This is a genomic window from Paenibacillus cookii (assembly GCF_018333375.1).
Classification (GTDB): domain Bacteria; phylum Bacillota; class Bacilli; order Paenibacillales; family Paenibacillaceae; genus Paenibacillus_AQ; species Paenibacillus_AQ cookii.
Genome location: NZ_BORW01000010.1, coordinates 1 through 176,083, shown reverse-complemented (window position 1 = coordinate 176,083; position 176,083 = coordinate 1). Strand labels below are relative to the sequence as shown.

At 53.6% G+C, this 176,083-nt stretch carries 147 protein-coding genes and 2 riboswitches; of the genes, 25 read left to right on the top strand and 122 right to left on the bottom strand.

Annotated features, from left to right (window positions below; translation table 11 throughout):
* Nucleotides 1–59: 59 nt before the first annotated feature.
* Nucleotides 60–275, top strand: coding sequence for an IS3 family transposase (locus tag KI367_RS27600; RefSeq protein WP_373316229.1), 216 nt, complete (start codon nucleotides 60–62; stop codon nucleotides 273–275).
* Between the two features lie 228 nt (nucleotides 276–503).
* Here KI367_RS27600 and galU read toward each other — a convergent pair whose 3' ends face one another.
* The 7 genes from galU to uvrB all read right to left on the bottom strand — a co-directional run bounded on the left by galU (nucleotide 504) and on the right by uvrB (nucleotide 13,358).
* Nucleotides 504–1,388: a UTP--glucose-1-phosphate uridylyltransferase GalU gene (galU, locus tag KI367_RS12185; protein WP_212949917.1), complete on the bottom strand. Its 885-nt coding sequence runs from the start codon at nucleotides 1,386–1,388 to the stop codon at nucleotides 504–506.
* Nucleotides 1,389–1,559: 171 nt separating this feature from the next.
* Nucleotides 1,560–4,073 (bottom strand): U32 family peptidase, encoded by a 2,514-nt coding sequence (locus tag KI367_RS12180; RefSeq protein WP_212949915.1) that lies wholly within the window; start codon nucleotides 4,071–4,073, stop codon nucleotides 1,560–1,562.
* 332 nt (nucleotides 4,074–4,405) lie between these two features.
* Nucleotides 4,406–6,334, bottom strand: a complete 1,929-nt coding sequence (locus KI367_RS12175; RefSeq protein ID WP_246536870.1) for a stalk domain-containing protein — start codon at nucleotides 6,332–6,334, stop codon at nucleotides 4,406–4,408.
* Complete coding sequence (locus KI367_RS12170; protein WP_212949914.1) at nucleotides 6,334–7,470, bottom strand: S1C family serine protease; 1,137 nt, start codon at nucleotides 7,468–7,470, stop codon at nucleotides 6,334–6,336. Before KI367_RS12170 ends, KI367_RS12175 begins: the two co-directional genes overlap by 1 nt.
* 293 nt (nucleotides 7,471–7,763) lie before the next feature.
* Nucleotides 7,764–7,973, bottom strand: a complete 210-nt coding sequence (locus KI367_RS12165) for a hypothetical protein (RefSeq protein ID WP_036710521.1) — start codon at nucleotides 7,971–7,973, stop codon at nucleotides 7,764–7,766.
* A gap of 377 nt (nucleotides 7,974–8,350) precedes the next feature.
* Complete coding sequence (gene uvrA / locus KI367_RS12160) at nucleotides 8,351–11,212, bottom strand: excinuclease ABC subunit UvrA (protein ID WP_212949912.1); 2,862 nt, start codon at nucleotides 11,210–11,212, stop codon at nucleotides 8,351–8,353.
* A gap of 154 nt (nucleotides 11,213–11,366) precedes the next feature.
* Nucleotides 11,367–13,358, bottom strand: coding sequence for an excinuclease ABC subunit UvrB (gene uvrB, locus KI367_RS12155; protein ID WP_212949910.1), 1,992 nt, complete (start codon nucleotides 13,356–13,358; stop codon nucleotides 11,367–11,369).
* Nucleotides 13,359–13,533: 175 nt separating this feature from the next.
* On the opposite strand from uvrB, the gene KI367_RS12150 reads away from it, so the two are divergent.
* Both KI367_RS12150 and KI367_RS12145 read left to right on the top strand, forming a co-directional pair.
* Complete coding sequence (locus KI367_RS12150; RefSeq protein WP_212949908.1) at nucleotides 13,534–14,334, top strand: flagellar motor protein; 801 nt, start codon at nucleotides 13,534–13,536, stop codon at nucleotides 14,332–14,334.
* Nucleotides 14,318–15,118 carry a flagellar motor protein MotB gene (locus tag KI367_RS12145; protein WP_212949906.1) on the top strand — a complete coding sequence of 267 codons (801 nt, stop codon included), beginning with the start codon at nucleotides 14,318–14,320 and terminating at the stop codon, nucleotides 15,116–15,118. Before KI367_RS12150 ends, KI367_RS12145 begins: the two co-directional genes overlap by 17 nt.
* A gap of 54 nt (nucleotides 15,119–15,172) precedes the next feature.
* On the opposite strand, the gene KI367_RS12140 is transcribed toward KI367_RS12145, so the two are convergent.
* From KI367_RS12140 to ftsE, 5 genes are all read right to left on the bottom strand, one after another.
* On the bottom strand, nucleotides 15,173–16,489 hold the full coding sequence (locus tag KI367_RS12140; protein ID WP_246536868.1) for a PDZ domain-containing protein: 1,317 nt from the start codon (nucleotides 16,487–16,489) through the stop codon (nucleotides 15,173–15,175).
* An 89-nt stretch (nucleotides 16,490–16,578) separates the two neighbouring features.
* Nucleotides 16,579–18,039 carry a S41 family peptidase gene (locus KI367_RS12135; protein WP_212949905.1) on the bottom strand — a complete coding sequence of 487 codons (1,461 nt, stop codon included), beginning with the start codon at nucleotides 18,037–18,039 and terminating at the stop codon, nucleotides 16,579–16,581.
* Nucleotides 18,040–18,134: 95 nt separating this feature from the next.
* Nucleotides 18,135–19,415 (bottom strand): murein hydrolase activator EnvC family protein, encoded by a 1,281-nt coding sequence (locus tag KI367_RS12130; protein ID WP_212949903.1) that lies wholly within the window; start codon nucleotides 19,413–19,415, stop codon nucleotides 18,135–18,137.
* A 78-nt stretch (nucleotides 19,416–19,493) separates the two neighbouring features.
* Nucleotides 19,494–20,408, bottom strand: a complete 915-nt coding sequence (ftsX, locus tag KI367_RS12125; protein ID WP_212949901.1) for a permease-like cell division protein FtsX — start codon at nucleotides 20,406–20,408, stop codon at nucleotides 19,494–19,496.
* Complete coding sequence (gene ftsE / locus KI367_RS12120) at nucleotides 20,398–21,084, bottom strand: cell division ATP-binding protein FtsE (protein WP_036710501.1); 687 nt, start codon at nucleotides 21,082–21,084, stop codon at nucleotides 20,398–20,400. The genes ftsX and ftsE overlap by 11 nt, the downstream gene beginning before the upstream one ends.
* 211 nt (nucleotides 21,085–21,295) lie before the next feature.
* On the opposite strand from ftsE, the gene KI367_RS12115 reads away from it, so the two are divergent.
* A complete protein-coding gene (locus KI367_RS12115; RefSeq protein ID WP_212949900.1) occupies nucleotides 21,296–22,732 on the top strand; it encodes a VanW family protein in 1,437 nt (478 codons plus the stop codon).
* Between the two features lie 121 nt (nucleotides 22,733–22,853).
* Here KI367_RS12115 and KI367_RS12110 read toward each other — a convergent pair whose 3' ends face one another.
* The 12 genes from KI367_RS12110 to KI367_RS12055 form a co-directional block, all read right to left on the bottom strand.
* The gene (locus KI367_RS12110; RefSeq protein WP_036710494.1) at nucleotides 22,854–24,128 is read right to left on the bottom strand and encodes a methyl-accepting chemotaxis protein; all 1,275 of its coding nucleotides are present in this window, start codon (nucleotides 24,126–24,128) and stop codon (nucleotides 22,854–22,856) included.
* A 66-nt stretch (nucleotides 24,129–24,194) separates the two neighbouring features.
* Nucleotides 24,195–24,539, bottom strand: a complete 345-nt coding sequence (locus KI367_RS12105; RefSeq protein ID WP_212949898.1) for a hypothetical protein — start codon at nucleotides 24,537–24,539, stop codon at nucleotides 24,195–24,197.
* 123 nt (nucleotides 24,540–24,662) lie between these two features.
* Nucleotides 24,663–31,415, bottom strand: coding sequence for a non-ribosomal peptide synthetase (locus KI367_RS12100; protein WP_246536866.1), 6,753 nt, complete (start codon nucleotides 31,413–31,415; stop codon nucleotides 24,663–24,665).
* Nucleotides 31,416–31,631: 216 nt separating this feature from the next.
* Nucleotides 31,632–31,732: riboswitch (cyclic di-GMP riboswitch) on the bottom strand.
* Nucleotides 31,733–31,920: 188 nt separating this feature from the next.
* A complete protein-coding gene (locus KI367_RS12095) occupies nucleotides 31,921–32,649 on the bottom strand; it encodes a 4'-phosphopantetheinyl transferase family protein (RefSeq protein ID WP_212949896.1) in 729 nt (242 codons plus the stop codon).
* A 47-nt stretch (nucleotides 32,650–32,696) separates the two neighbouring features.
* Nucleotides 32,697–32,852 (bottom strand): hypothetical protein, encoded by a 156-nt coding sequence (locus KI367_RS12090; protein WP_197069973.1) that lies wholly within the window; start codon nucleotides 32,850–32,852, stop codon nucleotides 32,697–32,699.
* A gap of 113 nt (nucleotides 32,853–32,965) precedes the next feature.
* Nucleotides 32,966–34,492, bottom strand: a complete 1,527-nt coding sequence (locus tag KI367_RS12085) for an MDR family MFS transporter (protein ID WP_212949894.1) — start codon at nucleotides 34,490–34,492, stop codon at nucleotides 32,966–32,968.
* A gap of 21 nt (nucleotides 34,493–34,513) precedes the next feature.
* Nucleotides 34,514–35,257 carry a hypothetical protein gene (locus KI367_RS12080; protein WP_212949893.1) on the bottom strand — a complete coding sequence of 248 codons (744 nt, stop codon included), beginning with the start codon at nucleotides 35,255–35,257 and terminating at the stop codon, nucleotides 34,514–34,516.
* Nucleotides 35,258–35,288: 31 nt separating this feature from the next.
* Nucleotides 35,289–36,005, bottom strand: coding sequence for a hypothetical protein (locus KI367_RS12075; RefSeq protein ID WP_212949891.1), 717 nt, complete (start codon nucleotides 36,003–36,005; stop codon nucleotides 35,289–35,291).
* 2 nt (nucleotides 36,006–36,007) lie between these two features.
* Nucleotides 36,008–36,646, bottom strand: a complete 639-nt coding sequence (locus tag KI367_RS12070; RefSeq protein WP_212949889.1) for a YhbD family protein — start codon at nucleotides 36,644–36,646, stop codon at nucleotides 36,008–36,010.
* Nucleotides 36,647–36,860: 214 nt separating this feature from the next.
* Nucleotides 36,861–39,314 carry a glycoside hydrolase family 38 N-terminal domain-containing protein gene (locus KI367_RS12065; RefSeq protein ID WP_212949887.1) on the bottom strand — a complete coding sequence of 818 codons (2,454 nt, stop codon included), beginning with the start codon at nucleotides 39,312–39,314 and terminating at the stop codon, nucleotides 36,861–36,863.
* Nucleotides 39,315–39,377: 63 nt separating this feature from the next.
* The gene (locus KI367_RS12060; RefSeq protein ID WP_212949885.1) at nucleotides 39,378–40,298 is read right to left on the bottom strand and encodes an ROK family protein; all 921 of its coding nucleotides are present in this window, start codon (nucleotides 40,296–40,298) and stop codon (nucleotides 39,378–39,380) included.
* Nucleotides 40,291–42,090 (bottom strand): class I mannose-6-phosphate isomerase, encoded by a 1,800-nt coding sequence (locus tag KI367_RS12055; RefSeq protein WP_212949884.1) that lies wholly within the window; start codon nucleotides 42,088–42,090, stop codon nucleotides 40,291–40,293. The genes KI367_RS12060 and KI367_RS12055 overlap by 8 nt, the downstream gene beginning before the upstream one ends.
* Before the next feature lie 256 nt (nucleotides 42,091–42,346).
* On the opposite strand from KI367_RS12055, the gene KI367_RS12050 reads away from it, so the two are divergent.
* Complete coding sequence (locus KI367_RS12050; protein ID WP_212949882.1) at nucleotides 42,347–43,267, top strand: AraC family transcriptional regulator; 921 nt, start codon at nucleotides 42,347–42,349, stop codon at nucleotides 43,265–43,267.
* Nucleotides 43,268–43,373: 106 nt separating this feature from the next.
* Here KI367_RS12050 and KI367_RS12045 read toward each other — a convergent pair whose 3' ends face one another.
* Nucleotides 43,374–44,183, bottom strand: coding sequence for a phytanoyl-CoA dioxygenase family protein (locus tag KI367_RS12045; RefSeq protein ID WP_212949880.1), 810 nt, complete (start codon nucleotides 44,181–44,183; stop codon nucleotides 43,374–43,376).
* 174 nt (nucleotides 44,184–44,357) lie between these two features.
* Here KI367_RS12045 and KI367_RS12040 point away from each other — a divergent pair, with 174 nt between their 5' ends.
* The 3 genes from KI367_RS12040 (at nucleotide 44,358) to KI367_RS12030 (ending at nucleotide 47,040) form a co-directional block, all read left to right on the top strand.
* Nucleotides 44,358–45,134, top strand: coding sequence for a helix-turn-helix domain-containing protein (locus KI367_RS12040; RefSeq protein WP_212949878.1), 777 nt, complete (start codon nucleotides 44,358–44,360; stop codon nucleotides 45,132–45,134).
* A 313-nt stretch (nucleotides 45,135–45,447) separates the two neighbouring features.
* On the top strand, nucleotides 45,448–46,446 hold the full coding sequence (locus KI367_RS12035) for a ketoacyl-ACP synthase III (RefSeq protein WP_212949933.1): 999 nt from the start codon (nucleotides 45,448–45,450) through the stop codon (nucleotides 46,444–46,446).
* Between the two features lie 201 nt (nucleotides 46,447–46,647).
* Entirely contained in the window at nucleotides 46,648–47,040 is a 393-nt protein-coding gene (locus KI367_RS12030; RefSeq protein WP_212949877.1) for a DUF488 domain-containing protein, read from the top strand.
* 318 nt (nucleotides 47,041–47,358) lie between these two features.
* Here the strand turns inward: KI367_RS12030 and KI367_RS12025 are convergent, their stop codons facing one another.
* The 79 genes from KI367_RS12025 to prfA form a co-directional block, all read right to left on the bottom strand.
* On the bottom strand, nucleotides 47,359–48,480 hold the full coding sequence (locus KI367_RS12025) for a hypothetical protein (protein WP_212949875.1): 1,122 nt from the start codon (nucleotides 48,478–48,480) through the stop codon (nucleotides 47,359–47,361).
* A 178-nt stretch (nucleotides 48,481–48,658) separates the two neighbouring features.
* Nucleotides 48,659–50,062 (bottom strand): argininosuccinate lyase, encoded by a 1,404-nt coding sequence (gene argH, locus KI367_RS12020; protein ID WP_212949873.1) that lies wholly within the window; start codon nucleotides 50,060–50,062, stop codon nucleotides 48,659–48,661.
* A 97-nt stretch (nucleotides 50,063–50,159) separates the two neighbouring features.
* Nucleotides 50,160–51,395, bottom strand: a complete 1,236-nt coding sequence (locus KI367_RS12015) for an argininosuccinate synthase (RefSeq protein WP_036710464.1) — start codon at nucleotides 51,393–51,395, stop codon at nucleotides 50,160–50,162.
* Between the two features lie 123 nt (nucleotides 51,396–51,518).
* On the bottom strand, nucleotides 51,519–52,475 hold the full coding sequence (gene argF / locus KI367_RS12010; protein WP_212949871.1) for an ornithine carbamoyltransferase: 957 nt from the start codon (nucleotides 52,473–52,475) through the stop codon (nucleotides 51,519–51,521).
* Between the two features lie 136 nt (nucleotides 52,476–52,611).
* On the bottom strand, nucleotides 52,612–53,811 hold the full coding sequence (gene argD, locus KI367_RS12005) for an acetylornithine transaminase (RefSeq protein ID WP_212949869.1): 1,200 nt from the start codon (nucleotides 53,809–53,811) through the stop codon (nucleotides 52,612–52,614).
* A gap of 109 nt (nucleotides 53,812–53,920) precedes the next feature.
* A complete protein-coding gene (gene argB / locus KI367_RS12000) occupies nucleotides 53,921–54,688 on the bottom strand; it encodes an acetylglutamate kinase (protein ID WP_212949931.1) in 768 nt (255 codons plus the stop codon).
* A gap of 93 nt (nucleotides 54,689–54,781) precedes the next feature.
* Complete coding sequence (argJ, locus tag KI367_RS11995) at nucleotides 54,782–56,008, bottom strand: bifunctional glutamate N-acetyltransferase/amino-acid acetyltransferase ArgJ (protein WP_212949868.1); 1,227 nt, start codon at nucleotides 56,006–56,008, stop codon at nucleotides 54,782–54,784.
* 18 nt (nucleotides 56,009–56,026) lie between these two features.
* Nucleotides 56,027–57,094: an N-acetyl-gamma-glutamyl-phosphate reductase gene (argC, locus tag KI367_RS11990; RefSeq protein ID WP_212949866.1), complete on the bottom strand. Its 1,068-nt coding sequence runs from the start codon at nucleotides 57,092–57,094 to the stop codon at nucleotides 56,027–56,029.
* A gap of 215 nt (nucleotides 57,095–57,309) precedes the next feature.
* Nucleotides 57,310–58,200: a YitT family protein gene (locus KI367_RS11985; protein ID WP_212949864.1), complete on the bottom strand. Its 891-nt coding sequence runs from the start codon at nucleotides 58,198–58,200 to the stop codon at nucleotides 57,310–57,312.
* A gap of 162 nt (nucleotides 58,201–58,362) precedes the next feature.
* Nucleotides 58,363–59,476 (bottom strand): peptide chain release factor 2 gene (gene prfB / locus KI367_RS11980; protein ID WP_212949862.1). Its coding sequence is split into 2 segments (ribosomal slippage): nucleotides 58,363–59,403 and nucleotides 59,405–59,476, totalling 1,113 coding nucleotides; the frame shifts between segments, so codons are not numbered across the junction.
* Nucleotides 59,477–59,701: 225 nt separating this feature from the next.
* Nucleotides 59,702–62,206: a preprotein translocase subunit SecA gene (secA, locus tag KI367_RS11975; RefSeq protein ID WP_212949860.1), complete on the bottom strand. Its 2,505-nt coding sequence runs from the start codon at nucleotides 62,204–62,206 to the stop codon at nucleotides 59,702–59,704.
* Nucleotides 62,207–62,698: 492 nt separating this feature from the next.
* The gene (hpf, locus tag KI367_RS11970; protein ID WP_212949859.1) at nucleotides 62,699–63,280 is read right to left on the bottom strand and encodes a ribosome hibernation-promoting factor, HPF/YfiA family; all 582 of its coding nucleotides are present in this window, start codon (nucleotides 63,278–63,280) and stop codon (nucleotides 62,699–62,701) included.
* A gap of 274 nt (nucleotides 63,281–63,554) precedes the next feature.
* Nucleotides 63,555–63,752, bottom strand: a complete 198-nt coding sequence (locus KI367_RS11965; protein WP_036710441.1) for a cold shock domain-containing protein — start codon at nucleotides 63,750–63,752, stop codon at nucleotides 63,555–63,557.
* A gap of 150 nt (nucleotides 63,753–63,902) precedes the next feature.
* On the bottom strand, nucleotides 63,903–65,108 hold the full coding sequence (gene fliB / locus KI367_RS11960) for a flagellin lysine-N-methylase (RefSeq protein ID WP_212949857.1): 1,206 nt from the start codon (nucleotides 65,106–65,108) through the stop codon (nucleotides 63,903–63,905).
* A 129-nt stretch (nucleotides 65,109–65,237) separates the two neighbouring features.
* Nucleotides 65,238–68,144: an IPT/TIG domain-containing protein gene (locus tag KI367_RS11955; RefSeq protein ID WP_373316227.1), complete on the bottom strand. Its 2,907-nt coding sequence runs from the start codon at nucleotides 68,142–68,144 to the stop codon at nucleotides 65,238–65,240.
* A gap of 31 nt (nucleotides 68,145–68,175) precedes the next feature.
* A complete protein-coding gene (locus KI367_RS11950; protein WP_212949853.1) occupies nucleotides 68,176–68,478 on the bottom strand; it encodes a hypothetical protein in 303 nt (100 codons plus the stop codon).
* Nucleotides 68,479–68,531: 53 nt separating this feature from the next.
* Nucleotides 68,532–68,900, bottom strand: a complete 369-nt coding sequence (gene fliS / locus KI367_RS11945; protein WP_212949851.1) for a flagellar export chaperone FliS — start codon at nucleotides 68,898–68,900, stop codon at nucleotides 68,532–68,534.
* Nucleotides 68,901–68,908: 8 nt separating this feature from the next.
* On the bottom strand, nucleotides 68,909–69,268 hold the full coding sequence (locus tag KI367_RS11940) for a flagellar protein FlaG (protein ID WP_212949849.1): 360 nt from the start codon (nucleotides 69,266–69,268) through the stop codon (nucleotides 68,909–68,911).
* A gap of 20 nt (nucleotides 69,269–69,288) precedes the next feature.
* A complete protein-coding gene (gene fliD / locus KI367_RS11935) occupies nucleotides 69,289–71,097 on the bottom strand; it encodes a flagellar filament capping protein FliD (protein WP_212949847.1) in 1,809 nt (602 codons plus the stop codon).
* Between the two features lie 124 nt (nucleotides 71,098–71,221).
* A complete protein-coding gene (locus KI367_RS11930; protein ID WP_212949845.1) occupies nucleotides 71,222–72,037 on the bottom strand; it encodes a flagellin N-terminal helical domain-containing protein in 816 nt (271 codons plus the stop codon).
* A 108-nt stretch (nucleotides 72,038–72,145) separates the two neighbouring features.
* A complete protein-coding gene (gene csrA, locus KI367_RS11925; RefSeq protein WP_212949843.1) occupies nucleotides 72,146–72,361 on the bottom strand; it encodes a carbon storage regulator CsrA in 216 nt (71 codons plus the stop codon).
* Nucleotides 72,362–72,790: a flagellar assembly protein FliW gene (gene fliW / locus KI367_RS11920; RefSeq protein WP_212949842.1), complete on the bottom strand. Its 429-nt coding sequence runs from the start codon at nucleotides 72,788–72,790 to the stop codon at nucleotides 72,362–72,364. It lies immediately after the preceding gene.
* Nucleotides 72,791–72,841: 51 nt separating this feature from the next.
* Nucleotides 72,842–73,408, bottom strand: coding sequence for a DUF6470 family protein (locus tag KI367_RS11915; RefSeq protein ID WP_212949840.1), 567 nt, complete (start codon nucleotides 73,406–73,408; stop codon nucleotides 72,842–72,844).
* 22 nt (nucleotides 73,409–73,430) lie between these two features.
* Complete coding sequence (flgL, locus tag KI367_RS11910) at nucleotides 73,431–74,327, bottom strand: flagellar hook-associated protein FlgL (RefSeq protein ID WP_212949838.1); 897 nt, start codon at nucleotides 74,325–74,327, stop codon at nucleotides 73,431–73,433.
* Nucleotides 74,328–74,344: 17 nt separating this feature from the next.
* Nucleotides 74,345–75,904 (bottom strand): flagellar hook-associated protein FlgK, encoded by a 1,560-nt coding sequence (flgK, locus tag KI367_RS11905; RefSeq protein WP_212949836.1) that lies wholly within the window; start codon nucleotides 75,902–75,904, stop codon nucleotides 74,345–74,347.
* A gap of 29 nt (nucleotides 75,905–75,933) precedes the next feature.
* Entirely contained in the window at nucleotides 75,934–76,434 is a 501-nt protein-coding gene (locus tag KI367_RS11900; RefSeq protein WP_212949834.1) for a flagellar protein FlgN, read from the bottom strand.
* Nucleotides 76,431–76,727: a flagellar biosynthesis anti-sigma factor FlgM gene (flgM, locus tag KI367_RS11895; protein ID WP_212949832.1), complete on the bottom strand. Its 297-nt coding sequence runs from the start codon at nucleotides 76,725–76,727 to the stop codon at nucleotides 76,431–76,433. Before flgM ends, KI367_RS11900 begins: the two co-directional genes overlap by 4 nt.
* A 337-nt stretch (nucleotides 76,728–77,064) precedes the next feature.
* Nucleotides 77,065–77,475, bottom strand: coding sequence for a TIGR03826 family flagellar region protein (locus tag KI367_RS11890; RefSeq protein WP_212949831.1), 411 nt, complete (start codon nucleotides 77,473–77,475; stop codon nucleotides 77,065–77,067).
* Nucleotides 77,476–77,750: 275 nt separating this feature from the next.
* Complete coding sequence (locus KI367_RS11885) at nucleotides 77,751–78,587, bottom strand: ComFC family protein (RefSeq protein ID WP_246536864.1); 837 nt, start codon at nucleotides 78,585–78,587, stop codon at nucleotides 77,751–77,753.
* Between the two features lie 127 nt (nucleotides 78,588–78,714).
* Complete coding sequence (locus KI367_RS11880; RefSeq protein ID WP_373316226.1) at nucleotides 78,715–80,691, bottom strand: helicase-related protein; 1,977 nt, start codon at nucleotides 80,689–80,691, stop codon at nucleotides 78,715–78,717.
* A gap of 201 nt (nucleotides 80,692–80,892) precedes the next feature.
* Entirely contained in the window at nucleotides 80,893–81,285 is a 393-nt protein-coding gene (locus tag KI367_RS11875) for a hypothetical protein (RefSeq protein WP_212949827.1), read from the bottom strand.
* Nucleotides 81,286–81,455: 170 nt separating this feature from the next.
* Nucleotides 81,456–82,178: a response regulator transcription factor gene (locus tag KI367_RS11870; RefSeq protein ID WP_036715364.1), complete on the bottom strand. Its 723-nt coding sequence runs from the start codon at nucleotides 82,176–82,178 to the stop codon at nucleotides 81,456–81,458.
* Between the two features lie 4 nt (nucleotides 82,179–82,182).
* A complete protein-coding gene (locus KI367_RS11865) occupies nucleotides 82,183–83,337 on the bottom strand; it encodes a sensor histidine kinase (RefSeq protein ID WP_160044079.1) in 1,155 nt (384 codons plus the stop codon).
* Nucleotides 83,338–83,500: 163 nt separating this feature from the next.
* Complete coding sequence (locus KI367_RS11860) at nucleotides 83,501–86,212, bottom strand: stalk domain-containing protein (protein WP_212949825.1); 2,712 nt, start codon at nucleotides 86,210–86,212, stop codon at nucleotides 83,501–83,503.
* A 294-nt stretch (nucleotides 86,213–86,506) separates the two neighbouring features.
* Nucleotides 86,507–90,496 carry an Ig-like domain-containing protein gene (locus KI367_RS11855; RefSeq protein ID WP_212949823.1) on the bottom strand — a complete coding sequence of 1,330 codons (3,990 nt, stop codon included), beginning with the start codon at nucleotides 90,494–90,496 and terminating at the stop codon, nucleotides 86,507–86,509.
* Between the two features lie 249 nt (nucleotides 90,497–90,745).
* The gene (gene metK, locus KI367_RS11850) at nucleotides 90,746–91,948 is read right to left on the bottom strand and encodes a methionine adenosyltransferase (RefSeq protein WP_212949822.1); all 1,203 of its coding nucleotides are present in this window, start codon (nucleotides 91,946–91,948) and stop codon (nucleotides 90,746–90,748) included.
* Between the two features lie 329 nt (nucleotides 91,949–92,277).
* Nucleotides 92,278–92,556 carry an alpha/beta-type small acid-soluble spore protein gene (locus KI367_RS11845; RefSeq protein ID WP_212949820.1) on the bottom strand — a complete coding sequence of 93 codons (279 nt, stop codon included), beginning with the start codon at nucleotides 92,554–92,556 and terminating at the stop codon, nucleotides 92,278–92,280.
* 125 nt (nucleotides 92,557–92,681) lie between these two features.
* A complete protein-coding gene (locus tag KI367_RS11840) occupies nucleotides 92,682–93,248 on the bottom strand; it encodes a hypothetical protein (protein WP_212949818.1) in 567 nt (188 codons plus the stop codon).
* Nucleotides 93,249–93,346: 98 nt separating this feature from the next.
* Nucleotides 93,347–96,376: an Ig-like domain-containing domain gene (locus KI367_RS11835; RefSeq protein ID WP_212949816.1), complete on the bottom strand. Its 3,030-nt coding sequence runs from the start codon at nucleotides 96,374–96,376 to the stop codon at nucleotides 93,347–93,349.
* A gap of 449 nt (nucleotides 96,377–96,825) precedes the next feature.
* Nucleotides 96,826–97,167: a hypothetical protein gene (locus KI367_RS11830; RefSeq protein ID WP_036715061.1), complete on the bottom strand. Its 342-nt coding sequence runs from the start codon at nucleotides 97,165–97,167 to the stop codon at nucleotides 96,826–96,828.
* 137 nt (nucleotides 97,168–97,304) lie between these two features.
* Nucleotides 97,305–101,294 carry an S-layer homology domain-containing protein gene (locus tag KI367_RS11825; RefSeq protein ID WP_212949814.1) on the bottom strand — a complete coding sequence of 1,330 codons (3,990 nt, stop codon included), beginning with the start codon at nucleotides 101,292–101,294 and terminating at the stop codon, nucleotides 97,305–97,307.
* Between the two features lie 193 nt (nucleotides 101,295–101,487).
* Entirely contained in the window at nucleotides 101,488–102,612 is a 1,125-nt protein-coding gene (locus tag KI367_RS11820) for an MraY family glycosyltransferase (RefSeq protein WP_212949813.1), read from the bottom strand.
* Nucleotides 102,613–102,726: 114 nt separating this feature from the next.
* Nucleotides 102,727–103,473, bottom strand: coding sequence for a WecB/TagA/CpsF family glycosyltransferase (locus KI367_RS11815; protein WP_373316228.1), 747 nt, complete (start codon nucleotides 103,471–103,473; stop codon nucleotides 102,727–102,729).
* 30 nt (nucleotides 103,474–103,503) lie between these two features.
* On the bottom strand, nucleotides 103,504–104,637 hold the full coding sequence (gene csaB, locus KI367_RS11810) for a polysaccharide pyruvyl transferase CsaB (protein WP_212949810.1): 1,134 nt from the start codon (nucleotides 104,635–104,637) through the stop codon (nucleotides 103,504–103,506).
* Nucleotides 104,610–106,625 (bottom strand): DUF5693 family protein, encoded by a 2,016-nt coding sequence (locus KI367_RS11805; RefSeq protein ID WP_212949809.1) that lies wholly within the window; start codon nucleotides 106,623–106,625, stop codon nucleotides 104,610–104,612. The genes csaB and KI367_RS11805 overlap by 28 nt, the downstream gene beginning before the upstream one ends.
* Before the next feature lie 84 nt (nucleotides 106,626–106,709).
* Nucleotides 106,710–108,428: a phospho-sugar mutase gene (locus KI367_RS11800; RefSeq protein WP_212949807.1), complete on the bottom strand. Its 1,719-nt coding sequence runs from the start codon at nucleotides 108,426–108,428 to the stop codon at nucleotides 106,710–106,712.
* Nucleotides 108,429–108,468: 40 nt separating this feature from the next.
* Nucleotides 108,469–108,906 (bottom strand): 3-hydroxyacyl-ACP dehydratase FabZ, encoded by a 438-nt coding sequence (fabZ, locus tag KI367_RS11795; RefSeq protein ID WP_036715052.1) that lies wholly within the window; start codon nucleotides 108,904–108,906, stop codon nucleotides 108,469–108,471.
* A 320-nt stretch (nucleotides 108,907–109,226) separates the two neighbouring features.
* Entirely contained in the window at nucleotides 109,227–109,508 is a 282-nt protein-coding gene (locus KI367_RS27505; protein WP_212949806.1) for a DNA-directed RNA polymerase subunit beta, read from the bottom strand.
* 12 nt (nucleotides 109,509–109,520) lie between these two features.
* Nucleotides 109,521–110,339: a flagellar hook-basal body protein gene (locus KI367_RS11785; RefSeq protein WP_036715049.1), complete on the bottom strand. Its 819-nt coding sequence runs from the start codon at nucleotides 110,337–110,339 to the stop codon at nucleotides 109,521–109,523.
* A 30-nt stretch (nucleotides 110,340–110,369) separates the two neighbouring features.
* Nucleotides 110,370–111,251: a flagellar hook-basal body protein gene (locus KI367_RS11780; RefSeq protein ID WP_212949804.1), complete on the bottom strand. Its 882-nt coding sequence runs from the start codon at nucleotides 111,249–111,251 to the stop codon at nucleotides 110,370–110,372.
* An 83-nt stretch (nucleotides 111,252–111,334) separates the two neighbouring features.
* Nucleotides 111,335–112,333: a rod shape-determining protein gene (locus tag KI367_RS11775; RefSeq protein WP_036715062.1), complete on the bottom strand. Its 999-nt coding sequence runs from the start codon at nucleotides 112,331–112,333 to the stop codon at nucleotides 111,335–111,337.
* A 199-nt stretch (nucleotides 112,334–112,532) separates the two neighbouring features.
* Nucleotides 112,533–112,814: a sporulation transcriptional regulator SpoIIID gene (gene spoIIID, locus KI367_RS11770; protein ID WP_036715046.1), complete on the bottom strand. Its 282-nt coding sequence runs from the start codon at nucleotides 112,812–112,814 to the stop codon at nucleotides 112,533–112,535.
* A gap of 304 nt (nucleotides 112,815–113,118) precedes the next feature.
* Nucleotides 113,119–113,865: a M23 family metallopeptidase gene (locus tag KI367_RS11765; RefSeq protein ID WP_036715044.1), complete on the bottom strand. Its 747-nt coding sequence runs from the start codon at nucleotides 113,863–113,865 to the stop codon at nucleotides 113,119–113,121.
* Nucleotides 113,866–113,965: 100 nt separating this feature from the next.
* Nucleotides 113,966–115,306 carry a stage II sporulation protein D gene (gene spoIID, locus KI367_RS11760; protein ID WP_212949802.1) on the bottom strand — a complete coding sequence of 447 codons (1,341 nt, stop codon included), beginning with the start codon at nucleotides 115,304–115,306 and terminating at the stop codon, nucleotides 113,966–113,968.
* 462 nt (nucleotides 115,307–115,768) lie between these two features.
* A complete protein-coding gene (gene murA, locus KI367_RS11755) occupies nucleotides 115,769–117,112 on the bottom strand; it encodes a UDP-N-acetylglucosamine 1-carboxyvinyltransferase (RefSeq protein ID WP_212949800.1) in 1,344 nt (447 codons plus the stop codon).
* Nucleotides 117,113–117,503: 391 nt separating this feature from the next.
* Complete coding sequence (locus KI367_RS11750; RefSeq protein ID WP_036706410.1) at nucleotides 117,504–117,761, bottom strand: DUF1146 family protein; 258 nt, start codon at nucleotides 117,759–117,761, stop codon at nucleotides 117,504–117,506.
* A 558-nt stretch (nucleotides 117,762–118,319) separates the two neighbouring features.
* Complete coding sequence (locus tag KI367_RS11745) at nucleotides 118,320–118,730, bottom strand: F0F1 ATP synthase subunit epsilon (protein ID WP_036706408.1); 411 nt, start codon at nucleotides 118,728–118,730, stop codon at nucleotides 118,320–118,322.
* A gap of 53 nt (nucleotides 118,731–118,783) precedes the next feature.
* Nucleotides 118,784–120,187 carry a F0F1 ATP synthase subunit beta gene (atpD, locus tag KI367_RS11740; protein ID WP_212949798.1) on the bottom strand — a complete coding sequence of 468 codons (1,404 nt, stop codon included), beginning with the start codon at nucleotides 120,185–120,187 and terminating at the stop codon, nucleotides 118,784–118,786.
* A gap of 113 nt (nucleotides 120,188–120,300) precedes the next feature.
* The gene (gene atpG, locus KI367_RS11735) at nucleotides 120,301–121,167 is read right to left on the bottom strand and encodes an ATP synthase F1 subunit gamma (protein WP_036706404.1); all 867 of its coding nucleotides are present in this window, start codon (nucleotides 121,165–121,167) and stop codon (nucleotides 120,301–120,303) included.
* Between the two features lie 369 nt (nucleotides 121,168–121,536).
* On the bottom strand, nucleotides 121,537–123,051 hold the full coding sequence (gene atpA / locus KI367_RS11730) for a F0F1 ATP synthase subunit alpha (RefSeq protein ID WP_036706402.1): 1,515 nt from the start codon (nucleotides 123,049–123,051) through the stop codon (nucleotides 121,537–121,539).
* 16 nt (nucleotides 123,052–123,067) lie between these two features.
* Nucleotides 123,068–123,616 (bottom strand): F0F1 ATP synthase subunit delta, encoded by a 549-nt coding sequence (locus KI367_RS11725; protein WP_036706400.1) that lies wholly within the window; start codon nucleotides 123,614–123,616, stop codon nucleotides 123,068–123,070.
* Complete coding sequence (gene atpF, locus KI367_RS11720; RefSeq protein WP_212949796.1) at nucleotides 123,613–124,101, bottom strand: F0F1 ATP synthase subunit B; 489 nt, start codon at nucleotides 124,099–124,101, stop codon at nucleotides 123,613–123,615. The genes KI367_RS11725 and atpF overlap by 4 nt, the downstream gene beginning before the upstream one ends.
* Before the next feature lie 129 nt (nucleotides 124,102–124,230).
* Complete coding sequence (gene atpE, locus KI367_RS11715) at nucleotides 124,231–124,455, bottom strand: F0F1 ATP synthase subunit C (protein ID WP_036706394.1); 225 nt, start codon at nucleotides 124,453–124,455, stop codon at nucleotides 124,231–124,233.
* An 83-nt stretch (nucleotides 124,456–124,538) separates the two neighbouring features.
* On the bottom strand, nucleotides 124,539–125,342 hold the full coding sequence (gene atpB / locus KI367_RS11710) for a F0F1 ATP synthase subunit A (protein WP_212949794.1): 804 nt from the start codon (nucleotides 125,340–125,342) through the stop codon (nucleotides 124,539–124,541).
* Between the two features lie 31 nt (nucleotides 125,343–125,373).
* Nucleotides 125,374–125,751, bottom strand: coding sequence for an ATP synthase subunit I (locus KI367_RS11705; protein WP_212949792.1), 378 nt, complete (start codon nucleotides 125,749–125,751; stop codon nucleotides 125,374–125,376).
* On the bottom strand, nucleotides 125,744–125,998 hold the full coding sequence (locus KI367_RS11700; protein ID WP_036706388.1) for an AtpZ/AtpI family protein: 255 nt from the start codon (nucleotides 125,996–125,998) through the stop codon (nucleotides 125,744–125,746). The genes KI367_RS11705 and KI367_RS11700 overlap by 8 nt, the downstream gene beginning before the upstream one ends.
* A 178-nt stretch (nucleotides 125,999–126,176) precedes the next feature.
* A complete protein-coding gene (wecB, locus tag KI367_RS11695) occupies nucleotides 126,177–127,337 on the bottom strand; it encodes a non-hydrolyzing UDP-N-acetylglucosamine 2-epimerase (RefSeq protein WP_212949791.1) in 1,161 nt (386 codons plus the stop codon).
* A 20-nt stretch (nucleotides 127,338–127,357) separates the two neighbouring features.
* Entirely contained in the window at nucleotides 127,358–127,987 is a 630-nt protein-coding gene (gene upp, locus KI367_RS11690; RefSeq protein WP_036706382.1) for a uracil phosphoribosyltransferase, read from the bottom strand.
* Between the two features lie 287 nt (nucleotides 127,988–128,274).
* Nucleotides 128,275–129,522 (bottom strand): serine hydroxymethyltransferase, encoded by a 1,248-nt coding sequence (glyA, locus tag KI367_RS11685; RefSeq protein ID WP_036706379.1) that lies wholly within the window; start codon nucleotides 129,520–129,522, stop codon nucleotides 128,275–128,277.
* A gap of 69 nt (nucleotides 129,523–129,591) precedes the next feature.
* Nucleotides 129,592–130,200 (bottom strand): TIGR01440 family protein, encoded by a 609-nt coding sequence (locus tag KI367_RS11680; protein ID WP_036706377.1) that lies wholly within the window; start codon nucleotides 130,198–130,200, stop codon nucleotides 129,592–129,594.
* Nucleotides 130,201–130,212: 12 nt separating this feature from the next.
* Nucleotides 130,213–130,668 carry a ribose 5-phosphate isomerase B gene (gene rpiB, locus KI367_RS11675; RefSeq protein WP_036706374.1) on the bottom strand — a complete coding sequence of 152 codons (456 nt, stop codon included), beginning with the start codon at nucleotides 130,666–130,668 and terminating at the stop codon, nucleotides 130,213–130,215.
* 155 nt (nucleotides 130,669–130,823) lie between these two features.
* A riboswitch (ZMP/ZTP riboswitch) is annotated at nucleotides 130,824–130,906 on the bottom strand.
* A gap of 172 nt (nucleotides 130,907–131,078) precedes the next feature.
* On the bottom strand, nucleotides 131,079–131,666 hold the full coding sequence (locus tag KI367_RS11670; protein ID WP_036706371.1) for a low molecular weight protein arginine phosphatase: 588 nt from the start codon (nucleotides 131,664–131,666) through the stop codon (nucleotides 131,079–131,081).
* A 41-nt stretch (nucleotides 131,667–131,707) separates the two neighbouring features.
* A complete protein-coding gene (locus tag KI367_RS11665; RefSeq protein WP_212949789.1) occupies nucleotides 131,708–132,268 on the bottom strand; it encodes a manganese efflux pump MntP in 561 nt (186 codons plus the stop codon).
* An 85-nt stretch (nucleotides 132,269–132,353) separates the two neighbouring features.
* A complete protein-coding gene (locus tag KI367_RS11660; protein ID WP_212949787.1) occupies nucleotides 132,354–133,490 on the bottom strand; it encodes an L-threonylcarbamoyladenylate synthase in 1,137 nt (378 codons plus the stop codon).
* 255 nt (nucleotides 133,491–133,745) lie between these two features.
* Nucleotides 133,746–134,492 carry a stage II sporulation protein R gene (gene spoIIR / locus KI367_RS11655; protein WP_212949786.1) on the bottom strand — a complete coding sequence of 249 codons (747 nt, stop codon included), beginning with the start codon at nucleotides 134,490–134,492 and terminating at the stop codon, nucleotides 133,746–133,748.
* Between the two features lie 160 nt (nucleotides 134,493–134,652).
* Nucleotides 134,653–135,837, bottom strand: coding sequence for an FtsW/RodA/SpoVE family cell cycle protein (locus tag KI367_RS11650; protein ID WP_036706360.1), 1,185 nt, complete (start codon nucleotides 135,835–135,837; stop codon nucleotides 134,653–134,655).
* Nucleotides 135,838–135,932: 95 nt separating this feature from the next.
* Nucleotides 135,933–137,162, bottom strand: a complete 1,230-nt coding sequence (locus KI367_RS11645) for an FtsW/RodA/SpoVE family cell cycle protein (RefSeq protein ID WP_081991984.1) — start codon at nucleotides 137,160–137,162, stop codon at nucleotides 135,933–135,935.
* 88 nt (nucleotides 137,163–137,250) lie between these two features.
* Nucleotides 137,251–138,204: a peptide chain release factor N(5)-glutamine methyltransferase gene (prmC, locus tag KI367_RS11640; protein WP_212949927.1), complete on the bottom strand. Its 954-nt coding sequence runs from the start codon at nucleotides 138,202–138,204 to the stop codon at nucleotides 137,251–137,253.
* 25 nt (nucleotides 138,205–138,229) lie between these two features.
* Nucleotides 138,230–139,297 (bottom strand): peptide chain release factor 1, encoded by a 1,068-nt coding sequence (prfA, locus tag KI367_RS11635; RefSeq protein WP_036706357.1) that lies wholly within the window; start codon nucleotides 139,295–139,297, stop codon nucleotides 138,230–138,232.
* Nucleotides 139,298–139,791: 494 nt separating this feature from the next.
* Between prfA and KI367_RS11630 the strand changes: the two genes are divergently transcribed.
* The 4 genes from KI367_RS11630 to KI367_RS11615 are packed head-to-tail and all read left to right on the top strand — an operon-like array spanning nucleotide 139,792 to nucleotide 142,398.
* The gene (locus KI367_RS11630; RefSeq protein ID WP_197069897.1) at nucleotides 139,792–140,358 is read left to right on the top strand and encodes an RNA polymerase sigma factor; all 567 of its coding nucleotides are present in this window, start codon (nucleotides 139,792–139,794) and stop codon (nucleotides 140,356–140,358) included.
* Complete coding sequence (locus KI367_RS11625) at nucleotides 140,355–140,777, top strand: zf-HC2 domain-containing protein (protein WP_212949784.1); 423 nt, start codon at nucleotides 140,355–140,357, stop codon at nucleotides 140,775–140,777. The genes KI367_RS11630 and KI367_RS11625 overlap by 4 nt, the downstream gene beginning before the upstream one ends.
* Nucleotides 140,774–141,295 (top strand): hypothetical protein, encoded by a 522-nt coding sequence (locus tag KI367_RS11620; RefSeq protein ID WP_036706346.1) that lies wholly within the window; start codon nucleotides 140,774–140,776, stop codon nucleotides 141,293–141,295. The genes KI367_RS11625 and KI367_RS11620 overlap by 4 nt, the downstream gene beginning before the upstream one ends.
* Entirely contained in the window at nucleotides 141,292–142,398 is a 1,107-nt protein-coding gene (locus KI367_RS11615; RefSeq protein WP_212949782.1) for a DUF4097 family beta strand repeat-containing protein, read from the top strand. The genes KI367_RS11620 and KI367_RS11615 overlap by 4 nt, the downstream gene beginning before the upstream one ends.
* Nucleotides 142,399–142,570: 172 nt before the next feature.
* Here the strand turns inward: KI367_RS11615 and KI367_RS11610 are convergent, their stop codons facing one another.
* From KI367_RS11610 to fni, 3 genes are all read right to left on the bottom strand, one after another.
* Nucleotides 142,571–142,801 (bottom strand): hypothetical protein, encoded by a 231-nt coding sequence (locus tag KI367_RS11610; protein ID WP_036706341.1) that lies wholly within the window; start codon nucleotides 142,799–142,801, stop codon nucleotides 142,571–142,573.
* 217 nt (nucleotides 142,802–143,018) lie between these two features.
* A complete protein-coding gene (gene ychF, locus KI367_RS11605; RefSeq protein ID WP_036706339.1) occupies nucleotides 143,019–144,119 on the bottom strand; it encodes a redox-regulated ATPase YchF in 1,101 nt (366 codons plus the stop codon).
* A 264-nt stretch (nucleotides 144,120–144,383) separates the two neighbouring features.
* Nucleotides 144,384–145,454, bottom strand: a complete 1,071-nt coding sequence (gene fni / locus KI367_RS11600) for a type 2 isopentenyl-diphosphate Delta-isomerase (protein WP_212949780.1) — start codon at nucleotides 145,452–145,454, stop codon at nucleotides 144,384–144,386.
* A 228-nt stretch (nucleotides 145,455–145,682) separates the two neighbouring features.
* Here fni and KI367_RS11595 point away from each other — a divergent pair, with 228 nt between their 5' ends.
* Entirely contained in the window at nucleotides 145,683–147,200 is a 1,518-nt protein-coding gene (locus KI367_RS11595; RefSeq protein ID WP_246536858.1) for a phospholipase D family protein, read from the top strand.
* Nucleotides 147,201–147,298: 98 nt separating this feature from the next.
* On the opposite strand, the gene KI367_RS11590 is transcribed toward KI367_RS11595, so the two are convergent.
* Nucleotides 147,299–148,129: an ABC transporter ATP-binding protein gene (locus KI367_RS11590; RefSeq protein WP_212949778.1), complete on the bottom strand. Its 831-nt coding sequence runs from the start codon at nucleotides 148,127–148,129 to the stop codon at nucleotides 147,299–147,301.
* Between the two features lie 136 nt (nucleotides 148,130–148,265).
* Nucleotides 148,266–149,771, bottom strand: a complete 1,506-nt coding sequence (cls, locus tag KI367_RS11585; protein ID WP_212949776.1) for a cardiolipin synthase — start codon at nucleotides 149,769–149,771, stop codon at nucleotides 148,266–148,268.
* Nucleotides 149,772–150,082: 311 nt separating this feature from the next.
* Between cls and KI367_RS11580 the strand changes: the two genes are divergently transcribed.
* From KI367_RS11580 to KI367_RS11535, 10 genes are all read left to right on the top strand, one after another.
* Nucleotides 150,083–150,670 (top strand): TetR/AcrR family transcriptional regulator, encoded by a 588-nt coding sequence (locus tag KI367_RS11580; protein ID WP_212949775.1) that lies wholly within the window; start codon nucleotides 150,083–150,085, stop codon nucleotides 150,668–150,670.
* Nucleotides 150,671–150,698: 28 nt separating this feature from the next.
* Nucleotides 150,699–151,043: a DMT family transporter gene (locus tag KI367_RS11575; protein WP_036706329.1), complete on the top strand. Its 345-nt coding sequence runs from the start codon at nucleotides 150,699–150,701 to the stop codon at nucleotides 151,041–151,043.
* Nucleotides 151,043–151,357 carry a DMT family transporter gene (locus tag KI367_RS11570; protein WP_212949773.1) on the top strand — a complete coding sequence of 105 codons (315 nt, stop codon included), beginning with the start codon at nucleotides 151,043–151,045 and terminating at the stop codon, nucleotides 151,355–151,357. The genes KI367_RS11575 and KI367_RS11570 overlap by 1 nt, the downstream gene beginning before the upstream one ends.
* A gap of 180 nt (nucleotides 151,358–151,537) precedes the next feature.
* Nucleotides 151,538–152,005, top strand: a complete 468-nt coding sequence (locus tag KI367_RS11565) for a carboxymuconolactone decarboxylase family protein (RefSeq protein WP_036706325.1) — start codon at nucleotides 151,538–151,540, stop codon at nucleotides 152,003–152,005.
* Between the two features lie 133 nt (nucleotides 152,006–152,138).
* Complete coding sequence (gene sigJ / locus KI367_RS11560) at nucleotides 152,139–153,023, top strand: RNA polymerase sigma factor SigJ (protein ID WP_246536856.1); 885 nt, start codon at nucleotides 152,139–152,141, stop codon at nucleotides 153,021–153,023.
* 320 nt (nucleotides 153,024–153,343) lie between these two features.
* On the top strand, nucleotides 153,344–154,264 hold the full coding sequence (locus KI367_RS11555) for a TetR/AcrR family transcriptional regulator (protein WP_052146739.1): 921 nt from the start codon (nucleotides 153,344–153,346) through the stop codon (nucleotides 154,262–154,264).
* A 68-nt stretch (nucleotides 154,265–154,332) separates the two neighbouring features.
* Nucleotides 154,333–157,557 carry an efflux RND transporter permease subunit gene (locus KI367_RS11550; RefSeq protein WP_212949772.1) on the top strand — a complete coding sequence of 1,075 codons (3,225 nt, stop codon included), beginning with the start codon at nucleotides 154,333–154,335 and terminating at the stop codon, nucleotides 157,555–157,557.
* 167 nt (nucleotides 157,558–157,724) lie between these two features.
* Nucleotides 157,725–158,399 carry a serine/threonine protein kinase gene (locus KI367_RS11545; protein ID WP_212949770.1) on the top strand — a complete coding sequence of 225 codons (675 nt, stop codon included), beginning with the start codon at nucleotides 157,725–157,727 and terminating at the stop codon, nucleotides 158,397–158,399.
* Nucleotides 158,400–158,479: 80 nt separating this feature from the next.
* Entirely contained in the window at nucleotides 158,480–158,851 is a 372-nt protein-coding gene (locus KI367_RS11540) for a MerR family transcriptional regulator (protein ID WP_212949768.1), read from the top strand.
* A gap of 2 nt (nucleotides 158,852–158,853) precedes the next feature.
* Complete coding sequence (locus KI367_RS11535) at nucleotides 158,854–159,171, top strand: thioredoxin family protein (RefSeq protein WP_212949767.1); 318 nt, start codon at nucleotides 158,854–158,856, stop codon at nucleotides 159,169–159,171.
* Between the two features lie 150 nt (nucleotides 159,172–159,321).
* Here the strand turns inward: KI367_RS11535 and KI367_RS11530 are convergent, their stop codons facing one another.
* Nucleotides 159,322–160,008 (bottom strand): TorD/DmsD family molecular chaperone, encoded by a 687-nt coding sequence (locus KI367_RS11530; protein ID WP_212949765.1) that lies wholly within the window; start codon nucleotides 160,006–160,008, stop codon nucleotides 159,322–159,324.
* 221 nt (nucleotides 160,009–160,229) lie between these two features.
* Complete coding sequence (gene mobA / locus KI367_RS11525) at nucleotides 160,230–160,880, bottom strand: molybdenum cofactor guanylyltransferase (RefSeq protein ID WP_212949762.1); 651 nt, start codon at nucleotides 160,878–160,880, stop codon at nucleotides 160,230–160,232.
* Nucleotides 160,881–161,060: 180 nt separating this feature from the next.
* Between mobA and KI367_RS11520 the strand changes: the two genes are divergently transcribed.
* Nucleotides 161,061–162,299: an MFS transporter gene (locus tag KI367_RS11520; RefSeq protein WP_212949760.1), complete on the top strand. Its 1,239-nt coding sequence runs from the start codon at nucleotides 161,061–161,063 to the stop codon at nucleotides 162,297–162,299.
* A 79-nt stretch (nucleotides 162,300–162,378) separates the two neighbouring features.
* On the opposite strand, the gene KI367_RS11515 is transcribed toward KI367_RS11520, so the two are convergent.
* On the bottom strand, nucleotides 162,379–164,076 hold the full coding sequence (locus KI367_RS11515) for a glutamine--tRNA ligase/YqeY domain fusion protein (protein ID WP_212949922.1): 1,698 nt from the start codon (nucleotides 164,074–164,076) through the stop codon (nucleotides 162,379–162,381).
* Between the two features lie 265 nt (nucleotides 164,077–164,341).
* Between KI367_RS11515 and KI367_RS11510 the strand changes: the two genes are divergently transcribed.
* Nucleotides 164,342–164,890 carry a GNAT family N-acetyltransferase gene (locus tag KI367_RS11510; protein ID WP_036706313.1) on the top strand — a complete coding sequence of 183 codons (549 nt, stop codon included), beginning with the start codon at nucleotides 164,342–164,344 and terminating at the stop codon, nucleotides 164,888–164,890.
* Between the two features lie 69 nt (nucleotides 164,891–164,959).
* Here KI367_RS11510 and KI367_RS11505 read toward each other — a convergent pair whose 3' ends face one another.
* From KI367_RS11505 to KI367_RS11460, 10 genes are all read right to left on the bottom strand, one after another.
* A complete protein-coding gene (locus KI367_RS11505) occupies nucleotides 164,960–165,622 on the bottom strand; it encodes an MOSC domain-containing protein (RefSeq protein WP_246536854.1) in 663 nt (220 codons plus the stop codon).
* Nucleotides 165,623–165,799: 177 nt separating this feature from the next.
* Nucleotides 165,800–166,585, bottom strand: coding sequence for an SDR family oxidoreductase (locus KI367_RS11500; RefSeq protein WP_212949759.1), 786 nt, complete (start codon nucleotides 166,583–166,585; stop codon nucleotides 165,800–165,802).
* Nucleotides 166,586–166,809: 224 nt separating this feature from the next.
* Nucleotides 166,810–167,310 carry a GNAT family N-acetyltransferase gene (locus KI367_RS11495; protein ID WP_212949757.1) on the bottom strand — a complete coding sequence of 167 codons (501 nt, stop codon included), beginning with the start codon at nucleotides 167,308–167,310 and terminating at the stop codon, nucleotides 166,810–166,812.
* A 65-nt stretch (nucleotides 167,311–167,375) separates the two neighbouring features.
* Nucleotides 167,376–168,602, bottom strand: coding sequence for an MFS transporter (locus KI367_RS11490; protein WP_212949755.1), 1,227 nt, complete (start codon nucleotides 168,600–168,602; stop codon nucleotides 167,376–167,378).
* A gap of 199 nt (nucleotides 168,603–168,801) precedes the next feature.
* Entirely contained in the window at nucleotides 168,802–170,865 is a 2,064-nt protein-coding gene (locus tag KI367_RS11485) for a molybdopterin-containing oxidoreductase family protein (RefSeq protein WP_212949754.1), read from the bottom strand.
* A 209-nt stretch (nucleotides 170,866–171,074) separates the two neighbouring features.
* Nucleotides 171,075–171,551, bottom strand: coding sequence for a glutathione peroxidase (locus KI367_RS11480; protein ID WP_212949752.1), 477 nt, complete (start codon nucleotides 171,549–171,551; stop codon nucleotides 171,075–171,077).
* Between the two features lie 22 nt (nucleotides 171,552–171,573).
* Nucleotides 171,574–171,984 (bottom strand): YjdF family protein, encoded by a 411-nt coding sequence (locus KI367_RS11475; protein WP_212949750.1) that lies wholly within the window; start codon nucleotides 171,982–171,984, stop codon nucleotides 171,574–171,576.
* A gap of 256 nt (nucleotides 171,985–172,240) precedes the next feature.
* Nucleotides 172,241–173,653 (bottom strand): DEAD/DEAH box helicase, encoded by a 1,413-nt coding sequence (locus tag KI367_RS11470; protein WP_212949748.1) that lies wholly within the window; start codon nucleotides 173,651–173,653, stop codon nucleotides 172,241–172,243.
* Nucleotides 173,654–173,884: 231 nt separating this feature from the next.
* Nucleotides 173,885–175,555, bottom strand: coding sequence for an ABC1 kinase family protein (locus tag KI367_RS11465; RefSeq protein WP_212949746.1), 1,671 nt, complete (start codon nucleotides 175,553–175,555; stop codon nucleotides 173,885–173,887).
* Between the two features lies 1 nt (nucleotide 175,556).
* A complete protein-coding gene (locus tag KI367_RS11460) occupies nucleotides 175,557–175,898 on the bottom strand; it encodes a phasin family protein (RefSeq protein WP_052146737.1) in 342 nt (113 codons plus the stop codon).
* Between the last annotated feature and the right edge of the window lie 185 nt (nucleotides 175,899–176,083).

Below are 176,083 nucleotides of genomic sequence, written 5' to 3'. Positions count from 1 at the left end.
ACAGAGGTTTCCAGTACACGTCCCACGAGTATAATCGGCTCCAACTAAAGTATGGATTTATGAAAAGCATGTCTCGTGTGAGCCGATGCTTGGACAACCAACCTATTGAGCGCTTTTGGGGTACTTATAAATCGGAAAGTTATTATCTTACAAAGCACGATACCTATGAAGACGTCCTGAAAAATGTTAGCAATTATATTCGCTATTACAATAACCATCGCTATACAGAACGTTTAGAGGGTCTGTCACCCAACGAATACAGGCGAGTTGCATAAGGAAGATCCCTCAGTTCCGTTAAACAAACTGAGGGATCTAGATAAACTATTTTTGTTTTTTTACACTGTCCACTTGACAGGGGGCACTTCATTCAAAAGTGAGCTGCTCTTTTTATGAGAATAATCCAAGTCCAAGCAGGCGTATATAACGCAATACAGTTCGGGGTCTTACTAACAGGTTGAAGGGCATACTGGACAATATAAATTTTCCTACGTTTGCCTATCTGACTAAACCGAATACTTCCGCTCCCTCTCCATAACCTCCCTAATAAACTCCAGCAAATCCTCTTTCAGCTCCTCATGCTGCAGCGCATAGTGAATCGTCGTTTTGATGAATCCCAATTTTTCGCCGACGTCATGCCGTAAGCCATCAAAATGGTAGGCAAAAATCGATTCGGTTTCGCTCAGCTTGGAGAGCGCGTCCGTTAATTGGATTTCGCCGTTAACACCAACGGGCTGTTCTTCGAGGATCGTAAAAATTTGGGGCGTCAGAATATATCTTCCCATGATGGCCAAATTGGAAGGCGCCTCGGAAGGCTGTGGCTTCTCTACCAGGGCGTTTGCCTGGTATACCCGATCATCCACCCTCGTTGCATCCACAACGCCGTAGCGGGAAACCTCGGACCATTCCACGGGCTGCACGCCCACGATGGAGGATTGATGTTCATTGTAAATATCCATCATCTGTTTTAAGCAAGGAATGTCGGACTCTACGATATCGTCCCCGAGCAGAACGGCAAAAGGCTCATCGCCAATGAATTTGCGTGCGCACCAGATCGCGTGGCCCAGGCCCTTGGGCTCCTTTTGCCGAATGTAGTGGATGTCTGCCATTTCGGAGGACTTTCGGACTTCATTCAGAAGATCCCATTTCCTTTTTGCCGTCAAATTATGTTCGAGCTCGAATGAATAGTCGAAATGGTCCTCGATGGCCCGCTTGCCTTTACCGGTAACGATGATGATATCCTCAATCCCGGAAGCAACGGCTTCTTCAATGATATATTGGATGGTAGGTTTATCGACGATCGGCAGCATTTCTTTGGGCATCGCTTTGGTCGCCGGAAGAAAACGCGTCCCCAGCCCAGCGGCGGGAATGATGGCCTTACGAATTCTCATCTATATGCTCCTTATCCGGAAGTTCTATGTAATACACGGTTAAATACACGATTTATACACGATCTATTACCCTATTATATCGGACTTTACCCGAATTCGCTTGAATGTAAAAAAAGCCCCTGCTTGATCAGAGACAAATGATCAATGCAGGGGCGATATCGTTTAGATCCTTTACTTCACCAACTGCCCCCGGGTTACTCCGAGCTGATTGGTGGCTTTCAGCGTTTTCCATACCTGGGTGCCGCTGATTTCGCCGCGCAGGGCGCGGTTGTAGAGGTCGATGACCTCATGCACCTGCTCTTTCGTTTCCTCGAGGAACTCGACGCGGTAGCGCGCTACGCCCAGGTCCATGAAGTTCGTCAGGTACTCGGCGCCGGATTGCTCGATGGCGTTGTAGACCGTATTGCGGCAGCCTTCGTCCACCCGGACCGGGTGGGACATGCCGATGCGATCCTGCAGCGATACCCGGTGCGCTTCGCACGGGCGGCCGCAGTTGGTGTAGTCGGTACCTTCGCTCAGGAAGGTGCAGTATACGCAGTGCTCGGTATGGAACATCGGCAAATGCTGATGGATGACGATTTCCATCCGCGACGTGTTCGAACGCTCGAGCAGATCGACCATCTGCTGGATGTTCAGGTCGTACGACGGCGTAACGATGTCGCAGCCGGCTTCCAGGAACAGGTTCACCGCTTTATGGTTGGCGATGTTCAGCGAGAAATCGCCGATCAGCTGCGGATGTTTGGCATCCGGGTTCTGCATCCGTTCGCGCAGGTAGAAATAGAGCGCGCCGGTGTTGCGCACCAGCACGGCGTCCGGCTGGAGGCGCAGGATGTTTTTGTGGATGCCGTTCTCGATCGGCATATGGATGCGCGGCGTCACGAGCGCAATCCGCTTGCCGGCCGCATGAACGAGCTCCACCGCTTCCTTGAACTGCTTGATGAATTCGAAGTCGGCGTAGATGAATTCGATGCCGGCTTCCAGCGCAGCCTCCACCTGCGGGAGGCTGCGGCACAGCGCGGTGAGCTTCGCCTCACCGCGCGCCACCGGCGATGCGCTGCGCGCCGCATCGCCGAACACGTCCACCACCCGTTTCACGTACACGGGCGGCTTCGGGCGCTCGCCGGCGAGCAGCTCCACCGCACGGCGGCGGATGCTGTTCAGCTCGCGCATGGGCAAGATGACGTCGCCTTGCAGGTCGACGTCCAGCTTCTCCAGCTGGAACACGGTGCCGCCCAAACGGCCGAACTGCTCTTCGAGCAGCGCGTAATCCATCGGCCGTTTCTTGGCGACTTCCAGTTCCAGCTCCGAATCCACCTGGACCGTCGTGCCTTTCTGCACATCGGTCCAGATCGTCGTCAGCAGGCCGCCGGCATGGCCGAATGCTCTCACATGCACCGGAAAGACCCGGTACGGCTTATCCGTCTCGAACGTTTGACGCAGGCGTTTGTCCAGCGCCGGGTCGTTCGTTTTCCAGATGCGGTCGCCGACATGCACCTTATGCAGATCCACGTCGCTGCGGCCGGGAACGATGTCGACGATCCAGCCTTCGTCCGCCTCGCCTTCGATTTTAACGCCTTTGCGCCGCAAATCGTAAATGCGTCCGCCTTCTTCCGGCTTGGTCGGGTCCCCGGCGTCAAACACGATGCCGTCGCCGCGCTTCAGCGGCGCTTCGATTTTGCACACGACGCCGTCGCGCAGAATTTTCTCTACCCGTCCGACATATACGCCGCGGCTTTTCGGGAACGTGCCGTCTACCAGCTTTTTATTGTTCGTGCCTTCCAGGAAACCATGCGTAAACCCGCGCGAAAAGCTCTGCTGCAGCTCCCGCATCTCCTCCTTGCTTGGCTTCGTGTCGTCTCCTTCGAAGTAGCGGTCGATCGCTTTACGGTATTTGCTGACCACGTTCGCGACGTATTCCGGGCTTTTCAGGCGCCCTTCGATTTTAAACGAAGTCACCCCTGCTTCGATCAGCTCCGGCATCAAATCGATCGCCGCCAAATCCTTCGGCGAAAGCAAATACGCAACGTCGCCCATCGGCTTTTGCTCGCCGTCGACCATCAGGTCGTACGGCAGACGGCATGCCTGCGCGCATTCGCCGCGGTTCGCCGAGCGCCCGCCCCACATTTCCGAAGTCAGGCACTGACCCGAATAGGAAACGCAAAGCGCGCCGTGCACGAAAACCTCCATCGGCAGCTTCGCCTGCTCCCCGATTTTCTGAATCTGCTTCAAATTGTTTTCGCGGCCGAGAACGACCCGCTCCATGCCCCAAGGTTTCGTAAATTCGACCGCTTCCGGGGACGTGATCGTCATCTGCGTGGAGCCGTGAATCGGAAAGTCCGGGGAAATTTCGCGGATCATTTTCACGAGCCCCAGGTCTTGGACGATCACGGCGTCGACGCCCGCGTCGATGCAAGCATCGATCAGCTCTTTGGCGTCTTCCAGCTCGTTTTCGAACACCAAAATGTTAAACGTCAAAAACCCTTTTACGCCGTAGCTATGCAAAAACGACATGATTTCCGGAAGTTCGGCCATCAAAAAGTTGTTGGCGCGCGCCCGGGCGTTAAACTTCTCGACGCCAAAAAAGATCGCGTCCGCCCCGTTCGCCACCGCTGCCCGCATGCAATCCCAATCGCCGGCCGGCGCAAGCAGCTCCACATCTTCCCTGCGCAATGCTTTTGTGCTCATGTATATCCTCCCAAACCGGCTTTTGCCGGTTGCTCTAGTTTTTGTACCTGCATTTGACTACTTTTTGAGTTCATAACCTCTTCAACTTATCTAGTTTACCAGACATCCCGCAATCCATCTACTACGACCGAGCGATCAGCGGGTGGTGGATTTTGCAAACATGCACGCTATCATTTTGGTCAAAATAGAAGCCGGTCATTCGGGCCACGAAGATTATAGTCTACCGGATTCCACTCCTGCTTCCCCCTCTTCAAAAAAAACGCAAGCAGCCCCTTTGAGGAGCCGCTTGCAGCCAGTCAATGATAGATTTTATGAGTGTCTATGCCCGTTCCTTATTTCGCTTTTTCCGTAAACGCAAACGAATTCAGCGTCTGCTCCAACGCCGCTTTTTGCAGCTCGGTCGCATTGGCGTCATTGAGGGACGCGCTGATCGTGTAGACGACGTCGTCCTTTTGCAGCAAAATCTGGCGCGCGCTGTATGGGATGCCGTCCTTCACCTGGTGCACCGTGATTGAAACGGCCGGTACGCCGGCAAAGGTGATGTTTTCGGTCTTTTCGACCTTCAGGTCCTTCTGGTATTTCGCGGCCTCCGCGTAATACGCTTTGAGCTGGCTCGCCGTCGCATCCAAGGAACCCGACTTCTCGGCTGCAATCCGGAACCTTCCTCCGACAAACTGATATTCGACGGGAGATCTTTCGAATTTATCCTGGATCGCGGTCCAGTACTGCGGAATGTTGATTTTGTACCCGAACGCCTTGGACTGCTTCGTCGTCGCTTTCGTTTTGCTGATCAGGAAGGCGTCTTCCTCCATTTTGCCAAACGTGTCGGAGACGACGTCAAAATCGATCTCCATGGACTTCATCAAATCCTTGAATTTGTTCAAGTCCTCTTTGTTGGCCTCCGGCACGGCGTATTCGGCATAATAGCGGTAGCCGTTATGAAGCACCATCACTTCGTATTCCGTCATCCAGCCGTCGCCGTAGTTGTACCGGACCTCGTTGACGAGCCCCTTCTCGCCGGAAATCTCGATCGGAGTCGTGCCTACGATTTGATAAGCATCCTGCACAAAAGCCTCTTTGACCCACGTTTTCAAATCCTCACTCCACTGCTCCAGGCTTTCGCCTTTCGGCGAGGAGGAGACGTCCAGCTTCAGATAACTTCCCTTTTTGCTTTCGTAATACATATTGGCATTGTCGACGCTCCAGCCTGCAGGCACGTCCAGAGAAACGCCGTAATCGTCGTTCCCTTCGCGGCGCATGCCGTTTTGGACGGTGGAAAGGTCTTTTACCGCTTTATCATAACCGTTGTAGCCGATGCTGAACGAATCCAGGAATCCGGCATACCGTTTCAAATCTTTGTAGTTCGTTGCCTTCAGGTCGGCAAAATACACCTCGTATACCCGGCCGTTCGCGTAATAGCTGCGGTTTTCCCAGAACGTCCCGTCCCCGTCTTTGCTGATGATGCGGGCATACGGCACTTTGGCCTGCGGGAAGCTTTCCCGGTCCACCACCAGTTCGCCGGCATCCTTCGCGTCGCTGACCAGCATCTCAAGCAGCTCGTCCGCTCCGAGCTTGACGTCCTGATCGTTGGCGTGAACCTCGACGTAATAGGTGTTCTCCGCATCCCCGAACGACACGATGCTCTCATCCTGCTCCGAATCGCCCAGAAGCAGGCCGCTCGGGTAGTTCATCGACCATTGATAGTAGCTGTTGCCGATTTTCGTTTTGCCCTGATCGGTGTCGATGCCCGGATCCTCCGGTTCATCGGTATCCGACGGCGCGAGGCTGACGACAAGCGTTCCCGTGCTTCCCGGCGCCAATTCCGCTCCGATGCCTTCGGCCACCAATCTGAGCGGGGCCATCAACGTTCCCGATACCATCGCCGGCGCGGCATCCAGCTTTATTTTGCGTCCGTCGACCCAAGCGGTATGGCTCCCGATCGTCATGGAGACCGTATGCGGCCCATACATCACTTTCACGACGTTTTCGCCTTCAAGCCGTATCTGGCTGCCGAATGCGCGTTTGAACAACCCCAGCGGAACCATCAGCGTTCCGTGGTCCAAATACGGTTTTGCGATCTTTTCGTCTTTTCCGTTCAGCAAAGCCGAGGTGCTTCCGGCCTTTACCCTAAACGATAGTTTCTCCGCCGCATTGTCGGCCCACGCCGGCATCGCCGCCGAAAATACGATGCTTCCCGCCAATAACGCGGAACCCCATTTCAAAACCCCGTTTCTCTTCATCCGTGCATGTCCCTTCCCCATTAAAATTCATCTCCGGCATCGCCCGCTGCCGCTTCCCCGATGGCGTCCTCCCCGAGCTCCGCCGTCAGCACGAGCTTGCGGACCACGATATCGCCGTCGCTCTGCATCAGCAGCTTAACCGTTTGTCCAGGCATATATGCTTTGAACAATTCGTTGATGTCCACGATCGATGTGACGCGTTTGCCGTCAATGCTGTACAGGACGTCATTTTCGCGGATACCGGCCTTCTTCGCTTCTTCGGAGACGACTTTCGTGATGGTCAAAGGATCCTGCGTCGGCAGCCCCACGATCGCGGACCAGCTCTCCTCCATACTGAATCCAAGGCTTGGCCGCTTGACCTCGCCGTATTTAAACAGCTGGTTGATCACGTACTGGACCGTTTCCGACGGAATCGAAAATCCCATATTTTCAACGCCGACCGCCGAAAACTTCATGCTGTTGATGCCCAGCACTTCGCCTTTCATGTTGACGAGCGGTCCGCCGCTGTTGCCTGGATTGATCGCCGTATCGCTTTGAATCAACCGGTACGAGGCGTTAATGGCCCGGTTCAGGCCGCTGACCACGCCCACGGTTGCAGAATTGCGAAAAGAGAACGAAATCGGCGTGCCGATCGCCACGACCTTTTCCCCGACCTGGGCGCTTTGCGCCGACTTGGCGAACACGGCCGGTTTCAGGTTGGACGCATTGATTTTGATCAAGGCCAAATCGCTGATTTCATCGACGTATGTATCCGTAATTTTATACGTTTTGCCGTCCGCAGTGACAACGACGGTGCTTTGCAGTCCGTTCACGACATGGGCGTTGGTTACGATCCAGCCGTTCGACCGAATGATAACCCCCGTGCCATGCATCAAGTTGTTGCGGTCTGCCGTGGTTTGTCCTGCCGGAGCCCGGCCGATAATGCCGACGACGGACGGCGAAATGTTTTTCACGATTTGCGGAACCGGATCCGCAGCAACATTCAGCTGATTCGGCGCCGCGTTTTTTTGATTTTTGGCAGCCGCGGCTGCCTTCGCCGTTTTGGCTTTTGCAGTCCCTTGCTTCGCTGCGGTTTGCGCGCCGGCTTGAGCGGCACCGCTAAGCAGCAGCAGGCTGCAGAACAGTATCATGACCCTCTTTTTCCCCATAGGCTTCATCGTCCTCACCTAGCCTCATTTTTCTAATTTTACACATTAATGGTGCTTCTCCCCTGAACCTTAATGCCAAATGTAACACAGAATATAAAAGTGTACAATTCATCCGTAGCCCTATCTTTTAAAGGCGAAAAAGAACATATACCGACAGCGATACCGACATCTGAACGTCGCGGACGAATGCTCTGCGGTGTCGGGCGAAGCGCAGGCGTTCCCATGTATCAGCGTATAAAAAAAGACCCCTTCTACGCCCCAGGGCGCAAGGTGTCTTCGTCATGCATTGCGTAAATGTCAGCCTAGCTCAACCAGTTTTGAACCATGGCATAATCAGAAGCAAGGAAAACCAGCAAGCAAATGATGCTGAATCCGATTGCAAACTTGTTCTTGACCGGCTGTCTGATCAAACGAATGGTTCCGATCAAAATAAGCAGCGTAAACAGTATCATAAAAATATCAAAGGTGTTGAATTTGGATGCGGCTGATGCAGCAGCTTCTGCAAGCAACATGATTGGACCTCCTCTATGAACGTTCGCTCGTTTTTACATATCTCCTTACATGTTATCCTTCCGCCGGGGCAGATGCAAGACTTTCCCTTCAAAAAGCCTGCAAAAAGTTGAAATTGTCATGAATTTGCCTATTTTTGGATAACGATACCGTGAGAGGGGTACTTCAAAAGACCTGAATCTGCTTTGTCATAGTATGGGTTTATTCGTCCCAAAATATGTTCGGAACAACCAAAATAACCCCGCAAAACGGGGCTGATGGCTTCGAAGCCGATTTAAGGACTTTGCTGGAACCCCGGAATTTATCCAAATGTTATAGAAAAAGAAACCGCCGGAGTTTCCCTCCGGCGGCCATGTCTCCGCTGACTGGGAAACGAGAATCAGCTGCTAACTTTCATCGCTTCGGTGCGCGCCGTGTCCCGTTCCAATATAGGTTTAAGATATTTCCCGGTATAGGAAGCCTCAACCTGGACGATCTGCTCCGGCGTTCCCGTCGCGATGATCGTTCCGCCGCCGCTGCCGCCTTCCGGCCCGAGATCGATCAAATAATCGGCCGTTTTAATGACGTCCAGATTGTGCTCGATGACAAGCACCGATTCGCCCGAATCGACCAAACGATGCAGTACGGTCAACAAGCGGTCGATATCGTCCACGTGAAGTCCCGTCGTCGGTTCGTCAAGAATGTACATCGTCTTGCCGGTACTGCGGCGGTACAGCTCGGAAGCGAGCTTCACGCGCTGGGCTTCGCCTCCGGAAAGCGTCGTGGCCGGCTGGCCCAACGTAATGTATCCGAGGCCCACGTCAAGCAGCGTCTGCAACTTCCGGTGGATTTTCGGAATGTTTTTGAAAAACTCCGTCGCATCCTCCACCGTCATTTCCAGCACATCGGCGATGCTTTTGCCTTTGTATTTGACTTCCAGCGTTTCGCGGTTGTAGCGCTTGCCTTTGCACACTTCGCAAGGCACGTACACGTCCGGCAGGAAGTGCATTTCGATTTTGATGATGCCGTCCCCGCGGCAGGCTTCGCAGCGCCCGCCCTTGACGTTGAAGCTGAAGCGTCCCTTTTTGTATCCGCGGATTTTCGCTTCGTTCGTTTGCGCGTAAATGTCGCGGATATCGTCGAACACGCCGGTATAGGTCGCAGGGTTCGAACGCGGCGTACGCCCGATCGGAGACTGGTCGATATCGATGACCTTTTCCAAATGCTCGAGGCCCCGGATTTCCTTATGCGCCCCCGGACGCACTTTCACGGCTTTGTTCAGCTCTTTCGCAAGCGTTTTATACAAAATTTCGTTGACCAGCGTCGATTTCCCGGAGCCGGACACGCCCGTTACGGCCGTGAATACGCCGACCGGTATTTTGACGTTCAGGTTTTTCAGATTGTTTTCGCGCGCGCCGCGGATTTCCAGCCAACGGCCATCCGGTTTTCTCCGGTTCGGGTTGACGGGAATGAACTTCCGGCCGCTCAAATATTGTCCGGTCAAGGAGTTCGGATCTTCCATGATTTGCTTCGGCGTCCCTTTTGCGATGACGCGTCCGCCATGAATGCCTGCCCCCGGACCGATGTCGATGATATAATCGGCCGCGAGCATCGTATCCTCGTCATGCTCCACGACGATCAGCGTGTTGCCAAGATCCCGCATGTGCTCCAGCGTCGCGATCAGCCGGTCGTTGTCGCGCTGGTGCAGGCCGATGCTCGGCTCGTCCAAAATGTACAGAACCCCCATCAAGCTGGAGCCGATTTGGGTCGCGAGCCGGATCCGCTGAGCTTCACCGCCGGACAAGGTTCCAGCCGCGCGGCTGAGCGTGAGGTACTGCAAACCGACGTTGACAAGGAATCCCAGCCGGCTGTTGATTTCCTTCAGAATCAAATGGGCGATGGAACGTTCCTTTTCGCTCAGCTCCAGCGAATCGAACAGCTGCATCGCGTCGCCGATCGACAAGCTGGTCACGTCGGCGATATTATGCCCGCATACCGTTACCGCGAGCACTTCCTTTTTCAAACGATGCCCTTTACACACCTCGCACGGTTTGGCGCTCATGAAGTTTTCGATGAACTCGCGGATGCCGTCCGAAGCGGTTTCGCGGTAGCGGCGCTCGAGGTTCGGAATGATGCCTTCGAACACGACGTTCGCTTCCTTCCGCTGCCCGAAGTCATTTTCGTAACGGAATCGGACCTTTTCGTTGCCGGTTCCGTACAGCAGCTTGTCCATGTCCTCTTTTTTCAGCTGGCTGACCGGGACGTCCTGCGGAATGCCGTAATGCTCACATACGGAGCTGAGGAACTGCGGATAATAATTGGAGGTGCTTCCCGTCCAAGCCAGGAACGCCCCTTCTTCGATGGATTTTTCCATGTCCGGGATGAGCAGGTCCGGATCCACGATCATTTTGACGCCGAGGCCGTCGCAAGCCGTACAAGCCCCGAACGGGCTGTTGAACGAAAACATGCGCGGAGACAGCTCTTCCATGCTGAAGCCGCAAATCGGGCAGGCAAAGTTGGAGCTGAAACGCAGCTCCTCCTGGCCGATGATGTCCACGAGAATTTGACCGCCGGAAAGCTTGAGCGCCGTCTCGATCGAATCCGCAAGCCGGGCTTCGACGCCTTCCTTAATGACGATCCGGTCCACGACCACTTCGATCGTATGTTTTTTGTTTTTCTCAAGCTCGATATTTTCGGAAAGATCCCGCAGTTCCCCGTCGACGCGGACCCGCACGAAGCCTTGTTTGGCCACGTCGGCGAACAGGCTTTTATGCTCGCCCTTGCGTCCGGACACGAGCGGAGCCATCAGCTGGAGTCTCGTTTTTTCCGGGTAGGACATGATCCGGTCGACCATCTGTTCCACGGTCTGGGAGGTAATCTCGATGCCGTGCTCCGGGCAATGGGGATGCCCGATTCTCGCAAACAGCAGGCGGAGATAGTCGTAGATTTCCGTTACCGTCCCTACGGTTGACCGGGGGTTGCGGCTTGTCGTTTTTTGGTCGATGGAAATGGCCGGGGACAGGCCGTCGATCGAATCCACGTCGGGCTTCTCCATTTGGCCCAAAAATTGGCGCGCGTACGCGGACAAAGACTCCACGTAACGCCGCTGGCCTTCGGCATAAATCGTATCAAAGGCCAGGGAGGATTTACCCGATCCGCTTAATCCCGTCAGTACGACAAACTTGTCCCGCGGAATGGTAATATCGATGTTTTTCAGATTATGAGCCCGTGCGCCTTTGATGACGATATTTTCGCTTGCCAATGTTCGTTCATCTCCTTTGATCATAAAGCCGGCGTTCTTTGCGAGCTTTATGGCATGAGTTTGTTTATGATAACGCCATGATGACGTTTCTAATATCCACAAAGAGAACGACCTGCGAACCATGGCCGTTCTCTTCTCTTGTTTCAACTTGCAGTTATTCCGCCTTCAGTTCCAGCAAAGCATCGCGAAGTTCGGCGGCGCGTTCGAACTGGAGGTTTTTGGCCGCTTCCTTCATCTCCGCCTCCAGGCGCTGAATGACCGATTGGCGTTCCTTCTTCGACATTTTGCCTGCAGCGTCCGTCAAGTATTCCGCCTTCGATTCGGCGACCTTCGTCGCTTCGATGACGTCGCGGACCTTTTTGCGGATCGTCTGCGGCGTAATGCCGTGTTTCTCGTTGTATTCGATCTGCAGTGCGCGGCGGCGGGCGGTTTCCTTGATCGCCTTATCCATCGACTCGGTGATCTGATCGCCGTACATGACGACGAATCCTTCCGAGTTCCGCGCCGCGCGGCCGATCGTCTGGATCAGCGAGCGTTCGGAACGCAGGAAACCTTCCTTGTCCGCATCCAATATCGCGACTAGCGATACCTCCGGCAGATCCAAGCCTTCACGCAGCAGGTTGATGCCGATCAATACATGGAACACGCCCAGCCGGAGATCCCTCAATATCGCCATCCGCTCCAGCGTCTTGATATCGGAATGCAGGTACCGGACCTTGATGCCGATCTCCTTCAAATAATCCGTCAAATCCTCCGCCATCTTCTTCGTGAGCGTCGTCACCAGCACGCGTTCGTCGCGATCGATCCGTCCCCGGATCTCCCCGATCAGGTCGTCGATCTGCCCTTCGGTCGGGCGAACCTCGATGACCGGATCCAGCAGTCCCGTCGGACGGATGATCTGCTCGACCATGGTATCGCAATGTTCCATCTCGTACGGACCCGGCGTCGCCGACACGTATATGATCTGGTTCACCTTTTCCTCGAATTCCTCGAACTGCAGCGGACGGTTATCGAGAGCCGAAGGAAGCCGGAATCCATGATCCACCAGCACCGTCTTCCGGGCCCGGTCCCCGTTGTACATCGCCCGGATTTGGGGCAGCGTGACATGGGATTCGTCGACCACGATCAAAAAGTCGTCCGGAAAATAATCGAGCAGCGTATACGGCGTTGCGCCGCGCTCGCGGAAGGTCAAAGGACCGGAGTAATTCTCGATCCCGGAACAGAAGCCGATCTCCTTCATCATCTCGATGTCGTAACGCGTACGCTGCTCGAGCCGCTGAGCCTCCAGCAGTTTGCCTTCGGAACGGAAATATTCCAGCCGCTCCTCCAGCTCGCGTTCGATGTTTTGCAGGGCGACCCGCATCGTCTCTTCCTTCGTAACGAAGTGGGAGGCCGGGAAGATGGCCACATGCTCGCGTTCGCCGACCAGTTCTCCGGTAAGGACGTCGATCTCCGTGATCCGTTCGATCTCGTCCCCGAAGAACTCGACCCGGATGGCTCTCTCGCCGTTCGATGCCGGGAAAATTTCGAGGACGTCGCCGCGGACGCGGAACGTGCCGCGAACGAAGTTGATGTCATTGCGTTGGTACTGGATGTCGACAAGGCGGGACAAGATCTGGTTGCGCGGCTTTTCCATGCCGACGCGCAGCGACAGCAGGAGGCTGGAATATTCGGAAGGCGAACCGAGGCCGTATATGCACGACACGCTGGCCACGATGATCACGTCCCGGCGCTCGAACAGCGAGCTCGTCGCGGAGTGCCGCAGCTTGTCGATTTCCTCGTTGATGCTCGAATCTTTTTCGATATAGGTATCGGATGATGGGATATAAGCTTCCGGTTGGTAGTAATCATAGTAGCTGACAAAGTAGTCCACCGAATTGTTCGGAAAAAACTCCTTGAATTCGCTCGCCAGTTGGGCCGCCAGCGTCTTGTTGTGGGCGATCACCAGCGTCGGGCGGTTGACCTTGGCGATCGTCTGCGCGATGGTAAACGTCTTCCCCGTTCCCGTCGCCCCAAGCAAAGTCTGATGTTTTTTCCCTTGCTTAAGTCCTTCCACCAGTTCCCCGATCGCCTTGGGCTGGTCGCCCTGCGGCTTGTAGTCCGAGATCAGCTCGAACGGTTTGGTACTGACGACAATATCACTCATTGCCCAACATCACCCTTATCATCTAAAATAGATATTCTAAACTATATGTCGAGATTTCCCGATAATATGAATAGGAAAATCTTTGTTCAAATAGGAATGCTTGTTCCCGTCTATTATACTCTGATCACCTGCTCTATGCAAACCCTAACTCAAGGATAGGAGTGGTAACGACAACATGGAAATTACGACGATCATCGGCATTCTGGCCGGCCTTGCCGCGCTGGTGGGGGGCTTTTTATGGGAAGGGGGCCAAATAAACGGACTTATGCAGGGAGCGGCGGCGCTCATCGTATTCGGAGGCACCGTCGCCGCCGTCGTCATCAGCTTCCCGCTGGCACGTCTTAAAACGATCCCCCAAGCGCTCCGTTTTGCCTTTACCCGGCAGACGGACATTCCCGAACAGCTCATCGACGATTTGGTCAACATGGCCACGTCGGCCCGGCGCAACGGCGTGTTATCCCTCGAGCAGCTCGTGCAGGATCATCCCAACTCGTTTTTGCGCGAAGGCATTCAGATGGTCGTGGACGGAACCGAAGAAACGCTGCTGAGGCAAATCATGGAATTTGAGATCGATGCGGCCGAACACAAACATGAAGGGTATGCCAAAATGTTCGAATCCGCCGGCGGGTACGCCCCGACGATGGGGATCATCGGCACCGTCATGGGACTCATCCACGTGCTCGGCAGCCTGACGGAGCCGACGGAGCTCGGCCCTTCCATCGCGGTCGCCTTTACGGCCACGTTATACGGCGTTGCCGTCGCCAATATTATCTTTTTACCCATTGCATCAAAGATTAAGTCGCGCAGCGCCGATGAAATTCAAACGATGGAGCTGCTGGTCGAAGGCATTCTGGCCGTCCAAAACGGCGAACACCCGAACCTCGTGCGCAAAAAACTTTTATCCTTCACGCCGGAGGAACGCCGTTCCGCGTCCGCGCCTGCGATGAAGGAGGGATTCCATGAGACAGCGGAGTAACCGGCGCAAACGCGACAAAGGCGGGGAAAGCGGCCAGGACCGGTGGCTGATTACCTATGCGGACCTGATCACGCTGCTGCTCATCTTTTTCGTCATGATGTTTGCCATGAGCCGGCTGGATACCGAAAAGTATAAAGAAATCACGCAATCGCTCCAGAACACGTTCCGCAGCGGCGATTCGCTTCTGAGCCAAGGCTCGGGCATCACGGGCACCGCGGACAAGTATACGCACAGAAATCCGGACGTTACGTCGAAATCCGATCAGCAAAAAAAGGGGGCGGACCAGCTCTCGGACCGCGAGCTTGCCTTCCGCAAACAGGAGCAGGAGCTGCAAAACCTGATGAAGGTCATCTCCAAATACGTGAAGGACAACAAGCTCGAAGACCAAATTTTCGTCGCCGACCAGCCGCAGGGAATCTCCATCACGCTGAGCGACAAGTTGTTGTTCGACGTCGGCAAGGCCGACCTCAAACCGGGGGCGATGCCCGTCATGGACAAGCTGGCCAGCTTGTTTAAGGAGCTGAACACCGTCATCAGCATCGAAGGCCATACGGATAACCTGCCGATCGTGTACGCTTCGAGATATAAAGACAACTGGGAGCTTTCCGGTGCCCGGGCGCTCTCCGTCCTGCGTTATTTCCTGGACGAAAAGCATCTGGATGCCCGGGAGTTCCAATATGCGGGCTACGGCGATACCCGGCCGGCGGCGGACAATCGAACCGAGGCGGGGCGGCAGAAAAACCGGCGCGTGGAAATCATCGTGCTGCGGCAGTTAAAAGAATAGCCGAAACATGAAAGGCGGGGAACCGATCGTTCCCCGCCTTTCATGTTTCGCGCCTCACTGCATCCGGGCCGATTCGCCTTCGCTTGGCTTGCCGAGCTGCAGTTCGTTTGTTTTGGTTTTGGCCTGAACCTTCATGGCGACCAGCTGAAAGATGCTGACCGGCTTCATTACGAGGACCACGCCCGCATCCGGATCCGGCGCCAAAATGACGCCGAGCTGATGGTGCTCGCCGGCATAGATGGCCCGCTGCAAAAACTTGCTTTCCCCCTGCAAATTCCGGACCTCAAGCTTGCAGAAGGCCGGATTCTTCCGCAAGGCGGCATGCATTTGTTCCTTGGTTCGAATGCTGATCCCGTTGATTTTGACGATGGATTCCCCCGCCCTGATCCCAATTTCCTGGGCCGGGCTGCCCGGAATGACGGCAAGCACCTTCATTCCCTCCCGCGGGTGTACGAACATCGGACTGTTCTGCTGCTCTTCCAATCGGCTGTACCACAGCAGCCCCTCATGAACGAGGAAGCTGACGAGGGCGGCGGCGATCATCAGCGGCTTCCACCACGCCGCCAGCAAGCTGAGTCCCAGCAGCACGATGCCGTATATGAGCAGCCGTCTAAAGGTTTTGTCCGCTTTGGCCTGCGGCAGCATGCTTTGGGTCATTTCGCTGAAACCGATGATGACCGGCAGCGCCGCCATGCTGAACCCTGCGCTCCAGCCGTCTCCCCCAAGCAGCGGCGTCCACGGTAGCAGCTCCCCGCCCGTCTGCGCCGGGATCAGGAGGAACAGCGGGATCGGCCAAAACGCCTGGATTTGATACGCTCCGACCAGCTTGCCGCGTTTGCTTTCCATAAATACCGGGTTCGCGAAGCCTGCTCCCTGCAGCTTGACGAGCAAGGCCTCGGCCAGGTGCAAAACGGCGACGAGCGCCAGCAGCGCCGGGATGTCCAGCTCCCTTACGGTATCGACGGCCGTTCCCGCCATCCCCGCGGGATGAAACCCGGGGAAAAAGCCAAGCACGAACTGAATGACGCCGAGCACGCCGATCGAATAGGCAAAACATAAAAATCTTACGCGGAAAAGCAGCAGGATGACCGCGACGATCCAAATGCAAACGACGGCTTCGGCCGTCAGCGATATCCCGAGAAAAAGAATAACGACGGACACGGAAAAGCCTGCCAGCAATCCGCCGATAAAAGTACGCCACGTCTGAAGGCCCCAGCTATGCAGCCTCACATGAAAAAGCTTGCGCTCCAGCAGCACCTGCCTGCGGTACATCAGCATGATAAACAGGATCGAAATATAATAAAACGGCTGCATCAGCAGCTGTACGATCGCATCCGTAAAGTTCCACAGCAATTCCAAAGCGACTTCCAAACGACGCCACTCCCCTTTCTGGATGTTTCCGAGTCCGCGATTTCGGCGGACGCTACAAGCAAGAAAAAAAGAAGGCTCATGAGCCTTCTTTAATGTTTCGACGCCGTTGCCGTGATTTCCTTCTGGACCTCGGCAATCGCCGCTTTGAGTTGATGATCGAATTTCGGATCGCGGATTCGTTTGATCAGCTCGTTTTCCAGAGCTTCGGCCGTTTTGGCGTCAATGACGCCGGTTACGCCCAGCTTCTGCGCTTTCTGAAACGATTTGACCGCGGAAACGGTTTTTTCGTCGAAAAATCCGTCCTTGCGGCCCGGCTTGTAGCCGAGTCCGTCCAGCATGACCTGCGCGCTTTTGACGTCGGCATTGTTCATGTTGGGTTTCAGCGCGGTTTCTTTGTTGATCGGCGCCACCAAGAAATAATCCGGCTGCGCGACCGCGATGTCAGGCTTGAGGCCTTTTTGGTGAATCCAGCTTCCGTTCGGCGTCAGCCATTTGGCAATCGTGATTTTCAGCAGGCTGCCGTCGTCGAATTGTTTGCTGAAGCTGGTTTGCACGGTGCCTTTGCCGAAGGAGTTTTCGCCCATCAGTTTCGCTCCGGCCGACTGCTGCAGCGCCCCTGCCAAAATTTCGGATGCGCTGGCGCTTCCTTTGTTCATCAGCAGCGTGACCGGATAAGGCTTGCCGCTTCCCTTGGAAAGGTTCTGCTCCCGTTTCTTGTTTTTGTCTTCGACTTGAACGATGACTTTGCCTTTCGGCACGAACTGCTGCGCAATGTCGATGACGACGGAGAGAACGCCGCCCGGATTGTTGCGGACATCGATGACCAGCCCCTTCATGCCTTCCTTCTCCAGCGTGGAAAGCTCCTGTTTGAAGCGTTCGCCGGTATTCAGCGAGAATTGGGTGATCTCGATGACCCCGATTTTGCCGGGTTCCATATGGGCTTTGACCGTCTCGACGTCAACGTCGTCGCGGATGATGGTATATTCGATCGGCGCGGCCGAGCCGCTGCGTTTGATCGTCAATTTCGCCTCGCTGCCTTTCGGGCCGCGGATTTTGGCGACGGCATCGTTCAGCTCCAGGCCATGAAGCGATTCGCCGTTGACGCTTAAAATGATGTCTTTCGCACGGATGCCCGCCTTCTCGGCAGGCGAACCTTTAATCGGCGACACCACGACGACGTTTCCGTTCTCGGACGAAACCTCGGCACCGATGCCGCTGAACGATCCTTCGATCGACTCTTCGAACTCCTCGGCCGTCTTTTTGCCCATATAAGAGGAATACGGGTCGTCAAGGGATTGGGTCATCCCGTTAATGGCGCCGTCCAGCAACTTGGTGCGGTCCACGTCCTGATAATAATTCGACTGGATGAGGTCCAGGGCCGTGCCCAATTTTTTCGCTTCATCCGGCTTCAAGCCGCCGGCTGCACTAGCGAACACGCCTTTCCCCAGAGCCGCTTGATTGGCTATGCTGGAACCTGTCAATGCAAACGTCAGCGCGCTTCCGCAAAGCATCGCCAGAAGGACCAGAAATACGACCGTACGTTTTTTCATGTGTGATCACCGCCTTTTATTTTCCGGCCAAGCCTTGTAGGGACCAGTTCTAACCATTGTAGTATATGTCCGGCTTGTACGGAATATTTATGATCTTACAAATAAGGCATCGGATTCACAGGGTTGCCGTTCTCGCGGACCTCGAAATGCAAATGCGGGCCCGTTACCCGTCCCGTCGATCCGGATTCGGCAATCACCTGGCCGCGGCTGACGTGCTCGCCAACCTTCACCTTGATTCCGCCGCTGCGGATGTGGCCGTACAGCGTCCACATCCCGCCTCCATGATCGATAATAACACAGTAGCCGTATCCGCTCCACCATTCGGCAAGCGTGACGGTTCCTTCATCCGCCGCGTGGATCGGCGTTCCTTCCGGAACGGCCAAATCGACGCCCGTATGCATTTTGCCGACTTCCCCCGTCACCGGATGGACTCTTCGTCCGTATCCCGAAGACACCCGTGCGCCGCTAACCGGCATATATAACGGTCCGCCGTTGCCGGAGAATCCTCCGGAGCTTGCGACCGACGAGCTGGCCTTTTTCTTGGCCGCCGCGGCGGCCCTTTTCGCGGCCGCGGCCTTCGCTGCCGCCGCCCGTCTGGCGGCTTCTTCGGCCTTCAGCTTGTTTTTCTCCTGCTGCAGCGCCGAACGTTTGCTGACCAGGCTGACGAGCAATGCGTTTTGCTCTTCGCTGAGATCGTCCGAATCCTCGATCTGCTGATCGTATTTGGCGATAAGAATTTGCTTTTGTCTTTCATTTTCGTCCAGGATGGCTTTTTGGTTCTCCATCTCGGCGTACAGATCCTTCGCCTTGGCATACTGCCCTTCAAGCTCTTTTTTCTTCTCGAGCACGAGCGCTTTGTCCTTCTTATGCTGCTCGAGCAAATCCTTGTCCTGGTCCACGAAGTTTTTGAGCGTGTCCGCCCGTTCCAGGAAATCGGAAAAGCTCGTCGAAGACAGGAGCACTTCCAGGTAAGAGACGCTGCCGTCCGTGTACATCAGCCTGACGCGGGATTCCAGCATTTTCTCCCGGGACGCGATCCGATCCTCCGCCGCGTCGAGCGCGGTGGCCGTCTCATGGAGCTTGTCCTGGGTTTCGTCGATTTGGACCGAAATCTTGGTCATCTTATTGCTGACCTGCTCGATCTGGTTCAACACGTACTGCAAATTTTGCGTCGTTTTATTTTTATAATGCTGCGCTTCCTGCTTCTGCGATTCGGCCTTTTCCTTTTGCTTTTTGGCCGCCTGCGCCTGCTGCTGCAGCACTCTTAATTCATGTTCGATTTGGTCGACAGTTCTTTTTTTGGCGTAGCCCTCGGAGGGCTGGACAACGGCCGCCGCCAGCAAGACAACGGCAAGTACAGAGGCTATTTTTTTCAACTTGCGCTCCCCATCCTTTTCAAATAATCTTCCGTATGGAGTCGCCCTAGCTGCGGGCGCGTTCCTCGCGCGATTAACCTATACCTTCAAAAATTTGCGAATAGAGAGGGTCGTTCCCCACATGCCGATCAGGACGCCGAGCACGATCAGGAGGCCGCCCCACTGCCACAAATCGCTTACGGGCAGCAGCGACATCTGCAGCGTGAAATCGGAGCCCACGGTTGCCGCCAAACGGCTGTACCCGGCAAACAGGATCGCGACCGTGATGATCGAACCGATCAGGCCGATCAGCGTCCCTTCCACGAAAAACGGCCAGCGGATAAACGTGTTCGTCGCGCCCACCAGCTTCATGATCCCGATTTCCCGGCGCCGCGCAAGAATCGTGACCCGGATCGTGTTGGAAATGAGGAACATCGACATCACCGCAAGCCCGGCCACGAAAATGAATCCGATATTGCGCACCATGCGCGTGACTTTGAACAGCGTTTCAATCGTGCCTTTGCCGTATTTCACCTTCATGATCGGCTGCTGGTCGGCATGGCTCGCGTTTAACGCTTCGATTTTTTTGGAGACAAAAGGAACGGTCGTCGGTTCGTATACTTCGATCTTGAACGCGTCCGGAAGCGGATTGTTGTCCTTGTCGAACCCTTCGAGCAGCTCCTTGCCTTCATCGCCCATGCTCTTGCGGAAATCCTCGAGCCCTTGCTCCTTGGAGATGAAGTCGATCTTGCTGACTTCCGGCATGGCGGCAATTTCCTTCTGCACGGTTTCGCGCAGCTTCTGGTCCACGTTCAAATTCAGGTATGCCCGAATCTGCACCTGCTTGTCCGCTTTGTCCGCGATGGCGTTTACATTGAGTACAAGCAGAATAAATACGCCCAAAATGAATAGAGATACGATAATGGATACAATCGATGCGACGGACATCCAGCCGTTGCGGAATATGTTTTTCGCCCCTTCCCGCAAATGCCGCAAGAAGGTGTTAAAAGTCATATCCGTACTCTCCTCTCAGCTGGTCGCGCACGATGTTGCCGTGTTCGATCGCGATGACGCGCTTGCGCATCGTGTTCACGATATCCTTGTTGTGGGTGGCCATGACGATGGTCGTTCCGCGGAAGTTGATTTCGTCCAGAAGCTGCATGATGCCCCAGGACGTTTCGGGGTCGAGGTTACCGGTAGGCTCGTCCGCGATGATTACCGAGGGATTGTTGACGATCGCGCGGGCGATGGCGATGCGCTGCTGCTCTCCGCCGGAAAGCTGGGCGGGCTGGCGGTTCGCTTTGGCCTTCAGGCCGACCAGATCCAGCACTTCCATGACCCGTTTTTTCATCTGGCGTTTCGGGGTTTCGATGACTTCCATGGCAAACGCAACGTTTTCATACGCGGTAAGCTTCGGCAAAAGGCGAAAATCCTGAAAAATAACGCCGATGTTGCGTCTGACGTAAGGAATTTTCCGCTGCTTCAGCTTCCCTATATTAAACCCGTTTACGGAGATTTGCCCTTTCGTAGGCACCTCTTCGCGGTATATAAGTTTCATAAAGGTCGATTTTCCTGCGCCGGACGGGCCGACGACATATACGAATTCATTGCGGTCAATCTTGACGGACACCCCTTGAAGCGCATGGGTTCCGTTCGGGTACGTCTTCCACACATCCTGCATTTCGATCACTTCATTATCACTTCCTACATTACATAATTAGCCATTATAATTTCGACATGTTCCAGCTAATTCCTTTAAAAATCTTTCGGAATCACCATGATGTTTTTTATTGTAACAAATTTGTTACCTTTTGAGTACCCGAAATTTTTCCAATTTATTTACATATATATGAAAGACTGCATCAACCGCGTTTAATATGAAGCAAAAAAAGGTGGGAGCCATGAAAAAAGTTCATTTGACGCTGATCATCGTCGCCGCCATGGTGCTGATCGGTTCCGTCGCTGCCGGGGGCATACATCTTTATATCGGCCAAAACACGCTTCCGGATTACATTACGGTCGGCGGCTGGGACGTCGGCGGAAAGAAAAAGGACGAGGTCCTCCGGGAGCTGGACGCCAGGCTGAAACAGCTGGAGGAAAAGCCGCTGACGGTGACGCTTGCCGCGAGCGACGGCCAGGACGTCAACATGACGCTAAAATCGGCGGGCGTCACGTTCGACGCGGCCGAATTCAAAAAAGCGGTTGCCGCCCTCGACGAAGGCAACTGGCTGGACCGGCTCAAAGCTCGCCAACGGTTCAAACGGGAATGGACGCTGTCCCCGCGCTGGAATCGGGCGCTGATGAAGGAGCGGTTCGGGCCCGGATGGGAGGAAAAACAATTCGGCAGCCCCGTCAACGCCTCGCGCCGCATCGCCAAAAACGACAAGGTGGTCTATACCCCGGAAGTATCGGTGCCCCGGATCGATTGGGAAAACTTTACCCGAACGATGACGGCGCTCATTCCCAAAAGCTTCCCCGAGCCCGAAGACGCGGACGTGCCGCTGAAGATAAAGCTTCCTTTATATAACCTGAAACCGAAGGTAACGGTGAACAGCCTGAAGGAAGAAGGCATCGAACGAAAAATCGTCGAGTCCAGCACCGGCCTCGGCTCCAGCGCCTCCGGCAGGGTATACAACGTCAGCTCCGCCGCTAAGGCCATCGACGGCATGGTGTTGAAGCCGGGGGAAATATTCGATTACGGGCAGGTCATCGCAAAGGCCGAGAAAACGTACGGCTTCCGCGAAGCCCCGGTCATTCTGAACGGGAAGCTCGTCCCGGGAATCGGCGGCGGCATCTGCCAGGTGTCCAGTACCGTGTACAATGCGGCGCTGCGGACCGGGCTGGAGATCGTGGAAAGGCGCAACCACTCCTTGCCGGTCAGCTATTTGCCCAAGGGGCTCGACGCCACGTTCGCCGAGGGCTCCATCAACTTCCGGTTCAAAAACACGACAGGCAAATCGCTGCTGATCCGCGCTTACGTGGAAGGCAACAATTTGACCGTCAAATTTTTCGGCACGTTTCCGAAAAACACCGAATACGAGCTGGAGACCCGAACCGTCGAGACGCTTCCCGTGAAGGAAAAATTCGTGCAGAACAAAGACATTCCGGCAGGCGCGCAAGAGGTGCTGCAGGAGGGCAAGCCCGGCTACGTCGTGGAAACCTATCAGATCAAGAAGGTGAACGGCGAGACCGTCGGGAAAAAACGCGTTTCCCGGGATACGTACCGACCGCAAAGCAGGCTGATCGCCGTTAATAACGGAAGCGCCGAAGCCGGCAGCGATTCCCAAGGCTCCAAAGAGCAGATCGTCGAAGACGGAATCAGCGGCCCGAATTTCTAGGGAAACGGGGAGCCCGCAATACAGAAGGCGGCCCTTCGCCAAAAGCGAAGAGGCCGCCTTCTTAATCTTATATGGACGAACAGGCGGATGCTGCGCAGTTCTCCGTCCATCCGATTGTTCTCTAACTCACGGGTTTTAAAGATATTTCGTGATCGCCGATCTGTTCGCGGTATTTCTGAATGGCCAGGTCCAGCCCTTTCGAATATTGGTTCAGCGTTTCGGTTGCAGCGGAAATTTGCTCCATGATGGAGTGATGCTCTTCGACGGCTTGCGTTACGTTGTTCATTTCCGACATCGTTTTCACGGCGATTTGCTCCGTTTTTTCCATGGTCACGACCAGCTGCTCCGCGCCTGCCGCGATTTCTTCGACGGCCGAGGATACTTCCTGGATTTGACCCGCTACCTCGCCGACCGAAAGCTTGATGAATTCGAATGAATCTCCGGCTTGGTTCACGACTTTTAACCCGTTTCCTACTTGTTCTGCCACCAGCTTGGTAGAATCGACCGCCTGCGCCGTTTCCTTCAGGATCGCCGATACGACCTTCGTCACTTGCTTGGCGGAATTGGAAGACTGCTCTGCCAGGTTTCGGATCTCGCCGGCAATGACGGAGAACCCTCTGCCCTCATCCCCGAAACGCGCTGCCTCAATGGCCGCATTCAACGAAAGCAGGTGCGTCTGTTCGGCGATTTCCCGGATCATGGCGACAAACGATACGACTTCGCGCGAGCTCTCTTCCAGCCGGTTCATCATCTCGACCAGGGAGCGAACCGTCGTATCGGCTTCGTCCATCTGCTTCATGGCTGCCAAAATCGCTTCCTGTCCTTCCGCGGATTTTTCGGACGATTCGCCTGCCGCCGCAGCCACCTCGTCGGCGCTGCCGGCGATGTGCCGGATCGCGTTGACCACGTCTCCCACCGTATTGGAACTGATCCGGATCATGTCGGTCTGCTGGCTTGCATCTTGGGATACGCCCAGCGTCGCTTCCTTGATCATGTCCGATACGTAAAAGCCCATTTCGGCGCTGGCTTTGACTTCTTCGATGGTACCCGCCATCTGCGAGATTTGGGTATTGAACTCTTCCGATAATTCCTTGTACTGAAGCCCGATCTTATGTATATGATCTTCCGATGCGCCTGCAAGCTCGCCGGAGATTCCGCCGCCGGTTACGGCCTGGCCCCGAACGTTCCCGGCCCCTGCCGTACGCAGCAGCCATACCGCGATCAAATAACCGACCGGTACCGTCAAAACAAGGCTTGCGATCAATCCCGCCCAACCGGGCAAACCGCATAAGAGACAAATCAGATTGATGATGACAACAGCTCCCGCAAAATATCCTGCGCCCGCCAGCCCTATTTTTCTGTATTGCTTTTGCATGTCGGGATTTTCGACTTTCATGGTGCATTTCACCCACCTATCCGGTTGCACCCGATGTCCGCGGACATCGGGTGCATGTTGTATGGATTAGTTTTTCAAGAACGCTTCCGCGTCTTCCAGCTTTTCAAAGGAATCGACCACTTCGCCAAACATCCGTTTCATTTGAAGTTTGGATACGGCCGAACCGGTGTAGTAAGCCCATTTGGACAGTCCCTTTTGGACCGAAAGATCGCCCAGCGGGCTCAGTTTTTCGGCGACGTCCATCGTAAACAGCTTGCCTTCGCTCAAGTCCGTCAGGCCCGTAAATCCTGGCTTGACTCCTTCAAGCGCCTTTTTGAAATCTTCGATGTACTGGTTGACGTTGTCCTTGTTGATTTCGCTCACTTTGACGGTAACACGGTTCAATCCGGCATCATAATTAATTGTGTACATGCTTTTTCCCCCATTTTTTATCAGGATAACGAATATCCCGAATAGAATATATTGGTTTTAGCATAAGCAAAAATCATAGATTTGTAAAGAAGAATTTACCGAATTATGTAGAATTATGTCGAATTAGATAAATCCTTCTTTTCTGCAATGGTTAAACATCTTATGGATCATTTCGCGGTCCAGCGAACTCCACGAAAAGCCAAATTTCGACAATATCTGCGTCGTCTTGCCGGAAAAGATCGTAAAAAATGTCGTAGACACCGTTTCTTCCATCCAGCCGTAATGCAGCATGATTTGTTCGATGACGCGCTTCGATTTTTCATCGTCGTATTGCTTCCCAAGATAATCGACAAATTTGTCGAATGATAGCAGATCGATCGTTTGGCCGAACGGATTCTCTTGCAAAACGGCGCCGATATTCGCTTCGTGCGGATTGGCGATATGGAACGATTCGTTCCGAAGCGCCCGGGAGTCGGCCAGCAGCAAAATCGCCTTGCTTGCCTGATCGACATAGGTAAAATCGAAGCCGCTGTGCTCTCCAGGCGCGATGCCGAGCTCGAAAAACGACTTCATCGTCGTATAAAACGCGTTGTCCGCGATGTTTTGCTGGAACCTTCCCGTTTCGGAGTGGAACACGATGTTGCCGAGCCGGTAGATGTTCGTGACGATCCCGCGCTCCCGTGCGGCCAATACGAGGCGTTCCGCCTCATATTTCGTCCTGGCGTAATAATTCTCGAACCGCTGCCCTTTTTCCAGGTCGTATTCCGTAAAGCACACATGCGGTTCCCCCTCGACGACGCCTGTCGCAACGCCGAGCGTGGAGATGTGGTGCATATGCTTCGGCCGGCCTTCGGCGGCAAAGGCAAGCAGGTTGGCCGTCGCCTTCACGTTCTGCAGCTCGAAATCGGCATAACTTCCGTAATGTTTGACGTTGGCCGCCGAATGGATAATCGCGTCCGTTTGCTGCAGGAGTTTCTCATACGCCTGAACATCGAGTCCAAACCGGTCCCGGGTAATGTCGCCGGCATAGGCATGGATGCGTTCCCGATATAGCCCGAACCAATCCGGTCCGAAGTAATAGGCGCATTTTTGCCTCAGCCGCTCCTCGGCTTCGGCGTCCGACCCTGCCCGGACGATGGCGATGACGTTCCAATCTTTTTCGGTCATCGCTTCCCATAGCAAATGGGCTCCAAGATACCCCGTGGCCCCCGTCAGAAGCACGTTTCCGTATCCGTTCACGGCTGCCGTATCCAGCTGCTCGTAATTTCGGTTACGCTCGTCATACATTGTTTTATCGGCTGAAAGGTCGATATTTTTTAAGCCGGCGTACAGTTCTTTCACCTGCTCGAGCCTGGAGTGGAGATGGTTTGTTTTCGGTTTGATCTTGCTTGCCAGCTCCGCAATCGTCTGATGCTCGAAAATATCGTTCATGCCGATCTCGAACTGTTTCTGCAGCCGGGCGACGACGACCGTCGCTTTCAACGAGTGGCCGCCAAGCTCGAAGAAATTGTCATGGATCCCGACGTTGTCCACTTGAAGCACCGCCTGCCACACCTCGGCCACGGCCTGCTCCGTTTCCGTTCTCGGACCTACGTAATCCCTGCTTCGCCCCTGGGACGCGTCGGGCTCCGGCAGAGCCTTGCGGTCGATTTTCCCGTTCGGCGTCAGCGGCATTTCCGGCAGCTGCGTGAAATAAGAAGGAATCATGTAATCCGGCAAGGCCTTGCCGATATGCTCCCGCAGCTCGCTGACGGACATGTCGGCCGTCGCCGTGAAATAAGCGCATAAATAGTGGCCGCCTTTGCCGTCCTCTTTGGCCACGACGATCGTTTCCGACACCGCCGGATGGTTCAGCAGGCAATTTTCGATTTCGCCGAGCTCGATCCGGAAACCGCGGATTTTGACCTGGTGGTCAAGCCGGCCCAAAAACTCGATGGTGCCTTCGCGGGTCCATCTTGCCAAGTCGCCCGTTTTGTACATGCGTTCGCCTTTGATGAACGGGTTTGGCACGTAGCGCTCCCGGGTCATGTCCTCGTTGTTGTAATAACCGCGTCCGACGTTGTGCCCGGCAATGTACAGCTCCCCGGCCACGCCGACCGGTTGCGGCTGCAGGTTTTCGTTCACGATGTAAATCTGCGTATTGGCAATCGGCTTGCCGATCGGAGGCAGCTCCGGAATGGCCCCGTTCGGGTCGATCGTATGCGTCGTGACGACATGCGTTTCCGACGGTCCGTAATGGTTATGCAAATAGACGCCGTGCTTTTTCAGATGGGCGCGGAATTTTTCCGGCACGATGAGCTGTTCGCCCGCCGTGATGACATGTTTTACGGAAGACGGGAAACGGTCCGCGTATTCTTTTTCGTTCAAAATGAACTTCAGGAACGATACCGGCATAAACAGGACTTCGATGCCCTTGTTTTCGATATGTTCCAGCAGGTCGCCGACGCTCATCCGCAGATCGTTCGTGATCAAATGCAGCGTGCCGCCCGCCAGCAGCGTCGACCAGATTTCCTGCGAGCAGACGTCGAAGCTGATCGTGGTGAATTGCAGCACATTGCCGCCGTAATCGACGTTTGTAGCCTCGTATTCAAAATGAAGCAGGTTGACGATGTTCCGGTGCTCGATCATGACGCCCTTCGGTTTTCCGGTGGTCCCCGACGTATAGATGACGTACAGCAGGTCGGACGGTCCGTTCACATGCGGCAAATCTTCCGTGCGGTCGCCGTAAGCGTCCTCGCCGTCGATCAGCAGCGTTTCGCCCCCAAAGGATACTTGTCCTGCCAGATGCGACTGCGTCAGCAGCAGCCGGGTATGGCTGTTCTCCAGCATGTAGACGACGCGGTCCTGCGGATATTCGGGATCGATCGGCACGTAGGCTCCGCCCGCCTTCAGGATGGCAAGCAAGCCGACGATCATCTCGAACGAGCGGTCGACCATCAACCCGACGACCTGATCCGGCACGACGCCTTTGTCGCGCAGCGTCCAGGCGAGCCGGTTGGCGCGTTCGTTCAATTCGCGGTAGGACATGCTGCGCGGGCCGAAGACAAGCGCTGTTTTCTCCGGCGTACGCCGCGCCTGTTCCTCGAACAAGCCGTGAATCGTCATTTGGTCCCGGTAAGCCGAATCGGTCGCGTTTAATCCTTTTACGAGGAACTCATGCTCCTCTTCGTCCAAAATTTCGAGTTCGCACAGCATTTTGCCCGGATGGACCAGCGCATCGGCCAACAGCTGCAGGAAACGGGCGCCGAACGCCTCGATGCTTTGCCGTTCGAACAAATCCGTGCAGTACTGGAGGTCGATCCGAATGCCGGTTTCTTCCTCCGTCAAATCGACCATCAGGTCGTATTTCGAGATCGGATGGACATAAGGATAAAGGGACGTTTCCGCACCTTCCAGCCGAAGCTCGAGTTTGCCCGTGTTCTGCATGACGAACAGCGTGTCGAACAGCAGGTTGCGGCTTGGATCGCGCGGAATGTTCAATGAACGAACCAGTTCCTCCAGCTCGTAATCCTGATGTTCGAAAGCGCCGAGCAGCGCCGTCTTCACTTCCTGCAGCAGCTGCATGAAGGATTTGCGCTTTTCGGGATAGCAGCGGACAGGCAGCGTGTTGACGAACATGCCGATCACGGCGTAAAGCTCTTCGCGCAATCGCCCGGCAACCGGGACGCCCGTAATGATGTCCTCCTGGTTCGTGTAGCGGGACAGCAGCGCGTGATAACCCGCAAACAGCACCATAAACGGCGTGACGCCGGAATCGAGCGCGAACTTTTTAAGCCGGTCGGCCGTCTCTTCGGGAACCCTGATCGTTACCGTATCCCCCGCAAAGCTCTGCTTGGCCGGCCGTTCCCGGTCGGTCGGAAGCTGCAGAATCGGAAGCTCGCCGGACAATGTTTTTTCCCAATAAGCTTTATGGCCCCCGCCAGCCCTTCTTTCAGCCGAGTCCGCTTCCCAGACGGCAAAATCGGCAAAACCGATCGGCAGCTCCCAGAGCGTTTCCCCGCGATACAATCGGGACAGTTCATCGAAAAAGACGTTGGCCGAGATGCCGTCGACCGCAATATGATGGAAATCGACCAACAGCACCTGGAGGTCCGCATCCCCGCAGCGGATGAGCCAAGCCCGCAGCAGCGGCGCCTTGGCGAGATCAAACGGCGTGATCAGGGAATGGATCAGGGCGCTCAGGTTTGGTTCGCTGGTTTCCTTCTGCCCAAGCTCGAACGGAACCTGGTCATGCAGCCGCTGCACGATTTCTTCGTTCTCCCATTGATAGGACGTGCGGAAAGCATCATGTCTGGCGATCATCGTACGGAATGCCTGTTCCAGCCGCGGCTGATCGACTTCCCCTTCGATCCGGAAAGCAAACGGCGCATTATAGGCCGTTCCGACCTGCTCCATCTGTTCGATGAAATAAAGCCTTTTTTGCGCCGAAGCAAGCGGATAACTTGTCCTTGCCGGGCCTTTCGCAATGACGTCCGGTCCTGTCCCGGCGGTTTCGGTTGCAGCCGCTTGCTCGTTGCCGCAAGACGATTCCGAAGCCGCTTGTTCGATCCATTCCGCTTGCTCCCGAACCGTCGGCCGTTCGAACAGCAGCGTGACCGGTACGGATGCGCCGAAACGCCGCTCAAGCTTGGCCTGCAGCAGGACGGCCTTCAGCGAATCCCCGCCCGCCGTAAAAAACGACTCGCAGGCGTCCACGCGGCCCAAGCCCAGCACTTCGCTCCATATGGCCGCCACTTTTTCTTCCCATTCGCCGGCCGGGGCTTCGTAACGTCCCTCGTCGAGCGAAGCCGCGGGGACGGGAAGCGCACGTCTGTCGACCTTGCCGTTGGCCGTTAGCGGAAGCTCTTGAAGCCCTACCAACTTGGAAGGAACCATGTAATCCGGCAATTGCTCCGCCAAAAACGCCTTCATTTCGCCGTAGGCCAATTCCCCGTCCGCCACAACGTATGCGCACAAATATTTGGCGCCGGATGCGTCCTCGAGATCGACGACGACGGCTTCGGACACCTGCGGGTGCTGCAGCAGCCGGTGTTCGATTTCGCCGGTTTCGATCCGGAAGCCGCGGATTTTGACCTGGTGGTCGATCCGCCCGAGGAATTCGATGGCGCCGTCTTCCGTCCATCTTGCCAAGTCCCCCGTCCGGTACAGCCGTTCTTCTCCGGTTATTCCTCCCGGCACAAACTTCTGCCCGGTCAGCTCCGGCTGGTTCAAATAACCGCGCGCCAGCCCGCTTCCGGCAATGCACAATTCGCCGGCAATGCCGACAGGCTGCGGATGCCCGTATGCGTCCAAAATGTAGACCCTCGAGTTATCGACCGGATAACCGATCGGAATGTTCGGCGTCAACTCCGTGACCTTATAGGCGGTCGTGACTACGGTGTTTTCCGTCGGGCCGTAGCAATTGTACAGATCATAGTTCTGCCTGCTGAACGATTTCAGCTTGTCCCCGCCCGTCAAAAGAACGCGCAGCGTCGGATGGTCCATCGTCATGAAATGCTCGCAGAACTGGGTCGGCAAAAAGCTGATCGTAATGCCGTGCCGCTTCAAGTACGCATGCAGCTGCGTCGAATCCAGGCGGATTTCTTCGGGAATGACGTGAATCGCCGCCCCCGACACCAGATACGGAAACATCTCCCACACGGAAGCGTCAAAGCCGAAGCCGGCGTATTTGGTGGCCCGGTCCTTCTCGGTCACTCCGAATTCCCGGATGTGCCAGGCGCACAGATTGACAAGCGATCGGTGCTCGACCATCACGCCTTTCGGCCTTCCCGTCGAACCGGAAGTGTAGATGACGTAAGCCATGTCGCCCGGTTCCGCGGATTCGCGCACATTCCGCATCTTTGCATCGGCAGCCTCCGATCCGCCGCGAATATCGGCAGAAAACGCCGCCGCGCAAACCATCTCGCCTTTGAAGCGGACTTTTCCGTCCAGTCTGACCTTCGGCTCGGTGACAAGCAGCTCCGTTCCGCTGTCTTCGAGCATATACGTGATGCGGTCGGCGGGATACGCCGGATCGATCGGCAAGTAGGCCGCGCCCGTTTTCAGGATCGCCAGCGTCCCGACGATCATCTCAAGGGACGGCGTCGCGATGATGCCGACGATTTGCTCGCGGCCGGCTCCCCTCCGTACCAATTCGCGGGCCAATCTGTCCGCTTTTTCGTTCAGCTGGCCGTACGTCAACGATTCGCCTTGGTAGACCACCGCGACGTTATCCGGAGCCTTGTGCGCCTGCTCCTCAAACAAGCCGTGGATGGTCCGGTCCAATTCGGCATGCGCAGCCGTTTGGTTCCAGCCCGCAAGCTGGGCCTCCTCTTCTTCCGTCAGCAGCTTCAAGCCGCCGATCGTCATGTTTGAACCTGCCGCCCATGCGGCCATGATATGCTGCAAATGCCGGCACATGCGGCGAATAAAATCGCCGGGGAACATGCCGTCCGCATGCCAAACCTCTAAGCCGCCCGCTTCGTGTAGGTGCAGCGAGACCGCCAGTTCAAATTTGCCCTGCAGCTCGTCCGGGCCTATGCCGCTTCCCGTCCAGATGGCGGTGTTGCATACCGGGGATCCTTCGTCCAGGCCGGCGCAAATACCGGCGATTTCATCGAAAGCCGCCGACTTGGCCGCATGCTCCGTCATGGCTGCGGCAACCTGAAGCACATGGCTTTGCAGCGCCGTTGCCCCGTCCGCCTTCGTTATGAGCGGATAGGCTTGCTCGGCGGATGCGACGACGGCGAACGCAACCTCCTCCCGGCGCAAATACCGGATCAGCAGCATGCCCCATGCCGCACTCAGCAGCACGCTTGGTTCAATACGCGCGGTCTCGCATGCCTGCCGAATTTGACGCCCCGTTTCCTTCGGCCAGCGATACATAACCCTTTGCATTGGAATGGACGCCTTTCCGGAATGAATGCGCAGTATCGTCCGTTCTTCCAATTGCTTCACATACCGATTCCATTCATCCAAGTTGGACTTTCCTGTTGTTAACACCGACATGTTCATCTTTCCTTTGCTAGATCATAGGATTCATATATAAAAAAATTAAAAAACAAAAAAACTCTACTTGCCGAGAGTAGAGTTCCTTTGATCGCGAAAACGTCTTTCGGCAGCTGGCTGGCATAGCGAAAAGATCAAGGATCTTGCCGCCTGAAGCCCCTTTAGCTTTGTGCCCCTGCCTTTCGGCAGGTTTACCTTTGGCTTGAGTTTTCAAAGTGCGATATTTCAGATATTGCAGAAAATAAATGAAATATCTGAAAAATACACTTTTAATATATCATGTTTATAGTCAAAGTACAGGTTAGATCCTTCCAATAAGAGGTAATAAAAGTGTCTATATCCCGAAATTATGGGAAATGCCATAGGTTATCATTGGAAAAGCCCCCCCGCCCCCTTAATCCCCGGCTTCAGAACATGACTGTAACGCGTCCAGCAGCCCACCCGGAGAAAAGCGCCGGACAACGGCCGCTTTCTCCTCCAGCGGCATGCAAACGGATAACTTGTAGGCGGGGTCAAACGGGACGACTTGAAGATGCAGCTCCGGATCGATCCTGCCTTGATGCACGATGCGAATCCCGGAAGAATGCCTGATCGTCTCCAGCTTGGACAAGCCGATCGAAAGGCCTTTACCGACGGCTTTGGAATAACTTTCTTTAAGCGTCCACAACTCGAAAAAGAAGGCATCCCGACGTTCGGCGGGCTGCCTTCTCCATTCAGTCAGTTCCCGTGGCGTAAAACACAACTCGGCCGCTTCCGCTTCCGCCCGGCCGATATGCTCGACATCGATGCCGATCGGCCCCCCGGCGCCCACGGCGCATACGACCCAATCCTTGGCATGGGACACGTTAAAATAACAGTCGGGAACGCCTGCCAGGAACGGTTTGCCGTAACCATCCCGGGCAAACTCCACGTTCCGGAGCCGGAGCCCCTTTTCGAGACAAGCCGTCACCCGCTTCAAGGCATCGGAAACGATCACGCGCTCCGCGTCCCGCTCCGATCTGTGCCTCGCGGCCCGGGACCTTGCTTCATCAGGCAAAAAAGCGAGCAGCCGCTGCATATCCGCGCCGGCGCCTTCCCGCCAATCGTTAAGATTTACGGCATATATCGTAGCGATGCGTTTCACCTTCTCCCTTCCTCGCTCCTTGCATCGAAGGCCGTTTATGGCACAAGTCAAGGAATCAGTTTGAGCTTGCGCGCCTGCTCTTCGGTCAAAATAAATTCCTCGGCCGGCCATACCTCGTCTTCGTCGTCCACGCCGAACATGTTCATGACCTCGGGCCAAATTCCTTTTTCCACCGCTTCTTCCTGGGTAATAATCACTTTCATGAGCGACCAGCCTCCTCATGTTGACCGTATTTAATTCAAGTATTACCCAATCATGGACCCTTGTCGACAGCAAAATGGCATCCGGAGTGCAACGGCTCTGTTCGATCATCCCATTAAGCCTTCGTTCGGGATTGCGCGGGGGAAGGCTCTTGGGCGAACTGCATCCGCCCCGCGCCCATCATCGACACCGAAAGCAAGGCGAAAAACACCGGAAGGAGAGCCCACAGAAACGCATGTTCGACGGAAAGCGAAAGCGCCGCGCTGATTTTTTCCATGACGGGCTTCGGAATCAGCGCTCTCATCTCAGGCGATAAGAGCTGCTGCGGGTCGGCGTTTGCCGGCATGTTTTCCCCCGAACCCCCAAGCCTTTCCGCCAGTTGATTATTGAAATCGTTGCGCTGAATGATGCCGAACACGGTAATTCCGATCGTCATCCCGAGCGAACGCAGAAACGAAATCGTCGAGTTGGCCGACCCCCGCTGCCGCACATCCATCCCTTGGATGGCCGACATGCTGAGCACGGAAAACGAAAACCCGATGCCAAAGCCGGTAATCATCATATAAAGCGAAAGCACCGTCCGGGACGTTTCCGGCGTAATCGTGGCAAGCAAATACATGCCGAGCAAAAACACGACGGCCGAAAAAACCATGATTCTGCGGAACGTCATTTTGGCGGAAAGCATGCCGCCGACTTGCGAAGCGACAACCGAGCTCAGTGTGAGCGGAAGCAGTATCAATCCGGAGTTAGTCGCACTTCCACCCATGACGCCTTGGACGAAAATAGGAATGTACACCGCCGCCGTAATAAAAGCCGCCCCGTAAAACAATGCGGCCGCGCTGCTTGCCGCAAACAGCCTTTTCCGGAACATGCCGTACGAGATGATCGGTTCCGCCGCCTTGCGCTCAATCAGCAGGAACGCGATGAACAGCACGGCAAACGCCGCAAACAAACCTAAAATGACGAAGGAATCCCATGCATATGTGTTGCCGCCGAGCTCGAGCGCGAACATGAGGCTGACGACAGCGCCCACAAGCGTTGCCGCTCCCCAGACGTCGATTTTTTGCCGCGAATGCTCATGCGATTCCTTGTAAAAGAACACGACGAGCAGAAACGCGAGCAGCCCCAGCGGGATATTGATATAGAAAATCCAACGCCAATGCCAATAATCCGTAATATACGCTCCCATCAAAGGACCGAACAAATTCGCGATGCCGAAGACCGCGCCGAACATCCCTGACATTTTGCCCCGCTTCTCCGGCGGAAAAATGTCAAAAATGATCGTAAACGTAATCGGGATGAGCGCGCCGCCGCCAATCCCCTGAATGGCCCGATAGATGCTGAGCTCCGTAATCGTATGCGCCGTGCCGCACAGCATGGAGCCGATCAGGAAAACGACGATGCCGAAGACAAAAAATTTCTTCCTGCCGTACATATCCGACAGCTTCCCGAAAATCGGCATGCCCGCCATTTCGGCCACCATGTACGCCGATGTCACCCAAACGAATTGGTCGAGCCCGCCCAGCTCCCCGATCATCGTTCCCATGGCAGTCGCCACGATCGTATTATCGATGGCCGCGATCAGGATGCCGAGCAACAGCCCCGCAACGATCCATCCCAGCCTGTTCTTTTTAACCGCCATAAAAGCCTATTGCCCCTTTCCTCACCATTCGGTTTTGGCCGACTGCGAAACGACGGCTTCGGGATCCTGCTTCAATTCATCCTTGTATTCCACAAGGCCGATGCTGCATCCGGCGCCGATGGTGACGCTGCGTCCCCGGACCACGGCAGCTTTGGTATTTTCCAGCTCGACCGTATCTCCTTCGATCGTTTCCGCCGTAAGCATGCCGTCCGGCCCCATGAACAATTTCCCGAAAAGGGACATGCCGCTTCCTTTTTTGACGGTAATTCGGCTTCCGACCAGCTCCCGCAGCCGGCTGTGCCCGTGCAGCTTGAAATCCGCCTGCTCGGCATTCAGCATGCCGTTCACGTCGACCATTCCCCGGACAACCAGTTCTTCCATCTGGCAATCCGCGTTCGCCCGGAGCTCTCCCGTGATTTTCGCTTTTTCCGCCGACACCCGTCCGTCGACCGACATGACGCCGGAAATGGAGACGCTTTGAGCCGACAGGTCCCCGCCGATCCGCAGCTCCCCTTGCGTCCGGAAGCTCCCGCCGCTTGCGCTGCCGGCTACTTTCAGCGTGCCGGTGCAGGATACGCTCCCCGCCTGAAGCACCCCTTTCACCTCGGAATTGCCCAGGCATTTGAACATTTCGCATTCCGTGTCGGCATGGATGATCGCGTCGCCCATGATTTTAACGTTGCGGAAAGCCCCTCCGCCGGATTGGCCGTTGCCCGTCATTTTCAAATCGCCGCTGGTGCCGTTCGGATTTCCGTTTATATTCATGTCTCCGTTCCTCCTTTTAAATGTCCTTGCATTAAATCTGCTGCGCCTTTTCAATCGTGGCATCGTCTTCCCGAATCAGCCGGTCCTTATACTCCACGCGGCCGATTTTGCAGCCTTTGCCGATGCGCACGACATTCCCCCGCACGATATTCGCCTCCGTATATTCCAGGTCGATCTCGTCGCCTTCGATGACTTCTGCCTGAAGCCGGGCGGAAAATGCCGGAACGACCTGCTCGAGGACGCTGACCTTTTTGAACCGTTTGACCGATATCGCATCCCCGCCGATCTCATTGACCTTGCTGGGCATGCTCAGTTTGACGTCGATCATTCCGGCATTCAGCAAACCTCCGATGTTGAATCCGCCGTGAACGTGAAACCATTCGCACTGCACGCCGCCCCTTGTTTTCAAGCTGCCGAAAATTTCAACCTTCTCGCCGATCAGCCCGCCGGCGATGGACAAGCGTCCATTGGCCGTAAGCGATTCATGGCAGACCGCCTGATCCTTAAAAGTGACGAGCCCATCCAACATCATGCGGTTTGCGTTTACCCGGCCTTCGACCGTCGCCGTGCCGTTCACCGTGACGGCCTCGCTTTGCAGCGCCCCCTCCAACGTCAACGTGCCGTTGCTGTCGAAGGAAAGGCAGTCGGTGTCCCCGTTGATTTTCACCATGCCGTCCAGCCTGACATGAGAATACAAGCCGCCTTGAGACCTGCCGATGCCGGAAATGCTCATTTCTGTTCTTTCCATTCTTACGCCTCCGTTTCATTTAGCTTCAGCTTCAATTCCTCGATGGATGCCGCCAAAGGCAGCCGGAAAATCCATTTCGCATCCTTGTCAAAATAAATTTGCTCCGCCGACTCCGCCAAAAACAGCAGCGGAACTCCCATTTTCCGGACCAAGGCCAGTTCGCACGGTTTGGACGCAAACGCCCCGTAGTGCTCGCGCATGACCGCAATCAGCATTTTCCCTTCATCCCGCGTCATGTCTCCGCCTTGCAGCAGCTTCTGCAGCACATATACCGTCAGGATATCGTCAAAAGATAACGTTTCCTGCCTTCCGGCCACTTCTTCAAATAATGCCAGCGAAATACTTGTAACAATGTTACGTTCTATAAGTTGGGCTGAGGACATCGACTGGATGTTCGAGCTCGGGGAAAACACATCCGCCAGCTCATCCAGCGACAATCCGTCTTTCATATTTTTTATGCGTTCGATCCGCTGCAGTATTTTATCCTTGGGAAAGAAGGTTTCCTGCCCCGTAAAGGCCGACTTGCGGACAAACCACTCCTCGGGAATCAGGTTTTTGCGCTTCCAGCGGTACAGTTGCCCGTAGGAGATCCCCGTCAGCTCCAGCAGTTCCTTTTTCGAAATCAGATCCTCTTCGTTCATGACACCGCCTCCTTGCATCATAATGTAACATAACATTGTTACGCTGTAAATGGGTTTAAAACATTTTTATGATTTGCGGGATTGCGGCAATATACACTTGAAGACAGCAGAGACGGTTACGAACAGACGATTTCTGATACGAACGGAATCCCCGGAAATAAAAAAGAGCAGAATGCCGGATTCTGCTCTTACAATATACTTTGTTGCAACGATTTTATGAGTCCGCCCGCACGCGCCACACGGCAGCGCCGGAGCTCATCGCCCGGCAACGGCCGATCGCCTCTTCCGCTGTACCGACGTCCTTGCTCCAATCGATGAAATAGCGGAATTCGTAAAATCCGCCCAGGGTTGCTTTGAAGTTGGTTTCCCAATAGTTGCTCATGGCCCATACGTAGAGGTGCCGTTCCGTCCCTTCGGTTTGCTGGGTGTGGAGCAGCCGTTTTCCGTGGTCCAGCGAACCTAGCTGCACAAGCGGCGTATCCGGCGTGGCGATCATGAGAGCTCGGTTTTCTCCCGCAAAAGCCAGCCCCTCCTGAATGCAGTAGTAGTCCAACAGCGTTCCCGGCAGCTGGTCGATCCCGGGACGGACGGGCGCGCCCGCTTTATCCAGCCATAGCGTCTCGGCATCCGGCATTCCGGAAGTGAACGGCAGCGAAATATATACGTTTTCCGGTTCCCATACGCTTTCTTTATGAAAACGGACGGAGACGTCGACCCGGCTTGATCCAGCATAAAGCTTCAGAAATACGGAATAACAGCTCATGCCGCGCGTTTCGAACTGCAGCTCCACGACTCCGTACAACGGGCCGTTCGAGACGGCTTTGGCCTTCGCAAGCCGCCCGACAAAGCGCTGCACGTTCAGCCCCTTGCGGTTACGGCCCATCGCGCTGCGCACGGCATACATGCTTCCCGAATTCGCAGGCCCTTCCGCAAGGGTCACTTCGTAAACAGGCGTAAACGCCCCATGTTTCCGGTCCGCGCGGATCAAATCCTCTCCGGTTTCCTTGATGACCCAGGACACGATCCCTTCTTCGTTCCAGCGGATGTTTACGTAAGGGGATTCGGCCCCATGCTGCGAAAATACGCATGCATCCTTCGCTTTGCCTGACGGGTACATATCCTCGATGTCGTATACCGTGTCGGCGCCGACCAGCTTCACGTTGCTCGTCGTGACCGCCTTCGATGTTTTGGCGGGACGAACCGTGAATTGTTTCTGTTCCCCCGGCCCCAGGTCTACCTCGACCGAGGCGCACTGAACGCCGATTTGGTGCAATACCGCCTGCCCCGTGCTTTCGTCGACCACTTCCAGCCCGTCCTTAAAACGTTCGTTTTCGAAGCCGTCCCATTCCAAATCCGCCAGCTGCCTTAATGCATGCCGCTCGGTATTGGCCACCCGGTAACGGAAAGGGCGTCCGGGATACAGCAGGGCTCCGCCCAGAGCATGCCGGACTTTATCCAAGGCCAGATGGGCCAACCGGCTGGCGTTGGCGGCATAAGCCAGCTTGCGCGCCTCAAGCATCTGCACGTTCCAGTGCCACGGCGCATGCACCGAAGCATGGAATCCCCACGTATGCTCGGCATACATGACAAGCTGCTGCTCGATGCCGGATAGCTCCTCGCGGCTTACAGTCTGCTGCCGGGGGTCCAAGCTTTTCACTTTGCGCAGCGTTCGCTGGGCATCCCTGAACATTTGCGTGTGCATCGGCGTGGAGCTTACGCCGTCCGACCACCAGTCCGGCCAATCGCCGCGATAGACCGGAATTTCCGCATCCTGCTGCTTCAGATGGCTGAAAAATCGGCTTAACGTGGACATTTCAACCGTAATCCTGTCTCCGTGCAGCTCATTCCAGGAGCGAATGGCCCGCGCGATGTCCCCGTTCGGCGAGCCGTTGTCGGTAGCCAGTCCCGACACCATGACCGGCACAAAATCATACGGGTATCCTTCGTCCTCCAGCTTGCTTAAATACCGTTCGATGCGCGTTTTCATGATCTCTTCCCGGTTGTCCACGATGGCCGGCGTCCGGAATTCGTCGCGGATCATGTAGCTGCCGACGCCGTCCGGACAAAGGCCCAGCTCGTTCCCGAACATGTAATGCTCCCCGTTCCAGACGAGCAGCTTTCTTCCGTCCGGCGCTTCCCACCAGAACGGGGTCTGTTTGCGGCCCAGCGCAAACATGCCGTGATGCGTGTGGATGCAGGAAAACAGATGCGAAATGCCCGCATCCAGCAGGCTTTGCGCATACCCCCAGCTGTAGCCGTTAATGTCGGCGGTCATCGCCGAGTCCACGGGACATCCGATGGTGCGCCCGTATTCCGCCGCCTTGGCGTGGATGGCCCGCAGCAGATCCTCATCGGCAAGCTCCGTCATGTTCAGGTAGGTACCGGAAAGCTCAATATCGCCCTGCCGTACCGCCTCCGCAAAATCGCGCCGTTCTTCGCTATCCGCCTCCTTCAGAAACTGCTCCACCGCCCAAAACGTCTCGCAGGTCCATTTGAAACCTGACCATTCGTCGCGTTTTCCGGATCGCATGTCTTTGCATATCCGGATGGCCTGTCGGATAAAATCCACATGATACTGCTCGATCCGTTCCTGCCTTTCCGTATAACCGATGTCCGTATGCGAATGGTGGATCACAAACATGCGCCACTTCCGGCTTGGTTTATTCATGAGTACCTCTCCCATCATGAAGATTTCATAAAAACGGTATTGACCCAATGTTCCATGGAAAAATCACTCGCGCTGCACGTCCGTAAAAAGCCGGCTTGCCCCTCTGAGCGCGCTTATCGACGTGTCCGCCGCTATTCGAACCGGAACGCCTCCCAGCCGGCCGGAGACGAACAGGTCCGCGGATTTGGCGATTTGCCCGCCGATCACGATCTCATCCGGCTGAAAAGAGCCGATCCAGGGAAGCAGCGCCTCCGACAGTTTTTCGCCGAATTGGCGGAACAATTGCACAACCTGCATTTCGCCGTCACGCGCCCGGGCGGCCAACAATTTCACGTCTTCGTCCCCGTGCGCCACTTGCGGCACTCCCATTTCTTCGGCGAGCCGAACGATCCCTCTGCGCGAGAAGTAATCGTCCAGCACCCCGTCCCGATAAGGCAGCCGGTACAGCCAGCCTTCCTCCGGGACCCCTTCGCCTTGTTTGACCAGCCGTCCGCGGTTAACGAAAGCGGAGCCAAGTCCGGTACCAAGCGTCAAATACATCGTTTTTTCCCGGGACCGCCCCGCGCCAAAGGCGTATTCCCCCAGCGCGAACAAGGCCGCGTCGTTTTCGATGGCAACCGCCGGGGTGCCGCTCCACCTGCTTGCAAGCCCTGGAATTGCGGCGACTCTTGCCGTTAATTCCTCCCGGAGATTCACGCCGTACAAAGCCTCAAACTTGTTCAAACCGCGGGTAAGGCAAATCCCCCGTTCATAATCGAAAGGACCCGGGAAGGCCAGCCCGACGCCGCGGATACCGCGCTCGGGCGGAACCAGCTTCCCTTGAATGTCGACGAGATTCGCAAGATGCCGCAGCAGCGCCTCCTTCTTCTCTCCCGATCTTGCGGGATAAACCTGCGGAGACCCTAGCAGGCTTCCATCGGCGCCGACCAGGCCCGCCTTGATATACGTGCCTCCCACGTCAAAAGCCAACACGACGTCACGCATGCGGATCAACCAGGCTGACGTTCCACTTTTTCGAAACGCCTGCTTTGATCAGCCTGCACGGACTGCCGCCCCGATTGACGATCGCGTACGCGCCAAAGGCGGCCGGAATGATGTAAGACTCCGCATAACGGAGCTCGGCGTACACCGCCCCGTCTTCAAGCGAAACGACGGCTACGCGTTCCCCTTCGACCAAATTCAGCATGACGAACTCGCCTTCGGCCGCTTCCTCCCAACGGTCATCCAAATGGATGCGATGGACGTAAAACAGCAGATCCTCCCTTTCGCCCAGCACGTATTCCTCGTTGCTTCCCTGGGTCCTCAGCAGCCTTGGGCTCGGGATCAGGTTCTCCTGAACCCATTTTCCTTTGCGGGAGAAATCGATGTTCTCGAAAGCGTAATCGATGTTCACCGGCCGCGGCTTGCCGTCCAGATCCTTGCGCACGTAATCGTAAATCTTGAACGTAAACCACCAGGTCGTCGCGGAAATTTCCAGGACGAAGTTATCTTTTCCGGAGCAGTGGACCGTGCCGGTCGGAATGAGGTACAGGCCGCCTTTTTCGCTCTCCCATTCCTGCACGTAATCCGTGAAGGCGATCGGCTCGCCGGTAACCTGGGACCGTTCCGCCGCTTCGCGGAAAGCCTCGGGCGTGCACCCCTCCGTCAAACCGAGATAAACTTTCGCATCGCCCTGTTTTTCCATGACGTAATACGATTCCTGCTGCTCCATGAACTCGTTGAACCTCTCCCGGATAAAGCGCTGCTTCGGGTGAACCTGGCAGGAGAGGTTGTCGCCGTCCATCGTGTCCAAGTAGTCGAATCGCACCGGAAAATAATCGCCGAACAACCGCACGTTGCGTTCCCCCATGATCTCCATCGGGGCATGCGCCATGACCAGCAGGAACGGAATTTCCGCAACCCGCCCTCCGTGCGTGACAAGCAGCGAGTTTTCCGGCGCAATCGGCTCGAAGTTCCAGGCGCAGTTCACCATATCCTCCGGCAAATCCGCGATCCGTTTCATGTATTGTCCGCCCCATACGCCCGGCATCATAAACGGTTTGACCCGCAGCGGATAACGCGCGACATCGCGGATGGCGGCGATCAGATCGCCAGTGGCGAGCAGGGCGGGCCGGCTTGGGTCGTTCATGTCGACATACAGGTCGAAGGCTTCGAGCCGCTCCTTGCGGTAAGCCTCCAGCAGCGGCCATTCCACGAAATAAGCGATTTTATAGGCTTCCACGGCATCCACGTTCCACGTGAACCCGAAGTTTAACAACCCCTGCTTGTGGGCAAGCTCCTGGTATTCCCGGGAAACGTCGAGAAACATCGATGTGTCGCAGCGTCCGCCGCACAGCCACAAGGCGCCCGGGCCAAAAACGACGAATACCGTCCGTTCGGCTGCCGTTTCCGCGAGTCGCGCTGCATGCTCTTCAAAACGACGCTGCGAACCGTCACGGAAATATTCGTCGATATTCCCTTCGGCGACGTATCCGAAAGCGCGGTTATCGGTTATGTTCCGCCGAAAATGTTCCCGAAGCTCCGCGCCCGATTTCAAATAACCGTACGTATCCGCGGCGGCGAATCGAAACCCTTGCTTTTCGGCATAAGGGATCAAACGTTTCAGCAGAGACTGGAAGTCTGCGCCGTGCGTCCCGTCAATCACGATCGTTGTGACGTTGCCGTTTTGGCCTTGAGCCAGGGAAAAAGCCCGCTCCAGCACGGCTTCGTATCCTTGCAGAATGCCATGTTCAAGCACGGCTTGCCGGACCCTATTCAACGGTCTTTTTTCAAACATAAGCTCCATCCTTTCCAACCGGGCCTATAAACGAAATTCAGCCCGCATCCCACGGGAAACCACCGTAATCCCGAGCCGCTTGTTTTTGAGCCCGGATGATCGCTGGAATAACCGTATTTCAAACGAAAACGAACTCGTGTACCATTGTACAAAAGGACCTTGCGGGCGTCTTTGCATGAACGGGCCATCCTTTTGCAAAAAACGGACACGCGCATGCGCATCCTTTCCCGACTACACCGTTTAGGGGAGTTTCCTCATGTCCATCGAATCCAGCTTTCGCAAAGCCAACCAAATATGCAACCGCCAGCTGACCCGCATCGAAGCCGATCGTTTAAGCCTTTCGATTCTTTATTGGGGGTTTATGCCTGCGCATTTCGACAATGCCCTGCATCGCCATTCGTTTTTCGAAGCTTGTTACGTCATCGAAGGCAGCGGCTCCTATATCGAACACGACACGGAATACCCGCTCGGCAAAGGCACCTCCTTTTTGTCCGTGCCGGGGACCTGGCATCAAATCCGGAGCCTTACGGGGTTAACCTTGGTTTACGTCGCTTTTGAAGTGGATGAGGAGCGAACCGGGCCAAGTTGCGCCGAAGACTACCATCGCCTTGCGGAACAGGCCCGGCCCGTGATTTACGGCGCGGATGCCGAACCTTTGGGCCATTTATGGGAGACGCTCATATCGATCTTCGACGATCAAAAACCTGTTTTTCCGGCCTTGCTGCAGCACGCCTCCACATCCCTGCTCCTGTCGGTCCCGGCCCTTCATGGATCCTACCGGGAAGAAGCTTGGCATCATCAGGCGGACGCCGCTTGGGACGAAAACAGCCTTTTTCGACAGGCGAAGCTGTTCATTGCCGACAACCTGAGCGAGGAACTGACATTGCCCAGGGTAGCGGGCCATCTCCATATTTCGCCCCGGCATCTGACGAGATTGTTTCAGCAGCATACGAATCAAACCTTCGTCCATTACATTCAGGAACGCAGGGTTCAGTTGGCCGCGCAAATGCTCTTGAACGGGGATTTGTCCATCAAGGACATCGCCTCCCAGTGCGGCTTCCAATCGGTCCACTATTTCACCCGGATTTTCACCCAGAAGCTCGGCGTATCCCCCGCCAAATTCAGGCGCGCGCAGTTCACGGAAGGGCGTTCCGGCAAACATCGTTTTACGGAATAGACGCAAAATGACCCCGGACGAAACGGGGCTAAACCAAATTAAGGCTGACGCCGGGGGATACCCGGTGCCAGCCTTCAGCTTTATCTGCGTATGCAAAATGTCTTCGTCAATGCGGGTATAAAACGTCGAACTCGTTCCCGCACGGCCCGCCGTCCGGATTCGCCTCCAGCATCACTTCGGAACCGTCCGCCGCGTACAGCGGGCGGTAGAAGGCTCCGATTCGAACCGCGGATGCATTGGCATAATGGCATATGAACGCGTGCCGGAAACGGTCCTTGGATTTGTTGCGGTACGACCCGTGGATCAGATTCCCGTTGAAAAACAGCACGTCGCCTTCGTCCATGACGGCCGGAACGGCTTTTTTGTCTTTGGGCGGTTTGACGTAATGGGTGGTAAACGATTCCTTCTCGTCAGCCAGTTCGGGGCATACCACTTCATAACCGCTGGTTTTCGGAACGACCAACAAACAGCCGTTTTCCTCGTCGGCGGCATCAATCGCCGTCCATGCGGCAATGCAGTTGCCAGGTTCCACCTTCAAATAGAAATTGTCCTGGTGAAGCGCCTGCCCCCTTGATCCTGGAGGTTTGTAATAATACATGCTTTGCGCCGCCAGCGCGGGTTCCCCATACAGATTCTCCAGCACATCCATCACCGGTTTGTGCAGCATGTATTTCATGGCCGTTGGATTGAATCGATGCGGATGCATGACGCGCGGATACCTTTTGAGAGGATCCGGGTTGTCCGGGTCGAACACGGGCTCAAAATGCCCCTGCACCGTCGTTTCGCCGATTCTCTCGAACGTGCTGCGAATGTCGTCCAGCTCTCCGGGCTCGAACAACCCTTTGACGATCAAATACCCTTCCGCTTGAAAAAACGCCATCTGGTCCGGCGACAATCCTTTTCCGCTTGGGCCCATAAGTTCGCTCCTTTACAAGGATATTGAAATGAACTATGTTCATTGTAGCTTGCGAAGACAAACGAAAACAGTAAGCTTTCTGCTTAAATCTCATCCGATTCTGCTGTCATGCAAATGGCCGCCGGAATCGGTCCGGTCCTGTTTTGCGATCAACGGAGGAGGGTTGGGAAAAATATGAAATTCGCTCATCATACCGCCGATTCCGGATATATTTTCGGTGGATATTACGACGAATCCGACGCTTATATGGTGAGACGCCCCGACGGCATGTCCGACTGGCTGCTTCTCTATACCGTCAGCGGCGGCGGTTATTTTCAGACGCCCCAAGGCCGAAAAGAATGCACGGAAGGAGATGTGACGCTTCTGCGGAGCGGCGTCCCCCATCAATACGGAACGATGCCGGGACAACGGTGGCGATTTTTCTGGTCCCATTTTCAAGGATTGCCCGAGATCGGTTATCTTCCCCAGGTTGAGGTGTGGAATCAAAGCATCTCCAGCGAATATTACCGTGTGCGGATCGGCCATGCATTTCGGAACCTGCTTCATGATTCCAGGGAACGGGCAGGCATGTGGGAATTTTTATGCCAGAACGCCATTCGGGAAGTGCTGCTGTTATCCTGCGAAAGCCTGCATTCCCCGCTCGATCCGCGCGTGCAGACAGCACTGCATTGGCTTACCCGCCACATGGCCGAAGACATCACCGTCGAGGAGCTCGCCCGGTCGGTTGCGCTATCCCCTTCGCGATTATCCCATCTGTTCAAACAGGAGACCGGACTATCCATCCTCGAATACCGCAACCGGATGCGAATCCAACAGGCGGCCCTGCTGATCCGGCATATGAAAAAGACGGCCGGCGAAGCGGCCCTCGAGGTCGGATTTTCCAACTACAATCACTTTTCCAGACTATTTAAAAAGCAGTTCTCCGTGTGTCCGAAAGATTACCGTCCATGAAATCGACATCCCCATGCTTACATTCGCCTTCCGGGCTGATCCTGCCCGCGCTCAAGCCGTAGCGATGCTCAACCGGTTTCTGCACGCCGTTCATTTGATCGAGCCGCTCTCGCCACGAATCGGACTGCCTTTGTCAAAAGAGGCCCTTCAAAAAGGGCTTTTTGTTTTGCCATGAAATAAAAAGGTTGAATTCGAACTCGTTTTGCATATAATTAGTACCAAGTCCTAATACTTGATATTAATCTCACCCGCTTTCCCGGTTTATCGGCTTGTCCATTATCCGTAAGGAGGAAAAACCATGATCAGTAACGCAATATCCAAAGCGGCTATTACGGCCATCGGCACCTATGTGCCGGACAAAAGATTAACGAATGCGGATTTGGAAAAACTCGTGGAGACGAACGACGAATGGATCGTGCAGCGGACCGGCATGAGGGAGCGTCGGATCAGCGCCGAGCAAGAGTTTACTTCGGACCTGTGCATCCGGGCGGTCGATGACTTAATGCGGACCTACGGCAAAACCGTGGAGGATGTCGATTTGATCATCGTCGCCACCACGACGCCGGACTACCCGTTCCCCAGCGTGGCGTGTTTGATTCAGGAGCATTTTAACATCCGAAGCACCGGGGCATTCGACTTGAACGCGACTTGCGCAGGGTTCGCTTACGGCCTGCATCTGGCAAACGGGCTTATTAGCGCCGGGCTGCACCGCAAGGTGCTGGTCGTCGGCGGTGAAACGCTGTCCAAGGTGACGGATTATACGGATCGGACGACATGCATTCTGTTCGGGGACGGCGCGGGCGCGGTACTGGTCGAAGCGGACGAAGCCCGTCCCGGCTTCATCGCGTCCCTTCAAGGCACGGACGGCAGCGGCGGGGTCCACCTCTACCGTGCCGGGATGTCCAATACATTAAAAGGCCAACCGCTTGCGGGCCAAGGAAACATCGTGCAAAACGGACGAGAGGTGTATAAATGGGCCGTGCGAACGGTCTCCTCGGGAATCGCGGAGCTTTTGCCGCATGCCGGCATGACGACCGCGGATATCGACTGGTTCGTGCCTCACAGCGTCAACCTTCGAATGATCGAGTCCATTTGCGAGAAAACCGGCATTCCCATCGAAAAAACGCTCTACAGCGTGGAATATATGGGGAATACATCCGCCGCATCCATCCCGCTGTCGCTCGGCCTCGGCGTGCGGGAGCAGAAGCTGAAATACGGCGACACGCTCCTTCTATACGGATTCGGCGGCGGGTTGACCCACGCGGGACTGGTCGTGCGCTGGGGCGTTCCCGATCTGGATGTCCGAGCATAACCCTGCACCGATCCGTGAAGCTATTCGCCGCTGTCCTCCCTTCATCGTAGCGACATCGTCCTTTTTCCGTCCGGAATGAAACCTGCAGGGTTTGCTTAAATTTCGCTTTCGGGATATATATGAAGTAACACATACGACGGAGGCCGAGGCGCGGGCAGCGCTAAAGCGCTAACGCAAAGCAATAAGGGGAGCATGGTGAACATGATACAGATCAAACGGATTTATGACCCTGCCGAAGATACGGACGGACAGCGGATTTTGGTGGACCGGATCTGGCCTAGGGGAGTAACGAAGGAAAAAGCGCAAATCGCGGCCTGGATGAAGGAAATTACGCCAAGCCCAAGCCTGCGCACCTGGTTCGGGCATCGGCCGGAAAGATTCGCGGAATTCAAAGCGCGTTACGAAGCCGAATTATCCGATGAGACGGCCCAAGCTTCTTTGGAAAAGATTCGCGGCTGGGCGGCATCGGGAACGGTCACGCTGCTGTATGCCGCAAAAGACCGGCAGTTTAACCATGCCGTGGTGCTGAAGGAATATTTGGAGCAGATGCCATCTAGCGATGATGATTATTTTTCGAAAACCCCTTCAATATAGCCTCTCTGCGCATCCTGTTTTCGTTCGTAATCTGCTCTTGGCTTTTAAAAGTAACTTTCTTAGGCTTATTGACCGGAAAAGGAATTACCTTTTTGTTTTTCATCATAAAAAGACCATCCTTGTTCTTTTAGCATCAGGATGGTCTTGATCTATCAAATCTATACTATTCTATCAAGTTATTTATCTTATTTATCGTTTTTCTCGGCCGCTAAGGATGCAGCCGCCTCGCTTTGACCCTTGCGAATGATTTGAAGGGCCTTTAACACGTCTTGTCGACGCTCGCGATTCGCCTTTGTAATCTCCTTTTGGGACGTAAATTCAATTTTGATAGGTTTTGTCATAGGAGTCGCCACTTTGAGTCATCTCCTTCTCCCGAAGCATTTCCTTCTGCAAAATCAAGCAAAAGGCATGAACCAATCGATACACTTCCCTTATATCTATAATATCATGGGAAAGTGTGAGGGACAACGCTCTGTCATTGCCGTCATCAAAGTGAAAATTCCAAATCCATACGGCTTGATTAAACATCTTCATCCGATATGAAACGACATTTCTGCCTGGAGAAGACAAATTATATCTAGGGTCGCCGTCCGAAGACATCGCCGCATCCACGACAGCATACCGCAGCGCATTTTCCTTGTTGATCTCAAATTGCTCAGGGCTGCTGCCGGTCGTGCCCTTATCGACGAATTTATAAAGCTTGTCTCCCCTTACTTCGTAGATCGTATACGCGGAAATAAAATCAAGCTCCGAAAAATTCATGACCCCGTTTGCGATTCGATAGATCGCCGTATTGATCGACTTCAATAAATCGATAAGATATAACACGTATTTTTCGTTTTTTTCAATTTCGCTCAGCAAAAATGCCCGTTCTTCCTTGTATGTATCGATATTCGCCTGCAAAAAATCCTGTTGTCCCTTGGCATAGTTCAAAATTTGCTCGATGCTTACATCCGTTTTGGAAGCATCGATAAGAAGCGGCGTCATGAAGGCATATAGCCCATTAAATGTGGCCCCGCTATGACGAAAGGCGGCCCATAGCGCATACTCTTTCGGTTTTTTGGCTTTAAAGGCGCCCACATGAAAATGTTCGCTGGCAATCGAGGCCATTTCATTCGTGAATCTGCAAACGAGGATCCAGTAAGTGATCATGATGATGAACGCCGCTGCACTGATCATGCCCCAAAGAGGGATATGGGCTAAATAGCCGCCAACGCCCGCTATAACAGGCCCGATAAGCGGCAAACCCGCCCATTTGATTTTGGCCAAGGTACCCGCTGATTTAAACGTGTTTTTCAGCTTCTTTAGCGGCCCTTTCCAAGCTTGTCCCCTCCAGCCATCGAAGTCCTGCTCCCGCATTTTCTTGATAATGGGGTCAAAGTCGTTTTTAATCTCTTCCAGGAAGCTATGATAGTTTAGCCTGATATTCAGATCGCTCATACCATATGCACCAATTTTTCCTAAATTTGATATGATGATAACTTACTCGCATCCATTTGTAAACGGTTATTTATCCTAGGATCCAAGGCGGATCGCTTCGTGAAGCTTATCCTTTTTTAACAGCCAAAAAAGCCGCTCTCACGATTAGAGAGAACGGCTTTCCCTTACCCAATGCCTTTTATTGATGTTCTTCCAGCCACTGCTCCGTCATCCGCAGCAGCACCTCGCTGCGCTTGATGGCATCCGCCACCTGCTCCGTAGCCGTGCCGCCGTATACGTTGCGGGCGTTCACGACCGTCTCCGGCTGCAGCACCTCGTAAATCGCGTCGTCGAAAAGCGGAGAAAACTGCTTGAATTCTTCCAGCGTCAGGTCGAGCAAATATTTGCCGTTCTGGATGCAGTACAGCACCGTTTTCCCGATCACTTCATGCGCCTGGCGGAACGGGAGGCCTTTGCCTACGAGGAAATCGGCGATGTCCGTCGCGTTGGAGAAATCCTTGTTGACCGCTTCGCGCATCCGCGATTTGTTGACCTTCATCGTGGCGATCATCGGCGCGAACAGCTGCAGGGCGCCTTCGAGCGTCGCCACCGTGTCGAACATGCCTTCCTTGTCTTCCTGCATATCCTTGTTGTAGGCAAGCGGCAGCGACTTCAGCACCGTCAGAAGCCCCATCAGGTTGCCGTAGACGCGGCCGGTTTTGCCGCGGACGAGCTCCGGCACGTCGGGATTTTTCTTCTGCGGCATGATGCTGCTGCCGGTACAAAACGCGTCGTCCAGCTCGATGAAGTTAAACTCGGTGCTGCTCCACAGCACAAGCTCCTCCGACAAGCGGGACAGATGCATCATGATGATAGAAGCGTGGGACAGAAACTCCAGAATAAAGTCGCGGTCGCTGACAGCGTCCAGGCTGTTTTCGTAGACGCGGTCGAACTGCAGCTGCTCCGCCACGAAATGGCGGTCGATCGGGAACGTCGTTCCGGCCAACGCCCCGGCGCCGAGCGGCAGCACGTTGATGCGCTTGTAGCTGTCCATCAGGCGCTCAATGTCGCGCTGGAACATCGATACGTATGCCATCAAGTGATGGGCGAACAGGATCGGCTGCGCCCGCTGCAAATGCGTATATCCCGGCACGATCGTATCCAGGTTGTCGCGGGCTTGCCCGATCAGCGATTTTTGCAGCTCATAGAGCATGCCGGACAGCTCCACCACGCGTTTGCGCAGGTACAGGTGCATATCGGTGGCCACCTGGTCGTTGCGGCTGCGGCCCGTATGCAGCTTGCCCCCAACCGGGCCGATTTCGGCGATCAGGTTTTTTTCCACGTTCATATGGATATCTTCGTCCGACACCGAAAACTCGATTTCGCCCTTGCGGATTTTTTCAAGCACCTTGTTCAGGCCGCCTTTGATCGTTTCCACGTCCTCCTGCGGCAAAATCCCGCATTTGCCCAGCATCGTCACATGCGCCAGGCTCCCTTGAATGTCTTCTTCGGCCAGCTTTTGGTCAAACCCGATCGAAGCGGTATACTCGTCCACCAAATGGTTGGTTTGCTTCGTAAAGCGCCCTCCCCACAATTTACTCACGAATGTTCTCTCCTCTCTGATACGGCAGAGGGCCGCTCCTTCTCATGAATGAAAAGCAGCGGCCGTCATCGCCGTTACGCTTGCGCGGTTCATGGTCCTATTTGTTGTTCTGCTCCACGCCCGTGCCCACTTTGAGGCGAAGCGCGTTCAAGCGGATAAAGCCCGTTGCATCCCCTTGATCGTACGCTTGCGTCGGATCGGCTTCCATCGTTGCGATATCCGGGTTGTACAAGCTGACCGGACTTTTGACGCCCGCGGCGATGATATTGCCTTTATAGAGCTTCACGCGCACCGTTCCGGTAACGTTCTTTTGGCTTTCGGTCACCAGCGCCTGCAAAGCAAGGCGTTCCGGCGCAAACCAGAAACCGTTGTATACGAGCGTGCTGTAACGCGTAATGAGGCTGTCGCGCAGGTTCATCACTTCGCGGTCCATCGTGATGGATTCCATTTTGCGGTGAGCGGTGAACAAAATCGTTCCGCCCGGCGTTTCGTACACCCCGCGGCTTTTCATGCCGACGAAGCGGTTTTCCACCATGTCGACGCGGCCGATGCCGTGTTTGCCGCCAAGTTCGTTCAGCTTTTCCATGACCTGCAGCGGGTTCAGCTGCTCGCCGTTCAACGCCACGCAGTTGCCTTGGACGAACTCGAGCTCGAGGTATTCCGCTTCATCCGGCGCATCCTCGGGGGAGTTGCTGAGAAGGTACATATCTTTGTTTTCCGGTGCGCTGGCATCGAACCAAGGATCCTCCAGCACGCCGCTTTCGTAGCTGATATGCAGCAGGTTGCGGTCCATGGAGTATGGTTTGGCGGCAGAGGCGGTAACCGGAATGCCGTGTTTTTCGGCAAAAGCGATCATTTCGGCGCGGCCCGGGAAGTCGTTGCGGAACTCCTCGAGGCGCCATGGCGCGATCACTTCGATGTCCGGAGCCAGTGCGGCAACGCCCAGCTCAAAACGGACCTGGTCATTCCCTTTGCCCGTTGCCCCGTGCGCAATCGCGGTGGCGCCTTCGGCGCGGGCGATCTCCACCATGCGTTTAGCGATCAATGGACGCGCGATGCTTGTGCCGAGCAAATACTGGCCTTCATACAGCGCGCCGGCTTGGAACATCGGATAAATAAAGTCCTTCGCGAACTCCTCGCGCAAATCGTCGATGTATACTTTGGAAGCACCGGTCGCAAGCGCCTTGGCTTCGAGGCCGTCCAGTTCTTCCTTCTGGCCGATATCCGCCGTAAAAGCGATAATTTCCGCGTCGTAAGTTTCTTTGAGCCATTTGAGGATAATGGATGTGTCCAGCCCGCCGGAATAGGCGAGCACGATTTTTTCTTTTGCCATCATGAACTTCCTTTCGTTTATGCTTCATGGTTTGATTATATCGTGATGGGGTCTTTAACCCATAGAACATTTTCGCTCGTGTTGACCGCTCCGGGTACGTATCGTTCTTCCGATCGCCGTTCTCTACCCCATCAACGCAGCCATCAATGCTTTCTGCGCGTGTAGGCGGTTTTCGGCCTGATCGAAAATCACCGAGTTTTTGCCGTCGATGACGCCTTCGCTGACTTCCTCTCCGCGGTGCGCGGGCAGGCAGTGCATGAACAGATAGTCGCTTTTTGCGCCTTTCGCCAGCTCTTCGTCTACTTGATAGTCCTTAAAAGCGGCCTCGCGGATCTTTTGCTCTTCCTCGAAGCCCATGCTTGCCCATACGTCCGTATAGATGACGTCGGCGTCTTTGACCGCTTCCTGCGGGCTGCGCGTTACGACGATTTGCGCGCCGGTTTCCTTCGCGATTTCGCGGCTTGCCTTCACGACCTCCGCATCCGGCTCATATCCTTCCGGACTGGCCACGGACACATGCACGCCCAGCTTCGCTCCGCCGATCATGAGGGAATGCGCCATGTTGTTGCCGTCGCCGATGTACGCGAGCTTAAGGCCTTTCAGCTTGCCTTTATGTTCGAGGATCGTTTGGTAATCCGCCAGCACCTGGCACGGATGCGCCAGATCGCTCAGCCCGTTGATGACCGGCACGGTAGCGTATTTGGCCAGATCCACCACATTGTTGTGCCCGAAGGTACGGATCATGATGCCGTCGAGGTAACGGGAAAGCACCTGCGCGGTATCGCTGATGATTTCGCCCCGTCCGAGCTGGATGTCGTTTTTGCTTAAAAAGAGCGCGTGCGCTCCAAGCTGGAACGCCCCGACTTCAAAGGAAACCCGCGTACGGGTGGAAGATTTTTCGAAAATGAGTCCGATCGTTTTGCCTTTCAGCGGCTGGTAAACCTCGCCGTTTTTTTGCTTGCGCTTCAGTTCGATCGCCAGATCGAGCAGGTACTGGATCTCTTCCGTGGAGTAGTCGTCCAGCTCAAGCAAATCCCGGCCCTTCAGGTTGACATGCTGCAGCTGCTCTGTTTGGGTCATGGGTGTTCCTCCTTGTTTGCGTTTGGTTATCATCTCGCCTAATGACGCTGCGGTGCGGGCCGTTTTGCCGATGGCCGGCGTTCTCAGGCCGCTTCGCCCCGCAACAGGTCATTCAGGATAAAAAATATTTATAATATTAATCTTTTTTTACGGCCGTATGGTCATGGATCACGCCGGCGATGATGCTTACCGCCTGATCGATTTCTTCCTTCGTCACGTACAGGTTCGGCAGCAGCCGGATGACGTTGGGTCCTGCAGTAATGAACAGCAGCCCGCGTTTTTGGCCTTCGAGCACCAGGTCGCCCACAGGTTCCGCGCATTCGATGCCAACCAGCAAACCGAGGCCGCGGACGGCTTTGACGTGAGGGTTGCCTGCCAGCTTCTCCGTCAGCTGCTCTTTCAAATAAGCTCCCATTTCTTCCGCGCGCTGCGGAAGCCGGTCCTCCAGCATCGTTTCGATCGTGGCGATGACGGCCGCCGTCGCAATCGGCGTTCCGCCGAAGGTCGAGCCGTGGCTGCCCGCCGAAAACGCATCCCGCAGGAAAGCTTTGCCGAGCATCGCGCCGGTCGGAAAGCCGCTGGCAATGCCTTTGGCAAGCGTAAAAATATCCGGTTCAATGCCGTAATGCTCGTGCGCAAACAGTTTGCCCGTACGTCCCATGCCGGTCTGCACTTCGTCGATGATCAGCAGCAGGCCATGCTCCTTGCACAGCTCCTGAATGCCGCGGACAAATCCTTCTTCCACCGGAAGCACGCCGCCTTCGGCAAGCACCAGCTCCAGCATGACGGCCGCCGTATGGTCGGTAATGGCCGCTTTGAGCGCATCCAGGTCGTGCAGCGGCACGCTTTTAAAGCCGGCAGGAAGCGGCAGGAAACCGTCCTTTACTTTGTCCTGCCCCGTCGCCGTCAGCGTCGCCAGCGTCCGTCCATGGAACGACTGGAAAAAGGTGATGATCTCATAACGATCCGTGCCTTTTACCTTTTGGTGATAACGCCGTGCCAGCTTGATCGCCGCTTCATTCGCTTCGGCGCCGCTGTTGCAGAAAAACACCGCATCGGCACAGCTGTTCGCCGTAAGAAGCGCCGCCGCCTTTTCCTGATTCGGAATGTGGAACAGGTTCGACACATGCCACAGCTGATCCAGCTGCCCTTTCAGCTTCGCCGTCACTTTCTCCGGGGCATGGCCCAGGTTGGTTACAGCGATGCCGCTCATGAAATCGAGATACTTGTTGCCTTGGTCGTCCCACAACCAGCTTCCTTGGCCTTTTACCAAACTGATCGGATATCTGGCATAGTTGGGAAACAACGAACTGGATTGCCCTTCAGGGATACTCATATAAAATCACTCCTATCCGAATCGATATATGATCGTTTCTTTGCCGTACTTTTCATCCGCCGCGTTGGTTGCGGTTCCGGTATAGCCAAACATCTGTATTTGAAGTGTTTTATTTTACGATTCTCGTCCCGATGGTTTCCCCTTGCAGCACCCTGCTCAGCACCATCGGCTCGCTGCCGTTCACGATGACGACTTCCCGGACGTCGCCCTGAATGCAGCCGACCGCCGCTTTGACTTTCGGGATCATTCCGCCGTAAATGTCGCCGCTGGCGATCATGTCCTCGATCTGTTGAACCGTCACGACAGGAAGCACCTGCTTGGCGCCTTCAATCTCTTTCATGATGCCCGGAACGTCGGTTACGACGATCATCCGGTCCGTTCCCAGATGCGAAGCGACCGCTCCCGCGGCCGTGTCGGCGTTGATGTTGTACCGCTGCCCGCTCGGATCCACGCCGACAGGCGCGATGACCGGCATGTAGCCCATAGCCGCAATCCCTTGAATGATGTCGGACCTTACATGCGTGACGTCCCCGACCCAGCCTACCGCATCGCTATTCGCTACCGGCTGCGCTTGGATCAAACCGCCGTCGACGCCCGAGATGCCAAGCGCCCTGCCGCCGCTTTGCTGGATGCGCCGGACGATCTGCTTGTTGATGCTGCCCGCGAGCACCATCTCCACCACGTCGAGCACCGCCTCCGTCGTCCGTCGCAAGCCGTTCACGAATTCCGTCTCAATCCCAAGCTTCTCCAGATTTTCCGAAATGGCCGGTCCGCCGCCGTGAACGATCACGGTTTGGATGCCGGAAGCCTGCAGCTGCTTCAAATCCTCGAAAAACGAATCCGGCAGCGCCGCCAGCGTACTGCCGCCGCATTTCATCACGAAGCTTTGCCGGCCTGCATGATCAGCCACCCGGGCGTCCCGCTGCTCCAATGTTTCCACTTGCTCTCTCCTCCCTCCGTATCCGTTTGGTTAGGTTCGGTAAGCCGCATTGATGCGGACATAATCGTAAGTCAAATCACAGCCCCAGGCCGTGGCCCGGCCTTCTCCTTGATGCAGATCCACCGCAATCCGGACGGTATCGCCCTTCAAATATTGCAAGGCTTCCTCTTCGTCAAACGCGACCGGCCGGGAGCCTTCCAAAACCGAAATGTGGCCGATTTGAATGTCCACCGTTTCCGGATTCACGGGTTCTCCTGCACGGCCGACCGCCGCGATCACCCGTCCCCAGTTCGCATCGGCGCCGAATACCGCCGATTTGACGAGGCTCGATCCAATCACCGTCTTGGCAATGGCGCGCGCTGACGCGTCGCTGACCGCTCCGTTCACCTGCACCTCGACCAGCTTCGTTGCCCCTTCGCCGTCCCGGGCGATCGCTTGGGCCAATACTTGGCAGATATAAGTGAATCCTGCCGCAAAAGCCTCCCAATCCGGGTGCGCCGGATGCAGCGCCTCATTGCCGGCCAACCCGCTCGCCATCGCAATGAGCATGTCATTGGTGCTGGTATCCCCATCCACCGTGATCATGTTAAAGGTAACGTCTGTGGCCTGACGCAGAAGCTGCTGCAGCGCTCCTGCCTCGATCGCAGCATCCGTCGTCATAAACGCCAGCATCGTCGCCATGTTCGGATGAATCATTCCCGACCCTTTGGCCGCCCCGGCAATCGTCACGTCCTTGCCGTTAACGACGACCGAAACGCATGCTTCCTTCTTTACGAGGTCGGTCGTTAAAATCGCCTGCGAAAAATCCTCCGCACCGGATGCTTCGCCGCTCAGCCGATCCGGCAAGCCGGCAATTCCCTCCGTGACGCGGTCCATTTTGAGCAGTTCGCCGATTACGCCCGTTGAGGCGACCGCCACGTCCTGCTCCGCTACGCCAAGATGGCGGGCAGCTTCCGCCCGCATCGTATAGGCATCTTCTTCGCCCTGTTTGCCGGTGCAGGCATTGGCATTGCCGCTGTTAACGACAACAGCCTGCAGTCTGCCGTCCTGCAAGCTTTCGCGCGTCACCTTCAGCGGTGCGGCCTGGATCAAGTTGGTCGTATAGACGGCCGCCGCGACGGCCGGTACTTCGCACAAAATGGCGCCGAGGTCATGACGCCCGGATTTTTTGAGCCCGCAGTGCAAGCCGCCTGCGGAAAAGCCCTTTGGTGTTATGATGGAACCGCCTTGTACCGCGGTAAATTTTGATTGTCCCATATGCTTTCATCCCTTTCCTTACGGATACACCGGCGTGTATCCCAGTCCGAGATTCTCCTCCCATCCCATCATCAGATTCAGGTTCTGTATCGCTTGGCCCGCGGCACCCTTCACGACGTTGTCGATCACGGAAATGATCGTCACGCGTCCCGTCCGTTCGTCCGCCGCAAAACCGATATCGCAGTAATTGGAGCCGTACACCTCTTTGGTCGCCGGCCAAATGCCTTTATCCCGCACGCGCACGAACGGGCGGCCCTCATAATACTCCCGGTACAGCTTCACGAAGTCCTCATCGCTATACGTACCGTTCATCCGTGCATACATCGTGCTCATGATTCCGCGCGTCATCGGAACGAGATGCGTCGTAAAGGTCACGGTTACCGGCTCGCCGGCAACTTGGCCCAGCACCTGTTCGATTTCAGGAATGTGCTGGTGTTTGTTGACCTTATAGGCTTTAAAATTTTCGTTGATTTCCGCGTAATGCGAAGTCAGGCTGGTGCCCCGGCCCGAGCCGGAAACGCCGGATTTGGCATCGATAATGATGCTTTTCGGGTCGATCCAGCCGGAACGGATGGCCGGGATGAGGCCGAGCAGCGTTGCCGTCGGATAACAGCCGGGGTTCGAGACGAAATCGACGTTTGCGACTTCCTCCCCATAAATCTCGCATAAGCCGTACACCGCTTTTTCCAAATACCGCTCCTCCGGAGCCGAATGTTTATACCACTGTTCGTACGTGCCGCCGTCCTTAATCCGAAAGTCGCCCGACAGATCAATGACCTTCAGCCCCGCCTCCAGCAGCTCCGGCACCAATTTCGAGCTTACGCCGGATGGCGTTGCCGTAAACACGACATCGGCTTTTCCGGCGATTTCCGCGGCATTCACGCCGTCCAGCTTATGCACGATAATATCCGTTAAATGCGGAAAACCTTCCGATATCGGCGCTCCCGCGCTTGATGATGAAATCACAGACGTAATTTCCGCCAGCGGATGGGCTTGAAGCAGCCGGATCAATTCCACCCCGCCATAACCCGTCGAGCCGACGATCGCTATCCTGATTTTCCCCGTTTCCCCTTGTTCTCCTGGCATCCCTTTGTTCTCCTCTCTATCCGTCTGACTTGCATCCCTCTCACAAATATGTATTATTATACGACCGTATTTATATAAATACAACACTTCAAACCGAATTTACGCATGTCCCCACCGGTTTATTTCCATTTCGCCTAGACAAGCATTCATATCAAAAAAGAGACACCCAAGCTATCGATGATAGCCGGATGCCTCTTTCGGGCCCTATAACCTCGCTATGCCTCCAGTTTAAACCCTTCCCCGAGCACTTCATGCGCACTGCTGATAATAACAAACACTTTGGGATCGACGGAACGCACCAACGTTTTGAGCCTTGTCGCCTCGCTTTGGCCGATGACGACCATCAGCACGGTACGGTCATCCCCGGTGTAACCGCCCTGGGCATTCAGCTTCGTCAACCCTCGATCAAGTTCATGCAAAATCGCTTCGCTGATGCGGTCCGTATGGTCCGATATAATGTACGCCACCTTGGAGTAGCTGAAGCCAAGTTCTACCGCATCGATGACCTTTCCTGAGACGTAAAGGCCTACAAGCGCATACAGCGCTTTTTCGAGGGACAACGTGCATGCCGCCAAAAGAATGACGCTGCCGTCCAGCATCACCACGCAGAGGGAAAAATTGAGCCCGCTGTACTTCTGGATGATCTGGGCCACGGTCGCCAGCCCTCCGGTCGATCCTCTGCCCCGGTATACGATGCCGATGCCCAAGCCTACGGCGATCCCCCCGTAGATCGAAGCAAGTATCGGGTTATCCGTCGGCAGCGGCCAATCCTTCGTCACATAGACGAACAGCGGCAAAACGATGCTGCCCAGCAGCGAACGAACCGCGTAGTTTTTCCCCAGCAGCAAAAATCCCAATATAAACACCGGAATGTTCAGCGCCCATTGCGTATAAGCCGGCTCCAGGCCGAACCATGCCTCAAACAGCACGGAAATCCCCGAGACGCCGCCGGACGCGATCCCGTGAGGCAGGAAAAATAAATTAAACCCTAAAGCGATCACAAACGAACCCACGACGATCAGGGCGATATCCGCCGTATGGCGGAGCGGTCCGGATGGGGGGAGGATGGGGGCCTTTCTGCGGCCCGAAACTTCTGCATGCGACATCTTCTTTTTTCTCTCCTTGGCTTAAAAATGATCAATATCCGCGGTGTGGATGAGTCCGCCCGAAACGGTAATGAACGAAAAAAATTCCTACAACGATACAGTGAACTTCAGGGAAACGAATCCCTCGTTCAATCTATATAGCGTGTAGGAATTTTTTAGGTTTTATTCGGTATCCACTTTAATTTGGCTGCGCAAATAGCCGTCGATGAACAGGTCCAGATCCCCGTCCATCACGGCGCCGACGTTGCCGGTCTCTACTGATGTGCGGTGGTCCTTTACCATGCTATAGGGATGAAATACGTAGGAGCGGATCTGGCTGCCCCAGGCAATATCCGACTGTTCCCCTCGGATTTCATCCAGTTCTTTTTGTTGCTCTTCGATTTTGCGCTCATACAGCTTCGAACGGAGCATCGTCATCGCGCGCTCCCGGTTTTTGATCTGCGACCGTTCGTTCTGGCAGGTGACCACGATCCCCGTCGGGATGTGGGTTATCCGCACGGCCGAGTCGGTGGTGTTGATATGCTGGCCGCCCGCGCCGCTGGCCCGGTACGTATCGATCTTCAGATCTTCGGTCCGGATTTCGATCTCGACGTCATCCGTGATTTCCGGCACGACGTCGCAGGATACGAACGAGGTATGGCGCCGGCCCGACGAGTCGAATGGCGAAATCCGCACCAGACGGTGAACGCCTTTTTCCGCCTTCAAATATCCGTAAGCGTTAAATCCTTTGATGAGAAGCGTGACGCTTTTGATGCCCGCTTCGTCACCCGGCAGGTAGTCGAGCACTTCGACCTTGTAGCCTCTTTTTTCGGCCCATCTCGTATACATCCGCAGCAGCATTTGGCCCCAGTCCTGGGATTCCGTGCCGCCCGCTCCCGGGTGAAGCTCCAGAATCGCATTCATTTTGTCGTAAGGCTGGTTCAGCAGCAGATTCAGTTCAAACTCTTCAAGTTTTTTCTTGAGGTTCGTTACCGCTTCGCTGATTTCCTCGACAAGCGATTCGTCGCCTTCCTCTTCGGCCAGCTCGGCCATCATGGCCGCGTCGTCGTATTCCTGCTGCAGCTTTTCGTATTGGTCCACGGAAGATTTGACCGCGTTCATTTCGGCGATGATGCCCTGCGCCTTTTCGTTATCGTCCCAAAAATCGGGCGCGGACATTTTCTCCTCGTAGTTGGCGATCATTTCCTGTTTGAGATCTAAGTCAAAGAGACCCCCTAAGGTTGGTTAATTTGGTTGCGATTTCCCGCAAATCATGTTTGACAGATGCATCGATCATGATTGTTCTTCACCTCTTCTATCGACATAAACTCCCTTAAACAAAGGGGCTCGGGATACCTGCAGGGTCGCCCGCGCCTTAACCTTTGATTCAAGGGAGTCTGGGTCCGGATCCAATGAATGGGCCCGGCTTGTTATCCTTGCAGCCTGCAAGCCGTTAGACCGCAGGCAGGCTTTATGATCTGTTTATTGTCTCTTGCCGCCAATTCAATTTATTCCGATACGGCTATTCTTGCCCGTGGCAGTGCTTGTATTTTTTGCCGCTGCCGCATGGGCAAGGATCGTTGCGCCCGATTTGTTCCCCGACATGCACCGGTTTTTTCTCGGCAGGTTCGCTGTTGGTGGTAATTTTGCTTTCCTCCACCACCGCCTGGCGCTCCTGGTTCGCTTCGATATGGGCCTTCATGACGTAAGTGGCCACTTCTTCCTGAATGGCTGCGGTCATGGCATTAAACATTTCGAAGCCCTCGAACTGGTACTCGCGAAGCGGATCCGTACCGCCGTAAGCGCGAAGGTGGATACCTTGACGCAGCTGATCCATGGCGTCGATATGGTCCATCCACTTGCTGTCTACGGAACGGAGCACGATCACTTTCTCAAACTCGCGAACGAGTTCGGATCCGATGCGTTCTTCGCGTTGGTCGTATCTGGCTTTGACTTTCTCGAAGATGAAATCCGCCATCTCCGGAATTTCTTTGCCCCACAAATCGTCGCGGGTAACGGAACCTTCGTCCAGAAGCTTGCTGTTGACGTAATCGGCAACCTCCTGCAGCTCCCAGTTCTCCGGAATATCGTCTTGGCAGTGGGCTTCGACCACGCGGTCGATGACCGGCTTGATCATGTCCATGACGATTTCCTTGATGTTGTCGGATTCCAAAATTTCGCGGCGCTGCTTGTAGATGATTTCGCGCTGCTGGTTCATGACGTCGTCGTATTGGAGAACGATTTTGCGCAGGTCGAAGTTGTTGCCTTCGACGCGTTTTTGCGCGGATTCGATCGCACGCGTGATCATTTTGCTCTCGATCGGCTGGTCTTCTTCGAAACCGAGACGCTCCATCATGTTCAGCACGTTGTCCGCGCCGAAGCGTTTCATCAGCTCGTCGCCCAGCGACAGGTAGAACTGCGTGGAGCCCGGATCGCCCTGGCGTCCTGCGCGTCCGCGAAGCTGGTTATCGATCCGGCGGGATTCATGCCGTTCCGTACCGATGATGTGCAGACCGCCCAGCTCGGCCACGCCTTCGCCCAGCAAAATGTCCGTACCGCGGCCCGCCATGTTCGTGGCGATCGTGACGGCGCCCGGTTGACCGGCGCCCGCGATGATTTCGGCTTCTTCGGCATGGTATTTGGCGTTCAGCACCTGGTGTTTGACGCCTTTGCGCTTCAGCATATCCGAAATGAGCTCGGAGTTCTCGATGGACACCGTGCCGACCAGAACCGGCTGGTTCTTTTTGTGGCGTTCCACGATTTCCTCCACGACGGCCTTGAACTTGCCGTTTACGCTCTTGTAGACTACGTCAGGCATATCGATCCGCTGGTTCGGTTTATTCGTAGGCACCTGGAGCACTTCCAGGCCGTAAATTTTCTTGAATTCTTCTTCCTCGGTTTTCGCCGTACCGGTCATGCCCGCCAGCTTGCGGTACATGCGGAAGTAGTTCTGGAACGTAATCGTGGCCAGCGTCATGCTTTCGTTCTGAACCTCGATGCCTTCCTTCGCCTCGATCGCCTGGTGCAGCCCGTCGCTATAGCGGCGGCCGGCCATCAGACGGCCCGTGAATTCGTCGACGATGACGACTTCGTCTTCGGTGACGACGTAATCCACGTCGCGGCGCATGATGACGTTCGCTTTGAGCGCCTGCACGATGTGGTGGTTCAGCGTCACGTGGGCGTGGTCGTACAGGTTGTCGATGCCAAAGGCGCGTTCCGCTTTCGCCACGCCTTTTTCGGTAAGCGCAACGGATTTGACCTTAATATCGACCGTGAAATCCTCTTCCGCCTGGAGCGTCTTCACGAAGCGGTCAGCCACGTAGTACAGCTGCGTCGACTTCTGAGCTTGTCCGGAAATGATCAGCGGCGTACGCGCTTCGTCGATCAAAATGGAGTCCACTTCGTCGATCGTACAGAAGTACAGCGGACGTTGTACCATCTGCTCTTTGTACAGCACCATGTTGTCGCGCAAATAGTCGAAGCCGAACTCGTTGTTCGTGCCGTACGTAATATCGCAAGCATAAGCGACTTGCTTATCGGCATGGTCCATGCCGTTCAGGTTCACCCCGACGGTCATGCCCAAAAATTCGTAAATTTGGCCCATTTCCTGGCTGTCGCGCTGTGCAAGATAGTCGTTGACCGTAACGACGTGCACGCCTAGGCCGAGGAGGGCGTTCAGATATACCGGCAGCGTGCCGACGAGGGTTTTACCTTCACCGGTTTTCATCTCGGCGATACGGCCTTCGTGAAGCGCCATGCCCCCGATCAGCTGGACATCGTAATGTCTTTTGCCGAGAACGCGCTTCGAGGCTTCACGCACGGTCGCGAACGCTTCCGGAAGGAGCTCGTCGAGCGTTTCGCCCTTTTCGATGCGCGCGCGGAATTCCGCCGTTTTGGCTTTCAGCTGTTCATCGGTCAGCTTTACGAAATCCGGTTCTAGTTTGTTAATGATATCGACCGTTTTCATCAAACGTTTGACGTCGCGGTCATTCGTGTCACCAAAGATTTTTTTAACAAGTCCTAGCATGGTTAACCCCTTTCACGCAAAACAAATGTTAAATTAACTTCAAGAATTCAGGGTTATCAACAAATGAAATCGATCCGGAGAATCCGTCTCACAGGCATGCGCTGAATGACAGGATCCGCTGACGAAACGATTCATACAGAAATGCAGGTGATTGTCTGAATGAAATGATCCGCGAAACAGAACCGACTTCACCCAGACCGTTGTTACGGTTTGAAGTTAATTCGTTGAACAAACAGGATTTTGCCAAATCCTTAGGATGCATATTCAAGCCTCTACATATAAAATCCCGAAAATGGCGTTTGCATAAATTGTAACAGTTTGTAAGTAAAGCCGCAACCGTGCGGATGGCGATGCATGCGCGGTTTTTAGGCCTACGATCTATATACGTAAGAAGAGCCCAATCCGTTGCAGGAGTTGAGCTCTTTTTTTCATAAATTCGGATTTAATTTTTGCATCATTTTGAAAAATGTACCTCTGGAAGCCCGAAGCTGCTTAATACGGATCGGATTCCGTTTGTTCGATCAAACCGTATTTGCCGTCGTTGCGCTTGTAGACAACACTCACTTCCTGGGTATCTACATTGGAAAACACAAAGAAATTATGCCCGACCATGTTCATCTGCAAAATGGCCTCTTCCACATTCATCGGTTTGAACGTGAAACGCTTGATGCGAACCACTTCGAAATCGTCATGGTCTTCTTCCGTCTGAAGCTCGGATGGCGCTGCGCCCGCAACGGCCGCTTCATCAGCGAACAACGTCTTCAAGCTGCCCTCCTGACGGAGTTTGCGGTTCAATTTGGTTTTGTGTTTGCGGATTTGACGTTCCAACTTGTCCACAACGGCATCAATGGATGCGTACATATCGTCGCTGCGGTCCTCGGCACGAAGCATCATGCCCGGGAGCGGAATCGTCACTTCCACGGTGTGCAAACCTCGAACGACACTTAGCGTTACATATCCTTCTGAGGCAAGGGGTGCATCAAAATACTTTTCAAGTCTGCGGAGCTTCTTGTCAACGTAGTCCTTCAAAGCTTCAGTCACGTCGATCTGTTGACCTCGAACACTTAAATTCATATGGCACTCCTCCTTTGCAATTCCATTATATCACATTTGTTAACGCTAAGTAAAAAGACATTTCTGTGTACGGCGGCGCGGATGTAAGCGCTTATGCAGCTCGCAGCTTGCCATTGCCCAGGATCTCGGTTTTACCGAAACAAGCAGAAACGAAACGGGGAGAAACAAAAAAACGAAAGCACAAAAAAACCCTGGATTTCTCCAGGGCTTCATGCTATCGCTTTTCAATTACTTAACCATCTAACCGTATATGTAGGTCGGCCTTGCCGGATGATTATAATTTGATTACGTTAGCAGCTTGAGGTCCGCGAGCGCCTTCGACGATGTCGAATTCAACGTCTTGACCTTCTTCCAAAGTTTTGAAACCTTCAGCTTGAATTGCGGAGAAGTGTACGAATACGTCGCCGCCTTCAGCAGTTTCGATGAAGCCATACCCTTTTTCTGCGTTAAACCATTTTACTTTACCTTGCATGCACAAACATTCCCTTCGTCATCAAATAAAGTGTGACTTTCGTCCACATTCCTGAATATACCACTCAGGCTTGTTCGTTGTCAATTGGAAAGGAAAATGGTTTATTGGAATTAAAATACAAATACTTGGCCTTACAAGGAAAACCTGACTTCATTCCTTAACTAATACCATTAAAAGTGCCCATGTGTCGAATTCCGAATTCTTGATATGTTCACTCAGGTTTTTAAGAAAAGCCGGGCTATGTTCAATAACTTTTGCACATGTTTGAATTATGCTAATCGCTTCATCCAGAGACATCTGCTTATTGTATGTTGCAACCCCTTGTATATAAAACCTTACAATACTATATAAAATAACAAGTAAGATATAGTCATCCAGAACATTAACATGATTTCCGATTAAGAAAAGACGTTCAAAAACTTGATTTACCAAAAAATTTTCCAGAACATAAGAATGTTCTTCAATAAATGGTTTATAGTACTTCTCAAACCCTCTCACGAAACATTCCTCAACAACTTTTGCATCCATTGTTTCTATAGAAAATGCAACATTGCTTTGCTTGGAATATTCGTTAAATTTAGCATGATTACTTTGCCTAAAATAGATCATTTCCATTAATAATTTTATCTGTACATGAATGACCATCGGCAACTCATTTAGTTGTTGTTTCGTAGCACTCATATGCATTCTTACTTTAAAGTCACTTATTACCTTAAGGATAATGGATTTATCATCAGAATCAACTACTGAATTTAATTTTTCACAAAACATGCCTAATAAGATCATTCGCTCAGAGACCGTAAAGTCTCTGTTTTGAAGCAAGTCTATTACAAAGGTTCTGATTTCCCAAAAGCAATTATGCCAGATACTGGTCGTGCTTAATGCCCTACTATAATGGTGCCTTGCATCTAACACTTCCTCATCTAAATCAAATTCCATTGGCTTTTCATTCGATAATGCCAGTCTGGCGATCTCCGGACATGATAATTTGGCGGATAATTCCACGCGTTCATCTACAAAATTAAAAACACGTGGATAGGTTAGACAAGTTTTCGAAAGATAGTCTTCCCCAAAATTTAGTTGAATATCACATAATCCATTATTCAGAAATCCACATGCGCCCTCTTTCGCCTGAATATATGCATACTTTTCATCGTTCGACTCTTCCTTGTTTCTAACAACAAATTCCGACACTTTGTTTGCAATATCTTTATTTCTAATATTTCGGTAATTTTTATAAGTTCTCTTATCAATATCTATTTTCCAGCCTGCACAGCAAGTATCTGGGCAGGACGGTCCAATACATTGAAATTGATTCATATATTGAGGTTTTAAAACGACAAATTTTTTTTTCATGTTTAATTCCTTTCTAGGAGAACTCAGACCTCCATTGCTGCATTTTATCGCAGAAACGACTATAATTGTTGATTGCTTTCTCTAATGTTTAAGCAGGGCATCTCATAGACACCCTGCTTAAAAAAGCTATTACTTATAGGTGTAGCTCACGGTATTACTGCCTGTTCCTTCATTATTAAAAATTTGAACTTGTACGGTCTCGCCAGCTACTCCAGGCGGTATTTTGACTTGTAGATACCCGTTGTAAGTTCCTGTTACAGTTGCCTTTGTCGTACCGAAATAAACTACCATGTCTTTGGTAATATTTTTAGCGTAAATATAATTCGTGCCTCCGCCGGCAGCAGGTCCGCTTGTATAGGTTAGGCTCGTGATAACTGGGGCTGGGGCTGGAGCTGGAGCTTCATAAAGCAGGTTGCCTGATGCGGTCTGGCCATTCGCGAAAGTCAGTATGACGGGAACATCGCCCACAGTCGAAAGTATAGGAGCGTTGAAGCTGAAAGCTTTATCACTAGTATACGAAGCGATTGGGACGTTTACCCCACCAACCGTGAGTGTCATCGTTTTCTCAAAGTACTCTCCACTAACGTATACTGTACCACCTTTATTATTTATAACTTTATTAGGTGTTAGACTCGTAATCCGGGGTTGAACTGGTTGATAGGTATACGCTTGAGACAACGTTGCCGTCCCCCCGTCACGGTTCGTAATAACGACATCGACTGTTCCTACTACAGAGGAAGCTGGTACCGTTACAGTAGCATTGTTTGAATTGGTTATACTATTTACTGTACCTCTTACCCCATTAAATTCAATGGTCATCCCTGATTTAAAATTTGTACCTTGGATATACACTACATTTCCGCCTAATATAGAGCCCGTATTTGGAGAGATCGCTGTGAACGTTATCGGGTCAGGAAGCGGTGTATAGTACTTATATGCAGATGGCAATGTTGCAGTCTGAGTATCAGGTAACACGACCTTAACATCTACAACACCGTCGGCTACCCCTGCAGGAGCAGTTACCGTTAATGTTTTTCCAGAAGTATTAAGTTTTACAGTAGCTTCATTGGAGCCGAAAAAGACTTTAGTACCGTTAGCAAAATTAGAACCATTAATATAAACTGTATTTCCACCAGTAAGAACGCCTTCTGTTGGTGTAATCGATGTAATTGTTGGCGGATTTAACTTAGGAGGTTCCTCATAAGTAAACCCTTTTGGCAGTACGGCTTCTTGACCGTCCGGGTTTATTATCTTTACGTCTACAGCTCCTGCCAAGCTGTTCGATGGAGAAATGACTTGAACTTGTTTATCGCTAAAATATGTTGCTACATTTGCCTCTTTTTCACCAAAGAAAACTCTCACCTTTGGAGAAATAAGTTTACCATTAACATAAACTGTTGTCCCACCTTCAGTTGACCCTTTATCGGGAGCTATGGATGTAATTTCAAGTTTAGGGACAAGTTTTTCCTGGTATGTGTAACCATTGGGGACAGCGGTCTTAGTACCATCCGGATTGATAAACTGCAAATCTACGGGGCCTGCATTGTCTGCAGGAGGTGCAGTAACTACTAAATACGTTGCAGACAAATTCATAGTGACTTGAGCCGGTTTTCCGCCAAAGAGTACTTGAATGCCTTTCATAAAATAATTGCCTTGAATCGTAACATTGTTGCCGCCTTCAAAAGGCCCAGTTCCTGGGTTAATAGAGCTTATAACTGGATCAGCTTGATAAGCATAATTACCGATTGCTTTTTGGTTATCCGGATTTGTAACTGTTATCATTACTTCTCCTTGACTTCCTGCTGGGGCTGTAACTTCCAAATGTTCAGAATCAATGAAGCTTACATTTACGGATGTGCTTCCGAAAGTAACCTTCGCGCCCTGAACGAAATTTTCACCTGTTATCGTAACCTTATTTCCGCCTTGTGGATGTCCCGTTGCCGGATCAACCGTTTTGATTACAGGAGCAGGTAGCTTAACCTGAAGTCTAGCATTAGGAATACTCTTGGTGCGCATAGCTCCTGCATAATCCTTATAGGTAATTACAGAGCTTGTATCAGCAACATCAAAGTTTCCGTTTTTATTCTTGTCTTTAGGACGAATCTTATAAGTAAATGTCAGGTTCTTATCTTTTAGTTCATTGAACTTCCAAGTCAGAGTATTTCCATTTACCTCTGGTTTTGGAATATTATTATCATAGGAACCCGGTACTACTTCAAAATTGGGAGCAACCGTGTCTGTGACCGTTACATCATATGCACTTGCAACGCCAATTTCTTTAACGATTGCTGCGTATATCTCAGCCAACCCCTGAGATCCTAATACAAAATGATGATGATTCGAAGTCGTTGCCATATCCTTAAGGAGCAAATTCGGTTTACTTGTATCCGGGTTATCATTTGCATTCAATAAAGCAATTGTATAGAACACGATCCCTTGCTCTTTAGCCTCGTTTGCCTTTTGTAATGCGTATTGATATGCAGTGCCTGATGGTTCCGTTGCATCTCCATCCGTCATCAAAACTATAACGGGTTGGGCTTCATCCCGAACGTTAAGCAATTCTGTCATTGCCATATCTATGGCCGCTCCCGTTGCTGTGCCCCCATTAGCAGTAATCCCCGAAATATAGTTTTTTGCTGCACTCGCATCTGTGCCAAGTGGAAACAACTTAACATTATTAGTTGAACTATAGTCTACGACTCCTACACGATGCACCTTAAAATCCATTAAATCAATAAAACCTTTAGCCGCTTCTTTAGCATTTGTCATTTTATTTTCAGTCGACATACTTCCTGATTTATCAATGATCAAAATGACATCATTAGGCTTAACAACATTAACCGGCGGTGTTCCTTGAATATTTAACGAAACCTCTGCTTCATCGTTGACAGTGATTGTCGTAGGATTGACAGTACGTGTTACGTTAATGTAATCTCCTGTTGCAGCACTTGTTGTTGGGATAATTGGTAATCCCGTAATTAATAACAAAATTGCAATAATTATTGCAGGGTACTTCGAAAACTTTTTCACTTGCATGCCTCCTTAAAATATTAAACAATAGAATAAGTTAGTTACTTCGATCTATAAAGGCACCATATTCCATTGGACTTTCATTGCCATAAATCTGGCGAGCTTTTTTTGCATTTCCTACCTTTGACATCATTGAAACTACCTGATCTTTTTCGAGAGTAAAGCGAACCGACATTTCCTTCTCCAGAACAACACACTGACGAAATATCGATTTAACTTCATCAGACCAACTTATGATATTGTGATCGGCTTGATAGTCTTCGATCTGTTTCCTGACGAGACTTCTCTTTGATTCAATAGCTTCAAACTCTTCGAGAAAGTCATCCCTATCGGTTGACAAATGTGACATCTCCTCAGTTAATTCATACAAACTTCTGGCTAAAGTTAAGATATTCATGATTTCACCAATTTCAATGCTTCGTTCCAAGTATCTCTCAGTTCTTTCATTAAATTAATGCTCTCTAAAAGTGGCTCCTCTTGTGATCTGACATCCGCTTTAATGATTAGCTCTTTGATATACAGATAAAGACTAGATAGAGAATGAGAAATCTCGTACTTCATGTCAAGAGTGACTAAAAGCTCGTCGATAATATTTGTAGCCTTGGCCAAGTAAGTACTTTTTTCTTCAAAATTGCCATCCTTTAAGCCCTTTAATGCCAATCGAAGGAATTTGACGCATCCGCTGTATAACAACAGAGTTAGTTCTCCAGGATTAGCAGTATTGACCTGCGTATTAAAATAGGTGTTTTGTGCCTTATTCATTAGATCATTCACCTCTTCTCATCAATAAATGCTCCCCGAGCCAACTGTTGCAACTTCTCCACGAGATCAAGAATTTTTTCTGGAGGAATCTCCCTGATTACCAAATTGCTGTCCTTGTTGATAACTTTTACGATCAATTCTCCGGTACTTTCGTGAACTTTGTATTCAAACTTTTGCGGAGTACCTTCCAGTACCTTATTGACTTTGTTAATCGCGTCTAACACCGCTTGTTCTGAAACAGATAATCGTTCATACTTTTGTTTTTGCGCCAATTCCGAATATTCGCCACCAACCACAGTGAATGAAACTTCATCGGTGCTTTTTTTTGGGCCGAGCGACGATAGTATTGGACTATTTAAAACATCCATATGACTACCTCCCTCATCATTTATCCGAATTGTTTACTCAACCAGGCCATTTGGCTATTATTATTTTCTAATGCCTTTTCCATAGCCGAAAACTTTTTGTAGTATTGATCTTCTTTTTTCAAAAGTCTAGCGTCCCACTCAGCCACATCCTGCTGTAACCTAGAGTACTGTCGGCCTAATTCCGTGGATGCATCCATCAGTCCTCCACCACTTCTGCCTGCTTTTAGACTAATTGCCGACACTGTAGTATTCAAAGTCTCATAAAGGCGATGTGCAATCCCCTTTGAGTTTGTATCGGCGGAGAAGTTATCAAACATGGCTACCACGGCATCCGGATCTTGCTCCAGAGCTTTTCTTAACTGGCTTTCATCAATAACCAGCTTACCAGCATCTTTGGGATTATATCCCCCGGGAACAAACTTGCTCGTAGTAATTCCGATCTTATATAAAGAATTAAATTCTTGAGGCACGCCATCAACAGAGGCTATAACAATTCCCCTCATCGCAGAAACCAGACCGCTCAACGTAGAATCATTATGCAGAAGACCTGTTTTCACTTTGTCTTCCCATAGTTTGATGTCGTTTTCACTCATTGCCTCCTTTTGCTCAGATGTCAATGGGTCGTATCCCTTAACTCTTTTATCAGTAATTTTTGTGTTAACCAGTTCCATTATTTCATTGTACTGGTTAACGAAATTCTTGATTTTATCTACCATTCCATCGATATCTCTGTCGGCTTTAACGGTAACAGGAGAGGTAGTTTTATCTAGTAAGGTGTAATTTACTCCATCAACGGTAAAAGTATTGGAATCTCTATAAGAATCCACACCGTCAATTTTCACCTTTGCATCTTTACCTGTCGCCACTGTTAAATCGACACCGATTGCGTCCAAAAAGTTGCCCGAGACTTTCTCAAATTTGATCTGTGATGCAGCCCCAGTAGATTTAGTCGTAAATGTAAACCTGTCCGATACGCCATCATAAGACATGTTCACGCCTGCAGCCGATTGGTTCACCTTATTTATGATGCTTTGCAGACTATCACTACCTGAATAGGTAATTTCAACGCCATTGATTTTGAAGCTGTCAGTCCCCGTTCCGTTCGGAACAATTAGATTCGTATTAAATTGTTTCGCTATTTCACTGAGTGGCGCCGTTAGATTGATTTTCGAAGTCTGTCCCCCTTTGAATCCTAAAGCAGTAAGTCCGCCATTACCTTCAGATAATGTAATTGGGGGAAGAGAACCTGCCGTTCCTATGGCATCAAGTTGTAATTGACTTCCATTAAGCGAAGCCTTAATCCGATTAGGTCCAAATGACTGATCAATTTTACTTTGTAGTTGTACTTGCAATTGATCAGGTGTATAGCTGCCCTCATCCAAAGTAATTGATTTGGTTACACCGTTCAGTGAAATGCTAAAGCTGTCATTGGAGCCCTTAGTAATAGTTGTTGTAGCCTGAAGACCATCACCGGTTAAGCCTACCCTCGACACACTACTCCCGCTTGATTTAATGGCATTCGACGCCAGCTCCAAAACCTCGATCGAATGGGAGCCGGTTTGGGTAGAACTCCCTGATACGGTAACTTTGGAATTATCAGATGATGTAAACTTGGAGCCCGCCAAATTGCTAGTTAATCGAAAAGTTTGCAAACTATCCCGGAAGGAACTTAACTTCAGGTTCACATCTCGATACGCATTCATCTTAAAGTCAAGTAAATCCCGCTTCTGAAGTACTTTGGTGTATGGAATTTTTTCGGCCGTCATTAGTTGCTTGACAATCAAGTCAATATCCATTCCGGATGCCATACCCGTGATTCTCATTGGCATTTTCATAGCCTCCCTAATCTTGTTTTTCTATATTTATTATCGTATATTCACTTAATATTTATTAGAGTTGATATGGGAAAAGCCCGCTATGTAATAGCGGGCTTTTCAAGGACCAACAAGATGATTAACGCAACAATTGCAGAACACCTTGCGGCGCTTGGTTAGCTTGTGCCAGCATTGCTGTAGAAGCTTGTTGCAGAATATTGAATTTCGTGTAGTTCATCATTTCCTGAGCCATGTCTGTGTCACGCACACGGGATTCAGCAGCTTGAAGATTCTCAGCTGTTGTTCCAATGTTATTGTAAACGTGATCCAGTTGGTTTTGATAAGCACCTAAGGTCGCGCGGGCTGTGTTTACTTTCTCAATTGCATTATCAACATTTTTCAGTTCATTTTGAGCGTTAGCTGCACTATCAACACCAGTCAAACCAAGGTTAGCAGCTGCTACATTAATTTTACTCAGGTCAATTGTCACTTTGTCGCCAGAGTTCGATCCATACTGAATGTCAGTAGTGTCAGAGCCAGTGCCGTCAAGCAACTTTTGGCCGTTGAAAGTCGTTTTTGTTGCAATATCATCAATTGCGGATTTCAATTGCTGATATTCTTGGTTCATTGCTGTGTAGTCGTTTGTCGTGTAAGTAGAGTTACTTGCTTGAGTCGCCAATTCCTTCATGCGTCCCAACATATCGGATACTTCGGTCATTGCACCCTCAGCAGTTTGCACCAAAGAGATACCGTCTTGCACGTTACGCATACCTTGATTCAAGGACTTGATTTGTGCGCGCATTTTTTCGGAAATTGCAAGACCAGCTGCATCGTCGGCAGCACGGTTGATGCGGTAACCGGAAGACAATTTCTCACTGGATTTGCCTTGTTGGGTGTTGTTGAACACCAGGTTACGATGAGAGTTCATTGCGTTAATATTGTGGTTGATAATCATTGCTCTTCCTCCTTGAGTTTAAAAATTCACATCCTTGTGAAGTAGGCATTTTGCCTTACAATATATTTATCGGATGGAATTTTGAAAAGTTGATACCCGACAATAAAATTATTTTTTTAATTTTAATAGCAGATCCGGGGTTCCAGAACTTGCTTCTCGATTACTTTCTTTCACCTCATCCACCAGTTCCTTCCTCAAAATAACAACACTCTCCGGCGCTTTAATTCCAAGCTTCACACTCTCGCCATCTACAGATGCAACAAATATCTCGATCTCGTTATTAATAAGAATAGATTCTCCACGCTTCCTTGAGAGTACCAGCAATTATTCCTCTCCCCTTTCCTTATGCTTCTGAACAATCAGAGGGTGATTGGCTCTATAAATTCCACCTTGAAGCACTTGCTGGGTTCCAATACGTTCATTCAGATTAATAATCAACGGAGCCAACAAGTTAATGGTGGAGGTACTTAATGAATCCCTTATTGTCACTATACTTAATACGAGAACATCCTCCGGATCATCAATCATTAAATGAGTCTTTAATTGTTCTTCCAAATGAATCGAGTAGGTATTATACCATTCAAATGGTGACGTTGTTACAAAAGATATTTCTGGATTATCGAGACTTCTCAGGTACAGAAAAGGAGTATCCTTAACGATCTCCAGTTCAAATTCGTCCAATTCTTCGAATCCTAATATGCTGCCGGAAAAGGATACTTTGAAACTTTTATTATTATCAATTATCTTTTGCACAATAGCTACCTCCAATAAAGAAAAAACTACAGCTAGACAAGCCATAGTTTTTCAAGCATAAGTATCGTAGTTGCTGACCCACATTGTCAGACTGTTTTTATTCTTGATATAAATGTCTACCTTGCCATCTACATAGGAAGTACGAGGTTGCTGTGGAGTATAAGTCATATCTATTTTCTGCGGTGACCACTCCAGCTCTACTTTAGCAGGAGTATATTGAACATCAACATTTGCACAAGAGGCATCGCCCGTACACTGAATTGAGGATTTTTCCTGAGTGCGCTTGACAACCATGTCAGCGATTGAACTTCCTTGTTTTGCGAACTTAGCGAGTTGATTTCCTTCTTCCACAATTCGTGATACATTAAGCAAAAGTTCCTGATTCATTTGACTTGAGATTAGCCTCAACCATTCCATGTGATAGCCCTTACCCAATGCCATCCAGGCTCTGGAACTGTCGATAGTTAATTTCTCCTTGTCTGTATTTGCCTTCATTACGGAAGGACTGCTCTGGATTTCAAGATCCCCTGGCGGTGATTCGATATCAAGTCTCGCTCGATTTGTTTCAATTCCAATAGAAGCAAAATTCTGGCGAATCGATAGGCGCAACAAATTCATTCAAAACACCCTTAAACTATGATTAACGTAAATAGTCCAGAAGACTGGTTTGCATTATTTTGGCGCTTGTAGCCAAGGATGCTTGATATACACTCTCATCTTGTTTAAACTTCATGATCGTTTCAGCGTAGTCCGCATCTTCGGTTTTAGATTGCATTGAAGTAAGGTTGATTTCAAGATCGCTGAGCCTATTGCTTATTAATTCTACCCTATTGGTTCTAGCACCAATCTCCGAACGTACTTCATTAATCTTAGTTAATCTGCTGTTCAACAAGTTAAGTTCATTTTGAGCACTTCGTTGATCTCCGACTGCTAGAGCGTTTTGAATTCTTGTCAGCACCCCAAACAGGTTATCTGGATCAGAGGATTTACCGAACACATCCTCTCCCGTCACATTAATCGGCAATGAAGCACCCTCGGTAAACTTGTACGTAATCCCCATCGTATCCGTTCCTTGTGTCGGAGCATTCGTAACATCATAAGGAGCCTGATCCGTAAGTTGTCCATTAAAAATATATTTATCGTTAAATTTACTGTTTCCTAAAGTTACTATTTGCTCATAGATTTGCTTTATCTCTACATTGACTGCATCAATAGCTTCTTGAGGATTGGTTCCATTAACGCCCTGAACCAATAATTGGTAGGCCCGCTGAGATGCATCATTTAGCTGGTTTAACACCGTATCTGTATAATTCAGCCACGAAGTAGCAGCATCAGCATTTTTCTGATATTGATCATTAATCGAAAGCTCACTGCGGTACCTTAACGAATAAGTGATACCTACGGGGTCATCCGAAGGTTTATTGAGCTTTCTTCCGGTAGATAAAACATTCTGATTATTGTCCATTCGAAAAAGATTCGAATTAATATTTCTCATCATCTGCAGATTCATCATGCCCGGTGTTACTCTCAGTGCCAATCATCATCACTCCTTTCTTATCTTCCTACAATTCCCATACTGTTAATGATCTTGTCCAAATTTTGATCCATTGTAGTCATAAAACGTGAGGCTGCCCCGTATGCATGCTGGAATTTGATCAGATTCGCCATTTCCTCATCCATAGATACTCCGCTTACTGATTGTCGTCGTGAATCCACCTGGTCTACAAGTAACTGATTGTTGCTTTCCTGACGCTGTGCTTCTCTACTTTCAACACCCAATTGTCCCATAATAGATCGGTAATAGTCATCTACAGTTCCTTTAGTAAAAGCATTATTACTTGCAATCGGGTTGAATGTAAATTTGCTATCTTTGAGTTGAGACATCAACAAGGCAAGGGTGTTGTTACCCTTGACAGCCACATCTCCATTTGTACCTGTTGTTACACGCAAAGTTGAGGCGATTTGATTAGGATCCTTATCAATCACCGGGTTTAATTGAATAGTACCTGCTGTTATGTTCCCCCCGATCGAAGTAAAAATGTCTACTCCTTTCGTTGCCGGAGGACCAAATACATAACCTAATTGATGCAAACCGTTTATGCCTTTTACCGTTGTGGTGAGATCTTGAGTCAGCGTTCTATTTGCCCCGCTATACGTAACCCCGTTTAATACGGTTCCTTCAGGAAGTACAGAGCCCGCAGGGACTGTAATTTCAACTTCCCCATTTGCTATTGAATTTGCGAGTTGATCGAGTTGGTCAATATAATCTTTAACAATAACATCTCTGGATTTAATAGTCCCAAACATTTCACCACTAGTTAGTGTTTTACCGGAATATGCACCCTCCCAATCGGCAGCCGTAGTATCCGTGGAATTCTCGCCGTTAACTAATTCCATCCCACCCATTGCTACCCTGTACCCGATGTCATCTTCAACAACAGTAACATTAGCAAGTTTGGACAACTGATCAACGATTAGATCCCTCTGATCCCTTAAATCATTTGCGTTATCGCCGGTTCCTTCGATTTTGTATATTTGTCTATTAAGATCTGCAATTTGCTTCGTCAAAGTATTAATATTTTGCGCGTTCATAGAAAGGCTTGTCGTAAGATCCTGCTGCATATCCGTCAACTTTTTGCTAATTTCATTAAAAGCATCCACCATCGCCAAAGCGTTCTCTTTCACAATCTTTCTTGCCGTCACATTCTCAGGATCCTTACTTAGTTCAGACCAGGATTTCCAAAAGTTATCAATTACTGTAGTCAAGCTTGTTTCTGACGGCTCGTTAAATATTTTTTCCAATTTAGAGAGCGTCCCCGCTTGCGCTTCCCACTCGCCCAAAGAGCGATTGGTGTCCCGAAACTGATCATCCAGAAAAGTATCCCGAATTCTTTTGATGTAGCTAACTTCTACTCCCGTTCCTAATTGCCCTGGCGCTGTTGATTTATATAAGCCGGGATATTCGAGAGGTCTTGTAGCAGCCATTCCAACAGACTGACGGGAATAGCCTTGCGTATTGGCATTTGCAATATTATGGCCAGTCGTGTTCATCGCGGCCATTTGGGTAAACAAACTTCGCTTGGAAGTTTCTATGCCATGAAATGTAGAAGTCATGTGTATCCCCTCGCAATTTTTCGAATAAATTAAGCTTTAGTATCCAAGAAATGGGTGTTTTTAGGATACTGTGAAGATTGTTGTGCAGGGTTCTGGTATATTAAGTCATCTTCATGATCGATCAGAATATTTAAAGAAAAATCAATGAACTGCATGGATTGTTCTATCAATTGCTGGATAATTTCGTTTTCCCTTTTGAGGGCACGGCCATTTTCAACCAAAGTGTCCCTAATCTCAAGAAGAGCTTTTTTTTCGTCAGGGTCAAAAACAAGCCTTGCTATTTCGGTAATAGTCAAGTTTAGGTTAGACCTTATTCCCTTTTCTTTTAGGAAGGCACTCATCGAAACTGCCCGACGTTGCTCGATATGATCAATCTGCTTTAATAGTCGATTTTCCAGCGTCATTAATCGGGTTAATTCGGCTACGTCGTTATTAATGACAACCGTTTTCTTTATTTGCGCCGTATCCAACAGTTGTTCATAAATTTCATTCAATGAATTCAATTCCTTGATGACCTGCTCTACGCTCACTCTTTGTCACCTGATTTACTGTAGGATTTGAAATACGGCATCAGCTTTTCGGCGAGCTTGCCCGCATCCACATGGTAGGTTCCCGTCGCCACGGACTCTTTCAGCTGCTGAATTCGTTTGGCGCGTTCCGGGTCCTGGGCCCGTTTGGCGTCATCCAGCATTTCGAGAGCTTCCGGCGAAAAGGACACCTGGTCTGTTTGCCGTTTCTTTTTCTCAACATGATGTTCGCGTGATTCCACATTTCGCTGGTATGGATTAATACCGCCTAACCGTCCTGTGTCGTTCACTTTCATGTTTGTTCACCTCACTTTGAATAAAAAACGTCTATCGCTGCGACTTGTTGCGGACAGGCCGCTTTTGCAGAAGTTCCCTTGCGAATATAGGTTAGCTTCGGCATCGCTGCCAATAGAAGACGCTATATTCTAAAAGAAAAATGTCTGGCGTTTGTATTTTCTCCGAAGATAGGTCGCGTTTCACATGTTGCTTTTGATACGGATCGGACTTCGCCTTAGTTGCATGAAAACTCAAAAGTTTCCGTATCTAAAAAGACAACCGATAAGCTTTACTAAGTTTATCGGTCGTCATAGAAACATTGTTAATAGCTTATGTTGTTTTTAGGCTATTGGTACGTCATTTATGAAATTTATCCACCACGCGGTAGGCTCCTTCGCCTGCTTCCCCCGTGCCTAACGTCTTATTTGACTCGCTGCTCGCGGCCCGGGTCAGCTCCTTCGTCAGCCGAGTGCGACAAGAGTCGCACATATGCCCCTCGCGAATCAAGGTTCCGCATACCTCGCATGGATACATCAAATTCGGGGCGTTCATGACGGAAATGCGGCCCTCGCGTATAAACCGGGTGATCTGCTTGACCGAGACTCCGGTCGCCTCGGAAAGCTCCTGAATCGTTGCCCCTCTCTCTTCACGCAAATATTGAACGCAAATCTCGTATTCATGTTCAATATCCTTGATGCAGTTTGGGCATATGTCTCTGAAATTAGCCGCAAACAATTTGCCGCAGCGGGGACAATTTGCCAGATTCATGTTTTACGACCTCCCGTGTTTCCTCAAAAGTATGGCCAAATTCGCGAAAAACCGTTTCGAATTGTGACGGATCCTTAAAGTACAACAAATATGATATACCACTAGATTACCTTATTCTCCCGCACTTCGTCTATCCCTCAAATCTTCTGAGCGAATTCCGTCACATATTTAAACCAGACATTTTGATAACTAACGGGATTTAGCCCAAATGATTTCCATGAAAATATCCCGGAGACGTTTGCTCTCTACAAACTCAGGACATGCGCAAAAGCCCGCTACGAACGGGCCCAGGTCAAACTATAGATTTCGGGATCCATGCCGGTCTCCCGCCTGACGCCCTGCCGGATCACGGTCGCGCAGGCATTAAGGGTGCCCCCGGTCGTATAAATGTCGTCTATGATCAAAATCCGCATCGTTCCCGGGACGGCATCCGACGGAGGGATAACCCGGCTGCTGTTTTCACAAATATGAAAACCCCTTGCGCTAAACTCAAAAGCGCTTCGCATCGATTGGATTCGCTCGAGCCGTGTTTTGAAGCTTTGTTTTTCGGTATGCCTGCTTCGCACAAGCAGGTCGGCGACCGTAAGCCCGTGAAGCCGCCCCAAACCTTCGGCAAACACCTGAGCCTGGTTGAATCCCCGCTCCGCGAGCCGGGCTGAACTGACAGGGACGTACGTCACGAGATCCGGCCGCCAAAGCTGGTCAGTTCGGGACAGGCTGGGTTGCCGCTGCAAGGAAGAGATCTCGTGCTGCATCCTCACAAAAGCATGGCTGAGCATTTTTACGATTAACGCTGCGTACCTCTCATGTCCCCGGTATTTATACTGGGCGAGCCATTCCCGCATCATCTCGTTGTATCTGACCGCGCTTCGGTTCATGACAAAAGACCGCAGCCGGGCATCGGGCCGCAGGCAATCCGGACAGCCGATGGCTCTCCCGCAATGCGCGCAACGGGGCCGAAAAATCCACGGGATCGCCCCGGCGCAGCGCCGGCATATCCCCGGCCATTCCCGAACGAGTTTCGTCCTGCTGCCGCATGTCAGGCAAACGTCTCCCGGCGGAGCCAGAAGCTCGCGAATAAATCGGGAAATGGATGAACTTAACGAACTCATCTCGCTTTACCCCTCCTAATGGTTGATAAAATATAGGCAGGCACGGCATCGACATTCTCTCGTTGTGAGCTCACTGGACGGGAAAATCCCCCCGCGCGTCACTTAGAAGGATCTGCCCAGGAGTCCTTCAAAGATACCCGTTTTTCCGCGCAATGCGATTCATGCTTTTGATTTGGTTGACGGCTCTTTTCTGCGAAATCGTCCACTGCGGCGAGGCAAACACGACCCGGCCTGCCGGGTCCTCGGCGGAACGGCCTGCCCGGCCGGCCATTTGCACGAGCGAAGCTTCGTCAAAAAGGCTGCTGTCGGCATCCGCGATAAAAACGTCGCTGCGCGGAACCGTCACCCCGCGTTCCAAAATCGTCGTCGTCACCAGCAGCCTGATTTCCCGCCGGCGAAACCGCGTCACTTTCTCCGCGCGGAAGGGGTCCTCCGATGAAGTGCCTTCGATGCAGACCCCGCCCAACATCCTGCGCAGGATGGCGACGAGGGGATCGATATGCCGAATGCGGGAAACGAACAAAAAAATTTGCGCCCCCCGCTCCAACGACAGACTCAGATGGCTCGACAACCGCTTTAAAAGCATCGGCTGGCGCAAACATTGCTCGATGCTTTTGAGCGCGATCCGCTTGGGAACCGGAAGGGGATGCCCATGAAACCGGACGGGCACTTTCGCATGCGGCAGACGGCCGCGGGCCGCTTCCTTTTGCAAAGGGCGCGGGGGCGTCGCGGACAGATACACGAACTTTCCGTCCGGTTTGCAAGCATGCTCGGCCGCATAAGCCAGCATCGGGTCGTTGTGGTAAGGAAAAGCGTCAAGTTCGTCGATGACGACCAGGTCAAAGGCTTGATAAAAACGCATCAGCTGATGGGTTGTCGCCAGCGTCAGGTCGCCTTCACGCCAACGTTCGTCGCTGCCTCCATACAAGGTGACGATCCGCGTGTCCGGAAAGGCTTTGGCCAGCCGGGGCGCTAGCTCCAGCACGACGTCCCGGCGGGGCGTGGCCACCAGCACGCGGCCGCCCCTCTCCAATATCGCGCCGAGCAGCGGAAAGATCATCTCCGTTTTGCCCGCGCCGGTGACGGCCCATAGAAGGAAGCGGGCATGTCTGGCGGGGGCCAGCGGCCGGTCCGCTCGGCCGCCCGGGGCCGCGGAGCCCCGGCGGGGCGGCTCCGCCAGGAACCCCAGCGCGGCGCAGGCGGCATCGCCCTGCGCCGCGCTCAATCCCCACCGCCCGCGCACCGCGGCGGTGGACGGCCCGGCCGCTGCGCGCACGGCCGGGTCCCTCGCTGCTGAGCGGAGCAGCAGCGAACAGGCGCGACTGCGCCCCAGAGCGAGGCACGCCTCGCAGTAGGCGCAGTCCGCGCGGCCGCACGCGGCGCATGGCGTGCGGCCCGTGGCTTCGCTGCCGCAGCGCCGGCAGCGGGGGAGCCTCGGGCGGCCCATGCGCAGCAGGCCGCCTCCCCGACGCGGGCCGGCATCCGCAAGGCCCGCGTCCAGCGCCAGCCGGCCCTGCAGGCTGGCCAGCTGGGCGGCGCTGTGCCAGGCGCCAGCAAGGCCCGGCGCCATCTCCTGCAGCAGCGCGTCGACCTCCGCTGCGAGCAGCGATCTGCCGCTGACCCGCTCGACCAGCGCATCGGACATTCCGCCAAGCTCGGCCAAAGCGCCGGCAGCCTGTCCCGGTCCGGCGGGACGCTCCAGCAGGCGCAAAACCTGCTCGGGCATCGCCTGGCGAAAATCCCACATCCATACTCCGGTGCCGCTATGCAGAACCTCCCCGGAACCGCCGAATAGCGCTTGTCCACCAAGGGCTGCATCCCCATTCATCCCCCGGCCCGCTTCCTCTTCCATCCGCTCGCGAAACCAAAGCCCCCACTTCCGCGGATCCCATCCGCTCATCTCCGTCCGCGGCTCAAAACGCTGCTCCAACCGGACGGCCGAACTTAACGCGGTTGCCGCGGACAACAATACCATCCTGGCGGAACCTGGCGTCGCGCAAAACCGCTGCCCCCACCACAGAACATCCACCCGCAAATCCAGCGAACGTCTTATCCTCCATTTCCCTTCATGCCCAATGGCATAAACCGCCACCCGCACGCGCATCCCTCCTTAGATACATTCTCGGCCCAAATGTATCGCCGCGTTCCAATCGGGCTTGTCCCAATCCGTCCGATCCGCAACATTTCGCCGATCATGACCGTCCATATCGTTGAACCAAGCAAAAAAGCACACCTCCCCGGTTTCCCGTTAAGAAGTGTGCTTCACATCGGAATACTCCCTATGCCGCTGTTTGCGGGCTTCGTCCTAAACATAGGGAATCTGCCTCGCTTCATGCGGATTTCGCAAATCGATCGTCGTTACATCCGAATCTTCGGAACCGCCAGCACGGCTTAAGACCGATTCATCGGTCGTCACGGACAGCTCCATGCCGGCCAACCCCTGAAGCCGCCTCAAAATGCCAAGCGTGGCATCATCCGAATGGAGATCCAGCACCGTAAGCCCGATTCTTTTGCCGGTCACCCAGGCGTATAAGCCTAAAGCGCGGACATACCATTCGATCTGCCGTTCATGATTCGATGTGACGAGAATATAATGGACTTCACGCCCTTCCCGTCGCTTGTGCCAGGCATGAAAGGCATGAACCGCAACAATCGCTGCAGCATACACCAGAAGGATGGACAATAACGGGGTCAACATGCTGACTCACCTCCCTGTTACCAACAATATATGCCGGTCGCAGCAGGTCGGTGAATGAAAGCGCATCAGAAGCCCGCACCCTTTTGGGCGGTCACGTCCATAGCCTATATCCCGTGGGAAATTTCACAAACAATGGCAGCCGGAACCAGAAGTTCCAAAGCTGCTCGGCGTCATAGCGTTACCCAACCGTATTTGATCGAGTTGATGACGGCTTGCGTGCGGTCGTCGACCTCCATCTTCTGCAAAATGCTGCTGACATGGTTTTTCACCGTTTTTTCGCTAATGAAGAGGTATTCCCCGATCATTTTATTGCTCTTGCCCTCTGCCATCAGGCGCAGCACCTCGGCTTCGCGGCGGGTCAACGGATTATTTTCCCCGGCAACGAATTTGACTCCGGCTTCCCTGACGCCGCTTTCCGCCATGGCTCCCGTTTCGTTCAGGAACGTCATGCGGCGCAGCTGCTGGATCAATTTACCGGTGACTTTCGGATGAATAAAAGCGTATCCTTCCTGCACCGAACGAATCGCATTGATCAGCGACTCCGCCTCCATGTCCTTCAGCAGGTAACCGTTAGCGCCTTTGCGGAGCGTTTCGAATACATAACTTTCGTCGTCGTGAATGGACAGAATGATGACCTTCACGTCCGGAAACAGCTCGCGCAGCTTCTCGGTTGCCTCCACGCCGTTTTCGACCGGCATATTGATGTCCATGAGCACGATGTCCGGTTTTTCTTCGTTGCAAAATTCCAATACTTGAATGCCGTCCCCGCATTCGCCGATGACTTCAATGTCATCCTCCATGTTCAAAATGCGCTTCAGACCCTCGCGAAACAATTGATGATCGTCAGCCAAAAGGACTTTAATGGTTGTTTTGTCAGAATCCCTGTTTTCCATCCTGTTACTCCTTTCCCTTCTCCACGTTCGTTGGGATATGGATTACGATCTTTGTACCCTGGTTCTCTGCGGATTCAAGTTCCATTCTTCCTTCGAGCAGCTCCACTCTCTCGCGCATCCCGATCAACCCAAAATGATCTTTCGATTTCTGTTCCAGGAGTTCCACCTTAAAACCGAGTCCATTATCCTGAACAACAATTTTCACCATCTGGGCCTGGTATGTAATCTCGACTAAAACATAAGTAGGATAGGCATGCTTGGCCGCGTTGCTAAGCGCTTCCTGCACCAAGCGGTAAATGGCTGCCTCCATGGCGGAAGAGAGACGGTGCTCTTTGCCCCGCGTTTCGAAAATCGTACGGATTTTCGTCTTCTCCTCGTAATCATGCACGTATTTCCGGAGCGTCGGGATCAGCCCCAAATCATCAAGAGCCATCGGCCTGAGGTTAAAGATGACCTTCCGCATTTCTTCCAGGCTGGAGCGCACTTGTCCCTTCAAATCTAATATTTCGTCCTGCACCATCTTAAATTCCTGCTTCATCAGCATTCTTTCCACAATTTCCGTGCGGAGAACGAGATTGGCCAGCAGCTGTGCGGGACCATCATGGATTTCGCGGGCAATGCGTTTGCGTTCCTCTTCCTGAGCCAGTATGATTTTCAGACCGATCAACTGACGGTTTTTCGCCGTTTCGATAATCCGAGTCACCTGTCCCAGTTCGCCTGACAAGTACTCCAGTACCACACCCATTTGTGATCCGATGGATTCAGCACGTTCAACAGAGTTTTCAACATTTCGGACCCTTTTTTGCAATTCATCGCGTCTTGCCTTCAGGTACATTTCCTTCTCGCGATAAATCATAACATCGAGCTGCAGCTGCGTCGCTTTCTCATACGCCTGCCTGATGTCATCCTCTTTGTAGCGGACGAAGTCCCGGCTGACTTCCGTCAGCCGGATGCGCGAACGCTTGTAGTTCAGCTCCAGCTGATCCACCTTTTGCAGCGTTTCGATCGTTTCCTTCATCACGTATTGCAGCTCCTGATTCAATGAGGCCAGCTCGTCCCGGGCCGCCTCAAGAATCTCGAACATCTGATACTTGCTGTTTTCCATCACCTGAATGGCGTTCTTAATGACGCGGTCTATCGCATCGGCTTGAAAATCCACGTACGTTCTACTCCATTTCTTACCATTACAGTTCTATATAGAATGAGCTACGAGTCGGTCCGACGAACACAGTAACTTGTATATCGCACGCAAAATAGAACTCTACCGGACTGACTCCCGTGATCCATGGTCATTAGTTCATTTCTATACATATCATACCATATCATGATTCGATAGTGACGGTCTTCGTTTTTTGTTCCCATTTTACATTTAATCCTAATTGCTCGGATACGAGACGAAGTGGGACTAAAGTCCGACCATTACTAATATATGGAGCAACATTTGCGCCTTTGCGCTTTCCGTTTAGGATAAAGTCCGTATCTCCTACCGTCAAATCCATGACTTTTCCACCACGCGTCACCGTGATTCGTTGATTGGCGGCATCCCATACCGCCCGGCCTCCGAACGTATCCAGCACGTATTTGATAGGAATATAGGTACTTGCTCCCTTCATGACGGGGGCAACTTCCATCGTTTTGCTCTGTCCGTTCGCGGTAAAGGACTTCTGGCCGATCGCCATCACGACTTTTCCGGTCGGCAAGCCGGCCTCGCTGGATAGGGACGGCATCGTGAATTTGATATTGTCGAATGCGACCGTGCCTGTTTTCGCCCGTTCGTCCTGTCCCTCTTCCACGTTTACGACATAGACGCGCTTAAGTTGGGCCGGGAAGGCGATTCCTTTATCGCTGAGGTCGACATCGATCGTTTTCCAGCCGTCCCAGTCGATTGCCTTGGCCAGATCCACGTAGACGGTTTGACCGTTGTTGTCCTTCAGCTCCGCACGGGCCCAGTTCAGGCTGTTGTCGCCCATCACGTCGATCGACATCCGGGTGGCCGGAGCCGCAATCGTTTTGCCTGCCGTGCCGTTCAGTTCCGCGTACGCGTACATTTTGCCTGTGCCCGCGGTCATGTCATACGTCAATTGAAGCACTTTCGAACCTGCATGGTCCCCGGTTCCTTGCGTTACGGCGGCGGTGCCGGTCACTTGCGGATGATTGCTCGTAAACTGGACCGGATAAGAGACGTTTTCGAAGTTCTCCCACAGGTCTTCGCCGGCTGCCGACAGGATGACCGCCGTGCTGAAGCCGTTGTAACGGGCGATCGCATACCCCACTTTAACGTCCGGATCAACGGAGGCCACGGTCAGCTTGCCGTTTTTCACGCTGCCTTTAAAGCCGACGAACTCCCACTTCAGCGCGCTTTCCGGCACTTCGACCTTGTCCCCGTCCTTCGTCACGGCGGTCACCGGCACGGATACCGTGCTGCCTGCCTGCAGCGGCGCCGTTTGGGAACCGACGTTAAGCGCGGTCAAATCGCTTGCCCCCAGCACCTTCACTTGCATGCTTGTGCTCGCCTGGCCGCTGACCGCGGTAATGGTCGAGGTTCCCGGCTTCACCCCGGTAACGGTCTGGCCGCTCACTTTAATGTTGCCGTTGCTGGATTTCCATGTCGGCGTAAGGCTGGACGTATCCACCGGATTGTAGTAATTGTCGTAGCCTTTTAACTTAAAGGAGGCTTGCTGGCCGATCAGGATGGCCGAGGAACCGCTGATCTTCAGGCCTTTGAGTTCGCCCTTCGGCGCTTCGGAGAACACGCCCACGGCGTTCACGACGCTGCGCTGCTGCGTCCCGTATTCGGTATGAAAGGTAAGCGTGGCGTCATTTTCGCCCAGAGGTCTGCTGACCAGCGTCGTCGAACCGCCTCCGTCGAGGTTCATGCCCTTCCATACGCCGATGTCGACCATAAACGACTGCAGCTCGCCCAGCGACATGCCGGAGCTGTTGTCGTTTTTCTCTACCGTCACGATATAGACGTAACGCTCGTCCTTCGAGTAGCCGAGAGCCGTCCGCGCCCGGTATCCGCCGATGCTGGACACGTCGCGGGAGAAGGCGGCGGCTTTGCCGTTATTCACCAAAATGGTATGCCCGCCGATCATCGTCTGCAGTTTGGAGGGATCCACGGACTGACCCATCGTTTTCGAGTTCAGCATGTAGCTGGTCTTCAGCGTTTGGCCGACGGCCAGATGATTTTTCACGAATTCGGCGGCTTTGCCGTGGGTCCGCAAAATATATCCGTCCTGCGGCACCTGCATCCCCACGAATCCGCCCACGTCGGAAATCTGCGTAATGACGTCGTTCTGAACAAGCACCTCGATCGGCGTCGTTGCGCTGTTTTTCGGACGCTCCGTCGATTTCCAGGCGCTGGTGTAGATGTACATGGCGTCCGCGTGGCTGTAGGTCGCGCTGCTGCTTTCCGGATTATACGAAGATTTATTGATGCCCGCGAGCGGGAAGGACGATCCGTCCTCTGCCGTTACGGAGCCGCTGAAGGCAAACTCGTCGATGATCGGCTTGCCGTCCGTCGTCACCGCAAAGGAATACATCCCTTTAATGTCCGACGGCGTCGACAGAAGCTGTCCGTCCGTCACTTGGCCGCCGATCGGCGCGCCGTCCGCGGTGGTATTAAAGTAGTCCCCGTTCACCGCAGCAACGGCGCCGTTTTCTTTGGCCATGCCGCCGGTGCTTTGTTTCGTCGTAAACTGGCCGTTTTTGCCGTTCATCACGTCGATCTTGACGTACGGGTTTTGGAGATCGATCCGGATCACGTCCGCCAAAGCGGTGGCCTTTTTCCCCGAACGGGTCGTCGTGAACTTGTATTTGGTCAACATCGCGCCCGACGTCACCGGATTTTCATCCAGCTTGACGACCGATGCGGACGCAGCGCTCGCTACCGATGAAATGGAATGCCCGTTCAGCGGAATCCCGCTGCCGACGACGGGGGCGATAAAAAGCAATCCCGCGAGCGAAACGACCATCCACTTTTTGCTTGCCGCCATCCCCTGCTTGCTGTCACTTGTCTTTCCGTTTCTTTTCATGAAGCGTTACTCTCCCATCTTTTTTTAAAACACATTCCAACCCTATGAACCGGAATAAAACTAATAATCTACTGACGTCTCTGCTTAGAAAAAAGTTCCACCGCTGGCCAATGTTGCCCATTCGGTTCGCTTTTACGAGCTTAAGAGATTACTTTTCTGTAACCTCTGTCCTATTTAATAGACTGTTTTAAGCCGGAAAAGTTACGGATAAATATGCTTTTTTTAACGAAATCGCCAGATTCGGTCGAAAAAAAGCCCGGTCCCCTCCGAATGGGGGGATCAGGCTTGCAAAACTTACATATATTCTATTTTTTCCAGCATTCTTTGGAGCATCACCGCCGCCTGCGCTCTTGTCGCATTGCCTTTCGGTTGGAACGATTTCTCGCTCACGCCTTGGATGATGCCCTCTTTTAGGAGCTTGGCAACGGTATCCTTGACTTGAATCTTTTTATAGTCGGCGAACTTCTGCAGATACGTTTCCGGAGTATAAGCAAGCGTCGCCTGGTAGCCGGCATAATTCATGGCCCGCATCATCATGATCGCCATTTCTTCGCGGGTAATCGGATTGTTCGGCTTAAACGAACCGTCTTTGTTGCCGACGATGATTCCGGCTTTGACCGCCGCGCCGATAAACGCATTCTCTTTCGTATTGGTAATGTCGTAGAAGCGCTGGGACGTTTGCACGTCGCCGGAAAGGCCGAGCCCTCTGGCTACGTATTCCGCAAACTCAGCCCGGGTGATCATTTTGTTCGGTTCGAATTTGTTGCTCGTTCGGCCTTCGATGATCAGTTTTCCGGATAGAGCTTGGATCGCTTTGGAAGCCCAGTGGCTGACGACGTCGGTATAATATTTGTAAGAAACGCCGATGACGACGGTATAGTTTCCTTTGATTTTGGCTTTAAAAACTTTCCTTGCACCTTGGTTCACAACAATGGAAGGAACGAAGGTCATTTTGTCCGCGCCCCGGTCCCATCGGAATACGCTTATTTTATCGACAAGCGAAGTCGAAGTGTTCGAAATCCAATACTCATTGTCAACCTGCACATCCACCGAATAAGACGAAGCGTTGTTATGGACGGCCGTGATATAGAAATCGACAGGTTCGGCCATTTTGGTGATCGCGGATGCGCTTATTTTACCGTTCATAAATGCCGCTGAGTCTCCCGTCAGCTTTTCCACCGCGATGTTTAAAGCAACGTTGGACGAGGAGGTGTTCAGGCTTCGGGCAATTCCGGCGATATCGAGCCGGCTCAACTGGAGAACCATCATCGATTCCCCCGCTTTTACCGCAATCGCCGCGTTTTTGTCCTTGGCATAAATGCTTTCCAAAGCGCTAAGCGAAAGGCTAACGGAAACGCCGTTTGAGCCTGACTGGGCTTCGATTAACGTCAAATGCGTGCCGGATCTGCTGCTCGCGATGTATTCGTACGCGTTGATAAGCTTCTCCGAATCCACGACGATGCGTTTGATCGTTTGATTGTTTCGGGACTGGATATTGGCTGCGGGAACTGCGGCCGCCTCGCTTAACGCAAATGCCGATATTCCAAAATTTTTCACTTCGGTCAGCGACAGATAATCCGGCCGGTTCGCATCCGCCTTGTCCCCGGTGAACTCCCCTGCCACCAGATTATTGAATGCCGGCATCCGGTTGCCGTCGCTGTCCGTCACGCCGTTTGCACCCGTCAGATACGTCACTTCGACTCTCTGTCCGCTGGAGACGGGGCTGCTCAGCTTTAAAGTAACGGTATTGCCGTTAACAACCGCCTGCAGCACGCCGCGGATCAATCCGTCCACATACACCTGGAAGAGGCCTGAAGAAACATTGGTCTGCAAAAGCGTTCGGTAATACGTAATTTGCACGACGTCCCCTTGCACCGAGATCGATTTGACCTCTCCGGAGGCGCCGTTTTCCACGATCTTGACGGGCTCCAGGTTGACGTACCCTGCGGCATTGCCGTTAAGATCCGTCAGGCGGCTTGTCCCCGGAACGTAGGAAATCGTCACCTTGGAAAGCTTGTTTATGGATGTCGCCAGGGTTAAGATCACCTGGTTGTTTTTCACTTCAACCGCGCTCACGTAATTCGGCGCCCCGTTCACCAGAACCGAGAACTGGCTTTTCATCGGGATATTGGTCGTGCTTAAAGGTTCGTTATACGTCAGGGTCACCTTTTTGTCCGTGCCTTCGGCTTTTTGGAAAACCGGCGGCTTCGTGTCCTGATAGTTTCGCACGAAAAAATCGGTGAACGCGCTGATGTTTTGTCCCCTGCTGTCCTGCAGCGGATAATTTCCCGGCTTATAGCTTACCTTCACCACCTGGCCGTCCGAAACGGGACTGCTCAGCGTCAAATAAACCGTTTGTCCGCTTTGGCTGATCGACTTGATGTCCACGGCGGTGTCATCCGCTTTTACCGTAAATTGTTCGTAAGCGAACGACGAAACCGATTTAAGCGACTGATTAAAGGATAAGGTTAGATTGCTGTATGAAACATAACCGCTTGAAGGTTTGGGGAGGGCCGTGTCCATTCCGTTCACCACGTCGCGCCCCGAAAAGGTCGCCGCCTGATTTTTGTAAAGGTCTTGAATCGGACGCGAACCTCCGCTGTAGCTGACTTTGACGTTCTGGCCTACGGCCACCCCGGTTTCCAGCGTGATGTATACGCTGTTCCCCGAAGTGGAAACATAGCTGATTTTGCGTTTTTCATCGTTGACCGTTACCGTAAAGCTGCTGGTTTGCAGCCAGGTATCCGCGTACAGCTGTTTGTTGTAGGCGAGCCGGATCGTCGTATTGTTGTACATCTCGCTGCTTTGAAGCACCGGAGGCTGCCTGTCCGTCACCGGCGTCTGGAACGTCCACCCCGATGTTAATCCCGGATACTGGTTGTTGTCATTTTGCGCGTCGTAAAAAGCGTTTCTTCCGATCGTAACGTAATAGGTCGAGTCATAATCGAACGTATAACCGGACTGAAGCCGTATCCGCACTTCGCGTCCGTTGACGCTGACATCGACCGGAACATTCGAACTGCTCCCCGATTTGCGTACCGACACTTCGCCAGGGCCCCGGACCACTTCCCGATTAAAGGTGACGTACAAATCCGAATCGACGGCCACGCCGGTGCTTTGATGGTACGGACTGAAGCTGGTGATGGTCAGCGCCGAGGAGCTGTCGACAGCAGTCGTAAATCTCCATCCGTTAGGCGACGTGATCCCTTGAACCGCATTGCCTTGCGAATCTTTAAAAGCATCGTCGGCAACCGTCACATAATACCCGGAGTTGCCGGTCATGTAAGTGCTGAAGTCCATCGTAATTTGGGTGGTGCCGCTTCCCGTTACCAAAGTATGGTTTGCAGGAATGGACTGGATCAAAGCGCCGTTTGTCCGCCGAAGTTCGATGGCACCGGTTCCTGCGGTTACCGGAAAATTATACGTTAACGTCAATTTTGTGGCTGCCGGAACATTGACGTCATTGTTGCGCGGATATGTACTTACGATGGCCGTCTTCGGCTGCGTCTTAAAAGACCATTCGCCAGGGCTATGTATGCCTTCAAACGGAAGCCCCGTTTTGGTTGCAAAAGCATTCGGATCTACTTTCACCCAATACGTCGTATCGTTCGCGAGCGTTTGACTCAATGCAACGACAACCTCGCAGCCATTGACGCTCACCTGATTGCCGGCGGCTGGAATCGTCTCCACGACGGCATTGTCCGATTGTTTGGCGACCTGAATGGAACCCGTACCGGCAACCATGTCTTCGTTGAATCTCATTTTAAGCTTTAATTGCACGGGATTGATCCCGGTTGCATTCGATGCCGGCTCGTAAGACTGCACGGCTTTTTTTACCGTACTAAATGGATATGCCGCCTCTTCCGAAGGCGTATTTTGTCCGTCAGCCGTTTCAAAAGCACCTGCGCTCATTTTCAAAACATAATTGTGGCCATATTGCAGCCGCTTCTGATTGTCGAATCTTACCTCAAAATGCGTCCCTGGTTGAGCCGGATCTCCTTGAATCGGGAGACTATCCATGCTCCCCTTCGGGTCGGTTAAATCCTGCAGATAAATCCGGGTGATCCCGCCACCGAGTATGACTAATTTCATGGGTTGATTGAAATCCAAATTGAAGCTCGGCGTCAGACCAACTCCTTCCGTGCTGCACGAATTCGGAGCGGCCGAAATTTTCGCGGCTAAATCTGGCGTAGAAGCGGCGGCAGCAGTGACAGCCCCGACTCCCCCAAAGACCACCTCGATCGTTAAGATGAAGGCCAGCAGCAGTGACAGCCTTTTTCTCATTCGTCTCATCCTTCCTTTCCCGGGCGTCGTGTTCTCCTGACATGTTTTATGAGCCCGTCACAAAACACACGCTTATACTTCTTTTTCGGTCAAAAAAGGGATGAAGTTTAGGACTTTGGCCGGAAGGTTTTTTTACGACGAAAAACCTCAGCCCGGCGCAAAGCCAAACTGAGGTTTTAATTTGTAGGGCATCCCCGTATAGCGGTGACCCCCGGAATTATAACTCTTGTATCCGTTAAAGAGAAAAGCTTACAGACCCGCTTGGGCTTTAAGCTCTTCCGCCTTATCCACGCGTTCCCATGGCAGATCCACGTCCGTACGGCCAAAGTGACCGTAAGCGGCAGTTTGCTTATAGATTGGGCGACGCAGGTCCAGCATGCGGATAATGCCTGCAGGACGAAGATCAAAGTTGTTCCGGATCAGCTCAACGAGCTTCTCGTCGCTTACTTTGCCCGTGCCGTACGTATCCACGTTGATGGACACCGGCGTTGCAACGCCGATCGCGTAAGCAAGCTGGATTTCGCATTTGTCTGCGAGTCCTGCTGCAACGATGTTTTTGGCAACATAACGTGCTGCATACGCTGCGGAACGGTCGACTTTCGTTGGATCCTTGCCGGAGAATGCGCCGCCGCCATGGCGTGCATAACCGCCGTAGGTGTCGACGATGATTTTGCGGCCCGTCAGGCCGGCATCCCCTTGAGGACCGCCGATCACGAAACGTCCGGTTGGGTTAATGAAATATTTCGTTTGTTCATCCAGCAATTCTGCCGGTACGACCGGAAGAATAACCTTTTCCTTAATATCGGCTTGAATTTGCTCAAGCGTTGCATCCTCGGAATGCTGAGTCGACACCACGATCGTGTCCACGCGTACCGGTTTGCCGTCCACGTATTCGATCGTCACTTGCGTTTTGCCGTCCGGACGGAGATAGTCAAGCGTGCCGTCTTTGCGGACTTCGGACAAACGGCGGGCGATACGGTGAGAAAGCGCGATAGGGAGCGGCATAAGCTCCGGCGTTTCGTTGGTCGCAAAACCAAACATCAAACCTTGGTCGCCTGCACCGATATTTTCCGTTTCCTTATCCATTTGGGCAGGATCGCGGCTTTCAAGCGCAGCGTTTACGCCTTGGGCGATATCCGCAGACTGTTCGTTCAAGGATGTCAGCACGGCCATCGTATTGTAGTCGAAGCCAAACTTGGCGCGTGTATACCCGATTTCTTTGACGGTATTTCTAACAATAGCTGGGATATCTACATACTCGGATTTGGTACTGATTTCACCAATAACCAACACAAGGCCAGTCGCAACCGACACTTCGCAGGCTACACGAGCGTAAGGATCGTTTTCCAGAAATGCATCAAGCACCGCATCGGAGATTTGGTCGCAAATCTTGTCCGGATGTCCTTCCGTAACGGACTCTGAAGTAAACAGATGACGTCCTTTTACAGACATAGGTTCAACCTCCTAAGGATCAAATATTAAGAAAAACGTCAACCGACGTACTTCCTTTTACAGCTCTGCCGCATAACGCGGCGTTATTGTCCTGATTATAAATAATCATTAAGTATGCCCTATACAAAAAATGAACCTTTTCCCAGGCAGGAAAAGGCTGCATGACAATCCTCAATGGACATATTAACGCATTTGTCAACCTATGTCAACGAAAGGAGAATGAATCCTACATTTGCAAAAATCGTTCCAGATAATGGCTACATCAATCCACCAAAAGGAACTTTTGTGCTGTTGTTGCAGCGCTTTCGGATCATAATGATGGTTTAAAATTACAATAAGCTTTGTTGCGCTTGGCGAACGAGACGTTTGGTCATTTCCCCGCCGACCGATCCATTTTGACGGGAAGTCAAATGACCGGCATAAGAGCCGCCGCCCGCAAATCCGCCAACTTCGCCTAATTCTCCCGCAAACTCGGTGTCCGCAAACTCGCCGGAAGAACCATAGGCCGAACTCAGCCCCAGCTCCGAGGCAATTTCGTATTTCATTTGGTTCAGCATATCTCTGGATTCAGGCACGAGCTTACGATTCCGGTTATTTGATCTAGGCATTGAAAATGCACCTCCTGCATGGTTGGTACTGCAGGATTAGTATCTGTATTTCACGTCGCAATAGACGTATAAATCATTGTTACTTTTGGCAAAAATAAGTCTATATAAAGCGCTATCTATGGATGTTATTGGATCGAATATCCGCCACGCACCATGACAATCAGATTATATTTGTTGCCCTCCTGCACCATGATGCCGCGTCCGTCTCTTGGAAAAGAAAGCAAATGGTTATTCCCTACAGGTTGTCCATTGGCAATATCTTTTCCATCGGTAAGATCCGCTACACCGTTCGTGTCCTGACTGTATACAACGCCTTTGCCGCTGCGAATAATAAACTCAGTACCGGCTTTGGCAATCAACTTTTCACCTGGCTTCAGGGTAACGACGGACACCGTGTTTTCAACGGTCGTGGTTTCATCTTTTCCGCTGGATGGCTTTTCCGTTGCCGGAGGCGTAGTTGGATTGGTTGGCGTGGTTGGATTTGTCGGCGGCGTAGTTGTTGTGTTTCCGCCACCGCCTAAAGCTTTTTGGATTTGTTGATCTACGTAGCTTTTAGTGACGACAGGATCGTCGGCTGTACCGGGTTGACCTACAGAGCCTGCACCTTGTGCGGTAATGTTGAAGATGGAGCCGAGGGCGATGCCTGCTCCTATGGTTAATGTTGTTGCTGATACTAATATTAGTTTTCTCACTCTGTATCTCCTCCGATAATAAATAGAAAAGGGAGGAACCATTTGTGGTCCCCCCCTTTACTTCAAGGTTTACATTTCAAAAAAGAGATCTTGGATAATTACTGACCTTTTACAACATTTGTTGTTTCTTTTTCGAATGTAGCAGCTTGGTTTTTAACTACAGTAGTATCTGTGAGATATTTAGATCCCAAGAATTTAACTGTGTAAGTTGTGTCGTATTTTCTAGTAGCTGCGTCTTTAAGTTCGATAACAACTTGGTTACCCGCTACAGATTTAACAACGAATTCATTACCAGCTACCAGTTTCTTGCCGTCAAAGTAGCGAGTGATTTCAAAGTCTTTAGCCAGCAGTTCTTTGTTAGCTGCTGCATCAAGAGTAACGTCTTCAGTGAAAGTAACAGTCAGTTCTTGACCGGTAACAGCCACATTGTCACCTTTGAATTCAGGAGCAACTTTATCCAGAACTTTAGTGCTTCCGGTACCAGTGATATTGCCAGCAAGTGTTGTAAGCTTGCCGTAGTCTACATCAACTACCAGGTTCTCGGCATAAGTAGTGTTCAGTACGGAATCTTTGAAGTTAAGTTTAACTTTGGAAGTTCCATCCACTTCAACGCTGTTCACGTCATAGGTTGCATTTGTAACAGTGTTTTTAACTGTAAATGCACCGCTAGATACAGCAGATACACCAGCAGAGAATTTCACTTCGATTTCGTTCTTACCTACCAATTGAGCCTTATAATTAGCATCATAATCGGAGTCGATTTGGCTGAGAGCCAGACCTTTATCTTGAGTCAAATCAATGTAGAAGCCAGCGTCAGATGCAAATTCTTTCAAGAGGTTACCGGCAGCATCTTTCAGACCAAGAACGTACAATTTGGAGATTTTGCCCTTGCCAACCCCCAACTTGACATCTTCTGCGAAACGAATAGCTACTGCATTGCTGTCATTAAATACTGTAATGTCAGCAACATTACCGGTCAGTGGTTTGCGCTCAGTAGCACCAGATTCGTTAGTGCCAATCGAGTAGTTGTAGTTCGTCAGGTCTTGCAATGTTGCAGGATCCATTTTCTTGCTGAATCCAAGAATGACTACATTTTCGCTTGTTTTAACAAGGACAGAGTCAATTTTTGGAACTTCTGTATCAGCAGCGTTGATTGTACCACTGTAATCAAGCATTGTGTTTTCCAATCTAGTGTTGTCTTTAACGTTTTTGATCGTCAAAGTATTGTCACCAGCGGACAATGCAGAGTACAGTTCAATTGTAACTTCGTTGTTGTTAGTTCCACCCAAATCAGCGCTCTTCACTGCAAGAACTTTGTTGTCTTTGTTTACTACAGTGTAGTTTGCTTTGTTTTCAGCAGAAGATTCAAGCAAAGATTTCGAGAATACAACTTTAATTGTTTTGCTGTCTACCACAGTAGCTTTTTTAACTTCTGGACGAGTTTGGTCGATTACAGCATTAACGACAACGGAAGTACCGGAAGCGATTTGATTACCGCTGTAGTCTTTCACGCCATCTACATAAACTGTTACCGCGCCAGTTGGCAGAGCGTTCGTTCTGTCGAAAGTGAATTTCACTTTGTTATCTTCGATCACTTCGAACGACTTAGCGGTTTTCTTGCTGTCTCCGGATTTCCAGTAAACGTTCGAAGCCTTGATCGTATCAGCGTCTACTTCCTCGGAGAAAGTAAGCGTTACTGTTTCCAGAGTAGCAGAAGATTCGGTAATTGTTGGGGCTTCTTTGTCTTCTACAACTGTAAAGTCATGAGTGCTAGTCAAAGAAACAAAGTTAGCGTAGTCGTTAATACCACTTACAACCAACTTATGTGCTCCAACAGACAAAGCTGCAGTGTTGAACGGAGTCAAGATAATCGTTCTGGAAGTTGGTTGAGCAACTTTACCGAAGTAGGTCTTTCCATCAAGCTCAAATTTGTTTTGAGCTGGAAGTTGAACCGGCTCGCTGAATACAACTTTTACAGACTTCGTTCCGAGAGATTTAACGGAAGTTACTTCTGGAAGTTGGTTATCTGCAGCTGTGAACTCAACTTCTTTAGCGCTGATCGTTTTATTTCCAGCTTTAACGTTAGAAACGCTCAGGAAATCAGCTTTGTTATTAGTCAAAGTTCCGGACAAAGTCAGAGTTACTGTCTTTTCATCTTCGGACAATACAGCACTCTTAATTGCTTTACCCGATTTCAAAGTGTAGTTGCTTACTTCTTCTGCTGTTTCTTTATCAACTTTGCCGTCGAAAGAAACTACAGCTTCTTTAAGGTTCGTAGCTGTAACTTTGTCGACTTTAGTCGCTTCAGTCACTACCCAAGTCACTTTTGCAGTGATTTCTTGGCCAGCAGCGTTTTTGAATTTAACTTCAGTTTCTTTGTTAGGCTCGAGAGCTTTTTCCAAAGTCACTTTTACAACTTCACCGGAGCTCAAAGTGAACTCGATGTCTTTACCGTTGTCAGCTACTTTGTAGGACTTAACGGAAAGGTTGATGATTTGCTCTGCTTGGTAAGCAGCGTTAACCAGCTGTTCGCGAGTAGCGTTAGCTTGGAAGTTCAGATCCTTGGAGATCAGACCTTTGTCGATTGCTGCTTGCACATATCCTTTAGCCCAAGTAGAAGCGCTGTTGTCAGCGTTCGCTGGAACTTCAAGTTTCAGTGCACGAACCAGTGCAGTAGCCATTTCTTGAACGGTTACTTTACCGTTGTAGTTGAAGATTTGTTTTACTTTGTCTTGGCCTTCCATGATACCGGCAGCAGTTACTGCTTCGATGTAAGGAACGGCCCAGTTTTTAGCGTTGTAGCCTTTGTCTTTGTAAGACAGAGTGCCAGTTACTTCTTTCAGACCCAGAAGTTTAGTCAGGACTTTCGCGAACTCAGCGCGAGTCATGTCTCTTTCCAGGTGAGCTTGTTGGTCTGGGTAACCATTGAAGATTCCTTTAGCTTTCAGGGAATCATATTTCTCTTGTACGGATACTGCGGAATCACCGAATGCTACAGAAGCAAACATGGAGAATGCCATTGCTGTAGACAAAGCGACTGTCAAAATTTTCTTCATAACCTTTTGTTCTCCTCCTTGAACTTTCATCACAATAGAGTTTTCTTTAATTGGGTAGCTCTTGTTACTCATAGTCACGTGCACCCCCTTTCCCGAGTCGGAGCAAAATTTCCATATAAATGATGTCTGTGACGAAATCACAGAAACTGGTAAACTTGGAATACGACAAAAAAAGAGTAGATTCCTAATACTACCTAAGTATTATACAATGGGGTCAAGATGCCGTAAAGAACATTTTTCTAAATTATAGACAAATTTCTTCTACAGGACATTGTTGGATTCGCCCATCGTAATTGACTCTACATCTTAGACGCACGCCGTCATAAAAAGTTGCACCTTTTTTAAAAAAATTTCAAAATTGTTACCCGAGTGCCGTAATGATGGGATATTTACCTGCTTGTACAGGAGATATGTGGAAATTTAGGGGCTTTGCGAACTGGAAATGGATCTTCCGAAAAAGAAAAAAGAACGCCGTTTGGCGTTCTTTATGATCAATGAATGGATGTAATAGTTACAAAACGTTAACGAATTTTCATGGCCAGTTCGATGATCTGAGCCCGCATCTCCGGACTGGAGTTCAGGTTCTCATACATCTGTTCGATCGGCTGTTTGTTCTCGCGGTATGTTTTTTCGTGCTTAATCGTGGAGTGGGACCACTCGATCAGTGCGTTTTCGGACTGCAGCAGTTCGTTATAGGCATCATGAAAGCCCGTTTCCATTACAAGGCCTTCCATGACTTCTTGAGTAATTTCTCTCGTTTTGCGAGTCATCTCAATCTTTTTTTCCAATGTGCTGGCCTTATTCTCAAATTTGGTTTTTGCTTTCATATAGTCCAACTGAGCTTTGGAATAGATCGGTTTCATAAGATAGCCTTCACCCTTTAAATTATAAATTGTATTCTACGTCATTGTATCCTAATCCTCGACAAATTACAAAGAATTGTAATTGGAAATAGAACGGGAGCCGGAATTGCCGGCTCCCGCTGTTTGTTTTTTCATGCTTACATCTTAGGCAGCTTCTTCAGGTCTGCCATGACTTTGCCCATAATGATGGCGGCATCTCCGCGCAGCATATTGGCGGTAGGATTAAACATGTTACCCCGTTTCGGATCGGCCGGATCGACAGGCGAACCTTGGATGAAGCCTTTTTTGGCGATGGCCAGAACCGAAGGCTGCGCGTAGTAATCGATGCTTGCATAGTCTTTAAAATACTTTTGGAGATCCTTCGTGATTTTCGCCCGGTCGGTCTCAAGCTTCAGGTTGAGCGCCTTGGCGATCATGACCGAAGCGTCCTGGCGGGTAATGGCGCTTTCCGCGTCGAAGAACTGCGGCTGCGCCCCTCTCGTGATCCCTTCGCGCGCCGCGGTCTCGATATATCTGAAATCCCATAGACCGTCGACGTTAATGCTCGTAAGCGAGCTTGGAATATCGGAGAAATGCTTAGGTCCCTGGTAATTCAAAGGAATCTCCAGCGCTCTGACGATCGCGCGCACGAATTCAGCCCGGGAAATATACAAATCCGTTCCAAAACGTTCCGACGGATCGAAGGCGTTCATGACGCCTTTGGCATAGATGGTTTCGATATAATCCCGGCCGTACGGATGCTGCACGACATCGTTGTAGGAATAACCTAATTTGGCAACGACGTAGTAGCCAAAACGGTCAAACGGCACTTTAACCGTATGTTTTTTCGGATCCACGACGCCGCCGATGTTTTCCCATTTCTGCAGCTCCGGATCAAAACGGAATACCGTTACGAGCCGTCCCGCATCCTGCGTAATATTCGCGTCATAGGTGAGCGTCAGCGTCCCGCGTTTGGACGGAACCAGCTCGTTCATGCTTTCTCTATTATAGAAGCTTCGCACTTCGGACCCCGGAAGCTGGTATGGGTCGGAACCATGCGTAATCGGGTCATATACCTTGTCCGTGTTGATATCGTCGGCCGTTCCCGGATCAATCCAGAATACAGGGCTCGATTTGACAAACCGCTGCTGGAAGTTGCCGATAAAGAGCTGTTTGCCCAGCGCGATTTCATTATCGAAATTGGCAACCGGCACTTCGAATTCGCGGCGGTCTACGACGCCGTCCTCGCTGTTCGCGATGGCGAACAAAATATCATGCCCGGAGAACACTTGGTTTTTGAACTGGTCGGCCACGTTGTAATCTCTCCGGATCAGGCTTGCTCCTTTCGGAAAGGTTAACGTCAAATTGCCGTCAAAAGCTTTGTGCGAGCTTTTCATCGTTTCCAAATATTGCGCGCCCGGAATGCTTGTCGGCACGTATTTGACGGTAATGTAGTCTTTCAGTTGATCGTTTCCGACAAATACCGTAATGTCGATTTTGTTGTCCTTGTTCGGCTTGAGATCTTTAACGATCGCCCGATACGCATTCGGGTAATCGATGCCGTTGGACGGATCGTAATCCGCGTCAAAAGCGGACTTCTTCGCTTCCTGCTTTCCGATCATCACTTTCGATGCGTTGTCGGACGATACGATAACTTCGACGAAGTTCTGGTTCACCAGTCTTCTGCCTTCAAGCGGACGAATGATCTGGAACGGTGCCGTTTTATAAGTGACTTCGAGTCGGAACGTTGCCGTCGGACCGCCTTCCCCGCTGTTATACACCGTGATGTTGTATACGATCGGGCTGCCGTTCAGCGGCAAGGATTGATTCAAAAGCTTAAAGCTGAACGTTTGGGTGTCGTAATCATAATAAACGTTCAGGTTCGGATTCGTATTGCCGTTCGAGCTGTTAAATACGTCGCCCGGGCTTTTTAATGCATAAAATCTTTGATCCATGGACCAAGTATATTCTTGGGTTTTGCCATCCGTCGTTGGAGTCGAGATTTTAAGCATATATTTCGAGTTGCTTGCTGAATTGGTGAGAAGCTTGCTGTCCACCGCGCTTTTGGTTTGGCCCAAATCGATGAAATCGAACGTTCCGTATACGTTCATCTTTTTCTCGGTCGTCGTATAGACGGAACCGGTCTTTTCGAACTTCTTGTCGTTGTTGTCAGGAACCGGGTCGGTATTGTCAATGCTGTAAGGGAATACCCCTACGGAATCCGGTACCGGAATCACAGGTACGTTCAAAGGCACGTAGCTGATATTGATCGATTTTTCATACGAGTTCTTTGGCGACTTAAACACGAATTTAATGATGTTGTTGCCTGGGAACAACGCTTGGTAAGCTTTATTCTCGTCGCCTGAAGCGATTCTAAACTTGGACACCTCAGACGAGGTCGGATCCTTCTCAAGGCTCACAAGCGTATTATTGATGTACAAAAAGATCGTTTGGTCGGTGCCGCTGTATTTGATTTCGCTGTCGTTGGCGACGTTCATCAGCTGCCCTTTGAAATAATCCACGTCTTTCATGACGTTGTCCTTCAGATTCGGATTATTCGTATCCATCTCGATTTTCATGTCGTCATACAGCGATGTGAACTGCACATAAGGGCCGTAAAGCAGCGTAACCGGAACGGTCAGCTCAGACCCGGCCACATTGTTGGCCTGGAAGGTAATCTTCTGATAGCCTGCCGCGGGAAGCTTGTCTACCCGGATGATGATGCGCTGCAGTTCGACCTGATTGCCGTTAATGTTTCTAACGACTCTTTCGGAGGCCAGGACAACCGGCTGGCTGAATGGCGTAAGGGCGTTGCCTTTGGCATCCGTGATGCCGGTGATCGTGATGTTATTGACGCTTGCCCCGTTCGCGACCAAAACCTCCATGGCGATCGGCAGGGAGAAAATGTTGGCGCCGTTCATCGAAGTCCCCGAAAGGTTCAGGATCTGCGACGTGCTCATGCCGCTGCTGTAACCGGACAAATAATTGACTTCCTGGATAAAAGGCTTGTTTTTGTCTCTTAAGGTTAAACCGACCGTCGAACTAATGCCTGCACCGGTCGTGCCGTCTGCAGCTGTCAGCGTCACGTTGATCAGGCTGTCGAACTGCGCCGAAACCGGAGCCACGCCGGAGAACTCGATCATCATGTAATCGTTGGCGCTCTCGAGCACGGTCACGGGCGCGGTTCCGCTGCCGGATGCCCCGTTGGCAAACGCGTACCCCAAATAGGTCGAAAGAGCTGCCGCATCCGGCAATTGACCGTTTTTGATCGGGATGATCGCTTTACCTTTGACGGTAATATTCGTGCTGCTTACATTGAAGTTAGGGAAAGACGACAGATCTGCCGATACGTCGGTACCGTCCGTCGCTCTTACGTCAAAAAAGGTGACCTTGCCGTTATAAAACGTAACTTCGCGGCTAGTTTCAAGCGTCTGGTTTTGATTCAAAACTTTGATTTTGACGATGTTGCTTCCGCTGTTGACATTGATCGGCGAAGCAAAAAACTTGTAGTTGTTGTAGCTCGACACCGTATAAGTCCAACTGCGTCCGTTAACCTCGACCGTCACTTTATCCGCGCTCGGCGCATAACCGGAGATGCTGATATCCGTTTTGGTTTTGCCGTACGCAGGACTTCCCGGGGAAGCCGTCAATACGGCCGGACTGTCTTCCTTCAATTCAATGGCCTGGCTGCCGTCCACCAGGTTCGCTTTCAAATCGTAAATCGTCGGCCCGTTGCGGTACTCGACATAGATCGAATCTTCGACTTGCGTCGTGCCTTGCAGGCCTTTAAACGTAATCCGGTTCAATCCGGAAAAAAGCTTGATGTTGGACACCGTGATTTTGCCGTTGTTGACGATGATGTTGCCGGTTTGTCCTTCATTCGAATTGACGATGGAAATCGTGCCATCCGCTTTTTTCGTCAATTGAAATACGCTGTAAGAAATTTGCTTATCATTGACCCCGTTCAGCGTACCCGTCAAACTAACGCGGTCTTCATTGACAAGACGCGCCGAATTGACGTCATACTGCTCGTTCGGAAAAATAAAAAAAGTGCCGGCTTGCGCTGCGCTTACCGTATTGGCAAAAGAAGCCGGCAGCAAACTGATGACAAGGACAACTGCCAAAAATACGGATAGGATCCTCTTCAAAATCATTTTCCCTCCTGTTTTATGCATTTATCTCTTTTATCGGCACCAGCCAATCGATAATTTAGTAAAACCTAACAATAAAAAAACCCTTGCCTGAAAAACACCGCCAAAATAGAAATCAAAAAACGCCGCACCCAAGGTGCGACGTTCTGCATATGAATATATGATGGCATGACGCATAAACAATCCACGTTTACTTCGAACCGCGCTCCGCGCTTGCTTTCATTCGGAGCCTTGCAACCAAATCCAGAATCGGCCGTTTCGTCTTCCCGACAAGTCCGATAACTTCGGCGCCGATTTGCATGAAGAACATCATCACGCAGATGACGACGAAGGTGACCCAATTCGCTTCATACATCGCGGCGGAAGACTGAATGACAGCCAGGACGCCGAAAAAGGCGGCGATGCCGTATACGATGAGGACAGACTGGCGGTGGCTGAAGCCAATTTCCCGCAAGCAGTGATGCAGGTGACCCTTGTCCGGGGCGAAAATCGGTTTCTTCTGGATCCAGCGGCGCACGATGGCGAAAAACGTATCCGACAGCGGCACGCCGATAATGATCAGCGGTGTAATAAACGAAACGATCGCGATCTGCTTAAATCCGAGCATGGACAACATCGCCAGGCAGAAGCCGAGGAACAGCGAACCCGTATCGCCCATGAAAATTTGTGCCGGATGGAAGTTGAAGAACAGGAATCCGATGATCGCGCCAAGCAGCAGCAGGCAGAGCAGCGCAACGGTCAGGTTGCCCATGAGCAGGGACATGACCAGAATCGTTCCGATCGCGATGCCCGATACTCCGGCAGCCAACCCGTCCAGACCGTCGATCAGGTTGATGGCGTTCGTGACGCCGACGATCCAGAAAATCGTGAGCGGGATGGCAATCCAGCTTTCGAGCGACGAGTAGGAATCGTTAAAAGGTATATTCACAAAATCGACCGTGATGCCAAAGCCGAAAACGACGATGCATGCGGCAATGATTTGTCCAAGCAGTTTCACTTTGGCCGACAGCTCAAACCGGTCGTCCAAGGCGCCGGTCAGGACGATCAGCGATCCCCCAAGCAAAAAGGCCTTAATAAAATTCGCATCCCGAGCGGAAAACTGATCTGCGACAAATGGAAGGACGGCAAACATGGACAGCATAAATGCCAAAAATATCGCCAATCCGCCAAGCCGGGGCATGATTTTCGTGTGCACTTTTCGGGCGTTCGGAACATCGACGGCGCCGATCTTTATCGCAAGTTTTTTCACCAGCGGCGTTAACAGCAGTGCCAAAGCCAATGACACGATACATCCGATGATGGCTATCATTAACATGTGTACGTTCAACCCCCATTTTCTTTACCGGATTGAATTATACTCTCATCAAAAAAATAAAACCAATCCTGTTTTTCAGCAAAAAATCGGGTTTTTGCAGTTCATAAGCGTCTTTTATCTGGGTTTCGTCACGTTTTCTTTATCCCGCATCACTTTAAGGGCGAATTTCGGCAGCGCAAGCATTCTTGCGGCCCGCGTCGGCTCTCTCAGCAGCCGGTAGAACCATTCAAGACGCAGTTTTTGGAACAGCTTCGGCGCGCGTTTGGACTTGCCCGAGATGACGTCGAAGCTTCCGCCGACGCCCATCATAAGCGGAACGCCAAGCTGTTCCTTATAACGGGCAATCCATGGTTCCTGCGTATCCGCCCCCCGCGCGACGAACAAAATATCCGGCGCAGCCTTGCGAATCTCCGCGATGACCTCCGCATCCTGTTCCGCCTTGAAATAACCGTCGCGGTAGCCCGCGATTTCGACGCCCGGATATTGCAGATGTAACCGCTCCGCGGCGGCCTGAATCACTTCCGGCGTCGAGCCGAGCAAGTATACCTTCCAATGGTAGTCTTCTCCGACTCTCATCAGTTCATGTAAAAGGTCAAACCCGGCCACGCGTTCCTGGACGGGCATTCCCGTTTTGGCGGCCGCCCACACGACGCCGGTACCGTCCGGCACGAGCAGTTCGGCGTTTTTCATCACCTGCATGTAATCCGGCTCTTCCAGAGCTTTCATCACCATGATCGGGTTGGCCGTAATTACCTGTATAGGCTTGCGCTCTTCCGACTGCAACTTATGGGTTAAATACTTAACGGTGTCCTCCATCCCCCATCTGCATATCTGCAAACCGTAGATGGGAACCGTAGGCATCTGTTCGAATTGGTTCACGGTCAAATCCCCTTATCCTTTACTGCTCAAAAACTCAATGATGTGCCGCGCAGGCTCCTGCGCCTCCCGCTTCAGCTTGTCGATGCGGAGTTTGGCTTCTTCCTTCCACCGATCCGCGCCGGCCAACAGCCTGGAGATTTCCGACGCAAGCGCCGCGGGGGAAAGCGAACTGCTCGTTCCGACAGGCTCAACGTCGAGCCTTTTCAGGAAATGGTCGATCTTCGGGTCGTACGAAATGCCGATCAGCGGCACCTGCCGGTTAGCGGCGTAAATCAAACTGTGAAGCCGCATCCCGATGACCAGGTCGCAGCGCCCCACTTCGGCTAGCATATGGCGCGGATGAACCGCCTCCCGGCATACCGACACTTTGCTTCCGGCGGAAACCAAATCCCCCATCTGCTGGATGATGTCCTGCGACGCCTTTTCGTCGCCCGGAAAATGAAACGGCAGAAAGCGCAGGTGGGCGGGCTGCTTTTGGCAAAATGCCCGAAGCCCTTCGGCAATCGCCCGCAGCTCCCGGCGCTCCGCATCCCAATAACGGACGGAAATGCCGATGACGGGCAGCTGCGGATCTTCATCCGAGGCAAGCGAAGCCAAGCCTTCCGTTTCAGGCGTTAGCCCCATCACGGGGTCGGGAACCACTTGAATCCGGTCCCGCTCCAGCCCCATGCTTTGCAGCAGCTCCGCGGATTGCTCGTCGCGAACGGAAATGTATTCGCATTTTTTGAACGTTCCTTTAATCAGCGGATAAAACAGCTTGCGGTTCACGGGGCCGATCCCTTGGGAGTAAATGAACACCGGCTTGTTCAGCCATTGGGCCAGCTTGATGATCCCCAGGTAGTACGGAATGGTCTTGGTTCCGGTGGCGTCCTGCAAAAGGCTTCCGCCCCCGCTGATCAAACCGCTGCTGTTCTTCAGAGCGTTTCTCACTTCGCCCAACTTCATCCGGTGAACCGCCCGTACGCCGTAGGTCGACGACGTCCATGCCGGATCGATCGAAAGCACGACGGGGGTGATTTTGACCCCCGCTTGCTTCCCCTGTTCTTCCAGCGCCGTCAGAATGGACTGCAGCACGGCCTCGTCTCCGCTGTTTTTAAAGCCGTAATACCCCGAAATGACTACTGTTGTTTCAGGCGAGGTGACCATTTTTTCCAACATCCTTCCGCGATTTGCCATACCACGATAGCGATCAGTCCGAGGATAAATCCGATTCCCAGACCCAGGAGGTCGCGGGCAAGCGAAATTTTCATCGGCGAATGAATATGGGCAAAAGTGTCCACCATCGACAATTGGCCGATGACGGCGAAAATCATGATGTAAACGGCATTCCGGTATCTAATCGACAGGAAGATGCCAAGCAGGAAGAGCGGATGCATGGCGATTTCCTTGTTGCGCGGACGCACATGGAACGTATTTTCCAGGAACGTGCGCATCACCATCTCGATCGAACTGACTTTGCCCGCATTGCCTGTCCGGCTCAAATAATACATGCCGGCGCCGGCGATCACGACGCCCACGACGACCCACAGCAGCGTAATCGGCGTTCTGAACAGCTTGCCGATCTGCCGGAACGGTTTGCCGCCGCGGTACAAAATGACGAACACGGCGATAAGCAGAATCGGAGCGGCATGCAGCAGGCTGACGCCGCGGAACTGGTTCAGCACGAGGCTGTACGTAATATTGTTGAGCAGCGCGATCACGAACGGGATCGCCGCCATGGAAATAATGGCCGTTTTGATGTACAACACGATGGCATGCGTCACGCGCCGTCCCGTTGCCAGTTCCGAATCCGCGCCGTTAAGGGCATTGAGTTTGCGTACCGCAAGAATCATCGCCACCGTCGGGCCGCTGATGGCCACGAGCAAAGCAAGCGCTTGTTCAAACAACGTAGGCTTCAGCACATACAGTCCCGCGCTGCCGATCAAACCGAGCACAAAGGCCGGCAAAGTAAGCAGCGGCAGGAAATAAGAAATCATGAGCGCCACAAAAGCGACTCCGCCAAGCACGACGACCATTTTCAAATAATGCTGCAAGGAAGAATCGGTAATATGGAAGGCTTCTGCGCGTCCCATATGGAATCCGTTTTTCTCCATTTGTTCGATGGCGTTGCCAGGCTCTTTCAAACTTTTGATGATGTTGTCGATCGAATCGGTCACCATCGCTTTGGATGCGCTCCGGCTTGGCGCCGTATTGATGTAAAGCATCCGGATATTCCGGTCTTTGGTCGCCAAGGCAAAACGGTCGGCGATCGTGTCTTCGTCCAGGAGCGCGTCTTTTTCGCTCAGAGAATACAGCCGGACGACATTATAATGGATGTTATACGCCAGCGTGGACATGCCCGCCTGCGGTTTTTTCGTGTTTTCGATGGCCGCAATGCCGATGCCGTGCTGGTTCAGCAGGTTGGCGAAGCTTTGCAGGCTGTTTTTGTCTTCGTTATCGTTAAACCCTCTGACCGAGTCTCCCTCAAACAAAATCCGTTTGACGTCATTGGCTTCATAATAAGCAAGCAGCTTCTCCATCGCCTCTTGGTCGTAAGGAAGGCTGTCGGACATGCGCGGCACGATATGGAATCCTTTGCTGCGCAGCATTTCGAACGCGATCGGATCCGGCTGCATCGGTTTGAGCGCGGCGTCCTCCGGCGACGTTTCGATGATCAAACCTTTCTGGTTATGGAACTCCCAAGGTTTCACGTTGATGTCCAGGCTCTTGAACGTGTCTTCGATGACAGGCGTTAACCGGCCTGCATTCTCTTCATTGGTAAACAGAATGTACGTGAAGTTTTCATCGGTCGGCACGACGCTTTGCGTCATTTGCGCAATGTCATGGGCGTTATAGACCATCAGCCGCCGCGATTTTTTGAAATCGTCCAGCGTGCTTTCAAACATGGCCATGCTTGTGATGCCGGCCGCTTTTAATTTATCCAGCTGCTCCTGCAAAAATTGCTCGGGATGGGCATGGTAAGAAGCCACCTCGGCCAAGCCGCGGTAGTTGAATACCAACTCCACATTGCTCGCTGATGATTCCGTTTGGTATCGGTCGTACGCGACCGGCAATGCGGCGACGATGCCCAGTACGACCAGGATCCACAGCCATTTGCGCGATGCCGTGCTAAAGTGCTGCCATTTTTGATGCACCAAAAGTACCTCCTCGTTTATAACACTCCGCAAAGCCGCAGCAGCAGTGGCCGGGGCTTTGCGGACTATCCTTGTCTTGTCGTGTTAGGCGTCCACCCTCGACATCACTTCGGCCGCGAGCTTGTTGATCCGCTCCTCGGCATCCTGCAGCGACGTACCGCGAACGGCAAAATACACCTTAATCTTCGGTTCCGTGCCGGATGGGCGCAGGCAGAACCATGAACCGTCATCGAGCATATATTTCAGCACGTTTTCGCGCGGCAACCCGTCCAGCCCTTTGGAATAGTCCAGCACTTCCTTCACGGAAGCCCCCGCAATGGTCTGCGGCGGATGATTGCGCCAATCCGTCATTTTCGCCTGGATCTGGGCCAACCCGTCCTTGCCCTTCAGCGTGCGGGATTCCAGCTTCTCGCGGAAGTATCCGAACTGTTCGTACAGCTCCTGGAGCACGGTGTAGAGCGTTTTGCCCTGGGCCTTATAGTAAGCGCCCGCTTCGCAGATCAGGAGCGACGCAAGCACCGCATCCTTGTCCCGTGCATAGTTTCCGGCAAGGTATCCATAGCTTTCCTCATAGCCGAACAAATACGTATGCGAGCCGGATTGTTCGAACTCCGTCATTTTTTCGCCGATATATTTGAAGCCGGTCAGCGTATTGAAGACTTGCGCCCCGTAATGCCGGGCGATCGTCGCGCCCATTTCGCTCGTCACGATCGTTTTGATGACCGCGCCGTTATCCGGCAGTTTTCCTTTTTCCTTCAGCTGGCTCAGCAAATAGTGAATCATGATGGCTCCGGATTGGTTTCCGGAAAGGACTTCATATTCGCCCTTGTCATTCAGCACGACGGCTCCCATGCGGTCGCAATCGGGATCGGTGCCGATCAGGATATCGGCCTGCAGCTCTTTGCCGAGTTTCATCGCCAGCGTAAACGCTTCGCGTTCCTCCGGATTCGGCGATTTGACGGTCGAAAATTCCGCATCCGGCTGCTCTTGCTCGGTTACGACATGCACGTTGGTAAAGCCAACCTTTTTGAGCACGTTCCGCACCGGGATGTTGCCCGTGCCGTGCAGCGGCGTAAAAACGATGTTAAAATCCTTGCCCAGCTTCGAGGCAATCAGGTCCCGATTGACGCTTGCCGCCGCGACCGTATCCTCGAATGCTTCGTCTTCGGCTTCCCCGAGCCATACAAGCAGCCCTTTCGCTTCCGCTTCGGAACGATCGAGCCGTTTGACCGCCGCAAAAGAATCGACTTCCTGAATATAAGCGATCACTTTTTCCGCCTGGTCCGGAACCAGCTGGCCGCCTTCGGCATTATACACCTTATAGCCGTTATATTCCGGCGGGTTATGGCTGGCCGTCACCACGATGCCTCCGGTCGCGTTCAAATGGCGTACGCTGAACGAAAGCTGAGGCGTCGGGCGAAGCGACGGAAAGAGTTTGGCGGTGATGCCGTTGCCGGCAAGCACCAGTGCCGCTTCAAGCGCGAATTCCGGAGAAAAATGGCGGGAATCATGGGCGATCACGACCGATGGCGTGCCTTCCGCCTGGCCGTGCTGCTCAAGAATGTAGCGCGCAAAACCTTGCGTGGCCCTGCCCACGGTATAACGGTTCATCCGGTTGCTTCCCGCGCCGATCACGCCGCGGAGGCCGCCGGTTCCGAATTCGAGATCCTTATAAAAACGGTCTTCCAGCTCCTGCGGCTGCTCGCGCAGCTGTTGCAGCTCCTGTTTGGTCTCTTCGTCGACCGAAGGATCGGATAACCAGCGCCGTACGTTTTCTTCTGCCGTTAAGCTGAGTTGCGTCATATCGTTTCCCCTTTCACCGTCTTTTTAATATTGGTTTCGTCTAACCTTTGGTTGGATCGGACAAAGCAAACATGATTTCGCCTTCGGCAACCACCTTGTCGTCAACCTTCGCGACCGCATGGCCTTTGCCGATGCTCCCTTTCAATCGGGTGATTTCCACTTCCAAACGGAGCGTATCGCCCGGAACGACTTGTCCTCTGAAACGGAATCCGTCAAGGCCGGCCAAAAAACCGATTTTGCCCTTATTGCTTTCTTCCTGCAAAATCGCCGCAGCCCCTACTTGGGCGAGCGCTTCGGTAATAAGAACGCCCGGCATCACCGGATATTCCGGAAAATGGCCAATAAAAAACGGCTCGTTGATCGTCACGTTTTTAATGCCGACCGCACGTTTGCCGACCTCCATTTCCACGATCCGATCCACCAGCAAAAACGGGGGACGGTGAGGGATAATCTCCTGGATTTCTTTAACGTTAAGCACGGGTATCAATTCTCCTTCCAAAAGTGGGTTGAGCCGATGGGCGCCGCTACCGCCTGCGCCTAAACGGCGTTTCTAACCTCTATCATTGCATAAAAACATAAATATACGGAAAAAACTATACGTATCCTTCACCAACTGCAGAAGTGAAGGTTCAGATAAGGGGCTTTCTCCATCAAGCCGCAGTCGATTGGCGCGGCCCGGAGAGGGCCCTTTTGGGTGTTCTCAAGTCCCCCATCATTATACATTTTCCGAGCAAAAAAAGAAAACTCCCACGGACGAACGAAGGAGTTTTCTGTCACTCTGTTGCAATGTTTCGCCCTTTAAGGAGCAAAAACCAAATCGATGACATGCTGCCATGTCTCCCACTTAAACACGTCGGACAAGCTTTGCTTGCCGATGACGACGTATCCGACAATCAACCCGCCGACCAGCGCAAGCAGCAGAAACAGCGGAATCATCCAGCGTATGACAATTCTCCAGCGTGCCGTTTTTTTCCTGGCAGGCTTCGTCCCGTCATCCGGTTTCCCGTCCTGCTTGCCTTCGGCATCGTTTGTATGCCGCACCCTAGCCAAACGATCGGTTGGCTTATTCGTATCGCTCATAGCCGCTTCCACCTAACCCCGCATATTATTGGCCAGGCTCATCATCGTATCGCTGGAAGCAATGGCCCGGGCCGCCAACTGATACGCGCGCTGCATTTGCATCATATCGGTAATTTGGCCCATGTAATCCACGTTGGATTGTTCGAGATATCCGGAACGGATTGAAGTATCCTTCGGCAGGCCTCCTGCTGCCGGTACTTCAAACACCTGATTCTCGGTTAATCTCGCCGGAACGACAAACAGGTTGCCGTCCATTTGCTGAAGCTCATCTTCGCGCAGCGGCTTCAGCACTTTAAGCGTGCCTGCCGTCGTGATGGCGCCGCCCCGATCGACGAGAACTTTGCCTTGAGGGTCAATGGCCACTTTCGCCTTATCGGACACCCGGATATGCTGGTTTTTCTCGTTTAACACGAAATAGCCTTGGTTATTGACCAGCACCATCGACCCCGGAACGCCCGGATCCGGAACGAAATGGAAAGCGCCTTCCCGCGTGTACGCCCGTCTGCCGCCTGCTTCGACCGCAAACATGCCTTCCCCTTCGATCGCCAGGTCCATCGGCTGGTTCGTCTGCTCCAGCGGTCCTTGCGACAGATCACGGAAAACGTCGCCCGTACGGACGCCGAAGCCGGTCGTATATCCCAGCGGCGAAAATCTTCCCTGCTGCTTGAAGTCCTTCGGCTGCTGCATCACGGAAGTCAGCGTATCCTCGAACGTGGTATCCTTTTGTTTGTATCCCACCGTATCCAGGTTCGCGATATTGTCGGCAATGACATCCAGTTTGCGTTGAATCCCGTTCATCGACACCATCGCGCTGATCATGGAGTTGTTCATGTTAGACCTCCCTTAACCCTCATATCCGCTTTATACCCTGCCAACCTCGTTGACGGCTTTTTCCAAGCTTTTATCGTAAAACTGAATCACTTTCTGATTGGCCTCGTACGCGCGCAGCGCCGTATTCATATCGACCATGACCTCGGACGCGTTGACGTTCGAGCTTTCGATATAGTGCTGGCGTACCTCCACGCGGTCGGTTCCGCCGACGGGACGGACGCCGGCCTCTTGCGGATCGTCGATCCGGAATACGCCGTTTCCTTCGCGGACCATCTGATAAGGTTGTCCCACGACCGCCACGCCCAGCCGCGCCCCACGCGCTCCGGTGGCCGGATTCAGGACGTATCCCTGCTCGTCCACTTTAAAACGGTCTGCGGGGCCTGTCAATACGATCGGCCGATTATTGCTATCCAATACCTGGTATCCTTCCTGGGTCAGCAGGCTGCCGTCAAGGGCGACTTTAAAGCTGCCGTCCTTCGTATACCGCAGTTCTCCGTTTTGATCCTGCACCGTAAAGAAAGCTTCAGGCTTGTAAAAGACTTCGCCGTCCGCGTTCACGTATTTGCCGGAGCCGTCAAACCGGATCGGTTGCCCGGTGGCCGGATCGGTCATCTCCATATCGGACACGAGCGCAAAATCGGTCGGTTTGCTGCTTTCCCGAATGACGCCCTGCTGATATAGCGACAACGCCTCTTCCGCAAAAACCCCCGTGTTCAGCTTGCCGATCCTGGTTGCCGGGACATCGCTTGCACCGCCGACCATCGACAGCAGCATTTCCGGAAACGAACGCGCTACGCTGTTTACCTGTTTGTAGCCCGGGGTATTGATGTTCGCTAAATTTTGAACCGCCGTATCATGCCGGCTTTCCTGGGTCAGCATGCCGGCGGCTGCCGTGTACAATCCTCTAATCATTGAGCGGGAGCCCCCTTTTCCTGGTGGTGCATATCCGTAAACGGGCCTGACGGCCCGCGATCCTATACTTTTTTATCGGACGCTCAGACCGTTTTCTTAACCACCTTGTCCAAATTGTCCAGCATGATGCCCGTCCCTTTGACGACGCAATGCATCGGGTCTTCGGCAATCAATACCGGAACGCGGAGTTCTTCGGAGAGAAGCTCGTCCAGTCCGTTCAGCAGCGCTCCCCCGCCTGTCAATATGACGCCGCGGTCGATAATGTCCGCCGACAATTCGGGCGGTGTCCGTTCCAAAACCGACTTGGCTGCAGCGACGATGGAGGAAACGGGCTCCCACAGCGCCTCCTGAACCTCGTCCGACGAAATGGTGACCGTGAGCGGAAGTCCCGAAACCATGTCGCGCCCTCGAATATCCATTTCATCCTTGCGTCCCCCCGGACGCACCGTGCCGATCTTGATTTTGATATCCTCGGAAGTACGTTCGCCGATCAACAGTTTATATTTGTTTTTGATATATTTTACGATGGACTCGTCAAACTTGTCCCCCGCCATTTTAATAGAAGATGCCGTTACGATGTCGCCCATGGAAAGCACGGCCACATCCGTCGTGCCGCCGCCGATGTCGACGACCATATTGCCGCTCGGTTCGAAGATGTCCATGCCGGCTCCGATCGCCGCGGCCTTCGGTTCCTCTTCCAAAAAGACGTCCCTGGCCCCGCTGCGCTCGGCCGCCTCGCGGATGGCCTTCTGTTCGACCGACGTGATGTTGGTCGGCGCGCAAATCAGGATGCGGGGGCGGCTGCTCCAGCCGCGTGCACCCACACGTCCGATAAAATATTTCAGCATCGCCTCGGTGATGGCAAAATCCGCAATGACCCCGTCGCGAAGCGGACGGATGGCCACGATGTTGCCCGGCGTGCGTCCCACCATCCGGCGGGCGTCCTCGCCGACGGCAAGCACCTTTTTCGTATCGCTTTCAATCGTCACTACGGAAGGTTCGTCAAGGATAACCCCCTTCCCTTTGACATGGATCAGAACGTTAGCCGTACCTAAATCAATTCCAATATCCTTGCTAAACATCATGAAAAGAGCCCCCAAAGTCATATTTTATGGTAAAAGAGTCCCTGAGCCTTAAGAAGTCCCTTTTCGACAAGATGCGGCAGGAATTATGTATATAGGGAAGCAGGGATCACATTTTTCGACCTCATACCATCTTTTAACATATCATACTTCAGGGGACGGATTCAATGGTTTAAGGCGCTTTTGGACCAGCCAATCGTTACGATTTGGCCGACGCCACGGCTTCGCGTTTTTTCGTCTTTTTGTATTTGATTTTTGTCGCTTCCCCTCCCCGTAGATGACGGATCGACTTATGGTATTCGAGTATGTGTTTGACCTGGTCAGCCAGATCAGGATTGATTTCCGGCAGCCGCTCGGTCAAGTCCTTATGCACAGTGCTTTTTGATACGCCAAATTCCTTGGCTATAGTCCGGACCGTGTGCTTCGTTTCCACGATACAACGTCCAATCTTAATAGTCCGTTCCTTGATGTAATCGTGCACGTTCCCGCCTCCCTACTGTGGATAGTTTGGTACATTATATGAGGGGCGTGCCTATATATTCGCGCTTTGGAGGGCTGACAAGCTCCTTTAGGCCTATTTATTTTTCGCTGCATGCAAAAAACCTAAGGAAAACGGGACCTTGGCTTCGGAGCCGACCGAGCGCTTTGACGGGCTCCGGAAAAGGATGCATCGTCCCGGTTCCCAATAAAGGCTGCGCCGTATGAAGGACCGGCATGAAACGCGAAGCAAAGGAATGGACGAAAAAAAAAGACAGGGGATTTCCCTGCCTTTCCTCGTGCTTTAATTATTTTTTGGGAAGAAGCTCTTCCGGATTGACCGGCGCTCCTTTTTCATGCACTTCGAAGTGCAGGTGGTTGCCCAGGTCTTTTTCGAGTTCGCTGCGGCCGGCCGTACCGATCGTATCGCCCTGCTTCACCGTGTCGCCTTCTTTGACTTTGGCGTCGGAAAGGGATTGATACACCGTTTTGACGTCGTTGTCATGCGTAATTTCGATGACCGTGCCGGTGAGCGGCGGATTCAGCTCCACGCGGGTGACTTTGCCCCCGAGCGCTGCTTTGACTTCAAAAGCTTTGTCGTCCTCGCGTCCGAGATCGACGCCGACGTTCGGCATAAACGTGTCATTGTACTGCACCATGGCTGCCTGATTGTTTTCCGGCGTGCCATCTTCCTCAAAAAACGGCTTCACGACTTTGATTTCCTTGGCATCGGCCACCGGCCATGCCATGTCTTCGACGGTTGCGGTCACTTCAACGGCTTTGTCTTGTTTGGCGTCCTTGCCGGTTTCGCCGGCAGCAGGCGCGTTTGCGGTTTCCGACACTTTAGCAGGGTCTTGCGGAAGGTTCTTCATGCTGGCATCCTGGTAGACCCAAACTAAGGTTAGTATAATTGCTGCTGCGGCCACGTAAGCTGCCGGGTATACCCACCGTTTGGACAACAGCTTTTTCCATGCAGACGGCTGGTTTACCAGCTCTCCCTGTGATTTTTTAGGAGTTTCTCCATGGTTTTGACTACTTTTGTTTTGTTCATTCATATGGTTATCACCTCAGTAATCATTGTTACCGGGGTCAAACCTTTTATACGTATCTCTTATATTATTTTTGAAAAAAATCTATCGGCCCATTTTCGGAGTCTCATTTTACAAAATCGGAAGCTTTCGAAAATTGGACGCCGGTATAATAATGTTTCAGGATTTGCGTGGCGGTGTATCCTTCCTTCGCCATGCCTTCCGCCCCCCACTGGCTCATGCCTACGCCATGGCCGTACCCGTACGTCGTAATCAACACGTCGCTGCCGGAAGTCTTCCAACTGAATTCGCTGGAGCGCAGCCCTAGTTTTTCTCTCACTTCGCGGCCGGTGAACGTTTCGCCCCCGATCGAAATCTCTTTGATCCGATGCCCTTCGGTCGTTGATAGGATGTGGATAAAAGGCCGGTGTTCTCCCGTCGCCGAAGCCGGAACCGCCTTGTCCGCCAATCCGAGCTTGGTCAAAAAATCCTTGATGCTCATTTGAACGGTCTCTTTGTAACCCGGCGCCTGCTCGTCCCATGGACTGGCGACGCTGCGCAGGTACGGGATGCTCTGGCTCCAGTAGTCTTCGGAATTTTCGGTGTACCCGTTGCCGGTAGAGAAAAACGAAGCGGTGATCGGTTTGCCGTTATAGGTCATGATCGTGTTGCGGCTTTCTTCCACCGCCCGTTTCAGCTTCGCCAGCTCCTCGGGTTTTTCCTTCCATTTGGCCGCCAGCTCGGCCTGGGAAATGTAAGCCTGGTGGGCTACCGTATCGGTCACGTCCGCCTGCAAACCGGGAACGCCGCTTTTATCCCCGTCCGCGAGCCTGCGGACAATAAAGGTGCGGGCCGCGACCGCTTGCGCCTTAAGCGCTTCAAGGTCGAATTCGGCGGGCATTTCCGCCGCGACGACGCCAACGACGTAATCTTCGAGCGACAGCTTCTCCACCTGGCCCGTCTTCGTTAGATAAACGGACACCTGCGGCTGTGCCGTCTGCTGCGGCACAACCGGGGCGGCCGGCGCGGGAATCGGCGCCGGCGCGGGATCCGGCTTTTGGTGCGTTGCCACCACAAGCGCCGGGATGAGCAGCGCCAGCGTCAGCAGCCCGCCCGCCCACATGGCGGCGGGGCGGAGCCTGCGGGCGCTGCCCGGTCCCTGCGGCCGCCAGGCTTTGCCGCGGCCGCGCGCGGGAGGCGGCGGGGCCCATGGCCGCCGCCCGGGCTCCTGCCGGGCGCCTGCGGGCGCGCCCGGCCCTTGCCGGAGCGCTTCGCGCGGCTCCGGCATTTCCGGCGCAGCGGCCTGCGGCGGCTGCGCCTCGGGAGCCGGCAGCACCCGCAGGTGCTGCCGGGGGCTGGCGGCCGGGCTGCGCTCCCGGCAGCCCTCCTGATGTATCGCATGATCGGGCTCCGCAGCTTGGCGGCGCTGCCCGACGGAAACTCTGATTTGCGTGCGAGGATCGTTCATATTCTTTCAACCTCCATTGGTTCGGATCAACCGCTATTGGTAGAATGTCATCGGCATTCGGCTTGCGTAAGGGATTGTGGTCGGATTCCTCCAGCTATTTCGCCTCTCAACAATCCCGATACGTATAGTTATGACCCCAATTTGGATGATAGAACTCCTTTTTAAGAGAAAAGAAGATTCATATGCCCCGAACATAACGGCACGTTCATGCAGAAAACCGCAGCTTCACCCGATCGTCGCACGCATCGCATACATGGTTTCTTCCGCTTGCAGCTTCTCTTCTATATTGAAGAAACGGGAGACGAGAATTCTGCAAAACGATCGAAACGCAAAAAAGGCCGAACCCTCACGGGCCCGGCCTTCTTCCCAAAAACACGTACTTCATGTTTTGTTCCAGTCCAAGTTCTTGCTCGATTCCAGTACAATGTTATTTTTTACTTCATGAATAAGAAATAAAAACAGTTATACCCAAGTCGGCTGGACTTTGAACAGAGGAACCTCTTCTTCCAGCTCCACTTTTTTCTTGGCCGGTTCAAGCACCGGCTCGTCGACGGAAACGCGCCAAATATCGGCGCCAAGCGCAGACAGCTTCTCCGCCAGATCCACGTATCCGCGGTCAATGTGATGCGTTCCGCTTACTTCGGTCGTCCCCTCGGAAACGAGGCCCGCCAAGATAAGCGCGGCACCGGCACGCAAATCCGTTGCGCATACTTTGGCGCCTTTCAGGTTGGCTCCGCCCGTTACGATGGCCGAGCGGCCTTCAACCTTGATTTCCGCATTCATGAGCTGGAATTCGTCCACATGCATGAACCGGTTCTCGAACACCGTCTCGGTGACGACGCTCGTTCCTTCCGATTTAAGCAGCAGCGCCATCATTTGCGCCTGCATGTCGGTAGGGAATCCTGGATAAGGCAGGGTTTTGATGTCGACTGCTTTCAGCGGATGGTTCGCCGTTACGCGGATTCCGTTTTCGTCGGTTTCGATCGTGACGCCCATCTCCTCCATTTTGGAGATGACCGGACCAAGATGGTCCGCAATCGCGCCTTCCACGTACACGTCGCCGCCGGTGATCGCCGCAGCGACCATAAACGTGCCGGCTTCGATCCGGTCCGGAATGACCGTATGTTCCGTGCCGTGCAGCTTCTCGACGCCTTCGATCCGGATCACGCCCGTACCCGCGCCGCGAACTTTGGCGCCCATGCCGTTCAGGTAGTTTGCCAAATCGACAATTTCCGGCTCTTTTGCCGCATTTTCGATGATGGTTACCCCTTCCGCCAGGGTAGCTGCCATCATAATATTTTCAGTAGCGCCTACGCTTGCCACATCCAAATAGATTTTAGCCCCGCGCAGTCTGCCGTTGATTTTCGCTTCAATATAACCTTGCCCGAGACTGATCTCGGCGCCCAAAGCTTCAAATCCCTTCAAGTGCTGGTCGATCGGTCTCGTTCCAATGGCGCAGCCGCCCGGCAAGGAAATCCGCGTATGCCCCATTCTAGCAAGCAAGGGACCCATAACCAGGAAAGACGCACGCATTTTTCGCACCCATTCGTAAGGCGCTTCGCAAGAGGAAATAGCTTGGGCATCAACCCTCATTACATTGTTGTCGTATGTAATGCCTGCACCTATGGATTCCAACACTTTGCTGATTGTAATTACATCGTCAAGAGGAGGTGCGTCATGAATGACGCTTACTCCTTCTTCCCCAAGAAGAGAGGCAGCGATGATCGGAAGAACTGAATTTTTTGCTCCGCTGACTTTCACGCTTCCGGTCAGTTTATTGCCACCGCGGACGATAAATTTGCTCATCATGATTCCCTCCGCGTCCATTTTTTTCCGCAAATTCTGTATTTATTAGAAAACACATTGTGAATTCCCTAACCTCCATCTTAACACCGACCATTTCAAGGATACAAGCGTTTTTTGACGAATGAGGCCCAGAACACAGCTTGGTTTGTGTCTTAAGACCTACTTTCAATTTGGCCGAATCATTTCATGAATACGGAGGGATACCGATGTGCGCCGAATCTGCAATGTCAGACCCCGGGCAGCCGATACGAAAGGGGGGTTAGAACAAGCTATAAATCCCGTTATACTCATTGTTGACATAAAAAAATGTTATTATTCGACAAGTTTTCCGTTCATTCGACTTCCTGTCTTGCAGGATAACCTAATGGGGTTATAACCACATACCGTCAAGTTAAAACATGTATTTGATCATTTGGCTCCAGTTCAAGTAATCCAGCAGGAATTTCGCGACGAAATGTCCCAAAATAATGGCCAGCAGCAAATGCAGCAGTTTGCCTTGGGGACTCTTCGGAAACCGGATGAACAAATCCAGCTTTAAATTTTGCAGAGCCCACCAAGACAGTCCAATGCAGACCAGCGAGACAATCATCGAGATCAAGCCCGTTACGCCCAAACTGCCGACCAGGTTATTTGCAAAATTGGAATCCATGGCTACTCCACCTTTCCTGTAGGATTTGCTTCCGCAAAGGTTCGACTGAACTATTATATAATACTTGGCTTTGGTTCAAGAATCCAGCTTCAAAACCGTAATTTTTCGAAAACTTTCAATCCAAAAAAAGGAATACCTTTTTTAGATCAAAAGAGAACGGCTTTCTTTTGCTTCTCCACATTCGTCATTTCCTCGGAAATATATTTGAAAAAGGATAAAAAATCCTATATATTCGCGCTTTTCGACACAAGAGGCATCGTTTTCTCCTAAATCCAATTCCAATATGAAGTTTGCATTCTATAAATCACCAAAACAAGCAACCTCTTATTTCCGTTTTCATGTCAATCCAAGCTAAAACAGGAACATTCAGGGCGAGGCTCAAATTGGTTTTGGCACCTGAACAGGAAGAATCGGGCATATGATCCGTCTTAGACAGGCCCCATAGGCAAAGGTAAGCCCTGTTACAAACAGGCGTCCTCGATAACTTTCCCGCATATCATACGCTCCGGTCATTTAAAAACCCGCCTCAAAACCTATGAGACGGGCTGAACAGCTTATTTATTTGTTGTTGCTATGAACATTGATCCGGTTGATCGCCTTTTGCAAGGCCAATTCCGCACGGCGATAATCGATTTCGGCCTGCTTGTCGGCATTGGCCAAACGGCGTTCCGCACGTTCCTTAGCGGCTTGCGCACGCTGCAAATCGATTTCTTCGGCTGCTTCGGCACTTTCCGCCAGCACAACCACTTTGTCTTTGCGGACTTCCACAAAGCCGCCGTTCACCGCAATTTGACTGGTTTTATTGCCAGTTTTGATGGTAAGCGGAGCGACCTGAAGTGGGGTTACCATCGGAATGTGTCCCGGCAAGATGCCGAGATCGCCTTCCACACCCCGAACCGTCAGGCTTTCTACCTCTCCGGAATATGCCAAGTGATCCGGCGTCACAATTTCCAATATAAAGGTACTCACTTTCATCCCTCCTGAACAGCTCTCACCGGGAGCTTAACGCCCCCGCGCAGGACTTATTCCAGTGTTTTTGCTTTTTCTACCGCTTCTTCAATCGTTCCTACAAAGAGGAAAGCTGCTTCAGGAAGATCATCGTGTTTACCATCGAGGATTTCTTTGAAACTGCGGACCGTTTCTTTTACAGGCACGTAAGTACCCGGCATGCCGTTAAATGCTTCCGCAACGTGGAACGGTTGAGACAAGAAGCGTTGTACTTTACGGGCACGCGCTACGATCAGCTTGTCTTCTTCGCTCAATTCATCCATACCGAGGATCGCGATAATATCTTGAAGCTCGTTATAGCGGGCAAGAAGCTGCTTAACGCCTTGAGCAACGTTGTAGTGCTCTTCGCCTACGATTTCAGGCGTCAAAATCCGGGAGCTCGAAGCGAGCGGATCCACCGCCGGGTAAATACCCATCTCGGAAATTTTACGCTCCAGGTTGGTCGTTGCGTCCAAGTGGGCGAATGTCGTTGCCGGAGCCGGGTCGGTATAGTCATCCGCAGGAACGTAAATCGCCTGGATGGACGTTACGGAACCTTTTTTCGTGGATGTGATACGCTCTTGCAGCTGACCCATTTCCGTTGCCAGCGTAGGCTGGTAACCTACGGCCGAAGGCATGCGGCCGAGCAAAGCGGATACTTCGGAACCGGCCTGCGTAAAGCGGAAAATGTTGTCGATGAAGAGCAACACGTCCTTGCCTTCTTGGTCACGGAAATATTCGGCCATCGTCAAACCTGTCAACGCAACGCGAAGACGCGCGCCCGGAGGCTCGTTCATTTGTCCGAAAACCATCGCCGTTTTCGAGATAACGCCGGAATCGCTCATTTCATGGTACAAGTCGTTACCTTCACGGGTACGTTCGCCGACGCCCGCGAATACGGAAATACCGCCGTGTTCTTGCGCGATGTTGTGGATCAATTCCTGGATGGCGACGGTTTTACCTACGCCCGCGCCTCCGAAGAGACCGATCTTACCGCCTTTTTGGTAAGGAGCCAACAAGTCGATAACTTTAATCCCCGTTTCAAGCATTTCGGCTTGCGTGGACAATTCATCATATTTAGGAGCTTCACGGTGAATCGGGCTGGTCACTTCCGTAGAAACGTCTCCCGCCTCATCGATCGGCTTTCCGAGTACGTTAAATACGCGGCCAAGCGTCGCGCTTCCTACCGGCACGGTAATTGGAGCGCCAAGGTCGACGGCTTCCATGCCGCGAACCAGACCATCCGTGGAGGACATGGCGATGCAGCGTACCATGTTGTCGCCAAGATGGTTTGAAGCTTCCAGGGTCAGGTCGATTTGGCGTCCGCCAGCGACAGTGCCCTCAATTTTGATCGCATTGTAGATTTCCGGAAGTTGACCTCTTTCGAACTCGATGTCGACAACCGCACCCATAATGCTGACTACGCGTCCTTTGTTCATCTTTTTTGTTCCCTCCTACAAGTCTGCTTCTATGCAAACCTTCATCGTAAGCTGCAGGCAGCTTTACGCCAAAATCCGTTCATGGTTTGTCATTTGGTACAAAAACGTTCTACTTATGCCTGAGCGTTCGCTCCGGCCACGATCTCGGTAATCTCCTGAGTAATGGCAGCCTGACGGGCACGGTTGTACGTAAGCGTCAGTTCGTTGATCAGCTTGGTTGCGTTTTTCGTTGCAGCGCCCATCGCCGTCATTTTCGATCCGAGCTCACTCGCCTTACCGTCGAGCAGCGCGCTGAAGATCAGCGTTTCGGCATATCTTGGCAGAAGCGCCTCGAGCACGGCTTCCGGAGAAGGCTCGTATTCGTAGCTTGCCGTTACGCCGGTCGACTGCGTTTCCATGTTTTCCATCGGCAGGAGCTGATTTACTTCAGGGATTTGAGTCAGTGCGTTCACGAAACGGTTGTAGCAGATAAACAGTTCGTCGATTTTGGACTCTTCGAACTGACGTACCGCTGCATAAGCGATGGATTTGATATCCGAGAAGGAAGGCGTATCGGACAGATCCGTAACCTCCTCGACAACCGGCATTTCGCGGCGGCGGAAGTAGTCACGGCCTTTGCGCCCGATAACGAAAATCACGTATTCGTCCTTGGACTTGTGCTTCTCTTTAATCGTGGACATCACTGCTTTCAAAATGTTCGAGTTATACCCGCCGCAAAGACCGCGATCCGAGGTGATTACCAGATAACCGGTCTTTTTCACAGGGCGTTTTTCGAACATCGGATGCTTGATGCCTTTCGTACCGGAAGCGATGCTGGACACCACTTCTTTCAGCTTATCGGAGTAAGGACGGGCATGCTGCGCCATCTCCTGGGCTCTTCTCAGCTTGGAGGCGGCGACCATTTCCATCGCTTTCGTGATTTGCTTCGTACCTTGAATACTCTTGATCTGACGTTTGATTTCACGCAATCCTCTTGCCATGTTTTCACCACCTCAAAACTTTGGCGGAGCCAAAGTTACTTCGTAAGCATTTGCTTAGCTTTGGCGAAGCCAAAGCTACTTCATAAGCATAAGCTAAACTTTGGCGGAGCCAAAGTTACTTCGTAAGCATTTGCTTAGCTTTGGCGAAGCCAAAGCTAACTTCGTAAGCATAGGCTGAACTTTGGCGGAGCCAAAGTTACTTCGTAAGCATTTTGCTAGCTATAGCCAAGCCGGTCATAACAGCATTTATCCGTTTTTTGGCCCAGGACCGGAGGCTGTATTCCCGCGCCTTCGGAACCTGTGCCAAAGCATGTTCGCATTCATTGAAAAAGATGAATCCGAGCCTTGCGGCCCGGTTCATGTTATGACTTACGCCGTCACAGCAAAGCCTCTCTTGAATTTCGCGATGGCATCCTTCAAGGCTGCTTCGTTGTCAGCGACAAGATCTTTAGTGTCGCGAATGGACGCCAGAATTTCCGGATGGTTGCTTTCCAGGAACGCCAGGAATTCTTTTTCGAAGCGGCGGATGTCGCTCACCGGAATGTCGTCCAGATGGCCTCTGACAGCCGTATACAAGCTCGCTACCTGCTGCTCGACTTTGAGCGGCTGGTTAACGCCCTGCTTCAGGATTTCCATCAGTCTGGCACCGCGGTTGAGGCGGGCAAGCGTGGATTTATCCAAATCGGAACCAAATTGCGAGAACGCTTGAAGCTCACGGTATTGGGCAAGGTCGAGCTTCATACCGCCGGCAACCTTTTTCATCGCTTTGATTTGAGCGGAGCTACCTACGCGGGATACGGAGATACCCACGTTGATCGCCGGACGTTGGCCGGCATAGAAGAGCTCGGACTCCAGGAAGATCTGACCGTCCGTAATCGAGATGACGTTCGTCGGAATGTAAGCCGATACGTCGGAAGCTTGCGTTTCGATGAACGGCAGCGCGGTCAAGGAACCGCCGCCGAGCGCGTCGCTCAGCTTCGCTGCGCGTTCCAGCAAGCGGGAATGCAGGTAGAATACGTCACCAGGATAAGCTTCGCGGCCCGGAGGACGTTTGAGCAGCAAGGAAAGTTCGCGGTATGCCGCTGCTTGTTTGGACAAGTCATCATAGATGATCAGGGCATGCTCGCCTTTGTACATGAAATATTCGCCCATTGCGCAGCCGGCGTAAGGAGCGATGTACAAGAGCGGGGACGGCTCGGAAGCCGACGCCGTAACGACGATCGTGTATTCCAGGGCGCCATGGCGGCGAAGGTTTTCTACGACGTGAGCAACCGTGGATTGCTTTTGGCCGATCGCAACGTAAATACATTTTACGCCGTTGCCTTTTTGGTTGATGATCGTGTCGATCGCGATTTGCGTTTTACCGGTTTGACGGTCGCCGATGATGAGCTCGCGCTGGCCGCGGCCGATCGGTACCATGGCGTCGATCGCTTTGATACCGGTTTGCATCGGTTCATGTACCGATTTACGGTCGATAACGCCCGGAGCGTTGTTTTCTACAGGACGGAATTCGGATGCTTCGATAGGTCCTTTGCCGTCGAGAGGTTGACCAAGCGGGTTCACGACGCGTCCGAGCAGCGCTTCGCCTACGGGAACCTGCATGATGCGCCCGGTACGTTTCACTTGGTCGCCTTCTTTGATTTCCGTGTAAGGTCCGAGGATGACGACACCTACGTTGCTTTCTTCCAAGTTCAGCGCAAGGCCTACGACACCGTTCTCGAATTCCACGAGCTCGCCGGCCATGACGTTGTCGATCCCGTGAACGCGGGCAATACCGTCACTAACTTGAATAACGGTACCGACTTCGGATACCTCGATCTCTGATTTATATTGTTCAATTTGACTTTTAATCAGCGTACTGATTTCTTCAGGTCTGATACTCAAGTGTCTTCACCCCTATCTACTGTGCTAGTCTGTTAAAAGACTTTTCAAGCCGTTCCAGCTTCCCTGCCAGACTTCCGTCATACAGCTTGTCGCCGATGATGACTTTTACGCCGCCGAGCAGGCTTTTATCGATCACGTTCGTCACGCGGATTTTTTTGTTGGCCAAAGCTCCAAATTGTGCAGCAACGGTCCCTTTTTCCTGCTCACTCAGCGGATAAGTGGAGTACACTGTCGCATCCGCAATTCCGAGGCTTTCACCTTCGATCCGGATATAGCTTTCCAGAAGATCCGGGAGGATATCAGCTCTGCCCCGCTCAATGAGCAGTTCTACGGTATTGATGACCGGCTGGGATACTTTTTCTTGAAGGGCTTTTTTCAGCACATCCAGTTTTACTGTCACGGAAATGTTGGGTGTAGAGATAAACTGCTGCACGTCGTTGTCTTGCGCGATGGCTTCCACGACGGCTTTCAGCTCCTGCTCCACTTCCAGCGTCTTCTGCTGCCCTGCAGCCACTTCAAACAGCGCCTTTGCGTAACGCTTGGCTGCTATCGTTTCCCGGCTCATGGTCTGCCCCCTACCTCTTTAAGGTATTGGTCCACCAGTTCTTCCTGCACGCCTTCGCTGCTGACTTCCTTCTCAAGCAGCTTGGAAGCGATCTTCACGGAAACGGCGCCCACTTCGTTGCGCAGCTCCTGAACCGCCTTGTTTTTTTCGCTGGCGATGTCGCGGACGGCTTCTTCTTTGATGCGGGCCGCTTCTTCCTTCGCCTGCGCCATCAACTGGTCGGCCTGTTTGCTGCTCGTTTGCTTGGATTGTTCGATAATCTCGTATGCTTCCTTGCGAGCCGCCTCGAGGGCTTTCTTCTGCTCCTCTACGTAAGCGACTGCCTGATCGCGGGTTTGCGCAGCTTCGTTCATCTGCGACATCACCAGCTCACGGCGTTTTTCCATGATGGAAAAGAGCGGTCCGAAAGCATATTTGTTGAGAAGCAGGTACAAAATCACAAATGCGATCAACGCGAGTATAAAAGACGGGATGTTAATACTCAATCTTAGTCACTCCTTTCCGGTGCACGTGCACTGCCGTTCACTCTCGTTTACGAAAGACCATAATTCTCACGGCTAAAAAGAAGGCGCGGATGGCCGTGGCCTTCCCCGCCAAACCCTGCTTGTGTTAAATTAAGCTCCTGCGTAGAACAAGAACGCGAGTACGACACCGATGATTGGAAGTGCTTCGACCAGACCAACACCGATAAACATCGTCGTTTGCAGAGTGGATTTTGCTTCTGGTTGACGAGCGATCCCTTCAACCGTTTTAGATACGATCAAACCGTTACCGATACCTGCGCCAAGCGCGCCCAAACCTACTGCGATAGCAGCTGCCAAAAATGCCCAAACTCCCATTTGTAAATCCTCCTTAGAGATGTGTATTTTGTTTGTATTTATGTTGAGTTAAGTGAAGCCTTACTCCAAGCTTAACTTTGAAGCTAATGTTCGTCATGCGACTCGATCATTTGCGAGATGTACACCATCGTCAGGATCGTAAATACGAAGGCCTGGATCGCGCCGACGAAAATACTGAATCCTTGCCATACCACGAGTCCGAGCGCCGAAGCCACCCAGCCTGCCGCACCAAGCGCAGTCAGTTTCAGCAATACCGAAATGAGCACCTCGCCCGCAAAGATGTTACCGAATAGACGCATGCCCTGCGTGAGCAGTTTCGCGAACTGTTCGATGACGTTGATCGGGAAGAAGAACCAGTATGGCTGAAAATAGTGTTTGAAATAATTCTTCGTATTTTTCGTGATGCCGAGGAAATGCGACAACAGGAAAACGATCAACGCGAGCGCCATTGTCACGGAAGCGTCGGCCGTCGGGGATTTCCACCAAGCGACTCCAACTTCCTCCAGTTCCGGATTTTTCTCGAAGGCCTCTTTTACGGAGACGATCTCCTTGCCGAAAATGTGCGCATGTTCGGCGCCGTGATAGTCGGTTACGATACCAAACGGCAAGCCTAGCAAGTTCGCTACGAAGATAAACATGATGAAAGTGAGACCAAGGGACAGAAAATGCTTCCCTTTTTTCCAGTCCATCGTGCTTGAAATCAGATTTTGAACGAATTCAACTGCCCATTCCATGAAGTTTTGCAATTTGCCCGGATTTTCGACAGACAAATTTCGAGTTGCCAGTTTCGCGATGACAAACACGATCACGCATGTCACAATGAGCATGAGAACGATGGAAAGGTCAATTGGAATGCCGCCCAATTCAATAATCGGTGATTCATGCATATTTTTCTCACCCCTTTCTCAGTTGAGCAATCTACTCTTCTTTGCGAGACAATCGAATTCCTATAAATAAGAGAAGGAACTGCGATAAGATCAGGGTAGCCGCGACGGCGTACAAATTAAACGTTTCCGGCTTCTGATAGGCGAGTATGACGGCCAGCACGCTTACCGCTGCGCGGGTCAAGAACCCCATGTTCACTCTTTTGCTTTCTCCGTTTGCGACCGCATCGGTCACCTTCTGCACCTTATAGCCCAGATAGAAGCTATTCAGCAGGCTGACGGTAGCGCCAAGCACCATCCCGAGCGCAATGCTCTTGTAATCGGGAAAGAAAGCAGCACCCAAAAAGCATAGGGCAAGAAAATAAAGCGTGGTTCTGGTCAATACCCTGCGGTATTTCCATATTTCATTCATCACTTTCCCCCAGGACTGCCTTGGTGATTATAAAAACGCTTACGCCGCCGATAAGGAGTCCGAATAGAACGCCGAAAGCGATCCAAAGTCCGGGCCCTCCCAAGATCTTGTCCAGCCAGGAGCCCAAATAAAAGCCCCCTAAAGTACACGCTGCCAGATCAATTCCGATTGCGCTTGCAAGTCCGATATATTTCATTGGGGTTGCAACGTTTTTATTGGTTTTACGCGGCTTTTCAGGTTTACTCATTATAGTCCACCCTCATAATCCCTGTTCATTTTACTGAATGTCACAAGAGTTTGTCAATTGAGCGGATTAATGTCATTTTTGCCCGAAACTATGAAAATCATCACAGCAAAACGCCGCAAAACCGTGCAAACCGTACAGTTTAACTGTATGCTGTACTCTTTGCCTCAAGAATGTTGGTTCAACTTTCCTTTGTGAACATTCTGTGAAATTGTTCCGGACGTTCTTTTCGGATACCAAAATGATGCAAAATCGCTTGAACGATCCGCTCCGACGCCTTGCCGTCCCCGTAAGGATTCGCCGCCTTGCTCATCGATTCGTAAAGCGCCTGGTCGGTCAGCAGCGTTTTGGTGCGCTCGTACACTTTTTCCTCGTCCGTGCCCACCAGCTCAAGCGTTCCTGCCTCGATGCCCTCGGGACGTTCGGTCGTATCGCGGAGCACGAGAACCGGCACGCCGAAAGAAGGTGCTTCTTCCTGAAGCCCGCCCGAGTCCGTCAGGATCAGATGGGTATGAGGATAGAAGTTGTGCAGGTCCACCACGTCCAGCGGGTCGATCAGCTTGATTCGCGGATGGCCGCCAAGGATGGCGTGGGCCGGCTCCTTCACCGCGGGGCTCAGATGCACCGGATAGCAAATCGCGACGTCCTCGAATTCGTCGGCAATCCGTTTGACCGCGCGGAAAATGTTCATATGCGGTTCCCCTTGCGATTCGCGGCGGTGCGCCGTCATCAGGATCAGCCTTTTGCCTGCCGCCCATTCAAGGACCGGGTGCGTGTAATCCGGCTGTACCGTATATTGAAACACATCGGTAACGGTGTTGCCTGTGACATAAATGCTTGATTCGTTTTTGTTCTCCCGTTTCAGGTTGCCCGCGGACCAATCCGTCGGCGAAAAATGAAGATCCGCGAGGATGCCGGTCAATTGGCGGTTCATCTCTTCCGGATACGGGGAAAGCTTGTTCCAAGTCCGGAGTCCCGCCTCCACGTGCCCTACCTGGATTTTTTGCAGGAATGCCGCATAGCTGGCAAGGAAAGTCGTCATTGTGTCGCCATGCACCAGCACGATGTCGGGCTGCGCTTCGCGAAGCACGGGCTCGAGCCCCTCCAGCACGCGGATGGTAATTTCGTTCAGCGTTTGCCGGTCCTTCATGACATCGAGATCGTAATCCGGCTTGATTTTGAACACGTCAAGCACCTGATCCAGCATCTGGCGATGCTGCGCGGTCACGCATACCACCGATTCGATATGCTCGGGATGTTTTTCCAGCTCCAGAATGAGCGGAGCCATCTTGATCGCTTCCGGCCGCACGCCGAAAATCGTCATCACTTTTATTTTAGACATGAACTCTAACCTCTTTTCGCTTACTTGGTTCCGAACAGGCGGTCGCCGGCATCGCCGAGGCCCGGCACGATATATCCATGGTCGTCCAATTTTTCGTCGAGGGCCGCCACGTAAATGTCTACGTCCGGGTGAGCTTCCTGCACCGCTTTGACGCCTTCAGGGGCAGCGATCAGATTCATCATTTTGATCTGGGTGCAGCCGCGTTTTTTGAGCACGTCGATCGCCGCGATCGCGGAGCCGCCCGTTGCCAGCATCGGGTCGATGACGATCAGCTCGCGCTCCGTCACGTCGGTAGGCAGCTTGGTGTAGTATTCGACGGGCTGCAGCGTTTCGGGATCGCGGAACAAGCCGACATGGCCCACCTTCGCCGCCGGAATGAGCTTCAAAACCCCGTCAAGCATGCCAAGGCCCGCACGCAGGATCGGAATGAGCCCGAGCATGCGTCCGGCAAGCACCTTGCCGTCGACCTCGGCGACAGGCGTCTGGACCTTCACCGTTTCAAGCGGAACCTCGCGCGTAATTTCATAAGCCATCAAAGAAGCAACCTCGTCAACAAGTTCACGGAAATCTTTTGTGTTTGTCCGCACATCACGGATAAAAGTCAGCTTGTGTTGAATTAAAGGGTGATCGCAAATCACCAGTTTTCCCATTGTATTGTCCCTCCGGTAATCGTAAGTCTAAGTGCTGCCAGTGCCGGTTTGCCATGTGCAAAGACGTCTAGGTACACAAATCTTGTTTATTATATCATTCCCTGAAATGAAATTGCACCACGTTTCACATGTTTATTTTCGCCCCAAGCCGCGGAAGATTAAACCTTTTGTGACAAGGGCTGCAATCCGGAAACCGTTTGGCCGGCCGGAGGGTCTTGATGCGGCATGCATAAAAAAGGGGCCGGAGGCCAAGCCTCCAGCCCTTTCAGGTTCAAGTAGGATGCGAATTAATAGTTGAGTTCCGGGTACAGCGGATATTGGTCCGTCAATTCCTTCACCATGGCAGCCGCTTTGGACAGGACGGTTTTGTCCTGAGGCTGCTTCAGCGTCATGGCGATGATTTTGCCGATTTTCTCCATGGCGGCCTCGTCCATGCCGCGCGAAGTGGCGGCTGGCGTGCCGATCCGGATGCCGCTTGTGACGAACGGGCTGGTCGGATCGAAAGGAATCGCGTTTTTGTTCACGGTAATGCCGATGGAATCCAGCACCTTCTCGGCGTCTTTACCCGTGATGTTCACGCTGCGTGTATCCACCAGCATCAAGTGGTTGTCGGTACCGCCGGATACAATGTTCAGGCCTTCGCCGATCAGCGTTTCGGCCAAAACTTTGGCGTTTTTCACGACGTTTTGGGCATAGGTTTTGAACGAAGGATCAAGCGCTTCGCCAAGCGCCACCGCTTTGGACGCGATGACGTGCATCAAAGGACCGCCCTGGGTGCCAGGGAATACCGCTTTGTCGATGGCCTGCGCCCACGGCTGTTTGCACAAAATCATGCCGCCGCGCGGACCGCGAAGCGTTTTATGCGTCGTTGTCGTGACGAATTGGGCATGAGGCACCGGACTCGGGTGAACGCCCGCGGCGACCAGGCCGGCGATATGCGCCATGTCGACCATGAACAACGCGCCCACGTCGTTTGCGATCGAAGCGAAAGCTTCGAAATCGATCGTGCGCGGATACGCGCTGGCGCCGGCAACGATCAACCGCGGACGATGTTTGAATGCGGCTTTGCGCACTTCGTCGTAATCGATCAGGAAGTTGTCTTCGCGAACGCCGTATGCGACGAAGTTATACAGCAGGCCGGATGCGTTCACGGGGCTGCCGTGCGTCAAATGGCCGCCATGCGCCAAATTCATGCCGAGCACCGTATCGCCCGGCTTGATCGCGGCAAGGTATACCGCCATGTTCGCCTGTGCGCCGGAATGCGGCTGCACGTTGACGTGTTCGGCGCCGAACAGCTGCTTCGCGCGGTCGCGGGCGATATCCTCGACGATATCGACGCGTTCGCATCCGCCGTAATAACGTTTGCCCGGATAACCTTCCGCATATTTGTTCGTCAGAACGGAGCCCATCGCTTCCATTACCGCTTCGCTGACAATATTTTCGGAAGCGATCAGCTCGATGTTGCTGCGCTGCCGCTTCAGCTCCAAATTCATCGCATCCAATACCGCTGGGTCTGCTTTACGCAATTGATCCATCTTCTTGTTCCTCCCTTAAAATAAACTTTCCTATTTTTTTGTGCATGAACGCTGTCCAATCCCCGACGTTTAATCGCAAGCGGAGGCGTTGCCCGCATCCTGCCCGGGCGAGATGCGGTACACCGCACGCTCGCCGCCGATCAGCTTCGGCCGGGTGAAGGCGGTATTCACGCGCGCCTCCCCCACATATCGAAGCTTGGTGCGGTAAGGCACGGCCACGCGCCGCAAATGCATCCCGATCAATGTTTCTCCGATGTCGATCCCCGCATCCGCTTCGATCGTTTCGGCCAAACACGGCTCCTTCATGGAGCGGTATGCCGCGCTGGCCATGGAACCTCCGGCCTTCGGCACCGGTACGGCCGCCACTTCGGTCAGCCGCAAAGCGGCAAGAAGGGAACGCTCCACGACAAGCGCCCGGTTCAAATGCTCGCAGCACTGGAACGCAAGCTCGAAACCGAACTCGCGGCTGACTTCCCGGATGCCTTCCAGCAGCTCCTGCGCCACTTCAAGCGCCCCCGAGGTGCCGATCCGCCGGCCCGCCACTTCGCTCGTGCTGGTTCCGACCACGACGACCTTGCCGGGGCCAAGCCCGGCCGCTTCAGCCAGCTCGCGCAAAATGGCCGACACTTGCTCTTTTAGCGAAACTTCCGCCGGAATGCCTTGTTCGGAAAATTCCATGCGAATACCTCCCTAGCGCTGCAGATAACGGTCCTCGATCGCTTTGATTTTGCCGACGCGCTGCGTATGGCGCTCTCCGCTGCTGAACGGCGTATCGAGCCAGATTTTCGCGATTTCCTGCGCCAGGCCGGGGCCGATGACGCGCTCGCCCATCGCCAGCACGTTCGAATCGTTGTGCTCCCGGGTCGCTTTGGCGGAAAATACGTCATGCACCAGCGCGCAGCGAATGCCCGGAACCTTGTTGGCCGCGATGCTCATGCCGATCCCCGTACCGCAAATCAGAATGCCGCGATCAGCCTCACCCGAGGCAACCTGCTCGCATACAGGCAGGGCATAGTCCGGATAATCCACGGAGTCAGCGCAGCTGCACCCCACGTCCACGACCTCGTGGCCCATTTCCTGAATAACGGCGATGATGTCTTCTTTCAAACGCACTCCCGCGTGATCTGTTCCCACAGCAATCTTCATGTTTCGAAAAACCTCCCTGAATGTCGTGCTTTTGTGACTTCTTGTACATTATACCCTATTTCAAAGCCACAAGATGAAAATACCTTCATGGGGATGCCTGCAAAATCCTCCCTATGAATACAAAAAAGAGCAGTCCGCGGATAACCGCAGAATTGCTCTTTTGCCCAGGCGACCGGCCGTATCATCCGGTGCTCCATCGTGGTTTCATCCACAGTTGTCGCCAGTTACACCGGATCCAAGGTTTTTCACAACCATCATAAATCATTAGACGGCGAAAAGCAAGCAATTTCGGTGCTTGCTCCGCCTGCCGGAGGCGCACCGGGGAAACGTGCATCCTGGGCCGCTGTATCCCTTGAAGAGGTTCGTTGACGCGCCCCGGATCAAAACCGAAGCCGATCCCCACGCTTTGCTTACGAAGCGCGATAAGCTTCCAGCTTATCCAGCAAACGTTCGATCGCGGCCCGGATTTCTGCCGCGGCCAAATCATAATCCTCCCGGGATCCCCCGAACGGGTCGGAAATATCGAAGCTCGGCACGCGCTGCTGGATTTCGATCAAGCGTTCCCGCTCCGCATCGGTCAGCTCCTGTCCGAGCGAGCGTTTGACCTCCCAGGTCGCGTAAAGGCCGTCCAGTTCTTTCAGGTCGTTCAGCACGCCTTCGTCGTCTTCCACGTATTCCTTCAGCGTGAATACTTTGTCCGCCGCATGCGGAAAGTTGCGGATGACCTGCTGCTTATGGCTTTGGGTCAGCGTAAGGATCAAGTCGGACCAATCGACCGCTTCCGGCTTCAACGATTTCGAAGTCAGGCGGTCGCCGATCTCATGGTCGCGCAATACCGCCTCCGCATGCCGCGACATCGACATGCCGTCCATGGCCGCGACGCCGGCGGAACGGGCTTCCACGTCGATGCCGCGGTCCTTGGCCATTTTGCGGAGAAGGGCTTCCGCCATCGGGCTGCGGCACGTGTTCCCTGTACACACAAACAAGATATGCTTCACGTCTATCGCACCTCCCGGATTGTTCTTTGGCGATTATTGTATCAAAAGATAAAGGCGAGGCCAAATGCCAGCAGGATCACGCCTCCCAGCGCCTCCCCGAAATCCCCCAGGTTGCGGCTTGCCCTCCGGCCCAGCAGGAGTCCCATGACCGACATCACTCCGCCGCTGATGCCGAAGGCAAGCACGGTGACGATCAAATTGCTCTGGAACATCCCGAGCGACAGCCCGACGGAAAAGGAATCCACGCTGACGCTTAAGGCGAACAACAACATGCCCGGCAGCGACCGGTGGTCGATCATCCGGGTCTCTCCGCTTTTGAAAGAGCCGAATACCATGTGAACGCCGAGCAGGATGAGCAGTCCCCCGGCAACATAGTCGGCTACCTGTCCAAGCAGGGAGCTCATGTATTGTCCGGTATACATGCCGATCAGGGGCATCAGGATATGAAACAAGCCGATCAGCACGCTGATCTTCAGCACGTGCAGCAGGCGAATCCCTTTCATGCCGATTCCGATCCCCAGGGAAAATGCGTCCATTCCAAGTGCCGCGGCCATCATCAGGATCGCGATCAGCTGACCCAAACCGGCGGGTGTCTCCAACATTCCCATTCCTCCATGTCCGTTAGGTTCTTGTACAACCATATGCGGACAGGTGGACAATCATGACTTGTACGTTGTGGCGGCCAAGCTACCGATCGGCCCGCCCAAGCCTGACGACGTCCTGTCCCGCCGCCTTGCGGAGGCGGTTCATGATCGCCGCGCCGATGCCGTCTTCCGGGCAAGCCTCGGATAAAATAAAACCGACTCCCTCTTCGTCCATGCGGCGCAGGGCGGCATACAGGCGATGCGCAGCGGCGCTCAAATCGGACAGGCTCCCCAGCGACTCGACGCAATCGGCCTGATAGCGGCCGATATGCTCCTCGAACGCAAGGACCCCGGTCCGTTCGCCGCGGGCAGCGGCTTCCCGCAAATGGCGGGCAATCCAATCGGACACTTCGGACGCCGAAGGTCCCGTGACGATGCGGAGCGCGCCCTGGGGAGCATAATGCGTATATTTCATTCCCGGAGCTCTCGGCGCCTGGACAGGCTCGCTTCCGGACTCCGGCAGAAGCGCCGGATCCAAACGCGCCGGCGCTCCCGCCGCCTGCGACAGCTGCTCCAGCGTCACGCCGCCCGGCCGAAGGACGGTCACGATGCCGTCCTCCGCCACCTGAACGACGGTCGACTCGACGCCGACGCCGGTCGCGCCGCCGTCGACGATGCCGCCGATGGCGCCGGCAAGGTCCTCCAGCACATGGCCGGCCAGCGTCGGGCTCGGCCGTCCCGAGCGGTTCGCGCTCGGCGCCGCCACGGGACAGCCGGATTCTTCGATGAGCGCCAGCGCGACCGGATGATCCGGCATCCGAATCCCGACCGTGTCCAGTCCCGCGGTCACGCGGTGCGAAAGAGCGCCGGGCCGTACCGGCAGCACGATCGTGAGCGGTCCCGGCCAAAAGGCTTCCATCAGCCGCCGCGCCGCCGGGCTAACTTCCTTTACCAGCCCGTCCAGCTGATCCTTCCGCGATATATGTACGATCAGCGGATTATCCGACGGTCTGCCTTTCGCCCTGAATACCGCTTCAACCGCTGCCGTGGAACGGGCGTCTGCGCCAAGGCCGTATACCGTTTCGGTCGGAAAAGCGACCACGCCTCCTTCCCGAAGAATGGCCGCCGCCGGTTTAAGCGCTTCTTTCAGCCGGCCGGGCTCGGAGAGAAGCTCCGGACCGATACGCCAATAAGGCGTGGCCGATGTCCCCGAAACCGTCTCATGATCTGTTCGTTCCATGTTTATCCCTGTCTTTCTGTCTGGTGTTCATCCCAATATTTAAAAAAGACCCAAATTCGAACCACGGCTTTGCCTCAGGCTTTTCAGCCGATCAGCGACCCGTCGAGCAGCCCACTAACGCGCATATGCCGTGATTATGAAGTTGAGCCGTTTGACCGATGAAATGGTTTATCCATTCCTTATCTTATCACACCTGAAACGATGGTTGTATCTCCCGCCCGGGCCGCCGTCCGGAAAACGCCGGATGCGAAAATGTCAAAACAAAGCCTTGAACCAGCTGAAGATCCCTTCGAGCATGTCCCAGAGAAAAAAGCGGACTTCCGGTTCGGATGCTTTGACCGGCGCTTGATCTGCGGCTTTTGCGGTTTGGCTTCCCGGCTCCCCCGGGCTGTAGGACGTTTTTTTCGTTTTGCCCGACAGCTCTTTGGACGATTCCGCTTTCGCCGCGGCGGGTTTTGCCGCCGCGTCGCCGCTTCCCGCATCGATGAAGCAAAGCGGCGGGAACAGCACGCACCACCAGTTCTGGCCTTTGCCTTCGCCCAGCGTGATCCGCAGTGCTTCATAGTTTCCCGCAGGATACACGGTGCCCCCGTACAATTTCGTCGGGAAAGGCACAACGCCGAGTTCCACGCGGTAACCGTAGCCGATTCCCCGCTCTTCCAGCTCTCTGCCTACCAAGTCATGAAGCTCGGGCAAATGTTCGCGGATCGTTGCGCGAGCCGCCTCCAGACTTTGCGGATCCTCCAAATCCTGTACCCAGGCATCCATTTGTTCCACCACCGCATCCCGGATTTGCCGCTTGACGAGCTGGTCGTCCGGATGATCGGAATTGGCCAGGATGCGCAGCCGGATCGATTCTCCCGGAATCGGCCCGCCGGCGACGGCCGCGTCCGTTTTTTGCGCTTCCCAAGTCATGGCGAGCATCAATAAGATACAAAAAATAATGGCGGTATTCTTCACCAAAGACCGGAGACGGTCTCCTTTTTCGTTATGATTCCACATGCCGTTCATGCCCCCTCTATCAAATCCTGCTATGATACTGACCAGTATGGCCGGAAATGATAGAGTCTAAACCTGGCAATCTATGAATCTAGCGAAATAGTACAAAAGACCGTTCTCCCATTACCTTTGAAGGTCAGGGAAAACGGTCCACTTGTCCGTGTCAGGCCTGTTTGGCGGCCGCAGCTTTCTGCGGCGCCGGGGCGAAAATATCCTCGCTCACCTCGTGGCCGTGCACGCGCACGCTCATCACGATGCCGATGCTGGCCATATTGATGAGCAGAGACGTACCGCCGTAGCTGATAAACGGCAGCGTAATCCCCGTCAGCGGCATGAGCCCGATAAAGGCGCCAATGTTTTCGAAAATCTGGTACAGCATCATCGACACGACCCCGACGATGAGCAGCGGCCCCGCCCGGTCCCGGCATTCGAGGCAGATCAGGATCATGCGGTGAATCAATATGAAATACAGCAGCAGAACGACCGACGACCCGACAAACCCGAACTCCTCCGCGATTTCCACGAAAATCGAGTCGGAATACGTGTAAGGCACGCGTCCGGACTGGACCGACGTTCCCTGCATGTATCCTTCGCCCATCATGCCGCCGGAAGCGATGGCAAGTTTGGCGTTTTTCGTATGGTACGAGGCTTTGGCCGTCGCTTTGTCGGGAACGAGCCAAGGGTCGATCCGTTCCGTCCAATGTTCCCGCCCGATGTCTTTCAAGAATTTTTCGATATTGTCATGAAAGTGAATATAAGAGAAAATCCCGCCGACGGCGACCGCTCCCAAAATAATGAGGGCCAAAAAAGCATGCAGGAACTTGATATTGCCGACCCACAGCAGCCCGAGCAAAATGAGCACATAGCTGAGCGCGTTCCCAAGGTCGTTTTGGATCATGACCAGCGCAAACGGAATGAAGGTCAGCCCCCCGATCGGCAGCACGTCCCTCCATAGGGAAAGCTTGGGTTTGGGCCTTTTCATCAACAAATACGTCAGGAAAATGATCAAAATGAGCTTGAACAGCTCGGCCGGCTGCAGGCTGAATCCTCCGAATTTGAACCAGCCCTGGGCCCCGTTCACGTCCGATCCCAAAAAGTTGACCGCGACCAATAACGCGTTGCCGAACAAATAAATATATAACGCATACTTGACGAGCAACTTATAATCCAGTAACACCAGCCCGAAAAAAACGACGAAAGCCAAGATGTAATACTGGAGCATTTTGATGTGGGAGCCAGCGAACTTGGTGTCCGTCGTCACGCTGTATATCGCCATGATGCTGACGCCCATAAATATCATAAGTATAAAAACGACGACATAATCCACTTTTTTTAGCTTCTGAAGCATCTGCTATCCCCCTGATGCGGGCCTCTCCCGCCCTTCTTGCCGTGATCCTTGCCGAAAACTCACTGTACTATTGTAATGGAATAGCAGCCCCATATTCAATTCCTGTTAAATCCATCGCGAAGACGCCGGAGCAAACGGCCGTACCGGCCGCCTTTCTCCATGCTTTCCGGAAGCGGAAACGGCTCCTCCTCTTCCTGTCCGTGAATCCGGATGCTCATGACTACCCCGATGCTCACCATGTTGATGACCAGCGAGGTCCCCCCGTAACTGATAAAAGGGAGCGTAATCCCGGTCAGCGGCATCAGGCCGATAAAAGCCCCGATGTTGACGAATATCTGATAAACGAACATCGCGATGATGCCCGTGATCAAATACGGCCCGGCCCTGTCGCGGCAATCGGCCGCGATCAGCACCATCCGGTGGATCAGGATAAAATAAAGCAGCAGCAGCACCGACGAGCCGATAAAGCCGTATTCCTCGGCGATCTGCACGAAAATCGAGTCGGCATAAGCCAGCGGCACGCGCTCCGATTGGACAGTCGTGCCCTTCATGTACCCTTTGCCTTCGATGCCTCCCGAACCGATGGCCAGCTTCGCGTTGTACGTCTGCCAGCTGACGTCGCGGGAGGCGAGATCCGGCACCAGCCACGGGTCGAAACGGGCGATCCAGTGCTTTTTGCCGAGATCCTCTTTAATCAGCTTGACCGCCTTGTCATGATAATGGATGTAAGCCTGAATGCCCCCGAAAATCGCGGCAGAGGCGATCGCCAATGCGATAAACGCATGCGAATATTTGATGTTGCCGACCCACAGCAGCCCCGCCAAAATGACCATGTAGCTGAGGGCGTTGCCCAGGTCGTTCTGCAGCATCACCAGCGCCCAGGGAACCAGCGTGACAAGGCCGAGCGGGACCACGTCCCGCCAGAAAAGCAGTTTGTTTTTCCGCTTGCGGACCAGCAGGAAGGAAATGAAAATGGTGAGAAACAGTTTGAACAATTCCGCGGGCTGCAGGCTGAGCCCGCCCGGAAGCGTGATCCACCCTTTGGCCCCGTAATATTCGTTGCCGAATAACAGCACCAGCACGAGCAGCATCAGGCCGAACAAATAGATATATAAGGCATACCTGACCAGCAGCTTGTAGCTGATCAGCGAGAAACTCAAAAAAGCCGCGAATCCGACCACGTAATAAACGGCCATTCGCTCCGAATAATGTCCGATTTTGGGCCTGCCGGCCGTGACGCTGTAGATGGAAAGCAAGCTGAACGCCATCAACGCAAGCAGGATGAAAATGATGGACATGTCCATGCGTTTGAATTTCTGCAGCATGCGGCATCCTCCAATATGTTTTGGATTTGGCGAAATTCCCCAAGCCTCAATACCTCTATTGTAGTTTAAACCGGATGCAAAGAAAAATTTACCTCTGGCGCGGCATGTTGGAGACGCCGATCACGTGGCGCTCGATGCCGGCGAGGTCAGGGACGATGATGATGTCGTCCCAATGGCCGGCGGCGCGAAGGAGCTGCGCGACTTCGCGGGCCTGCCCCTGCCCGAGCTCGAAGGCGATGAGCCGGGGCGGGGCCTGGAGCAGCGTCAGCTGCTCCATCATGAGGCGGTACGGCGCGAGTCCGTCCGTGCCGCCGTCGAGCGCGGTGCGCGGCTCGTGGTCGCGCACCTCCCGCTGCAGGCCGGCGATGTCGGCCGCAGGGATGTACGGCGGGTTGGACACCAGGATGTCCAACCATGCCCCCGCAAACGGTTCAAGCAGGTTGCCTTCCAGGAAGTCAACCTGCGCGCCGTTTGCGGCGGCGTTGCGCGCGGCCACCCGCAGCGCGCTTGCCGAGATGTCGCTGGCACGGACATGCCAGCGCGGGGCGTGCAGCGCCAGCGTGACCGCGATGGCGCCGCTGCCCGTGCCGATGTCGGCGCACTCGAGCCGCCGCTCGGCGCCGTTTTTGCCCGCCGTCCCATCGCCGGGGGCGGCGGTGCCGCCAAGGCCGCCGCCGTGCGCGGCGCCCTCCGGCCATAAACGCCCGGCCTGCGCCAGCACGGCCTCCACGAGCAGCTCCGTTTCCGGCCGCGGTATGAGCACGGCCGGCGTTACCTCAAACGGGATGCCGTAAAATTCCTGCATCCCGATAATGTATTGCGCCGGCTCCCCGGCCCCGCGGCGCGACACCGCGCGCTCCCAAGCTTCGCGGCGCTCCGCCGGGAACGGCTCGGGCAGCGCCATGTAATAGGCGGCCCCTTCCAGCCCCAACACATGCTCAAGCAGCAGCTGGGCGCTGCGCTGGGGTTCGGTCACGCCGCACCCGCTTAAAAAAGAGGAAGCCTCAACGAAGGCTTCCCGTATCGTTTGCTTTGGCGTCATCACGAATGTGGTTTCTTGCAAAGCATTATTCCCCTTTTTCCATCAATTCCGCCTGTTCGGCGATGTTCAGCGCGGAAATGATTTCTTCGATTTCGCCGTTCATCACCTGATCGAGCTTATGCAGCGTCAGGCCGATGCGGTGGTCCGTCACCCGGCTTTGCGGGAAGTTGTAAGTCCGGATCCGCTCGCTGCGGTCCCCGGTGCCGACTTTGCTTTTGCGCTCGCCGGCGTATTTCGCTTCCTCTTCCTGGCGTTTCATATCGAAAATGCGGGCGCGCAGCACCTGCAGCGCCTTTTCTTTGTTCGAGTTTTGCGATTTGCCGTCCTGGCAGGTCGCCACGATTCCGGTCGGGATATGCGTAACCCGCACGGCGGATTTGGTCGTGTTGACGGATTGTCCGCCCGCGCCGCTGGAACAGAACGTGTCCACGCGGATATCCTTGTCGAGAATCTCGATGTCGATATCCTCGACTTCAGGCATCACCGCAACCGTCGACGTCGACGTATGGATCCGGCCGCCCGACTCCGTTGCCGGGATGCGCTGCACGCGGTGCGCTCCGCTTTCGTATTTCAATTTGCTGTAGGCGCCGCGGCCGTTGATCATGAAGATGACCTCTTTGAAGCCGCCGAGATCGTTCATGTTCGCTTCCATCAGCTCCACGCGCCAGCCTTGGGTATCGGCGTAGCGGGTGTACATGCGGTACAGGTCGGCCGCAAACAGCGCCGCCTCGTCGCCGCCCGCCGCGCCGCGGATTTCGACGATGACGTTTTTGTCGTCGTTCGGATCTTTCGGAAGCAGCAGGATGCGGATGCGTTCTTCCAGTTCGGTCTGCCGCGAGGACAGCTCCTCGATTTCCATTTTGACCATTTCGCGCATCTCGTCATCGAGCTTTTCGCCTTGCATCGCTTTGGCGGCCTCCAGCTCTTCCGTTACGGTTTTATATTCGGTATAAGCCTCGTAAGCAGGCTGTAAGTCGGATTGTTCCTTCGAATATTCCCGAAGTCGCTTGCTGTCGTTCACAACATCTGGGTCGCACAGCAGCTCGCTCAATTTTTCATAGCGGTCTGCCAAGGCTTGCAATCGGTCCAACAAGGGGGGTCACCTCTCCTGTTTTTAATATATTCCGGGCCCCCGCAAAGCAATCGGAATAAGCTTCAGACATCACGCGTCACTTTGTGGGGCTGTTTTTTTGGTATCATATGAAGAAAAAGCCGTTTATCCTTTCGCTAGCACACCATGGACAGACGACTTTTTATTATAACATGGAACATGCATTTTTTCCAGCTTCAAAACAGCGGCCCTACTGAACTTTGAAATTGCCGGGATTCAAGCTTCCCGGGTTGAGTGCGGTGCCAACGGTTCAAGGTTCCGCATCGGAATCCATCCATATTCCTGCCCGCTCGCCATGCGGCACCATCCCCATTCATACCGTTCCTTAAACCGTTCGAAACATGCCGATCCGCTTTCTTGGTACCCGTTTTATGGAAATCATTCAAAACAAATACAGCATTCTTCGACCTTGAGGTACAATAAAAAAAGTTTTTAAAAATCTTGCAGGGTTCGTTTCGCGCGGGGCGTCTAACGAAATGAAACGGGAGGAGGGGAGAAGACTGGAAGAGTTGCAATGGGTCCGGGCCGTCAAGGCCGGCCATCCGGAAGCTTACAAATACCTGGTGCAGCGGTACCAAAACATGGTATATCACGTGTGCCTTAAAATAACGTCCGACGATACGTCAGCCAAGGATTTGTCGCAGGACATCTTCATGAAGGCTTATTCGGCCCTTCCCGCCTTCCGCGAGGATTCCTCCTTCTCCACCTGGCTGTACCAGATCGCCGTCCGCAAATGTCTCGACTGGAAGCGCGCGCAGCAGCGCGAGCAGGCGCGGCGGAGTCCCGGGGAAGTCAACGAAAACGATTGGGTTACAAGCGAGACCCCGGAACAAATCGTACTGTCCGAAGAAAAAAGCAGCCGGATCCGAAGGATGGTCGACGAACTGGCGGAGCCGTACCGGTCGGCCGTCCGGATGTATTATTTTGAACAATGCTCTTATCAGGAAATTGCCGAGAGGCGCGGGATTACCGCCAAAACGGTGGAATCGCAGCTGTACCGTGCAAGGGCGATGATGCGAAAGAAAGGAGAGGAACTACGATGAAATGCGAATTAATCCAATACCAGCTGGGGGCTTATACCGCAGGGGAGCTTCCTCACGAATCCTCCCTTTTCATCGAACAGCACCTCCGTACCTGTCCTGCCTGTCAAGCATGGCACAAGGAGGTACAGGAAATGGCCCTTATCTGGCAACAGCCTGGCGAAACGAACGACTTTCCCGATTTAACGGCGGACATCATGGATGAAATCCGGCAGTTGCCGCCTCTATATACGCGCCAAACTTCGCGTTTGAAGCCGAGGGATTCCCGAAGATCGATGATCGCCCATTTTGGGGTAGCGGCCTGCCTGGCCTTCTTCCTATTCCAATTCAACGTGTTCGAACACGTAAGCTCGGGCATCACCCAGGCGACGCAAATCTTTTCCGATTCCGTGGATCATATATTTAAGGAGGGTAAACGATGATTAAAAAAAGTAGATGGCTGACGTTTTTGCTCGCGATGATTCCGGGCGTCGGACACCTGTACCTGGGTTTCACCAAACAAGGACTGCAAATGATGATCGGGGCCGCAGCCTGCATCATCCTGATTCCGTCCATTCCGATGATTTTCTCGTTCGCTCTGGCGATTCTGTGGTTCTATCAACTGTTCGACGCGCTGCAAAAAGCCGCCTGGATGAAAGCCGCGGCCCTGGAGCAGGAACGCATGATGATGGGGCAGGAAACCTTCGGGTATCCTTGGACGATGCAGGATTTGATGGCGATGGGCGGATATCCGCGGGAAAACCAGCTGAATCCGGTCTGGACCGGGATCGGGTGCGTCATCGTAGGGGCAGCGGTGCTTCTCATGACCATCTTCCCCGCGCTCTGGCACTGGCTGCTTCAGCAAAACACGGCCAGCGTCCTGCTCGCCGTCGCATTAATCGGCTACGGCCTGCGGCTGTTGCTTAAAAAACCCGATCGTAGAGGGAGCGAATCTTTATGAACCCCCAAGTGAATCAAACGCCCCCGCCCGTCAAAGTCGGCCGATGGACTTCTGCCATCGGCCTGATCGGCATCGGCGTGATCGTTTTGCTGCAATTCAACAACATCATTTCGTTTGAAGCGCTCAAATACGTTTGGCCCATGCTGCTGATTCTGCTTGGCGTCGAGGTGGTCATCGCCAATATCGTCCACTCCGAAAGAAGGGTCCGTCTCGGCGGATTCAGCGTCACGATCCTGATTCTGCTGCTGCTGGTCAGCACGGTTCAGACCGTGGTTCCCGATGTGAGCAGCTTGTTCAACCGGGGATATGTCAGCGCCATTCGGGGCCAGGAGGAAATAGGGAGCAGCATCAAACGCGTCGAAATCATGGTCGATCACGGGAAGATCAACGTCACCGGCACCGAAGATGCCAAGTTAACCTACGACGGAAAATTTCGTTTCCGGGACGCCAAACACCAGGAAGATGCCGACCTCAAAGCCAAAGAAAGATGGAAGGTCAGTTCGTCGGGAGACACGCTCGTCCTTTCGCTCGAAGACAATCCTGAAATTTGGTTTAATTTCGGCTTCATCCCGGATGATTATTTGAACGTATCGGTTCCGAAATCGCTTGAGGTCGAGGTTCATACCAAAAACGACTCGGTGACCGGGAAACAAATGGACGCCGGCTTCACGGCCGTAACCACCAACTCGTCCATTACGCTGGAGGAAATCAAAGGCAGCGTGTCCGCTTCAACGACAAACGGCGCGGTTCGCGTGAAGGACATCGGCGGCTCCGCCCAAGCGAAGTCGACCAACGGGTCCCTTACGATCGAACGAGTCGCCGGCGCGGTCACGGCCAAGACGACCAACGGGGCGATCCGGGGAACGTCCGCCATCGGCGGCGACTGGACCTTAAGCAGCACGAACGGCAGCATTAACCTGAAGGTTCCCAAAAACACAAGCGCCGAAATCAAGGCCAAAACCACCAACTCATCCATCGGCGGCAGCGTTCCGTGGAGCGAGAACGGCGGCGATAACCATAAGCAGGCCGTGATCGGGGACGGCTCCCACCAAATCGTGCTGTCGACATCCAACGGGAGCATTAAGGTCAATTACGGAGAGTAACCTTTAGCCCCCCTAAAGGAGATGTTCATTGTATTCGTTCGTTAAATTTAAAATCGGCCTATCGAGATTGTTCATCTCGTTTAGGCCGATCTTTTTGTTTGCAGGGCCCCCGTCAAACCGCGACTCCGCTGCGGATACGGAGTTCTTGTTCCTGGGCCCCGTCGCTCATTCTTTATTCATCGACCAGCTCCAACAAGTAATCGGTGTATTCCTGCTCGCTCATCTTCGAAATGGCGGCCGCCAGCTTGTCTTGGGCTTGTTCGGACGGCAGCCGCTCATAATCGGCTTGGTTTATTTTGGCCATCCGCGCCCGATATGCGGGCGTGCTGTTCTGCTCGATATATTGAATGACATCCTGCATGGGCATTTTCTTTAGCGTCCAAATACTGATGTCGTCGCTCAACGGATCCTCCCCCTTTTTAAATAGATGTCCATGTACTCCTATGGTGTCCGATCACCGTGGCACCCATTCCGTCCGTTTCGGGCGTCGCCTTGCCCGGAGACCGATTGCAAAGGGATGTAAAAAAGGCTGCCCCTGGGCAAACTGAACTCTTTCGCTAATTGACTAGCAATCGGGTGCAGTGCGCTGTCGGGACAGCCTAATATGTCGAACTCTCGTCTTACACGTTAAACCGGAAATGCATCACGTCGCCGTCGGCAACGACGTAGTCTTTGCCTTCGAGGCGGAGCTGGCCGCGCTCTTTGGCCGCGTTCATGCTGCCGGCAGCCATCAGGTCATCGTAGGAAACGACTTCGGCCCGGATAAATCCGCGTTCAAAGTCGGAGTGGATAACGCCTGCAGCCTGCGGCGCTTTGGTTCCTTTGCGGATCGTCCACGCCCGTACTTCCTGAACCCCGGCCGTGAAATACGTATACAGGCCGAGCAGGCGGTAAGCCGCTTTAATCAGGCGGTTCAGGCCTGATTCCTCAAGGCCCAGCTCTTCCAGGAACATCGCCTTGTCTTCTCCCTCAAGCTCGGCGATTTCCGCTTCGACTTTCGCGCTGATCGGCACGACTTCGGCATGTTCCGCCGCCGCGAAATCTTTGACCTGCTGCACGTAAGGATTGTTGTCCGCGTCGGATACCCCGTCCTCGCTGACGTTGGCCGCATAAAGAACCGGCTTCATCGTCAAGAGATGCAGATCGCGCAGCACAACCTTCTCGTCTTCGGTAAGCTCCACGCTGCGCGCAGGCTGATCGTTGTACAACGCTTCTTTGACGCGTTCCAGAATGGCGATCTCCTGCTCGTATTGCTTGTTGCCGCCCTTCATGTTTTTGCGGGCGCGGTCGATCCGTTTGTCCACGCTCTCCAGATCGGCCAAAATCAGCTCCAAATTAATGGTCTGGATGTCGCTGATGGGATCGACCTTGCCGTCGACGTGCGTAATGTTTTCGTCCTCAAAGCATCTGACGACATGGACGATGGCGTCCACCTCGCGAATATGGGCCAGAAACTTGTTGCCAAGCCCTTCGCCTTTGCTGGCGCCGCGGACCAGGCCCGCGATATCCACGAATTCGAATGCGGTAGGCACGGTTTTGTTCGGCTGCACAAGTTCGGTGAGCTTGTCCAGGCGCTCGTCCGGCACCTCGACGACGCCGACGTTCGGGTCGATCGTGCAGAACGGATAGTTGGCGGATTCGGCTCCCGCCTGCGTAATCGCATTAAACAAAGTGGATTTGCCGACGTTCGGCAGTCCCACGATACCTGCTTTCAAAGCCATGGATGATGACACTCCTATTTCATATTGGACTAGGCTTAAGCCTGAATGAATTGAAGGATGCTGAAAACCCTCATCTATTAAAAAAACACATACGCGAATCCTCGTTACTTCGCTGCAAATGCGCAGCCTCTCAATCCTACCCATTATATATTAGAACCTTGGGGGCATCAAGATAAGGAACCGATTCCCCGCCGATGCGGCGGAGGTTCGTACCACCCCCCCTGATCCCTCCGCAAGAGGGTGGAGAGCTGGTCCTGACAGCCGTCAAGGCGAAATCCGGACCAGCCTGTCGGTCGCCCGCAGCGCGGCGATATCGGCCGCGCCGATCCCGAACATGGCCGTGCGCAGCTCAAACTCGACTTGGGCCAGCACCGCATGCAGCGTCTCCTCCGACTCCACGGCCGGGCCAAGCATGCTTCGCCCGAATCCGGCCAGGTCGGCCCCAAGCGCAAGCACCTTGGCGGCATCCACGCCGGATTGGAGGCCGCCGCTGCCGATCAGCCCGGCTTCCGCCGACGTTTTCCGGACCTCCGCGACGCATTCGGCCGTCGGATTGCCCCACCCGGCAAAGGCCTCGGCCGCTCTTCTGCGCATCGGGTCTTGGCTGCGGTGCTTTTCGACCTGGCTCCAGGAGGTGCCTCCGGCTCCGGCGACGTCGATGAATTTCACGCCCGCCTCCAAAAGCAGCGCCGCCGTCTCCCCGTCGATGCCCCAGCCGACTTCCTTGACCCCGACCGGAACCTCCAGCTGCCGGCATACTTGCTCGATTTTGGCCAACAATCCGCTGAAGTTCGTATTGCCTTCGGGCTGAAATACTTCCTGCAATCCGTTCAAATGCAGCACCAGCATGTCCGCACCGGCAATGTCGACCGCACGGCGGCACTCCTCCGCCCCGAAGCCGTAGTTGAGCTGTACCGCTCCCAGGTTGGCGATGACGGGGATCGTGGGGGCATGTTTACGCACACGGAAGGTGTATGCAAGCTCTTCCCGCTCTACGGCCGCGCGCACCGATCCGATGCCAAGCGCCCAGCCCCGCGCCTCGACGGCCGCGGCCAGCCGTTCGTTTATGGCCCCCGTCGCTTGGCTCCCCCCAGTCATGGAGCTGATCAGCAGCGGCGTACGCACCGGCCTGCCCAAAAAGGAGGTCTCCAGGCTGATAGCCTCAAAATCCGTCTCCGGCAGCGCGCGGTGGCGAAAGCGGTATTTTTCCAGTCCGGACGTCACGCCTACGCCGCTGACATCCTCCGTCAAACTGATCCGCACATGTTCGATTTTTCGTTCTCCCGTTGCGATTTCCGGCAAAAGCGATTTTTTGCCCGTATGATTATCGCTCATCGCGATCCCCCTTCCGCATGATCCCGCTTGGCCATACACATGTGATCCGGCCGAATATGAACCCGTAGATTACGCATCCGTCCGCCAAAATATTCTCCTATCATCTCATTTCTAACCCTTTAGTTCAAATCCGATTCATGACCGGCGCCTTTTTAGTCCAGACTAGAAGGTGGATTTGAAAAAAACGGACGGAACGCGTAAAAAAGCAGCCGAAACGGAGGATGACACATGCGACAAAAGGCGGACAGTGCCACGGCTTACGGGGCGAATCCCCCCTCTTCAGACAACCGATCCGAAAGCCTTCGACGCGGAAAGCGGCGCAAAGGCCGCTGGGCCATGGCTTTGTCGGCACTCCTCGTGCTTTGGCTCGTATGCGTGATCATATATCAGACCCATAAGCCGCTCCCTCCGGGCCTTTCCCACGAAAGCCCGCTTTATTACGTGAACAACGTCCGGTTTCTCTATGACCTGACCTACCCCGATCCGTCCGGCAGGGTGGTGAGCGAACAGCAGATCAAGGACCGCATCCATGAAATCGTGGACGAGTCCCGGCGGTTTCTCGTGATCGACTTGTTCCTGTTCAACAACTACACCCATAAGGGCCAAAACTTTCCGAAGGTCAGCGACGATTTGACCGATCACCTCATACGCCACAAAAAGGCGTTCCCCGCCATGGACATCGTCATGATTACCGATCCGGTCAACACCGAATACGGCTCCGCTCCCAACCCGCTTTTGGAACGGCTGAAGGCTGCCGGGATCCGGGTCGTGGTGACGGAACTGAATCCGCTGCGCGACCCGAATCCGATCTATTCGGCGGTATGGCGCACGTTTATTCAATGGTTCGGCGAATCCGGCCAAGGATGGGTGCCGAATTTGATGGCGAACAAAGCTCCGAAAATGACGGTCCGCTCCTACTTGAAACTGTTAAACGTAAAGGCAAACCACCGAAAAGTCGTCGTCAGCGAAAAAAACGCCCTCGTCCTTTCGGGCAACGTCCATGACGCCAGCGCCTATCATTCCAATGTGGCCCTGGAAGTGCAGGGTCCGGTGATTCAGGATATTCTCGCAACGGAGCAGGGCGCGGTCGACTTATCGAAGGGAGGCCGGCTTCCGCGGTACATTCCGGATGAACACGCAGGAAAAAACCGGGGGCCGATCGGCGTCCGGTATGTAACGGAAGGCAAAACGTACAAATACGTGCTGCAGGAGATCGAGGGGGCAAAGCCGGGCGATACGCTGTGGATGGGCATGTTTTACATCGAGGACAAAAAGGTGTTGAACGCCCTGCTGTCCGCGGCGGCGCGCGGCGTGGACGTCCGCCTGGTGCTCGACCCGAACAATAACGCCTTCGGGCAGAAAAAAATCGGGATTCCGAACCGGCAGGTCGCTCCCATGCTGGCCAAACGTTCAAAAGGGGGCATCTCCATCCGCTGGTACCATACGACACAGGAGCAGTTCCATACGAAAATGATGTACATCCAAAAACCGGCCGGACATTCCGTCATCATCGGCGGCGCCGCAAACATGACCCCTCGCAACCTGGACGATTACAACCTGGAAAACGACCTGTGGGTTTCCATGCCGGCGGGCTCGCCGCTGGATTTGCAGATGCAGCATTATTTCGACCGTTTATGGAACAACCGGGACGGCTCCTTCAGCCTCGATCTCGGCGCCTACCGCTCCACCTGGTACGAAAATCTCATCTATCGCGTCCAGAAGGCGGTCCGTTACACCACTTATTGACGGTGGTATTACGGTACTCCCCCCGGTATTTACCCGCCGTCATGGAAGCATGCAAAAAAGGCGTTCCGCCGGGCGGGACACCTTTTTTTATGGCGTTTTTACGGTTGCTCGCAAACGGACTTAAACTGGCAGCGGTCGCCGCACAGGCGGCCTTTGCCGTGCGGTACGCACATCGGCGTGCCGAAAATCGGGTCTTCCGCGATCATGCAGTCCATATAAAACACTTCCTTGACCATCTGGGGCGTCAGCACGTCCTCGGGTGCCCCGGCGCAAAATACGCCCTGGTTTTTGACCGCGATCATGTGGTCGGCATAACGGCAGGCCAGATTCAAATCGTGGAGCACCATCACGATGGTGCGGCCCTGTTCGCGGTTGAGCTCGTATAGAAGATCGAGCACTTCGATCTGATGGTTCAGGTCCAAATAGGTGGTCGGCTCGTCGAGCAAAATAAGATCGGTATTTTGCGCCAGCGTCATGGCGATCCACGCCCGCTGTCTTTGGCCGCCGGATAGCGAATCCACCGTGCGTTCCGCGATGTCGGTAAGCCCGGTCATCTCCAGCGCTTCCCGCACAAGCCGTTCGTCCTCCTCGCTCCACTGCTTCAGCCAGGACTGGTGCGGATATCGGCCTTGTTTGACCAGCTGCAGCACCGTCAGTCCTTCGGGAGCCGTCGGCCCCTGCGGCAAAATCGCCATGTTTCTTGCTACCTCTTTGGTTGATGTGCGGTGGATTTCCTTGCCATCCAGAAGCACAGATCCGCTTTTCGGTCTGAGCAGGCGGGCCAGCGAGCGCAGCAGCGTCGATTTGCCGCATCCGTTGCTGCCGATCAGCACGGTCACCTTTCCTTCAGGAATCTGAAGGCTAAGGTCCTTAATAATCTCCGTATCTCCGTAACTGAGTGTCAGCGCCTCGGTTTGCAAAAGAGTCATCGCCGGTTACCTCCCCATTCTCTGTTCTTTTGATCGCCATCCAAGCCAAAGTTCCGCCAGGCAGCAAATGATAATCATTATCACAAATATAAAATGTCCCGTAACCAATGTCAATACGGCGGGCTTGCCCGCCCCGCTATAAAAGCGGGGACATCAGGCGGGCGAGCGACTCCAAAATCCGTTCGGGAATTTTCTTTTTCATGAACTTGTCCATGACGATTTGCTTCGTCGATTTGAGATCCCGCTCAAAATCCGACACGATCCGCTTCACGCTTTCCGTCTGCACGAGCAGCGCGTTCACCTCGAAATTCAAATGAAAGCTCCTCATATCCATGTTCGCCGTGCCGATCGTGGCCACTTCGCCGTCGATGATGAGCAGCTTGGAATGCAGGAACCCTTTTTCGTATTCGTAAATTTGCACGCCGACGTCCAGCAGTGCCGGGAAATAGGAATGGGATGCCAGAAACGGCAGCCATTTATCCGGTTTTGCCGGGAACAGGATGCGAACGTCCAGGCCCGACATGGCCGCCACCCGCAGGGAGGTGAGGATATCCTCATCCGGTATGAAATACGGCGTCGCCAGCCACACGGATTTTTGCGCGGAAGTGATCATGGAGAAAAAAATATTTTTGAGCGCGCGGCGGTCGTTGTCCGGCCCGCTCGGAATGATCTGGACGGCCCCGCTGTTCCGTTCCGCCAGAAGCGGCGAAAGGTATTCCGCCTCCAGCACCTGCTCCCCCGTCATGTAATTCCAGTCCTGGAGAAAAATGATCTGCAGCGTCCGGACGGCTTCGCCTTTCACGGACATGTGCGTATCCCGCCAAAAGCCGTAGGTGGCATTGCGGCTCAAATATTCGTCCCCGACGTTCAGGCCGCCGATGAACCCCACGTTCCCGTCGATGACGACGATTTTGCGATGATTGCGAAAGTTGACCCTCGACAGGAAAAACGCTTTGGAGCTTCCGTATGCCGCAACCTTGACCCCGGCGTTGGCCATTTCCCTCAGAAACGACTTCGGCAGCTGCATGCTGCCCCAGGCATCGTACATAAACCGCACGTGGACGCCGGCTTTGGCTTTTTCGATCAAAATCCGCTGAATCCGGGTCCCGATATCGTCCGCCCGGTAAATGTAATACTCCATATGAATATGATGTTTGGCCTTTTCCAGCTCCTGCAGCAGCGTGGAGAAGGTTTCTTTGCCGTTGGTCAAAATGCGGGTTTCGCTCGAAAACGAAATCGGCGTCCTCGCCAATCTCTGGGACAGTCTCAGCAGCTGCTGCTGCATCGGATTCAAATCCGACAGGTCCTGCTGGACGCGGACGCTTCCTTCCTCGAGCATCTCGTAGATTTTCGAATCCTGCTCGGCCTTTTTGTCGAATTTGCGGCGTTTGAAGTAGTTTTGCCCGAACAGCAGGTAAAAAAACAGCCCCACGACCGGCACCAGCGCCAACAGCAAAATCCACGCCATCGTCGATGAAGGGTTTCTGTTCTCCATAAATATCATGAATCCGAGCGATACGACGGTCAGAGTCGAAAATATGCTGACGATCGTGCCTGCCGTTTTGCCGAAAAACCCGAATCCGACGTAATAAAAGACAAATAATAAAGCCGCAATAAGTACAGCCTGTATAGCCCTTCTCATCTCTTCCCCCGATTCGTCCGCTTTTCCAAAAGCGCGGCCTGTTCCGGAATTTGGCGAAAATCCAGGTACAGCCAGCAAATTCTATTCTACATGAAGTGACGCCATCTTCCTATAGATCCCGCCATAAAAAACAGTTTAAAACGGGATTTGAAAAAGGGCCATCCCTTTCCTTAACCAGAAACATTTGACGCAGATAAGGACGCCTCTTCAAGGCAATGATCAAAAAAGATGCGTCGCAGCCTTGACAACCGGCTGCATTCGTGAAATGATGTTCCTAACGACCGTTAGGTAGTTTAAATGGAGGCGATGTTATGAATGCAAAACGAATGCTTTTGGAAACCGCGCTGGCGCATTTTGCGGAGGATGGTTACGAAGGGGCCTCGCTGCAGAAAATAGCCGAAGAAGTCGGGATCAAAAAGCCTTCCATATACGCCCATTTTAAGGGAAAGGACGACCTGTTCCTCTGTTCGCTCAAAAACGCGCTGAAAGAAGAAAAGCGGCGAATTACCCGCTTTTTCATCAGCCGGAAGGACCAGCCGCTGGATCGGCGTTTGTCCGAGCTACTGGCCTTTCTCCAAGAGGAATACAACCGCAGCAGCGAGAGCAAATTCGTGCTTCGTATGTCCTTTTTTCCGCCTTCTTCCTTGTACGACGAAGTCATGAAACTGATTTATCCGTTTTTGGATTCCATGGAAAGGCGCGTTTTGCGGCTGATGGAGCAGGCGAAGGCGGACGGAACGGCACCCATCGCCAATCCCGAGGATGCGGCGGTGGCCTATATGACCTTGGTGGACGGCATTATGATCGAGATGGTGTACAGCGGGATGGCCAGCGCCAAGCGGAGACTGAAAGCATCCTGGCCTATTTTCTGGGCCGGCATTCAAGCTTCAAAAACCTAGAAGGAATGATTAGAGGAGGGGGATCAACATGAACCGGAATTGGTTGTACGTTATTTTGGGCGGCGTCGTCGAGGTGCTGTGGGTTTCGGGCTTGAAACACTCCACCAACCTGTTGGAATGGATTCTGACGATTGCCGCGATCGCGGTCAGCTTTTATCTCATTATCGATGCATCGAATCATCTTCCCGTGGGGACGGTATACGCCGTCTTTACCGGACTTGGAACGGCCGGCACGGTCGTTACGGAAATGCTCGTCTTCGGGGAGCCGTTCAGTTGGGCGAAAACGCTGCTGATTCTCGTGCTGCTGGCAGGCGTCATCGGATTGAAGTTGATTACGGCGGATGAAGGCGCCAAGAAAGGAGCGGATGCGTAATGGCTTGGGCAGCGATCGTGCTTGCCGGGATCAGCGAGATTTTCGGCGTCATCGGCATCAAGGGCGTAACGCAAAAAAAGGGCTGGACTGCCTACTTAGTGCTGTTCGCCGCTTTCATCACAAGCTTTTCCCTGTTGTCTTTCGCGATGAATACCCTGCCGATGGGGACGGCGTACGCCGTATGGACCGGAATCGGGACCGTGGGCAGCACGCTTGTGGGCATGTTTGTGTTCGGGGAGCCGAAGGAATGGCGCCGCATGCTTTTTATCGCGATGATTCTCGGTTCGGCGGTAGGTTTGAAATTAATTTCGTAAGCGATGCAAGAAAAACGTCTATCGACGTACTGTCTCAGTAGACAAACCGCGTTTAAATGAAGTTTTTCTTGCAATATCAGGAAATAACAGCCCTGTAGCTTATACTTTCTGAATATTGTCACAAAACAACGGCCTCCTTTGTCTTCCTATATGGAACGACAAAACGAGGAGGGAATTGGAATGAACATGCGATTAAATTACCGGACCGCAAATCCGCATGTATTGCAAGCGTTGGGAAATCTGCAAAAGGCCAGTTCGGACACTTCAATCGATATCGTCCTGCAGGAGCTGATCAAAATCCGCGTCTCGCAAATCAACGGCTGCGCGTTTTGCCTGGATATGCACGCCAAGGATTTAATGAAACACGGGGACTATTTGAATCATATCGTACTCCTTAACGCATGGCGCGAGGCGACGATTTATACGGAGCGGCAGCGGGCGGCGCTTGCCCTGGCCGAAGCGGTGACGCTGATCTCCGAGCAGGGCGTGCCGGACGACGTCTATGCGGAAGCCCGGAAGCATTTTGACGAAAAAGAGTTCATGGAACTGATTCTGGCGATCAACACGATCAACGGCTGGAACCGGGTCGCGATTTCGACGGGCTTGTTCCCGGGATGCTTCTCGCAGCCTGAGAACGCGAAAGCTTAATCGGTTCGCGGAATCGAAAACCCTGCCCTTTTAGCGAAGGTGCAGGGTTTCTTTTCATTGCGTTGAAGGTTGATCCCTCTTGGGCGCAGAAATGTATCATACCAGTACAATAACGAAAAGAGGGAGGCTGGAGATGACGAATAAGGCGGCATTCGAAACGCTTTACCGGACCTACCGGACTTACGGTATGTCCATTGCCTACCGTATGCTGGGCACGTACGCCGATGCCGAGGATATCGTCCAGGACGTATTCGCCGAGCTTGCGGACAAGAATCCGGCGGAAATTCACCATATGAAATCCTATATCGCCAAATCGGTGACGAACCGTTGCCTGAACCTGCTGCGTTCCGCGAGGAAAACCCGCGAGGAATACATCGGCGAATGGCTGCCCGAGCCCATCGCGGCATCCTCCGAGCTGCCCGAGCTTGCAGCGGAGCAAAAAGATACGCTCTCCTATGCCTATCTGCTCATGCTGGAACGGCTTAGCCCGATCGAACGGGCGGTATTTCTGCTGCGGGAAGTGTTCAAATACGGGTATGGGCAAATTGCGGACATGACGGGCAAAACGGAAGCCAATTGCCGCAAAATACTCAGCCGTGCCAAACGGCAGCTTCAGGGAAACGAACAGCCTGCATCCCCGCCGGGTACCGAGCGGCAAAGGGCAGCCGTGGAGCGGTTTGCGGACGCTTTTCTTCACTGCGATTCGAAGGCGCTGCTTGAACTTCTGGCGGAAGACGCGGTGCTTATTTCCGACGGCGGAGGCGTGGCACGGACGGCCATCCGGCCGATTTTCGGCCGCGACCGCATCCTGAGATTGTTTTGCTCTCCGAAGGCGTATCGGGATATGCGGATCTGGAGCAGGCAAATCACCGAGCTGAACGGCGAAACGGCTATCGTGTTTACGGACGGCCATGGAGCGAAGGCGGCAGTTTGCTTCCGTTTTACCGAATCGGGGGATCGGCTGCGGCATGTGTATATGATCAAAAACCCGTACAAGTTAGTTCACTTGCGAACGTAATAAAAACGCCCCTTTGTCAGGCGACAAGAAAGCCATGAAGAAGCTCTTCATGGCTGCTATTGTTGCTCCGCGGATGCAGGAAGCCTCATGCTTAGATCGGCCTGCTCTTCCAGCGGCCAGGGAATCCCCGCTTTTATTGTTTCCTCGTAATTCCTCAGTTCGCAATTCTTTCCAATAGCCTCTTCAATGGGACATGTTCGCCGGCCCGAAAACGGGACCAAAGACGCAAATTTGAATCCCCCCTTCCTTTTGTAATATAATTTTTTTGACTACACGGTCAGATTAAGAACCGAAGTGTTCAGAAAGGAGTGAATGTTCGTTTGTCTGAGAAATTGGCGGACAAAAAGAAACAGATTTTGAAGACCGCCCTGCAGCTGTTTTCCACCCAAGGGATCTCGTCCACGTCCATGCAGGAAATCGCCGAGTATTGCGGGATGTCCAAGGGAAGCCTTTATTTGCATTTCAAATCGAAGGAAGAGCTTGAACAAAGCATTTATTCGTATTGCGAAGGGATGATCCGCGACAGCGTCATGCAGGTGGAGCAGGAGCATCTTCTGACTCCGAAGGAACAGCTTCAAAAGCAGGTCGAAGTTCTGCTGAACCGTCTGGTCGAGCTTAGGGAGTTTGCGATCATGCAGCTCCATGACCAGCATATAGGCGGTAAAAAGCCGGCCCTGGAAGCATGCATCCGCGAAAAGCATATCCACGCGCTGCAGTGGTTCCACGACAAATTGGCCGTCATCTATGGGAAGGACATCCTGCCCCACGCCATGGATTTGACGCTGTTTGTGACCGGCATGCTCGGCGGATACATCCGGATGCTCATGATCCCGGGGCTGCCGCTGAACGTCCGCCGGATGGCGGAACGCCTTGTGATGCTGCTGGACGACGTGGCGGCAAGCACGCTCCGCAAGCAAATGGAGCCGATGGTTGCCACCGAGGTGTGGTCCCAATGGCTGGATAAGTACATGACAAGCCCGGACCGTCCGCGCCATCCGCTTATGGTGACGAAACAAATGAAGGATAGGCTCAAAGAGACCGACATCGACGCGGCCAGAAAGGAATTTGCCCTCGATTCCATAGAAATCATGGAACAGGAGCTGCTCGACATCGAGCCGCGCAAAGCCATTCTGACCGGCATGATGAGCAACCTGGAACAAATCCGGGAGCTTGGGCCGCTGAACAAGGAACTGAAGGAAATTTACGAGCTTTACATTGTTTCCCGAGCCGAGCAGCTATGAAAATACATGACGATTCTGGCTACACCCCATACTTGGAAGGTAAATAGAGAGGAGTAGAAACCTGCGAGATGAAAGGAATCATTAATTTCTCATTGAACAACAAGTTTGCGATCTGGATTCTGACCGTCATCGTCGCGGCAGCCGGATTGTACAGCGGCCTGGCGATGAAACAGGAAACCATCCCGAACATCAACATCCCGTTCCTTAGCGTGACCGCGGTTTATCCGGGCGCTGCCCCCGAAGGGGTCGTCCAGGACGTGACCGTGCCGCTGGAGCAGCGGCTGCGCAACGTCGACGGCGTCAAAACCGTCACTTCCACGTCGATGGAAAACGCGGCCAACATCGCGATGGAATTCGATTACGGCACGGACCTCGACCAGGCGACGGCGGCCGTGCGCGAAGCGCTGAACGAGGTCAAACTGCCGGACGGCGCCCAGAAGCCTACCATCTCCAAATTCAGCATGAACTCGTTCCCCGTCGTGTCCCTCAGCGCCTCCGACGATTCGGACGATCTGGAGAAGCTGACCCGCAATATCGAAAATCAGGTAGAGCCCGAACTGGAAAAAATCCCGGGCGTCGCCTCCATCTCGATTTCGGGGCAATACGTCAAGGAAGTAAAGCTGAAGTTTAACAAAGAAAAAATGGCCCAGCTCGGCCTTTCCGAAGACACCGTCAAAGGCATCGTCCAAGGATCTTCGATCCATGTGCCGCTGGGCTTGTTCACGCTGGATCAATCCTCGAAGGCCGTTGTCGTCGACGGCAACGTCATTACGCTGGACGACCTGAAAAACCTGGCCATCCCCGTCATCCCTAACGCGGGAGGCGCAGCCTCCGGAGCAGCCGGAGCACAGGGACAAAGCGCAGCGGCCGGCGCTCCCGCCCAAGGAGCAGGGTCGGCAGCCGGTGCGCAGGGCAATGCCGCTCCGCCTGCCGGAGGCGCCAGTGCAGGCATGACCGGCGGCGCAGCCGGGCAAGGACTTGCGGCGGCCGGCATCCCGACGGTCAAATTAAGCGATATCGCCGACATCCAGGTCATCGGCAAGGCCGAGTCGGTATCCCGTACGAACGGCAAGGCTTCAATCGGCCTGCAGATCGTCAAGGACAACGACGCCAACACCGTCGAAGTGGTGAACGCCGTCAAAGATAAAGCGAAGGCCCTGGAAAGCGAGTTCAAGGGCATGCACCTGACGGTTCTGCTCGACCAGGGCAAGCCGATCGAGGACGCCGTGTCCACGATGATGAGCAAAGCGGTATTCGGCGCTTTGTTCGCGGTGATCATCATCCTGATCTTCCTGAGAAACATCCGTTCGACGCTGATTTCGATCCTGTCGATCCCGCTCTCCCTGCTGATCGCGCTGTTGATCCTGTGGAGACTGGACATCACCCTGAACGTGATGACGCTCGGCGCCATGACCGTCGCGATCGGGCGCGTCGTCGACGACTCGATCGTCGTCATCGAAAATATTTACCGCCGGATGAGCAGCAGCGGCGAGAAACTTCGCGGACGCGAGTTGATTCGCGAAGCCACGCGCGAAATGTTCATCCCGATCATGTCGTCGACGATCGTGACGATCGCGGTCTTCCTGCCGCTTGCGTTCGTCAGCGGCATGGTCGGCGAGCTGTTCCTGCCGTTTGCGCTGACGATGGTATTCGCCCTGCTGGCTTCCCTGCTCGTGGCGATCACGCTCGTGCCGATGATGGCGCATTCCTTGTTCCGCAAAGGCATCAAAGCATCGAAGAAGCATGACCATGACAAGCCCGGCAAAATGGCCCGCGGCTATCAGCGCATCCTGAACTGGTCGCTTTCGCATAAGCTGCTCACCTTCGGCCTGGCCGTGATTCTGCTTGTGGCGAGCTGCTTCCTGACGCCGCTCATCGGAACAAGCTTCCTGCCGGATCAGGAGGACAAATACGTCATGGTGACGTACTCTCCGGAGCCTGGCGCTCAGCTGGAAACGGTCGAAAAACGCGCTTTGGATGCGGAAAAATACATTTTGCAACAGCCTGAAGTCGACAAAATGCAGTATTCCGTCGGCGGCAGCGGCAATCCGCTTGGCGGCGGCTCCTCCAATTCGGGGCTCTTTTATATCGAATACAAAAAAGACACCAAAGATTTCGAAAACGTGAAGAAGAACCTCATCGAAGGACTGAAAAAACAAGTCGCCAAGGGCGAATGGGCCACGATGGACATGGCGGGCGGCCTGGGCGGAAGCTCGCTGAACGTCAGCGTGTTCGGCAACAGCCTGGAGGACATCAAGCCGGTGGCCGATCAAATCCTGAAGCTGGTCGAAGCGGACAAAGCCAATTTCGAAAAAGCAAAAACGAGCCTGTCCAAAGCCTATGACCAGTACACGATCATCGCCGACCAGCAAAAGCTGAGCTCCCTGGGGCTGACGGCAGGGCAAATCGCCATGAAGCTGAGTCCGGAAAGAGAGAAGCCGGTGCTGACCGAGGTTGAGGTCGAAAACAAAAAATACAAAGTGTACATCGAAACCGACGGCAAAGATTACAAGAGCATCGGCGACATCGAAAAAGAAACGATTGCATCCCCGCTTGGCATGAACGTGCCGATCAAAGACGTCGCGAAAGTCGAAAAAGGCTCTTCGCCGGATACGATTACGCGCACGGACGGCAAAATGGTCGTCAACGTCACGGCGAACATTGTATCAAGCAACGTGGGCAAGGCATCCGCCGATTTGCAGAAGGGCATCGACAAAATCAATCTTCCGGACGGCGTGGAAGTCAAATTCGGGGGAACGACCGAGCAGATCAACGACACCTTTACGCAGCTTGGCCTCGCCATGGCGGCGGCCGTCGCGATCGTGTATTTCGTGCTCGTCGTGACGTTCGGCGGCGGTCTGGCGCCGTTTGCGATCCTCTTCTCCCTGCCGTTTACGATCATCGGCGCGCTGGTCGGCCTGTGGCTCGGCGGAGAAACGCTGAACGTATCTTCGCTAATGGGTGCGCTCATGCTGATCGGTATCGTCGTCACCAACGCGATCGTCCTGATCGACCGGGTCATTCACAAGGAACGCGAAGGCCTGTCGACGCGCGAAGCGCTGCTGGAAGCAGGAGCAACCCGTCTGCGTCCGATTCTGATGACCGCGCTCGCCACCATCGGCGCCCTGCTCCCGCTCGTCACCGGGCTGGAAAGCAGCGCAGGCATCATTTCGAGGGGCCTCGGCATTACCGTGATCGGCGGCCTGATCAGCTCCACCTTGCTGACGCTGGTCATCGTGCCGGTCGTATACGAATTCCTGATGAAGTTCCGCAGACCCAAAATAGAGGATTAAATTCAAGAAGCGCAGCATAACCAATAAGGACGCGTTCTTCCCCGAGCGGGAGGGGCGCGTCCTTTATCGTGCCTCCGCTTGAGCCATAACTTCGGCCCGCAAGTTTGTATCGGCCTGCAGCTTGCAGTAAAATGAAAAAAATCCGCAGCACCAAGGAGGCAGCCATGATGAATGAAGAATGGAAACAGGCGGAACCGGCATTATCCCGCATGGAAGTGCTGAAGCAGGGAGATAACGATCCCGTATCCATCGTCGGCGAATCGGACGACTTGTACTGCATCGGCGTCGGAACCGACGCTGCCGTGTTTGTATACGAGCCTCTTCCCGCTTATGCCTACAAACTTTATACCGAACCCGCGCTGCCGAAAAAACAGGCTGAAACCGAGGTATACCATAAGCTTGCGGGCATTCCGTATTTCCCCGTCTATTACGGCGCCGGCGACCGTTACGTCGTCATCAGCCGCGAGGAAGGAACGACCTTGTACGACTGCCTGCTCCACGGCATCCCGGTCCCAAGGCAGGTGATCGACGACGTGGAGGCGGCACGCGACCTGGTTCGTAGGAACGGACTGAACCCGAGGGACATTCACCTCAAAAACGTGCTTATGCAGAATGGCCGGGGGAAAGTGCTCGACGTGTCCGAATATATCCAAAGCGGGAACGACAAACGCTGGGAGCATCTGCTGTGGGCTTACGACAACGTGTATCCGCTTTTGGAGGGCAGAAAGCTCCCTCTATGGCTGCTTGAGGCGGTCAAAGCCGCTTACAACCGCCTGGACCCGCTCAACATTAACCTGCAGGAGTTTGCGGAACGGATTCGAAAGCTGTTTTACAAAAAATAAGGCGACAGATTCCTCTTGACCCTCACATTAATGTCAGGCTTTACAATAAACATACCCCGGGCAGGAAGGAGGAGTTCACGGTGAATATCGGAGAGTTGTCGTCGTTGACCGGAGCAAGCATCCGCTCCCTTCGTTACTACGAGCAAAAGGGCCTGCTGTCGCCGTTCCGGAAAGATAACGGATACCGGGAGTACGCCCCGTTTGCCGTAGAGCAGGTGCGCTCGATTCAGCTGTATTTGAATCTGGGGCTGTCAACCGATGAGATTGCCGGCATCCTGCAGTGCGTGCTGAAAAACAAGGAAGCCTTCTGCGAGGAGGTGCTGCCGATCTACCGGCAGAAGCTCCAGGACATCGACGAACAAATCGAGCTGCTGACGAACATCCGGCAGAACTTGACCGACCGGATCGATGCCATCCTGCTCGAGCGGTCCATATCTGGTCAGGAGGAATAACGATGAGCATCGAAACCGTCAACGATGAGACGTTTGCGGCACGCATCCAACCGGAAGGAACTACGCTTGTGGAATTCGGAGCGGAATGGTGTCCTCCGTGCAAAACGCTGCTGCCCATGCTGGGCGAGCTGTCGAACGAACAAGGAAGTCAGGTCCGCTTTCTGCAAGTAGATTGCGACGAATCCCCGGAGACGGCAAGCAGGTACCGGGTGATGTCCGTGCCGACGGTGATCGTGTTCCGGGACGGAGAGCCCGTAGAGAAGCTGGTCGGCTTGCGGCCGAAAAGCGTGTATGAGCAAGTTCTCTCCAAACACGGCTGAAAGCGACCGGCCAACAATAAAGAGCCCTTTGCAGATATATAGCGCGTGACTTGCCGGACGCCCTCGGCGCCGATTAAAAAGTCCGCGGCCCACGCCGCTAAACCTGCGGGGACAGCAAAAGGCGCATGCCGCACCGGCACGCGCCTTTCTTTATTTCGTCAGCTCTATTCGCAACAATTTCAGCATCAATAGATCATAGGGAATAAACTCGCCCAAAATGCCGCCGATTTCCCGGTAAAGCGGAGTACGCGCGCTGGCGGCCAGTTCCTTCGCAAACTGCGGCGTCCACTGCAGCAAATGCCGCTCCAAAAAATCGACCTGCGTATCCAGCCACGTCAGCCTGCATTCCGGCAGCCCTGCCGTCAAGGCCATATGTTCCCCGGCCACGGCCATAAACTCAAGCTCGATCGTCAGATGATCGTCCGTTTCGCTTTGCAGCTTGTTAAAGACGATGCCGCAGTCCTCGTAAGCCTCCCGGATTTGCCGCAGGCAGCGCCGGGCGCCGCGCGCGTCTTCCGTCCGATAGGCGCTTTCGCGAACGCAAGGGAAGACCGCATTCCGGCCGACGAACAGCCGCCCGTATTCTTCCGTCTCCGTCCGGCAAGCCGCCAGCAGCCGATCCGGCGTTATGCTTGCCAAATAATCCTGCAGCCGGCGCCCTCCCGCAGTAAGCGCCAGCTCCTCCCGCAGCCCGGCTTGGCGCTGCCACGGCGCGATCTGCGCCAGTCCCGGCGGACTCTCCAAAAAATCGATCAGCAACTGGTACGCCCAGCCCCTGCCCTGCAGCCATTGGGCTCCTTCCACCGTATCCAGCAGCGGTTCCAGCGTTGTCGTCATTGCCGCCCCTCCTTGATCCAGGTCCGGATATTGTTCAGCATGATGCATCTTCCTAACTTCACCTTACCTGAAACCCAGCCGCAGTTATGTGACTTAATTCACATCAAGCGATTCAAATCCGCCCATTTTACAGAAGAGTGGCATAGAAACGCTCGAAGCCCCTTCATCCCTGATGCCGCTCAGCCGAAACACCGCAGCATGGCCATAAAAGGCGGGGCGCCTTAACGCCCCGCCTCTTCTTCGCGCCGCTTCGCGAGCGCAGCCCGGTAATCCTCCGGACGGTTCATATTAAAAAACACATGGCCGGCTTCAAGCCCCGTCTCCTTGGCCAAAACGTCTTCGGGGATATACCGGACCCGAAGACGCTCCAGCCATTCGGTCATCCGCAGCCGGCCGGTTGCGAGCGAATCCTCCAGCGCGGGCAGCGCGCTGGCGTGATAAGCCGCCAGCAGCGGCTGCACCCGGCCTCCCTCCATCGGGATGACCGCTTGGAATCCGCCGGCAGCCGGACCGGTTTCCGCGTCCTCTGCGATCTTTTTCAGAAAACGGAACAGCCCCGGCGTGACGAAAGGCATGTCGCAGGCTGCGACGATAATCCACGGCGTCCTGGCCGCATGCAGCGCCGCATGGATGCCGGACAAAGGCCCCTGCCCCGGATATCGGTCGCAGACGATCTCCCTGCCAAGCATATGGTAGGCGCTAGCGTTTTGCCCGTTTGCGGCGACGGTCACATCGAGGCCGGCCTCCGACATGGCTCCGATAATGGCCTCGATCGCCTTTTCCCCGCCGACGGCCAGCAGCGCTTTATTTTGCCCCATTCGCCTCGATTCACCGCCTGCCAATACCACGCCGGTCAGCTTCGCATCCGTCATCGAATCACCTCCTGAAAATTCGGTCCGCCCCCCCTCTGATTACGCCCGTTCATCGTTTAAAAACCGCGCGGGGTGGACACTTTAACAATTATTGGTTTGTATCCCTTTTCAACAAATGATAAAGTGAGGGTGGCGGCTTCTATACCTAGCCTCTGTCGATTTGCATTCGGTCGGAAAGGAATGTGCAACGTGCATGATCGTGTAAAAAAACAGTCCAAGCTGCTGCCGCTTAAGGCATTTAATTTCTTAATTTACGGAACCATGGTGATCTTCACCAGCTTTTTTCAATTATACCTGCAGGACGCAGGCATGAACAAATTCGAAATCGGCAGCTTGATGGCGCTTGGCCCGCTCGTGTCCCTCTTCGCCAATCCGTTCTGGATGAAGTGGAGCGATCGTCTGCATAATACGAGACGCATCCTGCTGATCATGATGACCGGCACCTTGCTGCTCCTTCAATTGGTGTTCCATGCCGGCACCTACGGAATGGTTTATTTGGCGATGATCCTCTTTTTCTTCTTTCAGAGCCCGCTGTTCGCCCAAAGCAACACGCTGATTCTGGGATACACGGCGAGCCAGCCGAAAAGGTTCGGCGCGTTCCGGAACTGGGGTTCGATCGGTTGGGCGGTGGTCGCCGTGACCGCGGGCATGCTCATCGACCGGATCGGCATATCCCGGCTGTCGTTCCTTGTCACGGGCATTTTGCTGCTCGCCATCGGTACGGTTCTGCTCCTTCCGCCGCTGAAGGCGGCCTCGGAGACGCCGCCCATCCGGCTGAGGGGACTGGCCCAATTTGTCATCAACCGGTATTTCGTGGCGTTCATACTGCTTGGGATCGTCGTTTCCGTCCCCAATGTCATGAATAATACGTTTATGTCGCTTTATATTACGGAGCTCGGCGGTTCCAAAACGATGGTCGGGTTTGCCGTGTTTCTCTCGTCGTTTCTGGAGGTGGCCGTGCTGATCCTCTTTCACCGTTTCCTGAAACGCTCCCTTCCTACCCTGATCGGGTGTCTGGGACTGGTAAGCGTGCTTTTCTGCATACGGTGGTTGATGATGGCCGGCGCTTCGCATCCGCTTGAAGTCGCGTTCATTCAAATTATGCATTGCATCACGTTCGGCGGATATTTTTACGTCGGCATCCAAGTCGTCAGCCAGCTTGTTCCACCGGCTTATCGCGCATCGGCGCAATCCCTGTTCACGCTCACCTGGAGCGGCATTTCCGGGGTCATCGGCAGCTTGGCCGGCGGATGGCTGTACCAGAACTTCGGCGGCGCCACGATGTACAACATGGGCTTCATGATGGCCTTGGTCGGGGCCGTCGGCTTCGGCATGATGTGGTATTGGCTGCGCTCGCAGGGCCATCACCCGAAAACGGACATCCCTGAAGAAGGATTCGAGGAAATGCAAGACGTCTAAGGCACCAACGAAAAAAGCCAGCGCAAAGAACATGTCTTTGCGGCTGGCTTTTGTATTGGGCAGCGGAACGCTTCCGCGCTTATTTCGGCAGCTGGTAAGAGCTTTTCATCGAAACGATCAGGTTGAACACCGGCTCTCCCGGCTTCGAATATTTCGGATCGACGTTAAAATAGCCGTGGCGGAAAAATTGGAACTTGTCCTGCGGCTTGGCGTCCTTCATGCCCGGCTCCACGAACCCGTGCAGAACTTCCAGGGAGTTCGGGTTGATTTCGTCCAGGAACGTTTTTTCGGCCTTTTCCGTCTCGTCGATCGCTTCCTCGCCTTCGGCCTCGCCGTCATCCTTCGCTTTGATCAGCGGCTCATACAGGCGGAATTCGGCCGGCACGGCGTGGGAAGCCTCCACCCAATGGATCGTGCCCTTCACTTTGCGGCCGGTAAAGCCGGTGCCGCTTTTCGTTTCGGGGTCATACGTGCAGTGGATTTCGGTCACGTTGCCGTTTTCGTCCTTGATGAAATCGTGGCATTTGATGAAATACGCATTTTTCAGGCGCACCTCGTTGCCCGGGAACAGACGGAAATACTTATTCGGCGGGTTTTCCATAAAGTCGTCCTGCTCGATGTAAATTTCGCGCGAGAACGGGATTTGGCGGGTGCCCATCTCCGGATTTTCCGTATTGTTCTCCGCTTCGAGCCATTCGACCTGGCCTTCCGGATAGTTCGTGATCACCACTTTCAACGGCTTCAGCACGGCCATCGTGCGCGGCGCCTTTAGCTTCAGGTCCTCGCGGACGAAATGCTCGAGCATTTGCAGGTCGATGAGGCCTTGGCTTTTGGAAATGCCGGTTTCATAGACGAAGCTGCGGATCGCTTCCGGCGTATAACCGCGGCGGCGAAGCCCGGAAATCGTCGGCATGCGCGGGTCGTCCCAGCCGTCCACGATGTTTTCGTCCACCAGGAGCTTCAGCTTCCGTTTGCTCGTCAGCGTTTGCGCCACGTTCAGGCGGCCGAATTCGTATTGATGCGGCGTGTTTTCCATTTCGCATTCCGCGATCACCCAATCGTAAAACGGGCGCTGATCCTCAAACTCCAGCGAGCAGAGGGAGTGCGTCACGCCTTCGATCGCATCCTCGAGCGGGTGGGCAAAAGCGTACATCGGGTAAATGCACCATTTATCTCCCGTGTTGTGGTGCGTTGCGTGGGCAATCCGGTAAATGACCGGGTCGCGCAAGTTGATGTTCGGCGAAGCCATGTCGATTTTGGCGCGCAGCACCTTTTCTCCGTCCTTGAACTCGCCCGCGCGCATTTTGCGGAACAGCTCCAGGTTTTCTTCCACGCTGCGGTCGCGGTACGGGCTGTTTTGTCCCGGCTCGGTGAGCGTCCCGCGCGTTTCGCGGATTTGATCGGCGCTTTGGTCGTCCACGTAGGCTTTGCCCTTTTGGATCAGCAGCTCGGCGCGTTTGTACATTTCCTCGAAGTAATCGGAAGCGTAGCGCTTTTCCGCCCATTCGTAACCGAGCCATTTGACGTCTTCTTCAATGGATTTGACGTATTCCACGTCTTCCTTCAGCGGGTTTGTATCGTCAAAGCGGAGGTTCGTCGAACCGCCGAACTCCTGCGCAAGCGTAAAGTTAATCCAGATGGCCTTGGCATGTCCGATATGCAAATAACCGTTGGGCTCCGGCGGAAAGCGGGTAATCACTTTCTGGACTTTGCCGGACTCCAGGTCATCGATCATTACGTTTTTGATAAAGTTGGAGGGGGTGCTTGGTTTCTCCACAGTAATCAACCTTTCATCCTGATTTATGTCCGCCTCATAGAATGAACCGTCAGCAGTTTCCTGCTCTACCCTACATCTATTCTTTATAAGCGTGTTTCATTTAAATATACCTGTATTAACCGGATAGTTCAATGATTCGGCTTTTTGAGCTTTGACGAAAGGCAGGGGATTAGGGTAGCATGGAAAAATAGAATGGAAACGAAAGCCAAAAAGCGCGGCAAATGCCGTTTACCTCATTTTATATAGAAAGAAGGTCTGAAATTATATGTTTACATATCTTCTGGATGACCATATCGAGCTGAAGCCGCTGGCCCTCCAGCATGCGCGCCCGCTGTTCGAGCTGACGGTCGATTCGCGCGACACGCTGCGCGAGTGGCTTCCTTGGGTCGATGCCATCACGGACGTGGAGCATACGGTGAGCTTCGTGAAAAACGCCATCAAGCAGGGAGCCGAAAACGGCGCCGTCTCCGCGGGCATTTGGGTGCATGGGGAACTTGCGGGAATTATCAGCTTTCATGAGATTCAGTGGCATAACCGTTCCGTCAGCATCGGCTACTGGCTCGGCAAACATTTCGTAGGCCAGGGCATCATGACCAGCGCCTGCCGCGCTTTCGTCGATTACGCCCTCATGGATTTGGATCTGAACCGGGTCGAAATCCGCTGCGCCACGGGCAACCATCGCAGCCGCGCCATTCCGGAAAGGCTCGGTTTCGTCCTCGAGGGGATCGTCCGCGAAGCGGAGCTGCTGCCCCAAGGGTATGTGAACCATGCGATTTACGGCATGCTGAAAAGCGAATGGAAGCTGCTGCGATAAACACGAAGCGCACAAGGAAAGCCGCCCCGGCAGGATCCGCGATCCGGCTGAAGCGGCTTTTTGAGGTTTTTATTGATCCTGCAGCCATTTCGCAAAGGATTCCTTCACTGTCGCCGCCAGCGCATCCAGGCCCAGCAGGCGTTTCAGCTCTTCCCGGTCCGCCGCGCGGCGTCCGAGCGCCTGCTGCTTCAACACGGCCGCTACCGTGACGCCCATCGGATGCGAAGAGCGCTTGACGATCTTGGCATCCCGGCTTAAACGGCCCTCCTCCAAAATCCGCAAATAAAAGCCGCTGAATCCGGTATCGAGCACCCGGGCCGGAAAATCCTTGACGCCATGTTTGCTGGCCAGCTTAAAGCACGGGAAGCGCGGCTGGCTGACCTGAACGACGACTTCCCCGATTTCGAAAACGTCCCCGATGCACACGCCGGTTTCAAGCAGCCCGGTTACCGTCAAATTTTCGCCGAACGCGGAATAGTCCAATGTCTTGCCCAGCGCCTGCTCCCAATAAGCGTAATGTTCGTACGGGTATACGCAAACGGCCTTGTCCGGCCCTCCGTGATTGACCGTATCGGCCTGTCCGTCGCCGTCCATCTGCGTGCGTCCCACAAACACTTCGCCATGAACCGGTTGTTTATAAATGCCCGTCGTCAGCGGCTTGCCCAAATAATCCACCGTTACGGGCTTGCCGACATTGACGGACACGATGGCGTACGCGTTTTTTTCCTTCAACTTCGATCCATCTCCCTGCCGATATGTTTAACCCTTATCATACCAAAAAAAGGAGAAAGATCTCAAAGGAATTTTTCCGCCGTTGACGTCTTGCGGCGTGCAAGTCCGTTTTCTGCGGTTTCGCGTCCCGTCGCAGGAGCCGGGCACGCCGAGCGGTTTCTCGGCAATGGCCTTCCGTTACAGGGCTTCGACCAGACCTCCGTCGATCACCAACGTGCTGCCTGTGATGTAGGTGTTTGCTCCCGACAGCAAAAACACGACCGCTTTCGCGAATTCCTCGGGTTCGCCGTAACGGCCCAGCGGAATTTCCTTTTGCGCCTGCTCCGCGACGGCCTGGACCGGAATCCCTTTGTCCTTCGCGCTGCTTTCATTCAGCTTCTTGATGCGGTCCGTGGCAATCCGGCCCGGGGCTACCGTATTCACCAGGATATTGTATTGGGCCAGCTCTTGCGACAGCGTTTTGCTCATGCCGGCCACGCCCGTGCGGAACGTATTGGACAGAATCAGGCCGGGGATCGGCTGTTTGATGGAGCTGGACGTTATATTGACGATGTGGCCCCCGCGTTCCTTCATATGCGGCAGGGCGCAGCGGGTCGTCCGGACATAGCTGAGCAGGTTAAGCCGAAACGCGTTTTCCCAATCTTCATCCGTAAAAGATTCGAACGTTCCCGACGGCGGGCCGCCGCCGTTGTTGACCAGAATGTCGATCCGTCCGAACGTTTCGGCCGTATAGCGGATGAGCCCCTCCACTTCGTGCGGAATCGTAATGTCTGCCGCGTAGTATTCGACTTTGCCGCTGCCGAGCTGCTGCAGCTCCTGCTGCACCGCCTGCAGCTTGTCGTCGCTGCGGCTGTTCAGCATGACGTCCGCTCCCTCTTTGACGAGTTCGGCGGCAATCGCCTTGCCGAGTCCCGAGCTTGAAGCAATGACCAACGCCTTTTTGCCCTGAAGCTGTAAATCCATCATACAACCCCTTTTCCATCGTTTTTTAGAAATTGGTTACCACCGAATATATCAAAATTTCCGAACTTTCGAGCGCCGACAAAAAACGCATATAGCCTTCATTACCCGGCTTTACGCCCGGCGAATCGGCCATTTGAAACAAAGGACCTTCACCTCGTGAAAGTCCATTGATTTACTCTATTCTATTAAGAATAAGCCCGTCGCGGCAAAATATCAAATTCAGGCTATCCATCCAGAAAATATGCCATCCAAATTTCGTCCGTCTCCCGGCCTCCGATCCTATATTCACGAACAAGCCGGCCCTCTTCCACGAACCCGCATTTCAGGTAAAAACGGACCGCTCCGGGATTGGTCGAAAGCACGCGCAGCCGCAGCTTGCGTTTGCCCTGCCCGGCAGCCCACGCCTTGGCCGCGCCGATCAGCCTCGTGCCGATGCCTTTCCGCTGATGCGCCGGGTGCACGGCGATGTTGATCTCGCAAACATGCGAATGGGCCGGAAGGCCGGTGGGGTCCCGAAACCCGACATATCCGCACACGATCCCGTCCGCCTCGGCCACGAGCTGCGACGCCGGAGGGCTGTGCCTCAGAAACGCCTCCCTTGAAGTCCAACGCATCGGCTCAGGCGCGGTCCGCTCCGTCCATACCAACGCATCGATATCCATGAGCGCCTGGGCATCCTTCATCGTGGACAACCGGATCGTAAGCGTCTGCTGATCAAGGTTCATGGAAATTGCACCTCTTTTTGTCTAACGTGTGATGTCGAAATTCTCCGGCAAATCATCTTCCTGCCCTATCCGCCGATGGACTCGCTTAGCGCACGTTCCGCCGCCTTGTTGCGCATCGCATGCACGACGAAACAGAGAACGGCCACGACGGCGATGCCGATCGACAGCCAGGCCACCGGCGCCAGCCCTCCGCCGTCGTACAGGATGCCCATGAAATAGGGGCCGATCATGCGGCCGAGGGCGGTCATGCCGCCGGTCACGCCAATGTAAAACGGAGCCGCTTTATGCGCATGATCCGAGATGAACGCAGGCACGGCCGGGGAGATGAGCATTTCCCCCAGCGTGGCGAGCACCATCGCAAACAGGAGCCCGGAATAACTCGGAAGCATCAGAATGACCACGTAAGCCGCCAAATAAAACAGGCCGCTGGCCGTCATCTGCGAGGACGACTCTTTGGCGAACCACCGTTTGATCCAGGTCGTGACCGGCTGCGCCACGAAAATGAGGATCCCGTTCAGCGTCCATAAAAAGCCGTAGGCCCGTTTCGGCAGCCCTTCGGAAATGATATGCGGCGAAACCCCCGTGTTCCAGATCGAGTTGCCGAACCACAGGAACAGGGAGCCGAGCCCCAAGTACAAATAAAGCCTCGTATTGCCGAGAAGGGCAGGGACGCTTTCTCCCGTGCCGGCTTTGGTCTTTTTGGCCAAATGCACGGGGCCTTCCTGCTTGTCGAGCCGGTTCAAATAATTCAGGAAAAACAAAGCAAGCACGGCAGAGGTGGCGCCGTTCAGGATAAAGGTCAGGTGATACGACACGTCGGCGAGAAAACCGCTCAGCGCCGTTCCGAGCGCCACGCCGATGTTGTTGGCCACATAAATGACGTTAAACAGCTCGCCGCGCCGGTCCGCGAACCGAAAGCCGACGAAGGCCTGGATGGCAGGCATCGACACCGCGTTGCACAGCCCGATGAATCCCATCATGATCATGTACAAGACCCAAAACGAGCTGATGAAAGGGAGCGCGAACAAGCCAAGGCTGCATAACCCCAGCGAGCCGACGATCAGCCGTTTGACCCCGACGCGATGATACAGCGCCCCGCCCAGAAGCTGGCCGATGATGCCTCCGAAGGCTTGGATCATGACGACCAGGCCGGCATCGGCCATGCTGCGCCCAAGCTCGTCGAACACGTACATCGTCGTCAGCGGCCACATCAGCGATCCGCCCGCGGAGTTGATCAGGCTGGCGGCGAGAAATATTTTGACTTCGTTCGGATAGGACTGCAAAAATTTCATGTATTTTGTCTCCTGCTTTTGCAAAATGCGTGTTAGACAAGCTGTGGCGGGACACCCGGCATCTTTCCGATGCCACGGTCCCGAAGACGGCTTTCCGATGCAAAAAAGCCCCGAGGGGCTTTTTCAAACGCAAGCGGATCCGGTCTTCTTGTCCCAGAACCAGTATCCATGATCTTCGCATCCCTGGCAATGACGCCTGCTAACGCTTTACTTGGACGACGGTCGAAAAAAATACCGCTCCGCCCCCCATGTCGGCCAGCCGGTCCGGAGTCAGGGCATTCGCCCGCTGCTTGCGGCCCTTGCCGTCCCACCACAGTCCTTGGCTGACGACCGTTCCCGGGAGCATCTTGTCCGTCACCAGCGCTTTCAGCTCCAGCCGTCCGCGGTCGTTGTAAACGACGACGTCGTCCCCGTCTTCGATGCCGCGTTCCGCCGCATCCTGCGGGTGGATTTGCAGCATTGGCCCCTTCTCCAGCCGCTGGTGTTTTTCGACGTTGGCAAAAGTGGAGTTCAGGAAGTTATGGTTCGGCGGCGAAATGAACATCAGCGGATACGCTTCGCTTGCGCCGGGCCGCCTTGTGCCGTCATAACCTTCTTGAAGCGGAATATATTCCGGGAGCGGCGGCAGGCCTGCTTCCTTCATCGCTTCCGAATACAGTTCGATTTTTCCGGAAGGCGTCGGCAGGCGGTCCAAAAAGGTTGCTTGCGGCGTCATGTCGAGCTTCACGAAGCGCCGTTCCTTCAGCGCGTCGAGGGTCACACCGTTCAAATACGGATTCTCCGGGTAATTCAGCGCCCCGGCGATCAGCTCTTCTTCCATTTCCGCGAAGGCTTCGTCGTCCAGCCCCATGGCGCGGCCCAGCATCGCAAACAGCTCGACGTTGCTTTTGGCTTCCCCGATTCTTTCGATCACGGGCTCCTGCAGCTGTACGTAATGATGCCAATACGATGCGTACAAATCGGTCGTCTCGAACGACGAGGCCGCTGGCAGCACGATATCCGCGTATTTGGCGGTGTCGGTCATAAACAGGTCGTGCACGACGGTAAACAGGTCCTCGCGGGCGAAGCCGGCCTGTACCCGCTCCGTATCGGGGGCAACGACCAGCGGATTGCTGCAATAGACGAAGACCGCCTTGATCGGCTGCTCCTTCAAATGCAGCGCTTCGCCGATCCGGTTCATGTTGATGGCGCGCGCCCCCGGGTTCGGCCGCAAATCCGGCCGCTCCAAATAATCGCTGTTCATGGCATGATAACCGCCGTTCGTTTTCACCGCGCCGCCGCCCTTTTTCAGCCACTGCCCGGTCAGCGCCGGCAGGCAGGCGATGCTGCGCACGTTCATGCCCCCGTTATCGTGGTGCTGAAGCCCGTTGCCGATCGCGATATAGGAGACGGAAGCCTCCCCGTACGCGCGCCCCAGCTTCTCGATATCTTCCGCCGGCACGCCCGTGATGGCCGAAACATGCTCCGGCGTGTAGCTTCTGACATGCTCGCGAAGCTCCTCATGCCCTACGGTATACCGCTTCAGGAAGGCTTCGTCCGTCAGTCCGTCGCGGAACAGGACGTGCATCATGCCCAGCGCAAGCGCCGTATCCGTCCCCGGATAAAGCGGAATGAACCAGTCCGCCCATTGGGCGGTGCGGTTTTGGTGCACGTCGATGACGATCACCTTGGCTCCGCGTTTGCGCGCTTTTTCGGCGATGACGATCTGGTGCATGTTCGTGCTGATCAGATTGCCGCCCCAAACGATGATCAAATCCGCATGCTCCGTATCTTCCGGCGAGGTGCCCCCCTTGAAGCCCATCGTGTATTTCCAGCCGGCGTTTCCGGCGGCGTTGCAGATCGCTTGGTCCAGGCGGCTTGATCCGAGCGCGTTGAAAAACCTGCGGTCCATGCCGTCGACGCTGAGGATGCCCATGTTGCCGTAGAAGCTGTAAGGCAAGATGGACTCCGGTCCGTATGCGTCGATCAGCTCCCGGTACCGCGCCGCGATTTCACTGACCGCCTCGTCCCAAGAGATCCGTTGAAACTCCCCGGAACCCTTCGGGCCCGTCCGCTTCAGCGGGTACAGAATGCGTTCTTTATGATAAATCCGCTCGGTCATATTGCGGACTTTGTTGCAAATCGCTCCCTGCGTGATCGGATGCTCCGGATTGCCGGTAACCTTGACGATTTTGCCGTCTTCCTTATGCAGCAGCAGGCCGCATGTGTCGGGGCAATCCAGCGGGCATACCGCCGGGAACACGCCGTTTTTTTGGTCTATCATTTCCGCTCCACTCCCCTTGTCGCTTCCAGATTGTTCGCTCTTCTATAGTTATCTTAATGGGCGGGCGGGAAATGCGCAAAAGAAATTAAACCGCACCCATGCCAAACCGACCGGGCGTCGGCGTTTTCGCCAAAAGAAAAACCTGCCGCAAAAGCGGCAGGTTCCCCGTGCTGATGTTCGTTGTTCGGCTGCGATTCGTTTCGGTTCGTCTACAGCAGCTGTTCGATGGCCCCCGCCATCGCTTCCGGATCTTCGCGCGGTTCATAGCGTGCGACGACCTCGCCGCTGCGGTTCACCAGAAACTTCGTGAAGTTCCACTGGATATCGCTGCTTTCCGCGGTTCCGGGCTGCTGCTCCTTCAAATAGGCAAAAAGCGGGTGCTCGGCTTCGCCGTTGACGTCGATTTTCGCGAATACGGGGAACGTTACCCCGTAATTCAATTGGCAAAACGAAGCGGCTTCCTCGCTGCTGCCGGGCTCCTGTGCCCCGAATTGGTTGCACGGAAAACCGAGGATGACGAGCCCCTGGTCCCGGTAACGTTCATACAGCTTTTGCAGGTCGCCGTACTGCGGCGTCAGACCGCATTGGCTTGCCGTATTGGCAATGACCAGCACCTTGCCCTTGTACTCCTCCAGAGAGACTTCCTTGCCCGCCGGCGTGGCGGCTGAATACGTATATACCGACATGTTCTTCCCCCGCTTTCATGGATTATCTTCCCCGGTGTTTGGCTTTGGCTTTTTGAACGGCAATTTCCCGTTTGCGCTTCGCCTGGGCTTCCCGCAGCTCTTTGGAGAGGCGCGTTTTTTCCCGCTTGCGCAAATCAAGCTCCTGCTTGATGGCTTCCTGGCTTGCCGAGCTGACTCCGCGTCCCCTGGACTCCCTGGCCGCAAGCCGGGCGAGCCTTTTCGGGTTAGCCTTCGGCTGCGTTGCCTCGGCGATATCGACGCCGCAAGACAACCGGTCCGCCACGGAAGAAAGCCCGTGCAGGACAAATTCCCATACTTCCGGAAGCGAAGGCTCCCCGCCGAAAATATGCCTGCCCGCCAGCAGCTTGCCGTCCTTCTCCACTTCCACGATTCCAACCCAATATGGTTCTTCGAAAAATACCGTTAATTTCATGGTACTCCCCCTCTGTTCAACATGGGAACGCCGGACATCCCGAGGGGGGAAGGTTACTGACACGGGACGGCGCCGGGCCGCCGCCTCGTGCGCCCGGACTACCAACCGGGCCGTGTTTTTGCGTTCTAATTCCATCATACACAAGTCGAAGCCGAGTGCAAGCCGCGGCAAGCGTTCGGCCCGGATCGACGCCCGGCAAAAAAAATGAACCGAAAAAGCGCAAAACCGCGCTTTTCGGTTCATGAATCCGTTGATGTTAACGTCCCGCTCTTCCGCCCCGGCGTCCGGAAGCGTCGCCGCGGCCTCTCCGGCCTTGCGCCTGGGATGCGCCGCGTCCCGGTTTGCCGCCGCCCGGGGCTCCGCGCTTGGCACCGCCGCGGACGTCCCCCTTGCGGGAGGAAGCCCGGGCCGGCTTATCCTCGCGGCGGGAACGGCTTTGCCCGCCCCGGCTCGAACCGGCGGCGCCGCCGCGCCCGCCTTCCTGCTCTTTCCGGCGGCCGGGGGCCCGTCCTTCGGCCGGACGAGGACCGCGCGCTTCCACGATCGCTCCGTCCTTTTCATACCGGCGGCGCTCAATGATGTACTGGATGCCCTGCTCAATGCGCTGCAAGTCCCCTTTGTCCTTCGGGGATGCCAGCGTGATGGCCATCCCTTTTCCGCCGGCACGGCCCGTGCGGCCAATGCGGTGGATGTAGCTGTCGACCTCATGCGGCATGTCGTAGTTAAAGACGTGGGTTACGCCCTCGACGTCCAGCCCCCTTGCCGCCACGTCCGTCGCTACCAGCAGCTGCAGCTTGGCTTCGCGGAAACGTTTCATGACCTGCTCCCGTTTAGCCTGCGACAAGTCGCCATGCAGCTCGTCGGACTCATACCCCTGCTCCAGCAGCGCCGCGTTCAGCGCCGATGCCCGGCGTTTGGTGCGGCAGAATATGATCGCGAGGTACGGACGGTACATTTCAATCATCGAGACCAGCGCCTGCTGTTTGGTCCGATCCTTCACTTCGACGACCAGCTGGCGAATGGACTTCAGCGGCACCGGGGAATGTTCCACCTTGATCGTGACGTCTTCGGCGTCGCGGGTATAAAAAGAAGCGAGCCGCTTGACTTCGGCCGGCATCGTGGCGGAAAACAGCAGCGTCTGCCGATGGTACGGGAGCGCCTGGATGACCGTCTCCACCTCGTCCAGGAAGCCCATATGCAGCATCTGGTCGGCTTCGTCCAGCACGAGCGTTTTGACCCCGCCCAGCTCCAGCGTGCCGCGGCGAAGATGATCGTTCAGCCGTCCCGGCGTACCGATAATGAGATGCCGCCCGCCTTCCAGCTTGCGCAGCTGCTTCTCCACGTCCTGGCCTCCGTATACCGCAAGGATGCGGATCTCAGTGCCCCGCGCCAGCTTCCGCGCTTCCTCCGTGATCTGCAGCGCCAGCTCCCTCGTCGGCGCAATGATCAGGGCCTGCGGGAAAGGACGGCCCGGGTCCAGTTTCTGCATGATCGGCAGCAGGAAAGCCAGCGTCTTCCCCGTTCCGGTTTTGGCGCGGGCGATGACGTCCCGTTCGGCCAGCGCCAGCGGAATCGTCTCCGCCTGCACCGGCGTCGGCACGGCAATCCCGTTCTCTTTCAGGGCGGAAACCCATGTTTCCTTGATGCCCAGCTCTAAAAAATTTGGCAAAACATCCACCTCGTTATGTTCACTTTTTCGTTTGTCCCTGTTTCGAATCCATCTTCAAAATACTTATTGTAACGGATATGCCGCAAGTTGGCGACTCCGCCCCAAACCCGTTTGCCGAATCATTCCGGATTTGCCGGATTTGCCGGCAGGCCATCGTGACCTCCGCGGTCCGCCGTCATTACTCACCTTTTGCCGGGTAATCCCGATTTGATCCGCCGCCACGGCCCGGACTTAAAATTTGCCCGATTTGAAAATGGCGTACAGCAGCCATACGACCATCAGGAACGCGACGCCCAGACCGATGCCGATCACCGGAAAATGCCATAAAATCGAAGACTGCCGGTTCATGGAGGACCCGATGATCAGCCCGACCATGATGATGCTGAAGGCCAGCAGCACGATGCTGAAGGACAGCCTGTTGCTGATTTGATCCAGCTTGCGCATCAGCGATTCCATCTCCGGCATGCTGATCTCCACCTTCAGTTTGCCTTTGCTGAACAAAGCGGAGAGATGTCTCGCCTGGGAAGGCATATCCAGCAGCGCCTCGGCCAGCCCGGCCGCGCTTCCGAGCAGCTTGCCGCGGATGCGGCCGGGGCTGAACCGATCCTTGATCAGCTTCTTTCCGAACGGCTCCGCCATGTCGATGATGCTCAGCTCCGGATCGAGCTTCTGAATGACGCCCTCCATCGTGAGCAGCGCCTTGCCGAGCAGCGTCAGATCCGGGGGCATCATGATCGCATGCCGCTGGGCTACCCCGAACAGGTCGCTGAGCGCCTTGCCGATGCCGATCTCGGAGAAAGGCATGTCGTAATATTCGTCCCGGAGCGTGTCCAGGTCCCTTCGCAGCGCATCCAGATCGTTGTCTTCCGGCAGCAGGCCGAGATGCAGGATCGCGCGGACCATGCTGTCCGTATTTTTACGCATAAGAGCAATAATAAGTTCGGATAAATGATCCTTCATATCGCTGCTAAGACGTCCGACCATCCCGAAGTCGAGGAAGGCCAGGCTGCCGTCCTTCCGGAGGATCAGGTTGCCCGGATGCGGGTCGGCATGGAAAAAACCCTCCATGAATATCTGATACAGCATGGCGTTGACGAAACGTTTGGCGATCAGCTTCGGATCGAATCCCGATTGTTCCAATTGCTCGGGCTGGCTGAGCGTAATGCCCTCCACATACTCCATCGTCATGACCCGCGAAGAAGAATACTGCCAGAAAATCCGCGGGATGAAAATGTAAGGGTCGTCCTGAAATTGCAGCGCTATTTTTTCCGTGTTGCGGCCTTCGCGGCTGTAATCCATTTCCGCCAGCAGGGATTTGGAAAATTCCTCGACGATTTTGGTCAGCTGGTACCGTCTGGCCCATTCCCACCGTTTTTCGGCGATCTGGGACAGATCCCGCAAAATCGCCAAATCGCGCGTAATGGTTTGCAGCGCGCCGGGGCGCTGGATTTTGACGGCCACCGCTTCCCCCGATTTCAGCTTGCCCAAATGGACCTGCCCGATGGAAGCGGCGGCAACCGGAACGTCGTCAAAACGAGCGAACACCTCGTCAACCGGCGCCTCCAGTTCTTCTTCCAGAATGCTTCGGGCTGCTTTCGCCGGGAAAGGGGGAACCTGATCCTGCAGCTTCACCAGCTCCCTGATCACGGTATCCGGCAGCAAATCCGAGCGCGTGCTCGCAAGCTGCCCAAGCTTCACGAACGTCGGCCCCAAATCCTCCAGCACGAGACGGATCCGCTCGCCGAGCGTTTTCGTCTCCGTCTGCTCATGCTTCAGCCGGCGCCGCGGCAAGGACAGCATCTGAAACAGTCCCAATTCCTCCACCATGTAGCCAAAGCCATGACGCATAAGCGCCATGGCGATTTCCCGGTAACGACCGGTATGCCTGATGCGGACCGCCATATCACGAATGTCCCGTTCCCGGCGTCGGCTCCCCGGCGGTCCCTTCGCGTTCGGCGAGCTTTCGCTCCAGCTCTTCGATGCGCCGCTCCAGATCGGCAACCTGCTTTCCGGAAGGTACATGAAGCTCTGTCAAAATCCGCTGGACTTGCTCCCTCAGAAAATCTTTGAACTGGGACTTCTCCTCCTCGCCGCGTTCGACCAGCCGTTCGATCAGGTCCTTGGATTCCGTGGGCGCCAGTTCGCCGCGCTTCACCAACTCTTCGACCGTTTTTTCGATTTTTTCCTTGCTGACGATGGTCAGGCCCCATCCGAGCGAGATGGCTTTTTTCAACAGATCACTCATCATATTCCCTCCCATGGTTCATTTTCCCTTATTATACCCTGAAATCGCCTTACGTATTTGAGTGTTTTGCATAATTCCGTTTCAGAGAAGAAGCGATAGCATATTCACTGTCGTTAAGGGGTAATTTTCGAAAATGGTATTATATGGATGAAGAAAAGGGCAGACTTGCAGAATTTTAGAACAGC

Excerpts from the sequence above, each read along its gene's own strand:
- KI367_RS27600 (WP_373316229.1), top strand. The coding sequence starts at position 60 with ATGAAAAGCATGTCTCGTGTGAGCCGATGCTTGGACAACCAACCTATT.
- galU (WP_212949917.1), bottom strand. The coding sequence starts at position 1,388 with ATGAGAATTCGTAAGGCCATCATTCCCGCCGCTGGGCTGGGGACGCGT.
- KI367_RS12180 (WP_212949915.1), bottom strand. The coding sequence starts at position 4,073 with ATGAGCACAAAAGCATTGCGCAGGGAAGATGTGGAGCTGCTTGCGCCG.
- KI367_RS12175 (WP_246536870.1), bottom strand. The coding sequence starts at position 6,334 with ATGGGGAAGGGACATGCACGGATGAAGAGAAACGGGGTTTTGAAATGG.
- KI367_RS12170 (WP_212949914.1), bottom strand. The coding sequence starts at position 7,470 with ATGAAGCCTATGGGGAAAAAGAGGGTCATGATACTGTTCTGCAGCCTG.
- KI367_RS12165 (WP_036710521.1), bottom strand. The coding sequence starts at position 7,973 with ATGTTGCTTGCAGAAGCTGCTGCATCAGCCGCATCCAAATTCAACACC.
- uvrB (WP_212949910.1), bottom strand. The coding sequence starts at position 13,358 with ATGAGTGATATTGTCGTCAGTACCAAACCGTTCGAGCTGATCTCGGAC.
- KI367_RS12150 (WP_212949908.1), top strand. The coding sequence starts at position 13,534 with ATGGAAATTACGACGATCATCGGCATTCTGGCCGGCCTTGCCGCGCTG.
- KI367_RS12145 (WP_212949906.1), top strand. The coding sequence starts at position 14,318 with ATGAGACAGCGGAGTAACCGGCGCAAACGCGACAAAGGCGGGGAAAGC.
- KI367_RS12135 (WP_212949905.1), bottom strand. The coding sequence starts at position 18,039 with ATGAAAAAACGTACGGTCGTATTTCTGGTCCTTCTGGCGATGCTTTGC.
- ftsX (WP_212949901.1), bottom strand. The coding sequence starts at position 20,408 with ATGACTTTTAACACCTTCTTGCGGCATTTGCGGGAAGGGGCGAAAAAC.
- KI367_RS12115 (WP_212949900.1), top strand. The coding sequence starts at position 21,296 with ATGAAAAAAGTTCATTTGACGCTGATCATCGTCGCCGCCATGGTGCTG.
- KI367_RS12110 (WP_036710494.1), bottom strand. The coding sequence starts at position 24,128 with ATGAAAGTCGAAAATCCCGACATGCAAAAGCAATACAGAAAAATAGGG.
- KI367_RS12105 (WP_212949898.1), bottom strand. The coding sequence starts at position 24,539 with ATGTACACAATTAATTATGATGCCGGATTGAACCGTGTTACCGTCAAA.
- KI367_RS12100 (WP_246536866.1), bottom strand. The coding sequence starts at position 31,415 with ATGCAAAGGGTTATGTATCGCTGGCCGAAGGAAACGGGGCGTCAAATT.
- KI367_RS12090 (WP_197069973.1), bottom strand. The coding sequence starts at position 32,852 with ATGAAAGTGATTATTACCCAGGAAGAAGCGGTGGAAAAAGGAATTTGG.
- KI367_RS12085 (WP_212949894.1), bottom strand. The coding sequence starts at position 34,492 with ATGGCGGTTAAAAAGAACAGGCTGGGATGGATCGTTGCGGGGCTGTTG.
- KI367_RS12080 (WP_212949893.1), bottom strand. The coding sequence starts at position 35,257 with ATGAATATAAACGGAAATCCGAACGGCACCAGCGGCGATTTGAAAATG.
- KI367_RS12075 (WP_212949891.1), bottom strand. The coding sequence starts at position 36,005 with ATGGAAAGAACAGAAATGAGCATTTCCGGCATCGGCAGGTCTCAAGGC.
- KI367_RS12070 (WP_212949889.1), bottom strand. The coding sequence starts at position 36,646 with ATGAACGAAGAGGATCTGATTTCGAAAAAGGAACTGCTGGAGCTGACG.
- KI367_RS12065 (WP_212949887.1), bottom strand. The coding sequence starts at position 39,314 with ATGAATAAACCAAGCCGGAAGTGGCGCATGTTTGTGATCCACCATTCG.
- KI367_RS12060 (WP_212949885.1), bottom strand. The coding sequence starts at position 40,298 with ATGCGTGACGTCGTGTTGGCTTTTGACGTGGGAGGCACGTATATCAAG.
- KI367_RS12055 (WP_212949884.1), bottom strand. The coding sequence starts at position 42,090 with ATGTTTGAAAAAAGACCGTTGAATAGGGTCCGGCAAGCCGTGCTTGAA.
- KI367_RS12050 (WP_212949882.1), top strand. The coding sequence starts at position 42,347 with ATGTCCATCGAATCCAGCTTTCGCAAAGCCAACCAAATATGCAACCGC.
- KI367_RS12045 (WP_212949880.1), bottom strand. The coding sequence starts at position 44,183 with ATGGGCCCAAGCGGAAAAGGATTGTCGCCGGACCAGATGGCGTTTTTT.
- KI367_RS12040 (WP_212949878.1), top strand. The coding sequence starts at position 44,358 with ATGAAATTCGCTCATCATACCGCCGATTCCGGATATATTTTCGGTGGA.
- KI367_RS12030 (WP_212949877.1), top strand. The coding sequence starts at position 46,648 with ATGATACAGATCAAACGGATTTATGACCCTGCCGAAGATACGGACGGA.
- KI367_RS12025 (WP_212949875.1), bottom strand. The coding sequence starts at position 48,480 with ATGAGCGATCTGAATATCAGGCTAAACTATCATAGCTTCCTGGAAGAG.
- KI367_RS12015 (WP_036710464.1), bottom strand. The coding sequence starts at position 51,395 with ATGGCAAAAGAAAAAATCGTGCTCGCCTATTCCGGCGGGCTGGACACA.
- argF (WP_212949871.1), bottom strand. The coding sequence starts at position 52,475 with ATGACCCAAACAGAGCAGCTGCAGCATGTCAACCTGAAGGGCCGGGAT.
- argD (WP_212949869.1), bottom strand. The coding sequence starts at position 53,811 with ATGAGTATCCCTGAAGGGCAATCCAGTTCGTTGTTTCCCAACTATGCC.
- argB (WP_212949931.1), bottom strand. The coding sequence starts at position 54,688 with ATGAAATGCGGCGGCAGTACGCTGGCGGCGCTGCCGGATTCGTTTTTC.
- argJ (WP_212949868.1), bottom strand. The coding sequence starts at position 56,008 with ATGGGACAATCAAAATTTACCGCGGTACAAGGCGGTTCCATCATAACA.
- argC (WP_212949866.1), bottom strand. The coding sequence starts at position 57,094 with ATGCCAGGAGAACAAGGGGAAACGGGGAAAATCAGGATAGCGATCGTC.
- KI367_RS11985 (WP_212949864.1), bottom strand. The coding sequence starts at position 58,200 with ATGTCGCATGCAGAAGTTTCGGGCCGCAGAAAGGCCCCCATCCTCCCC.
- secA (WP_212949860.1), bottom strand. The coding sequence starts at position 62,206 with ATGCTAGGACTTGTTAAAAAAATCTTTGGTGACACGAATGACCGCGAC.
- hpf (WP_212949859.1), bottom strand. The coding sequence starts at position 63,280 with ATGAATTTAAGTGTTCGAGGTCAACAGATCGACGTGACTGAAGCTTTG.
- KI367_RS11965 (WP_036710441.1), bottom strand. The coding sequence starts at position 63,752 with ATGCAAGGTAAAGTAAAATGGTTTAACGCAGAAAAAGGGTATGGCTTC.
- fliB (WP_212949857.1), bottom strand. The coding sequence starts at position 65,108 with ATGAAAAAAAAATTTGTCGTTTTAAAACCTCAATATATGAATCAATTT.
- KI367_RS11955 (WP_373316227.1), bottom strand. The coding sequence starts at position 68,144 with ATGCAAGTGAAAAAGTTTTCGAAGTACCCTGCAATAATTATTGCAATT.
- fliS (WP_212949851.1), bottom strand. The coding sequence starts at position 68,900 with ATGAATAAGGCACAAAACACCTATTTTAATACGCAGGTCAATACTGCT.
- KI367_RS11940 (WP_212949849.1), bottom strand. The coding sequence starts at position 69,268 with ATGGATGTTTTAAATAGTCCAATACTATCGTCGCTCGGCCCAAAAAAA.
- fliD (WP_212949847.1), bottom strand. The coding sequence starts at position 71,097 with ATGCCAATGAGAATCACGGGTATGGCATCCGGAATGGATATTGACTTG.
- KI367_RS11930 (WP_212949845.1), bottom strand. The coding sequence starts at position 72,037 with ATGATTATCAACCACAATATTAACGCAATGAACTCTCATCGTAACCTG.
- KI367_RS11915 (WP_212949840.1), bottom strand. The coding sequence starts at position 73,408 with ATGAATTTGTTGCGCCTATCGATTCGCCAGAATTTTGCTTCTATTGGA.
- flgK (WP_212949836.1), bottom strand. The coding sequence starts at position 75,904 with ATGACTTCTACATTTCATGGCATAGAAACTTCCAAGCGAAGTTTGTTT.
- flgM (WP_212949832.1), bottom strand. The coding sequence starts at position 76,727 with ATGAAAGTGAACGACACAGGACGGTTAGGCGGTATTAATCCATACCAG.
- KI367_RS11890 (WP_212949831.1), bottom strand. The coding sequence starts at position 77,475 with ATGAATCTGGCAAATTGTCCCCGCTGCGGCAAATTGTTTGCGGCTAAT.
- KI367_RS11885 (WP_246536864.1), bottom strand. The coding sequence starts at position 78,587 with ATGAGTTCGTTAAGTTCATCCATTTCCCGATTTATTCGCGAGCTTCTG.
- KI367_RS11880 (WP_373316226.1), bottom strand. The coding sequence starts at position 80,691 with ATGCGCGTGCGGGTGGCGGTTTATGCCATTGGGCATGAAGGGAAATGG.
- KI367_RS11875 (WP_212949827.1), bottom strand. The coding sequence starts at position 81,285 with ATGTTGACCCCGTTATTGTCCATCCTTCTGGTGTATGCTGCAGCGATT.
- KI367_RS11870 (WP_036715364.1), bottom strand. The coding sequence starts at position 82,178 with ATGGAAAACAGGGATTCTGACAAAACAACCATTAAAGTCCTTTTGGCT.
- KI367_RS11860 (WP_212949825.1), bottom strand. The coding sequence starts at position 86,212 with ATGAAAAGAAACGGAAAGACAAGTGACAGCAAGCAGGGGATGGCGGCA.
- KI367_RS11855 (WP_212949823.1), bottom strand. The coding sequence starts at position 90,496 with ATGAGAAAAAGGCTGTCACTGCTGCTGGCCTTCATCTTAACGATCGAG.
- metK (WP_212949822.1), bottom strand. The coding sequence starts at position 91,948 with ATGTCTGTAAAAGGACGTCATCTGTTTACTTCAGAGTCCGTTACGGAA.
- KI367_RS11845 (WP_212949820.1), bottom strand. The coding sequence starts at position 92,556 with ATGCCTAGATCAAATAACCGGAATCGTAAGCTCGTGCCTGAATCCAGA.
- KI367_RS11835 (WP_212949816.1), bottom strand. The coding sequence starts at position 96,376 with ATGAGTAACAAGAGCTACCCAATTAAAGAAAACTCTATTGTGATGAAA.
- KI367_RS11830 (WP_036715061.1), bottom strand. The coding sequence starts at position 97,167 with ATGAAACCGATCTATTCCAAAGCTCAGTTGGACTATATGAAAGCAAAA.
- KI367_RS11820 (WP_212949813.1), bottom strand. The coding sequence starts at position 102,612 with ATGTTAATGATAGCCATCATCGGATGTATCGTGTCATTGGCTTTGGCA.
- KI367_RS11815 (WP_373316228.1), bottom strand. The coding sequence starts at position 103,473 with ATGCCTACGGTTCCCATCTACGGTTTGCAGATATGCAGATGGGGGATG.
- csaB (WP_212949810.1), bottom strand. The coding sequence starts at position 104,637 with ATGGTCACCTCGCCTGAAACAACAGTAGTCATTTCGGGGTATTACGGC.
- KI367_RS11800 (WP_212949807.1), bottom strand. The coding sequence starts at position 108,428 with ATGACGCAACTCAGCTTAACGGCAGAAGAAAACGTACGGCGCTGGTTA.
- KI367_RS27505 (WP_212949806.1), bottom strand. The coding sequence starts at position 109,508 with ATGAGCGATACGAATAAGCCAACCGATCGTTTGGCTAGGGTGCGGCAT.
- KI367_RS11785 (WP_036715049.1), bottom strand. The coding sequence starts at position 110,339 with ATGAACAACTCCATGATCAGCGCGATGGTGTCGATGAACGGGATTCAA.
- KI367_RS11780 (WP_212949804.1), bottom strand. The coding sequence starts at position 111,251 with ATGATTAGAGGATTGTACACGGCAGCCGCCGGCATGCTGACCCAGGAA.
- KI367_RS11775 (WP_036715062.1), bottom strand. The coding sequence starts at position 112,333 with ATGTTTAGCAAGGATATTGGAATTGATTTAGGTACGGCTAACGTTCTG.
- KI367_RS11765 (WP_036715044.1), bottom strand. The coding sequence starts at position 113,865 with ATGAATGAACAAAACAAAAGTAGTCAAAACCATGGAGAAACTCCTAAA.
- spoIID (WP_212949802.1), bottom strand. The coding sequence starts at position 115,306 with ATGAACGATCCTCGCACGCAAATCAGAGTTTCCGTCGGGCAGCGCCGC.
- murA (WP_212949800.1), bottom strand. The coding sequence starts at position 117,112 with ATGAGCAAATTTATCGTCCGCGGTGGCAATAAACTGACCGGAAGCGTG.
- KI367_RS11750 (WP_036706410.1), bottom strand. The coding sequence starts at position 117,761 with ATGGATTCCAATTTTGCAAATAACCTGGTCGGCAGTTTGGGCGTAACG.
- atpD (WP_212949798.1), bottom strand. The coding sequence starts at position 120,187 with ATGAACAAAGGACGCGTAGTCAGCATTATGGGTGCGGTTGTCGACATC.
- atpG (WP_036706404.1), bottom strand. The coding sequence starts at position 121,167 with ATGGCAAGAGGATTGCGTGAAATCAAACGTCAGATCAAGAGTATTCAA.
- KI367_RS11725 (WP_036706400.1), bottom strand. The coding sequence starts at position 123,616 with ATGAGCCGGGAAACGATAGCAGCCAAGCGTTACGCAAAGGCGCTGTTT.
- atpE (WP_036706394.1), bottom strand. The coding sequence starts at position 124,455 with ATGGGAGTTTGGGCATTTTTGGCAGCTGCTATCGCAGTAGGTTTGGGC.
- atpB (WP_212949794.1), bottom strand. The coding sequence starts at position 125,342 with ATGCATGAATCACCGATTATTGAATTGGGCGGCATTCCAATTGACCTT.
- KI367_RS11705 (WP_212949792.1), bottom strand. The coding sequence starts at position 125,751 with ATGAATGAAATATGGAAATACCGCAGGGTATTGACCAGAACCACGCTT.
- KI367_RS11700 (WP_036706388.1), bottom strand. The coding sequence starts at position 125,998 with ATGAGTAAACCTGAAAAGCCGCGTAAAACCAATAAAAACGTTGCAACC.
- wecB (WP_212949791.1), bottom strand. The coding sequence starts at position 127,337 with ATGTCTAAAATAAAAGTGATGACGATTTTCGGCGTGCGGCCGGAAGCG.
- upp (WP_036706382.1), bottom strand. The coding sequence starts at position 127,987 with ATGGGAAAACTGGTGATTTGCGATCACCCTTTAATTCAACACAAGCTG.
- glyA (WP_036706379.1), bottom strand. The coding sequence starts at position 129,522 with ATGGATCAATTGCGTAAAGCAGACCCAGCGGTATTGGATGCGATGAAT.
- KI367_RS11680 (WP_036706377.1), bottom strand. The coding sequence starts at position 130,200 with ATGGAATTTTCCGAACAAGGCATTCCGGCGGAAGTTTCGCTAAAAGAG.
- rpiB (WP_036706374.1), bottom strand. The coding sequence starts at position 130,668 with ATGAAGATTGCTGTGGGAACAGATCACGCGGGAGTGCGTTTGAAAGAA.
- KI367_RS11665 (WP_212949789.1), bottom strand. The coding sequence starts at position 132,268 with ATGTTGGAGACACCCGCCGGTTTGGGTCAGCTGATCGCGATCCTGATG.
- KI367_RS11660 (WP_212949787.1), bottom strand. The coding sequence starts at position 133,490 with ATGGAACGAACAGATCATGAGACGGTTTCGGGGACATCGGCCACGCCT.
- spoIIR (WP_212949786.1), bottom strand. The coding sequence starts at position 134,492 with ATGTGGAATCATAACGAAAAAGGAGACCGTCTCCGGTCTTTGGTGAAG.
- KI367_RS11650 (WP_036706360.1), bottom strand. The coding sequence starts at position 135,837 with ATGCTTCAGAAGCTAAAAAAAGTGGATTATGTCGTCGTTTTTATACTT.
- KI367_RS11645 (WP_081991984.1), bottom strand. The coding sequence starts at position 137,162 with ATGCTGCAGAAATTCAAACGCATGGACATGTCCATCATTTTCATCCTG.
- prmC (WP_212949927.1), bottom strand. The coding sequence starts at position 138,204 with ATGACGCCAAAGCAAACGATACGGGAAGCCTTCGTTGAGGCTTCCTCT.
- KI367_RS11630 (WP_197069897.1), top strand. The coding sequence starts at position 139,792 with ATGAAACGGGAGGAGGGGAGAAGACTGGAAGAGTTGCAATGGGTCCGG.
- KI367_RS11625 (WP_212949784.1), top strand. The coding sequence starts at position 140,355 with ATGAAATGCGAATTAATCCAATACCAGCTGGGGGCTTATACCGCAGGG.
- KI367_RS11620 (WP_036706346.1), top strand. The coding sequence starts at position 140,774 with ATGATTAAAAAAAGTAGATGGCTGACGTTTTTGCTCGCGATGATTCCG.
- KI367_RS11615 (WP_212949782.1), top strand. The coding sequence starts at position 141,292 with ATGAACCCCCAAGTGAATCAAACGCCCCCGCCCGTCAAAGTCGGCCGA.
- ychF (WP_036706339.1), bottom strand. The coding sequence starts at position 144,119 with ATGGCTTTGAAAGCAGGTATCGTGGGACTGCCGAACGTCGGCAAATCC.
- fni (WP_212949780.1), bottom strand. The coding sequence starts at position 145,454 with ATGAGCGATAATCATACGGGCAAAAAATCGCTTTTGCCGGAAATCGCA.
- KI367_RS11595 (WP_246536858.1), top strand. The coding sequence starts at position 145,683 with ATGCGACAAAAGGCGGACAGTGCCACGGCTTACGGGGCGAATCCCCCC.
- KI367_RS11590 (WP_212949778.1), bottom strand. The coding sequence starts at position 148,129 with ATGACTCTTTTGCAAACCGAGGCGCTGACACTCAGTTACGGAGATACG.
- cls (WP_212949776.1), bottom strand. The coding sequence starts at position 149,771 with ATGAGAAGGGCTATACAGGCTGTACTTATTGCGGCTTTATTATTTGTC.
- KI367_RS11580 (WP_212949775.1), top strand. The coding sequence starts at position 150,083 with ATGAATGCAAAACGAATGCTTTTGGAAACCGCGCTGGCGCATTTTGCG.
- KI367_RS11575 (WP_036706329.1), top strand. The coding sequence starts at position 150,699 with ATGAACCGGAATTGGTTGTACGTTATTTTGGGCGGCGTCGTCGAGGTG.
- KI367_RS11570 (WP_212949773.1), top strand. The coding sequence starts at position 151,043 with ATGGCTTGGGCAGCGATCGTGCTTGCCGGGATCAGCGAGATTTTCGGC.
- KI367_RS11565 (WP_036706325.1), top strand. The coding sequence starts at position 151,538 with ATGAACATGCGATTAAATTACCGGACCGCAAATCCGCATGTATTGCAA.
- sigJ (WP_246536856.1), top strand. The coding sequence starts at position 152,139 with ATGACGAATAAGGCGGCATTCGAAACGCTTTACCGGACCTACCGGACT.
- KI367_RS11550 (WP_212949772.1), top strand. The coding sequence starts at position 154,333 with ATGAAAGGAATCATTAATTTCTCATTGAACAACAAGTTTGCGATCTGG.
- KI367_RS11545 (WP_212949770.1), top strand. The coding sequence starts at position 157,725 with ATGAATGAAGAATGGAAACAGGCGGAACCGGCATTATCCCGCATGGAA.
- KI367_RS11535 (WP_212949767.1), top strand. The coding sequence starts at position 158,854 with ATGAGCATCGAAACCGTCAACGATGAGACGTTTGCGGCACGCATCCAA.
- KI367_RS11530 (WP_212949765.1), bottom strand. The coding sequence starts at position 160,008 with ATGACGACAACGCTGGAACCGCTGCTGGATACGGTGGAAGGAGCCCAA.
- mobA (WP_212949762.1), bottom strand. The coding sequence starts at position 160,880 with ATGACGGATGCGAAGCTGACCGGCGTGGTATTGGCAGGCGGTGAATCG.
- KI367_RS11520 (WP_212949760.1), top strand. The coding sequence starts at position 161,061 with ATGTGCAACGTGCATGATCGTGTAAAAAAACAGTCCAAGCTGCTGCCG.
- KI367_RS11510 (WP_036706313.1), top strand. The coding sequence starts at position 164,342 with ATGTTTACATATCTTCTGGATGACCATATCGAGCTGAAGCCGCTGGCC.
- KI367_RS11500 (WP_212949759.1), bottom strand. The coding sequence starts at position 166,585 with ATGGATTTACAGCTTCAGGGCAAAAAGGCGTTGGTCATTGCTTCAAGC.
- KI367_RS11495 (WP_212949757.1), bottom strand. The coding sequence starts at position 167,310 with ATGAACCTTGATCAGCAGACGCTTACGATCCGGTTGTCCACGATGAAG.
- KI367_RS11490 (WP_212949755.1), bottom strand. The coding sequence starts at position 168,602 with ATGAAATTTTTGCAGTCCTATCCGAACGAAGTCAAAATATTTCTCGCC.
- KI367_RS11485 (WP_212949754.1), bottom strand. The coding sequence starts at position 170,865 with ATGATAGACCAAAAAAACGGCGTGTTCCCGGCGGTATGCCCGCTGGAT.
- KI367_RS11480 (WP_212949752.1), bottom strand. The coding sequence starts at position 171,551 with ATGTCGGTATATACGTATTCAGCCGCCACGCCGGCGGGCAAGGAAGTC.
- KI367_RS11475 (WP_212949750.1), bottom strand. The coding sequence starts at position 171,984 with ATGAAATTAACGGTATTTTTCGAAGAACCATATTGGGTTGGAATCGTG.
- KI367_RS11465 (WP_212949746.1), bottom strand. The coding sequence starts at position 175,555 with ATGGCGGTCCGCATCAGGCATACCGGTCGTTACCGGGAAATCGCCATG.
- KI367_RS11460 (WP_052146737.1), bottom strand. The coding sequence starts at position 175,898 with ATGAGTGATCTGTTGAAAAAAGCCATCTCGCTCGGATGGGGCCTGACC.